Below are 220,247 nucleotides of genomic sequence, written 5' to 3'. Positions count from 1 at the left end.
GCCGCCGCCGCCACCACCTCCGCCGCCCATGCCGCCGGAGATCGAGACGCCCGTGGTCGAATTGGTGCCGCCGACACCGTCACCGCCCGGAGCGGTCGGCGCGTTGCCGGACTTGCCGTCGGTGCCATTCTGGCCGGTGCCGTAGTCTGTCACCCACTGGCCGTTCACAAAGTCATGCGCGCCGTAGCCGCCGGTGCCGCCCAGACCACCGGATCCGCCGGCGCCTTGACCGCCGCCGGCGCCTGCGCCGCCGCTGCCGGCACTACTCCCGCCGCTGTTGTTCAAGCCTGCGCCGCCGCTGCCGCCCAAATTGCCCCAGCTTCCCCAATTGCCCCAGCCGCCGTCGCCGCCGATGCCGCCGCCGTGGGATCCGCCGTCATGAGCACCGCCGCCTCCGCCGCCACCACCACCACCAGCGCCGTAACCATTCCAGCCGCCGTATCCGCCTCCGCCGCCATGGGCGTCATCCTGGCCGGCAGGTCCGCCCTTTGCCTGACCCCACGAATAATTGCCGGCGCCGTAGAGATTGGTCGTACCGTCGGATGCCTTGCTGCCATTGGTGCCGCCATCCGGCCAGCTTCCGCCGTAGCCGCCTGCCCCGCCGCCGCCTGAACCGCCGGCCGAACCGCCACCGGCGCCGGCGGTCTGATGATCGGCGGAAAGGTTAAACGTCACTCCCGACTGCACGTCGGCATTGTTGGCGACCTGGAACGAAAGTCCGTTCGACCCCGCGGCTGAAACCGTGACACCGCTGTTGATGGTCAAGTCGCCGGCGAAATTCACGTAGACGATGCCGCTGCTGGCCGTGATCGAGAAGCCTGATTGCGCGTAGCCGAGATACCACCAGCCACCGCCTGTGAAATCGAAGGTGTCGTCGGTCGTGCTGCCACCGTCATTGCGGTTGACAACGATCTTGCCCGAATTGACCCAGACCCAGTTGCCGGACTGAATGTCGGTGTCGATCGATAGGTTCTGGCTGATCGTGAAGGTCGGCACAGTGGCTGGCGCAACCGTCGTGGTCGGATTCGGCAAGTCGTCGATTGCGACGATGTTGTCGACGAGCACGTCCGTGCCGGGCGTGAAGGCGACGTCCTTCAGCGCGTAGAACGTGGTCGGCAGCTCGAAGCGCTGGAAGCCCTTGCCGGCCTCGACATTGAGATCAGCGGAGATCGTCTTGCCTGTGACCGTGTGGCCGGTGAAATGCACGACCGCGGTGCCGCTCGCCGCGATATTGGCGAGCTCGATGGAGTACAGCGCGAAGCCATCGCCATTGGCGTTGTGATTGGCATCCTCGGCACGCAGTGTGAACACGTCGCTCGCGGCCCGGGCCTGGGCGGCCGGACTGATGGAATCCGAGCGGACGAAGCCGCCGGCGTTGGTAATGCTGAGCTGGATGTGGTTGCTGCCGTAGCTCGTCTGCCCGCTGGCCAGACCGTCGAAATTCATCACCTTGTCGTAGTTGCGGTACGTGTCGAAGTCGGTCGCCGGGTTCACCTGCGTGACGACCACGAGCCCCGACTGCAGCACGATCCTGTTGCTGTCGATGTTGGCGTTGACGTCCGCGGGCGTGGTCGATTGGACCGTGAGCGTATCCTCGCCGCTATGTCCGCCGAGAATCCGGGTCAATTCCGCACCAGCGGTCGAGATGATCGACGTCGCCGACGACAGCGCGGTCGTCGCATTGAGGTCGGTGTCGAACAGCGTCCAGGCGATCGCGGTATCCTGGTTGTTCGAATTGTCGATCACCAGATACTCGACGGTCTTGTCGATTGAAGCGAACTGGTGGGAGACCGGCACGCCGTCGATATCGACCTTCAACGTATCCTTGCCGGAGCCGCCGTCGACCACCGTGCGCGCGGAACTGACGCTCTTGGCCTCGATCAGATCGTCGCCGCCGCCGCCATCGATGCCGATTACAGTAGAGGGCTGCATAGCCGCACTGACATTGATCAGCGCGGTGTCGTTGCCGCTGCCAAGCGCGAGATTGACCCGCGCCATCGACTGGAAGGTGATATCGCCGGCCGTGAGCCCGGTGACAATGCCCTCGCCAACCTGCGCGCCGTCCTTGACACTCGCCGACAGGACGGAGGTCACCGAGGAGCGGTCGACATTGAGGATGTCGTCACCGCCACCGGCGCCGTTGACGGTGAGTGGCACGCCGGAGCCGTGCACCGTCACCACATCATCGCCGGAGCCGAGATTCAACACGGTGGCCTGGCTGATCGCGTCGACCACGATCTGGTCGGCGCCACCGCCGGCATTGACGATCACCGGGGTTGCCGTGCCGAGGATCGTGACGCGATCGTTGCCGCCACCGAGATTGACGGTCGTGGCCGCGACATTCTCGAATTCGACCGAAGCGGCCATGCCGACGGCGGTGAGCAGGCCGCGGCTCGCGCTGGACTGATCGAACGTGAGATCTGCGTCAACAGCCGAGGCAACCACAAACTGGTCGCTGCCGTCACCGTGAACCAGGACGTGACCGTTGATCCGCCTCAGATCAGTGCCGATGGTCACCATGTCCGTGACGCTGTCGGCGGCGTCGATGGTGGTATCGATCGAGGTGGCCGCGATCGTGAGATCATCGGCGCCCGATCCCAGCGTCAGATTCAGATGCGCGAAATCGCCATAGGTGATGCCGGCCGCCTGGTTGATCGCGGTCTGGTCCGGATCGCCCATACCGAGACCGAAGATCTGGTTACCGTTGCTGCCGCCGACCAGTCCTTTGTTGGCGGCGGTGTCACCGTGGTCATCGACGGTCAGCGTGTTGGTTCCGGTACCGCCGTCGAGAACGAGCGCGCCCGCGATGGCATTGAGCGTTCCGTCGAGACCGGAGACCACGACGCTGTCGTTGCCGCCGCCGAGATTGACCGTGGTGGTCATGCCCGCGGTCGTCGAGCGCACATTTACGCTGTCGGCAGTCGCACCAAGATCGATCCGCAGCGAGCGGATGCTGCTGTAACCAACCGAGCCGCTCATGCCGAAGCCGGTTACGGCATCCTGGACGAGGTCGCCTGTGACCGCCTGGGCCGAGCCGGTGACGTCGAGATACAGTTCGGCCAGCCGATCCGCAGCGCCCGCGATCGTCACGCTGTCGGAAATGCCCGAGAGGTCACCGCCTGAATTGGTGGCTGCCAGCAACACGCCATTGGCATCGAAGCTTGCCGACGCACGGCTGCCGACCAGGATCGTGTCCTCCGAATTGACCGGATAGATCGTCGTCGGCGTACCTGAGGCGACGCGACGGATCAGGAAGGTGTCGCGGTCCGCGCCACCACGCAACGCGACCGCGGCCGCCGTGATCGTGCCCTCGAGATCGAGCACCGCGCCGACGCCGCCATCCTGGTCGCCGACATCACCACTAAGATCAGCTGTCTGCCCGGCATTGATGCGGCCTCCGGCTGCAACGATGACGTTGTCGCCCGCCGCGAGCGTCACCTTCCCGGCGGTCGCCGACATGAACGATGTTGCGCCGAAGACGATGTCTTCGCCGGTCAGGCTGCTGTCGACCGTGCCGATCGCGATGTCGCCACTCGTGGTGGTGACCGTCTTGATCCCCACTCCCGCGCTGACATCCGACAGCGCCATGCCGGTCCCGGCGGTGGCCGTTAGCGATCCGGCGGCGCGGCCGGCGTCGATGCGCAGCGCGTCGCTCGCAACTCCGATACTGCCGGTGCCGGCATTGAGCACAACGACCGGCCCAGACACATTGACCGACACCAAGTGGTCGGCGTCCAGGATCGATCCGGTCGCCTCCAGGTTGACAGACGCCCCCGATGAACTGACTGTGCCGACGGCGAGGTCTCCGGTCTCCGAAATCCAGATTCCGTCGCGGGCCGTGGCATCGAGACGGTTGGAGATGGTCGGTAGGTCCGCGCCCGCCGCACCGATCGCGCCGAGCGGCGCGGTGAGCACCAGATGGTCGGCCTCGATCCGGCCGCCGCCGATCTTGCGGATGTCGCCGCTGGCAGTCGAAATCGTCACCGGTCCGAGCGAGTCGAGGATCGCATCGGTCAGCGTGACATTGGTCCGCCTTGCCGTCGCGGTGTTGGAGATGGTGATCACGGTGTGACCGGGATCCGCTGTCGCCGTGGTGATGAATTGCGACTTCTCGGTCACGTTCACGGTGAGGTTGCTGGCGAAATTCGGGGTCGCGGCCAGCGGATTGATCAGACCGATCTGGAGATTCTTGCCCGACGCATTGCTGATGGTGACGTGGTCGAAGGCGGTCAGGAAGGTGAAGCTGGCACTGCCCTTGATCGAATCTTCGCCCTCGACGCTGTTGTAGCCCGCAGGTGTAGGATCGCTCGACCATGCCGGGATGGAGAAGGTTGCCGTGCCCGCAGCCGTCGAGGTGTTGACGATGTCGGGGATGATGATGTCGGTCGCAGTGATGGCCGGCGTAGCCATGCCAATCTGCCGCGTGATGGCTCCGCTTGAATCGATCACCAGCTCGGGCGATGGTGGACCGAACAGGAATACGGCGGAGTTGAAGTCGATCGTGCGCTGGTAGACCAGTGTCTGCGACGAGTGGTCGTCGCCGGTATCGATCACCGCGCCATGCGTCGAGGAGTCGGTGAAGCCGTTGATGGACGGATTGCCATAGGCCTCGACCGTCAATGCACGGGCATGGACCGTGGTATTGCCTTCGGTCAGCACCCGCGTCGCGACGTTGAAATTGTTGGTGGCGTAGGAATTGGTCGATGCACCAAGGCCATGGGTGGTCGCGTCCGCGCCCGCCATGCTGGTGATGCTCTCGTGGCGCGCCTTGATATTGGCGTTGCCGTTGGCGAACAGGGACGCGCCGTTCCGCACGTTCACCTCGGCATCCGAGGTCGGCGTGTCGTGAGGCGCGTCGAGCGTGGCATGCGCTTCCGAATTCGCACCGAGTGCGCTCGAGGTGGCAACCGAGTCGATCGACAGATCGAGCGTCGTCACCCGCGCCAGGACGTCGAGGTTGTTGCCGGCATGCACCAGCACTCCGGAGCCGATCTCGGTGATGGTGGAGCCGCCATAGGTGAGGTTGCCCGTCGACTCCGTGTCGGCGCCGATGCCGCCGGCCTTGGCGTGCGGATTCGACCGCGCAGTGCTGGAGGTGCGAGACTCGATGCTCAGGTTGGTTCCTGCGGTGAGCTGGGTCCCGCTGCCGACGCTGGTGTTCGTGGCGTCGCTTGCGTTGGTCGTGGTGTGCGACTGGATGATGGCGACGGCTCCGCCGGAGCCGCCGTCGCCGAGCGCTTCCGCGTCGTTGGTGCTGTCGGCGCGGAACGTCAGCGTCGTTCCGGCGCTGACAACGGCGTTGGTCCCGATCGTCGCGCTGTTCACGTTCTTGTGCGTGTCAGTGGCACCGCCGATGATGACCACGACCCCACCGTAATTTCCGGAATCGCCACGGGCTGTAGAGGTCGCGTTGGACGTCGAGGTCATCGAGACCGACTGAGTGGCCTCGAGATCGGCGCCATCGCCCACCGTGACCGACGTCTTCGGATCGAGCTCCATTTCGATGTCGAGGCCCTGCCCGCTCAGGATGCCGCCGCCGGCAGCCTTGCCCTTGAGCCTCGTGTTGGCGGTGTTGCTCGCCGCGAGGTCGATCGCGCGCGCGCGAATGACCGCATTCTTGTCGATGCTGGTCGCGACGGTCGGCTTGAACGTGGCGTGCGCGATCACGAAGCCCACCGCGAGGCCGCCGATGGCGCCGCCATCGACCTCGAGCTGATCGGCCGTGATCGTGCTGGTGCCATGGACGCTGACGTCGCCGGCGGCATGGACGTGCGCATCGCTGCCGACCCGCGCCGTCACGGTGCCCTTCACGTCGATCAGGGTCGCACCGGCCGCCACCCCGACAATGCCGCCGCCGATAGCGATCCCCATCGGCTGGCCTGAATCATAAGGCGCGATCGTCAAGGCGCGCTGTGCATCGACCGTCAGGCTTCCTGCGATCGGGCTGCCGTCAGCGCCGATTTCGGTTTCGCTGCCGACGATGGCCTGCGCGGTGCCGTCGATGGTCACCGACGATACCGCCGCGCCGAGGCCGGCTACGCCCGCAACCGACCACGCGCCGTTGGCGAGATCGTGCTCGATAGTCGCCTTGCCGCGGACCGACACGTTGCGGAAGCCGGTGATGACTGTCGCGCTGCTCGCCGAGGAGGTCTCGGTGGTCTGGCCGTCGTCCGAGCCGCCGGCCGGGGCTGCGCCGAGCAGCGCGCGGGCCGACGAATGGTCGGTCACGAAGGACACCGCGCCGCCCAGCGAGACGAAGCCGCTGAGCGCGCCGGCGAAGCCGAGCACGTGCACGTTGGAATCCAGCGTCGCACCGACGCTGAGATCGCCGACGGTGGCGTTGAGGCCGCGAATGGTCACGCCCGGCGCAATATAGGCCGTCGCGTCGGCATCGATGTTGACCACCGCAAGGCCGACACCAAGACCGACAGCACCGAGACCGATGCCGCCCGCCCGCGCGGTCATCCCGAGGCGCTGCGCGGCTTCGACGTCCATGGTCGTGGTATCGATCACCGCGCCGGACTGGATTCCGGCGGTGGTGCCACTGGTGACGCCGGTCGTCGTGGTCGTCGCCGATGCCACCCGGCCGGCCGCGGTATTCGCCGCATAGGTGTTGCGGCCGACATTGGCGAGCTGCGCGCTGCCGGCGCTGAGCTGATGGGACGATCCGGTGGTCCCCACGGTGCTGATATCGATGTCGCGGCCGGCCTGCGCGTCCTCGTAGCTCGTGGCCAGCCGAACCTTGGTCGGATACGCCGCGTCGACGATCACGAAATAGGCCTTGCCATCCTCGAGGCCATGGATCGCCTGGCCGCCGCCGGCGCTGTAGATCACAGTATCGCCAGTCTTGAGGCCGCGATCGGTACCGAGGTCGATCGTATCGGCGCTGCCATCCACGGCCTGTGCCGGATTGAAGGTGGCCGGCGCCGGGTCGTTGCTGGCAATGCGGCTGCTGAGCGAGCCGACGGTGCTTTCGACGAAGGACAGCACCGAGGAATTGTCGCCGTCGAGCGCCCCCGAGCTGCCGCCCGACGTCGAATAGGAGTCGGTGAAATTGCCGCCGATGTCGTAGACGACGATGCCGCCGCCGAGCCCGGCCAGGCCTGCGCCGGCGCTGATGGCGTTGGAGTTCACCGTCCAATGCGACAGCGCGAAGTCATCGACGTCGCTCTTCGCCCGCACCGAGGCAGCACCGATATAGGCCTGGGTATCGTTGCGCACCACGCCGACATCAACCGAGGCTCCGACGCCGGCCGCGCCGACGCCGAGCCCGCCGGCATAGGTGAGGACGTTGAGGTCGTTGGTGGCCGCGACCACGACGGACTGGCTGCCACTGGCGGTCGATGCCGTGTTCTGATTGACCTGCACGCCGGTGCCGATGCTGGCGATTGTGTCGGAATCGACCGACTGCACCGCCACGCTGCCGGCGATGCCCGCGTAGAGCCCGCCACCGAGGCTGGCCGCGACTGCAACGATCTTCTCCGAGGAGGAGGCGAGCACGGCGACGCCGCGGATGCTCTTCATGTTGACGGCGCCTGCCGTCGTCATCGTGCCGTTCGGAACGTTCGAGATGAATGCGGCGCTGTTGGCATTGGCATCGACGATGGCGTGGTCGCTGATCGTCGCCAGCGTCGTCTTCTTGATCGACGTGACGTCGACTGCACCGGCGCCGCCGCCGGTCCCGAGTCCGATGCCGACGGCTCCGCCGATCGTGTAGGTGGTGGTGTCGTCCTTCGCCGCGACGAGGACGTTGCCGCCAGCGGCGACGCGCACGCCGCCAGAAATCGAAGCAAGGCTCGTGGTGTCGATCACGATCACCGCGGCCGAGCCTGCGATCCCGACCTCACCCGCCGCGGCGATTCCGGCAGCGACGCTGATGATATCAGCGAGCGCCCGCGCGCGCACTGCGACGTCACCCCTGGCGTTCACCACCGTGTCGTAGCTGGATCCGCCTGACGCGCCCTGGATGAAGGCTTCGGTCGTCCCCTTCAGCACCGGCGCGGCGAAGGCCGGCGCCGCCGAGAAGCCGCCCGATCCGGCGAGGCCACCGCCGATCGACAGGTCGTTATAGAACCGCCCGGCCGCCACCAGCACATTCTGGCCGGTGCCTGCGTCGGTGCTGTTGGTCGCACCGGCGTTGATCTTCGCCCCCTGGTCAATATAGGCGCGGGTCGTGATGTCGTGGACGGTCACCGATCCCGCCAGCGAGCCGGAGCCCTCGCCGGCAACGGCGACGCCGACACCGGCGCTCGTCAGATCATTGACGCTCACGGCGACAATGACGACGCCGGTCTGGGTGGCCTCGAGCGGCGTGCGGTCACGGTTTTGCGACACGCTCGGATCGTTGAAGGCCTGGTTGTCGATCGAGGGCATGCCGGTGTTGTTGAGCGTCTGCACCACGTGGCTGGTGGTTGCGGCAATGCCGTTGTCGGTGAAGTCGATGCGCGTCCCGGCGAGTGCTGCGCCGTGGCTTGCGGCGAGCGCGAAATGGTCGTTGTCGATCCGGATGACGAAGTAGTGCTGGCCAGTCTGCAAGCCGCCGAGCGCCAGGGACTCGCCTGTATAGATGACCTCCTGGCCGGTGCTAAGGCCGTGACCACCGGCATGGACGCTGTCGGCCGCGTAGTCGACGTCGGATGCCTTAAAGTCATCGGTGATGCCGGTCGCCTGCGCGTTCGTCCCGCCTTGTGGCGCGCCGAAATCACCGGTGTTGGCGACGATCCCGGACTTGCCGGACTTGGCCAGCGCCGTCACATTGGCGCCGGCCGCGATGAAGGCTTCGGTCGTCTTGGTGACCACGCCGACGCCGGCGGCGATGCCGCCCGCCCCGGTGCCCGCCGCGGCGATGTTGCCAGACACCTGGTTGACGGTGGTGTCGTCTTCGGCGGAGACCAGTACGTTGCCGTCGGAGCTGGCCGTTGCATGGTCGCCGATAAAGGCCCGTGCGGTAAGATCGAGCACCGACACACCGGCCGTCAGTGCACCAGCGCCCTCACCCGCGCCAGCGATCGCGGCCGACACCGAGGTAACCGTGACGTCGCCGCCGGCGGCGACAATCACATTGTCGTCGCCATGCGCAGCCGCACCCGCACCGATCGAAGCCTCGATCTTGCGCCTGACATAGCCGGCGTCGGCGCCAGCGCCGACCCCGACATTGCTACTGCCGGCGAGCGCACCGGCGACGCCGACCGGCGACAGGTGTCCGTGCGCGGCGATGTCCACGTCGCGCGTAGAGGTGATCCCGGCGCCTGCGGCGGGCGTTGCGCTCGGTGCATCCTCGAAGGCCTGCGCCGTCACGTCGATATAGGTCAGCGTGATCGCGCCGGTGCCGGCCCCCTGGCTCGAGAACGCACCACCCACGGCGATGATCACGACGGATTCGGCCGCTTCGGCCTCGATTGATACGCCGCTATGGGTCGCGCCGAGGACGTCGGTGAAGCTGCCCGTCACGCCATTGGCCGACACAGCTGCGGCGCCGTCGACATAAGCCTTGGTGGTGTCGAGAATGGTGACATTGGTGATCGACAGGCCGACGCCGACGCGGCCGCCGGCGGCCAGCGATCCGGCGATGGCGACGATGTTGGCCGTGTCGTGGGCGATCACACGAACATTGTTGCGGGCGGAGACGTTCGAGGTCGCGCCGACGATCGCCGAGGTCACCGTGTTGTCGACCACGTTGATCGACACCGAGGCGCCCACGGATACGTTGTTGCCGCCGGCGCCGCCTATGGTGAGCGCGTGTATCGCGGCACTCTCATCCGCCTCGACACGGACGCTGCCGTTGGACGACACGGTCGAGCCATCGACCTTGGCTGTGACCTGGTTGGCGATGTAGTTGGCCCCGATCGCCGCACCGACGGCGTTGCTGGTCGAGGAGATGGCGACGCCACCGGTCAGCGCGTTGATCGTCGATTCGTCGCTCGCCACGACCGTCACATCGCCACCCGCCGTGGTGGTCAGATGTGCACCGTTGAGCGCTTCCGCCTCGATCGTGTTGTAGGTGCCGTTGACCGAGAGGCTGCCGCCGACCGAGGTCCCGTTGCCCTTCGAGCCGCCGACCGCCGCTGCCGCGATCTTTCCGGCGAACGAGATCGGTCCGTCCTGAGTGGAATGGGCGGTCAGGCTGATACCGCCGGCGCCCGCCGTGATAGTCGCGCCATCGAAGGTAGCGCGCACCTTCAGCGCAACCTGGTTCCAGCCGAGGCCGATGCCATAGGCATTGCCCTGGGCGCCGACCCCGATCGCGCCCGCCACCGCGTAGATGACCGAATTGTCCTTGGCCTCGAGGTTGACGCCGGAGGCGGTCACGTCGGCATTGCGGATGGTGGCGAGAATCTGCGCGGAATTGTCCCGGCTGAAGATCTTCTGGTCGGTCGAGATGACGTTGATGCCGAGCGTGAAGGCGGCTGCGGTGCTGCCGAGCCCTCCGCCGCTGGCGACGCCGACGGACACGGCAAAGGCCCACAATTGCTGATCGTTGATCGCCGAGGCCGAGTAAGTGCTGCCGAGATTTAGCGCTGCGCGGCGGATGGTGCCGTCGACGCCAGCCGTGGTCGACGCGCTGAGCTGATTGAAGGCCAGCGAGAAGCCGACGCCCTTGGCACCAGCCGTGCCCGCTCCGCCACCGCCGATGGCGATAACGTGCGCCTCGTTCTTGGCGCGTTGAACGGCATTGCCGTTGGCACTGACGCTGGCGCCATCGATCAGGGCCTTGGTGGTGTCCACCAGCCGGTTAATGGAGATCGAGCCGGCATAGGCATTGCCTTGCTCGTTGGTATTGGCGGCGACCGCGGCCGAGAAGGTCGCGAGCGTGCCGCCGCGCCTCGCGGTGATCGAGATCTCGTCGACACCAGCGCTATCGGCGGCCCGGCTCTGCACCGTCAACCCGTTGCCGTCGGGCGAGCCCGACGCGGCCAGGCGGTCGGCGATGAAGGCTTCGGTGTCCGCGGTGATCTGGTTGAGCGAGAAGGCACCACCGATGGCGTTGCCGCCGCCGAGCCCGGTGCTGGCATTGAGCGACACCGCGACGCCGCCGGTGATGGCGACGATCACGGCAGTGTTCTCGGCGTCCAGCGACAGCGTGCTGGTCTTCACAGTGCCGCGCGCATTGACATAGGCGAGGTCGCTGTCGCGCATCACATTGATGCCGACGCTGCCGGCGAAGCCAAGACCGCTCTTGATGCTGCTGGCCGCAGGGCCCTCCTCGAACAGCGCCGGAAGCGCGATGCCATCAAGCGGATCGTCGGGCGACTGGGCCAGATTCTGCGGCGCGCCGGAGGGACCGGTCAGAACGGAAGCGGCGCCGGCGATGACCGCCCACGTACCGCTGGTCTTCGCAGTAAGAGTGGTGGTCCCGACATCCAGATTGACCGCGCCGGCCGCCGTCACCTGTGGATCGTTGTTGCCGCTCGGATCGGCACCGATGAAGGCGTCAACCTCGCGCGCGACATCGTTGACGAGGACCGAGGCCCCGAGACCGCTGGAGCCCTTGCCGGCCATGACGATCGTGCCGGCGATTTCGACCTCGGTGCCGCCGGTGGTGGCGCCGATGGTCAGCGCGCCGCCGCCGCTGATGGTCGGCCCGGCCGTGGCGGTCGCCACCAGGCCCGCTTCGACGTCGCTGCGCTGACGCAACGCCAGTGCACTGCCGGCGACGGCAAACTGGCCGCCGTCATCGGTCTTGCCGCCGGACTGCGCGATGGCAATGCGCAGGATGTCCTCGCTGGCATTGACCGTCAGTACTCCGGCAGCGCCGGTCCTCACCTTGGCGTCGCCCTCAATGCGAGCATAGACGGTGTTCTCGATATCATCGACCAGGATCGACCCGCCGATCGCCTTCGAGCCGGAGCGGCCGAAGAAATCCACGACGTCGCCGCCGCTGAAAAGCTGGGATGCCGTCTTCTTCTCGTAATAGCCCTTGCCGAACGGGCTTTCGCTCAGCGACCATTTGCCGATGCCGGCCATCTCGGCGAACTGCATCATGGTCTCGGCGGTGACCGAGACCGACTGGGTGGACAGCGGTGTCCAGCTCGCCGATGGCGCCATCTGATTGATCTGCGCGCCCGACTTGATCACCGCCTTGTCGGTGTTCTGGTAGACGTTGACCGCGATCGAGCCGCTGAACGACGTGGCCGTGGTTTCGGCGGCCTTGGCGCGCGCCATCACCCAGGTGTTCATGAATTTCGAGCTGATACCCAGCGTGCCGTCGAGCAGATCCGTCAAGGCGCTGACGCCACGATTGACGAAATCCTGGGGAATGCCCAGCACGAGGTCGGCGGGCAGGATCAGGAATGGATAGGATAGCGCGGAATCGATCATCACATTGGCGCGCGCGTCGATCACCGCATTGCTCTCGACGGTCGCCTCGGTGTCGTTCTGATAATAGCCGACCGCGAATGACAGATCGACAGCCTTAGCATTGCCGTCCGGATTCTTGGTCTTCGACTTGGACACATCCGATTGCGAGATGAGCTGGTTCTTCTGGGTGTTCGAGGCCAGCACCTCGACATTGGCGCCGCTCTGCAGGTGCGCTGTCGAGCCGACAGTGGCGGTAACGTTGTTGATGGTGACATTGACCGCGATGGCGCCGCCCGCGCTCAGGCCGTCATTTGTGATGTCCTTGCCGGGAACGTTGTTGCCGTTTTGATCCTGCACCACGGTCTTGCCGGTGCGCGAGGAATCATAGACGTTCGCCGCGCCGAAGAAGGCCGCCAGCGAGACGTCGGCCTTGGACAGGAAGTCCTTGTACTTGGTCGGGTTGAACTTGCTACCGACCTCGGGCTTCGCCTTGTTCAGCGTGGTCGAGGCGAGCGTCGCCTGCACGCCGATGCCTTCGGTGCCGGTGCTGGCCGACAGGCCGTGTTTCTCAGTGAGGGGCAGGCCGCCCTGGCTCTTGAGATCGATCGGCTTGACGGCGCTGACGAGGCTCGGATCGTCCACCAGCCGGATATGGCTGGCATCGACCTTGACCACATAATAGGTCTCGCCCGAGGTGAGGCCTTTGATCTCGGTGTCGCCCTGGGTCAGATTGCCGACATTGCCGTGGGACGCCTGATAGGTGTGCTGGTTGGCAACCACATGCATGCCGGAGACACCCGGATCCGTCAGGTGGACGACGACGCCGGTGTTGACGTCGCGCAGCTCGAACGAATTGACGTCGTCGACCACCAGATTGTACTGGCCCTGGCTTGTGGCGCCGTCGCCGGCACTGGTCAGGCCGCCGATCGCGGTCCCGCCGAACAATGCCGAATAGTCGACCAGCAGCGGATTGGCAGCCGTCGCCGTGAAGCCGTGATTGGCGACGTAGATGCGGTTGGTCGCGGTGTCGATGCGGGCGAGGTTGACGCTCGCGCTCGCCTGGTTCGCCGCATCGGTGAACGTGTGCAGGCCGAGTGCGCTGGCTTGCGCGACCGCCGCGATGTTTCCGTTGGAATCGCGCAGCCGAAACGCGTCGTCGGCGTTGTTGATCTTGATGACCGTATAGGTCGCGCCGTTGACCAGTCCCGTGATCGGCGTGTTGCCGCCGGCGTCGTAGGTGACCTGCTCTCCATTGGTAAAGCCGTTGCCGGCGATGGTGATGGTGTGGGCGGTCGCGTCGATGGCGTCGAGATTGAAGGCCGTCGACAACGTCGTCGACTTGGTCGGATCGACGCCATAGATGACGGGATCACCGTCTTTGAGGTTGGCAAGCGCCGTCGGATCCACCGCGATCGTGCTCGCGGTGGCATCGACCGCCGTCGTCGGATGGAAGGTCAGGACGGTGGCAATGTAGGACAACGCGTGCGTCGCCGGGCCGCCCGGATCGCTCAGGTTCACGGCCTGGTTGGTGGTCTCGTCGCGCAGCTCGAAGGAGTTCGCATCGGTGGCGTAGAGATAATATTTGTGCTCGTTGGCGAGCCCGCCGATCGGGTTGATGCCGTCATCAGCCAGCGACTGGTAGCTCACCTCGATCGGTGTGTTGAGGGCGAAGCCATGACCGGGCAGGCTGATCCGGTGCGTGGCCGGGTCGATCGACGCCAGCGTTACGCTCGCCTTGTGACTGTCCGAGACGCGGGTGAAGCTCTGCTCGCCGAGCGCGCTGCCTTGCGCGATCTGCACCACATTGCCGGCGGAATCCTTGAGCTGGAAGGCGCCATCGTCGACGCGGTTGACGGTGTACAGCGCATTGTCCGACAGTCCGGAGATCGCGGTGTTGCCGCCGGCCGAATAGCGCACCTGGTCGCCGGTCTGGAAGCCATGCGCGGCGATGTTGATCTTATCGGCGCCCACATCGATCGCGTCGAGGTTGAAGAACGTCGACTTGACCTGGCTCAGCGACTGGGTCGCGGTGGGATCGGTGCCCATGGCATCGAGCGCCAGTGCCGGCTCCTTGGCGAGCTGGATGTGATCCTTGTCGACCACGATCACCGAATAGGTCGACCCCTTGGTGAGGCCGTCGATGGCATTGGCCTGGACGTCCGGTTGGGCGAGGCCCGCCGTGACGCCGTCGATCGGCGCGGCGTAAGTCTGGTACGGCGTGTAGGTGACGAACTGTCCTGTCGAGAAGCCGTGATCCTTGATGTAGATGGTGTCGCTGGCGATATCGACGTTGCTGGCGCCGAACACCTGCGTGCCAGTGCTAGTGTCGACCAGCGTACCTGCCGCCGTGATGGTGCCGTCGGCGCGCGCCTTCACATTGGCGAATTCGAACGCGAGCGCCACGCCGACGCCGGCGCGGCCGTCGACCGGGCTGAGGGTGCTGGCGTCGGGAGACGTCTTGGTAGTGCCGTTGGCGAGCACGTTGACGTTGCCGCCGGTCGACGTGATGGTGACCCCGCTGCCGACGGTCGCGAGCGCTGTCAGGTCCGTATGCGACAACGCGATCGCGACGGAGGAGGCTTTCGGATTGATGGTCCTGGTGTCGAGGTTGGACGAGGCCCGTGCCGTGGTCTTCTCCGACACCGCACCGGTCGCCGAGATCGTGACGCTGTCGGTCGCGGTAATGGTCGTGGTGCCGCCGACATTGGCTTCGACGTCGCTCTTGGCCATGCCGTAGCCCGCGGCAAGCTCTAGCCCGGTATAGGCGGCGAGACCGCCATTGCCGATCTTGCTGGCGATTGCGTTGACCTGGGTGTCCACCTTCGTCGACGCCTTTATGTCGACCGCGCCGACGGCATGGATCGAAGCGTCGTTGACGTTGATCTTGGCATCCGCGCCGCGCAGGATCACGGACAAGTCGAATCCGGTCAGCGCGCTGATCAGGACGCCCGGAATCTGGTTGAGCAGCCCGGCGATCGATCCGACAAAGCCGTTCATGCCGTCGGGCACGTCGCTGGCGAGCGCCGTATCCTTTGCGCTCGCGGATATCTTGACCGAACCGCCGCTGATCGTCGCGCCAACGATATCGATCGTCGCGTTCTTGGAGGTGAAGTCGAGCGGCCAACTCACGAAGCGATTGGCGAGATCGGACGCGCCGATGGTGATCTTGCCGGCCTTGTGCCCGTGCGCAGTGTCGGCGTCGGCCAGCAGCGAGGCTTTCGGCCCGAGCGCGATCTTCTGGCCGCCGCCATACGAGGTCGTGCCGTCGGCGTTCGTCTTCTGCACACCGAAGGTGATGTCGCCGGCATTGCCGCCGGCGAGCACGGTAGAGATCGACGCCGTTCCGTCCGCGGCGTTGCGCAAGGTCAGGCTCACGGTGCCGCCACCACCGGCCGGATCCGCGAAGGTGAGCACGTCGCCGCTCTTGTAGCCCGAGCCGGTGCCGCTCAGCCGGGCGCTGACATGTCCATCGGCATCCGTGACGATGGTTGCGATGGCGCCACTGCCCGTTCCGCCGCTCGCGGCGACGCCGGTGTGCTCCTGGTTCGCTCCCCATGTCCCCGTGGTGCCGGTTTGCTCGCCGACGGTGCCAACATAGATGGTGTCGGCAGCAAGATTGAGCGCACCGCCATGGAGTTGCAGATCACCGGTAACCTTGACGACGCTGTCATGGTCGATGTTGTTGTTGCCCGGCAGCAGACCGCCCTGGTCGAACGGGTCGTAGGCGCTCGAGAGCGCATTGACGGTCAGCGATCCCGCAAAACTCCGGTCGAGCGAGGCGAGCTCGATCGAGTCCGTTCCGGAGGTCGCGCGGATGGTCAGGGAGTGCGTCGGCGCGCTGAAGGTCTGATCCTCGAACTTGCCGTCGACACTGTCGAGCAGCACCAGCCCGTCGGTCGCCGTGCCGGTATCCGAGAGGCGAATGACGTTGTGACCGGCTCCACCGGACAGGGTGGCGATATCGAAGGTCAGGTCGGCGACCGTGCCCGCGATGGTGACCGGCTCAAGGCCCTTATAAGTGACGAGACTGCCGTCGAAGGAGATAGTGCCGGCATCCGGCGCCGTCGCGGTCGAGACCACGCTGTTGGCGGTGCCGACATCAAGCACCAAGGAGTCAAACCCGCCCGCTCCGCCGTCGATCGTACCGGCAACGCCACCGCCGGGCGCAATGGTGAAGGTATCCTTGTTGCCCGCAGCGCCAACGAGGTTCTCGAATCCATTGAAGACGACGGCACCGGCGCGCCCGGCGCCCATTCCATTGATCAGCCAGCTGGTATCGGCAGTCGGGCCGACCAGCGTATCGGTGCCGGTGCCGCCGTCGAGCGTCTCGACATCGGTGAAGTCAACCGTGACCGCACCGTGTATCGTGTCATGCCCGTTTTCGTTCAACTGCCAGGTCGCCGCCTGGCTTGACCCCAGGAACAGGCTGTCCTCGCCGCCGCCGCCAAAGAACGAGAAGTTCGGCGTGGCGTAACCGGCGAAAGAGTCCGCATCGATCGTGAACTCGTCGTTCCCGGCGCCGCCGGTGATCACCACGAAGCCGATCTGGGCGAGGTCGGCGGACGCGAGCACCGTCGCGCTGCCGCGGTCGACGATCTCGACACGCTGAACGCTGGCAGACGTCTGCTGAGACGCCTGGCTGTCGTCGACCATGCGGACGACGACATCGTGATCCTGCTGGTGCGACAAGGTAGCGGCGAGATCGATGCCGAGCACGTCGGCACTCATCAGCAGGCGCTGCTCGAGAGGATCGAAGACCAGCCGCGTGACACCGCTATGGGGGATTCGCGTGAAGCGGGATGCCGATACCTTCAGCCGCGCCGCCATCGACTGCAGACGCCGATGGCGGACAGGTCGGGCACGATAGGCAATCCGTCCGTCGCCTGCAGCAAACATGATGACCCCCCTCCCCAGGACGATCCCTTGGATCGGGCGGCATCGTCACGAAGGTTAATGAAACATTAATGATGCAGCGATGAATATTTCCGGTTGTGACGGGCCGCGTCCCGAAAAAGTTGTGGTTTCCTCGAACTGTAACGTGAGGGCATACTGCACAATCAGTGGTAGAGGTCGAGGTGGCTCAGCGATCTCATGCACACGGGTAGCGGATCGCTGCTATCGCAGCGAGGCGGCTTGGCGAACGAGCGCAGCAGGTTTATCGAAGAGCGCTGACGGCCAGCGCGGGAACGGCGTGCCCTCGCACCCGAACCAGCATTTTGCGTGGCGTGGCGCATATCCTTCGCCCGAATGGGCGTCTGATGCAACCGCAACAGTAAAGTGGTGCGGACAAGAGAAAGCAACAATGATCCCGCATGGCATAATCCGAAGCAGCCTTGTCCAATCTGGACACGGCTGGTCTAACACCTCAATCTCGGTGAATAGCCGCCCCAAATTGGACCAGGATCCCATCCAGGGCCGCATCGGAGTGATTATGCTTGAGAATGCTCATTCGACAGGTCGACCGCTCGATCCCCGTTCCGCATGGTCCGGGCTGTCCCAGGCAGAACGCGACGCCGCCTACGACAACAACGCGGCCGTCAAGAACAGCACGGCCCTGATTGCCGAACGGAACGAAGCCTCTAGCCGGCTGCGAAGTACGCTGAAATCCCATCTCGATCTGGCTTACGGTCAGCGGGCGAACAACAAGATCGATCTCTACCCGGCCGCCAGGCCTGAGGCGCCCTGCCTGGTGTTCCTGCATGGCGGCTATTGGCAGCGCAATTCGCGCGAATTGTTCGCCATGCTCGTCGAAGGCGTCGCCGCTCATGGCTGGTCGGTTGCCATTCCCGGCTATTCGCTGGCGCCTGAGGTTTCCGTCACCGACATCGTCGCCGAAGTCCCGCGCGCGCTCGACTGGCTGGCCGCAAATGGCGCGTCCTATGGCGTTGCCGGACCGGTCGTCTTGTCGGGTTGGTCCGCCGGAGCCCATCTCGCAGCGATGGCGCTGAACCATCCGAGCGTCCATGCTGGACTGGCGATCTCAGGCGTGTACGAGCTCGCACCAATCCGCGATACCGGCCTCAACAACGCGCTGAAGCTGACGGACGAGGAAATCGCCGCGCTGTCGCCGCTGCGCCTGCCCGTCATCCAAAAACGCCTCGACATCGCCTATGGCAGCAACGAGCTGCCGGCGCTCGTATGCGACTCAATCAATCTCTTCGACAAGCGCGTGGCGGCGGGAGCGCCGGGCAAGCTCATCTCGGTCGAAGGTGCCGACCATTTCACCATTCTCGAGGCTCTGCGCCGGCCGGACGGAGTCCTGGTAGAGGCCGCGCGGCGGCTGCTGGACTAAAACTCGCGAAAACAACCCCATGCACAGTAGCGATGTCGTTGTTTGCAAAGACGATTTTTTTGAGGATCAATCGACACCGCCGCCCCCCGCTTTGACTCGTCGGGCAAAACAGGGGCATGATGGCATCATCGCCCAGGCTGCCGCTCCTGCATCTCAATCCAGATTTGCCCGCCCATGATCCGCGCCGGATAAAGCCGCAGCGGCCGGCTCGGCCATCCCGCGCTGGTTGTGCCATCACGCAAATCGAATGATGCCGCATGGCGGGGACAACGGAGACGCCCTGCCGTCACCTGCCCCAAGGCCAGATCCGCCTGTTCGTGCGGGCACGCACGTTCGCAGGCGACGACGTCGCCGTCGTTCCAGATCACGAGCAGGTCGCGCCCGACGACGCGGACGATCGTCTCCGCCTTCAGCCGGTCGAGATCGCAGACCGCAATCCACCCGGCGTCGTCACCCACCGAGATAGGCCTTGCGTACATGCTCGTTCGCGATCAGCTCGGTCCCGGCGCCCGACAGCACGATGCGGCCGTTCTCGAGCAGATAGGCATGATCGCACATCTCGAGCGCGGCAAACGCGTTCTGCTCGACCAGCAGCACCGTGGTGCCGGCATCGCGAATGCCGCGGATGATCGCAAAGGTGCGCTCGACGATATTGGGGGCGAGCCCGAGCGAGGGCTCGTCGAACATGATCAGGCGCGGCCGCGACATCAGCGCGCGGCCGATCGCAAGCATCTGCTGCTCGCCGCCCGACAGCGTGCCCGCCGCCTGCCGGCGCCGCTCGGCGAGCCGCGGAAACTCCGTGTAGATGCGGTCGCGATCGGCAGCGATCTCGCCCGAACCGCGACGGAGGTAAGCCCCCATGTCGAGATTTTCCTCGACGCTCATATGCGGAAACACGCGCCGCCCTTCCGGGCAATGCGCGATGCCGCTCGCCAGCACGCGCGGCGGCCTCGCGCCGGTGATGTCGATGCCCTCGAACTTCATCTGGCCCGAGCGCGGCGGCACCAGGCCGGAAATCGCGCGCAGCGTCGTGCTCTTGCCGGCGCCGTTGGCTCCGATCAGGGCGACCAGCTGGCCGGCTTTCACGTCGAGCGAGATGCCGCGCAGCGCGGTGACGCCACCGTAGCCGCAGACCATGTCGCGGATCTCAAGCACGTCCTGCTCCATGTCCAAGATAGGCTTCGATCACCGCAGGATCGTTGCGGATCACCTCCGGCGCCCCTTCCGCGATGATGCGGCCATAGTTGAGCACCACGATACGATCCGAGACCGTCATCACCATCGGCATGTCGTGCTCGACCAGCAAAATCGTGATGCCGCGGTCACGTATGCCACGGATCAGCTCGACGAAACGGTGTGTCTCCGAAGCATTCATGCCGGAGACAGGTTCGTCGAGCAGCAGCATCGATGGCTGAGCCGCCAGCGCCAGAGCGACGCCGACGAGACGCTGCTCGCCGTAGGAGAGCGAGCCCGCCGCATCGTGGGCGCGGCGTTCGAGCCCGACCCATTCGAGCAGCTCACTGGCGCGCTGCCGTAAGCGGCGCTCCGAGGCGCGGGCGCCTGGCAGGCCGAGGATGGCGTCGAGCAGCCGCACCCGGCCCCGCCGGTGCAGGCCGATCATGAGGTTGTCGTAGACGGTGTCGTTCGGGAATACGCTGGTGCGCTGGAAGGTGCGGATCAGGCCGAGATCGGCGATCTCGTGCGGCTTCAAACCCGCGAGCGCAGTGTTGCGATAGGTGACGCGGCCCGCGCTCGGCGTCAGGAAGCCGGTCATGACATTGAAGGCGGTGGTCTTGCCGGCGCCGTTCGGCCCGATCAGGCTGACGATCTCGCCCTCGCCGACCTCAAAGCTCATGTCGGAGATCGCGACCAGCCCACCGAAGCGGACCGCGACCTGCTCGATGGTCATGGCGATGCTGCGCGCCATCATCACGCCGGCTCCTTGGCGCTGGTTTCAGTGAGCGTCACCGGTGCCAGCGCCGGCGCGCCGCTGCGCCGTCGCATGAAGCGCTGTGCGAGCGAGGGCACGATGCCGCGGGGCAGCACGAACAGGATGGCGATCAGCACGCCGCCATAGGCGATCCACTGCGCCTCCGGCGCCATGACCGGCCGCAACGCGACCGGCAGCAGCCCGAAGATCAGACCGCCGACCACGGGCCCGGCTAGCGAGCCCTTGCCGCCGCTGATGACCATGATGACCATGGTGACGGTGTTGATGAAGGCGAACACTTCGGGGTCGATGATCCGGATGTAGTGCGCATAGAGGCTTCCGGCCGCACCGGCGATCGCGGCGGAGATCACCGCGGCAATCGTCAGCGTTCTGGTCACGTCGATGCCGACGGAGACGGCGAGTGTTTCATTTTCCATCAATCCGCGCATGGCGCGGCCGAAATGGGAATGAACGAGGCGCGCGATCAGGAGATAGGCGATGAGCGCGACAACCAGGACGAGATAATAGTTGTGGAATTTCGTGCGCAGCGTCAGCTCGCCGAAGCCGGGCAAGGGCAAGGCGATGGAGGGAATGTTGGTCAGCGCCAACGGGCCCTGCGTCAGCTCGACCCAGTTCAGTGCGACCAGCCGGACCACCTCGGCAAAGGAGATCGTCACGATGACGAAATAGGCGCCGCGGACGCGGAACGACAACAGACCGACGAAATAGCCGCACAATCCTGCAATCAGGATCGCGAGCACGAAGCCCACGATCGGCGGCCATGGAGCGTGGACAAGACGAAAACCTCCGGGCAGGCCGATGTCGAAGCCGAGCGATGTCAGTGCGCTGACATAGGCGCCGATGCCGAAGAAGGCTATGTGGCCGAGGCTGAGCTGGCCCGTGAAGCCGAGCAGCAGGTTCAGGCTCATCGCGCCGATGACGAAGATGCCGGTCGTGATCAGCGCATTGAGCAGATAGGGATCGCGCAGCCAGAGCGGCACCGAGCCGAGCGCTGCGACGGCGAGGATGGTGACGATCGCCTTCATCCAACGCGCTCCGCGCGCGCGAATAGGCCGGTCGGCCGGAAGATCAGCACCGCGATGATGATCAGAAAGCCCATGGCGTCGCGATAGCCTGAGGAGACGTAGCCGGCGCCGAGCTCTTCGGCGAGCGCCAGGATGAAACCGCCGATCACAGCGCCCGTGATATTGCCGAGACCGCCGAGGATGACGATGGCGAAGGCCTTGACCGCGGCGAGATCGCCCATCTGCGGGAAGATCACGTAGACCGGCCCGAGCAGCGCGCCCGCGGCGGCGGCGAGGCTGGAGCCGATCGCGAAGGTCGAGGTGTAGATCATGTCGACATTGACGCCCATCAGGGACGCCGTGTCGTGATCCTGGAAGGTCGCCCGCATCGCGCGGCCGAGGCTGGTCTTGTTGATGAGCAGATACGTCACCAGGATCAACATGGCCGCCGCGGCGAGCACGAACAGGCGCAGCCATGAAACGGAGACCGGTCCGAGCACCAGCGGTGCCTCAGGAAATGGCGTCGCCACCGATTTGGCGACACCGCCCCAGATCCATAGCGTGCCGGACTGCATCGCAATCCAGGCGCCGATCATCACCAGCATGGTGGTGTCGATGTCGGAGCCGCGCAGTGGGCGCAGCAAAGTCAATTCGATGGCCGCACCCAGCAGCCATCCGGCCAGAACGGCCACGGGCAGCGCGAGAAAGAAGTTCAGCCCGAGCTGCTGCACCACGATGAACATGATGTAGGCGCCGAACGTGTAGAGCACTCCATGCGTGAAGTTCACGACGTTCATGATGCCGAAGATCAAGGTCAGCCCGATGCCCAGCAGCGCATAGGTGCCGCCGAGCACGAGCATGTTGATCAGATGCTGGAGGAATTCGCTCAAGGCTGATCCCGATTAGTCCGTATTCGGCGAGAGCGGCAGTATGCCGCCCTCGCCTGTGACCGGCCGACGCTAAAGCCCGATGGCTCTTTGATTGACTCGATCTCGCAGCGGTCTCCGTCATCTCTCCCGCTTGCGGGAGAGGTCGGCGCATTTGCGCTGGGTGAGGGTTCTATCCTCTTGGGGAATCCCACCGCGGAGACACCCTCTCCCCAACCCTCTCCCGCAAGCGGGAGAGGGAGCGCACCTGTCTCGCGGCTCGCCACCAGACCCAACTTCATCGCGCGTTAGAGCGTCTTCATCTCGACCTTGCCGTCGTTGATCTCGATGAGATAGACGTTCGGCTGGCTTTGCCCGCTCTCCTTGCCTTCGGGGCCCGACTTGCGGAACACGATGTCGCCGTTCAGCCCCTTGATGTTGATGTTCCAGAGCGCCGCCTTGATCGCGGCGGGCTCGGCCTTGCCGGCCTTCTCGATCGCGGCCGCCACGGTGCGAATGCCGTCATAGCCGCGAAAACTCTCGGTGCAGCCGGCGAACTCGAAGCCGCGCTTCTTCCATTCCGCGATGAAATAGTTGGTGGCTTCCGGGTTCGGCGTCTTGTCCGGGAACCAGGGCAGGAAGGTGGTCAGATGCATGGTGCCGTTGGCGGCCGCTCCCGCCTGGGCGATGATCTGGTCCGGGTTCTGCGAGCCGCCGGTGGTGATGATGCGCTTCTTCAGGCCGAGCGCGGCCGCCTGCTTGAAGATCAGGGTCAGCTGATCGACCGCCGTCGTGACGATCACCGTCTCGGAATCCGAGCTCTTGATCTTGGAGAGCTGCGCGCTCATGTCCTGCGCGCCCTGGTCCATGGTCTCGACGAGGCCGATGCTGATGCCCTTGTCCTTCATCATCTTGCTGAAGTCCTCGGCGGTGCCGCGGCCCCAGTCGTTGTTGATGACGAGGAAGTCGACCTTCTTCAGCGCGAGCTTGTCGACGATGTTCTTGAACGCGGCGGCCTCGACCGCCGAGGGCGGCGAGATGCGGAAGATGAAGGGGTTGCCCGTCGTCGTGATCTTGCCGGAGGACGAGGTCTCCACCACCATCGGCGTCTCGTATTCCATCAGCTTGGGCATCACGGCGAGCGTCAGGCTCGAGCCCCAGGCGCCCATCAGGACCGGCACCTTGTCGCTGGTGATGAGCTTCTCGGCAACGGCGGCGGCCTCCGTCGGGTTGCTCTTGTTGTCCTCGATGACGAGCTCGATCTTCTTGCCGAGGACGCCGCCCTTGGCGTTGATCTCGTCGGCGGCGATCTTGGCGCCGTTGACCACATAGGTCCCAGAGGCCGCGAACGCGCCGGTGAGCGGCTCGTTGACGCCGATCTTAATCGTCTGCGCCCCCGCCGTGCCGCCGAACAAGGCCGTCGCAAGCGCAATAGCCGGAACCAGTCCGAGTGTTCGTGTCATGTTGTCTCTCCAAATCCCACGCTGTTGATATCCAGGGTCGTCCAAGGGCTTCGTCACTCCGCGGCGCCGGCGCGCCGATCATTCCGCGCCACCTCTTCCGAAGGCGCGGCGAAATATTCGCGCGAGCCAGGCTCGCAAGACGTCCGATGCAATCGACCAGAAGCTGAGCTCCGCCGGAGCTGCCTGCCCCGACGAGGCGCCGGACATGTGGCGGTCGAGATTGGCGGCGAACTCCGCGACGAGACGTTTTGCGAGGTCCCGCACCAGGCCGGGACGACCAACCTGAGCCAGCATTCCCGTGAGCGTGTAGCCGATCGACAGTTCGACCGCGGTCGCCGCGTCGCCTTCGAGCGGCAACAGGCGGTAACGGATTTCGCCTTGCGTCGCCGAATGCCTGCGCTGGTCGGCGCCGATGCCGACGATGCGCCCCGAGAGTGTCGCGGGATCCCGCTCGACGCGCGCGGCGCCTTCGAAGCTTGCTGCGATCGGCCCGAGCCTGACGCGGATTGATCCTTGTACGCGCTCCGGCCTTGGCGGCGACTTCAGCGACACGCCGGGAAGGCAGGCGGCGATGCCTGCGATATCCTCGAACATCGCGAACACCTTTGCCGGCGGATGCGGCAGGGTGAAGCGCTGATCGAGAACGATCGCCGGCGTGAAGTCGGGGATGCTGCTTGGGGTGGCACCTTCCGATGCCGGAGCTGGCGCGTGCCGCGCAGGCCGCAGCTCGTTCCGGGCGGTTGCCGCTCGCCCCGAACCGGCAGGACCAAGGACGGTCCGGCCGCCGCCTGCCTGCGCCGCGATGTTGCGCGCGCGCCTCGCCTCGATCACGGACTGCACCGCGCGCACGATGCCGACATAGCCGGTGCAGCGGCAGAGATTGCCGCTGAGGCCGACGCGGATGCGGCGCTCGTCGGCGTCGGGCAGACGCAGCACGAGGTCGCGCGCCGAAACCAGCATGCCCGGCGTGCAATACCCGCATTGGAGCGCATGCTCGCGGGTGAAGGCGGCGCGCAGCTCGGTGGCGATCTCGTCCTCGTCGAGGCCTTCGATGGTGGTGACGTCGGCGCCCTCGCAGGCTGCCGCATAGGTGATGCAGGAGCGTGCCGGAACGCCGTCGAGCAGCACGGTGCAGGCGCCGCAGACCCCATGCTCGCAGCCGAGATGCGTGCCGGTGAGATCGAGCTTGTCGCGGACGAAATCGGCAAGGCTCGTGCGCGGCTCGGCGGGCAACTCCACCGCGCGGCGATTGACCTGAAGCGCGATCGTGGTCATGCCGAGGCCTCCAGAACGGCGCGCTTCAACACGCTGACATGGATGTGCCGCTGCGCGGCATCGTCGATGCCGGCGTTTGCGAGCAGGACATCGGCGGCACGGATATCGAAACGCTGCTTGTAGTCGGCGTCGATCCGGCCGCCGAACAGCTCCGCGGCATCAGTGATGACGATGGGCGCGGTATCGATTGCACCGATGACGATACGCGCCGAAGCTGCAGCGGAATCGATCGATATCGCCCCGATCGCATGGGCAAACTCGCCGGTCTTGCGGCAGCTCTTGGCGTAACCCCAATGCGCCGTCGGCGATCGCGCCGGCACATGCACCGCTTCGACAATCTCTCCGGCATGCAGCGCGGATTCCAGCGCACCGACCACAAACGCTTCGACGGCCATCGATCGCGCACCGGCAAGGCTGCGCAGCGTCACCCGCGCGCCGAGAGCGGCGAGCGCGGAGATCCAGTCAGCGGCGGGATCGGCATGGCTGAGCGAGCCGCCGATCGTGCCGCGGTTGCGCACCGCGCGATAGGCGATGTTGGCGGCGACGCCGCGCATGGCACCGCGGGTCACATCCGCCGTGCGGCCGTCCTCGATATCGGCATGGGTGACGAGCGCGCCGAGCACCAGCTCGTCGCCGGACACCTCTGCGCGCTTGAGCTCGGCAAGACCGGAGATGTCGACGATCAATTCCGGCTGCACCAGCCGCAGATTGAGCATGGGGCCGAGCGACTGGCCGCCGGCGATGATCTTCGCCGATCCGCCGCTTGCGGCCAGCATCGACAGAGCCGCATCGAGATCGCGCGGGCGCTCGTAAGCAAAGGGCGCCGGTTTCATGCCGCGCTCCTCTCCGCCGCACGCGCGGTCAGCACCGCCGCGACGATGCGGTGCGGCGTGATCGGCGACTGCATCAGCTCGACCCCGAGCGGGCGCAGCGCGTCGTTGACGGCATTGGCGATCGCGGCGGGCGGTGCGATGGCTCCGCCCTCGCCGATGCCTTTCACCCCGAATTGCGTATAGGGCGACGGCGTCTCCATGTGGTCGAGGCGCGCGGCCGGGACCTCGGTCGGGCCGGGCAGCAGGTAATCCGCGAGCGTCGTCGCCAGCGGCTGGCCGGAGGCGTCGAACGGCATCTCCTCGTAGAGCGCGGTGCCGATGCCTTGCGCGAGGCCGCCATAGATCTGGCCGTCGACCACGAGCGGATTGACCAGCACGCCGCCGTCCTCGACGATCACATAGTCGAGGATTTCCACCTCGCCGAGATCTGGATCGATCGCGACGACGGCTGCGTGCGCGGCATAGCTGAAGGTGCCGCTGTCGCGCACGGGCTTGTAGCCTTGCGTGACCTCGAGCCCGCCAGGATCGACGTCTGGCGGCAAGTCCTGCGGGCGGCGGTACCAGGTGTGGGCGATCGCCTTCAGGCTGACGCTGCCGTTGACGCCGCGCACCTCGCCATTCTGCAACACCACGGCGGCTGGATCGTGCTGCAACAGCTTGGCGCCGATGCGTCTTGCACGTTCGCCGAGCTCGCGGCAGGCGGTCGCGACGGCACCACCCGCCATCACCATCGAGCGCGAGCCCCAGGTGCCGGTCGAATAGGGCGTCATCGCGGTGTCGCCGAGCACGATGCGGATGTTCGCGACATCCACGCCGAGGATCTCGTGCGCGACCTGGGCGAGCGTCGTCTCCATGCCCTGCCCGTGCGAGTGCACGCCGACGCGCAGTTCGAGGCCGCCGTCCGGCGTCAGGCGCGCCGAGGCCTGCTCATGGCCCGGTACCATCGGGATGCCCCAGCCGGAATAGACCGAGGTGCCGTGCGCGGCCTGCTCGCAATAGATGGAGACGCCGACGCCGATGCGACGGCCGTCGGCCTCGCCCTGCTTTTGCTTGGCGCGGATCGCGTCGACGTCGATGGCCGCGAGCGCGCGGCGCATCGCTTCCGGATAATCGCCGCTGTCAAAATGCTTCCTGGTAATGTTGTCGAACGGCATCTGCTCGGGGCGCACCAGATTGCGCAGCCGCACCTCCCCGGGCTCGAGACCGGCTTCGGCCGCCACGAGGTCCAGCATCAATTCCAGCGCAAAGCAGACGCCGGTGCGCGCGACGCCGCGATAGGGCAGGATCGGGCATTTGTTGGTGGCGACCGAGAAGGTGCGGCAACGGTAGGCCGGCATCTTGTAGGGGCCGGGCAAAATGCTCGCGACCTGCGCGGCCTCGAGACAGGCCGAGAACGGATAGGACGAGTAGGCGCCGGAATCCACGGTCGCCTCGCAATCGATGCCGCGCAAGCCGCCGTCACGGTCCGCATAGACCGTAATCTTGTAATGATGCTCGCGGCAATTGGAGCTGGCGACGAGGTGCTCGCGGCGGTCTTCGAGCCAGCGCACGGGATGGCCGCAGCGCATCGTCAGCCAGGACAGGCAGACCTCTTCGGGCAACAAGATGCCCTTGTGACCGAAACCGCCGCCGACGTCGGGCGAGATGACGCGGATTTGGCCCTCCTCCATACCGAGGCATTCGGCAAGGCCGCTGCGCGTGATGTGCGGCATCTGCGCCGCGGAATGCAGCGTGAGCTGATCAAGCCGTCGATCGAAGGTCGCAACCACGCCGCGGCCTTCCAGCGGCGACATGCATTGTCGCGCCGTCGAGATCTCGCGAGTCACCTTGATCGGCGCATCGAGCGCGGCGGAGATGTCGACCTCGTAACTGGTCTCGAGGAAGACGTTGTCGCCCCAATGCTCGTGCACCAGCGCCGAGCCAGGCTCGCGCGCCTTCAGCATGTCATACACCGCAGGCAGCTCCTCCAGATCGAGCGTCACGGAGGCCGCGATATCCTCGGCCTCGGCGCGGGTCGGCGCGAGGCACATCGCGACGAGCTCCCCGACCTGGCGCACCTTGCCGGTCGCCAGCACCGGCTGCTCGGAGATCTTGAAGCCCGGCAGCCCCGACACCGCCCGGATCGGCTTGATGCCGACGAGATCGGCCGCCGTGAACACGCTGCCGCGATGACATTCGGGCAAATGGATGCCGCGGATGCGCGCATGCGCCAGCGGGCTGCGCACAAAGGCGACGTCCTGAAGACCGGCGAGCCTGACGTCCCCGACATATTGGCCGCGGCCACGCATCAGGCGGTCGTCTTCCTTGCGCGGCAGCCGCGCGCCAACGCCCTGCCCCGTCTTTCCGTGCGGAAATTCTCGCTCGTTGCGCAACGCGGCGTTCTCCTGCACTGCCGGGCCTTATGCCGCGACGGCCTGCGGCAGGATCGGTGCGACCGCGTCGAAGCGGATGCCGGCGCGCAGGCAGAAGGCCGGCTGCAGCAGGCGCTCGGCAATCACCTCGTTCTTCTCGTTGTCCTTGAGGACGAAGCGGCCGTTTCTCTCCGTGAGCACGGAGACGTCGGCGTCCATGCCGATCTTGAGCGCACCGATCTCCTCGCTGCGGCCGAGCATCTTTGCGGGATTGGAGGTGACCATCGGCACCACCTGCTCCAGCGACAGGCCGAGTGCCATCATCGAGCTCATCGCCTGGACCAGGCTGAACTTGGCCTGGCCGGCGAAGGGATGGTTCTCGTCGTCCTCGTGCTGGTCGGGCGTGCCGGCCGGCGCGGGCACATGGGTGTTGTAGCCGTGAATGTCGGCGCCGAGCGTGGTCGGGATGATGCCGGCAGCGATTGCTTTTTTCGCGAGCCGATAGGAGAAATGGCTGCCGTGGCCGACGTCGACCTTCAGGCCGCGGTCGAGCGCGGCCTGGATCACCGGATGCACCTCGCCCTCGCGATTGACGAAGCCGCCGGGATGGCGCGTGAAGGGATGAGCGAGGATGTCGCCCTCGCGCAAGAGCGGGATCACGCGGGTGAGGATGGTGTCGGCGTCCTCGCCATTGGCGCCGCTCTCGGGCAGGCCCCAGAGCTGGCCGAAATGCACGTAGACCGGCAGGTCGGCACGCTTGCCGATCTCGGCCGCCATCTCGATGACGCGAATGCCCCAGCGCGCGAAGCCGCCGATCTCGGCATGAGCCTTGATGCCGCGCACGAGATCGAGATTGGCGGTCGCGGCCTTGACGGTCGCGTCGATGTCGACGCCGTCGGGGCTGTAGAGCTGCGGATAGAAATGCCCCTCGAGGCCGCCGACGAGATAGGCGGAGATAAACGCATAGACGCGCGAGGCCGCGGGCTCCGCGATGAAGTGACGAAAGCCGGGCAGCGTCATGCAGGACGGACCGCCCTGGTCGACCAGCGTCGTCACGCCCGACTGCACGCCGACCATGTCGGGATTCATGCCGAAGCGGCCGGAGACATATTGATAGACATGTGCGTGGGTGTCGATCAACCCGGGCAGCACCAGCTTGCCGCTGACATCAACGATCTCCTTTGCGCTGGTCGGCAGAATGTCGGATGCGACCGCCGCGATCTTGCCATTGCGGATGGCGACGTCCTTGAGGCCATCGATGCCGGAGGCCGGACAGATCACGCGGCCACCTCGCAGCAGAAGATCGAAGCTGGCAGTGACGGACATGGCGCTCTCCTCAGGCTCTTGCGCAGGCGGTTGCCCCGCCCTCGAATTACGAAGCATGCTTCGCATTTGGATAAAAGCAAGCTTCGTGCCATGATCCTGTGGTGGCGAGCGTGTTCGAATCGAGCTAAGCGCGAAGGGCTTGGGGTTGGGAGAGCGTGCATTGCGGCAAGCCAGGAAAAGTCGCAGCGGGGGCAAGCACCGCCCCTGGCCATTGTCGGAACGGCCCGGCTATTTGATCCGCCGGCTGCACCAGATTCACGTCGCGCTGTTTCAGGAAGCCTGCGGCGAATTCGAGGTCACGCCGCTGCAATACAGCCTGCTCTCGGCGCTGGCGGTGCGCGAAACCGCCGATCAGACCACTTTGGCGGCCGATATCGCGCTCGATCGCACCACGACAACAGGCGCATTGAAGCGGCTCGCCGCGCGGAACCTGGTCGAGCGCGCGGTGAACAAGGACGATCGGCGCGCGCGATTGTGCCGCCTGACGCCCGCCGGCGCCGCACTGCTCGTTAAAATCGAGGGCGCAGCACGGCGGGCGCATCGCGCAACGCTCGGCGATTTGAGCCAGCGGGAGCAGGCGCTCTTTATCGAGATGATGCAGCGCATCGTGGCCGGCAATCCCAGTCGCGACAGCGCCGCTGCCCTATTCGACTAGAGGCGCGTGCTGCGCTTTTGAGTTGCGCTGCTCAATTTATCATCGTACCGCTGCCCGGCCGTGCATCGATCGCCACCATCCGGCGGTGGGTCCGGTGTGCCGCGGAAGGCCGGCGCGTCAGCATGGCCCGCGCTTGAAAACGCAGTCGCATCCGAGGCGAGGCTCGTTGCATCCGACATCCAAACGCGCCCTGCCCGGCCGCTCCGCAACCCATGGCATGATTTATGCTGCGATGATGCGAAGCGTGCTTCGTATTGGGGGATGTCATGACGGATACCGAACTTCGCGCTGATATTCACAGCATCGAGCCAATTCCCGATGCGGACCGGGACTCCACCGGGCCGCAGCAAATGTGGATCTGGGCCGGCGCCAACATCGCGCCGGTGAACTGGGCGCTCGGCGCGCTCGGCATCATCCTCAAGCTCGGCCTGATGGAGACGATCGCGGTCATCGTGCTCGGCAACATCGTGGGCTGCGCGATCTTCGCGACCTTCACGGTGATGGGGCACAAGACCGGCGTCAATCAGATGGTGCTGAGCCGGTCCGCCTTCGGCGTCCGCGGCGCCTACCTGCCGAGCATCCTGATGTTCCTGATGACGCTGGGCTGGATCGGGGTCAACACGTACTTCCCGGTCAAGGTCTCAATGGGCATCCTCGGCCAGTTCGGCGTCCCCGACACCTGGCTGGTCGAGATCGTCGTCATCACGCTGGTGATGGCCGTGCAGGTGCTGATCGGCGTCTACGGCTTCTACGCAATCCGCACCTTCGAGAAATACACCGTGCCGCCGACCATCGCCATCATGGTGCTGATGAGCGTGCTGGCCTGGACGCGGCCCGGCGTCGTCAACTGGAGCCTGACCACCTCGCTGCCGCCCGGCGCGCATCTGGCGATGCTGACGCTGCTGATGACCGCAATCGGGGTCGGCTGGGGCATTTCCTGGGTGACCTGGGCCTCCGACTATTCGCGCTTCGTGCCGAAAAGCGTGCCGTCGAAATCCGTGTTCTGGTACAGCTATGTCGGCATGTTCGTGCCGACGGTCTGGCTCGGCATTCTCGGCGCGACCATTGCCTCGACGACGCTGGATACCGATCCAGCCAAGATGGTGAGCGCGGTATTTGGCGGCCCGGTCAGCATCCTCGTGCTCTTGATGGTGTTGCACGGCCCGATCGCCACCAACATCCTCAACGTCTATTCGGCGACATTGGCGGCGCTCAGCGCGGGACTGAAATTCTCGCGCTTCTGGCTCACAATCATCGTCGGTGTCGCCGGCTATCTGGTCACGCTGTACTTCATCTTCGCGCCGTCTTTCGCGAAAGCGTTCGACAACTGGATGATCAGCCTTTTGCTGTGGATGAGCCCGTGGGCCGGGGTGGTGCTGGCCGACTTCTTCATCAAGCGCAAGGGCAACATCGACATCGCCGAGCTCTATCGCTCGCCGGAGACCAGCGCTTATGGCGACATCAACTGGGCCGGCATGATCGCGTTCTTCGCCGGCCTCGTTGCCGGATGGCTCGTGGAGGACGGTCTCGTCGGCGCGCTGCAGGGGCCGATCTCGATCAACCTGCTCGGCGGTGCCGACCTGAGCTGGCTGTTCGGCATCGGGGTTGCGGGCCTCGTCTATCTCGGGCTCGGCAAGCTCTCGACCTCACCCTCCTCCATCATTGCGAGCGGCGCCAGGCAGATAGCAGCGGCAGTGACGGTAGAGTGATGGACCACGTTCTGCGATCCATTCCCGGAAACGTCCAGTGGGGACTCTGGGACGGACGATTGAAGCCGGTGCTCCGGATCGCATCCGGAGACCGGGTGACCTCCCGCATGCCCTGACCGCGTTCTTCGCTAGACCAGGCGCCGCGCGAGCTGCGCCTGGTCAGATCAGGCTCGACTTGCCGCGGCTCAGCACCGCACCCGAGCCTTTGTCGCCGACGATCTCGCCCTGGTCGTACACGACCCGGCCGCGAGCAATGGTGGTGACCGGCCAACCGGTGACATCAAAGCCTTCCCAGGGCGTATAGTCCGCGCCGTGGTGAAGATCGGCCTGCTGAATCTTCTTCTTCAGCTTGGGGTCCCACAGCACGATATCGGCATCGAAGCCGACGCCGATCGAGCCCTTGCGCGGATAGAGACCGTAAATCCTCGCGTGGTTGGTCGCCGTCAGCTCGACGAACCTTTGCAGGGTGATGCGTCCCTTCGAGACGCCTTCTGAGAACAGGATCGGCAGCCGCGTCTCGACGCCCGGAATGCCGTTCGGCACCCAGCGGAACGAGGTGCGGGCGTTCGGCGTCAACTTACCCTTGGGATCGTCGTAGCGGAACGGGCAGTGGTCGGACGAGAAGGTCTGGAACACGCCTGACGTGATGCCCTCCCAGATCGCCTGCTGGCTCTCGACATCGCGCGGCGGCGGCGAGCAGACGTACTTCGCGCCCGTGATGTCCATGTTTAGGCCCTTCATGTCGTCGGCCGTGAGTGTGATGTATTGCGGGCAGGTCTCCGCATGCACAGGCAAGCCGCGCTGCTGGGCCCAGCGCACCTGCTCCATCGCCTCGCGACCGGAGACGTGCACGATCATGATGGGAACGCCGATCACCTCGGCATGGCTGATGGCGCGATGTGTCGCCTCGCGCTCGACCGCTTGGGGCCGCGAAGTGCCGTGATAGTAGGGCGCGATGTGGCCCTCGCGTTCGAGCTTGCTGGTGAGGAAGCGGATGGCGTCGTAGCCCTCGCAATGAACCATGACCAGCGCCTCCTCGCGGCGCGCGACCTCGAACACCTCGAGCAGCTGCTTGTCGCTGAGCACGAGGTCGTCATAAGTCATGAACACCTTGAACGAGGTGTAGCCGTCCTTGACGAGGGCCGGCAGCTCCTGGCCGAGCACGACCGCAGTCGGATCGGAGATGATGAGGTGGAAGGCGGTGTCGATGTAGCACTCGCCCTCGGCGAGCTTCCGATAGTTCTCGACACAGGTGCGCAGCGAGGTGCCCTTCTCCTGCAGCGCGAAGGGCAGCACCATGGTGTTACCGCCGGCCGCCGCCGCGCGCGTCGCCGAGGCGAAGTCGTCGGCCATCACCACGTCGGGGCCGGAGGGCTGGGAGATGTGGACGTGGCTGTCGATGCCACCCGGCAGCGCCAGCAGGCCCGTCGCATCGATCTCGCGAGCCGCGCCCTCGATGCGATCGGCGATGCTGACGATACGGCCATCGCGAATGCCGATATCGGCGCGAAACTCGTCGCTGGCCGTCACGATGGTGCCGCCGCGGATGGCGAGGTTGAGCTGCGTCACGTGCGTCTCCGTCACTTGATGATCGCCGATGTCTGGAAAATGCGTCCCCACTGCGCGAGGGCCGCGATGTCGCCGCCGGCCAGTTCCAGCGCCCGCCACAGCGTGACGGCCACCGAATCGAGCACGACGATGTCCAGCTCCCGCTCCAGCGCGGTTGCCAGGGCCGCACCGTCGAGATTGGTGCAGAGGATGACGATGGCGTCGGCACCCTCACTAGCCACGGCGCGGATCATGTCCGTGATCGTCGCCGGCGCGACCTCGCCGAAGGAAAAGTTGTCGCGCAAGCCGAGGTGGCGCTCTGCGTGCGGGGCAACGCCCGCCTCGGCCCAGACAACGCCGATTCGCCGCTGCACGTCGTCGGTATATGGCGAAACGATGCCAATGCGTTTGGCGCCGAGCACGCGGGCGGCATCGATGCAGGCCAGGGTCGATGTCGTCGCCGGCACATTTGTTCGCGCCGTGATCGCCTCGCACAGGCTGCGGTCGCGGCCGATGCCGAGCCAGCTTGCGGACGTGCCATTCCAGGCGATCGCGTCGACCTTGGCATCCGCCAGCAGATCGGCCGCCGGCAACATCACCGAGGCGTCGAACTGGCTGAGCGCGGCGGCGTCGAGCGCGATCTCGGTGACGCGAAAACGCGAGAAATGCGCCGTGACGCCAGGGACGCCGGCCAGCATCGCACTGGTGACGGGCTCCAGCACCGAGTTGGACGACGGCGTGATCATGCCGAGACGCTTGCGCATGGCCTTAACCTTACGACGCCTGCGCAAGGCGCGTCGACTCCTCCCGGATCAAAGCCAGGATGTGGCGCTTGGCGTCGTTGAATTCGGGGCTGGTGATGTCGCGCGGGCGCGGCAGGTCGAAATTGACGGCTTCGCGGATCCGGCCCGGCCGCCTGGTCATCACCACGATCTTGTTGCCGAGCACCAGCGCCTCGTCGACGCTGTGGGTGACGAACACGATGGTGCAGCGGCGCTTCTGCCAGATCGCGACCAGCTCCTCCTGCATCTCGAGCTTGGTCTGGGCATCCAGCGCCGCGAACGGCTCGTCCATCAGGATCACGCTCGGGTTCATCAGCAGGGCGCGGGCGATGCCGACGCGCTGGTTCATGCCGCCGGACATCTCTGAGGGATGGTGATGCTCGAAGCCGCGCAGGCCGACGAGATCGATGAACTCCATGGCGCGATCGTAGCGCTCGGCCTTGGCGACGCCCTTGAGCTTGAGGTGGAAGGCGATGTTGTCGATCGCGGTCAGCCACGGCATCAGGGTCGGCTGCTGGAACACCACGCCGCGGTCCGAGCCCGGCCGCTCCACCTGCTTGCCGTCGACCAGCGTGCGCCCGGACGTCGCCTGCTCGAACCCGGCGATGATGTTCAGGAGTGTCGACTTGCCGCAGCCGGACGGGCCGAGCAGGCAGACGAAATCATTGGCCTCGATGTCGAGATTGATGTTGTCCAGCGTCAAGAGGTCACGGCCGCGCCGCTTGTCGGAAAACACTTTTACGATGTTGCGAAGCTCGATTGCCGCCATCAGCCCGCCCTGCCCTGCACGGTGGTTGTCTGCTGCCAGCGCAGCGTGCGCGCCATGATCGCCTTGAGGCCGAGGTCGGAGAGATAGCCGAGCAGCCCGATCGAGATCATCGCGGCCAGCACGATGTCGTAGCGCAGGAAGTAATAGGAATCCCACAGCACGTAGCCGAGGCCGCTCTTCACCGCGACCATCTCGGCCGTGACCGTCAGCATCCAGGCGGAACCGACCGCGATGCGAAGCCCTGCGAAGATCGAGGGCAGCGCCGCCGGAAGCACGATGTCGGTCAACATTTGGCGGCTATTGGCGCCCATCATCGCGCCAGCGCGGACCAGATTATGGTCGACGGTCTTCACGCCGTGGATGCTGTTCATCAACACGGGGAAGAAGGCGCCGAGGAAGACGAGGAAGATTGCCGGCTTGTCGGCGATGCCGAACCAGATGATAGCCAGCGGAATCCAGGACACCGGCGGGATCGGACGCAGCATCTGCAGAGTCGGCTCCAGCGTCTTCTCGAACAGGCGCGACCAGCCGATCGCGACGCCGGCGAGAATGCCGAAGAGGCTCGCCAGCGCGAAGCCGCCGAAGACGCGCAGCGCGCTGGCCAGCGCATCGCGCAGCCAGTGCCCGGAATAGCTTTGCGTGGTCTCGTCGAAGCCGAACACCCAGTCGCCGAGCGCATGCAGCACCGCGCTCGGCGCCGGCAGCAGCGCCGGCGGCAGCATGCCGCTGCGGGCAAAGGCCTCCCAGCCCGCGATCAGCAGCGCCGGCACGACGAGGCGTTCGATCCCCCAAAACGCTCGCGTCAGCCGGAACGCCGGCCTTGCTGGCGAGACGTCAGTAACCGAGGTCATTCTTGGCCTTTCCGGTGGCCTTCTCCAGGAACGAATAGTCCATGTTCTTCTCCGCTTCCGCGGAGACGTCCTTCGAGATGTATTTGAGATCGCGCATCATCGCGGCGATCGCCAGCGTCTGCGAGCGATGGATCGCGGGATCGGGCGAGGCATTCTTCAGCGCCTCGGTCGCCACGTTCTTGTCGAGGCCGGTGAGCTTGTTGATGACCTCGATCCACGGCGTCTTGTCGGCGATCAGCTTGTTGTCGAGCTCGACCACGGCGCCGACGACGCCCTGCACGCCGGCGCGCTGGCTGGCGATGACATCGGAACGGGTGACGATCAGATTTGTGAGATTTCCGGCAGCCTGCTCGTACGGCAGCACAAAATGCTTGCCGGCGCCGGCGAGGCGGATCTGAGAGGCGAACGGCTCGACCGAACAGATCAAGTCGACCTCGCCGCGCTGGAGCGCTGCGAGATGGTCGGACGGATTTGGAATGTTGATGAACTGGATGTCCTTGTTGGGATCGACGCCCTGCTTGAGGAAGGCGCCGCGCATATGGATGTCCTGCGCATTGCCGCGGGACGCCGCGACCTTGAGCGGCTGACCGTCGCTCTTGGCCTTCGCAACAGTCGTCTTGAACGTGGCCCAGTCCTCCGCCGGCAGGTTCAGCTTCGCGGAGGAGAGACATTCCGAGCCGCCATTGATCTGGCCCGAGACGGCGACGACGTCAAAGCCCTTGTCGAGCGCGGTGATGTAGTGGAGGTAGGTGACCTGCGCGACGTCGATGCTCTTCGACACCAGGGCAGTGAGCACGTCGTTGCCCGAGTTGAAGCCGGTGGCTTCGACCTCGACGCCCTTGGCCACGCTTGGGATCAACGACATCGGCAGGCAGTGCGCGCATTTGGCGTAGCCGAGCTTGATCTTCGCGGTCTGCGCCAAGGCGAGATCGCTTCCGCCAAGCACTGCCGCCATCACCACAAGGCCCACTCGCACACTCGTCCGCATCGCTCACTCCGTTTTCGAAGGCGCAGGATCCCGCGCGTTGGACAGGATCATCCGCCGGCCACGGCCGCAGCGCAATCCGGTTTTTGCATGCTGCATACAATTTGCGCGCTATGCCATTGTTTTCAGCGAGATACGTCGATATTTTGGGCAGCCAGAAAGCCCGGTAAACGGCTAGGATGAGCGCAAGCAGTGAGGCACGCGTGCAGCAGAAATCGGAAGCGCCAAAAGGGCGAAAGTCGCCCAAACTCAAGCGGATGGGCCTGCATGAGCGCGCCGCCGCGCGGATGCGGACGATGATCATTCGCGGCGAGCTGCCGCCGGGATCGCAGACTCAGGAAACCAAGCTGTCGAAGGAGCTCGGCGTGTCGCGCACCCCCCTGCGCGAGGCGATGAAAGTGCTGGCGGCGGAAGGGTTGATCGAGCTGCGTCCGAACCGCAGCCCGCGCATTGCCGATATCGCGGTCGACGGCATCTCGGAATTGTTCGAGGCCCTCGCCGGTATCGAGCGGCTCGCCGCCGAGCTTGCAGCGGAGCGCGCCACCGAGCGCGATCTCGCCCGACTGCGCACGCTTCAGACCCGGATGGAAGGTCATCACCGCAACGGCAAGCTCGACGACTATTTCGCCCTCAATGGCGAGATCCACAACACCATCGTCCGCATGGCCCGCAACACACCGCTGCGCGAGGCGCACGAGACGCTGATCTCCCGCGCCGAGCGCGCGCGTTATCTTGCGCTCGGCGCCGACAGGCGCTGGAGCAATTCGGTCGACGAGCACGCCGACATCCTCGCCGCCCTCGAAGCGCGCGACAGCGAGGCCGCCGGCCGCCTGCTCGGCGCGCATGTCGCGCGCACCGGCACGGCGCTCCTCGAAGTCCTCGCCGCCTCACAGGCCAAGCGGACGGCGGCCTGAACCATGAAGTTGCTGCTGCTCAATCCCAACACCAGCACCGAGGTCACGCAGCTGATGCTGGGGGTCGGGCAGCGCGCCGCCTCGGAAGGCACCGAGCTGATCCCGTGCACCGCGACCCGCGGCGTGCCCTATATCGCCACGCGCACCGAAGCGCAGATCGGCGGCGCCATTGCGCTGGAAATGCTGGCCGAGCAGCACACAAAGGTCGATGCTGCGATCATCGCGGCCTTCGGCGATCCCGGCCTGTTCGCCGCGCGCGAGACCTTCGACATTCCCGTGATCGGCATGGCGGAGGCGGCGATGCTGACCGCCTGCATGGCCGGACGCCGCTTTGCCATCGTCACCTTCGCGCAGGCGCTGGGGCCCTGGTACGAGGAATGCGTCCGCGCCCATGGCTTGTGGGAGCGCTGCGCCGGCATCCGCATGCTCGATACGCCGTTCCAGACGATCTCCGAGGTCGGCACCGAGAAGGAGGACATGCTGGTCGAGCTCGCCCGGCGCGCCATCGTCGAGGACGAGGCCGATGTGCTGATCTTCGCCGGAGCCCCGCTCTCCGGCCTTGCCGAGCGCGTCGCCGACCGGATCCCTGTCCCCGTGGTCGATCAGGTCATAGCTTCAGTAAAACAGGCCGAGGCGCTGCATGCGCTACGCCTGCGCAAGGCGAGCGCAGGCACGTTCCGCCGGCCCGCCACCAAGCCGACGATGGGTCTTGCCGATGCGCTCGCCGCCCGGCTCGAGCATCGCGACAGCTGATCAGAGAGGCGGCCGCCGATGCGAAAAACCCAATTCGTTTTCGATGGCACGGCCGAAGGCAAACAGGCGGGATTCGCTCCCCGGCGGCGCAATGATCTGGATTCCGAATGGAAGCTCATTTGCTTCCCGCCGCACCGGCAGGGTCAGGACCGGGAAACCGACCAGCGACACGATGAAGGTGACGGCGAGATAATCAATGGGAGTCTCCAGCGCCGTGCCGTCGATCGCGGTGACATCACTGATCTCGTTCGGCCACGGGAAGACCGACGCCGCCGGCGCAACCAGGAAATCGAAGCCGGTGAACAGCTCGCGAAAGCTGCGGTAGATCGCAGTGCGACGGCGTTCGGCGTTGAGGTAATCCTCAGCCGACAGGCTTGTACCCGCCTCGATGTTCCAGATCAGCGTGGGCGTCAGCTCGGCGCGGCGTATCCTCAGCAGATCACCGTAGCTGTTGGCGATGTGCGCGGCGCGGAGCGTGCGGAAGGTTTCGATCGCGCCACTGCAGTCTGGCGAAGATGCTACGACATCGGCAACGCCCGCGAGCATGTCGCAGGCCGCAGCAAAGCGCGCACGCACCTCGCGCGACACCGGCGCGACGCCGAAATCGGGCGTGACTGCAATGCGGGGACGCCCTGTAAGCGGCTGATCTTCACTGGCAACACCAATCGAGAGCGGATCGTTGGCGTCGCCGCTCCCACAGATCGACAGCGCAAGTTCGAGATCGTCCACGACGCGGGCGAGGAAACCGTGGGTGGCGAGCGTGTCCCAGCCGAGCGGACGGCGCGGCGATGGGATGCGACCGGGCGTTGGCCGGATCGAGGCGACGTCGCAGAAGCTGGCGGGCGTGCGCACGGAGCCGCCAAAGTCGGTGCCGTGCGCGAGCGGCACCATACCGGTAGCAACTGCAACGGCGGAGCCGCCGGACGATCCGCCGGAGGTCAGCGCGGTATCGACCGGATTGCGCGTCGGCCCGCACAATTTGTTGGTGCAGATCGCGCCGAAGCCGAATTCGGGCGTGTTGGTCTTGCCCAGAATAACTGCGCCGGCGCGCCGCAGCCGCGCCACCACAAGATCGTCCTCGGCAGGAACGTGATCGCGAAACAGAACCGATCCGTAGGTGGTCGCAAGCCCCGCGGTGTCAGTGAGATCCTTGATCCCTACGGGCACGCCATGCAGCGGCCCGACCGGCGCGGACGCACCATCGCAAATTTCCGCGGCGCGGCGGGCGGCTTCGGCGTCAACGGTGACGAACGCCGCCAATTGCGGATCCCGGTCAGCGATCCTCGCAAGATGCGCCTCGACGGCGTCGCGCGAAGACAGCTCGCCCTTCGCAATCGCGCGCGCAAGAGTTGTGGCCGGGAGCTCGCAAATCGATGTCATCGCCCCACAATGCCAAACCTCGCACCGAAACGCGAGCATGACGGGCACGAGACTTGCTTTTCTCCTTTGGGGCAATGGGAGGCAACACCATGGCTGAAGCGCAAGGCGGACGGTCACTCGTCGTCGACGCGGTCACCCACCGCTATCCGAGCGGCGCGCTTGCGGTCGAGAACATCAATCTCGACATCAAGGGCGGCGAGATCATCGCCCTGCTCGGCCCGTCCGGCTGCGGCAAAACCACGCTGCTGCGCATCATCGCCGGCTTCATCGCGCAGACGCAAGGGAGGATCATCATCGGCGACGACATCGTCGACGCGCTGCCGCCGAACAAGCGCGCCGTCGGCATCGTGTTCCAGAACTATGCGCTGTTCCCGCACCTCTCGATCAGCGAGAATGTCGCTTACGGGTTGGCCGCGCGCGGCGTCGACAAGACATCGCGCCAACGCGAGGCGCAGCGCCTGCTCGAGCTGGTGCAATTGCCGACCATGGCTGAGCGCCTGCCAAGACAGCTCTCCGGCGGCCAGCAGCAGCGCGTTGCCCTTGCCCGCGCGCTCGCGATCAAGCCGTCGATCCTGCTGCTAGACGAGCCCTTTGCCGCGCTCGACAAGAATCTGCGGCTGGACATGCAGATCGAGGTCAAGCGCCTGCAGCGCGTCTCCGGCATCACCACGCTGATCGTGACGCATGACCAGGAAGAAGCCCTCTCAATGGCCGACCGCGTCGCGGTGCTGAGCCACGGCAAGCTCGAGCAGTTCGGCACGCCGTCCGACGTCTACGACCGGCCGCAGACGCTGTTCGTGAATACCTTCGTCGGCTCCACCAACCGCATGCCCGGCGTCGTGGTCTCGGCCGACCGCACAGCTGCAAAAGTACGCCTCGATGCTGGCACGGAGATCATCGCACGGCCCGCGGGCGGCACGCTCAGCGAAGGCGGCCGCGTCACCGTCTGCATTCGGCCCGAGCACCTGCAATTCGTCGGCGACGAGACCGGCTTTGCCGGCGTGGTCGGCATGTCGCTGCCGCTGGGCGCCACCGTCGTTCACGAGGTCACGACCGCCGACGGCTCCGGCGTCAAGGTGTCCCAGGCGCGCATCGGTGAGACGCGCGCCCTGGAGAGCGGCGCCGCGGTGCGCCTCGCGCCGCTCGCCCCATCGCTCGCCAATGCCTTTCCCGCGACGCTTTAGTTCCAGTCATTGTCCACAACGGAGTTCGACATGATCCTCAACCGCCGCAGCTTGATGACGACGGCCCTCACCCTCGGGGCCATGAAGGCGTTCCCCGGACTGAGTTTTGCCCAGGCCCGCCCGCTGGTGTTCGCGACCTTCACCGGAAGCTGGGAGGAAGCGCACAAGGCCGTGCTGGTGCCGGCCTTCCGCAAGGCCAACGCCGATGCGGCGATGGTGCTCGACCCCATGCTATCAGTCGACCAGATCGCGAAGGTCAACGCCGCCAAGGCCAATCCGCCGATCGACGTCATGCTGCACGATCCCGGTCCCGCCCTCGTCGCCGTCGGCCAGGACCTGGTCGAGCCTTATCCGGTCGAGAAGAGCGCCTACTACAAGGACCTGATCGCCGAGGCGCAGGAACCGATGGGCCCCGCCCCGTTCTTCCAGGTCGTCGGCCTCACCTACAATCCGGAAGCGGTCAAGACGCCGCCGACCTCCTGGGCCGATCTCTGGAAGCCGGAGTTCAAGGGCCGCGTCGGCATCACCAACCTCAACTCCACGCTCGGCACCGGCTGGCTGGTCGAGATCGCCAAGATGCGCGGCGGCTCGGAAGCCAATGTCGATCCGGGCTTCAAGGCGCTGGAGGAGCTCAAGCCCAACCTCGCCGCGGTCGCCGCCAATCCCGGCGCGCTCGCCACCCTGTTCCAGCAGGGCCAGATCGACATCTCGCCCGGCAATTTCAACGCCATCCAGATCCTCAAAGCGCGCGGCGTACCGGTCGAGTTCGTGGCGCCGAAGGAAGGCGCGATCGCCTTCAAGACCACGATCCACATCGTCAAGAACTCGCCGAACCGCGAGCTCGCCTTCAAGCTGATCGAAGCGGCCTTGATGCCGGAGGTGCAGACCACGCTGATGAACCCGCCCTATCTGATCGTGCCGACCAATTCCAAGGTGGCGATGGGGGGCGAGATCGCGCGCGTACTGGCCAAGGACACCGCCGAATTGAAGAAGAAGTTCGTATTCCAGGACTGGAAGAAGATCAACGAGCAGCGCTCGGCCTGGATCGAACGCTTCAATCGCGAGATCAAGATCTAAACCATGGGCGCAGCGCCGGCAGCACGGGACGTGACGTCCTACGGAATGGGATTGGCAGCGCCGCTGGCGCTGTTCTTCCTGGTCTTCTTCGTCGCGCCGCTGCTGCAATTGTTCTGGCTCTCGCTGCACAACGACACGGCCGGGCTCCATTGGGGGCTCGGCCAGTACCTGCACTTCCTCACCGATCCCTTCAGCCTGGGCGTGCTCGGCTCGACGCTGCTGCTGGGCGCCGAGGTGACCGCCGTCTGCCTCGTACTCGGCTTTCCCATCGCCTGGCTTTATCAGCGGGTCGGGCCAAAGCTGCAGACCGTCATCATCCTGATCGTGCTGCTGCCGCTTCTGACCAGCGTGGTGGTCCGCACCTTCGCCTGGATCGTCATCCTGGGTCGCCAGGGCATCATCAATGCGACGCTGCAATCGCTCGGCCTGATCGATACCCCCCTGAAACTGCTCTACACCCAGTTCGGCGTAGTGATCGCGCTGGCGCAGGTGCAGATGCCTCTGATGACGCTGCCGCTGATCACCGCGCTCGGCCGCATCGATCCCAATCTCGACGATGCCTCCTGCTCGCTCGGCGCCGGGAGCTGGCGCACCTTCTTCCGGATCGTGTTGCCGCTGTCGCTGCCCGGCGTCATCGCCGGCTGCACGTTGACCTACGCCGCAGCGATCACCGCCTTCATCACCCAGTCGCTGATCGGCGGCGGCCAGATGCTGTTCATGCCGATGTATCTCTACCAGCAAGCCTCGACGCTGCAGAACTGGCCGTTCGCGGCCGCGATCTCGATCATCTTCCTGCTCGCCGTGCTCGCGGTCGTCTCGGTCTTCACCACGCTCGGCCGCATGTCGCGCGGCTATGGAGGCGCATGATGAGCGGCCGCAAGCGCACGCTCGAGGCGATCAGCTTCGAGCTCGTCATGACCGTGATCGCGGTGATCGCGCTTCTCATCATCATCGCCCCCTCGCTCGTGGTGCTGATCGTCTCCTTCACCAGCGGCTTCTCGCTGCGCTTCCCGCCGCCCGGATATTCGCTGCGCTGGTACGTCGAGCTGTCGAATGCCTGGCAGCTGCACTTCGCCGCCAAGAACAGCCTGATCGTTGCGCTGTGGGCGACGGGCCTGTCCGTTGTCCTCGGCGTCGCCGCGGCGCTGGCGATCTCGCGGTCGCAGGCCTTGTCGGCGCGGCTGCTCGATTCCCTGTTCATGTCGCCGCTGGTACTCCCCGCCCTCGCCTTCGGCCTCGCGGCCCTGATGCTGTTCTCGCTGGTCGGCCTGCCGGTGTCGCCGCTGACGCTGGTGATCGGCCACACCGTGGTTTGCGTGCCCTATGTCGTGCGCAACACGGTTGCGGCCCTCGCCCAGCTCGAGCCGACCCTGCTCGAAAGCTCGGCGGTGCTCGGCGCCAGCCGCCTCTACACGTTCCGCCGCATCGTGCTGCCCCTGATCCGGCCGGGCATCATCGCCGGCGCCTTCATCGCCTTCATGTCTTCGTTCGACAACGTGCCGGTCTCGCTGTTCCTGCGCGATGCCGCCACCGATATGCTGCCGATCCGGATGTGGCAGGATCTCGAGGGCAAGCTGGATGTCACCATCGCCGCGCTGTCCGGCGTGCTGATCATCGCCACCGTGGCGCTGGTCGCGGTGATGGAGCGCGTGACGGGCCTGTCGCGCCGGCTGACGAACTGATCAGGCGCCGCGGAACAGAGAATAGCCCCAGCGCGTGAATTTCAGCGGCAGATGGAAATGCTCGTCAACGTTCTTGATGCGGAAGCGGAACGGCGTCACGGTGAGGAAGCCATCGCTGCCGCCAAAGAACTCGCCGAGATGAAACAGCACCTCATACTCGCCGGCCGTGACGCCTGCGCCTTGCGCAACGGAATGATCGAGCACGCCATTGGCGCCGAGCCGTCCGTCGGCGACGCGCACCGAATCCGGATCGATCCGCCAGATCTCGACGCGCAGCCCCTGCGCGGGCCGTCCGCTCGCGACGTCGACCGCGTGAATGGAAATACCGCCTGCCATCATGTTCCTCCCATGAGCACGCCGCCATGGTAGCCGCAAACACGGCCGTTCGGCCAGCTCCTGCGCTGCTGCCGCGCCGGCTCTGGTATCGATCCTGGATGGTGTGGCCGGCCTCGGCGCGGCCCTCTTCGCCTAAAGGGCCATGTGGCCATGAATTGGAAGTGGAAATCAGGCGGGCAGAAGCGAAGCAGGCGAACCAATGTGTGGGATAGCTTCGACCAGCTCGCGCGTGTAATCCGTCTGCGGATTGGCAAACAGAGCGAGGCTCTCACCCTGCTCGACGATGCCACCGGCGCGCAGCACGATGGTCCGGCTGCACATCATGCGCACCACGTTGAGGTCGTGACTGACGAACAGGAAGGCGAGATTGTCCTCCCGCCGAAGCCGGTCGAGCAGCTGCAGCACTACGGCCTGCACCGAGACATCGAGCGCCGCAGTGGGCTCGTCAAGCACCAGCAAACGCGGCCGACACGCAATGGCGCGGGCGATGCCGATGCGCGCCTTCTGGCCACCCGACAATTGATGCGGGAAGCGTGACAACAACTCACGCGGCAGGCCGACGCGGTCCGCGCACTCCTCGACCCGGGAACGCAGCGCGTCGCCGGGGCGCAGGCCGGTGAGCCTCAGCAGCGGATGAGCAATGCAGTCGAACGCGGTAAAGCGCGGATTGAGGCTCTCGTGCGGATCCTGAAAGACGATCTGGATTTCCTTGCGTAGCGGCGAGCGATGAAAATCACGCGCCGGCAGCTTTGCGATCGAATAGCCGTCGAACAGGATATCGCCTGCGCTCGGATCGATCAGCCGGCAGATCATGCGGGCGGTGGTGCTCTTGCCGGAGCCGGACTCCCCGACCAGGCCGACGCTCTCGCCCGCCGCCATGGTCATCGAGAAATCCGCTACCGCAGCGGCGCCATCGTCAAAACGCTTGACGACGTGCTGGACGTCGAGCAGCGGCGGCGTGCCCGGCGCGGGCGTCGGCCGCTCCTTCACCTCGACAACCGGCAGAGCTTCGTCGGCCGGCACGAGATCGCCGACACGCGATGTCGCGGTCGGCGACGATGCCACCAGTCGCTTGGTATAGGCGTGCTGCGGCGCCCGAAACAATGTCTGCGGCGCGCCTTCTTCCACGAGCCGCCCCTGCTCCATCACCACCACGCGCCGACAATAATGTGCCGCAAGACCAAGGTCGTGGGTGATGAGGATTGTCGTCATGCCCCGTTCGGCGACGATGCGCGCCAGGAGGTCCATGACCACCTTTTGTGTCGTCACATCGAGGCCGGTGGTCGGCTCGTCGGCAATCAGAAGTGATGGATTACAGGAGATCGCGATCGCGATCATCACGCGCTGGCACATGCCGCCGGAGAGCTCGTGCGGATAGGCATCCAGCCGCCGGTCGGGATCGCGGATTTGCACCGCGCGCAGCAACTTCAGCGCCTCGGCCCGCGCCTCCTGCTTCGAGAGCCGCCGATGCGAAAGGACGGCATCGGCGATCTGGGCACCGACGGTGCGGATCGGATTGAGCGCGGCGCGCGGATTCTGGAAGATCATCGCCATGTTGGCGCCGTGCAGGTTGCGCAGCTCCGCCCCCGACGCGCGCGTAATGTCCTGGCCTCTGAACTTGACACGACCGGCGGTGATGCGACCCGGTTTGTCGAGCAGGCCGGTGACCGCGAAGCCGGTGACTGATTTGCCGGACCCACTCTCGCCGACGAGGCCCAGCATTTCACCCGGCTGGAGCGACAGCGAGACGCCCCGCACCGCCTCGACGAGCCCGCGCCGGGTCGAGAACGTCACGCCGAGATTGTCGATTTCGAGCAGTGGCGACATCATGTGCGCATGCGCGGATCGAGGATATCGCGCAACCCGTCGCCGAGCAGGTTGAAGCAGAGCACGGCCAGCATCAGGGCCAGCCCCGGAAACGACACCAGCCACCACCTGCCCGTCGAGATGAAGCGCGCGCCCTCGGCGACCATGATGCCCCATTCCGGCGTCGGCGGCTTGACGCCCAGGCCGATGAAGGAGAGGCCCGCGGCATTCAGGATCGCCCAGCCGAGATTGAGCGACATCTGCACCGCCATCGCCGGCAGCACGTTGGGTAGCAGGAAGCGCAGCACGACGGAGACATGCCCATCGCCGCAGGCGCGCGCCGCTTCCACCCAACCGAGGTTGCGGCGGATATTGACCTCCGCGCGCGCGAAGCGGATGTAGAACGGCAGATTGATAATCGCGGTCGCGATGACGATATTCTCGACCCGGTTGCCGAGCGCTGCGACCATGGCCATGGCGAGCACGAACAGCGGAAAGGCCATCAGCACGTCGACGAACCGGCCGACCGCGCGATCGAGCTTGCCGCCGACATAGCCGCAGAGCGAGCCGATCACCGCGCCGATCACGAAGGACACGCTGACGGCCGTAACGGCGATGGCGAGATCGAGCCGCGTGGCGACGACCAATCGGCTGAAGACATCGCGGCCGAGCTGGTCGGTGCCGGCCCAGTGGAGTGCGCTCGGCGGCTGCAGCGCCCGCGGCACGTCCGAAGCGACGGGATCATAAGGCACCAGCATGGGGCCGAAGATCGCGACCAGCGCCAGCAATATCGCCGCTGCGGCGGCAATCGCGGTAACGAGGTTACCGCGCAGCACCCACACGGTGTGACGCAGCCCCGACGATGTTGCTGTCAGGCTCATGCGACCGTCGCCCTGGGATCGGCGATGCCGTAGAGCACATCGACCAGGAGATTGACCGCGACGAAGATGCTGGCCATCAGCAGCACGAAGCCCTGCACCGGGGCATAGTCGGAGACCAGCAGCGCATCGAGCGCGTAGGACGCAACGCCCGGCCAGGAGAACACTTTCTCGACCAGCACGTTGGCACCGAGCATGGTCGAGAACACGATGCCGGCGATGGTGATCACGGGCAGGATTGCATTCCGCAGCGCATAGGTCACCACGATCTGCCAGCGCGACAGGCCGACCGAGCGCGCGGTACGCACGAAATCGCTGCCGAGCGACACCAGCATCGAGGCACGGGTGATGCGGGCGAGCGGCGCGATCACGAACAGCGCCATCGTGAAGGCAGGCAGCATCAACTGACGCGCCGCGGCCCACCAACCCTCGACGTCACCCGCGAGCAGGAAATCCACCATCAGGAAGCCGGTGCGCGCCGGCGGCACCGAGGCGAAGACGTCGATCCGTCCGGTCGGATCGGGGGCAAGACCCAGCAGATAGTAGAAGACGTAGATCAGCAACAGTCCGGAGACGAAGGTCGGCACGCAGACGCCGAGCGAGCAGAACAGCCGTACGCTATGATCGATCAGCGAGTTCGGCCGCAGCGCGGCCAGCACGCCGAGCGGCACCGCCGCGATCAGCGCGATCACGAGCGCGGTCAGCGTCAGCTCGAGCGAGGCCGGCAGCCGCTGCCGCAGGTCCTTGGCGACCGGCTGCCCGGTCATCATGGAACGGCCGAGATTGCCGCGGCCGACATCGTGGAGATAGATGACGAGCTGCTCCGGCAGCGACCGATCCAGCCCGAGCTGCTTGCGGACGACCTCGATCTCCTCGTTGCCGGCACTCGGACCGGAGGCAAAGAACACGGCGGGATCGCCTGGCAGCACCCGCATCAAGAGGAAAGTGAAGACCAGCACGCCGAACAGCGCCGGCAGCGACGAGAGAAACCGCCGCCCGGCCCGGATCAAAGTTGCACCGATCGTGCCCATGCTCTTCGCCGCGCTCCCGGCTCCGCTGCTATTTGCGGCTCAGGTTACGATAATCCACCTGGCGGGTGAATTGATAGACATAGCCGTCGAGATTGGCGGCCATCACTGCGTCCTGCGCCGGCTGCCAGAGCGGGACCTGGAACATCTGCTCGAAATGGATGGCGTTGAGCTCCTTGCCCTTCGCCTCGTACTTCGCCTTGTCCGGCTCGAAGCGCGCTGCCTGCGCGATCTTCTCCAGTTCGGCATTGTCCGTGGAGGAATAGTTCCAGCGCTGATTGCCGGTGTAGAAGTTGCGGTAGAAATAATCGGTCGACGGCAGCCAGGCGACGATGCCTTCGGTGAAGAAGGGCAGCTTCTTCTCGTTGATCGAGCTCGACATCTGCGCATCCGGTAGCTTCTGGATGTCGACCTTGATGCCGATCTTCTCCAGCGATTCCTTGACCAGGGCGGCCATCGGTTCGGCAGTCGCGGCCTGACCGACGTTGAAGCTGAAGGTCGTGGCGAAACCTTCGGGCATGCCAGCTTCCTTCAGATAGGCCCGCGCCTTCTCCAGATCGAGCTTGACCGGTTGCGGGATCGGATAGCCGCCGCTCGGCGGCGTACCGTCGGCCCAGCTGGCACCGAACAGCGGCGCGCCGCGGCCGAACAGCGCCGCCTTGAACATGTCATCATAGGGTAACGCCGCGGCGATCGCCCGGCGGACGTTGACGTTGTCGAACGGCGGGATCTTGTTGTTCATCGAGATGAAGGTCACCGCATTGTATTGCGGCGTCGAAATCACCTTCAGCTTGCCTTTGGCCTCCAGCGCCTGGACGTCGCTGGCCTGCAGGTCGATCACGAGGTCCGCGTCGCCGCGCTCGACCAGATTGGCGCGCGTCGCCGGCTCCGGTACCGACTGGATGATCAGCCGCTTGAAGGACGCCGGCTTGTCCGGCGAGCCGCGATTCCAGGCCTCGTTGCGCTTGGCGATCGCCTGCTCGCCGGGCTTGAAGGTTTCGACGATATAGGCGCCGCTGCCCGCCTCGTTCTCCTTCAGCCAGCTCAGCGCCCATGGATCCTCAGGCGTCGCATGCGATTTGGCAAGCTTGGAATTGATGATGATGGGATAGACGGTCGCAAGGTTCGGCAGTGCCAGCTTGTCGGGCCGCGGCAATGTCACTTCAAGGGTCAGTGGATCGATCACCTTGAACTGGTCGGCGCTGGTCAACGATCCCGTCAGCAATTGCGCCTTGCCGAGTACCGGCGCGGTGACGCAGCGGTCGAGCGACCACTTCACGTCTTCTGCAGTAACCGGCGAGCCGTCGTGGAACTTGGCGTCGGGACGAAGCTTGAAGGTGAGCTTCAGGCCATCGGGGCTGACGCTGAAGGACTCCGCGAGCTCGCCGTTGATGGTATCGAGATCGAACACCCATTTGCCGTTGAGCTGTTTGCGGCCGAACGACACCAGCCGGTCATAGCTGCTCATGCTGAGCGCGAAGGCTTCGCGGGTCGAGCCGGGAATGTTGGGATCGAGCGTGTTGACCGTTGCCGCCGTCACGTAGCGCAAGGTCTCAGCGCGGCTCTGCGCACGGGCCGCGGGCGCAATCAATGTCGCTGAAAGAAGAACGGCGGACGCCGAAATCAGATGCCTGGAAATCACGGGGTACATCGCCTCTGTCCTTTGTTAGGCCGCGCACGCCCGAAATGGCAGCAAATCATGTGCCAGAAACAGGCAGTTTGGCATGCTCCTTCGTCGCAGTGGAATGCATATGCGCTCGCCGGCATCACGCGCTCCCCTCCGCCGCCGCGGGCGCGCGCCGGATCACAGCTTGAGGGACATCATAGGCCTGGAATGCCGCCCAGTGCCTGTCGATATCGGCGCGGAACAGGTCGCGCGTGAGGCCGTGGACCAGCTTCGGCACCGCCGTCGTCATCGCATTGATCGAGGAGCCGGACGGACCAAAGCTCATGGTCGAGGCGATGGCGAACAGGTGAATGCCGGAGATCCACGGTGTTCGTCCAACCGCGCGCTCGCAGAAAGCATAGTCGTCCGACAAATAAGGAAAGGCGCCAAGGCGCGGGCTCTGTTCCTGCGCCGGCGGCGTGTAGCAGTCGGCCCAGCGCGCGATGTTATCGGCGCATCGCTTCAGCTCGGGGCGACCGGCAAAGTCCATCGTGACGCCGGTGGCGCAGATGACGAAATCGACCGCGATCTCGCCACGTGGCGTGCGCAGCAGCACGCCGTCAAGAGTCTCCCGCGCTCCCTCGACAGGTGCGCCCTCGTGCAGATGGAACGTCGCGTGCCGCGCGCAGCGATCATATGTGGCTTGCGGAAATCCCTCGCGCAGCTCGAGCACCGCGCGCATGAAGCGCCAGCGCCAGGAATCGTCGAGTTCGGAAAAATGCCTGAGGAAGCCGCGGAAGGTCAGCCATCGATAGGGCTGCACCAGCTGGATCGCAGCGCGCCGGCACAGCAAATGCACGGCGCCCGCACCTGCCTCGAGTGCCATCCCTGCGTTATCGAAGGCCGAGGCGCCCGCGCCAATCACCGCGACGCGCTTGCCGCGTAGCGCGGTAAAATCTATCGGCGCCGCGCAGGTGACGCATCGCGACGTTGGCAGATGCCGCATTGGTTCGGGAATGCTCCAATCGCCCATGCCTTCCTGTCCCGTCGCGAGCACGATCTTGCGGGCGTAAAGCACCTCCTCGCTATGAGCAGTGCTCACTGTTGCCCGCAGTAGGCCGTTGGCCTCAGGTGCGATATCGGTCACCTCGCAGCCGTTGCGCACCGGTAAACCGAGCACCTTGCGATACCACGACAGATAGGCCGCCCAATATTCGCGCGGGATCAGACCAAGATCGCGCCAGCTCTCCATTCCGAATTTGGCCTCGTGCCAGGCCTGATAGGTCAGGCTCGGCAGGTCGAGATCAGGGCCGGTGTAGTCCTTCGGACTGCGCAGGGTCGGCATCCGCGCATAGGTCAGCCATGGGCCTTCGCAATCCTCATCCGCCTTGTCGAGCACGAGGATGTTGGTGACCTGCGAGCGCTGCAGGCCGAAAGCCGTCGCAAGTCCGGATTGACCAGCCCCAACAATGAGCACGTCCAGAGCGCGGCTGCCATCGGGAGCCGTCATCGGCGTCAGCCAGGGCATGCCCGGATGCGCCGTCTTGGCAAGATCGGCGCGGACCTGAACTGCAAGTGCTGCAAGGCCATCACTCATGCCGCAAGCCACCCGCCATCGACTGGAAGCACCGTGCCGGTGACGAAGGAGGAATCGTCACCGGCGAGATAGAGCGCGGCCGCCGCCACCTCCTCGGCGCGGCCGAATCGCTTCATGGCATGACGCTGCCGCGAGGCCTCGCGCACCGGCTCGGGATCGGCATGGCGCGCAAAACTGCGGCGCAGCAGCGGCGTGTCGATCGCGCCGGGCGCCAACGCGTTGACACGGATGCCATCGGTCGCGAAATCGATGGCCATGGTGCGGGTCAGGCTGACGATGGCGCCCTTGGCCGCAATATAGGCGCTGTTGCCTTTGCCGCCAGCGATCGCCAGCTGCGACGCCAGCGTGATGATGGCGCCCTTGCCTTGCCGCTGCATGATCGGGACCGCCGCGCGCGCCCACAACCAGGTGCCGCCGACATTGGCACGGAATACCGCGTCCCAATCCGAAGGATCGGTGGTGACGACCGTGCCTCCGCAGGAAAAACCCGCCGCTGTCATCAACACGTCGAGCTGGCCGCGATCCCTGACCACACCGTCGACCGTGGCAGCTGCAATGACTGCATCCCCGACATCGCCGACATGAACGCTGCCGCTCCCGCCAATCTCGCGGACCATCGCCAGGGTTTCGGCCGCACCATCCGCATCGCGATCGACCAGTGCTACGAAAGCGCCTTCGCGGGCGAACAGGACAGCACTGGCCCGGCCGATGCCGGAAGCGCCGCCTGTGATGATGGCGGTCCGCCCATTCAACCGCATGTCATGCCCCTTCCCGGTGCTGCGCCCACCAAACGCTCATGTCAGACGCGGACTCAGTGCAGCCAAACCGGGCCCGCCAGCCAAACTCACTTGCCATCCGCTCAACCGAGAGAGGCGCACGATCTGGTCCATGCTGCTCAATGAAGGTCTTCTCTTCAGGCACCGCCAACCGGCACTGCAATGGCGGATGGAGGCGTGCGAATGCTTCCCCCCATTGCAAAGCAGACCACGATGTTCCGCTCGAAATATTGTAGAGCCGGTATCGCGGGCGCTCGGCTTCGAGCAGCAGGGCCACGGCTTCGGCAACGTCGATCGCATAGATCCAGTCCTTGAAGCCTGGAGTCGGCAGGATTGCCGGGGCGCCACGATCGAACTCGGCGAGGATTTGAAACTGCAAACTAGGCGTGTCACGTACCTTGCCGATCCGCTCCCAAGGGCCAAACACCGCACTCAGTCGCACGCTGATGAAATCGCCTCCCCAAAGCTCGGCATACCGAGCCACCACACGTTCCGATGCAAACTTGCTCAGCGCATACAGCGACAGCGGCTCACAGGGCGTTTCCTCATCCAACAGCTGATATCGCTGACCCGCGGCGCCATAGGCAGCCGCGGAGGATAGATTGACCACCCGGTGCACCCTATGGCGAATCGCCAAAGTCAAGATCGGCAATTGAGCCATCACGTTGATCTCGAGGATGCTTGAGCTTGCAGCTCTCTCAAGACGTTCGCCAGCCGTGATAGCGGCACCCAGCACGATCGAGTCACAGCCTTGGGCGATCAAGGCTTCGATCCTGTCGCTGTCCGTGATCTCGCCCTGGACAACACTAAACCGCTCCCCATGATCGACCAGCGACCTATGGGCTGCCTCAGGCAATTGCTTGCGATCATACAGCATCACGCGATGGCCGCGCGCCAGCAGCGCGCTCGCGAGATTCACGCCGACAAAACCGGTGCCGCCAAAAATCACGACACGCATCGTGGCTCGCCTCGATCACAACAGCTTGGCGCCAAAATTCTGCTCCGGGTTCATGTCCGAGACCAATCGACCGGTCGGTTTCGCCGCCTCGCCGCCGCTGCGGGCCAGGAAGCGGCCGGAGCCCGGCGAGGCATTCAGCTTGCCGCTTTCGACGATGACGCGGCCGCGGGAGAGCACAGTCTCCGGCCAGCCCTGCAGCGAACGGCCGGCGAACGGCGTGTAGCCGGCCAGATCATGCATCATCGCGTCGGTGACGGTGACGCGGCGATCGGGATCCCAGATCGCGATGTCGGCATCGGCGCCGACCGCGATCGATCCCTTGCGCGGATGCAGATTGTAGATCTTGGCCGGCGCGGTCGCAGTCAGTTCGACGAATTTCTCGAGGCCAAGCCGTCCCTTGGAGACCATCGCATCGAACAGCAGCGGCAGCCGCATCTCGAGGCCCGGCAGGCCGTTGGCCACCTGCTTGAAGTTCGGGTTCGGCCCGGCGCGAAGCTTGCCGGTCTCGTCGAAGCGATACGGCGCATGATCGGAAGAGATGGTTTGCAGATCGCCGAGCGATAACGCCCTCCACAGCGCCTCCTGGTCGTCCTTGCGGCGCGGTGGCGGGCTGCACATCCATTTTGCGCCTTCCGCGCCCGGCTTGTCGAGATCGTCGGCGGTGAGGAACAGATATTGCGGGCAGGTCTCGGCAAACACTTTCAACCCCTGCCCGCGGGCATCGCGGATCGTCTGCGCGCCCTCGGCGGTCGAGACGTGGAAGATCATGATCGGCTGGTCGACGAGGGCCGCCATGCCGATCAGGCGGTTGAACGCCTCTGCTTCCGAAAAGCGCGCATGGCTGATCGCGTGATATTTCGGATGAGTGTAACCGCGCGCGAGCAGCCGCTTCACCATCCAGGAGATGATGCCGTGATTTTCCGCATGGGCGCACAGCATCGCGCCGCCCTCGCGCGCGGCGATGAGGATATCAAGCAGCGGCTCGTCATCGATCTTCAGCCGGTCATAGGTCATGAAGATCTTGATCGAGCCATGGCCCTGGCGGATCAGCGCCGGAAGGTCGCGCTCAAGCGCTTCCTTGGTCGGATCGGCGATGATCATGTGGAAGGCGTAGTCGATCACCGCGCCATTTCGCGCGAGTGCGTGATAATCCTCCAGAACCTGCCCCAATTGCATGCCGACATGCTGCGCGGCAAAGGAGATGACCGAGGTCGTGCCGCCGAAGGCCGCCGACGTCGTGGCACTCTCGAAGGTGTCCGCATTCATGATGCCGGCAGCGGACAACTGCTCGATGTGACAGTGGCTGTCGACGCCGCCGGGCAGCACGAGCTTGCCGCGCGCATCGATCTCGCGCTTGGCCGGACCGAGTACGCGCCCCATCGCAACGATGGTCTCACCTGCGATCGCCACGTCGGCCTCGAACACGTCGGTGGTCGTGGCGACGCGCCCGCCACGGATGATCAGGTCATAGGCGGGTTCGGTCATGACGATGTCTCCTTGCGTAACTGTTGTCGTCCGGCGCGCACCTCTACGGCGCGCCCTTGCGCCCTGCGCATGACCGCTTCATGCTGTCCATGGCATAGTGATTGCCTCTGTTTCGCATCGTCAAGCTTCGCACCGTCAACACTGCCCAAACAGGAACCTCCCATGCCCCGACCGCGCATCATGGTCATCAACCCGAACTCCAACCCCGTGGTCACCGCCGGCCTGGCCGAGGCGTTGAAGCGGCTGTCGTTTGCCGACGGTCCAGAGATCGTGTGCGAGACCCTGACTGAGGGACCCTACGGCATCGAGAGCCAGGCCGACGCCGAAAGCGTGGTGATGCCGCTGCGGCGCACCGTTGCCGGCGACAACGAGTCGGCGGCCTTCGTGATCGCCTGCTACAGCGATCCCGGCCTGCATGTCTGCCGCGAAGCCACCACGCGACCGGTGCTGGGCATTGCCGAATGCGGCGTGCTGACCGCGCTGACCCGCGCCGAGACCTTTGGCGTGATCGCGATCGCGCAGCGCTCGATCCGCCGGCACATGCGCTATCTGCGCCAGATGGGCCTGATGGATCGGCTGGCCGGCGAGCGTCCGCTCGACATGAGCGTGGCGGAAACCGCATCGGGCGAAGGCACGCTCGCCAAGATGATCACAGTCGGCCGCGCCCTGAAAGAAGAAGATGGTGCCGGCGCCGTCGTGATGGGCTGCGCGGGCATGGCGCGTCATCGCAAGCCGCTCGAGGACGCGCTCGGCATTCCCGTGATCGATCCGACCCAGGCCGCCGTGACCATGGCGCTGGGCGCCGTGCAATTCGGCGCGTCGTGACGCGGTGGTTGGCGGCCTAGGGTGCTTCACGCGCCCGCCTCGCCTGCCAATCGTCATAGCTCTCGCGATCCATCGCGAACATGTCGCGCTGGGTCGAATAGAGATTGCCGAACAGCCGTCCGATCGGCTGATAGGTCGCCATGTCAACATACATGCGCGCCGGATCAAGCAACCCTTCGCGCGCATGCAGATGCAAGACCTCGCCAACCAACAACTCGCGGCCTGGACCAAATGCGAGCGAGACCTGACGCCGGCATTCCAGCGCGAAGGGCGCTGCGGCCAGCCGCGGCACCTTGACCTCGGCGCTGGCCTCCGACGTCAGCCCCACGGCCGCAACCTCGCTCTCGCCGGAGGGGAAGTCCACCGCGCAGTCGTTCATCACTTTCGCCAGCGCCTCGTCCACCATATGCACGACGAATTCACCGGTGCGGTGGATGTTGCGCGTGGTGTCCTTGAACCGGCCGTCAGGATGATGCTGAAGGCCGAGCACGATCAACGGCGGGTCCTCGGAGAACACGTTGAAGAAGCTGAACGGCGCCGCGTTCAGCGCACCGTTCTCGTCCATGGTCGTGACGAGCGCGATCGGCCGCGGCACCACCACGCCGCACAGCAGCTTGTAGCGGTCCCGAGGCGCAAGGTCGCGAAAGGAAAGGCTCGTCATCGCACCACGTCCTTCACGGCGGCGGGATCGCGCCGGTACGGCTGGTGATCAGGCCATAATGCTCGGTGCGACGGTGAGCTGCGAAATTGAAGATGGTCTGCTTGCCGAACGCGGTGGCGTCGAGATCGCAAGGATGCACCAGCAGCTCGTCATCCTCGGTCTTGGCTTCGGCGACGATCTCGCCGTCGGGATTGACGATGAGGCTACCGCCGATCAGGGGATGGCCGTCCTCATTGCCGGCCTTGGCGACCGCGATCACCCAGCAGGAGTTCTGATAGGCACCGGCCTGCGCCGAGAGACGGTTGTGGAACAGCCGCTTCTCCGGCCCTTCGTCGGCCTTCTGCGCGTTGACCGATGGTGTATTGTATCCGATCAGCACCATCTCGACGCCCTGCAGCCCCATCACGCGGTAGGTTTCCGGCCAGCGGCGGTCGTTGCAGACGGCCATGCCCATGATGCCGCCGAGATTGCGCCAGACCGGAAAGCCGAGATCGCCCGGCTCGAAATAGCGTTTCTCCAGATGCTGGTGCGTACGTTCCGGATCGAACTCGGCATGGCCGGGCAAATGGATCTTGCGGTACTTACCAACGATATTGCCGCTGCGGTCGGTGAGGATCGCGGTGTTGAAATGATGGCCATCCGGCGTCAGTTCGGCATAGCCAAAGCTCATCGCCATCTCGTGGCGGGCCGCGCGCTCGAACAGCGGCCGCACAGCATCGTTGGGCATCTCGCGCTCGAACCAGCCATCGGCATCGGCGCGGTTCTCCATGTACCAGCGCGGGAAGAAGGTGGTCAGCGCGAGCTCGGGATAGACGATCAGGTCGGCACCTTTCGCCTTGGCTTCGTCCATCAGCGCGAGCATGCGCCTGACCACGACATCGCGCCCCTCCGCGCGCTGGATTGGGCCCGTCTGGGCTGCGGCGACGTTGATCATGCGCATAGTCGTTGCTCTCCTTGCAAACTCAGCCGGCAAACGCCGCCTGCGCTTCCGGCAGATCCCAGATCTTGCCGATCGCAGCGGTCCCCGCCGAGGTGATGGCAGCTTCATCGCCATGAACGTAACGGCCGGAATCGATCAGCACCCGCCCATCGACGATGACCTGATCGACATTTGCGCGGTTGCCGAGCGCGACCAGCGCGCGGCGCGGATCGAACAGCGGCTGCAGGTGCGGATGGGTCATGTCAATGATGGTCAGATCGGCCGTTGCGCCGGGCGCAATCGCCCCGAGATCCGGACGCTTCACCAGCAAGGCAGTGGTCGCGGTCACCGCCTCGATCAAGTCAGGGGCGCTCGCGACCTCGGCGCGTTGCAGCGCAAGTTTCGAGATCATCGAGGCCGCGTTGAGCTCGCCGAGCAGGTCCATGTTGTAACCGTCGGTGCCGACCACGGTGCGCACGCCATGTTCGGCAAACCGGCCGAATGCCGCCGTGACGCCGGATCGGGCGAACACCCGCGGGCAATTCAACACCGCGGCGCCGCGCGCCGCCATCAGCTTCAGATCGCTGTCGGAGCTCGCGACGCAATGCGCTGCGAGGAGATCGGGAGCCAGCAGGCCCAGCCAATCGAGATATTCAGCAGGCGTGCGGCCGTCATAACGCTTGCCAATCGTTTCCACCTCGGCCCGGCTCTGCGCCAGATGGGTGGTGATGGGCACGCCGAGCTCGCGGGCGCGCGCCGCGCACGCCTTGAGCAGGTCAGGCCCGCAGGTGTCGGTCGCATGCGGGCTCATCGCAAGGCCAATCCGGCCGTCGCCGCAACCATTCCAGCGCTGATAGAGCGCGTTCCAGGTGGCCAAGTCTGCCGCGCCGTCGTCGCCGGCATATCTGATCACGCCGTCCGGGCCGGCCTTGGCGTCCGAGGTCGAGAACAGATAGGGCGCGCCATAGAAGCGGATGCCCATCTCCTCGGCGGCGTCGAACATTTCAGGGATGGTGTTGCGGAACGGCTCCATCACCGTGGCCGCCCCGCCCTTGAGTAACTGCAGAATGCCGAGCCGCGCGACCGCAAGGCGCTCCTCGGCCGAAAGCAGATCGGCGCCGCGCTTCGTCAGCGGTAGCAGCACCGTATAGACGATGCTCTGATTGTTGCGCCGGCCATTGCCGTCCTCGGTGTGGCTGCGCGCCACCGCCTCGCTGAAGCAGTGGTTATGCAGGTTCATCAGGCCCGGCAGGATGAAGCGGCCGGGACGATCATGAACCTCAGCGGCGAACGGCTTGTCCTTGGTGACCGCCGCGATCGTCTTGCCCTCGATCAGCACCCAGTGATCGCGCAGCACATCCTGCGCGCCGTCGCGGCGAGATAGTACATAGCTGCCGAAGATCGCGATGCTGCTCATGATGGACGCACATTCCAGAAGACCGCGGTGCCGTCGAGGATGCCGGTGATGCTCTTGCGGTAGGCGGTCGGCTGCTTGTACAGGCCAATCGGAAAATACGGGATCTCGTCAAACGCCAGCGCCTGGATCTCGCGGCAGATCCGCTGCTGCTCTTCGAGCGACGACGCCGTGAGCCACTGACCGCGCAGGCCGCCCATTCTCTCGCTGCTGTACCATCCGGCGACCTTCCCTTCGCCGCGCAGGTTGGTGTTGCCAGCCGGGTTGAGCCAGTCGATGCCTTGCCAATTACCGACGGCAGCGCTCCAGCCGCCCTTGTCGATTGGATCCTTCTTGAGCTGACGCTGCAGCACGACTGCGAAGTCGAGCGCCTGATGGTCGACGTTCATCCCGGCCCTCCGCAGCATGTCGGCCGCAACCTGTCCGAGCGGCTTTTGCGCGGCCGAATTGCCCGGCGACAGCAGCACGACCTTCTCACCATTGTAGCCAGCCGCCGCCAGATCGGCCTTCACCTTAGCCATATCGCGCGGGCCGCGGAAGACGTCGAGCCCGATGTCATTGGCCATCGGCGTTCCCGGCGCGAAATAGCCGATCGGCGAGAGCTGGTACGCCGGATCTCCGCCCGCGACCGCGGTCATGAAGTCGGCTTGATCGATTGCACCGAGCAGCGCGCGGCGGACCGCCGGATTGTCGAACGGCGGCTGCAGGTGACTGACGCGGAGCATGCACGCATAGCCGCGGGGATCGAGCACACGCGTTTCGACCTCATCGGACTGCTTCAGCACGGGCAGCAAGTCGTGCGGCGTGGTTTCCTGCCAATCCTGCTCGCCAGTCTGGAGGGCCGCTACGGCGGTCCCCGGGTCCGGCGTCGTGGTCCACACGACGCGGTCATAGTGCACGATCTTGGGACCGGCGGTCCAATCCGGCTTGCCGTCCTGGCGAGGTTGATAGCGCTCGAACCGGGCATAGGCGTTGCGTACGCCGGGCACGCGCTCATCCGCGATGAAGCGGAATGGCCCGCTGCCGATCACTTCGGTGATCGGCTTGAGCGGATCCTGGCTCGCAAACCGCTCGGGCATCATGAAAGCGGCATGCACGGCGGCCTTGCCGAGCGCCTGCGGCAGCAGCGGGAACGGCCGCCGCAAGCGGAAGCGGATGGTACGGTCATCCGGCGCAGACAACTCTTCGGTCGCCGCCATCAATTCGCCGCCGAACCCGTCGCGCGAGGCCCAGCGGCGGATGCTCGCGACGCAGTCACGCGCCAGCACCCGCTCGCCGTCATGCCAGAAAAGCCCGTCGCGCAGCGTCAGGTCCCACTGCTTGGCGTCATTGGAGACGACATGGCCCGACACCATCTGCGGCGAGACTTCCAGCGCCGCATTCATGCCATAGAGCGTGTCGTAGACCATGAAGCCGTGGTTGCGCGACACCTGCGCGGTGGAATAGATCGGATCGAGGAAAGCCAGATCGATCACCGGGATGAAGCGCAGCGTGGTCTGCGATTGCGCGCGCACGATGCCCGGCAAGGAAAAGGCAGGCGCCATAGCGGCCGCACGAAGCAGCGACCGGCGGGAGAACTGCATCGAAGACTTGCCCATGCTCATCAGCGCGACTGACTCGCGGCTTCATGCTTCTGGAAATTCGCGGCGATCGCCTCCCCGGTCGTGATCCACAGGTCCGGACAGGATTTCGCGTAGGTCAGGAACTCGCGCAGCAGACGGAGCCGCATCGGACGGCCGCTGCATTGCGGATGCAGCACGGTGGTCACCATCGCGCCCCAGTCACGGACCTCATCCAACTCGTCCTTCCAGATCGAGAGCACATGCTCCTTGGGAAAGATCGAGCGCGGGCTGAAGCGCGCCGAGAGGCCGTGCATCCAATCGTCATAGCTCGCGGTGACCGGCAGCTCGATCGTGCCGGGTTTGCCGTCGGCCAGCCGATGACGGTAAGGCCGCACATCATCGCGGAACGATGATGTGTAGACGATGCCGTGCCGGACCAGCGCCCGGCGCAGCTCCTCGGTAAATTCGCCATAGGGCGCACGATAGCCGATCGGCTTGACGCCCAGCCGCCGCTTCAACGCCTCGAAACCACGCTCCAGCTCCTCCTCGATCCAGGGATCGCCGGGATCGGGCAGCAGATGATGATAACCGTGATGGCCGATCTCATGACCGGCCTTGCGGATGGATTCGGCCATTGCCGGATGCGCATCGACCGACCAGCCGGTGACGAAGAACGTCGCCTTCAGGTCGAGCTGATCGAGCAGCTCCAGCAATTTCGGTGTGCCGACCCGCGCCTCATAGCCGCCATAGCTCATGGTGATCAGGCGCTGGGCGTGCATGGCGTCCTTGCTGGTCCAGGCGCTCTCAGCGTCGACGTCGAACGACAGGAACATCGCCGACCTCCAAGGCTTCGGCCAGGGATAATTCGGTGCCGGGTCCGCGGTGTTCGCCGGGACGAGCGGGATGCTCTGGAGTGCCTTACTGTCCAGCATTGATGGTCGCCTTCTCCACGCCGTTGTCGTTCAATTTCCACTTCGCCAGCAGCGTCTTGTAGGTGCCGTCCGCGATCAGCGCGTCGACCGCCTCCAGCATCGCCTGCTGCAAAGCCTTCTCCTTCACCGGCAGCGCGATGCCCGTGAACTGCGTCGCGAAGGGATCTCCGACCGGCGCATAGGTGCCCGGTTCGAGGTCCATCAGATAGGGCAGCGTCTCGTTGCCCTGCACGGCGGCATCGATGCGGCCTTGCCTGAGCTGCGTGCGTGCATCGGCCGAGCCGTCGGTGCCGACGAACTGGATTTGATTGCTGCCGCAATTCTTCTGGCTCCACTTGTCGATCTCTGCCGGAAACATGGTCCGGCGGCTGGCGCCGACCTTCTTGCCGCAGAGCGCAGCCATGTCCTTGAACTCGGACGCACGGGACTGCTGCACGAAGAATTTCGGACCGCTGCGCAAATAGTCGACAAAGGAGGCGATCTCATGCCGGCTCGCATAGTCGGTGAAACCGGACAGGATGGCATCCACCCGCCCCGTCGAGATCGACGGCATGAATTCGGCAAAGCTGGTCTCGGTCCATTCGATCTTGAGGCCGAGCTTGCGGCCGATCGCCTCGCCAAGATCGACATCGAAACCGGAGAGCGCGTTGGTGGCGGGATCGCGGAACTCCATCGGCGGATAGTTCGGCACGATCGCCACTTTGAGGCTGCCGCGCTTTGCGATCTCAGGCGGCAATTCGGCCGCCATCGCCGACGCGCCCATGGCGCCCAGAAACGCCGCCACGACCAAAAGCCTCTTCATCACCATACCCCCAATGTCAGATCACTGCCGAAAGAAATGCCTTGGTGCGCTCCTCGCGCGGCGCACCCAACACGTCGCAGGCGCGCCCCTGCTCGACGATTGCGCCATGGTCCATGTAGACGACGCGGTCGGCGACCTCGCGGGCAAAGCCAAGCTCGTGCGTCACCACCATCATGGTCATGCCGCTTCGCGCCAGCTCCTTCATAACAGCCAGCACCTCGCCCACAAGCTCGGGATCGAGTGCGCTGGTCGGTTCGTCGAACAGCATTAGCATCGGCTTCATCGCCAGCGCCCTCGCGATCGCCACGCGCTGCTGCTGGCCGCCCGAAAGCTGCGACGGATAGGAGTCCGCTTTCGTCGCAAGCCCGACGCGCCGCAGGAGCTCGATTGCCTCGGCGCGCACCTCGCCCGGGTTGCGGCCCTGCACCTGCAGCGGTCCTTCCGTGATGTTCTCCAGCGCCGTCTTGTGCGGAAACAGGTTGAAGCGCTGGAACACCATGCCGGTTTTCAGCCGCTGCCGCGCGATCTGCCGCTCGGTGAGGCGGCGCAGCTTGCCGCCCTCCTCGCGGACGCCGAGCATCTCGCCATCCAGCCAGATACCGCCGCTGTCGATCACGGTGAGCTGGTTGATGCAGCGAAGCAGCGTCGTCTTGCCAGAACCCGACGCACCGATCAGACACAGAACCTCACCGGGCCACACGTCGAGCGAGACATTCTTGAGAGCCTGGAACTCTCCAAAGGCCTTGCTGGCGGAGCGGATCGCGACGAGCGGTTTCGTCATCGGTTGACCCGTGCCGTTCCACGCGCAAAATGGCGCTCGAGCAGCATCTGCAGCGGCGTCAGGATCGATATCACCACCAGGTACCAGCAGCCGGCGACGATCAGAAGCTCGATGACACGCGAATTCGCGTAGTAGATATTCTCGGCGTTGTGCAGCACCTCGGGATACTGGATCACGCTGGCGAGCGAGGTCGCCTTCACCATGCCGATGAATTCATTGCCGAGCGGCGGAATCACCACTCGCATCGCCTGCGGCAGGATGATCCGCCGCAGCGCTCGCAGCCGCCCCATGCCGATCGCCTGCGCCGCCTCATATTGCCCGGCATCGACCGACAGCATGCCGGCACGCATCACCTCGGACGTATAGGCACCCTGGTTGATGCCGAGCCCGAGCAGCGCTGCGAGGAACGGCGTCATGACGTCAACGGCCCGCGCCGTCCACAGGCCGGGAATACCGATGGTCGGAAACACCAGCGCGAGGTTGAACCACAGGAGGAGTTGCAGGATCAGCGGCGTGCCGCGGAACAGCCAAGTGTAACCTGCGGCAACCGACTTCAGCACCGGATTGGGTGACAGCCGCATGATCGCCGCGACCGCGCCGAGGACGATGCCGAGTGCCATCGCGAGTACCGCCATCACCATGGTGTTGACGATGCCCTGGAGGATCACCTTCGCGGTCAGGAAACGGCTGACATAGGACCATTCGATCTGGCCATTGGCAAAGGCGCGAGCGATCGCCGCAAGCACCACGACGATCGCGGCCGCAGCCAGCCACCGCCGCCAGTGGATCTCCCGCGCGATCTGCATCTGCGAGAGATCAGGAAATTCGTCTGCGAGGGTCGGGGATGCCCTCATTGCGGCGCTGCGTTCATCATGGGCTTCTCGACCGCATTTGCACCCAGCCCAAATTTGTCGAGAATCCTCTTGTAGGAGCCGTCGGCGATCATCGCTGCGAGATGTTCTGTCACTACTTCGCGCAGTGCGGCATCGTCCTTGCGGAACATGATGCCCTGATAGCCCGTGGACAACTGCTCGCCGATGACGCGATATTTGCCGGCCTCCTGCTGCTGCGCATAAGGCAAGGTCTCGCTGCCCTGCACGGCGGCATCGATGCGGCCCTGCTTGAGCTGATTCCGTACATCGATCGAGTTCTCGCCCGGAACATACTGGATCGCTGGCTTGCCTGTGGCCTCGCAATTCTGCTTGCTCCACTTCTCGATCTCGAGCGGGAAAGCGGTGCTGCGCGTGGTACCGACCTTCTTGCCGCAAAGATCGGTGGCGATCTTCGCCGCATTCTCGGCCATGACAAAGAATTGCGGTCCCGTCGTCAGGTAATCAATGAAATCCGCCGTCTCGCGCCGCGAGCTGCGATCCTGAATGCCGCTGATGATGAAATCGGCGCGTTTTGTCTGCAGCGATGGAATGAGCTCGGCGAACGGCGTCTCGCTCCAGACGATCTTTACACCAAGCCGCTTGGCAAGCTCGTTCGCGAGATCGATGTCGAGCCCGACCAGTTCGTTGGTCGCGGGATCGCGATATTCCATCGGTGCATAGGTCGAGTTCACCGTCAGCTTCAGCGTACCGGCTTGCTTGATCTCCGCAGGCAGTTCAGCTGCCTGCACCGAAGTGGCTGCGACGAGCACGGCAAGGCCGAGCAAAAGCGAGAGGCGTGTCATGTCAGCTCCTTTGCCAACCAACGCTGCAACCGGCCGCGTGTTAATCCATGTCGGGAAGCGCCGGCTCGATGACACCAGCGCGTTCGGTGATCGCCCGGTATTGCTCGGGCCGCCGGTGGGCCGCAAAATTGAACATCTTGTCCTTGCCCTGACGGCAGAGATCGAGATCGATATCGGCGACGATGACTTCGTCGGCGAGGGTCTTCGCCTGTGCAACGATCCTGCCATTCGGATCGACGATGCAGGAGCCGCCGATCAGACCGGAGCCATCCTCGTCGCCCGCCTTCGCCACCGCAATCGCCCAGGTCGCGTTCATGTAGGCGTTGGCCTGTGCGACCAGCGTCGAATGGAAGGTGCGCAGCGCGGCATCCTCGCTGGTCCCGCCGTTCGGATCGTAGGCCGCGGAGTTGTAGCCGATGCACACGAGCTCAACGCCCTGAAGGCCGAGCACCCGCCAGGATTCCGGCCAACGGCGATCATTGCAGATCATCATGCCCATGATCGCGTGTCCCCACGCCGAACCGGTGCGGAAGGCCGGAAAGCCGAGATCGCCATACTCGAAATAGCGTTTCTCGAGTTGCTGATAGCGCGCGCCCGCCCGCGGCTCGACCGAGCCCGGCAGATGCACCTTGCGATAGCGGCCGATGATCTCGCCGACGTCGTCAACCAGGATCGCGCAATTATAGCGCCGGCCATCTGCCGTCAGCTCGGCATAGCCGACATAGAAGCCGACACCGAGCGCGCAGGCGCGGTCGAACAGTGCTTGGACAGCCGGGTTCGGCATGCCGCGCTCGAAATACTGATCCAGCCCATCGCCTTCGAGCAGCCAGCGCGGAAAGAACGTCGTGAAGGCCAGTTCGGGAAACACCACGAGGCGCGCGCCTTGTTCAGCCGCCGCATCCAAAAGTTTCAACATGCGATCGAGCGTATGCGCGCGGGTGTCTGCTCTTTGCGTCGGCCCCATCTGGGCGGCGGCAGCACGAAGGACGCGGCTCAAACATTGCCTCCAAATCAAGCGGATTGCTGCCTCGTTAGGCGAACCGATTTTCCCTTCGGCAGCGCACTCTCCGCAGTGCATTACAAGAAAGCTGGACGGCGTTGGCAATCACTCGTGCTATGATATTTTCGGCCGGACTATAACGGGCACGAATAGATGAACCTGCGCCAACTCGAAATTTTGCGTGCGGTCGTTCGACACCGGACAACGGTCGCAGCAGCCGAGGAGCTGTCGCTGTCACAGCCGGCGATCAGCAACGCGCTGAAGGCGATGGAGACGCAGGCGGGTTTCGCCTTGTTCGAGCGCGTCAACAATCGCCTGTTTCCGACCGCGGAGGCGATGGCGCTCTACAAGGAAAGCGAGACGATTTTTGCGCTGCATGCCAAGCTGGAAAACCGCGTCCGTGACCTCAGGGAATGTCGCACTGGGCATCTGTCGATCGTCTCAACGCCGCCGCTGGCCTACAGCATCATCCCGCCCGCATTGTCGGTCTTCCTGCGTCGGCGGCCGCAGACGCGGATGTTCTTCGACGTACGCCGCTATGAGGGCATCATCGACGGACTGCTGAGCCGGGTCGCGGAGCTCGGCTTCGTGCTCGGCTTCTCGCATCATCCAGGCATCGCGCATGAAGTGGTCCACACCGGCGAGATGGTCTGCGTCATGCCGCCGCAGCATCCGCTGACGGACCGCGCGGTGATCACCGCGTCCGATCTCGTCGATCTCCCCTTCATCGGGCTCGAGCGTGGAACACAGTTGGGTGAGGCCGTGCGCGCGAGCTTTGCTTCGGCCGGCGCTCCATTCCAGCCGACCGTCGAGGTGCGATACTGCAACACCGCCTGCGTGCTCGCGGCGGCAGGCGTCGGCGCGGCTGTGGTGGATCCATTCTCGCCGCGCCAGGCTGGAAATCAAGAGCTGGTCATACGCCCCTTCCTTCCCAAGACACCTGCGCTGGCATACATGCTGTGGTCGGAAGCGGAGCCGCTCTCGCGTCTTGCAAGAGTGTTCCTCGATGAAGTCCGCCGAGCAAGCCGACAGCTTGAATGATGAGGGCATCTTACTGCTGACTGCACAAGCCGACGTCGTACCTGGTGAGGCCGCCCGACTACGCGCGAAATCGTTCTGACGTGCCGCCATCATCCCTGTCCGGCGATCCGCAAAGCAATGTCGAGTGCCCGCAACTCATCCGGTGTCGCCGGCGGCTGCGGCGGCCGCACCGCGTCGCATGACAGGCGTCCGAGCAGCTTCAGGCAGGCCTTGAGCCGCACCGTTGCCCGTCCTCCGGGCGGATCGCGGTAGATCGCAGCTGCCAGCGGATACAGCTTCTCGTGCACTGCGCGAGCCCGCGGCCAATCGCCAGCCTCCGCAGCGATCCAGAGGCTGACCACTAGTTCCGGGACGACACAGGCGAGACTGACTTGGCTGCCGGCCGAGCCGACGAGATAACTCGTCAGCAGGTGCTCATCTCCCGAGCCGAGCACGACGAAGTCCGACCGCAGCTTGCGGATCAGCCTCAGATTCTGTTCGTAGGCAGCGACCTCCCAGCTGCCCTCCTTGATGGCGACGAAGCGAGGGTCGGCGACGAGCTGCTCGAGCAGCGGCGAGGCATAGGCCATCGCACCCGCACCGACCGGCGCGGCGTAGAGCATCAGTGGCACGGTCGTGGCATCGCGGATATGGCGGTGATGTTCGATAACACAGCCGTCGCCGTGACTGAGCGCCCAGCTGTTGGGCGGAAACACCAGCAGCCCCTCCGCCCCCGCCTGCTCCAGCGTGGCTGCCTCTCGCGCAGCCTCCAGGCTGGATTCATGATTGACGCCAGAGACGATCAGACAGTCCTTCGGAGCGTGCTCGCTCGCCAGCTCCACCACGCGCTGCTTTTCAGCGAGGGACAGCACGAAATTCTCGCCGGCGTGGCCGTTGACCAGGAGCCCGTTGATGCCGGGCGTGGAGGCGACCGAGGCGAGATGCGCTGCAAGCTTCGCCTCGTCGATCCCAAATTCCGGCTTCATCGGGACGACCGTCGCTGCATGAATGCCGCGAAGCCGATCGCCAAATGTCCGCGTCCTGACCGACATCGGCTAGTGAATGATCTGGTCGAGGAACGCCCGCGCCCGCTCGGACTTTGGGTTCTCGAAGAACTCCTCCGGCGCGGCCTGCTCGACCACCCTGCCCTCGTTCATGAACACGATGCGGTCGGCGACCTCGCGGGCAAAGCCCATCTCGTGGGTCACGCACAGCATGGTCATGCCCTCTTCCGCCAGCTTCTTCATGGTCTCCAGCACCTCCTTGACCATTTCCGGGTCGAGCGCGGAAGTCGGCTCGTCGAACAGCATGATCTTGGGCCGCATGCACAGCGCGCGTGCGATGGCGACGCGCTGCTGCTGACCGCCGGAGAGTTGCCCGGGGAATTTTTCGGCCTGATCGGGAATCCGGACTTTTGTCAGGAAATGCATGGCGAGATCCTTGGCCTCCGCCTCCGACATACCGTTCACGGTCATCGGCGCCAGGATGCAGTTTTCCAGCACAGTCATGTGCGGAAACAGATTGAAGCTCTGGAACACCATGCCGGTGTCGCGTCTGACCGTGTCGATGTTCTTGCGCTGGCGATCGAGCTCGGTACCGTTGACGTAGATCAACCCTTCATCGTGCTTCTCGATGTGATTGATACAGCGGATGAGCGTCGACTTGCCCGAGCCGGAGGGACCGCAGACCACGATCTTCTCGCCCTTGGCGACCTTAAGATCCACCTCGTTCAACGCCGTGAAGTCGCCATAGTGCTTGTAGACCGCCTCCATGCGGACCGCGGGCACCTCACGGAGCTGCGGCTGCACTGTTGCACCTTCGGCCCTAGCCATCGATCTCTCGCTCATGCACGGGCCTCCACACTCGCCTGCGCAACCGGCGGGCTCGCTGCGACCCGCCTGGTTTTCGCGGCACTCGATCGCCCGAAATGCTTCTCGAGCCGGCGCTGAACCGCATCCCAGACCGAGGTGAGGATCAGGTAATACGCGGTCGCAGCCGCATAGACCTCCAAGATCTGGAAATGCTCCTGCATCAGCATGTCGCTGCGGCGCATCAGCTCCTCAACCGAGATCACGGAAGCGAGCGATGTTGCCTTCAACAGTGAGTTGATGGAGTTGCCGAGTGGCGGGATCATCAGCCGGAACGCCTGCGGCAGGGTCACGCGGCGGAACGTGACCCAGGGTGACAGGCTGAGCGCCCAGGCCGCCTCGCGCTGCCCCACTGAGACCGCCATGAAGCCGCTGCGCACGATCTCGGCGAGGTAAGCCGCCTCATTGAGGATCAGGCCGACGAGCGCGCAGGTGATCACGCTGAACTTGATGCCGAGCTGCGGCAAGCCGCTGTAGATCACGACAAGCTGGATCAGGAGGGGCGTGCCGCGAAAGAACCAGATGTAGAAGCGTGCGGCACCCGCGAGCACCGGATTGGACGACATGCGCAACAACGCGATGCCCATGCCGAGGATCAGTCCGCCGACGACCGCCGCCACCGTCAAGCCGATGGTGACGAGCACTCCCTTCATCAGGAAGTAGTTGAAGAAGTAGCTGACGGCGGCCGTCGGACTGAAATGGCTCATCGGCTCGTCTCCGTAGGTCTCACGCCGGACCGGGGCCGGCGATCGCGAGCGGCTGATCAGCCGGCATGGCGGTCAGGCCGAACTTGTCGAACAGCGCCTGATAGAAGCCGTCGGCCCGCATCGCGTTGAGCGCCTTGACGACGGTATCGGCGACCGTCTTGTTGCGGAACCCAAGCGTGGTCCTGGCGGTGCCGAGCCCGCTCAGGACTTCCTTCACGCGACCACGGCCGACGAGATCGCGTGCCACGCTGTCGACCAGCAGCGCATTGTCGACCTGGCCTGCAAGCAGCGCGCTGACGACGTTGGTCGCGGTCGGAAACGTCCGCATCTCGACGGCCGCTCCGCCCTGCGCCACGCTGGCATCGCTAAGCTTCTTGAGCCAGTTCATCTGGTAGCTGCTGACCTCGACGGCGGATGATTTTCCGATCAGATCATTTTCGGTAGCAATTTTTGTGCCGCTGTCGGGTGCGACCACGACCGAGATCGCCTGGATGGCGTACGGCACCATGTACATCAGCTTCGAGCGTTCCTCGGTCCAGAACATGCCGGTATTGACGCCGTCGATGCGCGCTGCGCCCAAGGCAGGAATCATGGCCGGAAAATCCATCCGGACGAGTTCGACGGGAAGACACAACCGCTTGCCGAGCTCGGCGGCCAACTCGACGTTGAGGCCTTGCAGCTGGCCGTCCTTGTCGACGAATTGCTGCGGCGGATTGGTCGGATTGATCGAGAGCTGCAATTTGCCGGGCGCGATCAGATTGTCGTCGGTGATTGCGGGCGTACAGGCGGCATGCACCGCCGTGGATGCGAGAACGAGTGCGGCGGCCGCACTCAAGCGAAGCAGTGTCGAGACCATGAATACCTCCAATAAGACGCCAATGACCGATGCAGTTCCTCGCCCAGGATTCCCCCTAACGTTTCTTGGATGCGGCCCGGTCCGATCTCGCGACACGGCCGGCAGCATCGTCTTCGATCTGCTCAGGCCGGTCCCGACATCGGCCTCAGCTGGATGCGCATGAAATTCTTCACCAGGGATTCGAACGGACCAAAGCCCTTCACCCTCAGGAATTCCGGCGTCTCGAACGCCCACCTGCCTGCGACCTCGTACATTGCGGCATATTTTGGCCCGTCGCCCACCGAGACGAAGCGCTTGGCTGAGAGCCAGCCGGGACAAGCCAGCAGATCGGGGAAATGGTTCTGCTCGTACCAGGCGTTGAACGCAGCCTCGTGCTCGGGATCGATGTCGACCCGCACGATATGGATGAAGGCTTCGTCCGGCATCGGCTCGCCCCTCACGCTAAGTACGGATGTCGCCGGCCGCGCGCGCCGCGCCGACCGTCGTTGCAATGGTGTCGCACAGCGCAGGCAGAACCGGCAGCAGCGGCGGCCGTGGATCGGCGTTGCGGATCAGGCCGAGCGCCTTCAGCCCGACCTTCATGCGGGTGTGCATGTCCATGATCGGGGCAGGCCCATAGATGGCGCGGACGATCGGATAGAGCCGCTCGTTGACGGCGCGCATGGCCTTGAGGTCGTCGGCAAGCGAAGCCTGCCAGAGTGCTGCGAACAGGTGCGGCGCGAGGCTGACGAGGCCGGAGAGAATGCCGTCGCCGCCGACGGCGAGCTGCGGCAGGAACCAGTTGAAGTTCGACGGCAGGATCGCGACCGAGGGATCGGCCTGCTTCACCGCCCGCCGGTTCTCGTCATAGGCCAGCATGGTGTCGCTGCCCTCCTTGATGGCGATGACGCTGTCGAGCGCTGCAATCTTGGCCAAGGTCTCCGGCGAGTAGCCGAATCCCGATGCGAGCGGGTACTGGAAGATCGACACGGGAATTCCGATCGCGGAGCTCACCGCCTGCACAAAGGCAACCGGCGCGCGCGAGGTCGCCAAGGCACCGCCGCCGAGCGGTGCGGGCGGGAACAAGACGGCGCAATCGGCGCCGGCAGCTTCCGCGAGCTGCGCCTGATGGATCGCTTCGGCCGTGGAATGCGCGATGATGCCGGCCAACAGCGGCTTGCTGCCGATCTGCCGGCGCGTCCGCTCGATCACCGCCTGACGCTCGTCGTCCGAGAGCGAACCGCCCTCGCCGGCATGGCCATTGACGAACACCGCCGCGATCCCGTCAGGGCAGGCGCAATAGTCCAGCACGCGGGCATAGCCGTCCCAGTCGATCGAGCTGTCGTCACTGAAGGGCAGCACGGTCGCGACCGTGACGCCGCGCAGATCCGGTTTCTTCATCGTCTTGCTCATGACGGTTTCCGCCGCGGAAATTTCAGGCTCGCGCGCGCCTTCAACACTTCGAGGCCACCTTCGTTGCGCGCGCTCGCTTCCCAGATGATGGTGCGGGTCTCGTCGTGCTGCTCGGCGATCCAGACGTCGAAGGTGAGCGTATCGCCGTAAAACACGGGACCTGTGAACCAGAAGCGGTCCTCCACCGATACGCCGATGGTGCCGACCAGCTCGGAGGTGAGGATGCTGGTGCAGAGACCCGCGACCATGATCCCCGGCGCCAGCCTGCGGCCGAAGCGCGTCGCGCCGGCGTAGACCTCATCGACATGAACGGGGCCGAAATCGCCGGTCGCGGCGATATAGAGCGCGCCATCGGCCTCGGTGATGGTCTTGCTCAGGCTGACCCTGTCATTCACCTTGAGATCGTCGAAGGATTTCGGCTCGTACATGGGTTCAGCCCCTCGCGAAGGGAACCAGCGTTGCGGTGCCGTCCACCACAGTCGCGCCTGAGGGTGACAACATGCAGGTGACCCGACAGGTCGCTTCATCGCCTGCGACTGAAACGATCTCAGCCCTTGCCTCGACGGATTCGCCGACGATCACGGGCACGGAAAAATTCAGCGCGATGCTGCCGATCCGCCGCGTCGGACCACCGAGCTGGCTGAGGCAGGTCGTGGCGAGGCCGCCGACCGCAAGCTCGAAGGCGACCATGTTGGACGCGCCAGCTTTCTTCGCGCGGACGGCGTCGACATAGAGCCCGCCGAGATTGCCGCTGATGCCGGTGAACATCGCCTGCTCGGCCACCGTCATGGTCTTGCGGAAGGCGAAGGCGGCGCCGGGCTTGAGAGGTGCGTGAGACATCGATCGCTTTCCTAGAGCTGCAAGCCGTTCTTGATGGTGCTGCGCGCAACCAGCATGCGGTGAATCTCGGAGGTCCCGTCATAGATGCGGGTGACGCGGGCGTCGCGATACATCCGCTCCAGCGGCAGGTCCTTGCTGAAACCCATGCCGCCGAACACCTGGATGGCACGGTCGACGACGCGGCCCTGCATCTCCGACGCCGCAACCTTGATCATCGAGACCTTGTCGCGCGCATCCTTGCCCTGATCGATGTCCCAGGCGGCGTTCATCACCATCATCTTCACGCCGAAGATCTCGGTGGCGGAATCGGCGATCAGCTTCTGCACCATCTGGAAATCGCCGATCAGCTGGCCGAACTGGCGCCGCTCGCCGGCGTGCTTGCGCATCATCTCCAACGCGCGTTGCGCCATGCCGACGGCGCGCGCGCCGATATGGGCGAGACGGATCTGGAGCACGCTCTGCATGATCAGCTTGAAGCCGCCACCAACCTCGCCGAGCACAGCCGCCTTCGGGATGCGGCAATCCTCGAAGCTCAGCTCGGCATGGCCATAGCCGCGATGGCCCATCATCGGTTGGGTGCGCGCGACCTTGAAGCCGGGCGTGCCGCGATCGACCAGGAACAGGGTGATGCCGCCGCGCGCCCGCTTGTCCTTGTCGGTCAGCGCCATCAGGATGATGTAGTCGGCGATGTCGCCGTCGCTGATGAAATGCTTGGTGCCGTTCAGCACCCAATGGTCGCCATCGAGATGAGCCGTCGTGCTGATCGACGCAGCATCCGAGCCGGCGCCCGGCTCGGTGATGGCCATGGCGCAGATCTTGTCGCCCTTCACCGTCGGCAGCAGGTAGCGCTCGACCTGGTCGCCCTTGCAGGCCATCAGCATCGGATAGACCTGGCCGAATACACGGCGGATCAGCGCATCCGAGGTCTTGCCAAATTCTTCCTCGACCAGGCAATGCTCGACGCAAGTTAGGCCGCCGCCGCCGACATCCGCCGGCATGTTCATGGCATAAAGGCCGAGCTTCTGCGCCTTGGCCTTGGTGACCGCCAGTGCGTCGGCCGGCACTTTAGCCGTCTGCTCCACGACGTCTTCGAGCGGCTGCACCTCCATCTCGACGAAACGGCGAACGGTGTCGACCAGGAGGCGCGTCTCTTCGGGGATTGAAAAATCGATCATCGCGCCACTCCGACGGCCTTACCGGCGACCATCGCGTCGATCTCCCCTGCGTCGTAGCCGATCTCGCCGAGCACCTCGCGCGTCTGTGCACCAAGGCGCTGCGGCACCAGCCGCACCTCCGGCGTCTGACCGTCATAGCGCGCGGGATGCGCGACCATCCGGATTGGCGCGCCGCCTGCACTCTCGGCGCTCTTGAACACGCCGAGATGGTTGAGCTGGGGATCAGTCTCGAGGTCGCGATAATCTTGTACCGGCGCATGCCAGATGCGCGCCGCTTCCAGCGCCGGCAGCCAATCGGCCGTCGACTTCTGTTTCAGCCTGACAACAACGATCCGCGTGATCTCCTCGCGCTTCGAAAAACTGTCGGTGTCGCCGAACTGCTTCAGCTCCTCGCTGTCCAGCGCGACCGCGAGCGCCTTGGGGGACGCCATCGAGATCGCCATATGGCCGTCCGCCGTCGCGTGAACGCCGTAAGGCCCGGGGCTGAACCAGGCCGCGATGCCGGCCGGACCGCGCGAGGTCGGCGACGGCGCGCCGTTGAGCCAGGCAGTCAGCGGCTCGACCTGGAGATCGAGCGCGGCCTGATAGAGGTTGACCTCGACGAGCTGGCCCTTGCCCGTCTTCGTTCGTGCGAACAATGCCGCCAGAATGCTCATGGCATAGAGTGAGGCGGCGTGCTGATCCACGATCACCGCGCCTACCGCCGTCGGCTCGCCATCGGCGCGCCCGGTCCGCATCGCAAGGCCGGACATCGCCTGGAGCAGAAGATCCTGGCCGGGGCGATCCTTGTACGGCCCGTCCGATCCGAAGCCGGTGGCGACCGCATAGATCAGGCCGGGGTTGATCGCTTTCAGCGCGTCGTAGCCGAGGCCGAGCTTGGCCATGGTGCCCGGGCGAAAATTCTCCATCACGACATCTGAGGTCGCGACCAGCTTCTTCACCGCGGCGACGCCGTCCGGATGCTTGAGATCGACAGCGAGGCTGCGCTTGTTGCGCCCGGTCGCCAGATGATTGACGCTGTCGCCTGCAACGAAGTGGTTCGCGACTGCCCAGTTGCGCTGGAACGCGCCCTCGATCGGCTCGACCGCGATGACGTCGGCGCCGAGATCGGCGAGCGTTTGCGCGGCCAGCGGGCCCGCGAGGTAATGATTGAAGCTGAGGATCTTGATGCCGTCGAGCAGGTTCACCGGGGTACTCCTGACCTAAGCAGCCTGATTGGACGCACCGCGCCACGTCAGACCGAAAGTTTCGACCAGATTGCGGGCGGCCGCATCCTGTGCTGCAGGGAGCGGCAGGCGCGGCGGACGCGGATGGCCGGCTGCAAACCCCATGTGGCCGAGCAGCGCCTTGCTGCCGGCGACGTAGGCCTGACCGCCGACGAATTCGATCACCGGCAGGTATTTGAGATAGAGCTCGCGCGCTTCCTTGACCGCGCCGTGGTCGGCGACGAGGCTGAAGATGCGGGCCATCTCCGCCGGGACCACGTTGGAGGCCACAGCCACCCAGCCTTGCGCGCCCTCGACGAAGGATTCGAAGCCGAGGATGCCGCCGAACACGGTCATCCTGTCGCCGCAGAGGCGGATGATGTCGCGCACCCGCGTCACCTCCAGCGTCGACTCCTTGATATAGAGACAATTGTCGATCTCGGCGATGCGCGCCACGAGCTGCGGCTTGAGATCGACATTGGCGGTTGCCGGATTGTTGTAGACCATGATCGGCAACGCGATTGCGTCGGCCACCGTCTTGTAGTGGTGGACCAGTTCGTCGTCGGTCGGCGTCGAATAGAACGGCGGGATGATCATCACGCCGTCAGCGCCCAGTTTTTCGGCACGGCGGCTGAGACGCACCACCTCGCGCGTGTCCTCCGCGCCGGTGCCGATCAGCACCGGCACGCGGCCTGCGGCCTGGCGAATGACGACTTCCGCGACGAGCGCCTTCTCGTCGTCGTCCATGGACAGGAACTCGCCGGTCGAGCCGAGCGGGATCAGCCCGTGAATGCCTTCCGCGATCTGCCAGTCGACGAAGGCGCGCAAGGCCGCAACATCGACCTCGCCCGACGTCGTGAACGGGGTGATCATGACGGTGTAGGTGCCGCGGAACGTCTTCATCAAGGTACTACCGGGCGCTCGGGTGAATTCGGACGACGGGCGCCGCCTGCGGAATATCCGCAAGCTTTATGCAATCGTTTGCATAAACGGCTCTGCATTGGGCAACACCATCCATTTTTTGAGCTTGATCCGAGTAGAAGAAGCTCTTAGCGTTTCTGCAATCGTTTGCAGTTTATCGGCAGGTTTCATGAGCGTCACGCTCAAAGATGTGGCACAGGCGGCCCGCGTTTCAGTCAGCACAGCTTCGCGGGCGCTGACGGGAACCGGCCTGACCAGCGAACGTACGCAGCAGCGCCTGGTGCGCATCGCGCGCGAGCTCGGCTATCGGCCGAACCCGATCGCGCGCGGATTGAAGACCGGGCAGTCGCGGCTCGTGGCTCTTCTCGTCCACAATCTCACCAACGCCTCGTTCCAGGTGATGGCAGAAGTGGTGCAGGCGCGGCTGAAGGCGCTGGGCTATCAGATGCTTCTATGCATCGGCGGCGACGATCCGCAAGCCGAGAGCGACACCCTCACCACGCTGGTCGACCACCGCATCGATGGGCTGATCGTGGTGCCCACAGGCAAGAACGGCGCGCAGCTCGAGACGCTCTCCAAGGACGTGCCCATCGTCTGCCTGGTGCGGCGCGATGATGCGACCGATCTCGAGACCGTGCTCGCCGACGATCCGCAAGGCGCGTATCTGGGCACGCGTCATTTGATCGAGCTCGGGCACAAGCGCATCGGGCTGATCGTCGGCCGCCAGGACACCACGTCAGGGCGCGAACGGTTGTCCGGCTATGTCCGCGCGTTGCGCGAGGCCGGCATCGCCAGGGACGACGCGCTGATCCATGCCGGCCACTACGTACCCGAGACCGGCGCGACCTGCGCGCGCAAGCTGCTCGACCTCCCCCGCCCGCCGAGTGCAATCTTCGTCGCCAATCACGAGGCAACACTCGGCGTGCTGCGCGTCACCGCGGAACGGCACATCGCCATTCCCGGTGATCTCTCGCTGCTCTGCTACGAGGACATGCCGTGGTTCGAATGGCATCGCCCGGCGATCAGCATCGTCGACAACGGTGCACGTGATCTCGCCAACCTCGCCGTCGACCGGCTGCTGCATCGCATGGATGCCAAGGGAAACAGCAAGGGCAATGGCAGTGACGGCGTGCGCGAATATCGCGTCGGCGCCCGGCTGATCCAGCGCGACTCCTGCCGCCGGATCGACGCCACGGCCCCCGCGAGATCCGCGAAATCCAAACCGTCTTCATCCAAATCGTCTGCGGCCAAGTCCGCGAAGGTCTGATCGATGCCCTATGTCGAAGTGCTCGCCCCGCAAGCTCCAGCCCAGCGCAAGGCCGCACTGGCGCGGTCGGTGACCGACGGCCTGATGTCGGCGTTCGGCGTGACAGCTGACACGGTCACGCTCTATTTCCTGAACATTGCGCCGGATGACTACGCCCATGCCGGCAGGTTTGGCGCCGAGGCCACCGGCCAGCGCATCTTGCTGAAGGTCCACGCCTTCCGCCGCAGCCAGGCCGAGCGGCGCGCTGCCGCCATCGCGTTGACCCGCGCCGTATGCAGCGCCTATGGCGTGCCGGGCGACGACGTCGCGGTCTACTTCTGCGATCGCGACCGCAGCGAAGTCTCCCACGATTCCAAGCTCGCCAGCGACTGACGGGAGCACGCCATGGACCGCTTCTACAGCCAAGACCAGAAGGCCCTGCGCGAGACCGCCCGCCGCTTCGCGGAGGCAGAGATTTTGCCGCGCGCCGCCGCGATCGATCGCGAGGACCGGTTTGATCGTGCCCTCTACAAGGGCATGGCCGATCTCGGCCTGTTCGGCATCTGCCTGCGCGAAGGCGCCGGTGGCGCCGGCCTCGATGCCGTCGCGGCCTGCGTCGCGATGGAGGAGCTGGCGCGCTGCTCCGGCGCGGTCGCCAACGCCTTCGCGATCCCTGTCGAGGCCGTGCTGTTCTTCGATCATCACGGCACTGAAGCGCACAAGGCGCTGATCCCTAAAATCCTGAGCGGCGACATCATTCCCGCCACCGCCGTCTCCGAGCCCGACCACGGCTCCGACGTCGCGGGCATCCGCACCAACGCAGTGCGCGAGAGCAATGGCTGGCGGCTCAACGGAACCAAGGCCTGGGTGACGCTCGGCGGCGTCGCCGACCGCATCATGGTGTTCGCGCGCACCGGCGCGGATGCAAGCCACCGTTCCATCTCGTGCCTTCTGGTCGACGGCTCCCTGCCCGGCATCGCCCGCGGCAAGAACGAAGAGCTGCTCGGCATGCACGGCCTCGACGATTGCCAGATCACCTTCTCCGACGTGCGCTTGCCCGCCGACAGCGTGATGGGGCCGGAGAACCAGGCCTTCAAGATGGCCATGAGCAATTTCAACTTCAGCCGGCTGATGATGGCGTCAATGGCGCTCGGCATGGTGCAGGCTGCGTTCGAGGACGCCACCGCCTATGCCAAGGACCGCAAGCAGTTCGGCCAAGCCATCATCGGCTTCCAGGCCGTGCAGTTCATGCTCGCGGACATGTCGACCGACATCGCGGCTGCGCGCCTGCTGATCCATCACGCCGCGCGGCTGCACGATGCCGGCGAGCCGATCGCCAAGGAGGCGGCGCAGGCAAAGCTGTTCACCACCGACATGGCGATGAAGCACGTCTCCAACGCGCTGCAGATCCACGGCGGCAACGGCTATTCGCGCGACTACCGCATCGAGCGCATCTTCCGCGACGTCCGCCTCGCTCAGATCTACGAGGGCACCAACCAGATCCAGCGGCTGATCATCGCCCGCCAGGTCGAGAAGGAGGCCGCGTAAGGGCATGCTGAGCATCATCACGGCGAAAGAGGCCGCCGGCCTGATCCGCGACACCGACACGCTGATCGTCGGCGGCAATGGCGGCACCGGCGCCGCCGAAGCCATTCTCGAGGCGCTGGAGCAGCGTTTCATCAGTGGCCAGGGCCCGCACAATCTGACGCTGATCAACATCACCGGCGTCGGCGCCGTGACCGAGAAGGGCCTCTGCCATCTCGCCCATGAAGGCCTGATCGCGCGCGTCATCGGCGGCAATTTCGGCCTCCAGGTTCCGTTCATGCGCCTCGTCCGCGACGAACTGATCGACGCCTACAATTTTCCGCAAGGCGTGATGAGCCAGCTCTGCCGCGCCATGGCCGCGAAGCATCCGGGCGTGCTCACCCATGTCGGCCTCAACACCTACATGGACCCGCGCCAGGACGGCGGGCGCATGAACAAGCGCACCACCGCGCCGCTGGTCGACCTGCTCGAGCTGCACGGCCAGTCCTGGCTGCTCTACCGCGTCCCCAACCCGCCCGACGTCGCCATCATCCGCGGCACCTCGGCCGATGAGGACGGCTATATCAGCATGGAGCACGAGGGCACGACGCGCGAGGATCTGTCGATCGCGCAGGCCGTGCACAATGCCGGCGGCACCGTGATCTGCCAGGTCAAGCGCATCGTGAAGCGCGGCTCGATCCATCCGCAGATGGTGAAGATCCCCGGCTTCCTGATCGACCACGTCGTGCTCGAGCCCGAGCAGATGCAGACCTACGGCACGACTTACGACCCCGCGCGCTGCGGCGAGACGCGCGTCCCGGTGGCGATGATCACGCCCGATCCGCTCACCGAGCGGCGGGTGATCGCCCGCCGTGCCGCTTTCGAATTGCGCCCGCGCGACGTCGTCAATCTCGGCGTCGGCATCTCGGCGATGATCCCGAATGTCGCGGCCGAGGAAGGCATCTCCGACCTGATCACGCTGACGGTGGAGTCCGGCGTGGTCGGCGGCGTGCCCGGGCATGCGCGCGAATTCGGCACCGCCATCAATCCACGCGTCATTCTCGATCAGGCCTATCAGTTCGACTTCTATGATGGCGGCGGCCTTTCTTGCGCCTTCCTCTCCTTCGCGGAGGTGGACGAAGCCGGCAACGTCAACGTCACCCGCTTCGGCGAGCGCCGCGACGGCTCCGGCGGCTTCATCGACATCACGCAGAATGCCAAGCGGCTGATCTTCAGCGGCACGATGACCGGCGGCAAGTTCGACATCGGCGTCGAGAACGGCCGCCTTTCGATCCGGCGCGACGGCGCCTTCCGCAAATTCGTGCCGCAAGTGGGCCAGATCAGCTTCAGCGCGACGCTGGCCGCACAGCGCGGCCAGCATGTCAGCTACGTCACCGAGCGCGCCGTGTTCGAGCTCGAGAACGGCAGCGTGACCCTGACCGAGATCGCGCCGGGCGCGCGGCTTGAGGAGGACATCCTCGCCCATATGGGTTTCAAGCCGCGCATCAGCCCGCATTTGAAGGACATGGACCCGCGCATCTTCCGCTCCGGGCCGATGGGAATCGCGCAGAGCTTCAACGCGCTGCCAGCGCGGCCGCGCAAGGTCGCCTGAGGATCAACATGGACACGAGCGCCCCGATCAATCTCCGTTACGAAGATATCGCGCTCGGTGCCGAGTTCGAGACTGCCGCGCACACCGTGACGGAAGCCGATATCGCGGTCTTCGCCGACGTCACGCGCGACCATCATCCGCTCCATGTTGACGGCGCCTATGCGCGCTCCCGCGGCTTCCCCGCGGTGATCGGCCACGGGCTGTTCGGCCTGTCGCTGATGGAGGGGCTGAAGTCGGAATTGAAGCTGTACGAGGAAACCTCTGTCGCCTCGCTCGGCTGGGACGAGGTGAAGTTCAAGGGCCCCATCGTCGCCGGCGACAGCTTGCGCGTCCGCTTCCGCTTCGTCGAGAAGCGGCCGACCAAAAACCCCGCGCGCGGCATTGTCGTCGAGACGCTCGACCTCCTCAACCAGCGCGACGAGGTGGTGACCGCGGCGCGCCACATCTCCCTGATCCTGACCCGGCAAGCCGACGCGACGGCGGCCAATTGACCAGACAACGAAGAAGACGTCGGACCGGAGAACGGCTCCTCTGCCACCCACGATTTGATCGGAGTAATCAGATGCGATTTCCAAAAACCTTCTCCGCCCTCGCCCTGCTGGTCGGCCTGACGCAGGCCGCCGGTGCCCAGACCTGCACGCCGAAAGTGCCGGCCTCGAGCCTGATCGAGGCGCCGAAATGGCAGATGTCGATCAACCCGACGCTGCCGCCGCAGCAATTCGTCGACGACAAGGGCGAGCTGCAGGGCCTCAACGTCGAGCTCGCCCGCGAGATCGCCAAGCGCATCTGCGTCGAGGCGGTGTTCCTGCGCATGGACTTCCCGCCGATGATCCCGGCGCTGCGCTCCGGCCGGTTCGATGCCATCAACACCGGCCTGTTCTGGACCGAGGAACGCTCGAAGATGATGTACCTCGTGCCTTACGCGCAGCAGGCGATCAGCATCTACACCGATCCGTCCTCCAGCCTGAAGCTCGAAAAATTCGAGGATCTCGCCGGCCGCGTGGTCGGCGTGGAATCGGCGACCTATACCGAGCGCAAGGCGCGCGAGTTCAGCACGGCGATGGAAGCCAAGGGCCTCAAGCCGGTCGAGCTGCGCACCTTCACCACCGTCACCGCCACCTCCGCGGCGCTGCGCGCCGGTCAGCTCGAGGCCGCGCTCAACATCAACGAGACCGCCAACTCGCTCGAACAGAAGGGGATCGCCAAGATCTGGGTCCGCGATATCGCCGGCACCGACATCACCTTCGCCTTCCGCGACAAGCAGCTCGCCCAGGCGGTGGCCGATGCCCTCACCGCGATCCGCGCCGACGGCACCTATGACAAGCTGTTCGACAAATTCGGCATGACCAGGCTCAAGGCGACGACATTCGCGATCCGTGGTGATGGGCCGACGAATTGACAAGCTTTGCACTGTCTCAGGAGTGGCCGCGCAAATACGGGGTTCAAGTCAAGCCGTCGTGACCACGATTGCGCTATGTCACGGCTCGTCCCGGCCATCACTGCTCCGGCTGTCCATCGGGCTCGGCTCCGAGATCAGGCCGACGTAGTTCCAGACGTCGCCACGTCTGCGAAATTGGTGCCGACGCTCTTGCAAGCGTGCGCGTCGGCGTTCTTGAGCACACGATGGCGGGCCGCCGGAATACAGGCAATGGTGGCTGCCTCGCCCTGCTCGGCACGCCTTCACCAGCGAATAGGAGACGCCGACATGGCGCAGCTCGATGTCCTTGATCTCCTGCGCCCAGATGGTCGGGAAGCCGCGGATCGCATCCGACCCGGCGGCCGCGCCTACGACCGCTGCGGCACCCTTCAACAGCGTACGGCGGCTCAGCTTTTTCGCTTCCCCCGGCTTCGTTCCGGCGTGGCCGGCAGCAGCATTCCCCTTATCCCTGTCAAGCATGGCAACCCCTCGTTGGTTACGATGAGCGGCCGCAACGACCTTCAGCGATCCCTGCGGATGTGATCAGTTGCGCTTGAGGCTATTGGCGGGATTTTGCGAAGTAAAATTGGAAGTAAAAATTCGCGACATAAGCGCGACTAATGACCCATCTCTCTGCATTTCATCTCGGCACGCAGCTTAGGAAGGCGGCAGGCGGTATACCGGGCGCGACGAATGCAAACTTCGTGGACTCAGTAGTTCGGAACGCCACAAACTTACAGGCGAGACGAACCTGACAGCGCCGCTCGTCCGCACGTGAGGGCAAATCGCGATCAAGCGGCAGCCGCCTGGTAGAGACACTCGCGAAGCCAAGCGTGGCCTTTGTCCTCTTGATTGCGCGGATGCCACAGCGCGACGATGCGAGCGGGCGGCAGATCGAGCGGCGGGGGCGTGAGATCGAGCTCGTGGGCGAAGCGGATCAGGAAGCGCCGCGGCAGCGTGCAGATGCAGTCACTGTGCGCAAGGATGACCGGCGCCAGCGCATAGGTCTGGATCGAGACGGCGACGCGCCGGGAACGGCCGAGCGCCGCCAGCGCATCGTCGACGAGGCCGGAGAAGCCGCCGCCATCGGCGGAGATCAGCAGATGGTCGAGCGCGCAAAAGCTGTCGAGATCAAGCGGGCCGCTGCCGCGGGGGTGACCTTTGCGCTGTGCGGACAGGAAGCCGTCCTCGAACAGCGGCCGCTGCATCAGCTCGCCATGTGCGCGATCAGCTCCCGTCACCAGGATGTCGATCTCTCCCCTTTCGAGCTGATCCACGACATCGCGCGCGGGGTGAACGAGGGCGAGCCGCGCCCGCTCGGCCATCGCGGTCAAGCGCGCCACCAGGCCGGGTGCCAGCGTCACGGCTGGATTCTCGTGGATGGCAACGACGAAGGTGCGCTGGCTCTTGGCGGGGTCGAACACGGCCGGCCCCTCCACCATGCGACGGAGCTTGCCGAGCACGTCCGCAAGCTCCGTCTGCAGCTCCACCGCTCTCGTCGTCGGCACCACGCCGCGCCCGCTCGCCGCGGGCACGAACAGCGGATCGGCAAAGATCTGCCGCAGCCGGTTCAGCCGCGCCGAGAGCGCAGGCTGTCCGATATTGAGCCGGGAGGCCGCGCGCGTCACGTTCCGCTCGCGCAGGAGAGCCTCAAGAGCCAGCAATAGGCCGAGGTCGATCTCGGCGAGATCGTTGTCGTCGGCCGGCCGACCCCGGCCGTGTTCCGCATCCTGCATCGGTGCCACCTCCGTTTAGGGCACATCGCGACTCCGGTGAGCCGCGATACGAGGGTTAGGGCCAAAACGACCGCGTGAAAAGCTGGGGCGAGCGTGCCTTCCGATATCGACAATGTCGATGGGACCTATCGAGCCCGCGGCTCTCCCGAAGGCACGGCGCGCTTCGTAGCTCACGGTGACCGCAGCGCGGACAATCAGGCCCCTCAGCCGCGCCCCGTGGAGGACATTTGATGATTCAAGCGGACAAAACCTATCAAGTCGGCGAAGCATCCATCACGCGGATCGACGAGTTGCGGCTTGCCGCATTCAAGTTTGACACGCTCTATCCGGGAGGCGAGCCGCAGGCGCTGGAGCGCCATCGCAACCGCCTGGAGGCGGGCTCGTTCGATGCTGCGACCGGGACCTTCATTCAAAGCATTCACAGCTGGCTGGTCAGGACGCCGCACCACACGATGCTGATCGACACGGCCACCGGCAATGACAAGAACCGGCCGGAGATCCCACCGCTTCACCGGCTCAACGAGCCGTTCCTGGCGCGGCTGGCCGCAGCGGGTGTGACGCCGGAGCAGGTCGATTACGTGCTGCTCACCCATGTGCATGCCGATCACGTCGGCTGGAACACCCGCCTCGTCGACGGGCGCTGGGTCCCGACCTTCCCGAATGCGACCTACGTCTTCTCCGCGATCGAGCAGGCCTATGGCGAGAGCCTCGCGACGGGCACAGAGCCGACCGGACCGGCCCGCCCTGCCCCGGCCCTCGGCCCCGCGCTGCGCAAGCCGGCCGACCGTGTCTATGACGACAGCGTCCGGCCCGTGATCGAGGCCGGGCTTGCCAGACTTATCGCGGTGGACGGAAACGAGGCTATCGAGGGCATCTCCTTCATTCCGACCCCCGGCCACAGCGTCGATCATGCCTCCATCCGCCTCGTCTCGCGTGGCGAGGAGGCGCTTTTCGCCGGAGACGTGATGCACCACCCGCTCCAGGTCTATGAGCCCTCGCTCAATTCCTGCTTCTGCGAATTCCCGGAAGCGGCGTTGCGCTCGCGCGCCTTCGTGCTGGAGGACGCTGCCGAGCGGGGCGCAGCCATCTTCACCACCCATTTCGCACAGTCATCGGTCGGCCGCGTCAGCCGCACCGGAGGACGCTTTACCTGGCAATTCATCTGAACGGAGAACGAGCATGAACCAGCACGCCAGCGCGCGCGCCGACAGGCCCGAGATCGTGGTCGAGGATCTCATGATCCCGAGCGACACGGCCGGAATTTCGCTTCACTTGCGCAACAAGCGCCCGGCGGCGCTCAAGACCTTCTCCGCCGAGCGAACCATCCTGATGATGCACGGCGCGACCTATTCATCGGAAAGCCTGTTCGATACACCGCTCGGCGGCGTCTCGTTCATGGATTATCTCGCCCGCCAAGGCTACGACGTCTTCGCGCTCGACGTGCGCGGCTATGGCCAATCGACCCGCCCGCCCGAGATGGACGCGCCGCCGGAGCAGTCCGAACCGCTCGTGCGCACCGAGACCGGCGTTCGCGACCTCGCCAGTGCCGTCGCGCATATCCTGAAGCTACGCAAGATCGCGCGCCTCAATCTGGTTGCCATGTCCTGGGGCGGCTCGGTGGCCGGTGCTTACACCGCAGGCAACAACGACAAGGTCGTCAAGCTCGCGCTGGTCGCGCCGCTCTGGTTGCTGCAGGGTCCCGCTCCGATCGATGCAGGCGGGCACCTCGGCGGGTATCGCAAGGTTCCAGTGCTGGACTTCAGGACGCGCTGGCTTTCTGCTGCGCCGGACGCGGCACGATCGAGCTTGATCCCGGCAGGCGGCTTCGAGCTCTGGGCCAACATCTCGCTGGCGACCGACCCGCAGGGCAGCGCGCAGGCGCCTGCCATCATGCGTGCGGTCAACGGCCCGATCCTGGACATTCGCGAATACTGGGCCGCCGGCAAGACGCTGTATGATGCCGGCGAGATTCGCGTGCCCGTGCTCCTGGTCCACGCGGAATGGGATCAGGACGTTCCCATCGCCTCGGCGCTGGACTTGTTCCTTTCGCTGAAACATGCGCCGTACCGGCGATGGGTCGAGATCGGCGAAGGCACGCACATGCTGCTGCTGGAGAAGAACCGTCTGCAGGCGTTCGATGCGATCAACCAGTTTCTCGCCGAAGATTACGGCTAGCGCGGGCGCCCTGCTGCACCGCGAAAATCACTCGCGCCGCAACATTCAAAAATGAGACTGCCAGTCAAGCCGAACGAGGCCGCGATGGGCGCAGCGCATCCGACTTCGGCTAGCTTTCCTCCAAAGCCGCGGGCTTCGAGAGCCACGGGGCATCGCACGGTTCGTCGCGGCAACAAGCGATGACACAGGGGAGGAGCACATGTCGAAATGCAGCATCGGACTGCTCGCGTTGAGCAGCCTGTTTCTTTCGGGCGCGGCGATCGCCCAGGAAAAGATCAAGGTGGGCGTGACCGCAACGCTCGAGGGCACCTACACGGTGCTCGGCGAGGACGGCATGCGCGGCCATCAGACCGCGCTCAACGTGCTCGGCAAGAAGGTCGGTGACAAGGAACTCGAATTCATCGTCGCTTCGACGGATGCAACGCCGGACTCCGCCGTGCGCGCCGTGCGCAAGCTGATCGAGCAGGACAAGGTACAGATCCTGCTGTCGCCGCTCTCCGGGGACGAAGGCATCGCGGTCAAGAATTTTGCCAAGACCCATCCCGAGCTGACGTTCATCAATGCCGCATCCGGTGCGCAGGAAACGACCTATGTCGATCCCGCTCCGAACTTCTTCCGCTACAACATGGACGGCGCGCAGTGGCAGGTCGGCCTCGGCAAATACGCCTATGAAGAGAAGAAGTATCGCAAGATCGCGACCGTCGGCGAGGACTATTCCTTCATCTACACCCAAGTGTTCGGACTGGTGCTCGAATTCTGCGGCATGGGCGGACAAGTCACCAACCGGCAATGGGTGCCGCTCGGCACCAAGGACTTCGCCTCCGTCATCGCCGCCCTGCCCGACGACGTCGACGCCATCTATCTCGGGCTTGGGGGCGCCGATGCCGTCAACTTCCTCAACCAGTATCAGCAGGCCGGCGGCAAGGCGCATCTGATGGGCGGTTCCATCATGATCGACCAGACCATCCTGTCATCGAAGGGCAACGCCAAGAACGCGCTGATCGGCACCATCGCGGCGAGCGGTCAGGCCGACACCTGGGAGGATCCGGGCTGGCAGAAGTTCGTGAAGGCCTATCGGGACGCCTTCCCGCCCAACAAGCGGTTCCCGAGCCCGTCGCTGCTCGCCACCAACTATTATGATTCAACCATGGCGCTGATCCTCGCACTGCGTCAGGTCAACGGCGACCTCTCCAACAACCAGGCGAAGTTCAGGGAAGCACTGGCGAAGATCGAGCTCGACGCGCCGAACGGCAAGATCAAGCTCGACTCCAACCGCCAGGCGATCGGCACCAACTTCGTCACCGAAGTCGTCGACGACGGCAAGGGCGCGCTGTTCAGCAAGGTCGTGAAGGTGATCCCGAACGTGAACCAGACGCTCGGCTACGACCCGGCCGTGTTCTCCAAGATCGGGCTGCCGAGCCGCACCGTGCCGGAATGTAAGAAATACTGACGCATCACGTCAGGCAGACGCAACCGGAGAGCGACGCGCTGACGCGGTCGCTCTCCGCTCTTGCAATCTCGGCGGCGTTGTTGAAGGCTGGCCGAAAAGACAAGAACATTCGGGAGGGGAAGGCATGAGCCGTGCGCTCGCCGTCTTCCACGGCCGCTTCGGCCGGGCGACGGTTTATCAATTGAACCGCCCTTTCAATATCCACGCCCATCGCGAAGGTCATCTGATCTTCCATGTCGGCGGCATGCCGGCATGCATCGATGTCTCCAACGGGCATTACGATCTCACCGAGACGTCCGTCGTCGCCGTCAATCCCTGGGAACCGCACAACTTCCTGCCGACCGATCTCGACGGCGGCGCCATTTTCTTCGTGCTCTACGTCAACGCCGAATGGTTTGCGCCGGATGCCTCCCGCTCCGACCGGTTGCGCTTCGGCCGCACCCAGTTCAGGCGCACACCCGCGCTCGACAAGCACATCAGGCGGACCGCCGCGCTCGTGTGCGGCGCACCATCGCTCTCCAGCCTCGATTCCGAGCTGAGGCGGCTGATCGACATCTGCTACGACGAAAGCTGGCAGCAGGCCGAGATCGCGCGCGATCCGCGCGCAGGCGGCGCCGTTACTGACTTTCGCGTGCGCAAGTGCATCAAGATGATGTCGGAGAGCCCCGGCGCCGAAGTCGAGCTCGACGCCATCGCGCGCGAATCCGGGCTGTCGCGGCCGCATTTCTACCGGCTGTTCCGCGTGCAGACCGGCGTCACGCCGAACCTTTATCTCAACACGCTGATCATGGAACAGGCGCTCGAAGCGTTGGTGGCGAGCGAGGCGCCGATCGCCGATATCGGCTTCGACCTCGGCTTCTCCTCGCAGAGCGGTTTCACGCGCTTTTTTGCCGCCAATGTCGGAATGGCTCCGACCGATTATCGTCGCGCCGCCAAGGTTTTGCGCGCCTGAGCGCAGGCCACGAAAAGATACTCACGATCAAATGTCGCCCTCGCTGCCTGGCTAGGATGCCAGCAACGCGATCCCGAAAGAGGATCGCTAGTCCAGGGAGGACGTTCGTCCATGGCAGGGCCAGCAGCCGGCAACGGCTTGCATGCCTCCTCGCCCCACCTGCAGGGAGAGGGTTGGGGTGAGGAGGAGTCTCCGCAAGCGCGGTTGCAGTTTGACTCGCGGGGAGTCCCCCTCACCCGGCGCTACGCGCCGACCTCTCCCCACAAGCGGTCGCTTGCCGGGGAGGGTTGGGGAGAGGGTGTTTCCGCGTCGGGATTGTTGAGAATTGCGGAAGATTTCCCTGCGCGGCGAGAGCCCTCACCCGCCGCGCTCTGCGAGCGCGTCGGCCTCTCCCGCAAGCGGGAGAGGCGGAGCAAACCCGCGGACAATCCCCGTGATGCCCACACGCGATTGCCCCGCCACAACCGAAGCGAGGCGAGAGCATGAGCCGCTTCGTCGAACGGCATCCGGCCTGGGCGCTGATCACGATCATCGCGATTGCGGTCGCGCTTTGGTTGATCTTCGCGGTCTGGCCGCCGGGCCTGGAAGAGGCGATCGGTCGCAAGCGGGTCTTCCTCAACGCGGTGTTCAACGGCATCACGCTCGGAGGCCTCTACTTCCTGGTCGCCAGCGGCTTCACGCTGATCTTCGGCCTGATGCGCAACGTCAACCTTGCGCACGGCTCGCTCTATCTGTTCGGCGGCTATGTCGGCTATGCCATCAACACATCGACCGGCTCGTGGATCCTCGGCTTCATCGTCGCGTTCGTGCTGACCGCTGTCGTCGGCGGGCTGCTGCAGGTGATCGTGTTCCGCCGGATGGAGGGCCAGGATCTCAGGCAAACCATGGTGACGATCGGGTTGTCGATCGTGTTTGCCGATCTGATGCTGTGGGCCTGCGGCGGGGACTTCTACCAGATCCAGACCCCGAACTGGCTGGTCGGTCCCATCGAGCTCCCGCTGGTGACGGCGATCAAATCCTCGGGCGAGCCGGTCTATCTCAGATATCCGCTCGTCAGGCTCGTGATCTTCGTGGCCTCCGTGGCCATTGGCGTCGCGATGTGGCTCGCGCTCAACCGCACCCGGATCGGCATGATCATCCGCGCCGGCGTCGACGATCGCGATATTCTCGCCGCGACCGGCGTGCGCATCCAGCTCGTCTTCGTCGCCGTGTTCGCCTTCGGCGCGGGGCTTGCGGGCATCGCCGGCGTCGTCGGCGGCACCTTCCAGTCATTGTCGCCCGGCGAAGACATCCGTTTCCTGCTGGCGTCCCTCGTCGTCGTGATCGTGGGCGGCATGGGCTCGATCCCGGGCGCCGCGCTCGGCGCGCTGATCATCGGCCTCGCCGAGCAGCTCGGCTCGGTCTACATCCCGACCTACGCCATCGTCGTGACCTTCCTGATCATGGTGCTGGTGCTTTCGATCCGGCCGCAAGGCCTGTTGGCGAGGCGCTGAGATGTCGCTCGCCCACGATGCCCAGCTCGCCGTAGGCCGCGCCACCAAGGCGCAGCGCCCGGCCCGGACCTGGCCCGAGATCAACAACCCCACCGCCTGGGCCGTCGCGGCCATCCTCCTGGTCATGCCGCTGATCGCGAGCGGCTTCTTCCTGATCGAGATCTTCGCGACCACGTTGATCCTCGGCACCATGGCGCTGAGCTTGATGTTCCTCGCCGGCTATGGCGGCATGGTCAGCCTGATGCAGCTCACCATTGCAGGCTTCTCGGCCTACATGGTCGCCGTGTTCGGTGTCAGCGGCAACGCCAACATCAGCCTAGGTTGGCCGTGGTGGCTCGCAGTGCCGATGGCGCTGGCGCTGGCGACCGCCTTCGGCACGCTCGGCGGCGCGCTCGCGGTGCGCACCGAAGGCATCTACACCATCATGATCACGCTCGCCATCGGAGCCGCCTTCTACTATTTCACCAACCAGAACTGGGCGATCTTCAACGGCCATACCGGCATCAACAACGTGGCCACGCCGCACTTCTGGGGCGTGAACTGGCGCGCCGACATTCCCTTCTACTATGTCGTGCTCGCGGTCGCCGCACTCTGTTACTTTGCCGTCGAGTATCTCTCGCGCGCCCCGTTCGGGCTCGCGCTCCAGGGGGTGCGCGACAATCCGCGGCGCATGGCGGCGCTCGGCTTCAACGTCAATGCGCACCGTGTCGCGGCCTATGCCTTCGCATCTTTCGTCGCTGCGCTGGCCGGCGTGCTCCAGGTCTGGAACTATCGCCAGATCTCGCCGGGCTCGGTCAGCGTCGGCGCCTGCATCGACGTGCTGATCATCGCCGTCGTCGGCGGCATCACGCGCCCGATCGGTCCCTTCATCGGCGCGCTGATCTTCGTGCTGCTGCGCACCTTCGCACTCGACTTCCTGGTCCGGCTCGGACTCGACGGCAACCGCTTCCGCCTGCTGATCGGGGTCGGCTTCCTCGCCATCGTGTTCTGGTCCTCGGACGGCGTCATCGGCCTCTGGCAGCGCTGGCGTCAGCATCAACGCCGTGAGGTGAGCCACTCCGGCGGAGGGCGCGGCCATGGATAGCGTCGCCCAACGCCTCTCAGCCGTCGGTGCCGGCGCGGCGCTAGAGCTGCGCGGCGTGACGCGGCTGTTCGGCGCGCTCGCCGCGCTGACCGACGTCACCATCACGGTGCGTCCCGGCGAGCGGCGCGCCGTGCTCGGCTCGAACGGTGCCGGCAAGACCACGCTGTTCAACTGCATCACGGGCGACTTTCCACCCTCCTCCGGCACCATCCGCTTCTTCGGCGAGGACGTGACGCATTTCCCGCCCTATGAGCGCATCCGCCGCGGGCTGCGCCGCACCTACCAGATTTCGGCGCTGTTCCCCGGCCTCACCGTGCAGGACAACGTCTATCTCGCCTGCCGCGGCGTGTCGCGCGGACGCTTCTCGTTCCTGCGTCCGGGACAGAATGATGCGCTGATGCATGCCGCCGACAATCTCGTGCAGGCCGTGCACCTATCCGCCGTGAAGGACCAGCGCGTGTCCGAGCTTGCCCACGGCCAGCAGCGCCAGCTCGAGATTGCGCTCGCGCTCGCCGGCGCGCCCCGCTTCGTGCTGTTCGACGAGCCGGCAGCGGGCCTGTCGCCGACGGAGCGGGCCGAACTGATCGAGATCCTGACCTCCCTGCCCGCCCATATCGGCTACATCATCATCGAGCACGACATGGACGTCGCGCTGCGCGTCGTCGAGAGCGTCACGATGATGCACAACGGGCGCATCTTCAAGGAAGGCTTGCCGCAGGAGATTCAGTCCGACCCCGAGGTGCAGGAGCTCTATCTCGGAGGCGGCCATGAATGAGGTCCGCCGCAGCAGTGCCGCGCTCGAGGTTCGCGGCCTCGACGTCTACTACGGCCACTCGCACGCGCTGCAGGGCGTCGATCTCACGTTGGAGAGCGGCGTGTTCTCCGTCGTCGGCCGCAACGGCATGGGCAAGACCACGCTGTGCAAGGCGATCATGGGGCTGGTCGGCGTGAGCGGCGGCTCGATCCGCGTGCGCGGCGAGGATGTCACGCGGCGGCCGCCGGCCCAGATCGCCCGGCTCGGCGTCGGCTACGTGCCGCAGGGCCGCCGCCTGTGGCGCTCGCTCAGCGTCGACGAGCATCTGCGGCTCGCCGGCGGCCTGCGTTCGGGCGCCTGGACCGTCGAGCGCATCTACGACACCTTTCCTCGGCTGGCCGAGCGTAGGGATCACGGCGGCGGCCAGCTCTCCGGCGGCGAACAGCAGATGCTGGCGATCTCGCGCGCGCTGCTCACCAATCCGCATCTGCTCATCATGGACGAGCCGACCGAAGGTCTCGCGCCCGTCATCGTCGCGCAGGTCGAGGAGATGTTGCTGCGGCTCGGCGAAGACGGTGACATGTCCGTGCTCGTGATCGAGCAGAACATCGGCGTTGCCACCGCGATTTCGCGCAACGTCGCGATCATGGTCAACGGCCGCATCAACCGCATCATCGATTCCGCGCGCCTTGCTGCGGACCGCGAGCTGCAGCAGCGCCTGCTCGGCGTCGGGCTTCATGCGGAGCTCGAACCGGATATCGACGTCGCCGCATCCGACGTCGAAACGAAACCGGCGCCGGCGCCACGGCGCGACGGGCCGGTGCGCATCTACATCTCCAACCCGACGCTGCCGACGCGATGGTCGCAACCGGTGCCGATCGCGCGCATCGAGGCCGCGGCGCGGACGCTGTCGACGCAGGTCGCGCGGCTCGAGGAGACGGCGCGGCGCAAGCGCGAGCCGGTCGGGGCGCAGGCCTCGGGCCCGCCGGTGGTGCTGGTCGTCGGCACGCTCGATACCAAGGGCCAGGAGCTGCGTTACATCCGCGACATCATCGCCGAAAGCGACCTGCGCACGCGGCTGGTCGACGTCTCGACCAGCGGCAAGCATTCATCCTGCGATGTCTCCGCGCAGGAGATCGCCCTGAACCACGGCCGCGGCGGCTCCGCCGTGTTCGGCACCGACCGTGGCGCCGCCGTCACCGCAATGGCGGATGCGTTTGCCAACTGGCTGCGGCGCCAGGGCAATGTCGCCGGCGTGATCTCGGCGGGCGGCTCGGGCGCGGCCTCGCTGGTCGCCCCGGGCATGCGCGCCCTGCCCGTCGGCGTGCCCAAGCTGATTATCTCCTCCGTCGCCTCCGGCGATGTCGGTCCCTATGTCGGCCCGGCCGACATCACCATGATGTACTCGGTCACCGACGTGCAGGGGCTGAACTCGATCTCGCGCGCGGTGCTCGCCAACGGTGCCAATGCGCTGGCCGGCATGGTCAAGGCGCGGCTCGACACACGTGCCGCAACGGCGCGCGGAGCTGGCGGGCTGCCCGCAATCGGCATCACCATGTTTGGCGTCACCACGCCGGCCGTGCAGAAGATCGCCGCCGACCTGCGCGAGGATTTCGAATGCCTGGTCTTCCATGCCACCGGCGTCGGCGGACGCTCGATGGAGAAGCTCGTCGAGTCCGGCCAGCTCGCCGGCGTGATCGACCTCACCACGACCGAAGTCTGCGACCTCTTGATGGGCGGCGTGTTTCCGGCGACCGAGGACCGCTTTGGCGCGATCATCCGCAGCCGCCTGCCCTATGTCGGCTCGGTCGGCGCGCTCGACATGGTCAATTTCGGCGCGCCCGAGAGCATTCCCGAGCGCTACCGCGGCCGCAAGTTCCACGTCCACAATCCGCAGGTGACGTTGATGCGGACGACAGTGGAAGAGAACGAGCGCATGGGCCGCTGGATCGGCGAGCGGCTGAATCAGATGGATGGCCCGGTGCGCTTCTTCCTGCCCGAGGGCGGCGTCTCCGCCCTCGACGCGCGAGGCCAGCCGTTCTGGGATCCGGATGCCGACGCCGCGCTGTTCCGCACTCTGGAGCGGACCGTGCGGCAGACCGGCAGCCGCCAGCTCATTCGCACGCCTAAGAACATCAACGATCCCGATTTCGCCGCCGCCATCGTCAGTGCGTTCAAAACCCTGTTCGGGCGCACCGGGGCACGGCGGAGGGTAGCGAGGTGACCGATGGCCAGGTTTGAACGCGCGGCGCTGCTCAAGAGGTTTCGCGACATGGCAAGGCGCGGCGAGCCGATCGTCGGCGGCGGCGCCGGCACCGGGCTGTCAGCCAAATGCGAGGAAGCCGGCGGCGTCGACCTCATCGTCATCTACAATTCCGGCCGCTACCGCATGGCAGGCCGCGGCTCGCTCGCCGGCCTGATGGCGTATGGCGATGCCAATGCCATCGTGCTGGAAATGGCGAACGAAGTACTTCCCGTGGTCGGCCAGACCCCGGTGCTTGCGGGCGTCAACGGCACCGATCCGTTCCGCGACATGGACGTCTTTCTCGACCAGCTCAAGGCGCTCGGCTTTGCGGGCGTCCAGAACTTTCCGACCGTCGGCCTGATCGATGGCACCTTCCGCGCCAATCTCGAAGAGACCGGCATGTCCTATGCGCTCGAGATCGACATGATCGCCAGGGCGCACGACAAGGACATGCTGACCACGCCCTACGTGTTCAGCGAAAAGGAAGCCGCGGCGATGGCGATCGCTGGCGCCGACATCATCGTCTGCCACATGGGCCTGACCACCGGCGGCACGATCGGTGCGCAGACCGCGCCGAAGCTCAAGGACTGCCCGGCGCGGATCGACACCTGGGCCACCGCCGCGCTCAGCGTCAATCCGGACATCCTGGTGCTGGCGCATGGCGGCCCGATCGCCGATCCCACTGATGCCGATTTCATCATGAAGAACACCCGCCATTGCCACGGCTTCTACGGGGCGTCCTCGATGGAGCGGCTCCCGGTGGAGCGGGCGCTGACTGAACAGGTACGGCAATTCAAGGCGATCGGCGCGCGATAACGCCTGATTGGTTCGAGGGAGGGAAAGATGTCAGGGATGTTGGTCGGTGAATTGATCCTCTGGCTGATCGTCGCGATCATCGTGATCGTGGTTGGCGTTTATATCGTGAACTGGCTGTACCACCGCTCCTCCAAGGAGATCTCGTTCGTCCGTACCGGCTTTCTCGGCGAACGCGTGGTGATCAATGGCGGCGCCTTCGTGCTGCCCTTCATCCACGACTACACGCCCGTCAACATGAACGTGCTGCCGATGGGCATCGTGCGTTCGAAGCAGGATGCGGTGATCACCCGCGACCGCATGCGCGTTGACATCGAGGCCGACTTCTACGTCCGCGTGCAGCCGACCCGGGAGGCCGTCTCGATCGCCGCGGCGACGCTCGGCCGCCGCACCATGGAGCCGGAGCAGCTGCACACGCTGCTCGCCGGCAAGTTCATCTCGGCGATCCGCTCGGTCGCCTCCGAGATGACCATGGAGGAGATGCACGAGCGGCGCGGCGACTACGTCGCGAGGGTCAAGACTAATGCGGCCGAGGCGCTCGCGCAGAACGGCCTCGAGCTGGAATCGGTCGCGATCACGGATCTTGACCAGACCGATCTGGAGTTCTTCAACCCCTCGAACCGCTTCGACGCCGAAGGCTTGACGCGCCTGATGGAGGACATCGAGGCCAAGCGGAAGCTGCGCAACGACATCGAGCAGGATTCGATGATCAAGATCCGCTCCCGCAACCTCGAAGCCGAGCGACAGGCGCTGGAGATCGAGCGCGAGAGCGAGACCGCGCGCCTGGAGCAGGAACGCGACATCGAGATGCGCCGCGCGCTTCAACGCACGGAAGTCGCGCGCGAGCGGGCGCTGCGCGAGACCGAGGCCGAACAGGCGCAGATCTCCGCCCGCGAGGCCATCGAGCGCGCCCGCATCGCCAATGAGCAGGCGATCGCGGAGGCCCGCATCGCCTCCGAGCGCGAGACCCGCCAGAAGGAGATCGAGCGGACCCGCACCATCGAGGAAAAGGAGCTGCTGGCGCGCGAGGAGATCGAGAAGACAAGGATCGCCAACCAGCGCTCGATCGACACCACCCGCATCGCCTCGGAACGCGAAGTCCGTCAGCGCGAGATCGAGCGGATGCGCACGGTCGAGGAAGCCGAGATTGCCGCCCGTGAAGCCATCGAGAAGGCCCGTATCCAGCAGGACCGCGTCGTCACCGACGCCCGCATCGCCAATGAAGAGGAGACGCGCCGCCGCGAGATCGAGCGGACCCGCGCCGTGGACGAAGCCGAAATCGCGGCACGCGAGGCCACCGAAAAGGCCCGCATCGCCCAGACGCTGATCGTCAATGTCGAACGCATCTCCTCCGACGAGCGGACCCGCGCGCTGGAGATCCAGCAGGTGCGGACCATCCAGGAGGCCGAGATCGAGGCCCAGCGCGCGGTCGAGGCCGCCCGCATCGCCCGGGAGCGGACGCTGGCCGCCGAGCGCATCGCCGCCGAGCAGAACACACGGCAGCTGGAGATCGAGCGCAACCAGGCCCTCGACGTCGCCGGCATCGCCGCCCGCGAGACCACGGAGGCGACGCGCATCGCGCAGGAAGAGCGCGTGCGCTCGCTGGAGATCGCCCGCAACCGCGCCGTCGAGGAGGCCGACATCGCCTCGCGCGAAGCGATCGAGGCGGCCCGCATCGCTCAGGAAAAGGCGGTTGCGGCCGAGCGCATCCAGGCCGAACGCGAGACGCGCGCGCTGGAGATCGAGCGCACCGGCATTCTCGAGGCCGCCGAGCTGAAGCGGCGCGATGCCGTCGAGCGGCAGCGCATCAATGTCGATCTGGCGCTCGAGGCCGAGCGCATCAACTCCTCCAAGAAGCGCGAGGTGCTCAACATCGAGCAGAAGAAGGCGATCGAGATTGCCGACGAGGACCGGGTCATCGCGCTGTCGACCAAGAAGTCCGAGCGGATCGACGCCGACCGCCAGGTGCGCCAGGCCGAGATCGTCGCCCGCAAGGAGGTCGAGACCACCGACGTCTCGCGCGAGCAGGCGCTGGAAGCCGCCCGCATCGAGCGGCGCCGTGCCATCGAGCAGCTCGAAGTCGCCCGCGTGCAGTCGCTGCAGGAGGCCGAAATCGCCGCGCGCGAGGAGGTTGAACGCGCCCGCATCGCCTCCGACCGCGGTCTCGACGAAGCCCGTATCGGCCGTGAGCGCGAGCTGCGCAAGCTCGAGGTTATCAGAGAGAAGGACGTCGAGACGGTGCTGATGGAGAAGGCCATCGCCATCCATCAGAAGTCGCTGGAGGAGTCCGCGGCGCGCGCTGCCGCCGAGGAGGCGCGGATGCGGGCGACCGAAGCTGCCGAGCGCGTCGTCACCGCCCGCGAGAGCGAGATCGCCAGGCGGCGCAAGACCGTCGAGGTGCTGCTGGCAGAGAAACAGGCGGAAGAGACCCGCATCGCGGCCGAGGCCGAGCGTGTCCGCGCCGCCGTCGAGGCGGAGGCGCAACGCATGCTGAACGAGGCCGAGAACGTGCTGACCGACCAGGCGCGCTACTCGCTGTTCCGCAGAAAACTGCTCGACCGCATCGAGGGCATCGTGCGCGAGAGCGTCAAGCCGATGGAGAAGATCGAGGGCATCCGCATCCTCCAGGTCGACGGCCTCAACGGCAACGGCCACGCAAATGGCAATGGCGGCCGCAGCGCCACCGACGAGGTGATCGACTCGGCGCTGCGCTACCGCGTCCAGGCGCCGCTGATCGACTCAATCCTGTCCGACATCGGCGTCGAAGGCGGGAGTCTCGCAAAGATGCCGGGGCTGATCCGCGAGGCGCGCGACATGCAGGGCATCAAGGAGGCCGCACGAAAGAGCGGCGGAGGTGCTGGCGGTGGCGGCGACAAGGCCGCGGCTTCTCCGCCTGCGCCCGAGAGCGGCGAGCCGTCGGCCGAGCGCGGGCCGCGGAAGAAGAGCTGAGGTCTTGAGCGATGGCCCGCGTCTACGTCTCCACCGTCGTCAACGCCCGCAACGACCGCGTCTGGGCGCGGGTACGCGATTTCAACGGCCTGCCGAACTGGCATCCGGCCATCGCCGAAAGCCGGATCGAGGGCGGCGAGCCCTCGGACAAAATCGGCTGCGTCCGGGATTTCCGGCTGCGCAATGGCGACCGCATCCGCGAAAAGCTGCTAGGCCTCTCCGACTACGACATGTTCTGCACCTATTCGATCCTGGAATCGCCGATGGGCGTCGAGAATTACGTCGCCACCCTGCGGCTGACGCCCGTCACCGACGGCGACCAGACCTTTGTGGAATGGACCGCCGAATTCGACTGCGCGCCGGAACGGGAGACCGAGCTCGTCAACAATATCGGCGGCGGCGTGTTCCAGGGCGGCTTCGACGCGCTGAAGCGCGTGTTCGGAGGCTAGCCGTGCCGCATATCGTCAAGAGCACGATCTTGAACGCACCGACCGAGGCGGTGTGGGACGTGCTGCGCGATTTCAACGGGCACGACCGCTGGCACCCGGCGGTTGCGACCTCCGCGATCGAACGCGCGCAATCCGCCGACAAGATCGGCTGCGTCAGGCGATTCAAGCTGAAGGATGGCGCCGAGTTGCGCGAGCAATTGCTGGCGCTGTCGGACCTCGAGCAAAGCTTCAGCTACTGCCTGCTCGATACCCCGATCCCGATGTTCAACTACGTCGCCCATGTCCGCCTGCTACCGGTAACCGATGGCGACCGCACCTTCTGGCACTGGGAGTCACGCTTCACGACCAAGCCCGAGGACCGCGACCGCATCACCCACATGCTCGCCGAAGACATTTACCAGGCCGGGTTCGATGCAATCCGCCGGCATCTGAAGGAGGCCGCCTAGATGGCCGTGACCGTAAAGACTTTTGCGAGCGCCAGCGACGCAGCCGGAGCGCTGTCCTCCGATCGTAGCGCGCGTTATCTCGGCGGCGGCACGCTGGTGATGCGGGCGCTGAACGAGGGGGACGTCTCGATCTCGACCGTCGTTCGCACGCAGGACCAGGCGCTCACCCGCATCGACGCCTCCGGCCCGCGCGTCACGCTGGGCGCTGGCGTCACCTTCGCGCGCGTCCTCGCCGATCGAGAGCTTGCGTTCCTGCACGCCCCTGCCCGCTCGATCGGCGGCCCGGCGGTGCGCAATATGGGCACCGTCGGCGGCAATCTCTTTGCGCCAAATCCCTACGGCGATTTCACCGTCGCGCTGCTGGCGCTTGACGCCACCGTGGCCGTCGCCGGCGGCTTTGGTTCGCGTGACATCCCGATCGAGGAGTTCCTGCAGGGGCGCGAGCGCCAGGCCGGGACGTTGGTGCTGTCTGTATCCTGCACGCGGCCGGCCAGCAGCGAGGCGTTCCGCTATCGCAAGATCGCGCGCATCAAGCCGAAGGGCGGCTCGGTGATCACGCTCGCGGCGCATCTGCCGGTCAGCGGCGGACGGGTCGCGGGTGCGCGGATTGCGTTGGGCTCGATGGCGCCGACGCAAATCCGCGCTCGCGCCGCCGAGCGCGCACTGGAGGGCCGCTCGCTGGATGCGGCGACCATCGCGGCTGCAGCGTCGGCGGCTACGGAAGGAACCTTGCCATCCGACAACGCGCTCGGCAGCGCCTGGTATCGCCGCGAGATCGTCGGCGTGCATTTGCGGCGCCTGCTGTCGGGACAGGAATAGCTCGCCATGACAAAAATCCCCCTGCAATTTCGTCACAACGGCCGCAACGTCGCGATCTTCGTCGACGGTGGCACCAACCTGCTGGTCGCGCTGCGCGAATTGATCGGCGACATGACGCCGAAATTCGGCTGCGGCCAGGGTGGCTGCGGCACCTGCAGCGTGCTCGTCGATGGCGAGCTTCACCTCTCCTGCCTGACGCTCGCCGAGACGGTCGCGGGCCGCTCGGTCGAGACGCTCGACGGCATGAAGCAGGGCCCGAACCTGCATCCGCTGCAACGCGCCTTCGCCGACAACTTTGCCGCCCAATGCGGCTATTGCACGCCGGGCATGCTGATGGCCGCAAAAGCGCTGCTCGACCGCAATCCCGCCCCGAGCCGGACCGACGTGATCGAGGCGATCTCCGGCAACATCTGCCGTTGCACCGGCTACGAGCCGATCATCAATGCCATCCTCGCCGCCGCGGGCGGCCGGGCCAGCGCCTGAGGTCAGACCATGCTGGAACTGCGCAAGGACATCTTCGCCGACGAGCGCGACGATAATCTGAAGGAAATCGGCAAGGGCACGCAGCGACAGGACATGCTCGGCCACATCACGGGCACGTCCAGCTATTTCAATGATCATAACCTTCAGGGCATGCTGCACCTGAAGGTCGTTCGTTCGACCCAGGCCCATGCAAGGCTGCGCCGCATCGATACCACCGAGGCCGAGCGCTCGCCCGGCGTGCGCCGGATCATCCGCGGCGCGGACGTGCCACGCAACCTCAACACGCTGCTCAGTCTGATCAACTTCGGCAGGGACGATGAGCCGTCGCTGGCCGTCGACAAGGTGCGCTACAAGGGCGAGCCGATCCTCGCCATCGTCGCGGACAGCGAGCGCGAGGCGTTCGAGGCGATCGCAAAGGTCAAGATCGACTACGAGCCGCTGCCGACCGTGTTCGACGTCGAGGATGCGCTCAAGCCCGGCGCGCCCGTGGTCAACGAGACCTATCCGAAGAACGCCTTCATCTATCACGACGTCTACGACCACCAGCGCCTGCGCTTTGGCGATGCCGACGCCGCGCTCGCGACTGCCGACCACGTGCTCGAGCAGCGCTACCAGATGTCGCCGATCGAGCACGCGCCGACCGAGACCAACGGCGCGATCGCCGCACCCGACACCAACGGCCGCTACGTCGTCTACACCTCGACGCAGGCACTGTTCTTCTCGGTCGACACCTGCGCCAAGATCCTGGACGTGCCCTCCAACACCTTCCACTTCATCGGCGGCACCGTCGGCGGCGGCTTCGGCGGCAAGGTCGATACCTTGACCGAGCCGCTCGCCATCCTCGGCGCCATGCTGACGGGGCGCCCCGTCCGTTACATGTTCGGCCGCGAGGAGGAGATGCAATACGGCCCGCCGCGCGGCGCCGAGCGCATCTACATCAAGGACGGCGTGATGCGCGACGGCCGCATCGTCGCGCGCAAGATTCGCGCCTATTTCGACAGCGGCGCCTATACGCGGCTGTCGAGCTATGCCGCGGTGAAATGCGCCGCCCACCTGCCGGGACCCTACACCATCCCGAACGTCTATGGGGACGTCTATTGCGTCTTCACCAACCGCACGCCGGCGACCGCCATGCGCGGCTTCGGCGTCACGGCGATGGATTTTGCCATCGAATGCCAGATGGACAAGCTGGCAAATCTCGTCGGCATGGACCCGATGGAGTTCCGGATTCTCAACGCCTATCGCGACGGTGACATGAAAGCGCACCGGCGCGAGGCCAAAAACACGGCTCTGATCGAGTGCGTCCAGGTTGCGGCCGAGAAGGCCAAATGGCCGATCCGCGACGAGTTCAAGCGCGCCTCCTCGCGCAAGGACGGCGGCGGCAGCCGCGCTGTGATCCCGCCGACACCGACGGATTCGCGGGCGCGACCGGCTGCGCCAGCGCAGCAGCGCACCAGCTATGACCGCGCGCCGATGACGACGACGTGGGAGCCGCCGCGCGAGCCGCCGCCGCCGGCACCGCCACCTCCCCCGCCGCGCCCCGCCGCGCCGTCGCACGGTGCCACCCGCTTCTCCTCCGTGTTCGGCACCAGGAGGCGCTAAATGACCAGGCATCGCGGACGCGGCATGGCGTCGATCAATTATCCCATCGGCATGAATCTCGGCGGCGATCCGAGCCAGGCGCTGGTGCACTCCAACCCGAGCGGGAAGTTCACCGTGGCGCTGTCATCGATCGACCTCGGCCAGGGCATGAAATCGGTGACGCGCCAGATCTGCGCGGAGACGCTGGGCGTGCCGGTCGAGGACGTCTATGTCGACACCGCCGATTCCGACACCGGCCCCCACTGCATGGGCTCGTTCGCCTCGCGCGGCACCCACCGTGTCGGCAACGCCGTGATGGCCGCCGCCCGGGAGGCGCGCGGCGTGATGATGGAGGCGGCAGCCGAAGAGCTCGAGGTCAACGTCGCCGACCTCGAGACCGACGGGCGCGGCAACATCCACGTCAAGGGCGCACCGCACCGTTCGATCTCGACCAAGGACGTCGCCATCGCCGCGCAGTTCAAGCAGGGCAAGACCATCTCCGGCCGGGGCATCTTCCTGGTGCCGCTGTCGGACGTCGATCCGGAGACTGGCGAGATGTCGCCGGCGACCTGCTATGCCCATGCCTGCCTCGTCGCTGAGGTCGAGGTCGATGATGAGACCGGCGAGGTCGCGATGGTCCGCATGGATTCCGCCTATGAGCTCGGCCGCGCGCTCAATCCGCGGCTTGTCGAGCAGCAGCTCGTCGGCGGAGCCTGGATGGGCGTCAGCCACGCACTCTACGAGACGCCCGAGCCGTACTATCCAGACCCCGTCCACGGGCCTCGCGACTTCGTCGAATATCTGATGCCTGGACCCGGTGATATCTGCCCGCACGATATTGCCGTGCTCGAGCGTCCCGCCCCCGATGGTCCGTTCGGGGGAAAAGGCCCTGGCGAGATGTGCGCCAATCCGGTGCTGCCGGCGGTGGCCAATGCGATCTTCAACGCCGTCGGCGTGCGGATCGACGATCTGCCGATCACGCCGGAAAAGGTGCTGCGCGCAATCAAGGCGCAAGGCGGCGCGCGGCCGCAGGCGCGGCGCTAGAGGATCGGCCGTGGCGGTTCGCAGCAACATCGTCGGCATCGACAGCCCCGAGGCGCTGGAGAAAGCGTTGCGGGCAGCCTATTACCTGGCCGACGAGGGCCTCGCGACCGCCGCCTATCTCGGCCTTGCGCTGGGCAAGCCGCTGCTGCTGGAAGGCGCGCCCGGTGTCGGCAAGACGGAAGCCGCCAAAGCCATCGCCGCCGTGCTCGGCCGCCGTCTGATCCGCCTGCAATGCTATGAGGGCATCGACGCCTCTGCCGCGCTCTATGAGTGGAACTATCCGCGCCAGATGCTGGCGATCCGCCAGGCCGGCGATGAGAGCATCGACATCTATGGCGAGACGTTCCTGATCGAGCGGCCGATGTTGGCCGCGCTGCGCGCGCCTGATTCCACCGTGCTCCTGATCGACGAAATCGACCGCGCCGACCAGGAGTTCGAGGCCTTCCTGCTCGAATTCCTCTCCGACTTCCAGATCTCGATTCCCGAGCGCGGCACGGTCCGCGCCGCCGAGCGCCCCGTGGTCGTGCTCACCTCGAACCGGACCCGCGATCTGCACGAAGCTTTGCGCCGCCGCTGCGTCTATCACTGGATCGACTATCCCAGCGCCGAGCGGGAGGCGCGCATCATCATGATGCGCGCATCCAGCGTCGCCGAAGCCACCGCCCGCGCCGTGGTCGCGGCCGTCGAGAGATTGCGGCGCGAACCGCTGAGCAAGGCGCCCGGCATCGCCGAAGCCGTCGACTGGGCCGAGGCCGCAACCCTCCTCAACAAGGGCGGCGCGCGCTGGCCTGATGCGTTCAAGCGCTCGATCGGGGTGGCGCTGAAGGACGAAGAGGACCTGCACTTCATCGCGCCGCGGCTCGATGCCATGCTCGCGGAGGCGACCGCATGAGCCTTGAGCCGCAGCTTCCGCGCGCTGCCCGCATCTTTGTTTCCTTTGTCGCGCTGCTGCGCGCCGACGGCTTCGCCGTTGCGCCGGAGCAGACCACCGCCTTCCTCGCCGCGATCGCGCTGCTCGGACCGCGCAAGCTCGAGGACATCAGGCAATCTGCGCTCGCCACCCTCGCCCCTCCACCAGAGCGCCGCGCCACTTTCGACCGGCTGTTCGACCTTCATTTCCGCGGCAGCGAGGCGATCGAGCACGCCGAAGACGGCGAGGACGACGAGACCGTCCGTCTGCAGGAGGAAGGTCGCGGCGACGAGGAGCCCCTGCTCGCTGACGACGCCAACGAGTCCGGCCTGACTGCATCGCGCAGCGAGGCGTTGGTCGAGCGCCGCTTCGCGCAGCTCTCCACGACCGACGCCCTCCGGCGCCTGGCACGCGAAGCCCCGCGGCGCCTGCCGCGGCGGCGCGGGCACCGCCGCATGCGGGCGCGCCGCGGTCCCTTCGCCGACCTCCGCCGTACCTTGCGCGACAGCGTCCGCAGCGACGGCGAGATCCTGCGCCTCGGCCACATGAAGCGGCGGCAGCGCCCGCGCAAGGTCCTGCTGCTGATCGACGTCTCGGGCTCGATGAAGAGCCGCACCGAGGAGAATATGAAGCTTGCGCATGCGCTGGTGCAGGCCGCGCCTAACGTCGAGGTCTTCACTTTCGGTACGCGGCTGACCCGTGTCACCCGCGCGCTGCGGCTGAAACGCCGCGAGCAGGCGCTGAGCGCCGCGGCACATCTGGTCAGCGACTGGGACGGCGGTACCCGGATCGGCGACGCGCTGCAAGCGTTCCTCGCGGTCCCGCGGTTCGGCGGGTACGCCCGCGGCGCCGCCGTGGTCGTCCTGTCCGACGGGCTCGAGCGCGGCGCACCGGACGCCCTTCGCGACGCGGTCGCGAAACTGTCGCGACGCGCGTGGCGCCTGAGCTGGCTGACGCCGCTCGCGACAGGCGCCGCATTCCGTCCGCAGACCGAAGCGCTGGTCGCGATCGAACGCTTCGTCGACGATCTCGTGGATGGCGGATCGAGCGCCTCGATCGTCGCCCATGTCCTGGCACTGGGAAGGAGAGCTGCGTGAGCGGTATCGTCGACGGCCATCATCACATCTGGCGGCAGGCCGATCTGCCCTGGCTGACCGGCCCCATGCAGCCGCGCATCTTCGGACCGTACGAGCCGATCCGGCGCGATTATCCGATCCAGGAGTATTTGGACGATCTCAAGGACAGCGGCGTCACCCGTTCCGTCTATGTGCAGACCAATTGGGCGCCTGAGCATTTCGAGGAGGAGGCCGCCTGGGTGCAGCGCACGGCCGACGAGCACGGCTGGCCGCACGCCATCGTCGCCTACGCCAATTTCGCGGCCGACGACGTCCGCCCACAGCTCGACCGCCTCAAGCGTTATCCGCTGCTGCGCGGGGTGCGCATGCAGCTGCACTGGCACGAGAACCCGCTCTATCGCTTCGCGGCGCGTTCGGACCTCTGCGCTGATCCCGTGATCCGTCGCAACGTCGCGCGTCTTTCCGATTACGGCTGGAGTTTTGACCTGCAGGTCTTCACGCCGCAGATGCCGGATGCGGCGCAGCTGGCCGAAGCCTGCCCCGGCGTGACCTTCATCCTCCAGCACGCCGGCATGCTCGAGGATCTCTCCCCGGCGGGATGGACGGCCTGGCGCGCCGGGATGGCCCGGCTCGCGGCCTGTCCGAACGTGGTCTCGAAACTGTCCGGGCTCGGCACCTTCATCCACCGCAACGATCCCGCGCATATCGCCGCCGTGCTCACTGATACCGTCGCGATCTTCGGCGCCGAGCGCTGCCTGTTCGGCTCCAATTTTCCGATCGAAAAATTGTGGACTACTTATCGCGAGCTCGTCGCCGCCTTTCGCGCCGCCGCCGCCCCGTTCAGTGCGGAGCAGCAGGACGCGATCTTCAGGACGACGGCGACGCGCGTCTATCGGCTTTGACGGACAAGAAACGAGACAGGAGGGAAACGGATGGCGCTGGAGATCAAGATCCTGGACTACGGCGATATCGAGCTGGAATCGAGCTTCCTGGTGCTCGGCCGCGACTGCGGCCGCACCCGCCGCGTCCTCACCCTCGGCTTCCTGATCCTCGGCGGCCCCTATCCCGTCGTGGTGGACACCGGCTATCGCTCCAATCAGATCATGGAGACGCTGGGTATGCGCGGGCTCCAGTATCATGAGCACATGATCGAGAACCAGCTCGCGCGCCACGGCGTGCGCATGGGCGACGTCCGCTTCGTCTGCCACACCCATTTGCACATCGACCACGCCGGCAAGGACGATCTGTTCCCGATGAACACGACAGTCGTGCTCAACCGCAAGGAGCTCGAATATTCCGTCTCCGGGCTGATGCATCCGCAATATCCGGCGCCCGACATCAAGCACCTGATCGACCGCCTGCACACCAAGAGCGCGCTGCGCTTCCTGGACCTCGAGATCACCGGCCCGATCGAGCTGATGCCGGGCGTTTATTGCGACGCCGCCAACGCGCACACCGAAGGCTCCATGAATATCATCGTCCACACCGCCGACGGCATCGCGACCATCTGCGGCGACGTGATCTATGATTTCAACGATCAGATCGTCACGCCTTTTCATGAAATCCACGATTGGGAGCCGCGCACCACGGGCAATCACGGCACCACAAAGCGCGCGGAGAAGGCGGCGATCAAGAAGCTGCTCAGCAATTCGCGCTACCTGCTCCCGGTGCACGACCGGCCCGCCAAGATCGAAGGCGGCAATGTCGTAGGGCGGCTGCATGATCAGGTGCCCGGCCCGGTCGTGCAATCTCTCCCCCAGCGCAATTGGTTCCCGGCCTGATATGATCTGAGGGATCGAGCCATGACGCACGTGACCTTGCGAAGCGAGTTCGAGATCCTGATCGACCCCTATGCGCCGGTCGCCCAGATCGGCACCGGCTTCGACTTCACGGAAGGGCCGATCTGGCATCCGATCGACCATTACCTGCTGTTCTCGGACATGCCGGCCGACGTGCGGCGGCGCTGGGATGCGCGGCGCGGCATCGTGGAGGTCAAACGCCCCTCGAACAAATGCAACGGCATGACCTACGATGCCGAGCTCAATCTGATCGTCTGCGAGCACGCGACCTCGTCGCTGGTCCGGGAACGCCCGGACGGACGGCGCGAGGTGCTGGCCTCTCATTTTGGCGGCCAGGAGCTCAACAGCCCGAACGACGTCTGCGTGCACTCATCCGGCGCGATCTATTTCTCCGATCCCTGGTATGGTCGCATGCCCGTCTATGGTGTCGAACGGCCGCGCCAGCTCGGTTTCCAGGGCGTCTACCGCCTCGTGCCCGGCGGCGAGCCGAAGCTCGTGGTCGAGCGCAACTTGTTCGACCAGCCGAACGGGCTGTGCTTCTCGCCGGACGAGAAGCTGCTCTATGTCAACGACACCGTGCAGGCCCTGATCCGCGTGTTCGACGTCAACAGCGACGGCTCGCTGTCCAATGCGCGCGTGTTTGCGAGCGGCATCAAGTCCGAGCTCGAGCCCGGTTTGCCCGACGGCATGAAGTGCGATCAGCACGGCAATGTCTGGGTCACCGCTCCCGGCGGTGTCTGGGTCTATTCGCCGCGCGGGGAACTGCTCGGCAAGGTCCGCGTGCCCGAGCTCGTCGCCAACCTAGCCTGGGGCGGGCCGGATTTTCGCACACTTTATCTCACCTCGACGCATTCAGTGTACGCGATCCCGACCAAGGTCGGCCCTCGGCATGAGCCCTATATGAGCGGCAGGCGCGCTGGTGGCGGAACAAGCCCGAGCTCATCGCCAGCCGCGCCTATTCTGACCGAGGGCGAGATGCGGCTCGATCCGCAACGCTGCGCCATGATCATCCAGGATCTGCAGAACGACGTCATCATGGACGGCGGCGCCTTCTCCGATTCGGGGGCGCCGGGGCACGCCAAGCAGCAGCGTGTCGTGGAGAATGTGCGACGTCTCGCCGAAGCCGCACGCGCCCGCGGCGTCACCATCATCCACGTCTGGTTCGTGGTCGAGCCCGGCGCGCCCGGCGTCACGCTCAACGCTCCGTTGTTCGAAGGGCTCGTCGACAGCAAGGCGATGGTGCGTGGCAGCTGGGGCGCGGCACCCGTGTCCGGCCTCGAGCCGCGGCCCGGCGATTTCGTCGTCGAGAAGATGCGGATGAGCGCCTGGGAGGGCACGCGGCTGGAGACGATCCTCAAAGCGACCGGCCGCGACATGATCATCAATACCGGCGCCTGGACCAACATGTCGGTCGAGCACACGGCGCGGACCGGCGCCGACAAGGGCTATTTCATGATCGTGCCCGAGGATTGCTGCTCGACCATGAATGCCGACTGGCACAACGCCTCGATCAACTTCGCCATGCAGAACGTCGCCGTCGTGACCAGGGCCGATACCGTGATCAGAGCGCTGGGATGAGTTGTGGCAAAGCTCCTGCACTTGTCCTGCTCGCCGCGCGCCGAGTCCGAATCGACAGCCGGCGCGCGCGTTTTCCTCGACGGCTTCCGCCAGGCCCGGCCGGATTGGGACATCGATGTCGTGGACATCTGGCGTGAGCGGATGCCGGAGTTCATCGGTCCGATCGTCGAGGCCAAATATGCGCGCATGAAGGCTCAGGCCTTCACGGACGCGCAGCGCGACAGCTTTGCCGAGGCCGAGCGAATGGCGCTGCGCTTCTCCCTCGCCGATCGCGTGCTGATCTCGACGCCGATGTGGAACTTCGGCCTTCCCTACAAGCTCAAGCAGTGGTTCGACATCATCGTCCAGCCCGGCCTCACCTTTCGGTTCGATCCGTCGCAGGGATATCTCCCGCTGCTCAAGGACCGGCCGACGCTGGTGATCATCGCCAGCGGCAGCGATTTTGCCACCGGCATGAACCGCGGCCGCATCGACATGGCAACGCCCTACTTGCGGGAAATCCTGCGCTTCATCGGAATCAGCAATGTCCGCTTCGTGCTGATCGGTCCAACCACCGGCCCGCAGCAGCCGATCGATGCAGCCCGCGAAAGGGCCCGTCAAAGCCTCGCTGCAATGGCCGCGACCTTCTAGAGACCCGGTGTTTTCAAAGGTAAATTCTGGAACGATGATTGAAGCTGCCGTGCGGCGGCCCTAAAGTGCGATGCGATGTGGATAAATCGTCATCGCGCTTCAGGTTATTGTTTGAGCATGATCCTTTCGGAAAACCGCTACACACTTTTCCGATCATGCTCGAGCGATGTCTGTCGGTGCCGGGACCCGAGCTGCGTGCTGTCCTGCCTTCGAGCCGCTCGCGAATGTCGCGCAGCAGACGCCTGAGACCGTCATCGGCAGCCATGCCGTCGGGCGGGGCGATGGTGGTGATGCCCCAGTTCGCGAGCACGGCCTCCTGCACCGGATTGCGCTGCGCGACGAACACGAAGGATCGCGGCCGGTCCTGGCTGTGCCCGGACTCGTCCCAGATCTGCCAGATCCGGTGCAGCAGCAGCCGGATGTTGGGATCGGACATGCTGTATCCGATGAACAGCAGCGTGCTTCCCAGCGCATCGGCGCGAAAGCGGATATCGAGCGGGGAATTGAAGGCGAGCCGGTTGAGAAAGTCGGTCTCGGTCAGAACCAGCGAAGCATCGTCGTCGAAGTCGCCGTGGAATTTGATGATGTGGGTGACACCGGCACGAGCGCTCGCGATCTCCTTCGCGTTGCTGATCTTCGCAAAAGGCTTGTTCAGCACGTCGAACGCGGTTTCGAGGTTGCGGTCGTAATTGGTGGTGTAAATGACCGGAAAATCCAGCTCGACGATCATCCGGTGCAGCTCTGAAGCGGCGATCTTCTCGGGATCGACACGCCAGTTGCGGTCGAGCCAGCTGCGCAGCGGGCCGATTCCGCCGCGCTTGATCCGATAATATTCGGCGAGCATCTGATAGCCACCGTGCATTCCGTCGATGACATCGCGTTCGAGGCCGAGATCGTCCAAGAGATGATCGATCAGGGACTGCCAGGACGGCAAGCCGACCGCCATCGAAACACCGGCGCCCACGAACAGGACCGCGCGGCGTCGCTCGATCGCTGCTGCCAGGATTTCGTGAGGCGGCCGCTCCTCCGATATGAGGCCTGTCGTTTGTTGGTCCATCACGCTTGAATGATCGGACGCGCGGCGGGTTCCTAATCCCGGGACCCCCCTCACCGCCAGGGCCATCGCACTGGAACGAGCTGATCCTGCTCGGGTTGCCCTATCGGCACCGCGCAAGTCCCGGGAGGGAACACATGCCAAAGGCGACTGAACCTGAAAACGATCCGCGAGAGACTCCGCTTGACGATCCGCGCCGGCAGACGGACATGCCGACGCACCGGCAGACGAACAAGCCCTGGCGAGGCAATCCCGAGAAAGACCAGATCGATCCGAAACGGCCGCCGGTGGATCTGGAACGTTGGCAGAAATCGAAGACGCACTAGGCGGCGGCCGCCGGCTTGGCGTCAGATCCGGTCGAGATCATGAATGACGGGCCGCAGCGGCCCGCCGGGATCGCGCTCCAGCGTTGCGAGCGTAACCGGCAGCTTGAAGCGTCGCTTCCCTGCGCTGCCCGGATTCAGATAAAGCACGCCATTGATGGTTTCGATCCGCGCGCGGTGGGAATGTCCTGAGACCACGACATCGATCCCGAGCTCGGCAGGATCGATCGTCAGCTCGTTGAGGTCGTGCAGGACGTAGAAGCTGAGGCCGCCGAGGCGTAGTGTTTGCCTTTCAGGAAAGCGTTCAGCCCACGCGCCCCGGTCGATATTTCCCCTGATGGCGGTGACGGGCGCGATGCGGCAAAGCCCGTCCATCACCGCTTGGGCGCCGATGTCGCCGGCGTGGATGATGTGCGAGACGCCGGCGAGGCAGCGCTCCACCTCGGGCCTCAGCAGTCCATGGGTGTCGGCGATCACGCCAATCCTGAACATCATGTTCAGATCACGACTTCAGTGCAATACATCCAGCGGCAACCGGCCGATTTCCTCACCCTCCTCGTTCCTGACGAGGATCGAGAAGTGACGGCCCTTGAGCTCGGGACGCTCCTCGAGCAGGCGCCGCGCAATCTCTTCGGCAACATCCAGAGCCTTGATGTCATCACGCAAATCGGCACCTCCTTCATCGGCCACGGTTTCAGAATCCACCAAATCAAAATGATAGCGCGGCAATGTCTGGTCCTCGGTGTTCCTGCAGGAACGCGCAGTCTCGAGGCTTCGTTCCGGCGCGGGAGCCATCTGCGGTCCCGCGGGCGGCATCGCCGCCGACCCTCGGCGCGAGATTGCGATGGACTTACGCGTGGCGCCGCCGCGTCCGCGCGCGGGGCGACGAACGGCCGGCCCTCGATGCGGCGAACGCCAGGCCGGCAGCGATGCCGAGCACCACGAGCCCCTTGCTGAGCACAGCGGCCGGCGGAATCTGCTTGCGCACCAGCCAGCCGCCGTCGACGGACGTGCCTTGGGGACCCGCTTCGAGCAGGGTGCCTTCATTCCTTGCGGCAGGCCGCGCGCGCGACAGCAGCCAGCGAAAAGCTGCTCCGATGACATTCTCGGTGATCTCAGGGGCAATCGCATAGGCGAGTTGCCCGGCGCGCGCCGGCCACCCGACGGCCACCTCGTCACGAGGCGCGCAGACGAGGCTGACGAAGGTCTGGGCCACGTCCTCGGATTGATACAGCAGCGGACCAGGATCGAGCCTTCGTCCGGAGGTGTTGGCGCCGTGGACGAAGCCCGGCGTATCGACCATGGACGGGAAGACGCCGCAGACATGAATGTCGGGACGAGCACGGAGCTCCTGACGCAAGCTTGCGGTGAAGCCGCGCAGGCCGAACTTGCTGGCGGTGTAGGCCGCGGCAAAGGGCGTCGGCGCCCAGCCGCCGAGCGAGATGTTGTTGATCAGGACACCGCGGTTCTGCCGGAGGAAGATCGGAAGCACCGCGAACGCACCATGCATGGTGCCGAGCAGATTGACCTCGATGGTGCGGCGATGAAGCGCGATGTCTGCGTCCTGATAGGCCCCGAACACGCCCGTGCCGGCGTTGTTGATCCAGACGTCGATGCCGCCGAAGGCCTCGTCCGCCGCACAGGCCAGACGCTGCACCGCCTCCGCATCAGTGACGTCGGTCGGCACGGCCAGAGCCCGGCCTCCGAGCGCCTCACACTCGGCAGCAAGGCGCGTCAAGACCTCGCCCCGGCGGGCCGCGAGGACAACGCTTGCGCCCCTGCGCGCAAAGGCAAGCGCGGCGGCACGGCCGATTCCACTGGAGGCGCCGGTGATGACGACGCGCGTGCCGACCATCTGCCCGTGCTCGCGTCCCGAGACGTCCGCGGGAAGCAGCCAGCGCAGGGACCGCCGCAGCCGCGCCGTTCCCTGCGTTTCGAACCAGTCGCCATGCGCAAAGATCACCCGCTCCGGAGCCAGCTTCACGAGCCGCTCGGCCGCAGCCCGGGCCGAACGGCCGCCGAGGCGCAGCAGCAGCCGCAGATAGACCGGGGCCTTCCCGTCCGGCTTGGCAATGCCGAGCAGGTTCGCCGCGGCCGCATTCGAGGCGCTGAGGTGGTGGGGATCGAGGTTCTGCACGAGATCGGTCAGAACCAGCGTCCGGCTCCGCCTGTCGAACAGCTCGACCTCCGAAAACATCGGAGCATTCACCGACACCGTTTCGAGGTCGGCGGCCCATTCCTCCGGCGTCGTGTCGCCAAGCTCCCGATCGATACGGATGCCAGCCGCCCGCACCTGCCGGCGCGCCGCAAGGCCGCGCGCGGCAAAGATCGCGGCCTGTGGCAGCTGCCTTTGCCATTCAGGCAGAAACATCCAGTGGGCGATGTTCGGCGCCAGCAGGTATCTGATCGTACCCAGCCGCTCCAGCTCCTGTCGCAGAGCGTGCGAATATCTCACCGGCGAATGCAGCACGAGGTCGCCATTCGACAGGCGGATCACGGTCATCCGTACAGGCAGTTGCAGGCCGGCGGCGGTGATCGGCTTGTCGTCCAGGATCCAGATATCGTCTGTCACCTGTGACAGGAAAGCGGCGTCTGAACTTTGCATGAGCGTCTGTTCCTTGCGAGGTCGGTGCTCCAAACCGCGTGCACGGCGCTCGTTCCTCATCAATGTCTTGGAAAGAACGTCTGGAAATCACATCGCCGCGGTCGCCTCACCTGCTTCGAGGCGCAACCGCAGCGCGTCGCGGACGTCGGCGACGACATCGCCCCAAGCGCCCGGCCGTCTTTGATGAAACAGCCGCAGGCTCGGATACCAGAACGAGCGCGCGCCGGATTGAGGCCAGCGCCAGTCGCAATCGGCATGCAGCAAGACCCAGGCCTCGCATCCGAGCGCGCCTGCAAGGTGCGCGACCATGGTATCGACACAGACGACGAGATCGAGCTGCCGCAGGCGATGGCCGAGAGCGACGATGTCCGGCGTGCTGACGTCTTGCGCCCCGATCGCCGCGAACTCCTCGGCGTTAGCGCCGCGCTGGATCGAATGGAGCGTCACGCCGGGTCCAGCGAGATTGCGCAGCAAGACAGCCGGAATCTCCCGCCGCTTGTCCCACTCACCGACTTTCCAGACCAGGCCGACGGCGAGACCCTGCTCTCGCCGAAGCGGCTGAACGGCAACAGGAGGCAGCGCCAGGTAGGGAACGCGCATCTCGACCTGATCGCGGCGCGCTCTGATGGCGTGCGGCACCTCCATGATCTCGATGTCGACCTCGAAAGCGATCTCGGGCGCACCATCATGCAACGGAAACGCGCGATCGACGCCGGCGGCGCCCTCGACCATCGGCAGTAGCCCGGGTTGACACCACAGGGTCACGCTGCGCGCAATCGCGCGAAGCGGCTTCATGAAGCGCAGGAACTGGATGGTGTCGCCGAGCCCGTGATAGCAGCGCACCAGCACGTGCTTATCCTTCAGGTCCTCGCCACGCCAGATCCGCTGGAGATGACGCGGGCCGGTGTGCTTGGGCGGATGGTCAGCCTCCAGCAAGTCACGATCGTTGATCTCCCAGGCGCGCGCGAAATCGCCCGCCCTGATCGCTTCCGCCCAGCCGCCCGCCATGTCGCGCGGTTGCTAGTGTCGCACGAACTTGTGGAAGCGACTGAGCTTGCCGTCCTTGGTTCGATCCTGATGCAGGAACGCAATGCCGGAATCATCGAACTTTTTGAAGAACTCGTCCCAGCTGATGCGATCCAGCGCTTCGTCCGGCGGATCGAAATCAATGCGGAGGATTCCGGCGTGGCCATCCTCCTCCGTCGCCTTCACGGTCGCCGGCTTCCCGCCGCGCTCTTCGGCCCATTTCCGGATGACATTGTGATCGGTGGTCTCGTGGGCTTCGCTGCTTTGCGCCTTGGACGTCATGTCACACCTCGTTGAGTAGCCGGGCGATGAGCCCCGCACCGCACCGAACCATTGACCGACAAACGCGGGCCGGATCGATTTGTTCTTCGCGAGTACGAAGCGTTCGCGCGAGGCGAGCATCATCTTCTTCATCTTCATCATCAAAGCCGTTGGTTCCGAGCTGGCGGTACGGGACTTTATCCCATGTTAAGCGCATCGCATTTTGTCGCGGTGAATCGGCCAAGGCGTGCCGCTCGCATCTCCTTTCCAGGAACGAACATACCTTCCACACGTTCGCCGACGTACTTACACCGACTCTTGCACCGACGCCGCGTGTTTCCGGAGGGCCTCAGTCCATGCATTCCCGTCTTCAAGACAGGCGCCGCGTGCGCGTCGGACTCGTCGGCGTCGGCAATTGCGCGAGCTCCTTCGTCCAGGGCCTCACCTACTACCGGAACGCCAAGTCGAACGAGCCGGTGCCGGGATTGATGCATGCGGACCTCGGCGGTTACCATATCAGCGACATCCAGATCGCTTCGGCATTCGACGTCAACGCCAGCAAGGTCGGCCGCGACGTCGCCGATGCGATCTTCGCCCCGCCCAACAACACGCACCGCTTCTCCGACGTCGCGCCGACAGGCGTGATCGTGCAGCGCGGTCCGGTCCTCGACGGCATCGGACATTATCTCACCGACGACGTTCCGATTGCGGAGGTGCCGGAGGCCGACGTGTCCGAAGTGCTGGCGATGTCCCGCACCGACGTCCTGGTCTCCTATCTTCCGGTCGGCTCGCAGCGCGCCAGCGAATGGTATGCGGCGCGCGCCATCGAGGCCGGCTGCGGTTACGTCAATTGCATTCCGGTCTTCATCGCCTCGAATCCGGAGTGGCGGCGCCGCTTCGAGGAGGCCGGCCTGCCGATCGTCGGCGACGACATCAAGAGCCAGGTCGGGGCCACCATCCTGCATCGCGTGCTCGCCAATCTGTTCCGCGAGCGCGGGGTGAGGCTCGACCGCACTTACCAGCTCAATGTCGGCGGCAACACCGATTTCAAGAACATGCTCGAACGGGAGCGGCTGGCCTCGAAGAAGATCTCCAAGACCCAGGCCGTGACCAGCCAGTTCGACGTCCCCATGGACCCCGACAACATCCATGTCGGACCGAGCGACCACGTGCCGTGGCTCACCGATCGCAAGCTCGCCTTCATCCGCCTGGAGGGAACGACGTTCGGCGGCGTTCCTTTAAGCGCCGAGGTGAAGCTCGAGGTCTGGGACTCCCCGAACTCGGCAGGCGTCGTGATCGACGCGGTGCGCTGTGCCAAGCTCGCCATGGACCGCGGCCAGGCCGGAGCGCTGACCGGCCCTTCGAGTTATTTCATGAAATCGCCGCCGCAGCAGTTCACCGACGAAGAGGCCGGACGGCGGACACGCGCCTTCATCGACGACAAGGCATTTGCGTGATGGCTGGGATCATCCATCTCGTCCGACACGGTCATCATGCCCTGCTCGGCCGCGTCCTGTGCGGCCGGATGAAGGGCGTCGAGCTCGACGATCTCGGCTGTGAGGAAATGGCGCGCTGTGCGGGCACGATCGCGCGGCGGCCGTCGCTCATTCAGTCCAGTCCGCAACGGCGCTGCATGCAGTCGGCCTGCATCCTCGCGGCGCATTTCAGGCTGCCGGTCGAGATCGTCGCCGCCCTCGACGAGCTCGATTATGGCGAATGGACCGGACGATCGTTCGACGAGCTGGCGCCGGATCCCCGATGGTCGCGCTGGAATGGGCGACGCGGCACGAGCCGCCCGCCCGGCGGCGAGAGCATGCGGTCGCTTCAGAACCGGGTGGTCGCTCATCTGGAGCAGCTGCGTGGCGACCGCAATCTCGACGCCGTGGTCGTCGTCAGCCACGCCGAGCCGATCCGCGCCGCGCTGCTGCACTATTCGCGCATGCCGCTCGACCAGTTTCTTTCGATCGAGATCGATCCTGCCAGCATCAGCACGCTCCGCGCCGACAGCCGCGGCATGAAGATCACCGGGATCAACCAGCGGGTGCCGGCGTGAAGATCGTCATCTTCGGCCTGACAATCTCCTCGTCCTGGGGCAACGGCCACGCCACCTTGTGGCGCGGCCTCTGCAAGCATCTCGCACGTTCCGGGCACAGCGTCGTCTTCTTCGAGCGCGACGTTCCCTATTATGCCGGTGCCCGCGATCTCTACGAATTGCCGGGCGGCGTGCTCCGCCTGTTCGCGAACTGGGACGATGTGCGGCAGGCGGCAAGCGCGGAGGTCCGTGAGGCCGACGTTGCGATCGTGACCTCCTATTGTCCCGATGCGATCGCCGCAACCGAGCTGATCCTCGCCGAGGGGCGTGCTGTTCCCGTGTTCTACGACCTCGATACGCCGGTCACGCTGGCAAAGCTCACCGCCGGCGAATCTGTCCCCTATATCGGCCCCCGCGGCCTGCGGGACTTCGCGCTGGTGCTCAGCTTTACCGGCGGGCCTCACGTTGCGGACGAATTCCGAAACAGGCTCGGGGCGAGAGAGACACGGCCGCTTTATGGGCATGTCGACACAGACATCCACCATCCGGTCACGCCGCAGCCGCATTATCGCGCCGACTTGTCCTATCTCGGCACCTACTCCGAAGACCGCCAGCGCCCGCTCGAGGCGCTCTTCGTCGCGCCCGCGCTGGCGCGCAAGGATCTCCGCTTCCTGATCGGCGGCGCGCAGTATCCGGACGATTTCCCGTGGTCGCCCAACATCTATTTCGTGCGGCACCTGCCGCCGTCAGAGCACGCGCCGTTCTTTGCCTCATCGCGGCTGACGCTCAACGTCACCCGCCGAGCCATGGCGGAGATGGGCTGGTGCCCATCCGGCCGGCTGTTCGAGGCCGCGGCCTGCGGAGTCCCGCTGCTGAGCGACGACTGGCCCGGAATAGCCGACTTCTTCACGCCGCGAGAGGAGATCCTGATCGCACGCGACGAGCACGACGCGCTCGCCGCGCTCGCGATGCCGGATGCCGAGCTCAGGCGCATGGCGCGGCGCGCCTATGACCGCACCATGGACCAGCACACATCCGACAAGCGCGCCCGCGAACTGATCTCGATGATCGAGCAGACGACGTCGAGCCGGGTCAGCCGGCAACAAATCGAGGAGGCCTGATCATGTGGGGCATCGTTCCGGCCGCGGGCCGTGGCAGCCGTATCCAGCCGCTCGCCTTCTCAAAGGAATTGCTGCCGGTCGGGAGCCGGCATGACGACGGTACCGACCGCCCCTGCGCGGTCTCCGAATATCTGCTGGAGCGCCTCATCCTCGGCGGCGCCGACAAGATCTGCTTCGTGATCTCGCCCGGCAAGTCCGACATCCTCGAATATTTCGGCGACCATTACGGCAGCGCGGAGCTCGCTTATGTCGTGCAACCCGACGCCTCCGGCCTGTGCGATGCCGTGTTCAGGGCAAGCACCGTCGTCGGGCAGCACGAGGACGTCATGGTCGGCCTGCCCGACACGGTCTGGTTTCCCAAGGCGGCCCTGCAGTCGCTGCCCGAGGCAGATCTCTCGTTCCTGCTGTTCCCGGTCGAGCACCCCGAATTCTTCGATGCGGTCGTGCTGGACGGCGAGCAGGTGACGAAGATCCAGGTCAAGCAGCCAAATGCAAGCTCGCGCTGGATCTGGGGTGCTTTCAAGATGTCGGCGCGCGGCTTCCGCCAGCTCCAGTCGCTGTGGCACGCTCGCGAACGCCGCGACGAATATTTCGGGACGCTGGTCAATGCCTATCTTTCGGCCGGCGGCAACGGCATCGGCGTCAAGGCCGGCGAATCCTACGTCGATGTCGGCACCATCGACGGCTATCGCACGGCCATGGCCCTGCTCGCCGAGAGCGCCGAGGGCCGTTCCAAGTTGCAGGCCCGCGCCTCATCGGACGGGGCCCGCCCGGTCCCAGCGAACAACGGAGCGATTGCATGACCAGAGGGGCCCTCTCCCGCGAGGAAATCCGCCAGCGCGTCGATGCGCTGGGGCCATGGTTTCACAATCTCGATCTCAAGGGCGTGCCGACCGCGCCGTCGCACTTTCTCGGCGATTATCCCAATGTGAAGTGGCAGCGCTTCTCCGGCATCATCCCGGACCGGCTCGAAGGCAAGACCGTGCTCGATATCGGCTGCAATGCCGGCTTTTACGCCATGGAGATGAAACGGCGCGGCGCCGAGCGAGTGCTCGGCCTCGACACCGAAGAAGAATATCTGGCCCAGGCCCGCTTCGCGGCCGAGGTGAACGGGCTCAGGATCGAATTCCGCAAGATGTCGGCCTATGATGTCGGACAGCTCCGCGAGAAGTTCGACCTCGTGATCTTCATGGGCGTGCTCTATCACCTGCGACACCCGCTGTTGGCGCTGGACCTGATCCATGAGCACGTCGCCGGCGATCTCCTGCTGTTCCAGTCGATGCTGCGCGGCGACAGCCGGATCGAGGCGATCGAGAAGAACTACGACTTCTGGACCACCGACCAGTTCGATTCGCCCGGCTATCCGAAGCTGCACTTCGTCGAGCACAAATATGCCGACGACCCCACCAATTGGTGGGTGCCCAATCGCGCCTGCGTCGAAGCCATGCTGCGCAGCGCCGGCTTTGCCATCGCGGCCCATCCGGAGGAGGAAGTCTATCTGTGCAAGCGCACGACGCGGCCGCAGGCTGACGGGCCGGTCTATCCGTCACGGGAGGCGAGCCGATGATCGAGGCGGCCAAGATCTGGAACGAGCCCAACAACAAATCGCATTGGGACCTGCTGATCGACCCGGACTGGACGATGTTCGCAGACCTCGCGCTCGCGGCCGGAAAGGCCATCCGCAGCGCGCATCCGACCTTGCCGCGGGTGCTCGGCGGCATCTCGCCGATCGACCCGTCCTTCATGCGCACCATGCAGGCGCGCGGCGTGCTCGATCACGTCGACGCCGTTGCCGTGCACGGCTTTCCGCTCGACTGGAATTTATGGCAGATCGGAGAATGGCCGGCCAAGATCGACGAGATCAAGGCTGTCACCTCGCTCCCGGTCTGGGTGACCGAGGTCGGAGTCTCCTCGTTCGGCGCCGAGGAGGTGCAGGCCTGGGGTCTGTCGCGCACCGCCGATCTTCTGATCGGCCGCGCGCCGCGGATCCACTGGTACAGCCTCTATGATCTCCCTTCGGCCTGGGAGGCGACCACCCGGCACAAGGAGGCGGAGGGGTCCTCCTATTACAGGCATTTTCACATGGGCCTGCTGCGCGAGGATGGAACCCCGAAAGCCGCAGCGGAGCTGTTCGGCCAATATGCCGCCGACATGGGCCTGTGCCAGTGGTTTCATTTCGAGGACCATCGTCTCGATGACGCCGTGCGCTGGATGCGGCGGTTCGGCGTGAGGCACTTGCGGACCGGCCTGTCATGGGCCGACAGCTTCCGCCCCAACGCACTGGACTGGTTCGACCGCCAGATGGATGCGCTGGCCGAGTTCGAGGTCACCGTGACGTTCTGCTTCACGCCGGAACACCGCGGTCTCGAACCGCATCACACCAGCCCACCGCTCGACGTGAACGAGTTCGCCGATTTCTGCGCGCAGATGGTCGAGCGGTACTGCACGAAGACCGGTCTCACCTCCTCTACTGGCGCCTCCCCACCGATCAGGGAGCCGACATGCGTGCCCTGATCCTGGTGATGGATTCCGTTGGTATCGGGGCGGCGCCTGACGCTGCCAATTACGGCGACGAAGGTGCCGACACCGTCGGCCACATCGCGGATCTGTGCATGGCCGGGCGTGCCAATAGTCCGCAACGGGAGGGCCCGCTGCGCCTTCCCAATCTCGTGGCGCTCGGTCTTGGAGAGGCCTGCCGCCTTGCGACGGGGCGCGTCCCGCCCGGGCTCGACGGCCCGACACAACATGCGCGCTATGGATGCGCCAGCGAGATATCGAGGGGCAAGGACACGCCGTCCGGTCATTGGGAGATCGCCGGCGTGCCCGTCGCGTTCGACTGGGGCTATTTTCCCAAGATCCAACCCTGCTTCCCGCGCGCTCTCGTCGAGAAGCTGTGCGAACAAGCCGGACTGCCCGGCATCCTCGGCAATTGCCACGCTTCCGGCACCGACATCATCGCCGAATTCGGCGAGCGCCACATGCGCAGTGGCGAGCCGATCTGCTACACCTCGGCCGACAGCGTGTTCCAGATCGCGGCGCACGAGGAGACGTTCGGGCTCAAGCGGCTCTACAACGTCTGCACGGTCGCGAGGCGGCTGGTCGATCCCTTGAACATCGGCCGCGTCATCGCGCGTCCGTTCGTCGGAACGAACGCGGACAACTTCAAGCGCAGCTCGCACCGGCGCGATTTCTCCGTTCCGCCGCCCGAGCGAACCATCCTCAACCTTGCAGAAACTGCCGGCCGCGACATCGTGACGATCGGAAAGATCGACGACATCTTCGCTCATCGCGGCACCGGGCGAAACCTGCGCGGCGACGGCAATGCGGCGCTTTTCGATGCCACGCTCGATGGGCTGAAAGGCCTTGCCGAAGGCGGGCTTCTGTTCGCGAACTTCATCGATTTTGACACGCTCTACGGCCACCGCCGCGACGTCCCCGGCTACGCGGCCGCGCTCGAAGCTTTCGATGCCCGCCTCCCCGAGCTGCTGAGCCGGCTGCGAAGCGACGATCTTCTCATCGTCACCGCCGATCATGGCTGCGATCCGACCTGGAGCGGCTCCGATCATACGCGCGAGCAGATCCCGATCCTGGCGTGGACCGCGCAGTCGACGGCGCCGATCGGCCGACGCGCCGGCTTTGCCGACATCGGTGCGACCGTTGCACGACATCTCGACCTGCCGGCGCCGCTTCATGGCGCGAATTTCTAGCCGGGATTCACCTGGGTTATTGATCCAGGTTAGAGAAACTTTCGTTTGTAGGTTTCGTAGGAACGAACATTCCTTGCACCGCTTCTAACCTCCAGACGTGACTGGCGCGCAGGTCGCCCGACCAAGCAAAGGCGCGCTTCAACTCTCATCATCGACCGGTCCCGCACGGATCGGTTCCATGCGGCACGGAGCGGTGAATGACGCGAGTATTGATGACTGGGGGCGCGGGATTCATCGGTTCGCACACGGCCGACGTGCTGCTTGCGGCCGGCTACGAGGTCCGACTTCTCGACAATCTATCTCCGCAGGTCCATGGCGGCAACCGTCAGCGGCCTGCCTATCTCGCCGAGGACGCTGAGCTCGTGGTTGCCGACGTCACCGATGCTGCGGCCGTCGAACAGGCCTTGCGCGGCGCCGACATGGTGCTGCATCTCGCCTCAGCCGTCGGCGTCGGCCAGAGCATGTACGACATCGAGCCCTATGTCCGGGCCAACGAGCTCGGCACCGCCGTGCTGCTGCAGGCGCTGGCCAAGCGACCGGTCGCACGTCTGGTGGTGGCGTCATCGATGAGCATCTACGGCGAAGGCCTCTATCGCGATGCCGTCGGCAACGTCGTCGCTTGCGACGAACGGCCGATCGCGCAGCTTCGCCAGGGAGAGTGGGAGTTGCGGGATCATGCAGGCCATGCGCTCGATCCCGTGCCCACGCCTGAGACCAAGCAGCCGTCGTTGAGCTCGATCTACGCGCTGAACAAATATGCGCAGGAGCGCATGAGCCTGATCACAGGCAAAGCCTACGGCATTCCGACCGTCGCCTTGCGCTTCTTCAACGTGTTCGGTCCACGGCAAGCGCTGTCGAATCCCTATACCGGCGTGTTGGCCATCTTCGCCGCGCGGCTGCTCAACGGTCGGCCGCCGCTCGTCTTCGAGGACGGCCTGCAGCGGCGCGATTTCGTCCACGTGCACGACGTCGCCCGCGCCTGCCGCATGGCGCTCGAATCCGAGCATAGCCAGGACGTCTTCAACGTCGGCTCGGGCCAAAGCCGCACCATCCTGTCGGTGGCCGAGGATCTGGCTGAGGTGATGGGACGGCGGGAGATCGCTGCCGAGATCACGCGGAAATACCGTGCCGGCGACATCCGCCACTGCTTTGCCGACATCGGCAAATCACGCGACCTGCTCGGCTTCGAGCCGCATGTCGCGTTCAAGAACGGCCTTGAAGAGCTCGCCGGGTACCTCGCCGACCAGATCGCCGACGATCAGGCGGAGCGGGCGACGCGTGAGCTGCTGCAACGAGGGTTGGTTGCGTGATGAGTGAGCAAGACTACAGACCCGTCCTGGTCACCGGCGGCTGCGGCTTCATCGGCTGCAATCTCGCCGACCGTCTCGCCGAGCGCGGCGACCGCGTGCTGGTGCTGGACAATCTTGCCCGCGCCGGCGTGCGCGAGAACGCGCAATGGCTGAAATCCTGGCATGGCGACCGCGTCACCATCACATTGGCCGATATCCGCGACCCCATTCCGGTGATCGACGCTGTGCGCGAGGCGCGGGCCGTGCTGCACCTCGCGGCCCAGGTCGCCGTCACCGACAGTGTCAGCGATCCCTCGGCCGATTTCGAGATCAATGCGCGCGGCACGCTGAATGTGCTCGAAGCCGTCCGCCTGCACAACGCCTCGGCTCCGGTGATCTTCGCCTCGACCAACAAGGTCTACGGGCGCCTGATCGAGGACAGCGAGATCGCGCTGACCGGCCGCCGCTACACGCCGGCCAATGATCTGCTCGCTGGCGGCATCTCGGAGAACGCACCGCTGGATTTCTACAGCCCCTATGGATGCTCCAAGGGCACCGCCGATCAATACGTCCACGATTATGCCCGGGTGTTCGGACTGCAGACCGTGGTGATGCGCATGAGCTGCATCTACGGGCCGCGGCAATTCGGCACCGAGGACCAGGGCTGGATCGCGCACTTCCTGCTCAGCGCCATAAGCGGCAATCCGCTGACGATCTATGGCGACGGCAAGCAGGTCCGCGACGCGCTGCACGTGTCGGATGCGGTGAGCGCCTGGCTCGCGGCGCTCGACCACATCGCGCTGGCCCGCGGGCGCGTCTTCAATCTCGGCGGCGGTCCGGCCAATGCGGTCAGCCTGCTCGAGTTGATCGACCGCATCACCGAGCTGACGGGCCGCAAGGTCAGCTATCGCTTTGCGGACTGGCGACCGGGCGATCAGCCCTGGTACGTGACCGACACGCGGGCGCTCGCCACCGCGCTCGGCTGGACGCCGCAAATGCCTCTCGCCGACGGCCTGCGCTCGCTCCACACCTGGCTCGACAGCCGCTTCGGATCACAGAACAGAAGCGAGGCCCTGGCATGACGCGGGTCGCCCTCATCAATCCGAACTGGGATTTTTCGGGCAGCATCTATTTCGGCTGCCGCTCGCCTCACCTGCCGCTCGAGCTCGGCATCTCCGGGCACTATCTGAAGGCGGCCGGCCACAACACGCTGCTGCTCGATGCGCATATGTTCGATCTCTCGCTTCGCGAGATCGAGGCCGAGCTGCGCGCCTTCCGTCCCGACCAGATCGTCTTCACCACCGCACCGACCTACCTGTTCTGGCGCTGCGCGCCGCCCGAGCTGCGCGTGCCGCAGCAGCTCGCGATCGCGGTGCGGGACCTTGCGCCGACCCTGATCGCGGTCGGCCCGCACGGTTCGACCACGCCGAAGACCGCCCTGAAGAAGCTCGGCGTCGACATCGTCGTGATGGGCGAATGCGAGGCGTCCCTGCTGCGTCTCGCCAATGGCGAGCGGGACTTTCCGGGCCTGTGCTTCCTCGACGGTGCGTCGCTCCGGGTCAATGGCGGCCCGCAGGCGGTCGCGTTCGGCGATCAGCCCGCGCTCGATTGGCCCGACGAGATGATCAGGCGTCACCATCACCATCATCACCGCTTCGAGGCCGCGCCGACGGCGCCGGGTGCCGAGGTGGAGGCCTCGCGCGGCTGTCCGTACAACTGCACGTTCTGCGCCAAGGAGAATTTCCGCAACGCCTATCGCAAGCGGCCGCCCGCCGTCATTCTCGACGAGATCGATCGTCTGCGCCGCCACGGCATCGAGTACGTCTACTTCATCGACGAGATCTTCCTTCCCAACCGCGAACTTTTGGAAGGCTTGACGACGCGCGGGCTGAAGTTCGGCGTGCAAACGCGGATCGATCTGTGGAAGCCCGACATGCTCGCCCTGCTCGGGCGCGCCGGCTGCGCCTCGATCGAAGCCGGCATCGAGAGCCTCACCGTGGAAGGGCGCGCGGCCCTTGCCAAGAACTGCAAGATGACCACGGAGCAGCTCGCCGACCGGCTGGTCGAAGCCCGCCGCCACGTCCCCTTCGTGCAGGCCAATCTGATCGAAGTGCCCGAGGATGACGATCCCGTCGTGCAGCGCTGGCGCCGCACGATGCAGGATGCCGGCGTCTGGGCCAACGATCCGGTGCCGCTCTATCCCTATCCCGGCTCGCCCGACTACCGCAAGCTCTGGGGCGAGCCCGACGATGTCGCCTGGGAGCGCGCGCACCGGCACTATCTCGCGATGTTCGACCAGTTCAGCGACGTGCAGAACGATCGGCCAGTCCCGCTCGACACGCTCGAACTCCAGGTGGCCTCATGAGCGCTGGCGCCGACATCAGGATCATGATGACGACCGACACGGTTGGCGGCGTCTGGACCTATTCCTGCGCCCTCGCCACCAGCCTCGCTGCGTCCGGTGCCGACGTCACGCTCGTGACGCTGGGCCCGCGGGCGCGCGTCGATCAACGTCAGAGGCCGCGCGAGACCCGCGTGCACCTGGTCGAGACGGACCTCGCACTCGAATGGCAGGACCCGGAGGGGCGAAACATTTCCGACGCAAGGCGCGTGCTTGCGAAGCTCGAAGCCAGATTGATGCCCGACGTCGTGCATCTGAACAGCTTTCGCGAAGCGACCTTCGCCTGGCACGCCCCGACCGTGCTGGTGGCGCATTCCTGCGTGAACTCCTGGGCACTCGCCTGCCATGATACGGCTTGGCTAAGCGAGCCGAGATGGCGCCGCTACAGCGAGCGGGTCGCCGCGGCGCTCGACATGGCGCAGGCCTGGGTCTGTCCGAGCCGGGCCTTTCACGACGACATCACGGCGATCTACCAGCCGCGATCGCGCGGCGCCGTGATCTGGAACGGAATTGCGCCTCGCGCCCCCTCTGGACGGAAGCAGGACCTGATTTTCGCGGCAGGACGGCTGTGGGATCGTGCCAAGAACATCGAAACGCTCGCCGCCGCCGCACCCGGACTGGATTGGCCGGTCGAGGTGGCCGGCCCTGTCGACGCACCTCTGTCCACGGGTGTCACCTGGCTTGGAGAGCTGCCGCACGAGGCCCTGGAGACGCGCTTGCAGCATGCAGCGATCTTCGTCAGCCCCGCGCTCTATGAACCGTTCGGCCTCTCGGTGCTGGAAGCCGCCGCCGCGGGCTGCGCGCTGGTCCTCTCCGACATCCCGACGTTCCGGGAATTGTGGCGCGGCGCCGCCTTGTTCGTCGATCCGGCCGATAGCGAGGCGCTGCACCGGATGCTGGCAGAACTTTGCGCTGACGATACGGGGCGAGCAAAGCTGCAGCGCGCCGCCTATGAGCAATCCCTGACCTATTCCTTGAGGCGCATGACAAGCGCCTATCTTGGTCTCTACCGGGACCTGACCGCATCGCGCAGGACAGGCGCGGCGGCCAGCGATATCGAGGTGCGCGCATGAAATGCGTCCTGTTCTATCATGCCTTCACCTCCTGCTGGAACAACGGCAACGCGCATTTCCTGCGCGGCTATGCGCGCGAGCTCCATGCGCTTGGGCATGAGGTCGTCGTGTTCGAGCCCATCGACGGCTGGAGCCGGCTGAACGCAATCCGCGAAGGCGGCAGCCATGCCATGGACGACATTCCGGCGCTCTTTTCCGGCATCGACATCCTCCGCTACGATACCGGCCTCGATCTGGAGCGGACGCTCGATGGCGCTGATCTCGTCGTCGTGCATGAATGGAATTCGCCCGATCTGATCGCGCAAATCGGGCGCAGGCGCGCGCAAGGCGGGTCCTTCACCCTGCTCTTCCACGACACCCATCACCGCGCGGTCAGTGCACCCGACGAGCTTGCGCAATTCGATCTCGACGGATTCGACGGCGTGCTCGCCTTCGGCGAGGTGCTTCGGCAGATCTATCTGAAGCTCGGCTGGGCCGACCGGGTCTTCACATGGCACGAGGCCGCCGACGTCGCGCTGTATCATCCGCTGCCGCAGGTCGAGCGCACCGACGATCTGGTCTGGATCGGCAATTGGGGCGACGGCGAGCGCAGCGCCGAGCTGAACGAGTTCCTGGTCAAGCCCGTGGCGGAGCTGAAGCTCCGCGCCAGCGTCCATGGCGTCCGTTACTCGGACGACGCAATCCACACCATCAGGAGCGCAGGCATCCGCTATGGCGGCTGGCTGCCGGCGCACTGGGCCCCCGTCGCCTTCGCCGGCGCGCGCGCGACCATTCATGTGCCGCGCGGGCCTTACGTGGCCCTGCTGCCGGGCATCCCGACGATCCGCGTGTTCGAGGCGCTGGCCTGCGGCATTCCCCTGATTTCAGCACCCTGGTCGGATGCGGAAGGCCTCTTCCCCGAGGGGGCTTATCTCAGCGTTGCCGACGGCGCGCAGATGAGCCAAGCGCTTCGTACCGTCATCGACGATCCGGAATTCTCTGCTGCGATGGTGAAGACCGGCCTGAAGGTCATCAGGGATCGTCATACCTGCCGCCACCGCGCCGAGCAGCTCATCGACATCGTCACCGACCTCAGGGATTCGGGCCGTTCGGCACGGCCTCAGCACGACATCGGAGCCGTTGCATGAAGATCTGCTTCTTCGGATCCAGCCTCGTCTCGTCCTACTGGAATGGCGCCGCCACCTATTACCGCGGCATGCTGAAGGAGATCGCGGCGCTCGGGCACGAGGTCACCTTCTACGAACCCGACGCCTTCGAGCGCCAGTCGCATCGCGACATCGATGAGCCGGATTGGGCCAGGGTGGTCGTCTATCCCGCGACCTCGGACGGCTGGCGCCGCTCGCTCGACCAGGCCGCACAATCGGCCGGCATGCTGGTCAAGGCCAGCGGCGTCGGCGTCTTCGATCTCGAGCTGGAGAACGCCGTCGCCGCGCTGCCGACGCGGCTCACCCGGATCTATTGGGACGTCGATGCTCCCGCCACCCTCGAGGCGATGGAGAGCGATCCGCAACATCATCTGCGCCGCGCCATCCCGTGCTACGATATGGTCCTGACCTATGGCGGCGGCGAGGGCGTCGTATCCGCATATCGATCTGTGGGCGCGCGGGACTGCGTACCGATCTACAACGCGCTCGATCCGGCCACGCATTTTCCCTCGCCGCCCAATCCGCGCTTCGCCTGCGATCTCAGCCTGCTGGCGAACCGCCTGCCTGACCGCGAGAAGCGCGTCGAGCATTTCTTCCTCGACGTTGCACGCCGCCTGCCCGAAAAGTCCTTCGTGCTCGGCGGCTCCGGCTGGGACGACAGGGACGCCCCCAGCAATCTGCGCAAGGTCGGCCATGTCGGCACCGCCGACCACAACGCGTTCTTCGGCTCCGGGTTCGCCACGCTCAACGTCAATCGCGACAGCATGGCGCGCTACGGGTTCTCGCCGCCGACGCGGGTGTTCGAAGCGATCGGCGCCGGGGCCTGCCTGATCACGGACCAATGGACCGGCATCGATCATTTCCTCGAACCCGGCCGCGAGGTGCTGGTCGCCGCTGACGGCGCCGAGGTGGCAGAGCACCTCGCCGCGCTCGATCCAGAGCGGGCCCGTTCGATCGCCCGCCGCGCCCGCGCACGCATTCTCAGCCAGCACACCTATCGGCAGCGCGCCCGCCAGTTCAACGATCTCTTCGTCGCCAACAGCTCCCGAATCGAGGCAGCAGAATGAATCTCTCCATCGTCGTCATCGGTCTTTCGGTCACTTCGTCCTGGGGCAACGGTCATGCCACGACCTACCGCGCCCTGATCGAAGCCTTGGCGCGACGAGGTCACCGCATCACGTTCCTGGAGCGGGACGTGCCCTGGTATCGGGATCACCGTGACCTGACCAAGCCCTCTGCCTGGGCTGTCGAGCTGTACCAATCTTCGAAGGATGTTCCGCGCCAGTTCGGCAAGCTGATCCGTGATGCCGATCTGGTGATCATCGGCTCTTATGTCCCCGACGGCATCGCGCTTGCCGAATGGACCACGACCCACGCGAGGGGCGTCACCGCGTTCTACGACATCGACACGCCGGTCACTCTGGCGCGGCTGGAGCAAGGCGTCGACTATCTCTCGGCGGCAATGATCCCGCGCTTCGATCTCTATCTCTCCTTCACTGGCGGACCGGTGCCTGGCATGATCGAGCAGGGCTACGGCAGTCCGCTCGCGCGTGCGCTCTATTGCAGCGCGGACGCGGCGACCTACGCACCGAAGCAGGCGCAGCCGAAATGGGCGCTCGGTTATCTCGGCACCTACAGCGAGGACCGGCAGCCCGTTCTCGACGAGCTGCTGCTTGCACCGGCGCGCACGCTATCGTCCGATCAATTCGTCATTGCCGGCGCGCAATATCCGGACAATATCGCCTGGCCTGCGAACGTCGCCCGGATCGAGCACCTCTCGCCGAAGCAGCACCCGGAGTTCTACGCGGCTCAGCGTTTCACGCTGAACGCCACCCGCGCCGACATGAAGGCACTGGGCTTCTCCCCAAGCGTCCGGCTGTTCGAGGCCGCCGCCTGCGGCACGCCCGTGATCTCGGACCGGTGGCCCGGGATCGAGACGATCTTCGCGCCGTCGAAGGAAATCCTGCTGGCGACCGGCCCACGCGAGGTCGTCGAGATCCTGCGCGACATGCCGGAGGAGCAACGGCGCACGATCGCGCACAACGCGCGGCGGCGGGTTCTCGCCGACCACACCCCCGACCATCGCGCGCGACAGCTCGAGACCTATTATGCCGAGGCCGCTGCGCGGCGCCGCCGCAAGACGGCGCCGCTCCCCGTCGTTCGCCCCATGCAGGTCGCCCAGCTCTGAAAGGCCACATCATGACACTCCAGACCCGAATCCACGCATCCCGCCGCTCGCCGACGGTCGTCGTCGCCGGCGGCGCCGGCTTCATCGGATCGCATCTCTGCGATGCGCTCCTGCAACGCGGCAGCATGGTGATCTGCCTGGACAATCTGTTTACGGGGACCACCGGCAACATCCGCCCCCTCCTCAACCATCCGAACTTCCGCTTCATCGAGCATGACGTGCGCGATGCCATCGAGATCGACGGCGAGATCGACCGGATCTACAGCCTCGCCTGCCCGGCCTCGCCCCGCCACTATCAAGTCGATCCGGTCGGAACGATGAAGACCTGTGTGCTCGGCTCGATCAACCTGCTCGAACTGGCGCGGCAGAAGGGCGCCCGGATTCTTCAGGCCTCCACCAGCGAGGTCTACGGCGACCCGGAGATGCATCCGCAGCCGGAATCCTATCTCGGCAACGTCAATCCGATCGGGCCGCGGGCCTGCTACGACGAAGGCAAGCGCGCCGCAGAGACGCTGATGTTCGACTACCGGCGCATGCACGGGACCGAGATCAAGGTCGCGCGCATCTTCAACACCTACGGCCCGCGCATGCTCGAAAACGACGGCCGCGTCGTCTCCAACTTCATCGTGCAGGCGCTGCGCGGAGAGCCGATCACGATCTACGGCCAGGGCACGCAGACCCGCAGCTTCTGCTTCATCGATGATCTGGTGCGGGGGCTTCAGCTCTTGATGGAGAGCCCCGCCTCGGTCGCCGGTCCGTGCAATCTCGGCAATCCGCACGAGGTCACGATCGAGGCCATCGCCCGTGAAGTGCTGGCATGCACCGAATCGGCTTCCCCGCTGCGCTTCGAGCCGCTGCCTAAGGACGATCCCAAGCGCCGCAAGCCCGTGATCGATGCCGCAGAGAAGATTCTCGGATGGCGTCCGAGGGTGGCATTGAAGGACGGCCTTCAAGCGACCATTGCCTATTTCGCGCTCCGCCTCGCCGGGGAATCGCCGACGCTCGTGCCGGCCATCGCCGCGCGCAGGACGCGCCCTCCAGCACGCAGCCGGCTGACGATGTCCGAGCAGTCGTAAGGACGTCGCCGAATGATCGCGTAAGTCGGGCAGCCTAGGCCACCTCGGTCGCATCGGCGCATTCCAGGACTTTCGTGCCGGCGCGGCGACGGACGTTCGCGAACATGCGGCGATAGAGCACGACTGAGACGAGCCATGCGACCGCGAACAGCGCGATCACGACAAAGCCGACATTGGCAAGCGACTCGTTGAGGTCCTCGACCAGCGCCCATGCACCGCCGGAGAGGCCGAGACGATCGCTGATCAGGCCGAGCGCCTCGATCCCGCCGATGAACAGTGCAACCGCCACGGAGGCGCCGGTGATCGTGAGATTGTACCAGAGCTTGCGCAAGGGATCGACGAAGGCCCAGCGATAGGCACTCACCATCAGCGCGGAATCGGCCGTGTCGACCAGCGCCATGCCTGCAGCGAACAGCGCGGGGAAAACCAGCACATCGGCGAGCGAGGCGCCGCGCGCGGCTTCGCTGGCGGAGATGCTGAGCAGGCTGATCTCGGTCGCGGTGTCGAAGCCGAGGCCGAACAGGAAGCCGAGCGGGTACATGTGCCAGGGCTTCGTCACCAGGCGGAACATCGGTCCGAGCAGCCGCGCCAGGACACCACGGCCGGCAAGCAGCGCATCGAGCTGGGCAGCATCGTGAACGCCCTGCTCCCGCGCCGCGCGAAACGTCCGCCACAGGCCGGCGAAAATGACGAGATTGATCGCGGCGACCGCGAGCAGGAACAGCGCCGAGACCGAGGTGCCGATGAGGCCACCGACCTCCTTGAGCAGGCTGTCGCCGCCGAGGCTCACGACGCCCAGCGCCAGCAGCATGGTCGCCACCACGACGACGGTGGAATGGCCGAGCGCGAAATAGAGGCCGACGCTGCGCGGCGTCTCACCGGCGTGCATCAGCTTGCGCACGACGTTGTCGATGGCGGCAATGTGGTCGGCATCGACGGCGTGACGCAGGCCGAACACCCAGGCCAGCAAGGCGGTCGCCATCACCGTCGGCCGCTCGCCGAACAGCGTGAGGGCCCAGGCCCATGCGGCGAGGTTGGCAGCGACGAGCCCGCCGAGCAGCGCCACCGTTCCGGGCTCGACCGCCCGCAAAGTCCGCATCGCTGCTCGTTCCATTCGCCCGCCTTTGCAGTATGACGTTTATCAAAATCTCTCATACTGGCAAGAGCAAGAGCCGGACCAGTTTCGCGCCGACGCCTGACGAGCCGACGGATTGCGAACCAAATGGCTGGCCTCATGGAAGAATTCGGCATCAACCGATCACGGTATCGATGCGGAATGGGGCGCTTCTATTGGCAAGCAGATATCCACTTTGGCGACGAAGTTGACGGTCGTCAGGGGGGAGCTCGGACCGCCCGCGCAAGTGGAACCGATCGCTGTGAAGCGGCTCACATCCGATTCGACGATCCGGATGTATTCATCGTGCCGGGTGGAGATGGCAGACGGAGACGCGCATGAAACTCCTCATGCTCTCGCTTATTGCAGCCATGCTTCTCGCCGGTGCGGCCAACAGCGTGTTCAGGCCGCGTGCAGTGCCTCATGTTGGCCAGGCCGGCGTGGGGTCCATTCAAGACATGCAGACGGGCCAGGCCGACAAGCTTCCCGAGCAGGAGCTGCAGGACCGCTCCGTCTTGTTTGCGAAAGAGCCGGCGCGGTAGGCGGCAGGCTCGCCCTATTCGGCCGCTGCGGTCGCGGGTTGCGGCTGCCCGTCGTTCGGTCCCGTTCGTGCCTTTTGCTCGTCGAGCCAGAGGCTATGGTGCTCGCGCGCCCAGTTGACGTCGACTTCGCCCGAGCCCATCGCCTCGAACGCGCCTTCCATGCCGATTGTGCCGATATAGATGTGCCCGATCATCGCCGCGACGAACAGGACCGCCACGATGGAGTGGACGATCTGGGCCATTTGCATGCCCTCGATCCCCGTGCCGTAGAACGGGAACATCAGCGCATAGCCCGACGCTGCGACCAGCCCGCCGCCAATCACGACGATCCAGTAGATCATCTTCTGGCCGGCATTGAAGCGGTAGGCCGGCGGATGGTCATGTCCGATCAGCCCGCCGCCGCGCTTGGCCCATTCGATATCCACCTTGTTCGGGATATTGCCGCCGATCCACATCAGGAAGATCAGGACGACGCCGAGCGTGAACGGGAAGCTCAGATAATTGTGCGCGTACTTGGCCCATTGCGACCATTCCGAGAACGCTTCAAATCCGATCAGCGGCAGCAAGAGCGGCCGGCCGAAGGTGATGTTCAGCCCGGAAATCGCCAGCACGATGAAGCAGGTCGCCGTCAGCCAGTGCACGAAGCGCTCGAAGGCGTTGAAGCGCACGATGGTGCGGCCGGACCGTCCGGATTCGAGACGCACCATCCCGACGGTGAGATAGAAGATCACGATGGCGGCGATCGTGCCGAGGATGGCGATGCCGCCGATCCAGCGCAGCGTCACATTGCGGAACTCCCGCCACTCCCGTCCCTGCGGCTGCTCGAGCACACCGGAGCGCTGATCGGGAATGCTGACGCGGCCCTGGATCCGATTGAGCTCCTGCAGGAGCTGCTGCTCCTTGACCGAGCTCGCGGTCGGATTGACCTGCTGAGCGCTCGCGGGCGCCATGCTCACCAAAAGAAGCAGCGCCCAGGCGCCGAGCGCCAGACGAATGAACCTTCCAAACGACGTCATCACGTCCTCCCGGTCTTGCGCGCCCTTCGGCTGCCCACGTCAGGACTCGATTGTCTCGCGATATGCGGTCTTCCAGCCCCATGCACCCGAGCCGTAACCGCGCTTCATGACGCGCTCCTTGTAGATCTGCGCGATGATCTCGCCGTCGCCCGCAAGCAGGGATTTGGTCGAGCACATCTCGGCGCACAGCGGCAGCTTGCCTTCGGCCAGCCGGTTCGCACCGTATTTCGCGTATTCCTCCTTGCTGCCGTCGGCCTCCGGGCCGCCGGCGCAATAGGTGCATTTGTCCATCTTGCCGCGGGAGCCGAAGTTTCCGACCTTCGGATATTGCGGCGCGCCGAACGGACAGGCGTAGAAGCAATAGCCGCAGCCGATGCAGAGGTCCTTGGAGTGCAGCACCACGGCATCGGCCGTGGTGTAGAAGCAGTTCACCGGACACACCGCCGCGCAAGGAGCGTCCGTGCAGTGCATGCAGGCCATCGAGATCGAGCGCTCGCCCGGCTTGCCGTCGTTGATGGTGACGACGCGCCGCCGGTTGATACCCCAGGGCACCTCGTGCTCGTTCTTGCAGGCGGTGACGCAGGCGTTGCACTCGATGCAGCGATCAGCGTCGCAGAGAAATTTCATCCGAGCCATCGTCGTTACTCCTAAGCCGCCGCGATTTGGCAGAGAGTGACCTTGGGCTCCTGCATGCCCGTCGCGGGGTCGTATCCGTAGGTCGTGATCGTGTTGGCGCTTTCGCCGAGCACGATCGGGTCGGTGCCCTTCGGGTAATTGCCGCGAAGATCCTTGCCCGCGAACCAGCCGCCGAAGTGGAATGGCATCCAGGCAACGCCCTTGCCCACGCGCTCGGTGACGAGCGCTTTCATCCTCGCCCTGGAATTATTCTCGGCACCAGTGACCCAGACCCAGCCACCGTCCTTGACACCGCGCTCGGCGGCGTCGGCAGGATTGATCTCGATGAACATGTCCTGCTGCAATTCGGCAAGCCACGGGTTGGTTCGGGTCTCCTCGCCGCCGCCCTCATATTCGACCAGACGGCCGGACGACAGGATGAGTGGGAACTGTTTTGCAATACCCTTCTCCACCGCCGCCTTCTGCACGGAAAACCCGATATTCGGCATCCGGAACTGCTTGGCGTCGGGCAGCGTCGGATATTTGGCGACGAGGTCGACGCGCGGCGTGTAGATCGGCTCGCGGTGGACGGGAATCGGATCGGGCAAGCCGAAGGCATTCATGCGCGCCTTGCCATTGCCGTAGGGAACGCAGCCATGCGCCAGCGCCACGCGCTGGATGCCTCCCGACAGGTCCAGCGCCCACGACACAGCGTCCGGATTGGCCGGATTGATCTTGTTGATGACGGCCATTTCCGCTTCGGTGAGCTCGCTGTCCCAGCCGAGCTTCTTCAGGCTCGCCAGTGTGAACTCTGGGTAGCCGTCCTGAATTCCCGACCCCAGCGAGTACGAGCCGTCCGCAAGCAGGCTCACCTTCCGGCTCGTGCCGTCCGGCAGCTTCTCCTCGCGTTCGATGCCGAACCGCGGCCGGAACGTGCCGCCGCCGTCCATCACGTGCAGATTGGTGTTGTAGAGCAGCGGCGTGCCGGGATGCTTGACCTCCGGTGACCCCCAGCACGGCCAGGGCAGACCGTAATAGTCGCCTCCGACCTCGGGATCGTCCTTCGGCGCCCGCATCGTCAGCATATCGAATTTGGCCTGGTTCTTCATGTGCGCCTTGAGGCGCTCGGGCGATTGCCCGCAATACCCGGTCGACCAGCTGCCGCGGTTCATCTCGCGCAGCACATCCTCCGCCTCGGGAAGATTGTTCTCGACCTTGATTTTCTTGAACATCTGGTCGGCGAAGCCGAGCTTCTTCGCCATCAGGTAGATGACCTCGAGATCATCCTTCGATTCGAAGATTGGCTTCACGATCTGCTCGCCCCATTGCAGCGAGCGGTTGGAGGCGACGCGCGACCCCTTGCATTCGAATTGCGTGGCGACCGGCAGAATGTAGACGCCATCCTTGCGGCCCGCCTCGACGGCGAGCGAGGCCCAGGTCGTCGGGTGCGGGTCGGCAATGACGAGCAGCTCGAGCGCCTTCAGGCCATTGAGGGACTCGGGAATGCGGGTGATGCTGTTGGAGGCGTGTCCCTGCACGAACACCGCCTTCACATTGTCCTTCTGCGCGACCTGATCCTTCGGCAGCGTCACCGCCTCGAACCAGCGGGTCAGCGGAATGCCGGGAGTTTCCATGATCTGCTTGGAGTCGAAGCGCGACTTCAGGAAGTCGTAGTCGACCTCCCAGACCCGCGACCAATGCTTCCAGGCGCCTTCGGCGAGGCCGTAGTAGAACGGCAGCGTGACGATATCGAGCCCGACATCGGTCGCACCCTGCACGTTGTCGTGGCCGCGGAAGATGTTGGCGCCAGCGCCGGCCTTACCGACATTGCCGGTCATCAGCAGCGCGATGCAGCTCGCCCGCACATTGGCGGTGCCGACGGTCTTCTGGGTCTGGCCCATGGCCCAGATGAGGGTTGCCGGCTTCTCGGTGGCGAACATTTTGGCGACGCGCTTGAGCTGCTCGCCCGGAATGCCAGTGACGCGCTCGACCTCTTCCGGAGGCCACTTCTCAACCTCTTTCTTGATGTCGTCGAAACCGTAGACGCGTTGGCGGATGAACTCCTTGTCCTCCCAGCCATTCTGGAGAATGTGCCACATCATGCCATAGAGCACCGGGATGTCGGTGCCCGGCCGCATCCGCACGTATTCGGTCGCATGCGCGGCCGTGCGCGTCAGGCGCGGGTCGATGACGACGAAGTTGGCCTTTTGCAGCTCCTTGCCCTCGAGCAGATGTTGCAGCGATACCGGATGCGCCTCGGCTGGATTGCCGCCCAAGACGACCTGCGTCTTCGCATTGCGGATATCATTGTAGCTGTTGGTCATCGCACCGTAGCCCCAGGTATTGGCGACGCCGGTGACGGTAGTCGAATGGCAGATGCGAGCCTGGTGATCGGTGTTGTTGGTCCCCCAGAACGCACCGAGCTTGCGGAATAGGTAGGCGCCTTCGTTGGTCATCTTGGCCGAGCCGAGCCAATAGACGGAATCGGGGCCCGACTTCTCGCGTACGGCCTGAAGCTTGTCTCCGATCTCGTTGATCGCGGTGTCCCAAGACACGCGTGTCCACTGCCCGCCCACGAGCTTCATCGGATAGCGCAGCCGCCGCTCGCTGTGCACGAGTTCGCGCACCGAAGCGCCCTTGGCGCAATGCGAGCCTCGATTGATCGGCGAATCCCAGCTGGGCTCCTGGCCGATCCATACGCCGTTCAAGACCTCGGCCGTCACCGTGCAGCCAACGGCGCAATGCGTGCAGATGCTCTTACGGATGGTCGCGCCTGCGGTGAGCGGACCAGCCATTGCGGCTTCCGCCTTACGCACGCTGCCGAGCGGCATGGTGCCAAGCGCAGCAAGCGCGCCGCCGGCAACACCGGATTTGCGCAGGAAGCTGCGGCGGTCGAGACCGCTGGCCTGTCCCGCAAGGGACTCGACAACGGAGCCCTGGCGCGGGGAATGCTGGTGTGTTCGCTTGATCAGCACGGTCAGCCTCCCTTGGCCGGATAACGATTGACGCGGTAAAACGCCTTGACGTGGTCGGATTCCTGGTAGCGCGCCTTGCGCTTCTCATCGTTGGTTTCGCTGTCCGCCTCTGCGGACCCGACCAAGGGCGTCGCGAGCGTCGCGCCCGCGCCGACCGTGCCGATCCCCACCTTGCGAAGGAAATCGCGGCGTCCGACCTTTGCTTTCGTCTCGTCACTCATCGCATCTCTCCCGGACCGAGGCGCCTCGGTCAGCTGGCGAATGTGAATGCTTCCGTCTCGATTTCGATGAAGGTGCGGCCGAGCGCGCCGACTGCGCGATAGAAACCGGCATCCCTCGCGCCCTCCATGTCGGCGAACAGCCGCCCCATCCAAGGGGAAACATGCTTTTCGAAGAAGGCGCGCTGTGCCTCGTGGGAGGCATCGAAGCGGCCGTCGGCGAAGCCCGACATGATTTCGCACAGGATGGCGGCGTGATCCTCGGGTTCGGAATTGTTGGTAACCTGCTCGATGCCGAGCGTCGCCAGGTCGCCGCGCAGGCGCGACAACGGCCGTTCGTTGAGGAAGCCCGTGAGATAGTAGGAAGCATAGGGCAGCAATTCGCCGCGGCCGAGCCCGACGAACAGATCGAAATACTCCCGCTCGACTTTCGCTGCGACGGCGCTCGAGGCGGCCTCGGCGAGCGCCGCATGCGCGCGCCCGAGCGGCGTCGCGTCATCGCGGAGCGCGGCGAGCTGATCGAGCAGGCGCTTCGACGGAGGTGCAGACAGCAGCACCGCGAGCAAGGCGTATTCCCGCGCGCGCGCCGCATCGATGGGATCGACGAGCTCGCCAGAGCCGGCTTGCTCGCCGTAAAGATCGGGCCGCAGATCGTTCCGCGAGACGCCGGTCGCCGTTTCAACTGCAACTACCCGTTGTGCAGGCACGCGGGTCCAATTCGACACGGAAGGCTGGCTTATGCCTATTTTGCGTGCAAGCTGAGCGATGCCGCCCGCAGCATCGATCGCGCGATCAAGCCCGTCATCACGCACGTGGACCTCCCATCCAAGTCCCGTCTGCTTGATTATCGCTTTTGTTACAAAGCAGTAGGTAGCGTAATCCCGGTTCCAGCGACGGTCAATTGCCTGCCATAGCCTATACCTATAGCCTTTGGTCGTGGTTCAGCGCGGCAGTGCACCACCATGCGTGCGGGACCTCACGGGCTCCGCAAAATCCGCAGGTCTTTCACCCACTATCGGTTGCACTGCAGCAGCGATTGCCTGGTGCTCCGTCTCTTCCGGCGGCTCAACGATATTAGCAACCGCCGGCACATCGGCTTGATGCGATTCCGCCGGGGAATCCGCCCTTTCGATCGAGGCCTCGGCGAGCGACTGGGCCGCCTCCCGCACGCCCCCGACAATGCGATCGACCAGTGCGGCCAGCTCCTCCAAGGAGCAATCCAGCGGGCCAAAGCCCGGCATCGCCGTCGGATCGTTGAAGTCCCATGCATTCTCCGCAAGCCCGACAAAGTCGCGAATCGCGGGATCGGTCGCCCAAGCGCGACGAAGGGCCGCACGGCTCAACTCGCGAGGAATCCCCTTGCCGAGGAAGGCCGTGATGTCGGTGGCAGCATTGATCTCGTCGATCGACGGCAGACTCGACAGATCGAACTCCGTCTCGTCCTCTTTGGTCTCGGACGGCGCCGTCGGCTGCGCCGGAGCAGGCTTCGCCGGCTCCGCTCGCGATTGCTGCTTGCGGCGGGACCAACGTGCAAGGAACTCCTCCTCACTCATTCCTGTCCGCCTTCATGTTCGCGCCGTGCCAGCGCCTCCGGGTCGGCGCGGCGCCGTTCGCGCTTGACGAATTCCCGCTCGACATGGTGCTCGGCCACGAAGCTTTCAATCGCTTCGCGCAGCACCTCCGGCATCGGAACGGACTCGACGAGATTGTCGGCGGCTTCAGTAAAGCCTTCGCCCTCGGCGGGGTCGGCGGTCACCGCGGTGACGGCATAGGGCCAGGCGCCTTCCGAGGGCGATAGCACGGTCCAGATGCTCGGACGGCCGGAGGCGAGATTGTCGCGATAGCGCGCCGTCTCCGACGGATAGAGATCGATGGTCGCGCTTCCGGCATAGAACAGGGTCGTGCCGTCCTGCTCGCGAAGCACGGTCCAGGCTTGCGTCGACGGCTCGTCCGGCAGGACGGCAATTCCGCGCCAGATGAAATCGACCCAAGGCGAATCGGCCTTGCGCCGCTCGACCACGACGCCGACGGCAATCGAGAGGGACGGCACTGCCGCGGGGCTCATGTCGCCATCTCCAGGCGCTTCACCGGCAGCCCGGTCAGCAGGTTCTGTGGCTTCATCCGGAGCTTCTGGTCCGCCGTCATCGACAGGATCAGGTAGACCGGCTCATCCCCGACATCGTCGAGGGCACAGCTGGCATCCGCAAACGTCAGCCGGAACAGCGCGAGCACGCGATCGGCCTCGCGCTCGCCGAGCTCTTCGCCGTGCCACAAACGGTCGCCGAGCCTCGTGGCATCGGCATCGAGCCCGACATACCAGGTCAGCTTGGCCTCGCGCAGCGCCCGTAGCGGCTCGATCACGACGTCGATGCCGAGCAGATGGGAGACCCAGCGCGTCATCACCTGCGCCAGCGCTAGAGGTCCGCGGCCGTCCGCGGTTAGGTCGAGGGCGATGTCGAACTGGTCGCTCCGGTGCCAATACGCCTCGGCATTCTCCTCGCCCAACACCTCCACCACCGCATCGGTGGTGACGCCCAGCATCGACATCAGCGAGAGCACCGGGGTCGGGCTCCGGCCGCCGACGACCTCCTCGTCTCCGAGCAACAAAGCGTGCTCGTGGGGAAGGATGTGCTGGGTCCGGAAGAACAATTCGGCCGCACGCAGCACGAAGGGGTCGTCGCAGCCATCGAGCGCGTTGCGCAGGATGACGTGCACGAGCTGGTTGACGAACAGCGGCGGCAGATCGTTCGCCCCTGAGCGCACCCAGGCGAGATAGGCGGCTTCGAGCGTCGGATACCGCAGCAGCAGATCGCGAAACGCCAGCACGAACTGCCAATTCTCCCGGGCATCCGCATCGACGATCCCGGCGATCTCGCCGGCGCTGACCGTCTGGCGCGGGTGGGCGAGCAATTCGCGGTGCAGCCGGCGTTCGACCGGGCACGCCTCGTCCGGCGGCATCAACTCGGGACGGGCAAAATAGGCTTTGAGAAATTCGTCCGTGACACGCAGCCCGCCGCCCTCGTCGCGATCGAGCAGATGATGACCACAGGCGATCCAGAAATCGTTCATCTGACGGTCGGCTCCCGGCCCAGATCCGCAAGCCTGAGATCGCCGTCCGGCTGGACGTCATCCTCCATCTCCATGAACGAGAACGCCTTGCTATGGCCCTGCCCTTCCCGGAGCTGCAGCCGGCGGAACGACTCGCGGACCTCACCGTCGCTGGAAGTGCGGTGCACTGCAATAAGCGAGCTGATGGGATGGCTGCAGAGCGACTGGGCGAAAGCGACCTCCTCTTCGGCGGCCGCTTTCGCTGCCGCCAAATCCGGCGCGCCGAGGCGATCGACGAGTTGCCTCGCCAGGAGATCGACCAGACCGTGGTAATCGTCCGCGGTCGCCGGAACGATCTGCACGAGCGTCGACCAGCCCCAGGATTGCACCCCGAGGAAACCACCGCGAAACGCCGCGCGCGCCTTGCCCTCGAGCTTCGCGCCATCGCAATCCCAGAAGCGGAAAGCGCCGGAGACGGCCCATTCGCCCGGCTCCGCCGCCACGTCGAACACGAAGGTGTCGGACGGATCGAGCGCGATCGTGCGAAGGAGCTTCACAGGCGCGGTCCTCCGAGGGCCGGATCGAGCCAGGACGGCGCCGCGAGCGCCCGGACGAGATCGCTCCGTTCGATCCTTTCCGTCCCGATGCGGCGCGTCAGGAGGTCGCCGCAATCATCGATGCGCTGCACCTTCTGCCTTTCACGCGGCATTCGCGTGAGATAGTCGCGCGCGACACTGTCAAAGCCGTCGACCCGCCAGCCGTCCAGCGCCAGCATCAGATGCCGCGCGAAGCTCTCCGTGATTTGCGCCGCGCCCGCCTCGCCAAAGCCCTCTTGGTCGAGCGCCGAGGCCAGCGGATGGACGCCTGGATCGTCATCGTTCATGGCAACCGTCCGTATCATCGCGCCGAAGACCAGCCAGGGCGGCGGCGCGTCCTCGTCAGCTCCGGAAAGCCAACCCAACCGTCCGCCGCCGACCAGCCCCCCGTCGATCCTGACCGCATCCGGCCAGCCGATCGTGATCGGCTTGCTCGGCGGCGCATAGGCGCGAAGCGCATCCGTGAGCGCGACCATGCCTGCGTAGAACGCGCGCCGCGCGCTGCGCAACGGCTCGGCCGGCTCGAGCACCACCGCGAACTCGGCGAGGTCGAAGCGGCCGACATAGACGAGCGTTCCGGCACCGCTCTCCGGTGCGATGCGGCATGCATGGGCAAAAGCGTCGCCGCCCTCGCGCAATCGCACCAATGTGAACGGCGGCGGCAGGTGGATCGGTTCCGCCGCGGAAACATGGCTCACTGGGATCGACCGTCCTCCGCTTTCCTTTTCTTCCCGATGGATAATGTCTATACGAGGCAAAGGGCCGGCGCGAGTCCATCGTCGGCATCCGAATGGCGGAGGGTTTAACCTGGAGCAGCCGTCGAAGACCGTCCTGATCTGCTCGTGCGAAGACACGATGCGCCTTGACGTGGCTGCGATCCGGCGCGGATGCCCGAACAGCGAGCTCAAGAGCTTTCACCACCTCTGCGGGGCGGAGCTCGATCATTTCCGCAAGATGGCCGCGACAGAAGGCGAGTTGACGGTCGCCTGCACGCAGCAGGCAGCGCAGTTTTCGGACGAGGCCGGCGAGCGGCCTGAGGCGATCAGCTTCGTCAATATCCGCGAGACGGCCGGCTGGTCGCGCGACGGCGCACGCGCGGGGCCGAAAATGGCGGCCCTGCTCGCATCCGCCTCCATCCCCGCCCCGGACTATCCGCTCGTCACCTTGTCGAGCGAGGGCGTCATCCTGATCTACGGGCGTGATGAGGCCGCGATCGAGGCCGGCCGCCTGCTTGCCGATCACCTCGACGTCACGGTGATGCTGAAGCAGCTTGAAGACACGGTGCCGCCGGCGGCAACGGTGTTCCCGATCGTGCAGGGCACGATCCGCTCCGCCAAGGGACATTTCGGCGCGTTCGAGCTTGCAATCGACGATTATGCGCGTCCCCGCCCCTCCTCGCGCGATCGTTTCGTGCTCGACACGCCGCGAAGCGGCGTCACCTCGCGCTGCGATATCGTGCTCGATCTTTCCGGCGGCCCGCCGCTGTTTCCCGCCCACGACCTGCGCGACGGCTATCTCCGGGCCGACCCGAAAGATCCCGCCGCCGTGCTGCGCGCCGTGCTGACCGCACGCGATCTCGTCGGCAGCTTCGACAAGCCTAGATATGTCGAGGTTGCCCCCGCGCTCTGCGCCCATTCCCGCTCGAAGCGGACGGGCTGCCATCGCTGCCTCGATCTTTGCCCGACCGGGGCGATCACGCCCGTCGGCGATCATGTCGCCATCGATCCGAACATCTGCGCGGGCTGCGGCCAATGCGCGGCGGCCTGCCCGACCGGCGCGGTCTCCTACACGTTGCCGCCCGCCGATACGCAGCTCCAGAGACTTCGCGCCATGCTGCTCGCCTATCGCGAGGCCGGCGGCGCGGAAGCTGTGCTGCTCTTTCATGACAGCCCGCACGGTACGCCTCTGATCGAGGCCCTCGCGCGGCATGGCGACGGCCTGCCGGCGAACGTGCTTCCCTTTGCGGTCAACGAACTCACGCAGGTGGGGCTGGAGGCGATCGTCGGCGCCTTCGCCTATGGCGTCTCCGCCGTGCGCTTCCTGCTCCGTGGCAAGCCGCGCCACGACGTGACCGGATTGACGCAGACGATCGCGATGGCTGAGGCGATCCTCGGCGGCCTTGGATTTGCGGGCCGTCGCCTCGCCACCATCGAAACCGACGATCCGGACGCGCTCGGCCAGCACTTGACTGATATCGGCGCGCTCGCCGCGATCGCGACGCCCGCGACCTTCAAGACCGTCGGCAAGCGGCGCGATCTGTTGCGATTCGCGCTCAGCGAGTTGCATCGGCTGGCGCCGCAGCCGGTCGACGTGATCGCGCTGCCGCAAGGTGCGCCTGTCGGCGCAATCAATGTCGACACCGACGGCTGCACGCTGTGCCTCTCCTGCGTCTCGGCCTGCCCGACCGGCGCACTGCGCGACGACCCCGAGCGGCCGGTGCTGAAATTCATCGAGGACGCCTGCGTGCAGTGCGGCCTGTGCCAGAGCACCTGTCCCGAAAAGGTCATCAGGCTCAAGCCGCAAATCGATTTCCGCGCGGCGCGCGCGCCCGCCGCCGTCATCAAGGAAGAGGAGCCTGCCCTCTGCATCCGCTGCGGCACGCCCTTCGGCGTCAAGAGCACGATCGACCGCATCGCGGCCAAGCTCGAAGGCCGGCACTGGATGTACCCGGCCGGCGACAAGCGGATCGAGGCGCTCAGGATGTGCGCAGACTGCCGCGTCATGGTCATGAGCGAACAGCAATTCGATCCGTTCAAGGGCGTTCCGGAACGAACGCCGCCGCGAACGACGGATGATTATCTCCGCGAACGCAACGACAAGGACTAGACGAAGCGGACATCGTCGCAAGGCCGGACAATCATCGCGACGTCGCGCGGGCCAGAAACTCGGTGAGCGCGCGTCGGTCCTCGGCCGAGCCGATGCGCTGCTCCGGCATCTTCGTGCCGGGGGTGTAGGCATTCGGCCCGATTTCGAACAATCGTGCGACGGTTTCCGGCGTCCAGACGATGTCCATCGTCTTCAGCGCATCGGAGAAGCGATATCCCGGCAGCGAAGCGATCTTGCGGCCGTAGAGTCCCGCCAGCGTGGGACCGGCACGCTGAACCTCCTTGTCCGAGAGCGTGTGGCAGGCAACACACGCCCGAAACACGTCGGCGCCATGATCGCCGGCGTAGGCAGCAAGCGGGTCGGCCGGTGTGCCGATCAGGCTTGAACCGATGGGATCGCCGGTGCGGGCATTCCAGCGCCTGATCCTGCCGTCAGCACCACCCGTCATCAGTGTCTCGCGATCGGCAAGGAAGGCGACCGCCCACACCGGCAGCCCGGGCCCAACCAGCGTGCGCAGCAGGTTGCGCGACTTGCGATCGATGATCGCCACGGTGCCGCCGATCCCGGCCGCGGCGATCAGGGCGCCGTCCGCCGACATGGCCAAGGCCACCACCGGTGTCGGACTGGCCGCGAGCTCGCCGCTGACCTTGCCGTCCGTTGTCAGCATGCGCAGCCTGCCGTCGACCGCGCCTGTGACGATTTCGCCATCCGGCGCGACAGCCACCGCGTTCAGCGGCGCCGGCAACGTCACGATGTCAGGCTGGCCATCCGGCAGACGCCAGATGCGCAGCGCGAGATCGTAGCCGACGCTGACGAGCCTGCCGTCCGGCAGGAAAGCGACGCCGTTGACGTTCTGCGTATGCCCTTCGAGCACGCGGGACGTGCCCTCCGACAGCGACCAGAGCCGCACCGTTCGGTCCCATGATGCCGATGCGAGAAGCGTCCCATCGGGCGACACCGCAAGTGCCGCGATGGGTGCGACATGTCCCTCCAGCACCCGGTCCGGCTCCGGCCGGCTCGCCGTCCACACCGCAACGCGTGCATCGGCACCGGCCGTGATCATGCGGCCGTCCTTCAGAAAGACGACGGCATTGACGCCATCAGCATGATACCGCAGCACTTGCTCGGCGGTCTCCGTCTTGAGCGACCAGCGGATGACCCTCGTGTCAAAGCTGCCGGAGAGAAGGCTGTCCCCATCGGGCGAAATGGCAAGAGCCCGTATCGGGCCGCCGTGTCCGACCATGTCGGCCTGCACGGACGATGCGGCAAAGATGGCCCACAGCGCTGCGGCCACCTTCGTCCATAAAGGTGATCTGTTCATTCCTGGCCGCCCTGCTGACATTCAGGCTCTCGAGATTGCCAGAACAGGCAACGGAAATATATCCAGGACCGGTCTACTTGGGCGGTGCCGTCGTGGTCTTGGAGGATCCCTCGGGAGCGGCCTGCATTCCTGGCGGACTCTGGCCCTGGGGACTTTCGGCCGGCGCACCACCCGAGCCCGTATTGATCGGGCCCGTCCAACCTTGCGGCTGTGCTCGGCCCTTCTCTTCAGGAGGGGTTTGCGTCGGCGAGGAGTTGGTTTGCGCGGGCTGGGCCAAGGCGCTCCCAACAAAGCAAAGTGCTGCGAAGCACAAAATCGTTCTCTGGAGCTTCACGCAAGGTCTCCGATGCGCTCACTAATCTGCAAGAAACTTGCACAGGCTCTTTCCGTTCCGAACCGTGCAGCGCAACAGCCCAACCGCGACATCCTCCGCCTTGAACGCCAATGACCCGGACACTAGATTCTGACTGCTCACGTCAAGGAAGACGGCATGCAGGGGCGAACGGGGCCAATCCTCCGGATGATTGCACGGCTGCGCGTTCTTCGTGCCAGTGATGGCCTGCAGGATCCCGCCGCGCGAGAAGCCTCGCCTGTCCTCATCCTCGTCGCCGCCGTGCTCGCGCTGCTGCTCGCAATCCTTGAAATCGATTCCAACAGCGCCGAGCTTCGGTCCCTTGGCCTGATGGGCGATGCGTTTTCCGCCGATCCCGTGTTCAAGAGCCCATAGGAGGCGGATGCTTCGACGCCGTCGACGAGCTTGCTCGCCGCAAGCCCTGTCGTATAGATGGCGTGGTCAAATCGAGGGAGGCTGAGGATGAAGGCTTTTTTGCTAGGCTGCGTCGCGGCCGTGGTGATCGCGCTTGCCGGGATGGTGATCCTCGATCGCGTGCAGGAGCCCGCCGCGCACGCGTTTGCGACCACCGGGGTTCGCCTCTGAGAGGCCCTCACTGGCGCTCGCGCTCCACGCGCCATTTCCGCCTCAGGCGTTTAAGAATTTGGTAACCATCCGAGCATGGTTGAACGCATTGGCGCAAATCGCGCGGCGGCGGTGTCCGACCTGTAACGGCCTTGGTATAAGCGCAGCTACGGCTCGAGCGACGCTCGCGAATGACCCGGTTTTCTTGATTGCTCATGAACAAGCTCAGCAACACGTTCGACATCGCCATCGAGCCGTCGTTCGACTTTCTGTCTCCGGAATATGCAGAGCTGTTCGATCGTTCGGCAGCCACTGCGTTCCAGCATCCGATCTGGTTGCATAGCCTCTACACCAGGCTCGCGCCCGAAGCGGGTGCAACAGCTCTGGTCGTCGTCGTGCGCTACCGCGACACTCGCACTCTTGCAATGGTGCTGCCCCTGCTTCGGATCCGGCGCGGTCCGATACGAACGGTCGAATTCGCCGACCTGCGCGTTTCCGACTATCTGGCGCCGGTTTGCAGCCCGGACGTGTTCTCACGATTGCTCGATGATGCGGCTGCATGCGCGCAGATTCGCCGCCTTGTCCGCCCCTTCGATCTACTCCGAATGGCCAAGCTGCCCGACGGACGGCTTCCGATTGAAGACCTCCTGGCCACGTCCCGCCGCGTCTCGATGAACACCAATGCCTACGCCACGGTTCTGGTCGCGCCCTACGAGCAATGGCGGGCCAGTGCGATGGATCGCTCCTACCAGAAGGAGCTCGCCAAGAAGTATCGTCAGCTGCAGAAGAAAGGCGCGCTGAGCTTCTCATGCTGCGGCGACAGCGCCGCCGTGCGCGAGGCGATGGACGTGATGAGAAAGTTTCGCGGCCCGCGCTTTCACGCTCAGGGCGACGGAGACCTGCTGCAGCGCCCCGAATATTACGGCTTCTATTCCGACGTCGCCGTTCGAGGCCTCAGCTCCTTCGTCCGCCTCTATGCCATGAAAATGGACGGCGAAGTGATCGCCGCCGTGCTCGGATTGTGCCACCGCGGCAGCTTCCTCATCATCATGAGCGCCTTCGACATCGCCGGCTACAAGAGCCAGTCCATCGGCGCGCTGATGTTCGAACAGGTGGCGCGGGATTGTATCGCGCGCGGAGATCAGATGCTCGACTTCACCATCGGCGACGAGCCATACAAGAAATCGTTCGGCGCACAGCCTTCGCCGGTGTGGGAGGTCACGCAGGCCGGCAGCGCCGTAGGCGCCATCGCGCTCTTCGGGCTGAAGCAGGCGCCCTGGCTCAAGCTGGCGGCCAAGCGGCTCTCGGATCTGAAGGTTCAGCCCGCCCACACCGCGACGCCCACGCGCTGACCGGCGGGGGCCGCAGAGTTCAAGCGCGCAACGCGCCGCGGACACGCCCAAGCCAGCCCGGATGCATTTGATCGACGCGGTGTGCAAGACTGCGCCGCAGGAAGTGCAACCGTCGCCGCACGTCCCAGCCGATATCGTTGCGCGAGGTCAGCGCTTGGCGAAAACGTGCCATCTTCAGCGACTGCTGATCCGCCGCGATCTTGTCGCGATCGGCATAGAACTGCGAGATCTTGTCCAGGCCCATGCCTGCCGTCATGAGCCATTGCGGCACATATTCGGTGCAGAGGCGATCGACGTCCACCAGAAGACGGGCGACACCCGTTCCGGCGGCGGGACAATTGGTCTGGAACGCATCGCCGATGAGCACGATTCCGGGCTGCAGATGCCCCTCGACGATGGTCAGATCCATCACCCAGTTCTGGACCCGGTCGGTCACACGGAAATCGCCGAGATAGCTCCGCAATCCCGGCAGCAGGCGCAAGACTGTCGCCTCCGGCTCGCGGCGCAACTCGCGCATGATCGGATCGGTCGGATCGCGGAACATGAAGAGATTGGCACGCATTCCGGCGCGGACCGGAAACAGGCTGAGATAGTCGATGCCATCCGCCGTGCGTTCGCCGTAACAGGTCAGCGCTTCGAAATCGAACGCGGTGCCATCCTTGCGAGCGATCGTGAAGCCGAACGATACCGAATGGCGCTCGGCCAGCACCCGCCGCCTGATGCCGAGCTTGTAGCCCAGGCCCCCCGCCATGCCCGTGGCCAGAACGACGAGGCGGGCAGTCACACGCCGTCCGGAGGCCAGCTCGAGATGTTGGACGTCGTCGCAGTTGCCGATCGCTATGACCTCGTCGACGATCAGGCTGGTGGGATCGCCAATCTGGCGACGCGCCATGGCGACGAGATCGGCATAGGGAAATCCGTAAGCCCGGCCGACGCTGACGTCGACCACCTTGCCCTCACGGATGTTGAGCACTCGATCATATCGGCACGCGACATCTTCGAGTGCGTCGAGGAAGCCGAGTTTGCGGACCAATTCCAGCTGATGGCCGCCTATCTTTTCGACCCGGAACTCGTCCGGATGGACCGCCCGTTTGTCGACGAGAGCGACGCGATGTCCTGCCCGTGCCAGCATGGCCGCCGCAAGCGACCCCGCAAGGCCGCCGCCGACAATGGCGACATCCGAGTCGATGGTTGCGCTCTTGCCTCCATCAGCTGGCTCGGTCACGGTTCTCGTCATGGCTACCGGCTCCCACGGTTAACGAGGTCTGCAGTGCAAATCCCTCGCCTGATGTCGCATCGTAGGGCCGGGTGCGAACATTTCCTGAGATTGAGGTTAATGACCGCACGCCCGAGTTTGCCGCCTCGGAGCGGCACGCGTCTTGCTGCCCGAAATCCATTCTGCGCGCGAGCACCAGATCTCGCCTTCTCGGTCGTCGATGCGGCGCTATGTCGTCAGTCGCGCGAGTTGGAAATTGCAGAGCTTGGACAATGGAGACAGCGATGTTCCAGAACGACGCAGCCGGCATCGCCGCGACCGCCGAAATCCCCCACTCGTCCATTAACACTCGAGATTTCTCGACATGCTAGATTGTCGCCGGTATCGGAACATGTCTCGTCAGGGGAGCGCAGCCCCCTTAACCCTTCCATGATCGCATCCATTCTCCAGTTCATGCGGCGCGACGTCACGCGCGGTGTTGCCGGGACCATCCTGCTCAAGGTCGGCAGCGGCGTGCTCGCGTTCGCGTTGTTCTCGCTGGCGGCGCGGACGATGTCGCCTGACGGCTTCGGCATCTTTGCGACCTGGCTGTCGGTCGCGCAGATCGCGGCCGTCCTGGGGCTGGTCGGCCAGGAATCCCTGCTGGTGCGATTCCTGAACGAATATCAGGTCGGCGAAAGGCCGGACCTCACCAAAGGCGTGCTCCAATCGAGCTTGAAGATCGCGTCAAGCGCAATGCTGATCGTGATCGGCGGGATCGGCATCGCCGCGAGCATGAGAGGCGACTGGTGGGTGCTGATCCTTGCGGTGTCGGCCTACACGGCCGTCAATGCCGGATTGATGCTCGGCAGCCAGATCGCGCGCTCGCTGGTCAGCATTCTCATGGGCGAAGGAAACCGCGAGTTCCTTTGGCGGGCCATCGTCGTCCTGTTCCTGCTTGTGATGCTGCTCGCCCATCGCCAACTCGATCCGGCCGAGCTCTTCGCGGCGATGACGATTGCCATGTCGGTTGGCCTTGTTGCGCAGATCGTATCGATCACGCGCGTGCTGCCGGATCTGCGCAGTACGCCGGCGCGCTCGGAGACGTCACGCTGGCGGTCGAGTGCCCTGCACTTCTGGCTCGCATCGATCCTCGAAGTCGCCAACCAGTATTTCGACGTCGTTCTGGTCTACTGGATGCTGGATCCGACGACCGCAGGAATCTACTTTGCCGCCTCGCGCCTCGCCAACATTCTCGCCATGGTGTCCGCGGCGCTTTACACGTTCGGGGCGCGCCGGCTCCCGTCGCTGTATTTCAGCAAGAACCACGGTGAGTTCGAGCGGACCTCGCGCTTGATGGCGGAAGTGACTGCGCTCTGCGTCGCCGCCGGTCTCGCCACGATCTGGATCGGCGGCCCCTATCTCCTCAACCTGTTCGGACCTCATTTCGCCGAGCAGCATTCGGTCCTGATCGTGCTCGCCATCGGAACCGCCATCCAGGCGGCGGGCGGCCCGTCTGCTGCGATCCTGCAGCTGACCGGCCATGAACGAATCTATGTGCCGGTTGTCGCCGCCAACGTCGCGCTGCGGCTCGTCGGATTTCTTGTCCTGATCCCCTTCCTCGGCGTGCTGGGCGCGGCGATTTCCGCGACGGTGTCGCTCGCGCTCGCGACCATTGCCCTCAACGTCCTCTGTCGCCGGCGAAGCGGGTTGGATCCTTCCGTACTCGTGCTCTTGCGCTTCCCCGCATTGAGGCGTGGCAGCTACGCCGTTCACAGCGCGGAATCACGTGACTAGGCGTCGTCACGCGCCGCTCAGATCATCGGCAATTGCGGCTCTGGCCGCGCGCAGGACCGCTTGGTTAACGCGGCCGTTGTGCGCCAGCCGGGAACCAGCGGAAATGCTGCGTGAACGACGTGTTCGCCATAGCCTCGCATTAACTCCGTTTGTTGCAAGTCGGTGTCCGCGAGACGCCCGCATGATAGGTACGGAAGTTAAGAAGGTGAAGATTTCCTTTCTTTAGCGGGTCGGGATCCGTGCTCCATTATCAGCCGAACAAGGACTTGGGCGAGACGAGCGCGACGGCACCGGCGCGGACGAATGCCGCCGGGCCGAAGCGGCACGTGCTTCTTGCGCAAACCCAGGCCGAGAACGCCGGTGCACAGGAGATCTCACGGCTGCTTGGCGCCGGGCTGACCGCGCGCGGTTACCGCGTCACCAACCTGTTCTTCTTCCGCAAATCCGACTCCTTCGATGAGCCGCCCGATACGCTCTACTGCGCGCCGAGCCGGCCGGGCAGTCCGCTGGCGCTGCTGGGGATGCTGTGGACGCTCGGCCGCCACATCATCACCACCAGGCCCGACGCCGTCCTGACCTTCCAGCATTTCGGCAACGTCATCGGCGCCGGCGTCACGCGCCTCGTCAGCCGTGCACCCGTCGTCGCAAATCAGGTTTCATCCGCGCTGTCGATGAGCTGGCCGGTCCGCACCGCCGACATCGCCATGGGCAGCCTCGGTTTCTTCGACTGCATCACGCTCAACTCGCGGGACATGGAGCGCGAATATTCGCGCTACCCCGCGGCCTACCGCTCGCGTATGGTGCATGTGCCGCACGGCTTCGATGACAAGGCCCTCACCCTGTCGAAGGAGGCTGCACGACGACAATTCAATCTGCCGGCGGACCGCGCCCTGCTCGGCTGCGCGGCTCGGCTGCATCCGCACAAGCGACTCGATCTGGCGATACGTCTGCTGCCGGATCAACCGTCCTGGCATCTTGCGCTTGCCGGCCAGGGAGCCGACGAGGCCCGGCTGAGGCAGCTGGCGCACGATCTGAACGTCTCGGACCGCCTGCATCTGCTGGGGGAGATTCCTCCCGGCCGGATGGCGGACTTCCTCGCCTGTCTCGACGTGTTCGTCTTTCCGACCCAGGCCGAGACCTTCGGTCTGGCCGCGGTCGAGGCCGCCAACGCCGGTATTCCCTCCGTCGTGACCGATCTTCCCGTCCTGCGCGAAGTGTTGTCCTACGAAGGCAGGCCGACTGCACTCTTCGTCGATGCATCCGATCATGCGAAGCTCTCAGCGGCGGTCTCAAGGCTGCTGACCGACGAGCAATTACGTGACGAACTGCGACAAAACGCCAAAGGCTTGCGGCTGCGCTATTCGGTAGATGCGATGGTTGAGGAATACGTCCGAATTCTCGACCGGGTCGTTTGACCTGATACGTCGGAACAGATTGGCTCGACATGATCATCGAGTTTCGCTGTGAACGTGACTACGCGCGGCGCTGGATGGACCGCAGGACGCTGTCGGTCGACGGCCGCGACGTGCCGGTGCAGGTTGCATGGACGGCAACGGCCGAGCCGCGGCCGGCGGGTCTCGATGCCCTGTTCGAGCTCGAACGCATGGTGTTGCACAAGGGCAAGCAGAGCGGCGCCGACAGGCTGACGATCGGCTCCGAACCAGCACGGGCCAGCGTCGGCACGGCCGACGTGATCGTCGATTTTACGAGTGCCCCGCGCGATCCGGCGAGCCCTGCCCGGCTGTATCTCCGGCCGCTGTTCAATGGCGTCGCAGGCGAAAATGCCGCGCTCGCCGCCATCCTCGCCGGCGACCTGCCTGTGATCGAGATCGTCAATGAGATCGATGGTTCGGTCCTCGACCGCGGCCGTCCGTCCGGTGAGGTTGCCGCGGGCCTCAGCGGCGCGCTCGAAACGGTCATGGCGCGGACCCTGACCATGCTGGCGGCGATCCTGTCGGGAAGGCCGCGCATCGTGCCGCAACTGCCGCGCCCCGCTGCAAGTGTCCCGCGCCGCGGACCCGTCGGCTACGTTGCGCGCGGCCTTGCCGTATCGATCGCCAAGGAGATCTATCGCCTCTGCTGCTATGCTCCGCATTGGCATATCGGATGGCGCTTCAACGACGGCGCGGGCGTCTGGCAGACCGGAGACCTGTCAGGTCCAGGCTGGAACGTTCTGAGAGATCCTGGAAACCACTTCTACGCCGATCCCTTTCCCGTCACGTGGCAGGGACGGACATTCGTCTTCTTCGAGGATCTCGATCACCGCATTGGAAAAGGCATCATTTCGGCAATCGAGTTCGGCGACGCGGGGCCGGTCGGCGCAGTGATGCCGGTGCTGGAGGAGCCCTGTCATCTCTCCTATCCGTTCGTGATCGCGGACGAAGGTGAGCTCTGGATGATCCCCGAGAGCTCGACCCGCGGGGACGTCGCCCTCTACAAGTGCGTTCGGTTTCCGGACAGATGGGAGCGATACGCGACGCTCCTGTCCGGCCTCGAGCTGTCCGACGTCACGATCACGCGCCACAACGGCCTGTATTATCTGTTTGGCGCCTGGCGCGACGGAGCGGGTGGTTATTCGGATTCGCTGGCGATCTATTACGCCGATCGCCTCTTGGGCCCCTGGTTGCCCCACGCCAGCAATCCCGTCTTGATCGACCGCGCCAGCGCGCGGCCGGCAGGAAACTTCGTCACGCTCAATGACAAGCTGTGGCGACCGGTCCAGGATTGCTCCGACGGATACGGCGCAGCGCTTGCCCTGGCGGAAGTGGTCGAACTGTCGCCGACGGCATTCAAGCAGAGCGCGCGGCCGAGCACCCGTGCGATCGTGGCGGCCTGCGATGCGTTGCCGCGCCAGGCTACGATCTGGTCGGGACGGATCAGGGCGAGATCCGCTTCGTAGAGATCGCGCAACGATCCGGGCAGCGTGACGAGCTTCACATCGGCCCCGATCGCGCGGATGGTCTCGGCGAAGGACGCCGACATGACGTCCCCGAACTGAAGCAACGTCCATTCGAATCCGAACAGGTCGTACAGGGACATGCCGTTCTCCAGCCACGCATGCGGCGCGCGTCCGCCGGGACAGGCGGTGGGAACATAGACGTTGGCAGCATCCGGCGGCGGCTCACTGCCGTCGGAGACGATGATCGGCGAGCCGTCGTAGCGCCCGCCGAAGGTGACGCCGGGGATGTTGAACTCCGCACGGGCGTGCCGATCGAGATAGGCACCCGCGATCCGCCGCGCGTCCTGGCCGGCCTCCGTCGCATCCTCGATCTCCGGGGCCGGCGCGAACAGGCCGAGCGAATCGGCGAAGCGCCGCGCATAATCGGTGTTGCGGAGCGCCACCGGACGCCGCTCGACCTCGTAGCTGTCGAGCAGTGACTTCGGGCTCACGCCCTTGATGACACTTGCGAGCTTCCAGCCGAGATTGACCGCATCCTCGATCGCGGTGTTGTAGCCGAGCCCGCCGGTCGGCGTGAACAGATGCGCCGCGTCGCCGCCGAGGAAGATCCTGCCCCGCTGCATCCCGTTCGCGACCAGCGCGTGACCGGCGGTCCAGGTCAGGAAGGACAGGACGTCGCAATCGATCGGCGCACCGCACGCGCGCTGGAACGCGGCTTTAGCCTCGGTGATCGTGATCGCGCTTTCATCCTCGCCCGGGCGCAACTGCGTGTGGAACGCAAATTCATCACGGCCGTTCACCGAGGCCATGAAGGCGCGGCGATCGCCGTTGAAGCAATTGTACATCCACGCCTTGGCGTGGGGGACGCGCGCGTAGAAATCGGGCGAGCGGAGATACACCGCCAGCATGCGGCCGCCCATGAAATCGCGCTGCGTCCCAGTCTCGCCGCCGTAAACAATCCCGAGCGATTGCCGGACCGTCGAGCGCGGCCCATCCGCCCCGACCAGGAAGTCGGCGCGGACCCAGAAGCGGCTGCCATCGTCGAGACGTTCGATTTCGCCGACGATACCGTCATTGCTTTCGATGTAGCCGATCAGCCGGTGACCGTAGTTGAGCTCGATTCCCGGGAGCCGTTCGGCGTGGCAGCGCAGCACTGCCTCGACATATTTCTGCGAGACCCGATGCGGCAGCTCCGCCGCGCTCCAGGAGCCCGACATGCCCTTAATCAGCTCGCCGGCGCGCGACGATGACGGCAGCGCGAACCGCGCCAGCTCGTATCCGGCATAGCGCGTGAAATATGCAACATCGGTCGGGAAGTCCGGTGGCAGCCCTTCGCGCCTGATCTCGTCGGCGAAACCCAGCCGTCGATAATGCTCCATCGAGCGCGCCTGCGTCGCATTGGCTTGCGGATTGAATGCAGTGCCCGGCTTTTCATCGACCAGGATCGCGGACACGCCGCGGCGGCCGAGCTCGTTGGCCAGCATCAGCCCGCACGGGCCCCCGCCCACGATGAGCACCGCGGCCGTAAGACGAGGTTCCAAGACGCTTCTCCCTACCGGCATCATCTTGCATGGTAAGGTTGCCTGACTATTTCGTCAAGTTGCCTGACTAATTGGGATCGTCGAGCGTGTCGAACTCCGCGCCATACGCCGCAAGCCCCTTCAGGATGGCATCCATCGTCGCCTTGCCGAGCTCGGCGCGCATCTCCCGCTCCGCGATGTCGACGGCATCGCGGAACGCATCGAGCCATTTGCGTCCGGCTGGCGTGAACATGACGATGCGCGCGCGCCGGTCGGTCGGATCGGCGATGCGATCGACGAGGCCGAGCTCGGCGCATTGATCGACCAGCTCGCCCATCGCCTGCTTGCTCATCGAGGCGCGTCGGGCGAGCTCGGTGAGCCGCGTCCCCTCCACGTCGAGATTGCGCGTGAGGCTGACATGGGCGATGCGCGTCTCGTCGTGGCCCCGCTCGCTCATCAATTCGAGCACGCGGCCTTCGAAGCGCCGCACCGCGTTATTGAGCAGGCGGCCGATATTGGCATGCCGCCACGCCGTGCCTGACGTCCTGGATTTCACCGGATCTGCTTTCCGAATCGAGCGATCGACATCGTGGAAAGCTAACACAGGCGTGGGTGCGTACTACCGATCAGCACGGGGGTGCCAGCGCGGGCGGCGCGATCGAACCGCCGCCCGTCAACTCTCATGCTTCGAACGCCACCAGCAGCGGACGATGCCCTACTGGGAGCGATCCGAGGTCCAGCCCTTGTACTCGGCGACGTTGTCCCTGGTCACGAGCTTGGACGGCAGCAACTCGACGGTCGAAGCCGGTTTCTGGCCATTGAGAATGCCGACGCCGACCTGCACGGCCCGCCGCGCCATGAAGAACGGGTCCTGCGACGCGGACGCCTGGATCTGCGGCGACTGCGGATCTTTCAGCGCCGCCTCGATATCGGGCGCGCCGTCGACGGCGGTGATGATCATGCCGCTCCGGTTCTGCTGGCGCGCCGCAAGGTCGGTGCCGATCGCCTGCGGATCGTTGATGGCGAAGATGGCGTCGATCTTGGGGAAGCGGGTCAGATAGCCCTGCGCGACGGTGAGGCCGCCCTCGCGCGAGCCCTTGCCGTCCTGGTCGCTCGACAACACCTTGATGCCGGGATTCTTCGCGAGCACGTTCTTGCAGCCGACCACACGGTCGATCACGGCGGAGACCTGCGGCCCGTTCTCGATGATGACGTCGCCCTTGCCGCCCAATTTGTCGACGATGTACTGGCAGGAGATCTCGCCGGCCTGCACGTTGTTGGTGGTCACGGTGGCATCGGCGCCCTCGGCCGCGGTGTCGACCGCGACGACGACGATGCCTGCGGCTTGCGCCTTCTTGATGGCCGGCCCGATTGCCTTGGGGTCGCCGGGATTGAGCAGGATCAGGTCGACGCCGGCGGCGATGAAATTGTCGATCTGCGTGACCTGCTTGCCGAGGTCGTATTCGAAACCGACGGTCGTGATCTTCACGTTGGGATTGGTCTTCTTGGCCTCGAACTCGGCGCCCTTCGACAGCGCGACGAAGAACGGGTTGCCCATCGATCCCAGCGAGACGCCGATCGACTTGAGCTCCTTGGCGAAGGATGGTGCGGTGGTCAGGGCAAGCGCCATGGCGGCGCCGGCGAGCATGATGGTCTTCAACATGGACTTCCTCCCTGGTCTGTCTTCGTCCCCGGCGCGGCAGACCAGTTGCCGCAACGGAATCTCGTCTCGAGCCATGCGCACACCGCTGTGCGCCAGGCCTCTCAAGTTCGCGCGGAGCCTTGCAGCCGGTAGCGGTCCAGCGCCACGGCGCCGATGATGACGAGGCCCTTGATCACATATTGCCAGATGTCGGAGACCCCGATCAGGATGAGGCCGTTGGACAGCACGGCGATGATCAGCGCGCCGACCAACGTGCCCCAGATCGAGCCGATGCCGCCGACGAACGAGGTGCCGCCGAGGATCACGGCGGTGATCGCATCGAGCTCATAGGACTGGCCGAGCTGGAGGCCGTTGGCCGCATAGAGCCGCGCCGCCTGCATGGCGCCGCCAAGCCCGGCGAAAAGTCCGGAGATGCCGTAAACGAAGATCAGGACGGCCCAGACCTTGATGCCGGCAAGCCGCGCTGCGCTCTCGTTTCCGCCCACTGCATAGATATGCACTCCGAGCACGGTCCGGCGCAGCACCAGCCAGGAGACGAGAATGACGAGCAAGGCGATCACCGAGAGCCACGGGATCGATGCGACGCCGGGAACGAGCGTCAGCGAACCGTTGCCGATGAAAGCGTAGGGAATGGAGGGATTGAACACGGTGGTGTCGGCCCCGAGCAGCCGCGCCAGTCCGCGCACCGCGGTGAGCGAGCCGAGCGTGACGATGAAAGGAGGCAGGCGAAGCAGCGCAATCAGCGCACCGTTGACGATGCCGAAGCCGAGGCCGGTGAGCAGCGCAGCCGGCAGCCACAGCATTCCGAGCTCCGGCACCTTGGAGAGCGTCAAACCCGCCATCGCGGAGGCCGCCAGGATCGAGCCGACCGACAGGTCGATGCCGCCGGTGAGGATGACGAAGGTCATGCCAGCGGCGAGCACGGTGTTCACAGCGGCCTGCTGCAAAACGATGCCGAGATTTTGCCCGGTGAAGAAGCGGCCTTCGGACAGCACGTTGAAGCCGATGCAGAGGATCAGCAGCACCGGCAACATGCCCAGCGCGCTGATCAGCATCCTCATCCGCTGGCGCCTTGTTTCCGCGGCAGCGCCGTTGGTCGTCGTCGATGCCGGCTTTACCCCCACAGCACTATTGTCAGGCATCGAGATGCTCCATCCCCGTGGCAAGCCCCATGATATCTTCCTGCGCCAGCGGCGAATTGGGGCCGCGGCTGACCTCGCCGGCGATGTGTCCGGCACGCATCACGATGACGCGGTCGCAGATGCCGATGATCTCGGGCAAATCGGACGAGATGACGAGGATCGCGGTGCCGGCCTTGGCGAGGTTGTCGATGATCGAATAGATTTCCGACTTGGCACCGACATCGACTCCGCGCGTCGGCTCGTCGAGAATCAGGACCTTCGGTGCGATGGCGAGTAGCCGTGACAGCAGCACCTTCTGCTGGTTGCCGCCTGACAACCCGCCGGCGGGAACGCCGACATTGGCGGCGCGGATGCTGAGGCCCGCAAAGGCGCGGTCGGCGCGCTCGCGTGCCTTGTCGCGATCCAGAAACCAGCCGAGCTTCGCATCACGGCCGAGCACGGCGAGGTTGATGTTGTCCAGACACGACATGTCGAGAAACAGGCCGAGCGCCTTCCTGTCTTCCGTCAGATAGGCGATGCCGGCTTCGAGCGCCTCGCCCGGCGTGCGGATCTCGACCGGACGTCCCTCCAGCTCGAGCCGGCCGGAGGTTTTCGGCGACGCACCGATGATGAGATGCGCAAGCTCGGTGCGACCGGCGCCGATCAGGCCGGCGAGGCCGACCACCTCACCCGCATGCACGGTGAGCGAGCAGCCCTTGACGCGCCCACCATCGGCCATGTCGATCGCCGCGAGCACGGGGTGCCCTCGCCCCGCCTCCGGATCATGGTCCTTCTTGTAGAACGAGGAGACGTCGCGACCGACCATCAACCGAACGATGGTATCGGCGCGGATCTCGGGCTTGTCGAGCGAGCCGACCAGGCGGCCGTCGCGCAGCACGGTGACGCGATCGCCGAGCGCATAGACCTCGTCCATGCGATGCGAGATGTAGATGATGGCAAGCCCCTCGGCGCGAAGCTGGCGGATCAGCGCGAACAGCCGCTCGCTTTCGGCGGCCGACAACGAGGTGGTCGGCTCGTCCATGATGAGAATCTTGGATCTGGCGTGCAGCGCACGCGCGATCTCGACCAGTTGCCGCTGGCCCATGGACAGATGCGTCACCAGCGTCGAGGGCAGGAAGTCCGCGCCCAGGCGCTTCAGGATCGGGCCGACGCCCTCGCGCATGGCGCCGCGCGCCAGCAAGCCTGATCGCGACATCTCCCGTCCCAGATAGATGTTCTCGGCAACGCTGAGATTGGGAGCGAGCGACAGCTCCTGATAGATGATGGAGATGCCCGCCGCGCGGCCGCCGAGCGGGCCTTCGATCCGCACCGCCTTGCCCTCGATGCGGATCTCGCCGCCCGGATCAGGCCGGTAGGCGCCGGACAGGATCTTCATCAGCGTCGACTTGCCGGCGCCGTTCTCACCCATCAGGGCGTGAATTTCGCCGGGATAGACGGTGAGATCGACGGCCCGCAGCGCCTTGATCCCGAAGAAGGTCTTCGAGACCCCGCGCATCTCGAGGATCGGATCGTTCATCGTGCCTCCCGGCGCACAATGCGTTTCCCACCCGCGTCTCGTTTCTCGGCAACGCGGTTTGGTCATTAAACAAAAGCGGGTGACGCAGGGCAATACCGAAGGCGAGTATACCGAAGTATGCGAACCAGATTGGGCGAGCTAGTGGCGCGGCCGATACAGTTCGCGCCAAGCGGGAAGCCGTTCGGCGTAGGCATCGACCAGTGCAGCGTCGGGCTCGAATGTTTCGATGCGCTGCGGCCGCATGCATACGTCGCCGATTGCCTCACCCGTGACAGCAAGCCGCCCCAATCTTGCCCCACCGAACGCGGCGCCGGTTTCACCTCCAGCAAAGCGGTGGATCGGAATGCTCAGCACGTTCGCCAGCACCGCGAGCCAGAAGGCAGAGCGCGAGCCGCCGCCAATCACGTCGGCTTCCGCAATCCCGATGCCGGCGTCCGCGAGCGCGTCGCGGCAATCGGCAAGCGCGAAGGCAACGCCTTCGAGCACCGCCTGCACGATCGCCGCGCGATCGGTGCCATGGCTCAGACCATCCAGCATGCCGCGCACGACGGGGTCGTCGTGCGGCGTCCGCTCGCCGGCGAGATAAGGCAGGAAGCTCACGGGCGACGGCGTCCGCGGCCGCGCTCCAAGCGCTGCCAGCAGCTCGGTTTCGGTGGCGCCGAACAGGCGCGCGAGCCAGGCGAGGCAGGAGGCCGCCGAGAGGATCGCGCCGGCCTGAATCCACATGCCGGGAATGGCGTGGCAGAACGTGTGCACGACGCGGTCGGGATTGGCGGCGATCCTGTCGGTCGGGGCCATCAGCGCACCCGAGGTTCCCAGCGACACGAAGGCGGCTCCCGGCCGGATTGCGCCGATGCCGACGGCGCCCGCGGGATTGTCACCGGCCCCACCCGCGATCACCGGCTGCCTGACCATGCCCCAGCGCCGGGCGAGGTCGCTGCGCAATATCGTTGCGGGCGCGCATCCCTCGACCAGGCGCGGCATGTGCTCGCGTGACAGACCGCTCGCTGCCAGCGCTGCGTCCGACCAGTCGCGGCGCGCGACGTCGAGCCACAGGGATCCCGAGGCATCCGAGACGTCCTCGACGGCCTCGCCCGATAGCACCAGGCGCAGATAGGCCTTCGGCAGCAGAACGAGCCTCACTGCCGCGAAGATCTCGGGCTCGTGCGCGGCGATCCAGAGCAGTTTTGGCGCGGTAAAGCCCGGCATCGCCTTGTTGCCCGTCACCGCACGCAAGGCGGGCCAGCGTTGCTCCAGGATACGGCACTCGCTGGCCGATCGTCCGTCGTTCCAGAGAATGCAGGGCCGCAGCGGCTTCGAGCTCGCATCCAGCAGCGTGGCGCCATGCATCTGGCCGGACAGCCCGATGCCCTCGACCGCTGCCAACGCATCGGCATGCGACGCCTTGAGGGCATCCAGCGTGGCAAAGGTCGCATCGATCCACTGCGCCGGATCCTGCTCGGAATAACCCGGTTGCGGAGAGACGGTCGCGAGCGACCGGCTCTCGCTTGCGATCACGCGCTGGGCATCGTCGACGAGAACCGTCTTGACCGCCGACGTGCCGAGGTCGATGCCGAGATACATGGCTGCTTCCCCCACTTCGCCGCGTCGATCCAGATTACGGTGGCTCTTCGAGGTGACAGGCCACCCACTGTTCGGGTCCGGTCGCTCGCAGCGTCGGCTCCTCGGTCCGGCAGCGGTCGAAGACGAAGGGACACCGGGTGTGAAAGCGACACCCCTTCGGCGGATTGATCGGGCTCGGCACGTCGCCCTTAAGTATGATGGGATTGCGCTGGGCTCCCGGCTCCGGCAGCGGCACGGCCGAAAGCAGCGCCTTGGTGTAGGGGTGCCTTGGCGCGGCAAAGATCTCGCGGCGCGGTGCCACCTCGACGATCTTGCCGAGATACATCACCGCCACGCGGTGGGTCATGTGCTCGACGATGGCGAGATCGTGGCTGATGAAGAGCAGCGCGAGGCCGAACTCACGCTGCAGGTCCTGCAGCAGGTTGACGATCTGCGCCTTGACCGAGACGTCGAGCGCGGAGACCGCCTCGTCGCAGACGATCAGCTCCGGCTCGGCCGCAAGCGCCCGCGCGATGCCGATGCGCTGACGCTGGCCGCCGGAGAATTCGTGCGGCCTCCGGTTCAGCGCCTCACGCGGCAGGCGCACGGTGTCCATCAGCGATGTGACACGCACCTCGAGGTCTTCCGCCGACTTGGCAAGGCCGAAATTCCGGATCGGCTCGGCGAGAATGTCGCGCACGCGCATGCGCGGATTGAGGCTCGAGAACGGATCCTGGAACACCACCTGCACGCGGCGGCGCATCTGGCGCATCGTGCCCGGTGCGGCGTCGTCGATACGCTGGCCGTCGAGGATGACCTGGCCCGACGTGATCTCGAACAGCCGCAAAATGGCGCGGCCGACCGTCGATTTGCCGCAGCCGGACTCGCCGACCAGCGACAGCGTCTCGCCGCGCGCGATCTCGAACGACACGCCATCGACCGCATAGACGAATTCGGGCTTGCGGTTGAACAGGCCGCTCTTGATCGGAAAATGCTTCTTGAGGTCGTTGACCTGGAGCAGCGGAGGACTCATGCCGCGATGGCTCCCTTGGCGGCGTAGTGGCAGGCGGCAATGTGGCGGGGGCCCTTCTCCTCGAGCCCGGGCGCATATTGTCGGCAGAGGTCGGTCGCGAGCGCACAGCGTCCGGCAAAGACGCAGCCGGTGATCGGCTTCCTGAGATCAGGCACCTGCCCCGGAATCTCGGCGAGGCGGGTCGCAGTGCCCGCGAGCGAGGAGCCGAGCTTCGGCACCGCACCTAACAGGCCTTGCGTGTAGGGATGGCGCGGAGAACGGAACAGCTCGGCCACCGGCGCCTCCTCGACCTTGCGGCCGGCATACATCACCATGACGCGCTCGGCGATCTCGGCGACAACGCCGAGATCGTGGGTGATCAGAATGATGGCCGCACCGACCCGGCGCTTCAGGTCCAGCATCAGCTTGAGGATCTGCGCCTGGATCGTCACGTCGAGCGCCGTGGTCGGCTCATCCGCAATGAGAAGCTTCGGATTGCAGGCCAGCGCAACCGCGATCATCACGCGCTGGCGCATGCCGCCGGACAGCTGGTGCGGATATTCGCCGACGCGCCGTTTCGGCTCGGGAATGCCGACCAGCGTCAGCATCTCGATCGCGTGCGCCTCCGCCGCCTGCTTGTCGAGGCCCTGATGGATCATCAAGGTCTCGCGGATCTGGCGGCCAACGGTGAGCACCGGGTTCAGGCTCGTCATCGGTTCCTGAAAGATCATCGAGATGTCGTTCCCGCGGATCGCGCGCATCTCGCGGTCGGACAGTTTCAAGAGATCCCTGCCCGCGAAGCGGATGCTGCCTGCGATCCGGCCCGGCGGCTCCGGGATCAGCCGCATCAAGGACATCGAGGTCACCGACTTGCCGCAGCCAGATTCGCCGACAATGGCGAGCGTCTCGCCCTCGTTGACATGGAAGGACACGCCGTCGACAGCCCGGTTGATGCCACCGGGCGTGCGGAAATGGGTCTGGAGATTCTCGACTTCGAGCAAAGCCATCGCGATCAGCCTCAATCCATCACAGGCAATATCACAGGCTCTTGGCCATGCGCGGGTCGAGCGCATCGCGAAGGCCGTCGCCGAGCAGATTCACGGCGAGCACGGTGACGGACAGGAACGCCGCCGGGAAGAACACGATGTAGGGCTTGACCTGCCACAGCGCGCGGCCCTCGGCCATGATGTTGCCCCAGGACGGGATGGTCGGCGGCGTGCCGGCGCCGATGAAGGACAGGATCGCCTCCGTGATCATGGCGCTGGCGCAGATATAGGTCGCCTGCACCAGCATCGGCGCAACCGTGTTGGGCAGGATATGGCGCAGGATGATCATCGGCGTGCGCGTGCCGCAGGCCACCGCCGCGTCCACATAGGGCTGTTCGCGCAAGGACAGCACGACGCTGCGGACGAGGCGCGAGACGCGCGGGATCTCGGCGATGGTGATCGCCAGGATGACATTGCCGACGCTGCCGCGCGTCAGCGCCATCAGCGCGATCGCGAGCAGGATCGGCGGGATTGACATCAGGCCGTCCATGAACCGCATCAGGATGCCGTCGGCCCAGCGGATGAAACCGGAAATCATGCCGATGGCAAGTCCGACGGCCGAGGCGAAGATCGCGACCGACAGACCGACCGTGAGCGAGACGCGCGCGCCATACATCACGCGCGAATAGATGTCGCGGCCGAGCACGTCGGTGCCGAACCAGAAATCGGCCGACGGCGCCCGGGTGCGCTTGGCGGGCGCGAGCGCGGTCGGATCGACCGTGCCGAGATACGGCGCAAAGACCGCGATCAGCACCAGCGTCAGCAGCAGCGCGCCGCCGATCGCGACCGTCGGATGGCCGCGCAGGAGGCCGACGAAGCCGCGCCGGATCCTGACCGGCCGCAGGATCTCGGGCAGTTGCGGCGCGACGACGAGGCCGGCCGGAAGCGATTGCGGATTGACGGTGGTGTCGGTCAATAGCGGATCCTCGGGTCAACGAGCGTGTAGACGACGTCGATCATCAGATTGACGAGGACGTAGACGAAGCTGAACAGCAGCACGATGCCCTGGATCACCGGATAATCACGGCGCAGGATGGCATCGATGGTGAGGCGGCCGAGCCCGGGGATCGCGAACACGCTCTCGGTGACGACCGCGCCGCCGATCAGGAGCGCGATGCCGATGCCGATCACGGTGACGATCGGCACCGCCGCGTTCTTCAGGGCGTGAATGAACAGGATGCCGCCCTGCCCGAGGCCCTTGGCCTTGGCGGTGCGGATATAGTCCTGCTGCAACACTTCGAGCATGGCCGCCCGCGTGATGCGGGCGACCAGCGCGATATAGACGCAGCCGAGCGCGATCGCCGGCAGGATCAGGTTCTCGAGCCACGGCCAGAAGCCGGAGCTGAGCGGGGTATAGCCCTGCACCGGCAGCCATTCCAGCTCCAGCGCGAAGATGTAGGCGAGCATGTAGCCGACCACGAAGACGGGCAGCGAGAATCCGAACACGGCAAAGCCCATGATGACGCGATCGATCAGGCTGCCGGCCTTCCATGCCGCCACCACGCCGAGCGGCACCGCCACGACGACCGTCAGCAGCAGCGTGACGATCATCAGCGACAGCGTCGGTCCGAGACGCTGGGCGATCATCGCCGAGACCGGCAGGTTGGTGAAGATCGAGGTGCCGAGATCGCCGTGCAGGATGCGCCAGACCCAGCTTCCGAACTGGACCAGGAAGGGCCGGTCGAGGCCGAGGCTCTGGCGGATGCGCTCCACATCCTCCGGGCTCGCCTGGTCGCCCGCGATCACCACGGCCGGATCGCCGGGCGCGATGTAGAGCAGGCTGAACACGAACAGCGCGACGATGGCCATGACCGGCAAGGTCGCGACGATGCGACGGAGGATGTAGGAGAGCATCTGGCCTCAGTGCACGATCATGCGGACTTCGACACGCCCCAGAAGAACGGCAGCGGCCCTTTCGTGATGCCGGAGACATTCTTGCGCCAGGCGGTGTAGCTCAGGAAGAAGCCCGTGGGCGCGTAGACCACGTCGTCGAGCGCCGCCTTGTTGAGGCGGCCGATTGCGGCCTTCTCCTCGTCGAGGTTCTTGGCCTCGAACCAGGACGCGACCTCCTTCTCGGTGCCGGGGCTGTTCGGCCAGCCGAACCAGGCCTTGTCGCCGTTGGCGCGGATGGCGGTGTAGGGAGCCGGATTGATGCAGTCCGCGCCGGCATGCCAGGTGTGGAACATATTCCAGCCGCCCTGGCCTGGCGGCGTCTTTTGCGCGCGGCGGGAGCCGACCGTGCCCCAGTCGGTGGCGACGAAATCGACGTTCATGCCGAGCTTCTTGAGGAGGTCGGCGGTGACGTCACCCATCGCCTTGGTGATCGGCTGGTCCTGCGCCACGAGGCAGGTCACCGGCTGGCCGGAATAGCCGCTCTCGGCGAGCAGCTTCTTGGCCGCGTCGAAATCGCGCTTGCCCTTCAGGATCTCGCCGCCGACTTCGGTGTAGAGCGGCGTGTCGGGCGTGAAGAAGCCGGGCAGCGGCTTCCAGAGCGCGGTGTCGTCGCCGACGATGGCGCGCATATAGTCTTCCTGGCTCAGCGCCATCAGCACCGCACGCCGCGCGCGCACGTCGTTGAACGGCGCAAACAGATGATTCATGCGGAATGAGCCGATATTGCCGAGCGGATCGCCGATATCGACGCTGATGTTCTTGTTCTTTTTCAGGACAGGCACGAGGTCGGCAATCGGGTTTTCCCACCAATCGACCTCGCCGTTCTGCAAGGCAGCCGCGGCCGTGGCCGGATCCGGCATCACGATCCATTCGATGCGGTCGAGCTGCATCTGCTTGCCGCCCGCGAGCCACGACGACTTCTCCTGCCGCGGCACGTAATCCGCAAATTTCTCGAACACCGCCTTCGCGCCCGGCACCCATTCGCCCTTGGCGAACTTCATCGGCCCGGAGCCGACATAGTCGGTGATCTGCTTGAACGGATCGGTCTGCGCGATGCGCTCCGGCATGATGAAGCCGCACGGCGAGTTGTTCTTGGCCAGCGCGTAGAGCATCTTCGGGAAGGGCTGCTTGAGCACCCATTTGAAGGTGCGGTCGTCGACGGCCGTCAGCTCCTGCTGCAGCGCCTTGATCATCAGCCCCATCGGATCGCGCGCCGACCAGCGCGTCAGGCTCGCCACGACGTCCTTGCTGAGCACTGGCTCGCCGTCATGGAACTTGAGGCCCGGCCGCAGCTTGAACGTCCAGGTGGTGCCGTCGTCGGTCACCTCCTCGGACTCGACCATCTGGCGTTGCGGCTGCAGCTGCGCGTCGATGCCGTAGAGCGTGTCCCAGACCATCGCGGCGGCATTGCGCACGACATATTGCGTGCCCCAGATCGGGTCGAAATTGGCGAGATTGGCCTGCGGCACGAAACGCAGGGTGCGCGCCGCCGCACCCTGAGCGATCGCCGGGGCCGACAGGCCACCCGTCAACGCCAGGCTGCCCGCGCCAGCCAGTCCCTTCAATACCGTCCTGCGATCCATGAAGTCCTCCCCAGAAATGCCGTGATGCCAGCTGTTCGTTGGCAAAGGGCAAGTGAAACCGAGCCCATTTGCAAGCAAATGGTATGCCACTAAATGCGGCTTCGCCAGCGGGATCTCACCCTTTGGCGGTCCAGGAACGCGAGTTCGGGGCTCACAGAGCGGCCGCCAGCGTCGGCCCGGTCTCGATGTGGGGGATCGCCTCGACCAATTGGCGCGTATGGTCAGCACCCGGCGCGCCCAAGGGGTCGCGCCGGGTCCGGAGATGTTGCGATGTGCTTACGCGCTCGCTGGGTCACGAACTTCGTGTTGAGGTACCCCTCGATCGCCTCGAGGCCCCCAGCCTGCCTCACGAAGCCCGCAAGCGTCGCCAGCCGATGGCAATCCCGGTGACGGAGAACATCAGTCCGAGCGTACAGAGCCCGACAATGAGAGCGTCACGTAGCCGCGCATGAGCCAGCAGGATCGGGAAATCAAGCGAGTGCAGCGCACTGTAGAGCCAGCGATAGGCGCGCCGCGACGGGTCCAGTCTTTGCAGCACCTTGCCATCGGCGGCATCGACATCGAACCAGAGATCGCCACAGGCCGTGCGGTAGACGGGAGCCCCCGGAATAGCGGATTGCGCCGGATAGTCGTCGCTGCCGGCGAGCAGGAACGGGTCGGTGCAGCCGGCGCCAAGGCGTGCCGTCAGATTCCCGATCTCCCGCATATCCAGGTATGCCGCCTGTCCGTCGCGCGGCGCGTCCCCTGCCCCGATCAAAGTCTGGTGGCCGAGGGCGATCCGATCACGCCGATAGACCTTGCCGTCGAAGGCGAACCATTCGACCTCGCGAGCCGAAGGGGACAACGGCAGGCGATCGAGCTTTGCAGATTCTCGCCAATCCGGCACAGCGTTCATCACGCTGGCCTCTGCCGGCGTCAATTGCCCGCGCGAGAACAGTCGGCCGTGATCCATCGACAGCCAGCCGCTGAAGATCCAGCTCAGCACGAACAGCGTTGCCGCAAGGCCGATCAGGTGATGCAGGGCATGCCAGCCCCGGTAGGGCGAGGAGATTTGGCCCTTGCGCAACCTGATCCGCACGATTCCGAGCACCGCGCCAAGCAACGCCGCGATCAGGGCCAGCAGCGACAGCGTCCAGACCACGCGATCCCACAGCGCCCAGCTGCTGCGCAGAACCGTCGGATAGATCCAATGCAGCACGCTGCCGGCCCAATTCCACGCGCGCTCGCTGCGCGTCGTATCCAGGACGACTTCGCCGGTCTGCGACGAAACGTAGACCTCCGTTCCAGGGGCATCGCCGAGAGCGGCGCGAAACAAGGGGCGATGCCGATCAAAGCCGTTCGGCACGCTCCATTGATCGTAGTCCGACCGCGCAACCATCGCAGCGCGCACCGCGTCGAGCCCACGCTGACGTGAATAAGCTTGCACGATCGTGAGCGCGACATCGGCGGACGTCACCGACGCGTCTCCTCCATCGGAGGCGCGAACCGCTCGCGAACCTGCGGGGCCCGAAACGACGTAGACCGGTCCATCACTCCGCTGGATCAACCGAACACGCGTCGCATCGGCAATCCCGCTCGCCACAACGGCGTCCGCGACCGAGATCCTCGCCTCAACGCGATCGACCGGCACAAGTCCAGCAAATCGCTCCGGTTCCGTCAGCGACGGAAACGGCACGAAGTGCATGACGATCCCGCTCGCGAACCACATCGCGAACAGCAGGCAGAACGCGATGCCGAGCCAGCGATGCGAGAGGACGATCGCGCCCATCATACGCTCAAGGCCTCACCATTTGAACGCGGCCGAGATCTCGTAGGTGCGCGGCGCGCCCAGCAGGATCTGGTCGGGATAGAACGGATCGCCCCAGATCGCGTAACGCTTGTCGGCGATGTTGCGGACGCGGAAGGTCAGGCGGGCCTGGTCCACCGCGTTGAACACGGTCTTGGGGATGTCAACGAAGGCGTAGACGTCGGCCACGGTGTACGCCTTCATCGTCACGACGTTGGCGTCGGTGTTGTAGCGGTCGCCGACATGACGGCCGGTGATGCCGAGCTCCACCGGCCAGGGCGTGAAGAACCGGTACGATGCGCCGGCGTTCGCCACGATACGCGGCACGTTCGGCGGCGTGTTGCCGGAGAACGAGCCGCCGGCAAAATTGTAGTCGGCATAGCGCGCATCGACATAGGCGATGTTGCCCCACAGCCGCAGCGGCTCGATCGGGCGCACGGAGGCGGCAAGCTCGACGCCCTTCGACTGCTGCCGCCCGGCGATGTTGAGCGCCTGCCCGCCGGCCGCCGCATAGACGTTCTTGCGCAGGATGTCGTAGGCCGAGAACGACCATTCCGCCCGGTTGTCCCAGAACAGGTGCCTGACGCCGGTCTCGTAGGTGCGCGCGGTGGTCAGGTCGAGCGGCTGGGTCGGCCCCAGCAAGAAGATATTGTTGGCGGCGATGTCGGCGCCGGTGGCGTACTGGCTGAAGAAGGTGAGGCCCGGAACGGCCTCCCAGGTGTAGCCGATGCGGCCCGTCACCGGCGCCCAGTCTTTCGTGAATGGGAAGCCTGCTTTCTCCAGACCGTTCTTGTCGGTCGAGTTGCGATCGAGCCCGATGTGCTCGACACGCAGGCCCCCGATCAGCGCGAAGTTGCGCGTCAGCTTCAGCCGGTCCTCGAACGACAGCGCCTCGTTGTCGATGCGCGCGGTCTGCTGCTGTGTCGTGAGCAGGCCGTAGAAGCCGCGGTTGGGGTTGACCAGCGAAACCGAATCGCCGGGAAAGTTTGCCGCGCCGGGCCTGACGAAGTCGAGGTAGCTCGACGACAGCGTCGTGACCAACCGGTTGTCGAAGCCCGCAATATTTGTGTCCCAGATCAGGTCGGTGATATTGCCGACCAGCCGCTGGCTGTGGGCGACATAGAAACGCTCGCGATCAACGAGATTCGTGGTGGAGTTGAACGCCTCGACCTCGTTGTTGAACCAGGTCCGTTCGGCGCCGTAGCCATAGGCATGGCTCTTCAGCGTCAGGTCCGGCGCCAGCTTCAACTCGAAGCCGCCGCGCAGCCACACTTCCTGCGCCACGTTGCGGTTATCGAGAACGTTGTAATTGGTGTTGAAGGTGCGATCGTCGATGGTGACGGCACCAAGATTCGTTCCGTTGTAGTTCGAGACGTAATTTCCGGAGACGATCCCCGTGGTCGCATGCGAACCGCTGAAGGCGATCGGCACCAGCGGCGCGCCCCAATACGCTTTCGATCGGTCTTCGCGATACTCGACCGCGCCCCAGATCCTGAGGCTGTCGGAGACACGGTAATTGAGCTGGCCGGACGTGCCGAACATCTTGACATTGGTGTCGTCGGCAAAGCCGTTGAGCGTGGCACGGCTGATGTCGAAGCGATAGTCCAGCCCTTGTACATTGGTGCTGCCGCCGGAGCCGTAATGGGCACGGAACGAATTCAGAGAATCCCAGGAGAAATCAGCTTCGTTGTGGATCGCTCCAGTGTGCGGCTGCTTGGTGACGAAGTTGATGGCGCCGCCCGCGGCGCCCTCGCCCGAGATCAGCGAGGCCGGGCCTTTCAGCAATTCCACCGCTTCGAGATTGGCGGTATCGACGATCCGCGAGGTCATGTTCTGCGGGCCGATCTTGATGCCGTTGTAGAGCGTGTTGATCTGGCTGTTGGTGAAGCCGCGCATGGAGAAGGCCGAAGGCTCGGCCGGGTTGTCGCCGGAGGTGACGCCGACGGCCCCCTGCGCCACCTCGGAGACGGTGCGATAGCCCTGCTCGCGCATGGTTTCGGCGGAGATCACCTCGACGGTCGCGGGCGTCTGCCGCACCGTCAGGCCGAGCCGTGAGGCGCTTTCGGCAACGGCATTGCTGTTGAGCGGCGTTTGCGCCGTCGTATCCGGCATGACGGGCTTTGGCGCTGCGGATACAGCCGCCGGCCTGCGCGCTGCCGCGCGACGCGCGCTCTGCGCCGCTCCTGCTGCCGGTTTGGCCGGCTTGCGCGCCGGGGCGGGCGACACCTCGATGGGCGGCAGCGGCTCTCGCGCCTGCTGCGCCAGAGCGGCAGGCAGACCGAGAGCGGCAAAGGACGTGAACGCGGCGGAGGCAAGCAGGACGCGGCGCGGTCGTGCGAGACGGATGAAAGACACGGTACAAAACCTCGGTATGACGTCAGTGGCACGTCACAGCGAACGAGGTTTCACCTTTGGCCTTGCAGCCGTCCGATGAAGCCGAATGTCTGTACTCCCCGACCGACATCTTCGCGTGTGACCACGGCTGACGGCAGGTCTCCTGGCTCGCGGGTCATGACCGCTTCGTCGCCTTCCCGGGACCGAGGACCCAGTGGCTCGTGACGAAGGATTCACCGCTTACAGTTGCGGGGGCAGCCGCGGCATTGGGGACAATTTTCCCCGCACCGCATTCCCTTTTCATTCCCTCTCGGGAAAACCGTCGCGAGCATCTAGGATTACCACCAAGACAGAGTCAATGTGGCAGTTGCGGCGTTGTAGCCACAGCAAGCAACTTCCTTGGAGATGAGCATGGAAGGCGAGACCTTCCTCTGGTTGATACGGCATGCGGCCGTCGCGGGCCTGGCCGGGACGATCCATGCAGCCGATGCGCGGGCCGACCTCGGCGATCACGGCGCATTGGCGGCTCTAACGCAGCGCTTGCCCACGGATGTCGCCGGCTATGCCAGCCCGTCGCGTCGCACGGTCGAGACGGCCCGCGCGCTGGGACTCGAACCGCAGCTAGTCAGCGAATTCCGCGAACAGGATTTCGGCGACTGGACCGGCCATCGGCATGACGAGCTCGCCGCGACCGGCGGCGAGGCCTATGCGCAGGTCTGGCGCGATCCGGCGCACGGACGGCCGCCGAACGGCGAAAGCTTTGCGGATCAGATCGCGCGCGTCCGCCTGGGCCTGTCGCAGATTGGCGCGGGCTCCGCGGCGCTGGTCGTCCATTCCGGGACCATCCGCGCCGTGCTCTGCATCGCGCTCGACCTGACGCCGGAAGCCGCGCTGCGCTTCGTGATCGATCCGCTGTCGCTGACCCGGATCGACCGGCTTGCGGGCGGCTGGCGTGTCGTCTGCGTGAATCAGCGATTTAGCTAGGTCTGTCAGGTACGTTGGCCTGCGCGAACGTCGCCATGCCATTGTGGAGCGCGCAGGCCGAGCGCACCAGCGGCAACGCGATCGCGGCACCCGATCCCTCGCCGAGCCTGAGATCGAGGCTGATCAGCGGCTGCACGTTCAGCGCGCGCAACACCAGCCGATGTCCCTGCTCCGCCGATTGATGCGAGGGCAACAGGAACGGCTGGCAGGACGGGTTGAGGCGCGCCGCCGCCAGCGCCGCCACCGAGACGATGAAACCGTCGATCAGCACGGGAATGCGGCGTTGCGCAGCCGCGATGATCGCGCCCGAGATCGCCGCGATCTCGAGGCCGCCGACCGCGCACAGGATCTTGTCGGGCGGCGCGCCCGCAACGCCATGCCGTGCAATCGCCGCATCGATCACGCGCGCCTTGTGCGCGCGGCCGGCCGCATCGACCCCGGTGCCGGTGCCTGCAATCTCGTCGGCGCTGATGCCGAGCAGGCTCGCAGCAATCCCTGCCGAGGTCGTGGTATTGCCGATCCCCATCTCGCCGAAGATCAAGAGATCAGGCCGACCGGCCTCGGCGCGCACCACCGCGCGCTGCCCGGCCTCGAGGGCGAAGGCCAATTCCGTGGGCGTGAGCGCGGCCTCGACACTGAAGTCGCGCGTGCCGCTGCGTGGCTTGTCAGTGACGATTCCCGCCATTTGCGCCTCGGCCAGCGTGCCGGCGTCGACCACCTCGAGGGTTGACCCCAGCTCGCGCGCAAGCACCGAGATCGCGGCGCCTCCGGAGGCAAAATTCGCCATCATCGCGATGGTGACGGCTTGCGGATAGGCCGACACGCCCTGCGCGACGATGCCGTGATCTCCCGCGAAGATGATGATCGGCACCAGCGCGGCGCGCGGCTGCTCGGTCGCCTGCAAGCCCGCAAGCTCGATTGCGAGCTGCTCCAGCCGGCCGAGCGCGCCGGTCGGCTTCGTCAGTTGCGCCTGCCGCGCAATGGCCGCCTCGCGATGAACCGCGGAGACCTTGGGGCAGTTCTGATAAACCCATTCGGGAAGCATGCCGCCTCGCTCAACGCCTGCGCTTGATGATGTAGCTGTCCATGATCCAGCCGTGCCGCTCGCGTGCGTCCTGCCGTGCGGCGGCAATGCGCGCGCCCATGTCGGCCAGCGCGCCGGACATGAGAATCTGATCGGGCATGCCGAGATAGGCGCCCCACCAGATGTGAAGCCCAGCCGGATCGAGCGACTGGAACGCCGTGCCGCCGTCGAGCATCACCACGACCGTGTCGACACCCGCCGGCCAGCCGCCCTCGCGCAAGCGCCGCCCCGTCGTGACCAGGAACGGCTCGCCGATGTCGTTGAGCGGCAGCGCATGCGCCGCGCACAGCGCCTGGATCGAGGTGATGCCGGGCACGACTTCGATAGTCGGCAACGGATTCAGCCGCCGCGCAATCCGCAGCGAGGAATCGTACAGCGACGGATCGCCCCAGATCAGCAGCGCGACCTTGCCCGCACCGCCGAGATGGCTTGCAATGGTCTGCGACCAGGTGGCGGCAACGGCATCGTGCCATTCGTCGACGCCCTTGCGGTAGTCCGCCTCAGTCGCGTCACGCACGGGAAGATCGAATTCGACAATGCGCGTCGTTTTGTTGGTGAGCACGCCGGCGCAGATCGTTCGCCGGAGATCGGCGAGATCGGATTTCGCAGTCCCCTTGCGCGGGATCAGGATGAGATCGGCCGCGTTGATGGCGCGGGTCGCGGCGCGCGTGAGCTGCTCGGGATCGCCGCAACCGATGCCTATCAGGGAGAGCGTGAGCATCGCGAGCGCGAGGGGCGGCCGTAGCGGCCGCCCGTTCGCTGGTCTCTCAGGCCGCGTTGTGCAGGCGCGGCGTGACGAGGCCGGTCGCGGTGACGCCACGCAGCGACTTCGCCAGCGCCAGCACGGCGAGATCGGCGAGCGGCTCGATCACGATCACCAGCGCATAGGATCCGGCAAAGGCCGCGATGTTGGCAAGGTTGGTCGCACCGAAGCCGGAGCCGTAGAGCGCCCAGAACGCCACCCAGGCGACGATGCCGGACTGGTAGGCGGTCGAGAGCGCCAGCGCCTGGCGGTATTGCAGATCGACGTAAGCCGTCTTGCGCGGAATGATCCGGCTCGCCAGCGCCTGGATCGCGAACAGCGGCACCAGGAGCGTGGTGACGTTCATGCCATATTGCGGCAGATCGGTCGGCACGAACAACACGCCCTGGAGCAGGAGGCCGAACGCGAGGCCGAAGGCCGCGGGCGCTGCACCAAACAGCAGGAACAGGGTCGAGCCCAGGATGAAGTGCACCTCGGAGACTCCGACCGGGAAATGCGGCAGGACCTGGAAGAAGGTGAAGACGAGGCCCATGGTGGCGAGCGTGCGCGCCGCGAACGAGCGGGCGCCTTGCTCGCGCACGGTCTCAACCGCAAGCTTCAAGGCAACGCCGCCTGCGGCGATGCCGGTTGCGTAACTCAACACGAGCTTGGCGCCCGTCACGATCCCGGGTTCGATATGCATGGCTCAATTCCTTCCTGCCGTCACACCCGACGGCCTTGGCCTCAATACGTGCACGGCCGGTCTCCTGGCTCGCGGTTCACTGGGTTCTCCGGCCTTCCCGGACCTTGCGGTCCAGTGGCGGTTCGGAGCCCCTCACCGCTTACAGTCGCGGGGGCGGCTGGGGTTTTGGGCGCCGCAACTGGGTCCGCCCATCCCCATTCCCGATTATGCTCCGGCGCTTTGCGCCGCCTCGAGCACCATGCCGCTCTTGTGTGCCCCTTTCGCATCGCGGGCGTCAAGGGGCGAACCGCTGCCGGAGCCCTCATGCCGGATATTCTCCCGCCAGCGCGCCGAACAGAATCACGGCGGCGGTGGAAGCGGCGCCGCCGCGCCCAAGCTGCTCGGCAAGCTCGGCAATCGTGGTGCGGACCAGCCGTTCGTCGGGACGCCCGAGAGATTCGGCGAACAGCGCCGGGGTGCTGGGGGCGAGGCCGTGCGCGATCAATTTTGCGGCAAGCGCCGGAAAGGTGCGCCGGCCCATATAGACCACGGTCGTGGCCTCGGGATCGGCCAGCGCCGCCCAATTCAGATTGGGCGGCAGCTCGCCGGTGACATCAGCACCGGTGATGAACTGCACCCGGCGGGAGGTATGCCGGCGGGTCAGGGGAATGCCGGCCTGGGCAGCGGCGACACAGGCAGATGTGACGCCGGGAATGATCTCGTAGCCGATGCCGGCCTCGCGCAGCGTCTCGATCTCCTCCTCGAGCCGGCCGAAAATTCCGGCGTCGCCGGACTTGAGCCGCACCACGCGCGCGCCGGTTGCGGCATAGTCGACCAGGAGACGGTTGACGTGGTGCTGCTTGGTCGAAGGACGTCCGGCCCGCTTTCCCACCGCGACGAGATTGGCACCGGGCCGCGCAAGATCGAGGATCGCACCGGAGGCAAGATCGTCATAGAGCACGACGTTGGCCTCGCGCAGCCGCGCGGCGCCCTTCACCGTGAGGAGCTCGGGATCGCCGGGGCCAGCGGAGACGAAAGAGACAAAACCGCTCACCGGTCCTCCGCGATCAGATGGAAGAACGTGCCCGTGGCGTGGCCACGGCGCGAGCCGGTTTCGGCAATGACCGCACCGGTGGCGTCGTGCACGACCGCGAGCGGCGTATCAGGTTGCGCGAGGATGGTCGAATAGTGAAACTCGTGGCCGCGCAGGCGCGCGCTAGGCCGATGCCCCGGCATCGGCGCAGCCAGTTCGGCAAGACGATAACCGAGGTGCATGCGGCGCTTGGCAAAGCTGGTCTCCAGGCCGAGCAGCCCCGTCATTTCATGGTGGATACCGTCGGCGTCGGTGAGGCCTGCGCCCAGCACCATATAGCCTCCGCATTCGCCATGCACGGGCCGTGTCTCGGCGAAAGCACGCAGGCTGCTGCGAAAGCGCGCATTGGCCGCAATCTTTCCGGCATGAAGCTCGGGATAGCCGCCCGGCAGCCAGCACACGTCGGCGCTCGCATCGGGCGCTTCATCGGCCAGCGGCGAAAACGGCACGATCTCCGCGCCCGCCGCGCGCCAGGCCTCCAGCATATGCGGATAGACGAAGGAGAACGCCGCATCGCGGGCCAGCGCGATGCGCTGGCCCGGCGGCGTCACGTTCACGCCGCTCGCCGCAGCTTGCGGCGACCATTTGCCTGCCGAGTGGAGCACCGCATCGAGATCGACGTGCTCGGCGACAAAGCGCGCGGCCTCGTCGATCAGCTTGCCGATCTCGGCCTGCTCCTCGGCCTGCACGAGGCCAAGATGCCGCTTCGGCAGGCTGATCTCGGCGTGGCGCGGCAGCGCGCCGAACACTTTGATGCCGGCCTCGTGCAGCGCGCGTCGCACCAGATCCTCGTGGCGCGGACTGGCGACGCGATTGAGCACGACGCCGGCGAGGCGCACGCCGGCGCGGTAATCGCGCAGGCCTGCGGCGATCGCTGCCGCAGTCTGCGCCTGGCCGGAGGGATCGATCACCAGAACCACCGGCCAGCCCAGCATCTCCGCGATGTCGGCGGTCGCTCCCGTGCCGGAGACACCGCGCGCGGCGACGCCGTCGAACAGTCCCATCGATCCCTCGGCGAGCACGACATCGGCATCGGCCCCGCGGCTGACGAGATGCCCGATGGTGTTGTGATCCATCGCCCAGCTATCGACGTTGACCGAGGCGCGCCCCGTGGCCGCGGCGTGGAAGGCAGGATCAATGTAATCGGGGCCGCTCTTGAAGCATTGCACATTCAAGCCGCGATGGCGCCAGGCGCGGGCGAGCGCCAGCGTCAGGGTGGTCTTGCCGACCCCGGAGGCCGGCGCGGAGATGACGAGGCTCGCCGGCATCACGACGCCTCCGGAAAGCGCGGCTCGGCGCCGACGGGCCGGTAGCGGCGGTCATAATCGGCGGCATAGAGGCGGCTCTCGTCGAAATTTGCTGCGCCAAGCGTCTTGCCGACCAGGATCAGCGCCGTGCGCTCCATCTCGCCACCTACGGCCGCATCGAGCGTTGCCAGCGTCGCGCGCACGATGCGCTGCTCCGGCCAGCTCGCGCGCCAGACGATTGCGACCGGGCAATCCGCGCCGTAATGCGGCGTCAGCTCGGCGACAACCTGGTCGAGCAGATGGATCGAGAGGTGGATCGCGAGCACCGCGCCGGTCGCGGCGAACGCGGCGAGCTTCTCGCCCTCGGGCATCGCGCTGGCGCGGCCCGGCGTGCGCGTCAGCACAACCGTCTGAGCAAGACCGGGCAGAGTCAGCTCGGTTTCCAGCGCGGCTGCGGCAGCCGAGAACGAGGGAACGCCGGGTGTCACGGTGCAGGGAATACCGAGCGCACGCAAACGGCGGAGCTGCTCGCCCATCGCCGACCAGATCGAGAGGTCGCCGGAATGCAGCCGCGCGACGTCCTGGCCGTCCGCATGCGCGGCGGCGATCTCCGCGATGATCTCGTCGAGCGACATTGGCGCGGTGTTGACGATCCGCGCACCGGGCGGGCAATGCGCCAGCACGCCCTCCGGCACCAGCGAGCCGGCATAGAGACAGACCGGACAGGCCGAGATCAGATCGCGGCCCCGCAACGTCAGCAGATCCGGCGCGCCGGGCCCGGCGCCGATGAAATGCACCGTCATGCGCCGTCTCCTTCCGCGATCGCGGCGGTCGCGGTGCGATCCTGCGAGACCACCCGTGTTGCGATCAACCGCGCGCCGGGACCGGCCGCGGCGAGCGCCGCAGCTTCGGCGACCGAACCGGTGCCGAACTTCCCGGCGACGAGCTTTGACTGCGTCGGCGTATCGACCTTCGCAAGAACATCGGCCGGGACAGCCTTGATCGGCACCCCGCATTCGCGCGCGAGCTGCTTCAATACCTCGGCGTCCGCCTTGTCGCTCACCGTAGCCACCGCCGTGAGATCTGCGGAGCCGCCGGCCGCCAGCAGCGCCTCGCGCAGCGAAGACAGCGTCGCGTTCCTCTTGAATCCGAGCCCGGCGACCTTCATCGGACCGCACTCCATTGCACCACAGGGCGTGCCGCCTCCCATGAGCGATAGCGGCCAAGCGGGGCGGCATACGCGATCTCGACCCGCATCAGCTCGCCGCCGTGGCGCTGGTGCAGCTCGCCGAGCAACGCTTCCGTCTCCAGCGTAACTGAATGTGCAACCAGCCGCGCACCCAGCGAGAGCCGCGACCAGATCGCATCGAACATCGCGCGATCGAGACCGCCGCCGATGAAGACGGCGTCCGGCGGCTCCAGCGCAGCCAGCGCTTCAGGCGCTGTGCCTGCGATGACGCCGATCCGATGCGCCAGACCGAAGGCGGCTGCATTCTTGCGGATGTTCGCGGCGCGATCCTCGCGCGCCTCGACCGCAGTCGCGGCCCCGCCACACAGCGCCCACTCCACGGAGATCGATCCCGATCCGGCGCCGATGTCCCACAGCCGCTCCCCTGGACGCGGCGCCAGCGTCGAGAGCGCCAGTGCGCGGACCGGCTGCTTGGTGATCTGGCCGTCATGGACGAAGAGATCGTCCGGCAGGCCCGAGCTGCGCGGGATGCCTTGCGTTCCCATCGCCAGCACCGCCACAGCGACAAGATCTCCAGCGATGTCTTCGGCAAACAGGTCGGCGCGATGCTGGTCAGTGTATTCCCGTGGCCCGCCTAGCGCCTCGAGCGTCCACAAGAGGGAGGCGCCCCATCCGCGTTCGGTCAGCCATCTCGCAAGATCACCGGCTGCCTTGCCATCACGCAGGAGACAAATGATGCGGGCGCCTCGCGCTAGATGCGGCACCAGACGCTCGAACGGCGCCGCATGGAGGCCGATGCATGTCGTAGCCTCCAGTCGCCAGCCCAAGCGCGCGGCGGCGAGCGAGAAGGTCGACGGCGCAGGGTGCGCGATCCACTCATCGCTGCCGAGCTTCTCGGCGAGGCTTGCGCCAGCACCATGCCAGAACGGATCGCCCGAGGCGAGCACGGCCGTGGGTCTTCCACGGCAGCTCAGCACGACATTGGCATCGAACGGCACCGGCCACGGACGGCCGCGGCTGCCAACCTCGGCAAGCGCAAGATGGCGCTCGCCGCCGAACACGGTCTCGGCCCTGGCAAGCGCCTTTCGGCTTGCCTCCGACAGCCCGGCAAGGCCATCTTCGCCGATACCAATGATGGTCAGCCAGGGATCAGACAAGGGCTCACTCATGATTCGCGCCCTCATTCTGGGCGGAACGGCCGATGCGAGCCTGCTCGCCGCGGAGATCGCGCGCGCCGGCATCGACGCCGTCTATTCCTATGGCGGCCGCACCCGCGCGCCGGCCGATCAGCCGCTGCCTACCCGCATCGGCGGGTTTGGCGGCGTGAGCGGGCTGGCCGACTACATCCGCCGCGATGGCATCACGCATGTGATCGACGCGACGCATCCGTTCGCGGCCGAGATGAGCCGCAACGCGGTCGATGCCTGCACGCAGACGGACACGCCGTTGATTGCGCTGGAGCGCGCGCCCTGGATCAAGGCGTCCGACGATACCTGGATCGAGGTGGTGGACGTCAACGCTGCCGTCGCCGCACTGCCGGACGCCCCCGCAAACGTGTTCCTCGCCATCGGCCGCCAGCACATCGCGCCCTTCGCGACGAAGCCGCAGCACGCCTACACGCTGCGCTTCGTCGATCCGCCCGACGCGCCGCTGCCCTTCGCGGCCGATGTGATCGTGTCGCGCGGACCGTTCACGCTTCATAGTGAGCTGGCGATGATGCGCACACGCGGCATCACCTGGATCGTTGCCCGCAATTCCGGCGGCGACGGCGCCCGCGCGAAGATCGATGCGGCCCGCAGGCTGGGCCTTCCCGTAATCATGATCTCGCGACCAGAGCTGCCCGAGCGGCGACGGGTCGAGCGCGTTACTGATGTGATGCAATGGCTCGCTCATTCTGCCCGCCTCGGCGCATAGACCCAGCGGCCGACACGGCGTGTCTGCGAATTGCCGAGGATCACCAGCGTACGCATGTCGGCCATCTCGGGTGTCGCCTCGTTCAACGTCACGATCTCGATCTTTTCATCAGCCGCGCTGATCGCGCGCGCGAAGATCACGAGACGCTCGCCGCAGCCGGCCTCGCGAAGCAGCGCCAGCGCCCGGCCGAATCCTTCCGGCCGACTGGCCGAGCGCGGATTGTACATCGCGATGGCAAAATCGGCTTCCGCCGCGAGGCGCAGGCGTTTCTCGATCACCGCCCATGGCTTGAGATTGTCGGACAGGTTGATCGCGCAGAAATCATGGCCGAGCGGCGCGCCGGCGCGTGCCGCCGCCGCCAGCATCGCGGTGACGCCGGGCAGCACGCGGATCGGCAAATCCCGCCATTGCGGTGCCCGGTCGAGTGCCTCGAACACGGCAGACGCCATCGCGAACACGCCGGGATCGCCGGAGGAGACGATCACGACCTGACCGCCTTCGGCGGCCAGACGCAACGCCTCGCTCGCACGTTGCAGCTCCTCGCGATTGTCAGAGGGATGCAGGGTGAGCCCTGCTCGCGGCGGCACGCGCGCGACATAGGGCGCATAGCCCAGAATGTCGGTCGCCGTCGCAAGCGCCGCCGTGACTTCCGGCGTCACCAGCGCCTCGCTGCCGGGGCCGAGGCCCGCAATGGTCAGGGTGCCCGTCATTCGGCCGCATCCAGATGCCGGCCCTTGCCGTGCACCAGCACGATCGCGAAATAAGGACACTCGGCCGCATCGATCTCGGCGAGCCGCACCACGCGCTCGCCCGGCATGGTGCCGCGCTCGACCAGCCAGGCATCGTCCAGCCGCCCGGCGGCGGCGAGCGCGCGGCGCACTTTTGCGAGATTGCGGCCGGTCTTCATCACGACCAGCGCATCAGCATCGCGCATGCGACGTTCGAGCTCGGCCTCGGGGAGCGTCCCCATAAGCACCGTCGTGACGTCGTCGCCGAGCGCAATCGGCTGCCCGACGCCATTCCAGCAGCCGACCATCCCCGGAATGCCAGCGATCACCTCGATCTCGACGCGGCCTTGCAGGCGCATGTGCAGATGCATGAACGATCCGTAGAAGTAAGGATCGCCCTCACAGAGCACGACGACGTCGACGGCGCGCGACAGCCGCGCCAGGCGCTCGGCCCATTCGTCGTAGAAGCCTGCGAGCAGCTGGACATATTCAGGGCTGTCGAAAGCGATCTCCGTCGTAACAGGATATTCCATCGGATATTCGGTGACGCCGGCCGCGAGCATGCCCTCAACGATGCGGCGCGCTTGACCCGGCCTGCCCTTCTTGCGGAAATAGGCGACGTGTTGTGCGGCACGCACCGTGCGATCGGCACGCACGCTCATCATATCAGGGTTGCCGGGGCCGAGACCGCAGCAGATGATGCGTCCCATCGCTATTCGCTCCGGCTCGCCAGCGCGTTCACGGCAGCAACCGTGATCGCGGAGCCGCCGAGGCGGCCTTCGACGGTGAGCGCAGGTGCCGGCGGATCGGCCATCAGCGCGGCCTTGGATTCGGCCGCGCCGACGAAGCCGACGGGACAGCCAATGATCGCCGCCGGCCGCGGGCAGTCGCGATCCTCCAGCATGTTGAGCAGATGGAACAGCGCGGTCGGTGCATTGCCGATCGCGACGATCGCACCATCGAGATGCGGTCGCCACAGTTCCAGCGCCGCGGCCGAGCGCGTGTTGCGCATGGACTGCGCCAAAGCGGGCACGGCGGGATCGCCGAGCGTGCAGATCACGGCATTAGCGGCGGGCAGTCTTGCGCGCGTAATGCCTTCCGAGACCATGCGCGCGTCGCACAGGATCGGCGCGCCCTTCTGCAAGGCCGCGCGAGCGGCAATCGCCATATCAGGCGTGAAGCGGATATGCGCTTCCAGGCCGACCATGCCGGCGGCATGGATCATCCGCACCACGACCTGCTCCTCGTCCGGCGTGAAACGCGCAAGATCGGCCTCGGCCCGGATGGTGGCGAAGGATTGCCGGTAGATCGCCGCGCCGTCGGTCTCGTAGGTGTGCGGCATCAGTTCCCTCCGACCAGGATGGAGGGATCGCTGACGATGTCGGCGCCGTTCAGCCCGCGCAGCACCGGCGCGTCACGGGTCGACCCGTCGCGGACGAGGTCGAACCCGGCGCGCGTTGCAATCAGCGTGACCGCGGCCGTGCCGGAATGGGCGCAGCCCTTGCCGCAGCCGGAGACGTGCAGCCGCGCATCGGCAGGCATGCGCGGCGCCAGCGCTGCGGCGAGCGCGCGCGTATCGGCATGGGCTTCGCGGCAGCGCGGCGCGCCGCTGCAGGCGATGACGCGCAGCGCCGGATCATAGGGCTCGGTGATGAGCCCCGCCCCGCTCGGCATCTCGCGCTTGCCCTCGCTCAGCACCATCCTCCACGGGGTCATGCGCAGCGCATGGCCGCAAGCAGAGAATTGATGAAGCGTCGCGTGCAGCATCTGCCCAAACGCGACACCAACCATCGCGCCTTGCGGATAATGTCCGGGCCGCACCGCGGCCATCACGGGCGCCGGCTCGGTCTCGCCGCGCAACGATTGAGGCAACACGGCGCCGGATCCGATGTGGGCTGCCATGCGACCGCGCCCGCCCTTCGCACCGCCAGAGATGAGGAACCAGCTCGAAAGCGCCAGCGCCGCGCTGACAGCCTGTCCGCGATCAACGGAGCGGCCGAGCCTGGCGCCGTCGGCCCGCACCAGGAGACCGCCCGAGCGGTCGCGCTCGATGCGGATGTCGGCGGAATCGCCGGCCAGAACCCGCGACCGCCCGTCGTCGATGGCGAAGCCGAACTTGGTGGGCAGCGCGAGGCCGGAATCGGCAAGCGCCTCCTCGAGCTCGGCGGCAAGCGACTGTGTTTCGTCGCCGCGGCTCCAGAACGGCGTCACCAGGATGTTGCGCCTGGCTTCGATGTCGGCGTCGGGATCGAGCAATGCTAGTCGCGCAAGAGCATCGAGCAACGGCCGATGGCCGTCCTCCTGGACGCCCCTGATCTGCAGATTGGCCCGGCTCGTGACGTCGATCAGACCGTTGCCGAAGCGCTCCGCCAATTCGGCGAGTCCGGAGATTTGCGGCGCCTCGAGGCGCCCGCCGAACGGACGCACGCGCACCACGAGCCCGTCGCCCGATTGCATCGGCCGCAGCGCACCGGGACACCAGCCCTTGACCGATGCGGCGCTCATGACGCCTCCTTCAGCGCCGCCGCGATCGAATTACGGCGGGTTCGCCAGAGCGAGGCTTCGTGCAGGCGTGTGAAGCAGGTCTCCATCGCGGCGAGTGCGGACGGATTTTCGCGCGCCATGAAGGCGCGGACGTCGTCGTTGCCGAGCGTCGCATCATAATAGAGGTCGAACAGATGCGGCGGCACGGCGCCGGCGAGATGCGCGAAGGCAGCCATGTGCTCCAGCGTCGCGGTGATCTCGGCGGCGCCGCGAAAGCCATGACGCATCATGCTGGCGATCCAGGCCGGATTGGCCGCGCGCGCCCGAACTACACGCGAAATCTCCTCCGTCAGCGTCCGCGCATGCGGCGCACCTAGCCGCGTCGCATCGAGATGATAAAGCGACGGCGCGCCTGCCCCGAGATGCGCGGTTGCCGCAGCGATGCCTGCCTCATGCGCGGCATAGTCGGCGGCGAGCAGCAGATCGGTTTCGGGCAGGTCCTGGACATGGACAAAAGCGTCGGCGGACGCGAGACGCTGTTCGATACCTGCGCGATCCGGCTGCATCGCGCCATCGGCAGAGAAGGCCCAGGACGATGCCGACAACCAGGCTTCGCCGGCGGCCTCGCGCGTCTCCGGCGTGAAGGCATCCGGGATAGCCGAGAGGCCGACGCCGTATTGACCGGGCCGCGGCGCGAACACGCGGGACGCACGATGGCGATAGGGATTCTCATCGCCCTCCTCGTCGCGCGCGGCGAGCGCCTCGGCGGCGGTTTCGAACAATTGCGCGAGCCCTGCGAAGACATCGCGGAACAGACCGGAGACGCGCAGCGTGACGTCGATGCGGGGCCGGCCGAGCTCGGCCGGCGCGATGATGTCATAACCGATGACGCGGCCAGAGGCGTGATCCCAGCGCGGCGCGAGGCCGGCCAGATGCAGCGCCATCGCAAACTCTTCACCGGCGGTGCGCATCGTTGCCGACCCCCAGAGATCGACGACGAGGCCCTTCGGCCAATCACCATGATCCTGCAAGTGACGGCGCAGCAGCTCTTCGGCGAGTTTTATCCCGTGCGCATGCGCCGACGGCGTCGGCACCGCGCGCGGATCGACGGCAAAGAGATTGCGCCCGGTCGGCAGCACGTCCTGGCGGCCGCGATACGGGGAGCCCGACGGCCCGGGCGCAACGCATTTGCCCGCGAGCGCGGCACGCAACGCATCCCGCTCGGCTTCGCCGCAAGCGCCGCGGCCGAACACGTGCAGGCCGTCGCCGAACTGGCTTTCCTTGAGATCGCAGACGAAGCGGTCGATCCGTGGGATCGCTTCGGCCGGTGCTGCCGAAGCAGCGAGGCCGAGATCCGCTTCGAGACCCGCCGCACGCGCTTCATCGCGGATCGCCGCGATCAGGCGCTGGCGCCGCGCGGGATCGAGACCGTCAGCGGTCGAATATTCATCGAGCAGCCGTTCGAGCCGACGAAGGCCCTCCGGCACCGCGGATGTCTCGAGCGGCGGCGGCAGATGGCCGATAGTGACCGCGCCGATGCGCCGCTTGGCCTGTGCGGCCTCGCCGGGATCGTTGACGATGAAGGGATAGATGACGGGGAGATCGCCAATCAGCGCTTCCGGCCAGCACGCTTGCGACAGCGCCACGGATTTGCCCGGCAGCCATTCCAGCGTGCCATGTGCGCCGATATGCACGACGGCATCGCAGCCCTGCTGCCTGAGCCAGAGATAGAACGCGATATAGGCATGCCGCGGCGTGCGGGCGAGATCGTGATAATCGCCATCGCGCGTGGCCGCATCGCCGCGCTCGGGCTGAACTGCGATGACCGACTGGCCGCATTGAATCGCGGCGAAGTGGAACGCGCTGCCGCGGCAGCTCGGGTCGTTTTCCACCGCGCCCCATGCGCGCGCGAGATCCTCCTGCAGGGATTGCGGCAGGCGCGACAGCCCCGCGCGATAATCGGCAATGCTCCAAGCCAAACTCTGCTTCAATAGCGTCTCGCCAAGCGCATGGACCGGCGCAACATCGAAGCCGGCGTCCGCCAGATCGGATACCAGGGCCTCCACTGAAGCCAGTGCATCAAGCCCGACCGCGTGCGCAATCTGGTGCGGACGTCCCGGATAGTTCGACAGCACGATTGCCAGCCGCTTCTCACCGGCGGGCTTCTCTGCGAGGCGCCGCCAAGCTGCGACCCGCGCGGTGACGGCTTTCACGCGCTCCACATCGGGCGTGTGGGCCAGATGCGAAAACTGCAAATCCGGATCGCGCATCCCGGCCGATTTGAAGCTCACCACGCCGGCGAACAGGCGGCCGTCAACCTCGGGCAGCACAACATGCATTGCGAGGTCGCCGGGCGACAGGCCGCGCAGCGATTCCGCCCAATCCTCGCGCCGCGCCGTCGAGAGCGCGACCTGGAACACCGGACAGGACGCGGCATCGAACGGCGTCGTGCCGTCATCGCCCAGTGCCGAGAACGCCGTCGCGTTGACGATCGCCGCCGCAGGATGTTGCGCCAGATGCGCGCGCAGCCAGTCAGCAACGCCTGGTGCCTTCAGCGAGGTGACGAACACGCCGTAGGCGTCAAATCCCTTCTCGCGCAGCGCGGCGATCAGGGCGTCAACCGGCCCGGTATCGGCGGCCGTGAGATAGGAGCGATAGAACGTCACGAGCGCGCGCGGTTTGCCTTCGCCGCCCGCCGGCGCGGCAATGACGCCGCGGCCGGGATCATAGAATCCCATCTCGGGCACGGTCATCTCGCCGATGACCGGTCCGGCATAGTGCCCTGAGGCCAGCGCGAGCTGCGCAATCGCGGCTTGTGCTGCGACCGGGCCACCGGTGTCGCAGAGCACCTTGAGCCGACGCAGCGTCGAGACCGGCAGGGTCGAGTAAGCATCAAGCCGCGTGTCGTCGCGGCCGTCTGCCGGCAATACGGCGAGCACGATGTTGCGGTCTTTCGCCAGTTGCTGGAGCGCCGCGAGCCCGTACGCCCAATAGGACTCCCCGCCGATCAGGCGCACCAATATGCCGCGCGCCTGCGACAGCGTGCGCTCAATATACGTGTCGACCGACAGCGGATGCCGCAGCTCAGCGAGATTGGCGAGCCGCAGCGACGGCAGGCTGCCCCGGCCGCGCCGCCAGCCGGCCGCGAACGCGGCAAGGTCGGAATCCGAATACGAGAGCACCACGAGATCGGCCGGGTCCTGGCCGATGTCTCTTGGCGTCGCGGTCTCCTCGAGACCGCGGCTCTCGCGAAAGACGACGTGCATCAGATACCAAGTCCTGCCTTGATGGCGGCCTCGTCGATATCGCCATGCTCGCCGATCACCACGAGCTTGGACCGCCTGTGACACGTGCCCCATGGCTTGTCGAACTGATGGCGCACCCGCTCGCCGACCGCTTGCAGCAACAGGCGCATCGGCTTGCCCGCGACCGCGATGTAGCCCTTGGCACGCAGCACGTTCTGCTCGCGCGCCAGCTTCTGGACCAATGCGACCAGCGCCTCGATATCTGCCACCTCCGGAAGATCAATCACGACGGAGGCGAAATCATCATGCTCGTGCTCTTCCTCACCGTCATGATGGGAGGGCCGCGCGGCGAGATCATTCTCGGCCGCAGCGCCAAGACCGAGGATGACGCGCGCATCGATCGCGCCGTCGGTGACGGGCAGCATCGGCACACGGCGCGGCATCTCGGCGGTGATCGCGGCCTTTGCGGCTTCGATGCCCGCGGAGCCCGCAAGATCGGCCTTGGTCAGCAGCACGATGTCGGCACACGCGATCTGGTCCTCGAACACTTCCGACAGCGGCGTCTCGTGATCGAGATTTTCGTCCGCCGCGCGCTGCGCTTCGACCGCAGCCGGGTCCGGCGCGAAGCGGCCGGCGGCGACCGCCTCGGCGTCGGCCAGCGCGATCACACCGTCGACCGTGATGCGCGAGCGGATCTCCGGCCAGTCGAAAGCTTTCAGCAGCGGCTTCGGCAATGCCAGGCCCGAGGTCTCGATCAGGATGTGATCGGGCCGCACCGGCCGCGCCAAAAGCTGCTCCATCGTCGGAATGAAGTCGTCAGCCACCGTGCAGCAGATGCAGCCATTGGCGAGCTCGACGATGTTCTCCTCCGGGCAGTTCGCATCGGCGCAGGACTTCAGGATCTCGCCGTCGACGCCCTCGCTGCCAAACTCGTTGACGAGCACCGCGAGCTTCTTGCCTCCGGCATTGCTAAGAAGATGCTGGATCAGCGTCGTCTTGCCGGAACCGAGGAAACCGGTGACCACCGTAACCGGGACTTTTGCGAGCGAGTTCATTCGGCGGCCTCCGGCACGACGGTAACAGGGGGAATGCGGGCAAGCGATTGCTTGCGGAAGATTTCGGGACGGCTGCGCCATGGCACGATTCCATCCGGCGCGGCCGCGTAGGCCGCGGCGCCTGCGACCACGTCCTGTGCATTCGCGTCGGACAGGCGGCCATAAACATAGGACCAGCGGCCGGGCGCGCTGAGCGCGACCGAGCAGCCCTGGCTGCAGGCCGACAGGCATTCGACGGGAACCACGCTGACGCCTTCGGGCACGCCGGCCTCGAGAATCGCGCCGTGCAGGCGCTTGCCGGGCGTCGTCTCGCCCTCGCCCAGCGTCTGGCCGGCGCGGCAGGTGATGCAGACATGAAGTGTGACGGTCATCGCCTCTTCCAGATAACAGCGGGAGGCGATGAGGCGCACGGACCATTCTCCTGAAGGCCCGCTTCCCCGTCGCGGAACACCCCGTCCGCCGGTCCAAAACTCGTCCGCGCTGGCAGGTCTCCCGGCTTGCGGAGCAGGGTTTTGGCCCTTCGATCCCCGCCTTCCCGATTCCAAAAGGAATCAGTGGCTTCGGGCATCTCTCCGGTCACGGTCGCGGGGGCGGCTGCAGTTTGGATCCAGATCTGCCGATTCGGACCCTATCGCATTCCCTCTTCGCCTGTCATAGGACAGGAACCAACGCCGGGCCACCATTTGCCGGTGGCCGCCACTTGTCAAGCCGAAGGACCGGGGCCCATGACGTCAGAACCGGATACCCAAACAGCCGAGGACACCGACATCAGGCACGCCCAGAAAATGGCGAAGAAGAAGGCTGCCCGCGACAAGATCATGGCGACCAAGAGCGGCGAAAAGGGCCTGATCATCGTCCATACCGGCGCGGGCAAGGGAAAATCCTCCTCGGCTTTCGGCATGATCGTCCGCTGCGTCGCGCATGGCTTCCCTTGCGCGGTGGTGCAATTCATCAAGGGCGCCTGGGATACCGGCGAACGGCGCCTGCTCACCGGCCATTTCGGCGATCTCTGCCAGTTCCACGCGATGGGCGAAGGCTTCACCTGGGAGACGCAGGACCGCGCCCGCGACATCGCCGCCGCACGCGCCGGCTGGGAGAAGGCCAAGGAATTGATCCTCGACGAGCGGCTGCGCATGGTCGTGCTCGACGAGATCAACATCGCGCTCCGCTACGACTACCTCGACATCGCCGAAGTCGTCGGCTTCCTGACCACCCAGAAGCCGCCAATGACACATGTCGTGCTCACCGGGCGGAACGCCAAGGACGAGCTGATCGAGATCGCCGACCTCGTCACCGAGATGACGCTGGTCAAGCATCCGTTCCGTTCCGGCATCAAGGCGCAGGCCGGCGTCGAGTTTTGAAGGCGCTGATGGCACGCGCATTGATGATTCAGGGGGCCGGCTCGGACGTGGGCAAATCGCTCATTGTCGCCGGCCTCGCGCGCGCCTTCATGCGCCGTGGCCTGCGCGTGCTGCCGTTCAAGCCGCAGAACATGTCGAACAACGCGGCCGTCACCGTCGATGGCGGCGAGATCGGCCGGGCCCAGGCGCTTCAGGCGCTCGCCGCCGGCGTCGAGCCGCACACCGACATGAACCCGGTGCTGCTCAAGCCCGAGACCGATGTCGGCGCACAGATCGTCGTGCATGGCAAGCGCATCGCGACCGCGCGTGCGCGCGACTATGCGGCCATGAAGCCGTCGCTGATGGGCGCGGTGCTCGAGAGTTTCGAACGCTTGAAGGCGCGGGCCGATCTGGTGCTGGTCGAAGGCGCCGGCAGCCCGGCCGAGGTGAATTTGCGCAAGTCCGACATCGCCAATATGGGCTTCGCACGCAGGGCGGATGTGCCGGTCGTGCTGGTCGGCGACATCGACCGCGGCGGCGTCATCGCCCAGCTGGTCGGCATCAAGACGGTGATCGACCCCGACGATGCCGCAATGATCTCTGGCTTCGTCATCAACAAGTTCCGCGGCGATCCCACCCTGTTCGACGACGGCTACAGGCTGATCGAGCAAAAGACTGCTTGGCGCGGCTTCGGCGTGCTGCCCTGGTTCACGCGTGCCGGCGAGCTGCCGGCGGAGGATGCGCTCGGCCTGCGCGATGCGCGCAAGCCCGGCCAATGCAAGATCGCTTGTCTTGCACTGTCGCGGATCGCCAACTTCGACGATCTCGATCCGCTCAAGCTCGAGCCAGGCGTCGATCTCGTGATGGTGCGCCCGGGCGAGGCGATTCCCGGCGATGTGCGTCTCGTCATCATTCCCGGGTCAAAGTCCACGCGCGGCGATCTCGTCTTCCTGCGCGCGCAGGGCTGGGACATCGATCTGCTTGCACATCACCGCAGGGGCGGCCATGTGCTCGGCCTCTGCGGCGGCTTTCAGATGCTGGGACGCAGCGTCGCCGACCCTGAAGGCATCGAGGGACCTGCGGGCGATACAACGGGCCTCGGGCTTCTCGATGTCGAGACGGTGATGAGCCCGCAAAAAACCCTCACGCGTGTTGCGGCCGTGCACGCCGCGACGGATCAGCCGATCCAGGCCTACGAGATCCACATCGGCCGTACCGACGGCCCGGATCGTGCCCGCCCCTTTGCAACGCTGGACGGCGAGGCGGAAGGTGCCATTTCGCGCGACGGACGTGTGCAGGGCAGCTATCTGCACGGCCTGTTCACGTCGGATGGTTTCCGCAAGGCCTACCTCGCCAAGCTCGACATTCCCGCCGGCGACGAGCCCTACCACGCCAGGGTCGAGAGCGCGCTCGAGGCGCTAGCCGATCACATGGAAAAGCATCTCGACGTCGAAGGCCTGCTCGCGCTAGCGCGCTAGGGCCTCGGCAAGGTGCGTCCATTCGGCTTCGCTGCCGGGAAGTCCGAGGCGCAGCCATGTCGGCTGCTGCGCGAAGACGCGGGACCAGATGTGGGCGCGCGCGAGCCTCTCCTGCGCAGCCAGCGCGTCAGGCGTTTCGTACAAGCGAAACAGCGATGTGCCGCCGACGAGCCGCCAGCCTTGCGAATGCGCCATCGCGTCGAGGCGAACACAGTCGCGCGCGAGCCGCGCCGAGGTCGCCTCGGCCCAAGCCTCATCGCGCAAGGCACGGCAGCCGATTTCGATCGCCGCGCCCGAAACGGGCCATGGACCCGACATCGCGGCAAGCCTGTCGGTGTCGGCGGCATGACCGATTGCGAAGCCGAGCCGCAGGCCGGCCAAGCCATAGAACTTTCCGAACGACCGCAGGATCAACAGGCCCGGCCGATCAGCTTCGGCTGCAAGCGACAATTGCGGGACGGCATCGGCAAAGCTCTCGTCGATGACGAGACGGCCGACGCGCGGCAGCAACGCGAGCAGATCCATGCGCGAATGGCACCGCCCGTCGGGATTGTTCGGATTGACCACGATGGCGAGGTCGGCATCCGCGAGCGCATCGAGCTCCGCAACTTCCCGGGCCTCCCAGCCCGCGGCCGACAGGACGCCCGCATATTCATTGTAGGTCGGCGCGAGGATGCGCGCCTGCCCGGGTGCCGCCAGGTGCGGCAGCGATTGGATGGCGGCCTGCGCACCGCCCATCGCAATGACCGGTGCGCGCGTGTGGTAGGCCTGCTGCGCGGCCCGATGCAGGGCCTCGATCTCGGCGCGCGACGGCAGCGCGGTCCACGCGCGCGCGCTCACCTCGCCGACGGGATATGGCAGCCGGTTGATACCGGTCGACAGGTCGATCCAATCCTCCGCGCGTCCGCCAAAACGCTGCTGGGCCTGGTCCAGATTTCCACCGTGCTCGCGCATGGCCCGTTCTTTCACGCGACGGCCAGGATCGCAAGCAGGCCTGCGACCAGCAGCATGGCAGGACGGTAGACGGCCAGCGCCTCCGCGATGTCGGCGGCACGCGGATCGCGCGCGCTTTCGTTCAGCCAGGGCTCATTGCTGACGCTGCCATGATAGATGCGGGGACCGCTGAGCCGCACACCGAGCCCGCCGGCCATCGCCGCTTCCGGCCAGCCGGCATTTGGCGAGCGATGACGGCGCGCATCGCGTGTCATGCACGCCAATGCCTCCGACCGCTGCGGTGCCAGCAGCACGAAGAGGAATCCGGTCAGCCGCGCCGGGATGAAATTGGCGACATCGTCGATGCGCGCTGCCGCCCAGCCAAAGGCTTCGTGGCGGTCGTTGCGGTGGCCGATCATGGAGTCCAGCGTGTTGATCGCCTTGTAACCGAGGATACCGGGCAAGCCGAACAGCGCGCCCCAGAACACCGGCGCGACGATGCCGTCGGAGGTGTTTTCGGCAAGGCTCTCGATCGCCGCACGCGCGATGCCGGCCTCATCGAGGCTTGCGGGATCGCGGCCGACGATGCGCGAGACCGCTTCGCGCGCGGCGGCGACGTCGCCGGCCAGCAAGGGCGTGGCCACAGCAGCCACATGATCATGCAGCGAGCGCAGCGCGACCAATGGCCAGGCCAGGATGCCAATCAGCACGATCTGGATCCAACCCGACGGAAGCAGCGATTGCAGCACCCAGCCGAGCGCCGCGGAAAGCGCGATCACCGCAAGCGCGCCGGCGACGCCGGCCGCTCGACGCAATGACGGCGGATCGGACGCGCGATTCCAGGTGGTGTCGATGGCCGCAATCAGCCCGCCGAGCCAGGTGACGGGATGGCCGATCCGCGCGAACAGCCACGCCGGCCAGCCCAGCAGGGCATCCACCGCCATCGCCACCACCATCGCGCCCGCAAAGTCCACACCGGTCTCCTGTCCCGCCCCTGTTGCGCAAGACGGCGGCCGAGCGCAAGCCCCTCGCCGCCTGATTTCGGCTTTGTCTTTGGCCGCGTTTGATGATTAGTGCTCAGCGCAGGAGACCTTCATGGCCGTCATCTTGATCACCGGCGGGGCGCGATCGGGCAAGAGCACCCGGGCGGAAGCGCGCGCGCGCAGCTTTGCCGGCCAGCCCGTCTACATCGCAACGGCCGAGGCGCTCGACGGCGAAATGCAGGAACGCATCGCAAGACATCGCGCGCGGCGCGGAACCGATTGGATCGAGCGCGAGGTGCCGCTCGATCTCGTGCCGGCGCTGCTCTCGACCGATGGCGGCGGCGCAAGGCTCGTCGACTGCCTGACGCTGTGGCTCTCCAACTTGATGCATGCGGCGCGCGATTGGGAGCGAGAGGTGAGAGAGCTCGCCGACGCCCTGCCCCGCCTCGACAGCCCCGTCGTCCTCGTCACCAACGAGGTCGGCCTCGGCATCGTGCCCGACAACGCACTGGCGCGCAGCTTCCGCGATGCCGCCGGGATCATGAACCAGATCATTGCCGGTGTCGCCGACGAGGTCGAGTTCGTCGTCGCCGGCCTGCCGATGAAACTGAAATGATCCCGCGCGCCGAGCTGCTCAAAGACATCTTCGCCGATCTCAGGATGGCGACATCGTTCGTGACGATCCTCCCGGTGGCATCGTCGAAGCCGGCCGGTGACGGCGCGATCGCGCGCGCGACCTGGGCGCTGCCGGTCGCGGGACTGCTGGTCGGTCTCGCCGGCGCCCTCACTTACAAGATCGCCATTCGCTTCGGACTGACGCCGAGCCTTGCCGCCCTGCTCGTGCTGGCCACGACGGCCTTCATCACCGGCGCGATGCACGAGGACGGACTTGCCGACACTGCGGACGGACTCGGCGGCGGCCGCACCCGCGAGCGCAAGCTCGAGATCATGCGCGACAGCAGGATCGGGACCTATGGTGTCTGCACGCTCATTCTGTCGTTCGGCCTGCGCTGGAGCGCGCTTGCGACGATCGCAAATCCATCGGCCGTCATGCTCGCGCTGTGCGCGGCGCACGTTGCTGCCCGCGCCGGCGTGCCGGCCTTCATGTCGCTGGTGCCGCCGGCGCGGCCTGATGGGCTGTCAGCCAGCGCCGGGGCGCCGCCCGGCCGCAGCGTGGCCATCGCCTTCGCGCTTGGAACGCTCGCGCTTGCCCTGGCGTTGGGGCCGGGCAAGGCGCTGGTCGGCCTGATCCTGCTGTCGCTGGCCGGCCTGCTGCTGGCGCGGCTTGCCATCCGCCAGATCGGCGGGCAGACCGGCGACATCCTCGGCGCGTTCGAGCAGGCGGGCGAGATCCTGATCCTGCTGGTGGCCGCGTCCTTCCAGATGGGGCGATGACCTCATGGTCGAGTTCGACGACACCTTCCGCCAGCACTTGCGCGAGCTGTTCGTGTGGCGCCGCGACGTGCGCCGCTTCCGCAGCGATCCATTGCCGGAGGATGCGATTGATCGCCTGATCGAGACCGCGTGCCTCTCGCCTTCGGTCGGCCTCAGCCAGCCCTGGCGCTTCGTCATCGTTGGTGACGGCGCGCGGCGCCAGGCGGTCACCGACGATTTCAAGGCGTGCAACGCCGACGCGTTGAGTTGCTATTCCGGCGAGCGCGCGGCGCGCTATGCTACGCTGAAACTGTCGGGCCTCGAACAGGCGCCCGGCCATCTCGCCGTGTTCGCCGACAAGGCCAGCGACATCGGCCACGGCCTCGGCCGCGCCACCATGCCTGAAACGACGGAATATTCCGTGGTCGCCGCGATCACTGCGATGTGGCTCGCCGCGCGTGCCGAAGGCATCGGCCTCGGCTGGGTATCGATCCTCAATCCGGATCGCATTCACGCCATCCTCGATGTGCCGCGATCGTGGAAATTCATCGCCTATCTCTGCATCGGCTATCCGGAAGCCGAATGCGACCGCCCCGAGCTGGAGCAGGCGAAATGGGAGCACCGGCGAAGCGCGGACGCGTTCACGCTGCGCCGCTAGTCTCCAGCCGTTCTTCAGCAGATTGCCCGGCCGACAATGTGTCTTCCGGCCGGGCCAACGCGCCACGCAAAGGGATCAACTGCCTTTGTGCGGAATCTGATAGCATTCGCTGTTCACGAGCCCGAAGTTTTGACGACGAGCTTTATATTTAGCAGGTTGACGCCCTTGAACGGGTTCGGTGCGCTTTCGATTGTTCCCGTACCCGTGGCGTTCGCATAAGCACCTGTGCCGGACAGGATGGTGTATTCGCCCGTTGATTTGCCGTCTTTGGCCGAACCAGTGTAGCGCGCCGTGATCGAGCCCTCCTCGAACGTGTAAGTGCTATAGCCGAAGAAGGGACCCGACCCTTTAAGCAAGTCCGAAGTATTCACGAACTCTTTCACTCCGATACGGCCATCGCTGAAGACGGCAACCCCAAAGAACTTACCGGACACAACCGTCTGTCCTTCGACGTTTGCGGCCTCGATCACCTTGAGGTCGATCGGCTTCGTGATCAGCTTGAACTCAAGCACCCGCTCGCCGGCGACGGCAGGTGACGCCGCGACGGCCAATGCCAGACCCGAAAGGAAAAAGGTGAGAGACTTCCGCATAGGCTCCTCCTTCGCTTGTTGACATCAAGTCGAGAAGTGCCGGCGAGCCACACATCGTGCCGCCGCTTTTCGCTGCGGCATGCAAGAGAGCCCTCGGCGACGCCCCGGCAGCGGCTGAAGCTCTTTGGTCCTAAGGCGCGAAGCCGGGACGCAAGTATGAGTCCGAGCGATCGGAGGAAAGTTCAGATTTCCCTTGCGGTATAATAGTGTCCAACCATCTGGGTGGGCTGATGTCGGCGATCTCATCGAGCTGACCAAAATCTGCTTCGAACGCGCTCTTCGGCGCCTGGCCCAAGCTCGACCTGTCTTACGCTTTCCGGCAAGATCACTGACCTCTTCCCTCTAGCGGGTCGTCGCCCTGCGCCCGGCGGCTTCGTCCACGTCCCGCCCAAACCGCTCCACCAGAAAATCGATGAACAGCCGCACCTTCACCGACAAATGCCGGGTCGGCGGATACACCGCATAGAGCGCCAGCTGCGGCGCAGAATAGTCGTCCAGCACCGTCCGCAGCTCGCCTTTCCGCAACGCATCGGCCGCAATGAACTCCGGCAGCAGCGCCAGGCCCCTGCCCTTGATGGCGACGTCGCGCAGCACCTCGGCGTTGTTGACGCAGAGCGACCAGGCCGGCTGGATCCAGTGGTCGCCGTCGCTGCCTGTGAGCTTCCACTGATTGCCCGTGAGCAGGAAGCCGTAGGTCAGCGAAGCATGCTCGCGCAGATCCTGCGGATGCTTAGGCGTGCCGTGCCGCGCGAGATAATCCGGCGAGGCACAGATCATGCGCGCCACCGGCATGATCTTGCGCGCGATCAGGCTGGACGATTCCAGCTCCGCGATCCGCAACGTCACGTCGAAGCCGTCCTGCACGGGATCGAGCAGATCGTCGCTGAGCACGATCTGCAGCTGAAGCTCCGGGTAACGCGCCATGAAATCGGCGAGCACCGGCCCGAGCCGCATCGTGCCGAACGACATCGGTGCGTTGACGCGGAGCAGCCCGCGCGGCGCCGATTGCGCCTGCGTCACCGCCTGGTCCGCCGCCTCGATCTCCGAGAGGATCACGACCGCACGCTCGAAATAACGCTGGCCGTTCTCGGTCGGGCTGGCGTGCCGCGTGGTGCGGTTCAGGAGCTGGACGCCGAGGCTCTCCTCGAGGTCGGCGATGTATTTGCTGATCGCCGAGCGCGACAGCCGCAGCTGCCGGCCGGCCTCGGCAAAGCTGCCGCTTTCCACCACCTTCACGAAGGCCCGGAGGCTGCCGAGCTTATCCAAGGCGTCGCCTCGTCGATTGTTTCCAAATCGTAGACATAGCCGTCATATTTGCATGGATTGTCTCCAATCCAAAGCGGAACGATATTTCCGGCCAGAGCAAGACCGCTCCCCGAATCTGGAGGACGACCATGTCTGGACTGCACCATGTCACCGCGATTGCCGGCGATCCCATCCGCAATTTCGGCTTCTACACGAGGGATCTCGGCCTGCGCTTCGTCAAGAAGACGGTCAATTTCGATGATCCCGGCACCTATCATTTCTATTATGGCGACGAGACCGGCCGCCCCGGCACCATCCTGACCTTCTTTCCGTGGGCGGGCGTCTCGGCCGGGCGCCGCGGCGTCGGCGAGACACATCAGACCGCCTTCCGCGTGCCGCAGCGCTCGCTCGGCTACTGGACCCAGCGCTTCACCGAGAAGGGCATCGCGTACGAGGCGCTGGAGAAGCGTTTTGGCGAGTCCGTGCTGCCGTTCACCGATCCTGATGGCATGGCGCTCGCGCTTGTCGGCGTCCCCGGTGCCGAGAACGAGCCGGGCTGGAGCAATGGCGACGTGCCGGCCGTGCACGCGATCCGCGGCTTCCACGGCATCACCCTGCTGCTCGACAGCGCGGCGAGGACAGCGGCCGTCCTCACCGACGTGTTCGGCTTCAAGGAGACCGGGCGCGAGGGCTCGGTGATCCGCTTCAAGGCGCCGGGCGATGTCGAAGGCAGCGTCGTCGACATCTACGAAGCCAAGGGCTTCCTGCGCGGGCACCAGGGCGGCGGCTCGGTCCATCACATCGCCTTCCGCGCCGCTGACGATGCCGAACAGGGCCAGATGGCGCAAAAGCTCGTGAGCAATCACGGCCTGCACCCGACCGAGCAGCGCGACCGCAACTACTTCCGCTCGATCTATTTCCGCGAGCCCGGCGGCGTGCTGTTCGAGATCGCGACCGACATCCCCGGCTTCGCCGTCGACGAGCCCGTGGCGAGCCTCGGCCGCGACCTGAAGCTGCCTGCTTTCCTCGAGCCGCACCGCAAGCAGATCGAGGGCGTTCTGCCGAAGCTGGAAGAGACCGTATGATGACCGGGACCGCATTCATCCATCGCTTCGAGCCCGCAGGCGACGCGGGCTCCCCGCCGCTGCTGCTGCTGCACGGCACCGGCGGCGACGAGAACGACCTGCTCGGCCTCGGCAAGATGATCTCATCAGGCTCTGCCCTGCTCTCGCCGCGCGGCCGCGTGCTCGAGCACGGCATGCCCCGCTTCTTCCGCCGCCTCGCCGAGGGCGTTTTCGACGAGGAGGACGTGCGGCGTCGCGCGCACGAGCTCGGCGACTTCGTCGCGGAGGCGCGGCAGCGCTACGGCCTCGCCGCGCCGGTCGCGGTCGGGTTCTCCAACGGCGCCAACATCGCTGCCGCGCTGCTGCTCTTGCAGCCGGACGTGCTCGCAGGCGCGATCCTGCTGCGCGCGATGGTGCCGTTGTCGGATCCGCCCAAGGCTGACCTTGGCAAGAAGCCAATATTGCTGCTCTCGGGGCAGGCCGACCCGATCGTGCCGGCGAGCAATTCGGCACGGCTCGCGGCGTTGTTGTCGGACGCCGGCGCGCGTGTTGATCACAAGGTGTTGCCGGTAGGCCATCAATTGTCGCAGGCGGACGTGACGCTGTCCCGCAACTGGATCAGCAAGGCCGACGCCAAGGCCGCATGATCGAGCCGCGGCGCATCGCTTGAACGATGCGCCGCTGCCATCACTCGAACCAGCCGCGCCGCTTGAACCAGATCAGCGGCAGCAGGCCGCTTGCGATCACCGCAAGCCACGCCAGCGGATAGCCGAAGCTCCAATCCAATTCGGGCATGTGCCTGAAGTTCATGCCCCAGATGCCGACCATGATCGTCGGCGGTACGCCGACGACCGACACGATCGTCAGGATCTTGAACAGCTCGTTCTGCTGGATGTTGATGAAGCCGAGCACGGCATCGAGCAGCAGCTGGATCTTGTCCGATAGTCGCGTCTCGTAATCGCTGAGCGAGACGACGTCCTTGGACACGGCCTCCAGGCGCTTCTTCGACGACGCCGTGATCCACTCGCTGCCGACGTCGCCGGCAAACGCGGCAACGCGGCCCACCCCGAGCAAGACATCGCGCGCCTTGGCCAGCCGGTCGGCCAGCTCGCCGAGATTCTCCAGGGCCTCGCGCATCCTGCGGCTGGAGCGCACCGGGCGCTGGGTGCGCACCAGCCCGCCCTTGAAGACCCCCCGCGAGAGCTGATCGACCTTGGCGCCGAGATGCTCCAGGACATCGGCGCCGCGATCGATCATGGCCTCGAGCAGGCTGACGAACACGCACATGCCGTTCTCCAGGCTGTCATCGGAGCCGACGCGCTTGCCGGTCTCGTCGAAGATCGGCAGCTCTGCAAAGCGCACCGTCACCAGCACGTGCGGACCGATGACGAAGCCTACGGGCGTGATCTCGGCTTCGTTGGCCTCGGTGACCCGCACCGCGGGCGAACTGAGATAGAGCGTGCCGCGGTCGAAGATCAGGCGGCTCGACGCCTCGATCTCGCTGAGCGAGTCTTCGGTGGGAATGCGGATGTCGAGCAGCCGCTCGACGAACTGCTTTTCCTCGGCGGTGCCGTCTAGGAGATCGGCCCAGATGATCTCCGAGGGCATTTCCGCGCCGATGCCGTGCCAGTCGCCGGACGGCCACCTGTAAAGTCTAAGCAAGAACCGAACTCCGTGGCCGCCTCGTCATGCCGGTTGGCGCATGTCCCTCATCCGCCGACTAACGCATGAGAGTTCCAAACGTTCAAGACCTCTAAGTGACAGCGGTATTCACACCCCCTCACCGATGCTTCCAGGGGACATCGGACATACCGATCGGAACACGGTCGATCAGGTGAATCGGCTCTGTGACAGTGCCATCTGCAGAGAGAAGCGCGCGAGCAGTTAACTCTAAAGCGCAGGCAAGCCGGGCGGCAGCTTGCGCTTGGCGGAGGCCTGCTCATACGCGTAGGCCAGACGCAGCAGCTTGTGCTCGCTCCAGGCGCGGCCTGCGAAGGTGATGCCGAGCGGATAATCGGGCGTGTCCCTGCCGTCGTCTGTCCCCGAAACGAACCCTGCAGGCACCATGACGCTGGGATAGCCCCGCCTTGGCGGCGATGGAGGCGCCGTAGGCGCCGGGAAACAGCACGGCGTCGAGCTTGTGCTGGTTCATATAGGCATCCATGCCGCGCGTCTTGGCCGAGAGCAGGTCCATGGCGCGCGCGGATTTGTACTCGCGCTCGCTGAGATCGCCCCGGGTCGTCTCCGCGGCGAGAAAGTGGTCCTGGCCGAAACGCAGCGCCCTGTCCGCATTCGCCTCGTTGAAGGCGACGATGTCGGTCATGGTCTTGATGTCCGTGTTGGTCGCCCAATCCTTCAGATACAGATTGAGGTCGTGCTTCAGCTCGTAGAGAAAAACAACCGGCGGTCGTGCGACAGTGCCCTTGTGGCGGCTCAACGGGTTGCGGTTGAGCACGGCCATGATCGTGCCCGGCCCGCCGATCCAGCCTGCTGTCGGCATGTTGGCGCGCACGATGACGGCGCCGAGATCCTCCAGCACCTGGATCGCTTCGGCCATCAGCTTGGCCGACCTTGGCGGCAACTTGCCGTAATAGCAATCGTTCAGCGGATCAGCAGGGTCGCTTGGCACGCCGATACGCGCGCCCTTCATCGCAGCGCGCGTCAAGCCGGCGGTGTAATCGGCCGGCCGCCGCTGCTTTTGCGTCGCCGGATCGAGCGGGTCTTTCGCAGCGAGCACGTTGAGCAGCAGCGCCGGGTCGCGCACGGTCCGCGTCATCGGTCCTGCGGTGTCCTGGCTGTGCGCGATCGGCACGATGCCGGCACGGCTGATCAGCCCGACGGTCGGCTTCACGGTGACGAGGCCGTTCTGGCTGGCGGGAAACAGCAGCGAGCCCGAGGTCTCCGTGCCGATCGAGGCCGCGCACAGGTCTGCTGCTACCGCAACCGCCGAACCCGCGCTCGAGCCGCCCGGGGGCACAATGGGGATGCCGTGATCGTCCATCAGCGCCGACGCATAGGGGTTCTTGACCTGGCCGCCCAGCGACGAATAGCCGTGGGGCATATCGACCGCGATCATGTTGGAGAATTCGGTCAGGTTCGCCTTGCCGAGGATCACCGCGCCGGCCTCGCGCAGCAGCTTGACGAGCGTCGCATCGTCCCGCGCATGCGCGCCTTCCAGTGCCAGCGCGCCTGCCGTGGTCGGCTGTTCGTCGCCGGTTGCGATGTTGTCCTTCACCAGGATCGGGATGCCGGCCAGCGGCCGCTTGGCCGACGGCTTGACGCCGTCGAGCCTGCCTGCGATCGCGAGCGCGTCGGGATTGAGCGCGCGGACCGCGTTGAGCCTGGGCCCATCGCGGTTGTAGGCTTCAATGCGCGCGAGATAGGCTTTGACCAGCGCCGTCGCAGTGACATGCCCATCGGCCAAGGCATGAGCGATATCGCTCATCGAGGCATGATCGAGCCTTGCGTGATCAAGCTTTGGGGAGATCGGCGCCTGGGCACTGACGGCCGCCGCGGCAATGCCGGCACCGCGGCGGGATGATTTCTGCACGGCTGCCTCGCCCGATGGCGCATCTCCACCACGAGACGCGAGCGTGCCATCATGCCAGTGTTTTGCCCGACGGGTCAACGTCCGGGAGCATCGCGTCGGTCCCACAGGCGCAACGTGCAAGCCATTGAAATGACTGACACCCGCTACTGTGCATGGGGTTGTTTTTCAGGTTTTTTGTTTTGGCGCTGCCCTCCCCAACGCGCGGAGAGGGCACAGCAACGGACGCCGCCTACTCCCAGTACCACGTGGAGAAGTCGTTCTCGAATTGAGGGACTTCCTTCCAGACGCCCTTCAGCTTCTTGTTGATGACAGTCGGCCATTGCGGCTGGAATAGGTAGGCCGAGACTGCATCGGTCGCCAGCATGCGCTGGGCATCGCCGAGCAGCTTGGCGCGGCCGGCTTCGTCGGGGGTCGAGACGATCTGCTTGTAGAGCGCGTTGAACGCCTCGTTGTTGTACCCGATGTAATAGTCCGACTCGGTGAGCTTGACGAGGTCGAACGGCTCGACGTGGCTGACGATGGTCAGATCGAAATTGTGCGGGCCGTTAGGCGCAAACACCTGCGACAGCCACTGCGCCCATTCGACGTTCTCGATTCTAGCGATGATGCCGACCTTGGCGAGCTGGGCCGCGACGATCTCGCCGCCCTGCCGCGCATAGGGCGGCGGCGGCAGCTTCAATGACAATTCCAGCGGCGTGGTCACGCCGGCTTCAGTCAGCAGCTTCTTGGCTTTCTCAGGGTCGTAGGGGTTGATGCCGGTGGTGTCGACATAACCGAGTGATCCCGGTGTGTAGAAACTGCCGATCGGCGTGCCGAACCCCTCGACGGCGCCGTCGATCAGTGCCTTGCGGTCGATCGCGGCGAGGATGGCGCGGCGAACACGGACGTCGTCGAGCGGCTTCTTGCGATGGTTGATGGCTACGATGGTCTTGGCCCTGGAGCCGCCGATCAGCACCGTGAACCGCGGATCAGACTTGAACTGAGCGACGACGCGGGTTGCGATTCGCGGGAACGCGTCGACGTCGTTCGAGAGCAGCGCCGCGGCCTGCGCGGCCGGATCGGAGATGAAGCGGATCGTCACCTTCGAAAGCTTGATCGCGGAAGCGTTGCGGTAGTCGGCCCATTTGTTCAGCGTGATCGAGGAACCCTTGGCCCAGCCCCCTAGCTGATAAGGTCCGGTCCCGACCGGCTGCGTGACATTGGTGGCCGCGCTCTTCGGCTCGACGATCGAGCCGCCCGCCTGCCCGAGCAGGAACGGCAGGTTCGGCTCGGAATATTTCACGGTGATCACGACGGTGTCGGCGTCGGGCGTCTCGACCTTCTCGAAGGCCTGGTACAGGCTCTTGTCCTTGTTGGTGCTGGTCGGTGCCGCGTTGCGCTCGAACGAGAACTTCACCGCAGCGGAATCGAACGCTTCGCCATTGTGGAATTTGACGCCCTTGCGCAGCTTGAACGTATAGGTCTTCAGATCGGGCGAAGCGGTCCAGCTCTCGGCGAGCAGCGGCGAGGTGGAGCCGTCCTCATTGATCTTGGTCAGCGTCTCATAGATGTTGTAGAGCGTGACCTCGGCGATCGCCGCGGCGGCCGCATTGGTCGGGTCGAGGCCCGGCGGCTCCAGCGTCATCCCCATGACGACGCTGTCCTTCTTGCTCTGCGCCAGCACCGGCAAAGGCGCCGCGACGAGCGCAGCGGCAAATGCGACGATCGATAGTTTCCTGAACATGCGCGAACTCCCCGGCCAATCCTGTTTCCAGCTTTACGCCAATCCTGCCCCGGACACTAACCTTCCATGGCCGCCTGCGGCAACGCCATCACGGCCTCGGCCTTGTGGCAGGCGGCAAGGTGCCCCTCGCCCACCTTGCGTAACTCAGGCGGAACCTCGCGGCAATGCTGGTCGGCAAGCGCGCAGCGTGATGCATAGGGGCATCCGGCCACCGCCGCCGATTGCGAGGCGATCGCCTGGGCCCCGCGGCGGCGCCGGCCACCCACGGCGCGCGCCCGCGGCACCGCCTCCAGCAGCGCCCGCGTATAGGGATGGGCACAGCGCTCGAACAGATCTTCGGGGCGGCCCTGCTCGACGATGCGGCCGAGATACATCACCGCGACCTCGTCGCAGAGATAGTCGACGACGGCGAGGTCGTGACTGATCAGGATGTAGCTCAGGCCAAACTGCTCCTGGAGATCCTGCATCAGGTTCAGCACCTGGGCCTGCACGGAGACGTCGAGCGCGGAGACCGGCTCGTCGGCGACGATCAGCTTCGGCTGAGTGATGAGCGCACGCGCAATCGCGATACGCTGGCGCTGCCCGCCGGAGAATTCGTGCGGATATTTTTCCATGTCCGCATCGCGCAGACCGACCTGGCGCAGCACCGCGGCGACGCGGTCGCGGAACGTGGTGCGGTCCGCACCTTCCAGCACGGTCAGCGGCTCGGCGACGATCCGGCCGATGGTCTGACGCGGATCGAGCGAGCCATAGGGATCCTGGAACACCATCTGGAAATCGCGCCGGGCGCGGCGCAGCTCGTCGGCCGGCAGGCGATTGAGCTCGCGCCCGAGCAGCGCGACGTGTCCTGCGCTCGGCCGCTCCAGCGCCATCACGACGCGCGCGAAGGTGGACTTGCCGGAGCCGGACTCGCCGACGATGCCGAGGCTCTTGCCGGCCCGGACCTGCACACTGACACCGTTGAGCGCGCGCACCTGCCCCGGCGGACGGAACAGGCTCTCGCGCGGCAGCGTGTAGCGCTGTTCGAGATCCCTGACGTCGAGAAGCGGGGCGGTGCTCATGCGGTCAGCGCTCCGACGCGTTCGGCCATCGACACGTCCGTTCGGATGCAGCGCGCAAGATGGCCGGGGCCGACGTCCACCATCGGCGGCAGCGCGGCACGGCACTGGTCGATCACCAGCGGACAGCGATCTGAGAAGGTGCAGCCGGACGGCAGATCAGCAAGCTCCGGCACCGTGCCCGAGATCGTCTTCAGCCGCGTCCCCTTGCGCGCGCCGAGCTTCGGCCGGGCGCGGAACAGGCCCTGGGTGTAGGGATGGCCCATGCGACGGAACACCTCGTCGGTCGGTCCGCTTTCGACGACGGTGCCGCCGTACATCACCATCATGCGCTGGACGTTCTCGGCAATGACGCCGAGATCGTGCGAGATCAGGATCATCGACATGCCGCGCTCCTCGACGAGGTCGGCGATGAGGTCGAGGATCTGACCCTGGATGGTGACGTCAAGCGCGGTGGTCGGCTCGTCCGCGATCAACAGGTCCGGCTCGCAGGCAAGCGCCATCGCGATGGTGATGCGCTGGCGCTGGCCGCCGGAGAACTGATGCGGATAGGCGTCGACGCGCCTTGCCGGGTCGGGCAGCCCGACGCGGTCGAGCAAAGCGATTGCCTCTTTCCGCGCCTGCGCCGCCGAAAATTTCTTGTGACGGCGCAGCGGCTCGGCGACCTGGTTGCCGATCGTGTGCATCGGATTGAGAGCAGTCATCGGCTCCTGGAAGATCATGCTGATGCGGTTGCCGCGCAGGCGGCAATAGTCGGCATCCGCAAGTCCGACGAGCTCGTCGCCTTCCAGCTTGATGCTGCCGGTGACGACGGCACTGTCCGGCAGCAACCCCATCAACGACAACGCCGTGACCGACTTGCCGCAGCCGGACTCGCCGACGAGCCCAAGCGTCTCACCGCGCTTGAGCGCAAAGCTGACGCCGCGCACGGCCTGCGCCGGCCCACGGCTGGTGTTGAGGCGAACGCCGAGATTCTCGACTTCGATCAGCGGCATGTTGGAGCGCTCGGCCATGGTCATCGCTCCCGCGCCAGCCGGGGATCGAGCACGTCGCGCAATCCGTCACCGAGCAGGTTGAGACCGAGCACCGAGATTGCGATCGCGGCGCCCGGAAAGACCGCGAGCATCGGCGACTGGAACAGCAGCGTCTGCGCATCGTTCAGCATCCGCCCCCAAGACGGCTGCGGCGGCTGGGTGCCGAGACCGAGATAGGACAAAGCGGCTTCGGCGAGGATGGCGAGCGCGAACTGGATGGTGACCTGCACGATCAGGATCGACAGGATGTTCGGCAGCACATGCTCGATGGTGATGCGGAAGCGCCCCTTGCCCGCTGCGCGTGCCGCGAGCACGAATTCACGCGCCCAGATCGCGTTGGCCGAGCCGCGCGTCAGCCGCGTCAACGTCGGGATCTGAAAGATGCCGATCGCGACGATCGAGGTCACCATGCCGGGCCCGACGACCGCCGCGAGCATGATCGCGGACAGCACGGCCGGAAAGGCGAAGGTGAAATCGGAAAAGCGCATGATGATCTCCTCCGTCCAGCCGCGCCGGGCCGAGGCGATCAGGCCCAGCGTGACGCCGAAGGTGAGACCGATGCTGACGGCGATGACACCGACCATGATGGTGGATCGGGCCCCCGCAAGCAGCAGCGAGGCGATGTCGCGGCCGAAGGAATCGGTGCCGAGCCAATGCGCTGCCGAGGGCGGCCGGAGCTTCGATGCGATGTCGATCTCGTAAGGCGACCACGGCGTCCACACCAGCGACAGCAGCGCGGAAGCGAGCACCGCAAGCACCAACACGCCACCGAGCACGAAGCTGCGATGCCGCAGCGCCCTCCGCCAAAAGCCCGTGGCGGGGCGCGTCGGCGCGGTGGCTGCCGGCAATCCAACTGCGGTGGCGAGCGGATCACTCACAGGTCGTGCACCTTGATGCGAGGATCGATGAAGGCATAGAGCACGTCGACCACGAAATTAACGATCACGACCATCGCGGCGAGCAGCATCACGCAATTGCGCACCACGATCAGGTCGCGGTTGGCGATCGATTGGAAGATCAGGCGGCCGAGGCCCGGGAGATAGAACACGTTCTCGATCACGATGGTGCCGGCGAGCAGATTGGCGAATTGCAGCCCCATCACGGTCATCACCGGGATCATGGCATTCCGCAGCACGTGGCTCCACAGCACCTCGCGCTTGCCGAGGCCCTTTGCGCGGGCGGTGCGGACGAAATCTTCGCGCAGCACTTCGAGCACGGCCGAGCGCGTGACGCGCGCCAGGATCGCGGCCTGCACCACCGCGAGCGAGATCGCCGGCAACAGCAGCGACTTGATCCCCGGCCAGATGCCGTCCTCCCAGCCGGCAAAGCCGCCTGCCGAGAGCCATTGCAACCGCACCGAGAACAGCAGCACCAGGAGAATCGCGAACCAGAAGTTCGGCAGCGCGATGCCCACTTGGGTCAACGACATCACGCCGACATCGCCGAGCCTGTTGTGGTTGGCGGCGGTGTAGATGCCGGCCGCGAGCGCCAGCGTCACCGTGATCGTCATCGCCATGATCGCGAGCGGAATGGTCAGCACCAGCCGCTCGGCGATCAGGCTGCCGACCGGGGTGCCGTAGACGTAGGAATTGCCGAGATCGCCGACGGCGAGGCCCTTGATCCATTGCACGTAGCGAACCGCCAGCGGCTGGTCGAGCCCGAGCTTGATGGTGAGCGCGCGGACCGCATCCGGCGAGGCGTCGGCACCCATCAGCATCTGCGCGGCGTTGCCGGGCAGCGCGTCGAGCACCAGGAAGATGATCAGCGATGCGCCGACCAGCGTCGCCAGCAGGGTCAACAGACGTCGGAGGACAAAGACGCTCATGCGTGCTCGGCTTCAGGGCTCACCCGCGGCACGATCAACATGTCTGGACGCCGGAGGCAAGTTCTTTGCACACAATCCCTTTGCCGCATGCCCATCTCCTCAAGCCGGCCAGCGGGACAGAAGATCGCTTGACGCTTCGAACAGAGCGCTCACGCGCAGCAATTCCGCATCATCGCGGAAGCGGCCGACCAGCTGAAGCCCGATCGGCAGCCCGTCGCGGGCAAAGCCGGAGGGAAGGCTGATCGCCGGATGGCCGGTCATGTTGAACGGCATGGTCCAGGGGAACCAATGCGGCCGGACGCTGTCGAAATGCCTGCCGTCGATCTCGATGCTGCCGAACAGATCCTGCTTGATCGGCAGCGCGGTGCGCGTCAGCGTCGGCATCGCCAGAAGGTGACCGCGCGCAAGCAGCGATTGCACGCGGCGGAACAACGCGGTACGCGCGAACATCGCCTCCTGATAGTCGACGCCGCTGACTTCGCTGGCGAGCGCGAGCTGCTTGAGGAAGGCCTCACTCAGCTCGTCCCCGTGCTCGGCCGCAAGCTTGGCAAAGCGCGTGCGCCAGACGGTGTGGTTGATGGCGCGCCAGATCGGCTCGATGTCGAACCCCTCGCCGGAGAATTCCTCGAGCTCGGCCCCTAACCCGGCCAGCCGGTCGAGGCTCGCCTTGAAACTGGCGGCGACCTCGGCTGACACCGGACGGCCCGGCGGCGTCAGGCAGTACAGGATCCTCAGCCCACGCAAATCGCCGCGCGGGGCGGCAGTACCGATGAAGTCAGGCACGGGCACGGCGATCGACCAGGGATCGCAAGGATCTTCGCCTGACATCGCCTGCATCATCAATGCGGTATCGGCGACGGTGCGGGTGGTCGGCGTGACATAGGTCTGGTTGCCGAAGACGTCGAGCGCCTGGCTGTGCGGGATCACGCCATTGCTCTGCTTCAGGCCCACTACGCCGTTGCAGGCGGCCGGAATTCGCGTCGAGCCGCCGCCGTCGGTCGCAATCGCCAGCGGCGCGATACCGCTCGCCACGGCGACCGCCGCGCCGCCGCTGGAACCGCCGGAGGAGCGGCAGGCGTCCCAGGCATTACGGGTCCGACCGAACAAAGGTGAATCGGTGAGGCACTTGCTGCCGAACTCCGGCGTCGTGGTCTTGCCAATCAGGATCGCGCCCTCGCTGCGCAACCGCGCAACGGCGACGGCATCCTCGGTCGGCACATTGTTCTTAAAGGGAACGGCGCCGAAGGTGGTCTTGACCCCTTTGGTATTGACGATGTCCTTCACGGTGACAGGGACACCGTGCAGCAGGCCGAGCGGTTCGCCCGCCATCAGCTTGCGCTCGGCTTCGCGTGCCGCTGCGAGCGCCTCGTCGCCGCACAACGTGATGAAGCAGTTCAATTCGGGCTGGAGCGCCTCGGCGCGGGCAAGCACCGCACGCGTGAGCTCGACTGGCGAGATTCGCTTGCCCGCAATGAGGCCGCGCAGCTCGGTTGCGGACAACAGGCAGGGATCGCCGTTCATCGTCACATCACGCTCCGAAGCGGGCCGCCATTGGCCCGTAGACATTGACAGCGAGAATGACAGTTTTGTTAACTCGCCGTCCAATACGATTTTTGTGCCTGGCCCATATGTTTTCGGTATGCCAATGGATCTTCGCCGGCTTCGCTATTTCGTCGCCGTCGCCGAGGCGCGCAGCGTCGGCAAGGCCGCCGAGCGATTGCGGATGGCGCAGCCGCCGCTCTCGGTCCAGATCCGCAAGCTCGAAGCCGAGATCGGCGCGCCGCTGTTCCGCCGCGGCACGCGCGGCATGGACCTGACTGATGCCGGCCAGGCGCTGCTGGCGCGCGCCGGCGAGGCGCTGGCGTTGGCGGCCGATGGCGTGGAAGCCGCGCGAGCGGTCGCCGCCGGCAAGCGCGGGCGGATCTCGGTCGGCTACATGTTCGCGCTTGCGAACGCGGTGCTGCCACGCCTGATCCCCGAACTGCGGCGCTCCATTCCCGGCGTCGACCTGCATTTTGCCGAGCTCAGCGCCTCGACGCGCGAGGCGCGGCTGCTCGACCGCAGCGTCACGGTCGCACTATGCATGCCGGCCATCCATCACCCGGAGATCCAGGTGGCGCGGGTGGGCGCACAGCCGTTCATGCTGGCGGTGCCGATCCGCTCGCCGCTGGCCCGCTTGAGCTCGGTGCCGATGGCGCGGCTGCAAGGCCGCCCGCTGATCGCGCTGCCGAGACCCGATCAGGACCCCGCCTCCTCCGCCGTCATGGCCCTGCTGCGGCGGCATCAAATCGTGATGCCGGTCGCAAGCCGGGTCGAGACGGTGCACTCGGCGATGAGCCTCGTCCTCGCCGGTGAAGGCCTCGCCATCCTGCCTGCCTGCGCGCAGCTCGGCGCGCCGCGCGGCATCGTGTTCCGACCCCTGCGCGATGCGTCCGACTCCATCGATATTGCGGTGTGCTGGCGGCGGGACTCCCACAGTCCGCTGATCCGAACCTTCCTCAAATGCGCGGAGAAGGCCGTCGCGCGGATGTGACGTGGACTACCAGCTCCAATTGATCTCGTGGCTCCAGGGCGGATCGGCGCCCGGACGGGTGCAGGTCAGGCCCGCACAATTGGCGGCGAAGGACAGCGCACGGCGGAGTTCGTCCGCGCCGATGTCCTGCAATCTCGGCCGGGCCATGCGACCCTGCTTGTACAGGGCGAACAGCAGCGCCGCCTGAAAGCTGTCGCCGGCGCCAATGGTGTCGGCCACCTCGACCTTTGGTGCTTGCACTTCGATCTGCCCTGCTTGCGCATGCCACGCGATAGCGCCGTTGTTGCCGCGGGTGATGACGACGAGGCTCGTGCCCTGCCCCAACAACGCGCTCGCGCGCTGCTGATACGGCTCCTCGCCGAAGAGATAGGCGAAATCGACGTCCGACATCTTGATGAGATCGGCGCTTCGGGCGAACCCGGCCATACGGCCGAGATAGGTCGACTTGTCCTTGACGAGGTTCGGTCGGCAGTTCGGATCGAAGGAGATGGTGGACGACGCCCGCGCGTCTGCGATCAGAGCCTCCGTCTCGGCCGCACCCTGGTCGTTGACCAGCGTGGTCGAGCCGACATGGACGGCCTCGATCGTATCGAATGGAATGGACCCGCGCCGGTAGGTCCAGCTCCGCGTCGCGGTCTCCGCATCGTAGAAGGCGTAGTGCGACTCGCCCGCGACGATGCGCACGAAGGCCAGCGTGGTCTGGTGGTCGCTGCGGGTGGCGAAATTGAGGTCAACATTGGAGGCTGCTGCGTGATCGGCGATCATGCGCCCGAACAGGTCGGTCGAGACGCCGCCGACGAATCCAGTCGGCGCGCCGAGCCGTGCTATGCCGATCGCGACGTTGAGGCAGGAGCCGCCTACCGCTGGCATCACCGCTTCGCGTCCTTCGACGCTTCGCGTCGGCACGAAATCGATCAGCGCGTCGCCGCAGGCAATCAGCATGTCCTTCAACCTCTCGCAACGCTGCGCATCGCGGCGCGGCTGCCGCGATCGAGCTCGCGCAGCAACTTGTAGACCTCGCGCTTGCGGGCGTGAAACGCGGCCATCTCCGGCGCGGTCGGCTCGCTCTTGCGTCCCAGCGCCGACATCTTGGCCATGGTCTCGTCGATCGAGGCATAGGCGCCGCCGGCTACCGCGCCGAGCATCGCGGCGCCCAGCAGCACCGGCTCCCTGGTCTGCGGCAGCGCGACGGTGAGACCCGTCGTATCCGCCATGATCTGCCGCACCAAAGGACTGCGGCTGGCACCGCCGCCCATGATCATGATGCTGGAGCGGACCCCATGGGCGGCAAAAGACTCGATGACCTCCGCAAGCCCATAGGCTAGGCCGCAGAGGCCGGCGACGAACAGCCGTTCCATCGAGGCGATGTCGGTGTCGAGATCGAGGCCCGCGATCACCGCGCGCGTGTCGGGATCGGCATGGGGCGAGCGATTGCCGATGAATTCCGGGAGCACATGGACGTCGCGCGCCAGCAGCGCGGCATGGCCGGCATCGCCGGCGCGCGCGATGATGCGGCGCTCGAGGAAATCAATGAGGTCGAGGCCTTCGCCGCGCGCCGCCGCGCTCGCCTCGCCGTGGCCGGGGTGCGACTTGAGGAGATGATCGATCGCAGCGCCCGCGGCGGACTGCCCGCCTTCGTTGAGCCAGAACTCCGGCACCATGCCGGAATAATAGGGGCCCCACACGCCCGGCACGAAGCACGGCTCCTTCGTCGTCGCCATGATGCAGGCCGACGTTCCCATGATGTAGGCGAGACGATCGCTGACATCGCTCGTACCGCCCGCCCCGTCACGGCCGCCGATCGCACCGATGCCGCCGGCATGGGCGTCGATCAGGGAGGCGCCGACCGGGGTGCCCGGAGGAAGGCCGAGCTCGACTGCTGCTGCCGGCGTGAGCCCGGCGCCGAGGCGCGTACCGGGCGCAACGATCTCGGTGCCGATGCGCGCGTATTTCTCGGCGACGAAGTCGGACAGGCCGATGCGCTTGAAGAACGGCGCGCTCCAGCCGCCGCCGTCATGGGCGAGATAGTTCCACTTGCAGGTGACGGTGCAGGTCGAGCGCTGCAGCGCGCCGGTCGCCCGCCACGTCAGATAATCGGCCAGATCGAAGAAGTGACCGGCGGCATCGAAACTCGCGCGCAGATGCCGCTTCAGCCAGAGCAGCTTCGGCATCTCCATCTCCGGCGAGATCGAGCCGCCGACATAGCGCAGCACCGCATCCTCGGTCTCGTTGATCAGCCGCGCCTCAGCCGTGGCGCGGTGATCCATCCAGACGATGACATTGCGTTGCGCCTCGCCGGAGGTGCTGACAGTGAGCGGCTCGCCTTGCGGATCGAGCACCACCAGGGAACAGGTGGCGTCAAAACCGATGCCGCCGATGCTGCCCGGCGCAATCGCTGCCTCCGCCATAGCCGCGCGCACCGATTTGGCGCAGGCCTGCCAGATGTCCTCTGACGACTGCTCGACAATGTCGCCGGCCTCGTGCCAGGTCCTGATCGGATGCCGGGCCGTCGCGAGCAGCGTGCCGGCCTCGTCAAACACCCCTGCCCGCGTGCTCGTGGTCCCCACGTCGACGCCGATATAAGCTCGCGGCATGGCCTCTCCCGGTCGCTTTCCGTCCGTTTTGACGGTGAGCCTACCAGCAAGTGTAGCCGCCATCCACCAGCACGATGCTGCCGGTCATCAGGCTCGCGGCTTCGGACGAGAGGAACAGCACGACGGAGGCGATCTCCTCGACCTGCCCCATGCGCGCCATCGGAGTTCCACCGATCCAGGCGTCATACATTTTCGGATTGCTCTTCACGAAGGCGTTGAGCGGCGTCTCGATATAGGTCGGCGCCACCGCATTGACGCGGATGCCGCGCGCGCCCCATTCGGCGGCCAGGGATTTGGTCAGATGGTGCACGGCGGCCTTCGAGGCGTTGTAGAAGCACTGCTCCTGGGGCTTGTTGACGATGAAGCCGCTCATCGAGCCGACGTTGACGATGGCGCCGCTTCCGGCCTTCAACATGTGCTTGCCGAACTCGCGGCAGCACCAGAAGGTGCCGTTGAGATTGACGTCGATGACGTTAAGCCAGTGCTCGTCGGTAACGGTCTCGGCCGGCGTCTCGCTCCGCGCGATGCCAGCATTGTTGACGAGGATGTCGACCTTGCCATGACGGGCGACCAGATCATTTGCCACCTCCGCCACGCGTGTGGTGTTGGTGACGTCCATGACCGCAGTCTCGATGTCGTAGCCCTTCGCCCTCAGGCTGGCTTTGGCGCCGTCGGCGACCTTGCCGTCGCGGTCGCCGATGATGACCTTCGCACCGGCCTCGGCCAGCGCCTCGGCGCAGGCAAGGCCGATGCCCTGGCCGCCGCCGGTGATGAACGCGGTCCTGCCGCTCAGCCTGAATTTCTCCAGATACATGATCGTCTTTCCGTTTTCTTGCCGTTTCTTGTCAGCTCCGAAGAGCGTTGCCGCTCTCGTCGAAGCGGTGAATGCGCGCAGGGTCCGGCGTCAGCGACACCCGGTCGCCGGCATGCAGGCTCAATTCGCCGATGTAACGCGCCGTCAGCATGCCGAGCGCGCCGGCATCGACGTAGAGGAAGGTGTCACTGCCGAGATGCTCGGCCACCGCAATGGTGCCCTGCCAGCCGCCACCGCCGTCGCGCTCGATCTTCAGATGCTCCGGCCGGACGCCGATCGTCGCTGCCCCCTTCTGCAAAGCGGGCTCGCCGGTGACGAAGTTCATCTTGGGCGAGCCGATGAAGCCGGCGACGAAGAGATTGGCGGGTCGCTCGTAGAGCTCAAGCGGCGAGCCGTATTGCTCGATCTTGCCGCCGTTGAGCACGACGATCTTGTCGGCCATGGTCATGGCTTCGACCTGATCGTGGGTGACGTAGATCGCGGTGGTGCCGAGCTGCTTCTGCAGCCGGGTCACCTCGATGCGCATCTGCACGCGCAGTGCGGCATCGAGGTTGGAGAGCGGCTCGTCGAACAGGAACGCCTTGGGCTCGCGCACAATGGCCCGGCCGATCGCGACGCGCTGGCGCTGGCCGCCGGAGAGCTCGCGCGGCTTGCGGTCCAGATAGGGCGTCAGGTTCAATGTAGCGGCGGCCGCCTCCACCTTGCGGTTGATCTCGTCCTTTGGCAGGCCCGCCATCTTGAGGCCGAAGCCGATATTGCCGCGCACGCTCATATGCGGATAGAGCGCGTAGGACTGAAACACCATCGACAGGCCGCGCTTGGCAGGCGGCGTATCGACGACGTTCTTGCCGTCGATCAGGATCTTGCCACCGCTGACGTCCTCGAGCCCGGCGATCAGCCGCAGCAGCGTGGTCTTGCCACAGCCGGAGGGGCCAACGAACACGACGAAGGAGCCGTCGGCAATGTCGAGGTCGGCGCCCTTGATGATGTGCACGGGGCCGAAGGACTTTTGCACGCCCTGAAGTGTGATCTGACCCATGATCCCCCTCTACTTCACCGCACCGAAGGTGAGCCCGCGCACGAGCTGCTTCTGGCTGAACCAACCGAGCACGAGAATGGGCGCGATCGCCAGCGTGGACGCCGCCGACAGTTTTGCCCAGAACAGCCCTTCGGGGCTCGAATAGGAGGCGATGAACGTGGTGAGCGGCGCAGCGCTTGAGGTGGACAGGTTCAGCGTCCAGAACGCCTCATTCCAGGCCAGGATCAGATTGAGCAGCAGCGTGGACGCCAGCCCCGGGATCGCCATCGGCGTCAGCACGTAGACGAGCTCGCGGCCGATGGTGGCGCCGTCCATGCGCGCGGCTTCGAGGATGTCGCGCGGGATCTCCTTGAAATAGGTGAAGAGCATCCAGATCACGATCGGCAGGTTCCCGAGGCAGAGGATGAAGACGAGGCCGATGCGGGAATCGAGCAGGCCGAAGCTCTTGTAGATCAGGTAGATCGGCACCAGCACGCCGACCGGCGGCATCATCTTGGTCGAGAGCATCCAGAGCAGGATGTCCTTGGTGCGCTTCGTCGGCGAGAACGCCATCGACCAGGCCGCCGGAATGGCGATCAACAGCGCAATGAGCGTCGAGCCGCCGGCGATGATGATCGAGTTCATCGCGTGGTGCAGGTAGTCGCTGCGCTCCTGCACGGTCGCGTAATTTTCCGTGGTCCAGTGGAAGAACAGGAAGGATGGCGGGATCGCGAATGCCTCGAGCTCGGTCTTGAAGCTCGCCAGCCCCATCCACAGGATCGGAAAGAAGATCAGGAAGCCGAACAGCCAGGCCGCCGCCGTCGATATCATCACCCGCCGCGTCGTCGCCATCCGCGCCATGTCAGGCCTCCAGGTTGCGGCCGACGATGCGGACCAGGAAGAAGGCGACGATGTTGGCAATCACCACCGCGACGAGCCCGCCCGCGGAGGCGCTGCCGACATCGAACTGGATCAGCGCCTGCGAATAGATCAGGAAGGCGATGTTGGTGGTCTGCAGGCCCGGCCCGCCGCCGGTGGTGACGAAGATCTCCGCGAACACCGTCAGCAGGAAGATGGTCTCGATCAGGATCACCACCGTGATGGGACGCGCCAGGTGCGGCAGCGTGATGTAGATGAAGGTCGAAACGGCGCTCGCCCCGTCCATCTCGGCGGCCTCCTTCTGCTCCTCGTCGAGCGATTGCAACGCGGTGAGCAGGATCAGGGTCGCGAACGGCAGCCATTGCCAGGTCACGATCAGGATCACCGCGAGCAGCGGCACGTCGTTGAACCAATCGATCGGTGTCAGGCCGAACAGCGAGGCGAGCCAGGCGAACAGTCCGGAGACCGGGTGCATCAACAGGTTTTTCCAGACCAGCGCGCTCACCGTGGGCATCACGAAGAACGGCGCGATCACCATCAGCCGCACGAAATTGCGGCCGATCACGGGTTGGTCCATCAGCAGCGCCAGGGGAATGCCGAGCAGGATGGTCAGCGCCAGCACCGAGCCGACCAGCACCAGCGTGTTCTGGAGCGAGGCGAGGAAAGCGGGATCGGTGAGGAAGTAGCGGAAATTTTCGAGCCCGACGAACGATTCCGAGCCGGGATCGAGCAGGCTGTAGTGCAGCGTCGAGAAGTAGATCGTCAGCACCAGCGGGACGATCATCCAGATGAACAGCAGCCCGACGGCCGGGGTCAGGAGCGACCGCGCAAGAAACTGCGTCTGCCGGGTTGCCATTCTTGGCGCTCCGCTCGGAGGAAGAAGGCGGCCATCCAGCAAAGATGGATGGCCGCAAGTTTGAGCTCAGGGAGAGCTCGGGTTCACTTGATGTAGCCGGCGCGCTTCATCTCGCGCTCGGTAGCGGACTGCGCAGCCGTGAGCGCGGCATCAACCGTGGTCGATCCCGCAAGCGCCGCCGAGAACTGCTGGCCGACCTGCGTGCCGATGCCCTGGAATTCAGGGATCGCGGCGTATTGCACGCCGACGTAAGGAACGGGCTTCACCGTCGGCTTGTTGGGATCGGCGGCGTCGATCGAGGCCAGCGTCAGTTTCGCGAACGGCGCAACCTTCAGGTACTCATCGTTCTGGTAAAGCGAGGTGCGCGTGCCCGGCGGCACGTTGGCCCAGCCCTCCTTCGACGCCACCAGCTTGGTATAGTCCTTGCTGGTTGCCCAGGCGATGAACTTCTCGGCAGCTTCCGTCTTCTTGGAGCCGGCGGGAATCGCGAGATTCCAGGCCCACAGCCAGTTGGCGTTCTTGCCGAGCCCGGTGTTGGGCGCGAGCGCGAAGCCGACCTTGTCGGCAACCTTGGAGTCCTTGGGGTTGGTAACGAAGGACGCCGCAACCGTGGCATCGATCCACATCGCACATTTGCCGGCGTTGAACAGTGCCAGATTCTCGTTGAAGCCGTTGGAGCTTGCACCGGGAGGGCCGGCTTCCTTCATCAGGCTCACATAGGTGGTGAGCGTCGTCTTCCATTCCGGCGTGTTGAACTGCGGCTGCCAGTTCTCGTCGAACCAGCGCGCGCCGTAGGAATTGGCCATCGCCGAGAGGAACGCCATGTTCTCGCCCCAGCCCGCCTTGCCGCGCAGGCAGATGCCGTAGGTGCCGGCGCTCTTGTCCGTGAGCTTCTTGGCGGCGTCGATCACGAAGTCCCAGCTCGGTTTTTCCGGCATCTTCAGTCCGGCCTTCTCGAACAGATCGGTGCGATACATCACCATCGAGCTCTCGCCGTAGAACGGCGCGGCGTAGAGCTTGCCGTCGGCGGAGACCGCGTCCTTGATCTTGGGCAGCAGGTCGGCGACGTCGTAATCGGCGCCGAGGTTGGCGAGCGGCACCAGCCAGCCCTTCTTGGCCCAGATCGGCACCTCGTAGGTACCGATGGTGAGGACGTCGAACTGGCCGCCCTTGGTGGCGATGTCGGTGGTGACGCGCTGGCGCAGCACGTTCTCCTCCAGCGTCACCCATTTCACAGTGATGTCAGGGTTCTTCTTGGTGAACTCACCGGTCAGCCCCTGCATGCGGATCATGTCGCCATTGTTGACGGTGGCGATGGTCAGGGTCGTTTCGGCCATCGCAGGGACGGCCAGCAGGACAGACGCGCCGCAGACGGCGCCCAGGACATGTTTCACGGTGACCTCCCCTCAATCGCGTTTTGGGCATATGCCCACGCGTTGGGCGTATGTTCAACACGGGCGTGGCAGTTGTCAAGCAGGCGCACGGGCGTTTGCGCGACTTATGATTGCTGCGGTGCGGGAGGGATGGAATATCCCCGGCACGGAAGCGACGGCAATTGTTGGGAATGAGCGCCGCGGCTTGGGAGCGCACTGTCCATTGCCGCGCGAAACCGCCCTATCGCTCCAGAATTGCCCTTGCCGTCGCCTCGTCCGTGATTAGCCCATTGATCAGGCCGCCGCTCAGCGCCGCCGCAATCGCCGGAACCTTGGCCGCGCCGACCGCCGCGCCGATCGTCGTGGTCTTCGCCGGCACTTCCGGAGGGATGCTGGTCAGGCGCTTGTTGGTGCCGGCCTTGAGCAGGCGGCCTTTCGCGTCATAGGCCCAACCGGTGATCTCGCCGATGGCGCCCAGCCGCATCATCTCGAACAATTCGTCGCGTGTGACGAAGCCGTCGATGTGCACCTGCGCCTTCTGGTCCATCTGGCCAATGCCGACGAGGCGCAAGTCGGCCCGGGCCGCGACCGCCTTCACCCTGGCGATCGGCTCGATGCGCACCATCCTGTTGCGCTCGTCCTCCGAGGACATCAGGAACGGCAGCGGCATCGGATAGTGCCGCGCGCCAGTGCGGTCGGCGAGCCGGCCGACGGTGTCGTAGAAGCTCGCCGAGCCGTCGGCCGAGATGTTGCCGACCAGCGAGACGATCTGGTGATTGGGTCGCTCGATCGGCGTGACGCGCTCGACCGCGGCACGCACCGCCCGCCCCGTGCCGAGCGCGACGATCACGGGCATCTCCGAACGCAGGGTGGAATCGAGCAGATTGGCACAACGCTCGGCAATTCCAGCCACCGCCTGCGGCGCGGCAGGATCGGCCGGCACCACCTCGCAATGAACGAGGTCGAACCGTTGCTTCAGACGCGCCGCCAGCTCCATGCAGGCCGCGATGGGATGTTCGAGCCGGAAGGTGATGAGCCGCTCGGCGAGGCACAGCGAGACCAGACGCTGCGCCGAGGCGCGCGAGACTTGGAGCATCTTCGCGATCTCGTCCTGGGTGTGGCCGGCGATGAAATAGAGCCAGCCGGCGCGCGCGGCGTCGTCGAGTCTCGACTTGTCGTTCTCGGCGGCCATACGCGCTCACACCTCCCAGAAATCGCCCATGTGCGCGAAGACCCGATCGGCCCCGGCGGCGGATAATATAGCCCGGCCGTCGCGCGTGCGATAATGGCCGCCGCCGACAAATCCCCAGACGGTCATGCCGGCGGCCTTGCCTGCCTGCACGCCGCTGACGCTGTCCTCGATCACCAGCGTGCGCGACGGCGGCGTGCGCATGCTCTCGGCGGCGTGAAGAAAGAGATCGGGCGCCGGCTTGCCGTGCCTGACCATCTGCGCGGTGTAGATCCGAGCGCCGAAATATGCCCGAAGACCGGTGACGTCGAGCGAGAGTGAGACGCGGTCGAGGTCGCTCGACGAGGCCACACAGAACGGCACGGTCAGCCCGGAGATCGCCGCCTCCACCCCGGGGATCGGCGCGAGCGAGGTGGCGAACGTCTCCAGCACGCGCGTCTTCAATCGGGGCAGGAATCCATCCGGCACGACCTGATCAAGATCGCGATAGTGCTGTTCGATAGCCTTGGTGCTGCGTCCGAGAAACAGCTCAAGCGCCTGCTCCTCGCTGAGCACGAGGCCGAATTCCGCCAGGACCTCGGACAGGCAGCGGCAGCTCAACAGCTCGCTGTCGACGAGCACGCCGTCGCAGTCGAAAATGATCAGATCGGGTTCTCGCGGGCGCTGGTCCATCCGACCATTCGATCATATGCCCGCGGCATGAGCAATAGCTCACGAAAGACCGTGCGACACCGCTGCCGCATCAATGGGCCACCTGCCGGTAGATCGCCGGCAGCGCCGCCGGCAATCGCTTGATGTTGCCGACGATGGCATAGCCGGTCCGCCCGAACAGGGTCGGAAAATACGATTGCGCCGCCGCGTCGACCGTCACGCCGAACACTGCAATCCCGAGCCTGCGCGCTTCCTGCACGGACTTCCTGGTGTCTTCGACCGCAAAGCGCCCCTCATAATGGTCGACGTCGTTCGGCTTGCCATCGGTGAGGACGAGCAGCAGCTTCTTGCGCTGCGGCTGGCGCGCAAGCTCGGCCGAGGCGTGGCGGACCGCCGCGCCGATCCGCGTGTAATAGCCGGGCTTGAGCGCGCCGATGCGGCGCTCGACCACGCCGCTCATCGGCTCGCCGAACGCCTTGACCGTTTCGAGCCGCACCCAGGAGCGCCGACGCGAGGTGAAGGTGAGGATGCTGTGGTGATCGCCGCAGGCCGACAGCCCGTGTGCGAGCACCAGCAGCGCCTGCAATAACAAGGGCGAGGGTGCTGCCGCCGCAGGCGGACGCGCCCACCATCTCTTGCGCAGTCTTGGAAAGATGTGGGCACGGCGCGTTGCACCTTTGCCCACTCTACAGGACCATCGATGCGGCTATCGCCGCTGATTGTACACGTCGATGCACACGGCACCCAGCAGCACCAGGCCCTTGATGACCTGCTGATAGTCGATGCCGATGCCGAGGATGGACATGCCGTTGTTCATCACCCCCATGATCATGGCGCCGACCACGGCACCGCCGACCCGTCCGACGCCGCCATAGGCCGAGGCGCCGCCGATAAAGCAGGCGGCGATGACGTCGAGCTCGAAGCCGAGGCCGGCCTTCGGGGTCGCCGTGTTGAGCCGCGCGGCGAAGACAAGGCCGGCGAGCGCGGCGAGCGCGCCCATATTGACGAAGGTGAGGAAGGTCAGCCGCTCCGTCTTGATGCCTGACAGACTCGCCGCCTTGGCGTTGCCGCCGACCGCGTAGATCTGCCGGCCGATCACGGTGCGGCGGGTGACGAAGCCGTAGAGCGCGATCAGGGCACTCATGATCACCAGCACGTTGGGCAGGCCGCGATAGGTCGCGATCAGATAGGTGAAGTAGAGCACCGCGCAGGCCAGCACGATGCTCTTGCCGAGAAAGAACCCGTAAGGCTCGACCTCGATGCCGTGCGACTGCTCGCGCGACCTTCCCTTCGCACTGGCATAGACAAGGCCCAGCGCGAGCAAGGCGCCGATCAGCATCGATGTCGGATGCAGCGTGCCGGCCTCGGGCAGCAGTTCCGGAATGAAACCCGAGGACAGTTTCTGGAAGGTCGCCGGGAAGGGCCCGAGCGACTGGCCCTGCAACACCGCGAGCGCCAGGCCCTTGAACACCAGCATGCCGGCCAAAGTCACGATGAAGGACGGGATCTTGAAATAGGCCACCCAATAGCCCTGCGCCGCGCCGATAGCGGCGCCGAGCGCGAGGCAGGCGACGAAGGCCAGCGTGTAATCGACCTTGTAGGTCACCATCAGCAAGGCCGCCACGGCGCCGATGAAGCCCGCGACCGAGCCGACCGAGAGGTCGATATGACCGGTGACGATGATGAGCAACATGCCCAGGGCCATGATGACGATGTAGCTGTTCTGCAGCACCAGGTTGGTCAGGTTGAGCGGCTGCAGCAGCGTGCCGCCGGTCACGACCTGGAAGAACAACATGATCGCAACCAGCGACATCAACATGCCGTAATTGCGCAAATTGTTCTTGATGAAGCTGCCGTGCTGGCGCTCCTCGGGCAGCGAAACCGTCTTGTCGGTCATGGCTGCGATCCTCCCATCTCCGCGGCCGCGGGCGCGGCGTTTCCAATGCTTCGTTCGTTGCGCATGATGGCGCGCATGATCTTTTCCTGGGTCGCCTCTGAGCCCTTGAACTCGCCGACGAAAGCGCCGTCGTTCATGACGCAGATACGGTCGCAGATGCCGAGCAGCTCGGGCATCTCCGAGGAGATCACCACGACGCCGCGGCCGGCTTCCGCAAGCTCGTTGATGATACAGTAAATCTCATATTTGGCACCGACGTCGATACCCCTGGTCGGCTCGTCCAGGATCAGGACCTTGGGGTCGGTCATCAGCCATTTCGACAACACGACCTTCTGCTGGTTGCCGCCGGAAAGCTGGCCGGTCTCCTGATAGACATCGGAACAGCGGATCCGCATCCGGTTGCGGTAGTCGCTGGCGACCTTCAGCTCGGCGATGTCGTCGATCACTCTGCCGGGTGCAACCTGGTCGAGGCTCGCCAGCGTGATGTTCTTGCGGACGTCGTCGGCGAGGATCAGGCCGAGCTGCTTGCGGTCCTCGGTGACGTAGGCAAGGCCGGCGTCGATCGCGGCGGCGACGGTCGGCAGTGCGATCTCGCGGCCTTCGAGCCGGATAATGCCGCTGATATTGGTGCCCCAGGACCGGCCGAACAGGCTCATGGCGAACTCGGTACGCCCTGCCCCCATGAGCCCGGCAATGCCCACGACCTCGCCGCGCTTGACGCCGAAACTGACGTTCTTGATCACCTGCCGCTCGGGATGGATGGGGTGATAGACCGACCAGTTCTCGACGTCGAGTACGGGCTCGCCGATCTTCACGTTGCGCTCCGGGAAACGGTGCGCCATATCGCGATTGACCATGCTGCGGATGATGCGGTCTTCCTGGATGGGCTCGGCATGGCAGTCGATGCTGTCTACCGTGCGGCCGTCGCGCAGCACGGTGATGTGGTCGGCGACCCTGGCGACCTCGTTCAGCTTGTGCGAGATCAGGATCGAGCCGATGCCCTGCTCGCGAAACGCCATCAGGCGTTCCAGCAGCGCGGCGCTGTCGGCCTCGTTGAGGCTCGCGGTCGGCTCGTCCAGGATCAGCATCCGCACCCGCTTGGACAGTGCCTTCGCGATCTCGACGAGCTGCTGCTTGCCGACGCCGAGATCGGTGATGAGCGTATCCGGCGACTCCTTCAGGCCGACCTGCGCCAGCAACTCGCGCGTGCGCCGGTAGACCTCGTCGCGGTCGATCACCCCTAGCTTCGACGGCGGATGCGACAGGAAGATGTTCTCCGCAATCGACATCAGCGGGATCAGCGCCAGCTCCTGATGGATGATGATGATGCCCAGCGCCTCGGAATCATTGATGTCGCGAAAGCGGCGCTCCTCGCCCTCGAAAACGATGGTGCCCTCGTAGCTGCCGTGCGGATAGACCCCGCTCAGCACCTTCATCAGCGTCGACTTGCCGGCGCCGTTCTCGCCGACGAGCGCATGGATCTGCCCGGCGCGGACCGAGAAGTTGACGTCGCGCAGCGCCTGCACGCCGGCAAAGCTCTTGCTGACGTTGCGCATCTCCAGCATGGCGGTCATGGCATCGTGTCCTTGAAAAAACTTATCTCTCCGCCGTCATTCCGGGGCGATGCGCCGGGGCCGCGAGGCGGACCTGGAGCATCGAACCCGGAATCTCGAGGTTCCGGGTTCGATGCTTCGCATCGCCCCGGAACGACGGATCACTCATCTTACTGGAACTGCGACTTCTTGTAGTAGCCGCTGTCGACCAGCACCTTCTCCCAATTGTCCTTGTAGACCACCACCGGCTTCAGCAGGTAGGACGGCACGGTCTTGACGCCGTTCTCGTAGGTCTTGGTGTCGTTGACGGTGACCTCCTTGCCGGCGAGCGCGGCGTCGACCATGTCAGCGGTCACCTTGGCGAGGTCGCGGGTGTCCTTGAAGATGGTCGAGTACTGGTCGCCGCGCAGCATGGCCTTGATCGAAGGCACTTCGGCGTCCTGGCCCGAGATAATGGGCATCGGCTGGCCGGCACTGCCGTAGCCGACGCCCTTCAGCGAGGAGATGATGCCGATCGAGAGGCCGTCATAGGGCGACAGCACGGCATGGACCTTCTTGTTGCCGTAATAGGCGCTGAGCAGGTTGTCCATGCGGGCCTGCGCGGTGGCGCCGTCCCAGCGCAGGGTCGCGACCTTGTCCATGCCCATCTGGCCGGACACGACGACGAGCTTGCCGCTGTCGATATACGGCTTCAGCACGCTCATGGCGCCGTTGTAGAAGAAGTAGGCATTGTTGTCGTCGGGCGAGCCGCCGAACAGCTCGATGTTGAAGGGGCCCTTGCCGTCCTTCAGGCCGAGACCTTGCACGATCGACTCTGCCTGGAGCACGCCGACCTGGAAATTGTCGAAGGTCGCGTAATAGTCGACGTTCGGCGTGCCGCGGATCAGACGGTCATAGGCGATCACGGTGATGCCTTTCGCTTTCGCCTGCTTGAGCACGTCGGACAAGGTAGTGCCGTCGATCGCGGCGATCACCAGCGCCTTGGCACCCTTAGTCACCATGTTCTCGACCTGGGAAAGCTGGTTCGGGATGTCGTCCTCGGCATATTGCAGGTCGGTGTTGTAGCCGCGCTCCTTCAGCACCTTCACCATGTTGTTGCCGTCGTCGATCCAGCGCGCCGAGGATTTCGTCGGCATGGCGATGCCGACCGTCGCTTTCTGGGCGAAGGCAGTGACGCCTGTGGCCATCGTGGCGGCACCAGCCAACGCCAGCGCGAGAAATGTCGTCTTCAGTTTCAGCATATTTCACTCCCTTTGGGTGTCAGACTTTCTTCGTAAGTTCGAGAACGACGGTCGTGTACGGCTTGACCCTCCTATGCGAGCTTGACGTCGGGTTCCGCGCGTCCGCGCGCGGCTGCTTCGAGCAGAAAGGTGCAGCCGGCTTGCGGATCGGCAGCACGTGCCGCCGCATCCATGTCTTGCCAGGCCGACGTGACGAGCAGGCGCGACAGGTCGGGGCCGACGAAGGCGGGGCAGCTCGCCTGCTTCGCCGGCACGCCGAGCGACCGCAGGCGTTCGCCTTGCGGCGAGTAGACGTCGATCCGGCCCGCGCCCCAGCACGCG

The 220,247-nt window shown here is 65.7% G+C and carries 192 protein-coding genes, 4 pseudogenes and 3 riboswitches (1 of these 199 cut by a window edge); of the genes and pseudogenes, 73 read left to right on the top strand and 123 right to left on the bottom strand.

Going from position 1 to position 220,247, the window contains the following annotated elements:
* The coding region (locus HZZ13_RS19260) for an LEPR-XLL domain-containing protein (protein WP_197961095.1) at positions 1-17,193 on the bottom strand (17,193 nt) is incomplete at its 3' end.
* Positions 17,194-17,728: 535 nt separating this feature from the next.
* On the opposite strand from HZZ13_RS19260, the gene HZZ13_RS19255 reads away from it, so the two are divergent.
* A complete protein-coding gene (locus tag HZZ13_RS19255) occupies positions 17,729-18,589 on the top strand; it encodes an alpha/beta hydrolase (RefSeq protein ID WP_197961120.1) in 861 nt (286 codons plus the stop codon).
* A gap of 125 nt (positions 18,590-18,714) precedes the next feature.
* Here HZZ13_RS19255 and HZZ13_RS19250 read toward each other — a convergent pair whose 3' ends face one another.
* The 10 genes from HZZ13_RS19250 to HZZ13_RS19205 form a co-directional block, all read right to left on the bottom strand.
* Positions 18,715-19,047: a Rieske (2Fe-2S) protein gene (locus tag HZZ13_RS19250; protein ID WP_376707057.1), complete on the bottom strand. Its 333-nt coding sequence runs from the start codon at positions 19,045-19,047 to the stop codon at positions 18,715-18,717.
* On the bottom strand, positions 19,040-19,744 hold the full coding sequence (locus HZZ13_RS19245; RefSeq protein WP_197961093.1) for an ABC transporter ATP-binding protein: 705 nt from the start codon (positions 19,742-19,744) through the stop codon (positions 19,040-19,042). The genes HZZ13_RS19250 and HZZ13_RS19245 overlap by 8 nt, the downstream gene beginning before the upstream one ends.
* A complete protein-coding gene (locus HZZ13_RS19240) occupies positions 19,737-20,519 on the bottom strand; it encodes an ABC transporter ATP-binding protein (protein ID WP_246504466.1) in 783 nt (260 codons plus the stop codon). The genes HZZ13_RS19245 and HZZ13_RS19240 overlap by 8 nt, the downstream gene beginning before the upstream one ends.
* A complete protein-coding gene (locus HZZ13_RS19235; RefSeq protein WP_197961092.1) occupies positions 20,519-21,565 on the bottom strand; it encodes a branched-chain amino acid ABC transporter permease in 1,047 nt (348 codons plus the stop codon). The genes HZZ13_RS19240 and HZZ13_RS19235 overlap by 1 nt, the downstream gene beginning before the upstream one ends.
* Entirely contained in the window at positions 21,562-22,434 is an 873-nt protein-coding gene (locus HZZ13_RS19230; protein WP_193760206.1) for a branched-chain amino acid ABC transporter permease, read from the bottom strand. The genes HZZ13_RS19235 and HZZ13_RS19230 overlap by 4 nt, the downstream gene beginning before the upstream one ends.
* A 284-nt stretch (positions 22,435-22,718) precedes the next feature.
* Positions 22,719-23,873, bottom strand: a complete 1,155-nt coding sequence (locus HZZ13_RS19225) for an ABC transporter substrate-binding protein (RefSeq protein ID WP_197961091.1) — start codon at positions 23,871-23,873, stop codon at positions 22,719-22,721.
* A 78-nt stretch (positions 23,874-23,951) separates the two neighbouring features.
* Entirely contained in the window at positions 23,952-25,148 is a 1,197-nt protein-coding gene (locus tag HZZ13_RS19220; protein WP_197961090.1) for a xanthine dehydrogenase family Fe-S subunit, read from the bottom strand.
* Positions 25,145-25,981: an FAD binding domain-containing protein gene (locus HZZ13_RS19215; RefSeq protein WP_197961089.1), complete on the bottom strand. Its 837-nt coding sequence runs from the start codon at positions 25,979-25,981 to the stop codon at positions 25,145-25,147. The genes HZZ13_RS19220 and HZZ13_RS19215 overlap by 4 nt, the downstream gene beginning before the upstream one ends.
* A complete protein-coding gene (locus HZZ13_RS19210; protein ID WP_246504478.1) occupies positions 25,978-28,269 on the bottom strand; it encodes a xanthine dehydrogenase family protein molybdopterin-binding subunit in 2,292 nt (763 codons plus the stop codon). Before HZZ13_RS19210 ends, HZZ13_RS19215 begins: the two co-directional genes overlap by 4 nt.
* 111 nt (positions 28,270-28,380) lie before the next feature.
* Positions 28,381-29,658, bottom strand: coding sequence for an amidohydrolase/deacetylase family metallohydrolase (locus HZZ13_RS19205; RefSeq protein ID WP_197961087.1), 1,278 nt, complete (start codon positions 29,656-29,658; stop codon positions 28,381-28,383).
* A 211-nt stretch (positions 29,659-29,869) separates the two neighbouring features.
* Between HZZ13_RS19205 and HZZ13_RS19200 the strand changes: the two genes are divergently transcribed.
* Together HZZ13_RS19200 and HZZ13_RS19195 are read left to right on the top strand one after the other, a co-directional pair.
* On the top strand, positions 29,870-30,313 hold the full coding sequence (locus HZZ13_RS19200) for a MarR family winged helix-turn-helix transcriptional regulator (protein ID WP_036005014.1): 444 nt from the start codon (positions 29,870-29,872) through the stop codon (positions 30,311-30,313).
* Positions 30,314-30,579: 266 nt separating this feature from the next.
* Complete coding sequence (locus HZZ13_RS19195; RefSeq protein WP_197961086.1) at positions 30,580-32,022, top strand: cytosine permease; 1,443 nt, start codon at positions 30,580-30,582, stop codon at positions 32,020-32,022.
* A 159-nt stretch (positions 32,023-32,181) separates the two neighbouring features.
* Here the strand turns inward: HZZ13_RS19195 and hydA (HZZ13_RS19190) are convergent, their stop codons facing one another.
* From hydA (HZZ13_RS19190) to HZZ13_RS19170, 5 genes are read right to left on the bottom strand one after another with little or no spacing between them, the layout of a single operon-like run.
* Entirely contained in the window at positions 32,182-33,591 is a 1,410-nt protein-coding gene (hydA, locus tag HZZ13_RS19190; protein ID WP_197961085.1) for a dihydropyrimidinase, read from the bottom strand.
* Between the two features lie 11 nt (positions 33,592-33,602).
* Positions 33,603-34,334 carry a maleate cis-trans isomerase family protein gene (locus tag HZZ13_RS19185; RefSeq protein ID WP_197961084.1) on the bottom strand — a complete coding sequence of 244 codons (732 nt, stop codon included), beginning with the start codon at positions 34,332-34,334 and terminating at the stop codon, positions 33,603-33,605.
* 10 nt (positions 34,335-34,344) lie between these two features.
* Positions 34,345-35,121 (bottom strand): ABC transporter ATP-binding protein, encoded by a 777-nt coding sequence (locus HZZ13_RS19180; protein WP_100231001.1) that lies wholly within the window; start codon positions 35,119-35,121, stop codon positions 34,345-34,347.
* Positions 35,121-35,972, bottom strand: a complete 852-nt coding sequence (locus HZZ13_RS19175) for an ABC transporter permease (RefSeq protein WP_197961083.1) — start codon at positions 35,970-35,972, stop codon at positions 35,121-35,123. Before HZZ13_RS19175 ends, HZZ13_RS19180 begins: the two co-directional genes overlap by 1 nt.
* Positions 35,956-36,960 (bottom strand): ABC transporter substrate-binding protein, encoded by a 1,005-nt coding sequence (locus tag HZZ13_RS19170; protein WP_197961082.1) that lies wholly within the window; start codon positions 36,958-36,960, stop codon positions 35,956-35,958. Before HZZ13_RS19170 ends, HZZ13_RS19175 begins: the two co-directional genes overlap by 17 nt.
* A gap of 200 nt (positions 36,961-37,160) precedes the next feature.
* Between HZZ13_RS19170 and HZZ13_RS19165 the strand changes: the two genes are divergently transcribed.
* Positions 37,161-37,871 (top strand): GntR family transcriptional regulator, encoded by a 711-nt coding sequence (locus HZZ13_RS19165; protein WP_197961081.1) that lies wholly within the window; start codon positions 37,161-37,163, stop codon positions 37,869-37,871.
* A 3-nt stretch (positions 37,872-37,874) separates the two neighbouring features.
* Complete coding sequence (locus HZZ13_RS19160) at positions 37,875-38,624, top strand: aspartate/glutamate racemase family protein (protein ID WP_197961080.1); 750 nt, start codon at positions 37,875-37,877, stop codon at positions 38,622-38,624.
* Here HZZ13_RS19160 and HZZ13_RS19155 read toward each other — a convergent pair whose 3' ends face one another.
* The gene (locus HZZ13_RS19155; RefSeq protein WP_197961079.1) at positions 38,625-40,004 is read right to left on the bottom strand and encodes an amidase; all 1,380 of its coding nucleotides are present in this window, start codon (positions 40,002-40,004) and stop codon (positions 38,625-38,627) included.
* A gap of 89 nt (positions 40,005-40,093) precedes the next feature.
* On the opposite strand from HZZ13_RS19155, the gene HZZ13_RS19150 reads away from it, so the two are divergent.
* Genes HZZ13_RS19150 through HZZ13_RS19135 form a run of 4 tightly spaced genes read left to right on the top strand, consistent with a single transcriptional unit; the run spans position 40,094 to position 43,947 of the window.
* Entirely contained in the window at positions 40,094-41,188 is a 1,095-nt protein-coding gene (locus HZZ13_RS19150; protein WP_197961078.1) for an ABC transporter ATP-binding protein, read from the top strand.
* Positions 41,189-41,218: 30 nt separating this feature from the next.
* On the top strand, positions 41,219-42,265 hold the full coding sequence (locus tag HZZ13_RS19145; RefSeq protein ID WP_197961077.1) for an ABC transporter substrate-binding protein: 1,047 nt from the start codon (positions 41,219-41,221) through the stop codon (positions 42,263-42,265).
* A gap of 3 nt (positions 42,266-42,268) precedes the next feature.
* A complete protein-coding gene (locus HZZ13_RS19140; RefSeq protein ID WP_036004964.1) occupies positions 42,269-43,132 on the top strand; it encodes an ABC transporter permease in 864 nt (287 codons plus the stop codon).
* Positions 43,132-43,947 (top strand): ABC transporter permease, encoded by an 816-nt coding sequence (locus tag HZZ13_RS19135; RefSeq protein ID WP_197961076.1) that lies wholly within the window; start codon positions 43,132-43,134, stop codon positions 43,945-43,947. The genes HZZ13_RS19140 and HZZ13_RS19135 overlap by 1 nt, the downstream gene beginning before the upstream one ends.
* Here HZZ13_RS19135 and HZZ13_RS19130 read toward each other — a convergent pair whose 3' ends face one another.
* The 9 genes from HZZ13_RS19130 to hydA (HZZ13_RS19090) form a co-directional block, all read right to left on the bottom strand.
* Positions 43,948-44,283: a hydroxyisourate hydrolase gene (locus HZZ13_RS19130; RefSeq protein WP_197961075.1), complete on the bottom strand. Its 336-nt coding sequence runs from the start codon at positions 44,281-44,283 to the stop codon at positions 43,948-43,950.
* Between the two features lie 168 nt (positions 44,284-44,451).
* Positions 44,452-46,113 (bottom strand): nickel ABC transporter ATP-binding protein NikE, encoded by a 1,662-nt coding sequence (gene nikE / locus HZZ13_RS19125; protein WP_197961074.1) that lies wholly within the window; start codon positions 46,111-46,113, stop codon positions 44,452-44,454.
* Entirely contained in the window at positions 46,110-46,970 is an 861-nt protein-coding gene (locus HZZ13_RS19120) for an ABC transporter permease (RefSeq protein WP_197961073.1), read from the bottom strand. The genes nikE and HZZ13_RS19120 overlap by 4 nt, the downstream gene beginning before the upstream one ends.
* A complete protein-coding gene (locus HZZ13_RS19115; protein ID WP_197961072.1) occupies positions 46,967-47,998 on the bottom strand; it encodes an ABC transporter permease in 1,032 nt (343 codons plus the stop codon). Before HZZ13_RS19115 ends, HZZ13_RS19120 begins: the two co-directional genes overlap by 4 nt.
* A 28-nt stretch (positions 47,999-48,026) precedes the next feature.
* The gene (locus HZZ13_RS19110; RefSeq protein ID WP_197961071.1) at positions 48,027-49,646 is read right to left on the bottom strand and encodes an ABC transporter substrate-binding protein; all 1,620 of its coding nucleotides are present in this window, start codon (positions 49,644-49,646) and stop codon (positions 48,027-48,029) included.
* A 115-nt stretch (positions 49,647-49,761) separates the two neighbouring features.
* Complete coding sequence (locus tag HZZ13_RS19105; RefSeq protein ID WP_197961070.1) at positions 49,762-51,198, bottom strand: NAD(P)-binding domain-containing protein; 1,437 nt, start codon at positions 51,196-51,198, stop codon at positions 49,762-49,764.
* Positions 51,195-51,956 carry an SDR family oxidoreductase gene (locus HZZ13_RS19100; RefSeq protein ID WP_197961069.1) on the bottom strand — a complete coding sequence of 254 codons (762 nt, stop codon included), beginning with the start codon at positions 51,954-51,956 and terminating at the stop codon, positions 51,195-51,197. The genes HZZ13_RS19105 and HZZ13_RS19100 overlap by 4 nt, the downstream gene beginning before the upstream one ends.
* Before the next feature lies 1 nt (position 51,957).
* Positions 51,958-52,932: an NAD-dependent epimerase/dehydratase family protein gene (locus HZZ13_RS19095; RefSeq protein ID WP_197961068.1), complete on the bottom strand. Its 975-nt coding sequence runs from the start codon at positions 52,930-52,932 to the stop codon at positions 51,958-51,960.
* 15 nt (positions 52,933-52,947) lie between these two features.
* Positions 52,948-54,417: a dihydropyrimidinase gene (gene hydA, locus HZZ13_RS19090; RefSeq protein WP_197961067.1), complete on the bottom strand. Its 1,470-nt coding sequence runs from the start codon at positions 54,415-54,417 to the stop codon at positions 52,948-52,950.
* Positions 54,418-54,579: 162 nt separating this feature from the next.
* On the opposite strand from hydA (HZZ13_RS19090), the gene HZZ13_RS19085 reads away from it, so the two are divergent.
* On the top strand, positions 54,580-55,242 hold the full coding sequence (locus HZZ13_RS19085; RefSeq protein WP_197961066.1) for an aspartate/glutamate racemase family protein: 663 nt from the start codon (positions 54,580-54,582) through the stop codon (positions 55,240-55,242).
* 16 nt (positions 55,243-55,258) lie between these two features.
* On the opposite strand, the gene HZZ13_RS19080 is transcribed toward HZZ13_RS19085, so the two are convergent.
* The 10 genes from HZZ13_RS19080 to HZZ13_RS19035 are packed head-to-tail and all read right to left on the bottom strand — an operon-like array spanning position 55,259 to position 64,985.
* Positions 55,259-55,903: a flavin reductase family protein gene (locus HZZ13_RS19080; RefSeq protein WP_197961065.1), complete on the bottom strand. Its 645-nt coding sequence runs from the start codon at positions 55,901-55,903 to the stop codon at positions 55,259-55,261.
* Positions 55,904-55,916: 13 nt separating this feature from the next.
* Positions 55,917-56,843: an N-carbamoyl-D-amino-acid hydrolase gene (locus HZZ13_RS19075; RefSeq protein WP_197961064.1), complete on the bottom strand. Its 927-nt coding sequence runs from the start codon at positions 56,841-56,843 to the stop codon at positions 55,917-55,919.
* Positions 56,844-56,865: 22 nt separating this feature from the next.
* On the bottom strand, positions 56,866-58,239 hold the full coding sequence (locus tag HZZ13_RS19070; RefSeq protein ID WP_197961063.1) for an amidohydrolase family protein: 1,374 nt from the start codon (positions 58,237-58,239) through the stop codon (positions 56,866-56,868).
* Positions 58,236-59,819: an ABC transporter substrate-binding protein gene (locus HZZ13_RS19065; protein WP_197961118.1), complete on the bottom strand. Its 1,584-nt coding sequence runs from the start codon at positions 59,817-59,819 to the stop codon at positions 58,236-58,238. Before HZZ13_RS19065 ends, HZZ13_RS19070 begins: the two co-directional genes overlap by 4 nt.
* A gap of 20 nt (positions 59,820-59,839) precedes the next feature.
* Entirely contained in the window at positions 59,840-60,730 is an 891-nt protein-coding gene (locus HZZ13_RS19060) for a polysaccharide deacetylase family protein (RefSeq protein WP_197961062.1), read from the bottom strand.
* Complete coding sequence (locus tag HZZ13_RS19055; protein ID WP_197961061.1) at positions 60,717-61,532, bottom strand: ABC transporter substrate-binding protein; 816 nt, start codon at positions 61,530-61,532, stop codon at positions 60,717-60,719. The genes HZZ13_RS19060 and HZZ13_RS19055 overlap by 14 nt, the downstream gene beginning before the upstream one ends.
* Positions 61,533-61,548: 16 nt before the next feature.
* Positions 61,549-62,313, bottom strand: coding sequence for an amino acid ABC transporter ATP-binding protein (locus HZZ13_RS19050; RefSeq protein WP_197961060.1), 765 nt, complete (start codon positions 62,311-62,313; stop codon positions 61,549-61,551).
* On the bottom strand, positions 62,310-63,167 hold the full coding sequence (locus HZZ13_RS19045; RefSeq protein WP_197961059.1) for an amino acid ABC transporter permease: 858 nt from the start codon (positions 63,165-63,167) through the stop codon (positions 62,310-62,312). Before HZZ13_RS19045 ends, HZZ13_RS19050 begins: the two co-directional genes overlap by 4 nt.
* Positions 63,164-63,988: an ABC transporter substrate-binding protein gene (locus tag HZZ13_RS19040; protein ID WP_197961058.1), complete on the bottom strand. Its 825-nt coding sequence runs from the start codon at positions 63,986-63,988 to the stop codon at positions 63,164-63,166. The genes HZZ13_RS19045 and HZZ13_RS19040 overlap by 4 nt, the downstream gene beginning before the upstream one ends.
* Before the next feature lie 40 nt (positions 63,989-64,028).
* The gene (locus HZZ13_RS19035) at positions 64,029-64,985 is read right to left on the bottom strand and encodes an N-carbamoyl-D-amino-acid hydrolase (protein ID WP_283817181.1); all 957 of its coding nucleotides are present in this window, start codon (positions 64,983-64,985) and stop codon (positions 64,029-64,031) included.
* Positions 64,986-65,141: 156 nt separating this feature from the next.
* Between HZZ13_RS19035 and HZZ13_RS19030 the strand changes: the two genes are divergently transcribed.
* A complete protein-coding gene (locus tag HZZ13_RS19030; protein ID WP_197961057.1) occupies positions 65,142-66,029 on the top strand; it encodes a LysR family transcriptional regulator in 888 nt (295 codons plus the stop codon).
* 89 nt (positions 66,030-66,118) lie between these two features.
* Here the strand turns inward: HZZ13_RS19030 and HZZ13_RS19025 are convergent, their stop codons facing one another.
* From HZZ13_RS19025 to HZZ13_RS37220, 12 genes are all read right to left on the bottom strand, one after another.
* Entirely contained in the window at positions 66,119-67,060 is a 942-nt protein-coding gene (locus tag HZZ13_RS19025) for a dihydrodipicolinate synthase family protein (RefSeq protein WP_197961056.1), read from the bottom strand.
* A gap of 3 nt (positions 67,061-67,063) precedes the next feature.
* A complete protein-coding gene (locus HZZ13_RS19020) occupies positions 67,064-67,855 on the bottom strand; it encodes an amino acid ABC transporter ATP-binding protein (RefSeq protein ID WP_283817180.1) in 792 nt (263 codons plus the stop codon).
* Complete coding sequence (locus tag HZZ13_RS19015; protein WP_197961055.1) at positions 67,852-68,583, bottom strand: amino acid ABC transporter permease; 732 nt, start codon at positions 68,581-68,583, stop codon at positions 67,852-67,854. Before HZZ13_RS19015 ends, HZZ13_RS19020 begins: the two co-directional genes overlap by 4 nt.
* Before the next feature lie 19 nt (positions 68,584-68,602).
* The gene (locus tag HZZ13_RS19010) at positions 68,603-69,439 is read right to left on the bottom strand and encodes an ABC transporter substrate-binding protein (protein ID WP_197961054.1); all 837 of its coding nucleotides are present in this window, start codon (positions 69,437-69,439) and stop codon (positions 68,603-68,605) included.
* Between the two features lie 122 nt (positions 69,440-69,561).
* Positions 69,562-69,864, bottom strand: coding sequence for a DUF4286 family protein (locus tag HZZ13_RS19005; RefSeq protein WP_197961053.1), 303 nt, complete (start codon positions 69,862-69,864; stop codon positions 69,562-69,564).
* A 16-nt stretch (positions 69,865-69,880) separates the two neighbouring features.
* Entirely contained in the window at positions 69,881-70,831 is a 951-nt protein-coding gene (locus HZZ13_RS19000) for a dihydrodipicolinate synthase family protein (protein WP_197961052.1), read from the bottom strand.
* Positions 70,828-71,259, bottom strand: a complete 432-nt coding sequence (locus tag HZZ13_RS18995; protein WP_011086090.1) for a MaoC family dehydratase — start codon at positions 71,257-71,259, stop codon at positions 70,828-70,830. Before HZZ13_RS18995 ends, HZZ13_RS19000 begins: the two co-directional genes overlap by 4 nt.
* 4 nt (positions 71,260-71,263) lie before the next feature.
* Entirely contained in the window at positions 71,264-71,671 is a 408-nt protein-coding gene (locus HZZ13_RS18990; protein WP_197961051.1) for a MaoC/PaaZ C-terminal domain-containing protein, read from the bottom strand.
* A gap of 11 nt (positions 71,672-71,682) precedes the next feature.
* Positions 71,683-72,846 carry an acyl-CoA dehydrogenase family protein gene (locus HZZ13_RS18985; protein ID WP_197961050.1) on the bottom strand — a complete coding sequence of 388 codons (1,164 nt, stop codon included), beginning with the start codon at positions 72,844-72,846 and terminating at the stop codon, positions 71,683-71,685.
* Positions 72,843-74,033 carry a CaiB/BaiF CoA transferase family protein gene (locus HZZ13_RS18980; RefSeq protein WP_197961049.1) on the bottom strand — a complete coding sequence of 397 codons (1,191 nt, stop codon included), beginning with the start codon at positions 74,031-74,033 and terminating at the stop codon, positions 72,843-72,845. Before HZZ13_RS18980 ends, HZZ13_RS18985 begins: the two co-directional genes overlap by 4 nt.
* A 15-nt stretch (positions 74,034-74,048) precedes the next feature.
* Positions 74,049-74,957, bottom strand: coding sequence for a 4-hydroxy-tetrahydrodipicolinate synthase (gene dapA, locus HZZ13_RS18975; RefSeq protein WP_197961048.1), 909 nt, complete (start codon positions 74,955-74,957; stop codon positions 74,049-74,051).
* Between the two features lie 63 nt (positions 74,958-75,020).
* Positions 75,021-75,143 (bottom strand): hypothetical protein, encoded by a 123-nt coding sequence (locus HZZ13_RS37220; RefSeq protein ID WP_283817179.1) that lies wholly within the window; start codon positions 75,141-75,143, stop codon positions 75,021-75,023.
* Between HZZ13_RS37220 and HZZ13_RS18970 the strand changes: the two genes are divergently transcribed.
* From HZZ13_RS18970 to HZZ13_RS18945, 6 genes are all read left to right on the top strand, one after another.
* A complete protein-coding gene (locus HZZ13_RS18970) occupies positions 75,142-76,239 on the top strand; it encodes a LacI family DNA-binding transcriptional regulator (RefSeq protein WP_197961047.1) in 1,098 nt (365 codons plus the stop codon). The two genes, HZZ13_RS37220 and HZZ13_RS18970, sit on opposite strands and share 2 nt — an antisense overlap.
* A gap of 3 nt (positions 76,240-76,242) precedes the next feature.
* Positions 76,243-76,611, top strand: a complete 369-nt coding sequence (locus HZZ13_RS18965; protein WP_197961046.1) for a tautomerase family protein — start codon at positions 76,243-76,245, stop codon at positions 76,609-76,611.
* 12 nt (positions 76,612-76,623) lie between these two features.
* On the top strand, positions 76,624-77,766 hold the full coding sequence (locus HZZ13_RS18960; protein WP_197961045.1) for an acyl-CoA dehydrogenase family protein: 1,143 nt from the start codon (positions 76,624-76,626) through the stop codon (positions 77,764-77,766).
* Positions 77,767-77,770: 4 nt separating this feature from the next.
* Positions 77,771-79,354 carry an acyl CoA:acetate/3-ketoacid CoA transferase gene (locus tag HZZ13_RS18955; RefSeq protein ID WP_197961044.1) on the top strand — a complete coding sequence of 528 codons (1,584 nt, stop codon included), beginning with the start codon at positions 77,771-77,773 and terminating at the stop codon, positions 79,352-79,354.
* A gap of 8 nt (positions 79,355-79,362) precedes the next feature.
* Entirely contained in the window at positions 79,363-79,845 is a 483-nt protein-coding gene (locus tag HZZ13_RS18950; protein WP_197961043.1) for a MaoC family dehydratase, read from the top strand.
* Between the two features lie 71 nt (positions 79,846-79,916).
* On the top strand, positions 79,917-80,753 hold the full coding sequence (locus HZZ13_RS18945; RefSeq protein ID WP_197961042.1) for an ABC transporter substrate-binding protein: 837 nt from the start codon (positions 79,917-79,919) through the stop codon (positions 80,751-80,753).
* A 276-nt stretch (positions 80,754-81,029) separates the two neighbouring features.
* Here the strand turns inward: HZZ13_RS18945 and HZZ13_RS18940 are convergent.
* Both HZZ13_RS18940 and HZZ13_RS18935 read right to left on the bottom strand, forming a co-directional pair.
* A pseudogene (locus HZZ13_RS18940) lies at positions 81,030-81,251 on the bottom strand (twin-arginine translocation signal domain-containing protein); the annotation flags it as partial.
* Positions 81,252-81,562: 311 nt separating this feature from the next.
* The gene (locus tag HZZ13_RS18935; protein WP_197961041.1) at positions 81,563-82,507 is read right to left on the bottom strand and encodes a LysR family transcriptional regulator; all 945 of its coding nucleotides are present in this window, start codon (positions 82,505-82,507) and stop codon (positions 81,563-81,565) included.
* Positions 82,508-82,737: 230 nt separating this feature from the next.
* On the opposite strand from HZZ13_RS18935, the gene HZZ13_RS18930 reads away from it, so the two are divergent.
* The 22 genes from HZZ13_RS18930 (at position 82,738) to HZZ13_RS18825 (ending at position 107,237) form a co-directional block, all read left to right on the top strand.
* Positions 82,738-83,673: an MBL fold metallo-hydrolase gene (locus tag HZZ13_RS18930; protein ID WP_197961040.1), complete on the top strand. Its 936-nt coding sequence runs from the start codon at positions 82,738-82,740 to the stop codon at positions 83,671-83,673.
* A gap of 13 nt (positions 83,674-83,686) precedes the next feature.
* The gene (locus HZZ13_RS18925; RefSeq protein ID WP_197961039.1) at positions 83,687-84,682 is read left to right on the top strand and encodes an alpha/beta hydrolase; all 996 of its coding nucleotides are present in this window, start codon (positions 83,687-83,689) and stop codon (positions 84,680-84,682) included.
* Positions 84,683-84,881: 199 nt separating this feature from the next.
* On the top strand, positions 84,882-86,132 hold the full coding sequence (locus HZZ13_RS18920; protein WP_197961038.1) for an ABC transporter substrate-binding protein: 1,251 nt from the start codon (positions 84,882-84,884) through the stop codon (positions 86,130-86,132).
* Between the two features lie 124 nt (positions 86,133-86,256).
* The gene (locus HZZ13_RS18915) at positions 86,257-87,084 is read left to right on the top strand and encodes a helix-turn-helix domain-containing protein (protein WP_197961037.1); all 828 of its coding nucleotides are present in this window, start codon (positions 86,257-86,259) and stop codon (positions 87,082-87,084) included.
* A 482-nt stretch (positions 87,085-87,566) separates the two neighbouring features.
* Positions 87,567-88,577, top strand: a complete 1,011-nt coding sequence (locus HZZ13_RS18910; RefSeq protein WP_197961036.1) for a branched-chain amino acid ABC transporter permease — start codon at positions 87,567-87,569, stop codon at positions 88,575-88,577.
* Between the two features lies 1 nt (position 88,578).
* Positions 88,579-89,661 (top strand): branched-chain amino acid ABC transporter permease, encoded by a 1,083-nt coding sequence (locus HZZ13_RS18905; protein ID WP_197961035.1) that lies wholly within the window; start codon positions 88,579-88,581, stop codon positions 89,659-89,661.
* Positions 89,654-90,436 (top strand): ABC transporter ATP-binding protein, encoded by a 783-nt coding sequence (locus HZZ13_RS18900; protein ID WP_197961034.1) that lies wholly within the window; start codon positions 89,654-89,656, stop codon positions 90,434-90,436. The genes HZZ13_RS18905 and HZZ13_RS18900 overlap by 8 nt, the downstream gene beginning before the upstream one ends.
* On the top strand, positions 90,429-92,639 hold the full coding sequence (locus tag HZZ13_RS18895) for an ABC transporter permease (protein WP_197961033.1): 2,211 nt from the start codon (positions 90,429-90,431) through the stop codon (positions 92,637-92,639). Before HZZ13_RS18900 ends, HZZ13_RS18895 begins: the two co-directional genes overlap by 8 nt.
* Positions 92,640-92,642: 3 nt before the next feature.
* The gene (locus HZZ13_RS18890; RefSeq protein ID WP_197961032.1) at positions 92,643-93,476 is read left to right on the top strand and encodes a phosphoenolpyruvate hydrolase family protein; all 834 of its coding nucleotides are present in this window, start codon (positions 92,643-92,645) and stop codon (positions 93,474-93,476) included.
* 27 nt (positions 93,477-93,503) lie between these two features.
* Complete coding sequence (locus tag HZZ13_RS18885; protein WP_197961031.1) at positions 93,504-96,422, top strand: flotillin family protein; 2,919 nt, start codon at positions 93,504-93,506, stop codon at positions 96,420-96,422.
* An 11-nt stretch (positions 96,423-96,433) separates the two neighbouring features.
* Complete coding sequence (locus tag HZZ13_RS18880) at positions 96,434-96,871, top strand: SRPBCC family protein (RefSeq protein WP_097659057.1); 438 nt, start codon at positions 96,434-96,436, stop codon at positions 96,869-96,871.
* A 2-nt stretch (positions 96,872-96,873) separates the two neighbouring features.
* Entirely contained in the window at positions 96,874-97,317 is a 444-nt protein-coding gene (locus HZZ13_RS18875) for an SRPBCC family protein (protein ID WP_197961030.1), read from the top strand.
* Positions 97,318-98,136, top strand: a complete 819-nt coding sequence (locus tag HZZ13_RS18870) for an FAD binding domain-containing protein (protein WP_197961029.1) — start codon at positions 97,318-97,320, stop codon at positions 98,134-98,136. It begins immediately after the preceding gene.
* 6 nt (positions 98,137-98,142) lie between these two features.
* Entirely contained in the window at positions 98,143-98,619 is a 477-nt protein-coding gene (locus HZZ13_RS18865; protein ID WP_197961028.1) for a (2Fe-2S)-binding protein, read from the top strand.
* A gap of 9 nt (positions 98,620-98,628) precedes the next feature.
* Positions 98,629-100,221, top strand: a complete 1,593-nt coding sequence (locus HZZ13_RS18860) for a xanthine dehydrogenase family protein molybdopterin-binding subunit (protein ID WP_197961027.1) — start codon at positions 98,629-98,631, stop codon at positions 100,219-100,221.
* A complete protein-coding gene (locus tag HZZ13_RS18855) occupies positions 100,222-101,244 on the top strand; it encodes a xanthine dehydrogenase family protein molybdopterin-binding subunit (RefSeq protein ID WP_197961026.1) in 1,023 nt (340 codons plus the stop codon).
* Positions 101,245-101,254: 10 nt separating this feature from the next.
* Entirely contained in the window at positions 101,255-102,136 is an 882-nt protein-coding gene (locus HZZ13_RS18850) for an AAA family ATPase (RefSeq protein ID WP_172784497.1), read from the top strand.
* Positions 102,133-103,251 carry a vWA domain-containing protein gene (locus HZZ13_RS18845; protein WP_197961025.1) on the top strand — a complete coding sequence of 373 codons (1,119 nt, stop codon included), beginning with the start codon at positions 102,133-102,135 and terminating at the stop codon, positions 103,249-103,251. The genes HZZ13_RS18850 and HZZ13_RS18845 overlap by 4 nt, the downstream gene beginning before the upstream one ends.
* Complete coding sequence (locus tag HZZ13_RS18840) at positions 103,248-104,132, top strand: amidohydrolase family protein (protein ID WP_197961024.1); 885 nt, start codon at positions 103,248-103,250, stop codon at positions 104,130-104,132. The genes HZZ13_RS18845 and HZZ13_RS18840 overlap by 4 nt, the downstream gene beginning before the upstream one ends.
* 30 nt (positions 104,133-104,162) lie before the next feature.
* Positions 104,163-105,011 carry an MBL fold metallo-hydrolase gene (locus HZZ13_RS18835; RefSeq protein ID WP_197961023.1) on the top strand — a complete coding sequence of 283 codons (849 nt, stop codon included), beginning with the start codon at positions 104,163-104,165 and terminating at the stop codon, positions 105,009-105,011.
* A gap of 21 nt (positions 105,012-105,032) precedes the next feature.
* The gene (locus HZZ13_RS18830) at positions 105,033-106,607 is read left to right on the top strand and encodes an isochorismatase family protein (RefSeq protein ID WP_197961022.1); all 1,575 of its coding nucleotides are present in this window, start codon (positions 105,033-105,035) and stop codon (positions 106,605-106,607) included.
* Between the two features lie 3 nt (positions 106,608-106,610).
* Positions 106,611-107,237 (top strand): FMN-dependent NADH-azoreductase, encoded by a 627-nt coding sequence (locus HZZ13_RS18825; protein ID WP_197961021.1) that lies wholly within the window; start codon positions 106,611-106,613, stop codon positions 107,235-107,237.
* Positions 107,238-107,442: 205 nt separating this feature from the next.
* On the opposite strand, the pseudogene HZZ13_RS18820 reads toward HZZ13_RS18825, so the two are convergent.
* Positions 107,443-108,294: pseudogene (locus tag HZZ13_RS18820) on the bottom strand (SIR2 family NAD-dependent protein deacylase); the annotation flags it as partial.
* Between the two features lie 134 nt (positions 108,295-108,428).
* Between HZZ13_RS18820 and HZZ13_RS18815 the strand changes: the two are divergent.
* The gene (locus HZZ13_RS18815) at positions 108,429-108,617 is read left to right on the top strand and encodes a hypothetical protein (protein ID WP_197961020.1); all 189 of its coding nucleotides are present in this window, start codon (positions 108,429-108,431) and stop codon (positions 108,615-108,617) included.
* 21 nt (positions 108,618-108,638) lie between these two features.
* Here the strand turns inward: HZZ13_RS18815 and HZZ13_RS18810 are convergent, their stop codons facing one another.
* The 5 genes from HZZ13_RS18810 to HZZ13_RS18790 form a co-directional block, all read right to left on the bottom strand.
* On the bottom strand, positions 108,639-109,109 hold the full coding sequence (locus tag HZZ13_RS18810; protein WP_197961019.1) for a metallophosphoesterase family protein: 471 nt from the start codon (positions 109,107-109,109) through the stop codon (positions 108,639-108,641).
* A gap of 15 nt (positions 109,110-109,124) precedes the next feature.
* Positions 109,125-109,343, bottom strand: coding sequence for a DUF6894 family protein (locus HZZ13_RS18805; protein WP_197961018.1), 219 nt, complete (start codon positions 109,341-109,343; stop codon positions 109,125-109,127).
* 121 nt (positions 109,344-109,464) lie between these two features.
* Positions 109,465-111,219 carry an SDR family oxidoreductase gene (locus tag HZZ13_RS18800; RefSeq protein ID WP_197961017.1) on the bottom strand — a complete coding sequence of 585 codons (1,755 nt, stop codon included), beginning with the start codon at positions 111,217-111,219 and terminating at the stop codon, positions 109,465-109,467.
* An 87-nt stretch (positions 111,220-111,306) separates the two neighbouring features.
* Positions 111,307-112,227, bottom strand: coding sequence for a glycosyltransferase family protein (locus HZZ13_RS18795; protein ID WP_197961016.1), 921 nt, complete (start codon positions 112,225-112,227; stop codon positions 111,307-111,309).
* A 12-nt stretch (positions 112,228-112,239) separates the two neighbouring features.
* Positions 112,240-112,527 (bottom strand): hypothetical protein, encoded by a 288-nt coding sequence (locus HZZ13_RS18790; protein WP_197961115.1) that lies wholly within the window; start codon positions 112,525-112,527, stop codon positions 112,240-112,242.
* 335 nt (positions 112,528-112,862) lie between these two features.
* Here HZZ13_RS18790 and HZZ13_RS18785 point away from each other — a divergent pair, with 335 nt between their 5' ends.
* From HZZ13_RS18785 to HZZ13_RS18715, 15 genes are all read left to right on the top strand, one after another.
* Positions 112,863-113,963 (top strand): inositol-3-phosphate synthase, encoded by a 1,101-nt coding sequence (locus HZZ13_RS18785; protein ID WP_197961015.1) that lies wholly within the window; start codon positions 112,863-112,865, stop codon positions 113,961-113,963.
* On the top strand, positions 113,963-114,559 hold the full coding sequence (locus tag HZZ13_RS18780; protein WP_197961014.1) for a histidine phosphatase family protein: 597 nt from the start codon (positions 113,963-113,965) through the stop codon (positions 114,557-114,559). Before HZZ13_RS18785 ends, HZZ13_RS18780 begins: the two co-directional genes overlap by 1 nt.
* Positions 114,556-115,659, top strand: a complete 1,104-nt coding sequence (locus tag HZZ13_RS18775; RefSeq protein ID WP_197961013.1) for a CgeB family protein — start codon at positions 114,556-114,558, stop codon at positions 115,657-115,659. Before HZZ13_RS18780 ends, HZZ13_RS18775 begins: the two co-directional genes overlap by 4 nt.
* A 2-nt stretch (positions 115,660-115,661) precedes the next feature.
* Positions 115,662-116,462 (top strand): nucleotidyltransferase family protein, encoded by an 801-nt coding sequence (locus HZZ13_RS18770; RefSeq protein ID WP_197961012.1) that lies wholly within the window; start codon positions 115,662-115,664, stop codon positions 116,460-116,462.
* Positions 116,459-117,226, top strand: coding sequence for a TIGR04290 family methyltransferase (locus HZZ13_RS18765; protein WP_197961011.1), 768 nt, complete (start codon positions 116,459-116,461; stop codon positions 117,224-117,226). The genes HZZ13_RS18770 and HZZ13_RS18765 overlap by 4 nt, the downstream gene beginning before the upstream one ends.
* Positions 117,223-118,173 (top strand): glycoside hydrolase 5 family protein, encoded by a 951-nt coding sequence (locus tag HZZ13_RS18760; protein WP_197961010.1) that lies wholly within the window; start codon positions 117,223-117,225, stop codon positions 118,171-118,173. The genes HZZ13_RS18765 and HZZ13_RS18760 overlap by 4 nt, the downstream gene beginning before the upstream one ends.
* Positions 118,161-119,366 (top strand): phosphopentomutase, encoded by a 1,206-nt coding sequence (locus HZZ13_RS18755; RefSeq protein WP_197961009.1) that lies wholly within the window; start codon positions 118,161-118,163, stop codon positions 119,364-119,366. Before HZZ13_RS18760 ends, HZZ13_RS18755 begins: the two co-directional genes overlap by 13 nt.
* A gap of 197 nt (positions 119,367-119,563) precedes the next feature.
* Positions 119,564-120,676 carry an NAD-dependent epimerase/dehydratase family protein gene (locus tag HZZ13_RS18750; protein WP_197961008.1) on the top strand — a complete coding sequence of 371 codons (1,113 nt, stop codon included), beginning with the start codon at positions 119,564-119,566 and terminating at the stop codon, positions 120,674-120,676.
* On the top strand, positions 120,676-121,737 hold the full coding sequence (locus HZZ13_RS18745) for an NAD-dependent epimerase/dehydratase family protein (protein WP_197961007.1): 1,062 nt from the start codon (positions 120,676-120,678) through the stop codon (positions 121,735-121,737). The genes HZZ13_RS18750 and HZZ13_RS18745 overlap by 1 nt, the downstream gene beginning before the upstream one ends.
* On the top strand, positions 121,734-123,020 hold the full coding sequence (locus tag HZZ13_RS18740; protein ID WP_197961006.1) for a TIGR04295 family B12-binding domain-containing radical SAM protein: 1,287 nt from the start codon (positions 121,734-121,736) through the stop codon (positions 123,018-123,020). The genes HZZ13_RS18745 and HZZ13_RS18740 overlap by 4 nt, the downstream gene beginning before the upstream one ends.
* Positions 123,017-124,129, top strand: coding sequence for a glycosyltransferase family 4 protein (locus HZZ13_RS18735; protein WP_197961005.1), 1,113 nt, complete (start codon positions 123,017-123,019; stop codon positions 124,127-124,129). The genes HZZ13_RS18740 and HZZ13_RS18735 overlap by 4 nt, the downstream gene beginning before the upstream one ends.
* On the top strand, positions 124,126-125,256 hold the full coding sequence (locus HZZ13_RS18730) for a CgeB family protein (protein ID WP_197961004.1): 1,131 nt from the start codon (positions 124,126-124,128) through the stop codon (positions 125,254-125,256). Before HZZ13_RS18735 ends, HZZ13_RS18730 begins: the two co-directional genes overlap by 4 nt.
* Positions 125,253-126,341, top strand: coding sequence for a CgeB family protein (locus HZZ13_RS18725; RefSeq protein ID WP_197961003.1), 1,089 nt, complete (start codon positions 125,253-125,255; stop codon positions 126,339-126,341). Before HZZ13_RS18730 ends, HZZ13_RS18725 begins: the two co-directional genes overlap by 4 nt.
* Positions 126,338-127,462 carry a CgeB family protein gene (locus HZZ13_RS18720; protein ID WP_197961002.1) on the top strand — a complete coding sequence of 375 codons (1,125 nt, stop codon included), beginning with the start codon at positions 126,338-126,340 and terminating at the stop codon, positions 127,460-127,462. Before HZZ13_RS18725 ends, HZZ13_RS18720 begins: the two co-directional genes overlap by 4 nt.
* 11 nt (positions 127,463-127,473) lie before the next feature.
* A complete protein-coding gene (locus HZZ13_RS18715; RefSeq protein ID WP_197961001.1) occupies positions 127,474-128,538 on the top strand; it encodes a UDP-glucuronic acid decarboxylase family protein in 1,065 nt (354 codons plus the stop codon).
* Positions 128,539-128,572: 34 nt separating this feature from the next.
* Here HZZ13_RS18715 and HZZ13_RS18710 read toward each other — a convergent pair whose 3' ends face one another.
* On the bottom strand, positions 128,573-129,652 hold the full coding sequence (locus HZZ13_RS18710; protein WP_197961000.1) for a HoxN/HupN/NixA family nickel/cobalt transporter: 1,080 nt from the start codon (positions 129,650-129,652) through the stop codon (positions 128,573-128,575).
* A gap of 338 nt (positions 129,653-129,990) precedes the next feature.
* On the opposite strand from HZZ13_RS18710, the gene HZZ13_RS18705 reads away from it, so the two are divergent.
* Positions 129,991-130,194 (top strand): hypothetical protein, encoded by a 204-nt coding sequence (locus HZZ13_RS18705; protein WP_197960999.1) that lies wholly within the window; start codon positions 129,991-129,993, stop codon positions 130,192-130,194.
* Between the two features lie 14 nt (positions 130,195-130,208).
* Here the strand turns inward: HZZ13_RS18705 and HZZ13_RS18700 are convergent, their stop codons facing one another.
* The 10 genes from HZZ13_RS18700 to HZZ13_RS18655 all read right to left on the bottom strand — a co-directional run bounded on the left by HZZ13_RS18700 (position 130,209) and on the right by HZZ13_RS18655 (position 139,360).
* The gene (locus HZZ13_RS18700) at positions 130,209-131,210 is read right to left on the bottom strand and encodes a formate dehydrogenase subunit gamma (RefSeq protein ID WP_197960998.1); all 1,002 of its coding nucleotides are present in this window, start codon (positions 131,208-131,210) and stop codon (positions 130,209-130,211) included.
* Between the two features lie 39 nt (positions 131,211-131,249).
* Positions 131,250-131,846 (bottom strand): formate dehydrogenase FDH3 subunit beta, encoded by a 597-nt coding sequence (gene fdh3B, locus HZZ13_RS18695; protein ID WP_197946740.1) that lies wholly within the window; start codon positions 131,844-131,846, stop codon positions 131,250-131,252.
* 11 nt (positions 131,847-131,857) lie between these two features.
* Positions 131,858-134,800, bottom strand: a complete 2,943-nt coding sequence (locus HZZ13_RS18690; RefSeq protein WP_197960997.1) for a formate dehydrogenase subunit alpha — start codon at positions 134,798-134,800, stop codon at positions 131,858-131,860.
* A gap of 2 nt (positions 134,801-134,802) precedes the next feature.
* Positions 134,803-135,021: a twin-arginine translocation signal domain-containing protein gene (locus tag HZZ13_RS18685; RefSeq protein WP_197960996.1), complete on the bottom strand. Its 219-nt coding sequence runs from the start codon at positions 135,019-135,021 to the stop codon at positions 134,803-134,805.
* A 29-nt stretch (positions 135,022-135,050) separates the two neighbouring features.
* Entirely contained in the window at positions 135,051-135,830 is a 780-nt protein-coding gene (locus HZZ13_RS18680; RefSeq protein ID WP_197960995.1) for a molecular chaperone TorD family protein, read from the bottom strand.
* A 129-nt stretch (positions 135,831-135,959) separates the two neighbouring features.
* Positions 135,960-136,571, bottom strand: a complete 612-nt coding sequence (locus tag HZZ13_RS18675; RefSeq protein ID WP_197960994.1) for a DUF3306 domain-containing protein — start codon at positions 136,569-136,571, stop codon at positions 135,960-135,962.
* Positions 136,568-137,083: a DUF3305 domain-containing protein gene (locus HZZ13_RS18670; RefSeq protein WP_197960993.1), complete on the bottom strand. Its 516-nt coding sequence runs from the start codon at positions 137,081-137,083 to the stop codon at positions 136,568-136,570. Before HZZ13_RS18670 ends, HZZ13_RS18675 begins: the two co-directional genes overlap by 4 nt.
* Entirely contained in the window at positions 137,080-138,087 is a 1,008-nt protein-coding gene (locus HZZ13_RS18665) for a DUF6352 family protein (protein ID WP_197960992.1), read from the bottom strand. Before HZZ13_RS18665 ends, HZZ13_RS18670 begins: the two co-directional genes overlap by 4 nt.
* Entirely contained in the window at positions 138,084-138,623 is a 540-nt protein-coding gene (locus HZZ13_RS18660; RefSeq protein WP_197960991.1) for a DUF6505 family protein, read from the bottom strand. Before HZZ13_RS18660 ends, HZZ13_RS18665 begins: the two co-directional genes overlap by 4 nt.
* Positions 138,620-139,360: a biotin/lipoate--protein ligase family protein gene (locus tag HZZ13_RS18655; RefSeq protein ID WP_311972656.1), complete on the bottom strand. Its 741-nt coding sequence runs from the start codon at positions 139,358-139,360 to the stop codon at positions 138,620-138,622. The genes HZZ13_RS18660 and HZZ13_RS18655 overlap by 4 nt, the downstream gene beginning before the upstream one ends.
* Positions 139,361-139,517: 157 nt before the next feature.
* On the opposite strand from HZZ13_RS18655, the gene HZZ13_RS18650 reads away from it, so the two are divergent.
* On the top strand, positions 139,518-141,488 hold the full coding sequence (locus tag HZZ13_RS18650) for a 4Fe-4S binding protein (protein ID WP_197960990.1): 1,971 nt from the start codon (positions 139,518-139,520) through the stop codon (positions 141,486-141,488).
* A 31-nt stretch (positions 141,489-141,519) separates the two neighbouring features.
* Here HZZ13_RS18650 and HZZ13_RS18645 read toward each other — a convergent pair whose 3' ends face one another.
* Positions 141,520-142,809 (bottom strand): c-type cytochrome, encoded by a 1,290-nt coding sequence (locus HZZ13_RS18645; protein ID WP_246504464.1) that lies wholly within the window; start codon positions 142,807-142,809, stop codon positions 141,520-141,522.
* A gap of 490 nt (positions 142,810-143,299) precedes the next feature.
* Here HZZ13_RS18645 and HZZ13_RS18640 point away from each other — a divergent pair, with 490 nt between their 5' ends.
* The 3 genes from HZZ13_RS18640 (at position 143,300) to HZZ13_RS18635 (ending at position 145,077) form a co-directional block, all read left to right on the top strand.
* A complete protein-coding gene (locus tag HZZ13_RS18640) occupies positions 143,300-143,536 on the top strand; it encodes a hypothetical protein (RefSeq protein ID WP_246504463.1) in 237 nt (78 codons plus the stop codon).
* A gap of 87 nt (positions 143,537-143,623) precedes the next feature.
* Complete coding sequence (locus HZZ13_RS37215; RefSeq protein WP_283817178.1) at positions 143,624-143,746, top strand: hypothetical protein; 123 nt, start codon at positions 143,624-143,626, stop codon at positions 143,744-143,746.
* Between the two features lie 194 nt (positions 143,747-143,940).
* Positions 143,941-145,077, top strand: a complete 1,137-nt coding sequence (locus HZZ13_RS18635; protein WP_197960989.1) for a GNAT family N-acetyltransferase — start codon at positions 143,941-143,943, stop codon at positions 145,075-145,077.
* 19 nt (positions 145,078-145,096) lie between these two features.
* On the opposite strand, the gene HZZ13_RS18630 is transcribed toward HZZ13_RS18635, so the two are convergent.
* Positions 145,097-146,314 carry an FAD-dependent oxidoreductase gene (locus HZZ13_RS18630; RefSeq protein WP_197960988.1) on the bottom strand — a complete coding sequence of 406 codons (1,218 nt, stop codon included), beginning with the start codon at positions 146,312-146,314 and terminating at the stop codon, positions 145,097-145,099.
* A 408-nt stretch (positions 146,315-146,722) separates the two neighbouring features.
* On the opposite strand from HZZ13_RS18630, the gene HZZ13_RS18625 reads away from it, so the two are divergent.
* The 3 genes from HZZ13_RS18625 to HZZ13_RS37790 all read left to right on the top strand — a co-directional run bounded on the left by HZZ13_RS18625 (position 146,723) and on the right by HZZ13_RS37790 (position 150,968).
* A complete protein-coding gene (locus HZZ13_RS18625; protein ID WP_197960987.1) occupies positions 146,723-148,069 on the top strand; it encodes a lipopolysaccharide biosynthesis protein in 1,347 nt (448 codons plus the stop codon).
* Positions 148,070-148,308: 239 nt separating this feature from the next.
* Positions 148,309-149,484, top strand: a complete 1,176-nt coding sequence (locus tag HZZ13_RS18620; protein WP_197960986.1) for a glycosyltransferase family 4 protein — start codon at positions 148,309-148,311, stop codon at positions 149,482-149,484.
* Positions 149,485-149,513: 29 nt separating this feature from the next.
* Positions 149,514-150,968: a glucosamine inositolphosphorylceramide transferase family protein gene (locus HZZ13_RS37790; RefSeq protein ID WP_246504462.1), complete on the top strand. Its 1,455-nt coding sequence runs from the start codon at positions 149,514-149,516 to the stop codon at positions 150,966-150,968.
* On the opposite strand, the pseudogene HZZ13_RS18615 reads toward HZZ13_RS37790, so the two are convergent.
* From HZZ13_RS18615 to HZZ13_RS18555, 13 genes and pseudogenes are all read right to left on the bottom strand, one after another.
* Positions 150,866-152,530: pseudogene (locus HZZ13_RS18615) on the bottom strand (FAD-dependent oxidoreductase); the annotation flags it as partial. The gene HZZ13_RS37790 and the pseudogene HZZ13_RS18615 sit on opposite strands and share 103 nt — an antisense overlap.
* A 46-nt stretch (positions 152,531-152,576) precedes the next feature.
* The gene (locus HZZ13_RS18610) at positions 152,577-153,044 is read right to left on the bottom strand and encodes a MarR family winged helix-turn-helix transcriptional regulator (RefSeq protein WP_197960984.1); all 468 of its coding nucleotides are present in this window, start codon (positions 153,042-153,044) and stop codon (positions 152,577-152,579) included.
* A 159-nt stretch (positions 153,045-153,203) separates the two neighbouring features.
* Positions 153,204-154,151 (bottom strand): ABC transporter substrate-binding protein, encoded by a 948-nt coding sequence (locus HZZ13_RS18605; protein ID WP_197960983.1) that lies wholly within the window; start codon positions 154,149-154,151, stop codon positions 153,204-153,206.
* A 101-nt stretch (positions 154,152-154,252) separates the two neighbouring features.
* Complete coding sequence (locus HZZ13_RS18600) at positions 154,253-155,293, bottom strand: ABC transporter permease subunit (protein WP_197960982.1); 1,041 nt, start codon at positions 155,291-155,293, stop codon at positions 154,253-154,255.
* Positions 155,286-156,809, bottom strand: a complete 1,524-nt coding sequence (locus tag HZZ13_RS18595; protein WP_197960981.1) for a sugar ABC transporter ATP-binding protein — start codon at positions 156,807-156,809, stop codon at positions 155,286-155,288. Before HZZ13_RS18595 ends, HZZ13_RS18600 begins: the two co-directional genes overlap by 8 nt.
* Positions 156,810-156,947: 138 nt before the next feature.
* Positions 156,948-158,393 carry a xylulokinase gene (gene xylB / locus HZZ13_RS18590; RefSeq protein WP_197960980.1) on the bottom strand — a complete coding sequence of 482 codons (1,446 nt, stop codon included), beginning with the start codon at positions 158,391-158,393 and terminating at the stop codon, positions 156,948-156,950.
* Between the two features lie 34 nt (positions 158,394-158,427).
* Positions 158,428-159,405 carry an ABC transporter ATP-binding protein gene (locus HZZ13_RS18585; protein WP_197960979.1) on the bottom strand — a complete coding sequence of 326 codons (978 nt, stop codon included), beginning with the start codon at positions 159,403-159,405 and terminating at the stop codon, positions 158,428-158,430.
* Positions 159,402-160,391 carry an ABC transporter ATP-binding protein gene (locus tag HZZ13_RS18580; protein ID WP_197960978.1) on the bottom strand — a complete coding sequence of 330 codons (990 nt, stop codon included), beginning with the start codon at positions 160,389-160,391 and terminating at the stop codon, positions 159,402-159,404. The genes HZZ13_RS18585 and HZZ13_RS18580 overlap by 4 nt, the downstream gene beginning before the upstream one ends.
* Positions 160,392-160,422: 31 nt before the next feature.
* A complete protein-coding gene (locus HZZ13_RS18575) occupies positions 160,423-161,346 on the bottom strand; it encodes an ABC transporter permease (protein WP_197960977.1) in 924 nt (307 codons plus the stop codon).
* On the bottom strand, positions 161,343-162,284 hold the full coding sequence (locus HZZ13_RS18570) for an ABC transporter permease (protein ID WP_197960976.1): 942 nt from the start codon (positions 162,282-162,284) through the stop codon (positions 161,343-161,345). Before HZZ13_RS18570 ends, HZZ13_RS18575 begins: the two co-directional genes overlap by 4 nt.
* Positions 162,285-162,301: 17 nt before the next feature.
* The gene (locus HZZ13_RS18565; protein WP_197960975.1) at positions 162,302-163,906 is read right to left on the bottom strand and encodes an ABC transporter substrate-binding protein; all 1,605 of its coding nucleotides are present in this window, start codon (positions 163,904-163,906) and stop codon (positions 162,302-162,304) included.
* Between the two features lie 346 nt (positions 163,907-164,252).
* Positions 164,253-165,677, bottom strand: a complete 1,425-nt coding sequence (locus tag HZZ13_RS18560; RefSeq protein WP_197960974.1) for a PepSY domain-containing protein — start codon at positions 165,675-165,677, stop codon at positions 164,253-164,255.
* 12 nt (positions 165,678-165,689) lie between these two features.
* The gene (locus HZZ13_RS18555; protein WP_197960973.1) at positions 165,690-168,047 is read right to left on the bottom strand and encodes a TonB-dependent receptor; all 2,358 of its coding nucleotides are present in this window, start codon (positions 168,045-168,047) and stop codon (positions 165,690-165,692) included.
* Between the two features lie 115 nt (positions 168,048-168,162).
* Positions 168,163-168,365: riboswitch (cobalamin riboswitch) on the bottom strand.
* A gap of 72 nt (positions 168,366-168,437) precedes the next feature.
* On the opposite strand from HZZ13_RS18555, the gene HZZ13_RS18550 reads away from it, so the two are divergent.
* Positions 168,438-169,010 (top strand): histidine phosphatase family protein, encoded by a 573-nt coding sequence (locus tag HZZ13_RS18550; RefSeq protein ID WP_197960972.1) that lies wholly within the window; start codon positions 168,438-168,440, stop codon positions 169,008-169,010.
* On the opposite strand, the gene cobT is transcribed toward HZZ13_RS18550, so the two are convergent.
* The 8 genes from cobT to cbiE all read right to left on the bottom strand — a co-directional run bounded on the left by cobT (position 169,003) and on the right by cbiE (position 176,204).
* Positions 169,003-170,055: a nicotinate-nucleotide--dimethylbenzimidazole phosphoribosyltransferase gene (gene cobT, locus HZZ13_RS18545; protein WP_197960971.1), complete on the bottom strand. Its 1,053-nt coding sequence runs from the start codon at positions 170,053-170,055 to the stop codon at positions 169,003-169,005. The two genes, HZZ13_RS18550 and cobT, sit on opposite strands and share 8 nt — an antisense overlap.
* Before the next feature lie 10 nt (positions 170,056-170,065).
* On the bottom strand, positions 170,066-170,815 hold the full coding sequence (gene cobF / locus HZZ13_RS18540; protein WP_197960970.1) for a precorrin-6A synthase (deacetylating): 750 nt from the start codon (positions 170,813-170,815) through the stop codon (positions 170,066-170,068).
* A 46-nt stretch (positions 170,816-170,861) separates the two neighbouring features.
* Entirely contained in the window at positions 170,862-171,539 is a 678-nt protein-coding gene (locus HZZ13_RS18535) for an energy-coupling factor ABC transporter permease (RefSeq protein ID WP_197960969.1), read from the bottom strand.
* 37 nt (positions 171,540-171,576) lie between these two features.
* A riboswitch (cobalamin riboswitch) is annotated at positions 171,577-171,795 on the bottom strand.
* A 45-nt stretch (positions 171,796-171,840) separates the two neighbouring features.
* On the bottom strand, positions 171,841-172,572 hold the full coding sequence (cobA, locus tag HZZ13_RS18530) for a uroporphyrinogen-III C-methyltransferase (protein ID WP_197960968.1): 732 nt from the start codon (positions 172,570-172,572) through the stop codon (positions 171,841-171,843).
* Positions 172,569-173,879 carry a cobyrinic acid a,c-diamide synthase CobB gene (locus HZZ13_RS18525; protein ID WP_197960967.1) on the bottom strand — a complete coding sequence of 437 codons (1,311 nt, stop codon included), beginning with the start codon at positions 173,877-173,879 and terminating at the stop codon, positions 172,569-172,571. The genes cobA and HZZ13_RS18525 overlap by 4 nt, the downstream gene beginning before the upstream one ends.
* Positions 173,879-174,661 carry a precorrin-4 C(11)-methyltransferase gene (gene cobM, locus HZZ13_RS18520; protein ID WP_197960966.1) on the bottom strand — a complete coding sequence of 261 codons (783 nt, stop codon included), beginning with the start codon at positions 174,659-174,661 and terminating at the stop codon, positions 173,879-173,881. Before cobM ends, HZZ13_RS18525 begins: the two co-directional genes overlap by 1 nt.
* The gene (locus HZZ13_RS18515) at positions 174,658-175,026 is read right to left on the bottom strand and encodes a cobalamin biosynthesis protein (protein WP_197960965.1); all 369 of its coding nucleotides are present in this window, start codon (positions 175,024-175,026) and stop codon (positions 174,658-174,660) included. The genes cobM and HZZ13_RS18515 overlap by 4 nt, the downstream gene beginning before the upstream one ends.
* Entirely contained in the window at positions 175,023-176,204 is a 1,182-nt protein-coding gene (gene cbiE / locus HZZ13_RS18510; RefSeq protein WP_197960964.1) for a precorrin-6y C5,15-methyltransferase (decarboxylating) subunit CbiE, read from the bottom strand. Before cbiE ends, HZZ13_RS18515 begins: the two co-directional genes overlap by 4 nt.
* 10 nt (positions 176,205-176,214) lie before the next feature.
* Between cbiE and HZZ13_RS18505 the strand changes: the two genes are divergently transcribed.
* Positions 176,215-176,961, top strand: coding sequence for a cobalt-precorrin-6A reductase (locus HZZ13_RS18505; protein ID WP_197961111.1), 747 nt, complete (start codon positions 176,215-176,217; stop codon positions 176,959-176,961).
* On the opposite strand, the gene cobJ is transcribed toward HZZ13_RS18505, so the two are convergent.
* The 7 genes from cobJ to HZZ13_RS18470 are packed head-to-tail and all read right to left on the bottom strand — an operon-like array spanning position 176,937 to position 184,844.
* Positions 176,937-177,671: a precorrin-3B C(17)-methyltransferase gene (gene cobJ / locus HZZ13_RS18500; RefSeq protein ID WP_197960963.1), complete on the bottom strand. Its 735-nt coding sequence runs from the start codon at positions 177,669-177,671 to the stop codon at positions 176,937-176,939. The two genes, HZZ13_RS18505 and cobJ, sit on opposite strands and share 25 nt — an antisense overlap.
* Positions 177,668-178,399 (bottom strand): precorrin-2 C(20)-methyltransferase, encoded by a 732-nt coding sequence (locus HZZ13_RS18495; protein WP_197960962.1) that lies wholly within the window; start codon positions 178,397-178,399, stop codon positions 177,668-177,670. Before HZZ13_RS18495 ends, cobJ begins: the two co-directional genes overlap by 4 nt.
* Before the next feature lie 2 nt (positions 178,400-178,401).
* Positions 178,402-179,031, bottom strand: a complete 630-nt coding sequence (locus HZZ13_RS18490; RefSeq protein ID WP_197960961.1) for a precorrin-8X methylmutase — start codon at positions 179,029-179,031, stop codon at positions 178,402-178,404.
* Positions 179,031-180,194: a precorrin-3B synthase gene (cobG, locus tag HZZ13_RS18485; protein ID WP_197960960.1), complete on the bottom strand. Its 1,164-nt coding sequence runs from the start codon at positions 180,192-180,194 to the stop codon at positions 179,031-179,033. Before cobG ends, HZZ13_RS18490 begins: the two co-directional genes overlap by 1 nt.
* Positions 180,191-183,439, bottom strand: coding sequence for a cobaltochelatase subunit CobN (gene cobN / locus HZZ13_RS18480; RefSeq protein ID WP_197960959.1), 3,249 nt, complete (start codon positions 183,437-183,439; stop codon positions 180,191-180,193). Before cobN ends, cobG begins: the two co-directional genes overlap by 4 nt.
* Positions 183,439-184,473 (bottom strand): cobalamin biosynthesis protein CobW, encoded by a 1,035-nt coding sequence (gene cobW, locus HZZ13_RS18475; RefSeq protein ID WP_197960958.1) that lies wholly within the window; start codon positions 184,471-184,473, stop codon positions 183,439-183,441. The genes cobN and cobW overlap by 1 nt, the downstream gene beginning before the upstream one ends.
* Positions 184,470-184,844 (bottom strand): DUF1636 family protein, encoded by a 375-nt coding sequence (locus HZZ13_RS18470; RefSeq protein ID WP_036005458.1) that lies wholly within the window; start codon positions 184,842-184,844, stop codon positions 184,470-184,472. Before HZZ13_RS18470 ends, cobW begins: the two co-directional genes overlap by 4 nt.
* A gap of 94 nt (positions 184,845-184,938) precedes the next feature.
* Positions 184,939-185,158, bottom strand: a riboswitch (cobalamin riboswitch).
* Between the two features lie 40 nt (positions 185,159-185,198).
* Between HZZ13_RS18470 and cobO the strand changes: the two genes are divergently transcribed.
* Together cobO and HZZ13_RS18460 are read left to right on the top strand one after the other, a co-directional pair.
* Positions 185,199-185,834 (top strand): cob(I)yrinic acid a,c-diamide adenosyltransferase, encoded by a 636-nt coding sequence (gene cobO / locus HZZ13_RS18465; protein ID WP_197960957.1) that lies wholly within the window; start codon positions 185,199-185,201, stop codon positions 185,832-185,834.
* Positions 185,835-185,842: 8 nt separating this feature from the next.
* Positions 185,843-187,291, top strand: a complete 1,449-nt coding sequence (locus HZZ13_RS18460; RefSeq protein ID WP_197960956.1) for a cobyric acid synthase — start codon at positions 185,843-185,845, stop codon at positions 187,289-187,291.
* Here the strand turns inward: HZZ13_RS18460 and cobD are convergent.
* Both cobD and cbiB read right to left on the bottom strand, forming a co-directional pair.
* A complete protein-coding gene (cobD, locus tag HZZ13_RS18455) occupies positions 187,280-188,245 on the bottom strand; it encodes a threonine-phosphate decarboxylase CobD (protein ID WP_197960955.1) in 966 nt (321 codons plus the stop codon). The genes HZZ13_RS18460 and cobD overlap by 12 nt on opposite strands.
* 11 nt (positions 188,246-188,256) lie before the next feature.
* Positions 188,257-189,198 carry an adenosylcobinamide-phosphate synthase CbiB gene (cbiB, locus tag HZZ13_RS18450; RefSeq protein WP_311972655.1) on the bottom strand — a complete coding sequence of 314 codons (942 nt, stop codon included), beginning with the start codon at positions 189,196-189,198 and terminating at the stop codon, positions 188,257-188,259.
* Between the two features lie 121 nt (positions 189,199-189,319).
* Here cbiB and cobU point away from each other — a divergent pair, with 121 nt between their 5' ends.
* From cobU to bluB, 3 genes are read left to right on the top strand one after another with little or no spacing between them, the layout of a single operon-like run.
* Positions 189,320-189,823, top strand: a complete 504-nt coding sequence (gene cobU / locus HZZ13_RS18445; protein WP_197960954.1) for a bifunctional adenosylcobinamide kinase/adenosylcobinamide-phosphate guanylyltransferase — start codon at positions 189,320-189,322, stop codon at positions 189,821-189,823.
* Positions 189,820-190,602, top strand: a complete 783-nt coding sequence (gene cobS / locus HZZ13_RS18440) for an adenosylcobinamide-GDP ribazoletransferase (RefSeq protein ID WP_197960953.1) — start codon at positions 189,820-189,822, stop codon at positions 190,600-190,602. Before cobU ends, cobS begins: the two co-directional genes overlap by 4 nt.
* A gap of 4 nt (positions 190,603-190,606) precedes the next feature.
* The gene (bluB, locus tag HZZ13_RS18435) at positions 190,607-191,239 is read left to right on the top strand and encodes a 5,6-dimethylbenzimidazole synthase (RefSeq protein WP_197960952.1); all 633 of its coding nucleotides are present in this window, start codon (positions 190,607-190,609) and stop codon (positions 191,237-191,239) included.
* Positions 191,240-191,352: 113 nt separating this feature from the next.
* On the opposite strand, the gene HZZ13_RS18430 is transcribed toward bluB, so the two are convergent.
* Complete coding sequence (locus HZZ13_RS18430; RefSeq protein WP_197946627.1) at positions 191,353-191,829, bottom strand: hypothetical protein; 477 nt, start codon at positions 191,827-191,829, stop codon at positions 191,353-191,355.
* A gap of 342 nt (positions 191,830-192,171) precedes the next feature.
* The gene (locus HZZ13_RS18425; RefSeq protein WP_197960951.1) at positions 192,172-193,095 is read right to left on the bottom strand and encodes a LysR family transcriptional regulator; all 924 of its coding nucleotides are present in this window, start codon (positions 193,093-193,095) and stop codon (positions 192,172-192,174) included.
* A 128-nt stretch (positions 193,096-193,223) separates the two neighbouring features.
* On the opposite strand from HZZ13_RS18425, the gene HZZ13_RS18420 reads away from it, so the two are divergent.
* Both HZZ13_RS18420 and HZZ13_RS18415 read left to right on the top strand, forming a co-directional pair.
* Complete coding sequence (locus HZZ13_RS18420; protein WP_197960950.1) at positions 193,224-194,159, top strand: ring-cleaving dioxygenase; 936 nt, start codon at positions 193,224-193,226, stop codon at positions 194,157-194,159.
* Complete coding sequence (locus HZZ13_RS18415) at positions 194,159-194,785, top strand: alpha/beta hydrolase (protein ID WP_197960949.1); 627 nt, start codon at positions 194,159-194,161, stop codon at positions 194,783-194,785. The genes HZZ13_RS18420 and HZZ13_RS18415 overlap by 1 nt, the downstream gene beginning before the upstream one ends.
* Before the next feature lie 40 nt (positions 194,786-194,825).
* Here HZZ13_RS18415 and HZZ13_RS18410 read toward each other — a convergent pair whose 3' ends face one another.
* The 8 genes from HZZ13_RS18410 to HZZ13_RS18375 form a co-directional block, all read right to left on the bottom strand.
* Complete coding sequence (locus tag HZZ13_RS18410; protein WP_197960948.1) at positions 194,826-195,800, bottom strand: magnesium transporter CorA family protein; 975 nt, start codon at positions 195,798-195,800, stop codon at positions 194,826-194,828.
* Between the two features lie 277 nt (positions 195,801-196,077).
* A complete protein-coding gene (locus HZZ13_RS18405; RefSeq protein ID WP_311972654.1) occupies positions 196,078-197,688 on the bottom strand; it encodes an amidase family protein in 1,611 nt (536 codons plus the stop codon).
* Between the two features lie 229 nt (positions 197,689-197,917).
* On the bottom strand, positions 197,918-199,411 hold the full coding sequence (locus HZZ13_RS18400; protein ID WP_197960947.1) for an ABC transporter substrate-binding protein: 1,494 nt from the start codon (positions 199,409-199,411) through the stop codon (positions 197,918-197,920).
* 56 nt (positions 199,412-199,467) lie between these two features.
* Positions 199,468-200,472 carry an ABC transporter ATP-binding protein gene (locus tag HZZ13_RS18395; protein ID WP_197960946.1) on the bottom strand — a complete coding sequence of 335 codons (1,005 nt, stop codon included), beginning with the start codon at positions 200,470-200,472 and terminating at the stop codon, positions 199,468-199,470.
* Entirely contained in the window at positions 200,469-201,482 is a 1,014-nt protein-coding gene (locus tag HZZ13_RS18390) for an ABC transporter ATP-binding protein (protein WP_197960945.1), read from the bottom strand. Before HZZ13_RS18390 ends, HZZ13_RS18395 begins: the two co-directional genes overlap by 4 nt.
* A gap of 2 nt (positions 201,483-201,484) precedes the next feature.
* On the bottom strand, positions 201,485-202,381 hold the full coding sequence (locus HZZ13_RS18385; RefSeq protein ID WP_376707054.1) for an ABC transporter permease: 897 nt from the start codon (positions 202,379-202,381) through the stop codon (positions 201,485-201,487).
* A complete protein-coding gene (locus HZZ13_RS18380; protein ID WP_197960944.1) occupies positions 202,378-203,328 on the bottom strand; it encodes an ABC transporter permease in 951 nt (316 codons plus the stop codon). Before HZZ13_RS18380 ends, HZZ13_RS18385 begins: the two co-directional genes overlap by 4 nt.
* 99 nt (positions 203,329-203,427) lie before the next feature.
* Positions 203,428-204,849: an amidase gene (locus HZZ13_RS18375; RefSeq protein WP_197961107.1), complete on the bottom strand. Its 1,422-nt coding sequence runs from the start codon at positions 204,847-204,849 to the stop codon at positions 203,428-203,430.
* 124 nt (positions 204,850-204,973) lie between these two features.
* Between HZZ13_RS18375 and HZZ13_RS18370 the strand changes: the two genes are divergently transcribed.
* Complete coding sequence (locus HZZ13_RS18370; protein WP_197961108.1) at positions 204,974-205,861, top strand: LysR family transcriptional regulator; 888 nt, start codon at positions 204,974-204,976, stop codon at positions 205,859-205,861.
* Between the two features lie 6 nt (positions 205,862-205,867).
* Here HZZ13_RS18370 and HZZ13_RS18365 read toward each other — a convergent pair whose 3' ends face one another.
* The 14 genes and pseudogenes from HZZ13_RS18365 to HZZ13_RS18300 all read right to left on the bottom strand — a co-directional run.
* Complete coding sequence (locus tag HZZ13_RS18365; protein ID WP_197960943.1) at positions 205,868-206,803, bottom strand: carbohydrate kinase family protein; 936 nt, start codon at positions 206,801-206,803, stop codon at positions 205,868-205,870.
* 5 nt (positions 206,804-206,808) lie between these two features.
* A complete protein-coding gene (locus HZZ13_RS18360) occupies positions 206,809-208,455 on the bottom strand; it encodes an FGGY-family carbohydrate kinase (protein WP_197960942.1) in 1,647 nt (548 codons plus the stop codon).
* Positions 208,456-208,495: 40 nt separating this feature from the next.
* On the bottom strand, positions 208,496-209,269 hold the full coding sequence (locus tag HZZ13_RS18355) for an SDR family NAD(P)-dependent oxidoreductase (RefSeq protein ID WP_197960941.1): 774 nt from the start codon (positions 209,267-209,269) through the stop codon (positions 208,496-208,498).
* A 31-nt stretch (positions 209,270-209,300) separates the two neighbouring features.
* Positions 209,301-210,308, bottom strand: coding sequence for an ABC transporter ATP-binding protein (locus HZZ13_RS18350; RefSeq protein ID WP_197960940.1), 1,008 nt, complete (start codon positions 210,306-210,308; stop codon positions 209,301-209,303).
* Positions 210,309-210,317: 9 nt separating this feature from the next.
* On the bottom strand, positions 210,318-211,148 hold the full coding sequence (locus HZZ13_RS18345; protein ID WP_197946605.1) for a carbohydrate ABC transporter permease: 831 nt from the start codon (positions 211,146-211,148) through the stop codon (positions 210,318-210,320).
* Between the two features lies 1 nt (position 211,149).
* Positions 211,150-212,022, bottom strand: a complete 873-nt coding sequence (locus tag HZZ13_RS18340; protein WP_197960939.1) for a carbohydrate ABC transporter permease — start codon at positions 212,020-212,022, stop codon at positions 211,150-211,152.
* Between the two features lie 83 nt (positions 212,023-212,105).
* Complete coding sequence (locus HZZ13_RS18335) at positions 212,106-213,416, bottom strand: ABC transporter substrate-binding protein (protein WP_197960938.1); 1,311 nt, start codon at positions 213,414-213,416, stop codon at positions 212,106-212,108.
* 220 nt (positions 213,417-213,636) lie between these two features.
* The gene (locus HZZ13_RS18330; RefSeq protein ID WP_197960937.1) at positions 213,637-214,587 is read right to left on the bottom strand and encodes a sugar-binding transcriptional regulator; all 951 of its coding nucleotides are present in this window, start codon (positions 214,585-214,587) and stop codon (positions 213,637-213,639) included.
* A 6-nt stretch (positions 214,588-214,593) separates the two neighbouring features.
* Complete coding sequence (locus HZZ13_RS18325; RefSeq protein ID WP_197960936.1) at positions 214,594-215,256, bottom strand: HAD family hydrolase; 663 nt, start codon at positions 215,254-215,256, stop codon at positions 214,594-214,596.
* 70 nt (positions 215,257-215,326) lie between these two features.
* A pseudogene (locus HZZ13_RS18320) lies at positions 215,327-215,818 on the bottom strand (nitric oxide reductase activation protein NorD); the annotation flags it as partial.
* A gap of 123 nt (positions 215,819-215,941) precedes the next feature.
* Positions 215,942-217,132 (bottom strand): multiple monosaccharide ABC transporter permease, encoded by a 1,191-nt coding sequence (gene mmsB / locus HZZ13_RS18315; RefSeq protein WP_197960935.1) that lies wholly within the window; start codon positions 217,130-217,132, stop codon positions 215,942-215,944.
* The gene (gene mmsA / locus HZZ13_RS18310; protein WP_197960934.1) at positions 217,129-218,706 is read right to left on the bottom strand and encodes a multiple monosaccharide ABC transporter ATP-binding protein; all 1,578 of its coding nucleotides are present in this window, start codon (positions 218,704-218,706) and stop codon (positions 217,129-217,131) included. Before mmsA ends, mmsB begins: the two co-directional genes overlap by 4 nt.
* Before the next feature lie 149 nt (positions 218,707-218,855).
* Complete coding sequence (gene chvE, locus HZZ13_RS18305; protein WP_197946592.1) at positions 218,856-219,926, bottom strand: multiple monosaccharide ABC transporter substrate-binding protein; 1,071 nt, start codon at positions 219,924-219,926, stop codon at positions 218,856-218,858.
* A 71-nt stretch (positions 219,927-219,997) separates the two neighbouring features.
* Positions 219,998-220,247, bottom strand: the end of a protein-coding gene (locus HZZ13_RS18300) for an SMP-30/gluconolactonase/LRE family protein (protein WP_197960933.1). Its footprint extends 632 nt past the window's final position; the window shows 250 of its 882 coding nt (coding positions 633-882); its start codon lies beyond the right edge, outside the window; its stop codon occupies positions 219,998-220,000.

Source organism: Bradyrhizobium agreste, assembly GCF_016031625.1.
Lineage (GTDB): Bacteria > Pseudomonadota > Alphaproteobacteria > Rhizobiales > Xanthobacteraceae > Bradyrhizobium > Bradyrhizobium agreste.
This window is presented reverse-complemented; position numbering and strand designations above follow the sequence as displayed.

Bases quoted from the DNA above. Each gene is read 5' to 3' on its own strand.
- HZZ13_RS19080 (WP_197961065.1), bottom strand. From the start codon at position 55,903: ATGACGAGCCTTTCCTTTCGCGACCTTGCGCCTCGGGACCGCTACAAG.
- HZZ13_RS19120 (WP_197961073.1), bottom strand. From the start codon at position 46,970: ATGAGCCTGACAGCAACATCGTCGGGGCTGCGTCACACCGTGTGGGTG.
- HZZ13_RS18375 (WP_197961107.1), bottom strand. From the start codon at position 204,849: ATGAACGGCGATCCCTGCCTGTTGTCCGCAACCGAGCTGCGCGGCCTC.
- HZZ13_RS18330 (WP_197960937.1), bottom strand. From the start codon at position 214,587: ATGGCCGCCGAGAACGACAAGTCGAGACTCGACGACGCCGCGCGCGCC.
- HZZ13_RS18765 (WP_197961011.1), top strand. From the start codon at position 116,459: ATGACCAGAGGGGCCCTCTCCCGCGAGGAAATCCGCCAGCGCGTCGAT.
- HZZ13_RS18720 (WP_197961002.1), top strand. From the start codon at position 126,338: ATGAATCTCTCCATCGTCGTCATCGGTCTTTCGGTCACTTCGTCCTGG.
- HZZ13_RS18735 (WP_197961005.1), top strand. From the start codon at position 123,017: ATGAGCGCTGGCGCCGACATCAGGATCATGATGACGACCGACACGGTT.
- HZZ13_RS18955 (WP_197961044.1), top strand. From the start codon at position 77,771: ATGCTGAGCATCATCACGGCGAAAGAGGCCGCCGGCCTGATCCGCGAC.
- HZZ13_RS18515 (WP_197960965.1), bottom strand. From the start codon at position 175,026: ATGAAGGTCGCCGGGCTCGGATTCAAGAGGAACGCGACGCTGTCTTCG.
- HZZ13_RS18795 (WP_197961016.1), bottom strand. From the start codon at position 112,227: ATGGCGGGCGGCTGGGCGGAAGCGATCAGGGCGGGCGATTTCGCGCGC.
- HZZ13_RS19055 (WP_197961061.1), bottom strand. From the start codon at position 61,532: ATGAAGAGGCTTTTGGTCGTGGCGGCGTTTCTGGGCGCCATGGGCGCG.
- cobM (WP_197960966.1), bottom strand. From the start codon at position 174,661: ATGACGGTGCATTTCATCGGCGCCGGGCCCGGCGCGCCGGATCTGCTG.
- HZZ13_RS18595 (WP_197960981.1), bottom strand. From the start codon at position 156,809: ATGAACGATCCGATCCTCGAGATGCGCGGGGTCTCGAAGACCTTCTTC.
- HZZ13_RS18910 (WP_197961036.1), top strand. From the start codon at position 87,567: ATGAGCCGCTTCGTCGAACGGCATCCGGCCTGGGCGCTGATCACGATC.
- HZZ13_RS18800 (WP_197961017.1), bottom strand. From the start codon at position 111,219: ATGCAAAGTTCAGACGCCGCTTTCCTGTCACAGGTGACAGACGATATC.
- HZZ13_RS19130 (WP_197961075.1), bottom strand. From the start codon at position 44,283: ATGGCAGGCGGTATTTCCATTCACGCGGTCGACGTCGCGAGCGGACGG.
- HZZ13_RS18625 (WP_197960987.1), top strand. From the start codon at position 146,723: ATGATCGCATCCATTCTCCAGTTCATGCGGCGCGACGTCACGCGCGGT.
- HZZ13_RS19210 (WP_246504478.1), bottom strand. From the start codon at position 28,269: ATGCGTGGCCGCGGCCAATATGTCGGGGACGTCAGGCTCGCCGGTCTT.
- HZZ13_RS18345 (WP_197946605.1), bottom strand. From the start codon at position 211,148: ATGGCGCGGATGGCGACGACGCGGCGGGTGATGATATCGACGGCGGCG.
- HZZ13_RS18665 (WP_197960992.1), bottom strand. From the start codon at position 138,087: ATGAACGATTTCTGGATCGCCTGTGGTCATCATCTGCTCGATCGCGAC.
- HZZ13_RS18925 (WP_197961039.1), top strand. From the start codon at position 83,687: ATGAACCAGCACGCCAGCGCGCGCGCCGACAGGCCCGAGATCGTGGTC.
- HZZ13_RS19115 (WP_197961072.1), bottom strand. From the start codon at position 47,998: ATGGGCACGATCGGTGCAACTTTGATCCGGGCCGGGCGGCGGTTTCTC.
- HZZ13_RS18970 (WP_197961047.1), top strand. From the start codon at position 75,142: ATGAGCGTCACGCTCAAAGATGTGGCACAGGCGGCCCGCGTTTCAGTC.
- HZZ13_RS19030 (WP_197961057.1), top strand. From the start codon at position 65,142: ATGAACCTGCGCCAACTCGAAATTTTGCGTGCGGTCGTTCGACACCGG.
- HZZ13_RS18870 (WP_197961029.1), top strand. From the start codon at position 97,318: ATGGCCGTGACCGTAAAGACTTTTGCGAGCGCCAGCGACGCAGCCGGA.
- HZZ13_RS18760 (WP_197961010.1), top strand. From the start codon at position 117,223: ATGATCGAGGCGGCCAAGATCTGGAACGAGCCCAACAACAAATCGCAT.
- HZZ13_RS19025 (WP_197961056.1), bottom strand. From the start codon at position 67,060: ATGTCGGTCAGGACGCGGACATTTGGCGATCGGCTTCGCGGCATTCAT.
- HZZ13_RS18770 (WP_197961012.1), top strand. From the start codon at position 115,662: ATGTGGGGCATCGTTCCGGCCGCGGGCCGTGGCAGCCGTATCCAGCCG.
- HZZ13_RS18495 (WP_197960962.1), bottom strand. From the start codon at position 178,399: ATGGGACGCATCATCTGCTGCGGTCTCGGCCCCGGCAACCCTGATATG.
- HZZ13_RS18350 (WP_197960940.1), bottom strand. From the start codon at position 210,308: ATGGGTCAGATCACACTTCAGGGCGTGCAAAAGTCCTTCGGCCCCGTG.
- HZZ13_RS18700 (WP_197960998.1), bottom strand. From the start codon at position 131,210: ATGACGTCGTTTGGAAGGTTCATTCGTCTGGCGCTCGGCGCCTGGGCG.
- HZZ13_RS18600 (WP_197960982.1), bottom strand. From the start codon at position 155,293: ATGCCTGACAATAGTGCTGTGGGGGTAAAGCCGGCATCGACGACGACC.
- HZZ13_RS19180 (WP_100231001.1), bottom strand. From the start codon at position 35,121: ATGGCGGCAATCGAGCTTCGCAACATCGTAAAAGTGTTTTCCGACAAG.
- HZZ13_RS18470 (WP_036005458.1), bottom strand. From the start codon at position 184,844: ATGACCGTCACACTTCATGTCTGCATCACCTGCCGCGCCGGCCAGACG.
- HZZ13_RS18460 (WP_197960956.1), top strand. From the start codon at position 185,843: ATGGCACGCGCATTGATGATTCAGGGGGCCGGCTCGGACGTGGGCAAA.
- cobG (WP_197960960.1), bottom strand. From the start codon at position 180,194: ATGAGCGCCGCATCGGTCAAGGGCTGGTGTCCCGGTGCGCTGCGGCCG.
- HZZ13_RS18935 (WP_197961041.1), bottom strand. From the start codon at position 82,507: ATGCAGGATGCGGAACACGGCCGGGGTCGGCCGGCCGACGACAACGAT.
- HZZ13_RS19005 (WP_197961053.1), bottom strand. From the start codon at position 69,864: ATGCCGGACGAAGCCTTCATCCATATCGTGCGGGTCGACATCGATCCC.
- HZZ13_RS18960 (WP_197961045.1), top strand. From the start codon at position 76,624: ATGGACCGCTTCTACAGCCAAGACCAGAAGGCCCTGCGCGAGACCGCC.
- cobN (WP_197960959.1), bottom strand. From the start codon at position 183,439: ATGCACGTCGTCTTTCGCGAGAGCCGCGGTCTCGAGGAGACCGCGACG.
- HZZ13_RS19020 (WP_283817180.1), bottom strand. From the start codon at position 67,855: ATGAGCGAGAGATCGATGGCTAGGGCCGAAGGTGCAACAGTGCAGCCG.
- HZZ13_RS18340 (WP_197960939.1), bottom strand. From the start codon at position 212,022: ATGGCAACCCGGCAGACGCAGTTTCTTGCGCGGTCGCTCCTGACCCCG.
- HZZ13_RS18355 (WP_197960941.1), bottom strand. From the start codon at position 209,269: ATGTATCTGGAGAAATTCAGGCTGAGCGGCAGGACCGCGTTCATCACC.
- HZZ13_RS18965 (WP_197961046.1), top strand. From the start codon at position 76,243: ATGCCCTATGTCGAAGTGCTCGCCCCGCAAGCTCCAGCCCAGCGCAAG.
- HZZ13_RS18780 (WP_197961014.1), top strand. From the start codon at position 113,963: ATGGCTGGGATCATCCATCTCGTCCGACACGGTCATCATGCCCTGCTC.
- HZZ13_RS18730 (WP_197961004.1), top strand. From the start codon at position 124,126: ATGAAATGCGTCCTGTTCTATCATGCCTTCACCTCCTGCTGGAACAAC.
- HZZ13_RS18650 (WP_197960990.1), top strand. From the start codon at position 139,518: ATGCGCCTTGACGTGGCTGCGATCCGGCGCGGATGCCCGAACAGCGAG.
- HZZ13_RS18685 (WP_197960996.1), bottom strand. From the start codon at position 135,021: ATGAGTGACGAGACGAAAGCAAAGGTCGGACGCCGCGATTTCCTTCGC.
- HZZ13_RS18880 (WP_097659057.1), top strand. From the start codon at position 96,434: ATGGCCCGCGTCTACGTCTCCACCGTCGTCAACGCCCGCAACGACCGC.
- HZZ13_RS18920 (WP_197961038.1), top strand. From the start codon at position 84,882: ATGTCGAAATGCAGCATCGGACTGCTCGCGTTGAGCAGCCTGTTTCTT.
- HZZ13_RS19010 (WP_197961054.1), bottom strand. From the start codon at position 69,439: ATGGTCTCGACACTGCTTCGCTTGAGTGCGGCCGCCGCACTCGTTCTC.
- HZZ13_RS18860 (WP_197961027.1), top strand. From the start codon at position 98,629: ATGCTGGAACTGCGCAAGGACATCTTCGCCGACGAGCGCGACGATAAT.
- HZZ13_RS19065 (WP_197961118.1), bottom strand. From the start codon at position 59,819: ATGCAGTTCTCCCGCCGGTCGCTGCTTCGTGCGGCCGCTATGGCGCCT.
- HZZ13_RS18900 (WP_197961034.1), top strand. From the start codon at position 89,654: ATGGATAGCGTCGCCCAACGCCTCTCAGCCGTCGGTGCCGGCGCGGCG.
- HZZ13_RS18570 (WP_197960976.1), bottom strand. From the start codon at position 162,284: ATGCTCTCCTACATCCTCCGTCGCATCGTCGCGACCTTGCCGGTCATG.
- mmsB (WP_197960935.1), bottom strand. From the start codon at position 217,132: ATGACCGACAAGACGGTTTCGCTGCCCGAGGAGCGCCAGCACGGCAGC.
- HZZ13_RS18675 (WP_197960994.1), bottom strand. From the start codon at position 136,571: ATGAGTGAGGAGGAGTTCCTTGCACGTTGGTCCCGCCGCAAGCAGCAA.
- HZZ13_RS18990 (WP_197961051.1), bottom strand. From the start codon at position 71,671: ATGTCTCACGCACCTCTCAAGCCCGGCGCCGCCTTCGCCTTCCGCAAG.
- HZZ13_RS18505 (WP_197961111.1), top strand. From the start codon at position 176,215: ATGATTCGCGCCCTCATTCTGGGCGGAACGGCCGATGCGAGCCTGCTC.
- HZZ13_RS19240 (WP_246504466.1), bottom strand. From the start codon at position 20,519: ATGATGGCGCGCAGCATCGCCATGACCATCGAGCAGGTCGCGGTCCGC.
- HZZ13_RS19175 (WP_197961083.1), bottom strand. From the start codon at position 35,972: ATGACCTCGGTTACTGACGTCTCGCCAGCAAGGCCGGCGTTCCGGCTG.
- HZZ13_RS18565 (WP_197960975.1), bottom strand. From the start codon at position 163,906: ATGGATCGCAGGACGGTATTGAAGGGACTGGCTGGCGCGGGCAGCCTG.
- HZZ13_RS18740 (WP_197961006.1), top strand. From the start codon at position 121,734: ATGACGCGGGTCGCCCTCATCAATCCGAACTGGGATTTTTCGGGCAGC.
- HZZ13_RS19220 (WP_197961090.1), bottom strand. From the start codon at position 25,148: ATGACCACGATCGCGCTTCAGGTCAATCGCCGCGCGGTGGAGTTGCCC.
- HZZ13_RS18580 (WP_197960978.1), bottom strand. From the start codon at position 160,391: ATGGCTTTGCTCGAAGTCGAGAATCTCCAGACCCATTTCCGCACGCCC.
- HZZ13_RS18395 (WP_197960946.1), bottom strand. From the start codon at position 200,472: ATGAGCACCGCCCCGCTTCTCGACGTCAGGGATCTCGAACAGCGCTAC.
- HZZ13_RS19255 (WP_197961120.1), top strand. From the start codon at position 17,729: ATGCTTGAGAATGCTCATTCGACAGGTCGACCGCTCGATCCCCGTTCC.
- HZZ13_RS18890 (WP_197961032.1), top strand. From the start codon at position 92,643: ATGGCCAGGTTTGAACGCGCGGCGCTGCTCAAGAGGTTTCGCGACATG.
- HZZ13_RS18995 (WP_011086090.1), bottom strand. From the start codon at position 71,259: ATGTACGAGCCGAAATCCTTCGACGATCTCAAGGTGAATGACAGGGTC.
- HZZ13_RS19145 (WP_197961077.1), top strand. From the start codon at position 41,219: ATGATCCTCAACCGCCGCAGCTTGATGACGACGGCCCTCACCCTCGGG.
- fdh3B (WP_197946740.1), bottom strand. From the start codon at position 131,846: ATGGCTCGGATGAAATTTCTCTGCGACGCTGATCGCTGCATCGAGTGC.
- cobJ (WP_197960963.1), bottom strand. From the start codon at position 177,671: ATGACGGGCACCCTGACCATTGCGGGCCTCGGCCCCGGCAGCGAGGCG.
- HZZ13_RS18835 (WP_197961023.1), top strand. From the start codon at position 104,163: ATGGCGCTGGAGATCAAGATCCTGGACTACGGCGATATCGAGCTGGAA.
- HZZ13_RS19000 (WP_197961052.1), bottom strand. From the start codon at position 70,831: ATGAGCAAGACGATGAAGAAACCGGATCTGCGCGGCGTCACGGTCGCG.
- HZZ13_RS18585 (WP_197960979.1), bottom strand. From the start codon at position 159,405: ATGAGTCCTCCGCTGCTCCAGGTCAACGACCTCAAGAAGCATTTTCCG.
- HZZ13_RS18415 (WP_197960949.1), top strand. From the start codon at position 194,159: ATGACCGGGACCGCATTCATCCATCGCTTCGAGCCCGCAGGCGACGCG.
- HZZ13_RS18535 (WP_197960969.1), bottom strand. From the start codon at position 171,539: ATGCATATCGAACCCGGGATCGTGACGGGCGCCAAGCTCGTGTTGAGT.
- HZZ13_RS18550 (WP_197960972.1), top strand. From the start codon at position 168,438: ATGGAAGGCGAGACCTTCCTCTGGTTGATACGGCATGCGGCCGTCGCG.
- HZZ13_RS18715 (WP_197961001.1), top strand. From the start codon at position 127,474: ATGACACTCCAGACCCGAATCCACGCATCCCGCCGCTCGCCGACGGTC.
- HZZ13_RS37220 (WP_283817179.1), bottom strand. From the start codon at position 75,143: ATGAAACCTGCCGATAAACTGCAAACGATTGCAGAAACGCTAAGAGCT.
- HZZ13_RS19060 (WP_197961062.1), bottom strand. From the start codon at position 60,730: ATGCTGGACAGTAAGGCACTCCAGAGCATCCCGCTCGTCCCGGCGAAC.
- HZZ13_RS19225 (WP_197961091.1), bottom strand. From the start codon at position 23,873: ATGACACGAACACTCGGACTGGTTCCGGCTATTGCGCTTGCGACGGCC.
- HZZ13_RS18360 (WP_197960942.1), bottom strand. From the start codon at position 208,455: ATGCCGCGAGCTTATATCGGCGTCGACGTGGGGACCACGAGCACGCGG.
- HZZ13_RS18915 (WP_197961037.1), top strand. From the start codon at position 86,257: ATGAGCCGTGCGCTCGCCGTCTTCCACGGCCGCTTCGGCCGGGCGACG.
- HZZ13_RS18945 (WP_197961042.1), top strand. From the start codon at position 79,917: ATGCGATTTCCAAAAACCTTCTCCGCCCTCGCCCTGCTGGTCGGCCTG.
- HZZ13_RS19110 (WP_197961071.1), bottom strand. From the start codon at position 49,646: ATGTACCCCGTGATTTCCAGGCATCTGATTTCGGCGTCCGCCGTTCTT.
- HZZ13_RS19170 (WP_197961082.1), bottom strand. From the start codon at position 36,960: ATGCGGACGAGTGTGCGAGTGGGCCTTGTGGTGATGGCGGCAGTGCTT.
- HZZ13_RS19215 (WP_197961089.1), bottom strand. From the start codon at position 25,981: ATGAAACCGGCGCCCTTTGCTTACGAGCGCCCGCGCGATCTCGATGCG.
- HZZ13_RS18785 (WP_197961015.1), top strand. From the start codon at position 112,863: ATGCATTCCCGTCTTCAAGACAGGCGCCGCGTGCGCGTCGGACTCGTC.
- HZZ13_RS18750 (WP_197961008.1), top strand. From the start codon at position 119,564: ATGACGCGAGTATTGATGACTGGGGGCGCGGGATTCATCGGTTCGCAC.
- cobD (WP_197960955.1), bottom strand. From the start codon at position 188,245: ATGCGCGAGCACGGTGGAAATCTGGACCAGGCCCAGCAGCGTTTTGGC.
- HZZ13_RS18885 (WP_197961031.1), top strand. From the start codon at position 93,504: ATGTCAGGGATGTTGGTCGGTGAATTGATCCTCTGGCTGATCGTCGCG.
- HZZ13_RS18810 (WP_197961019.1), bottom strand. From the start codon at position 109,109: ATGATGTTCAGGATTGGCGTGATCGCCGACACCCATGGACTGCTGAGG.
- HZZ13_RS18640 (WP_246504463.1), top strand. From the start codon at position 143,300: ATGCAGGGGCGAACGGGGCCAATCCTCCGGATGATTGCACGGCTGCGC.
- HZZ13_RS19105 (WP_197961070.1), bottom strand. From the start codon at position 51,198: ATGAGTGATGGCCTTGCAGCACTTGCAGTTCAGGTCCGCGCCGATCTT.
- HZZ13_RS19100 (WP_197961069.1), bottom strand. From the start codon at position 51,956: ATGCGGTTGAATGGGCGGACCGCCATCATCACAGGCGGCGCTTCCGGC.
- HZZ13_RS19150 (WP_197961078.1), top strand. From the start codon at position 40,094: ATGGCTGAAGCGCAAGGCGGACGGTCACTCGTCGTCGACGCGGTCACC.
- HZZ13_RS18365 (WP_197960943.1), bottom strand. From the start codon at position 206,803: ATGCTGATTGCCTGCGGCGACGCGCTGATCGATTTCGTGCCGACGCGA.
- HZZ13_RS18490 (WP_197960961.1), bottom strand. From the start codon at position 179,031: ATGCCGCACACCTACGAGACCGACGGCGCGGCGATCTACCGGCAATCC.
- HZZ13_RS18705 (WP_197960999.1), top strand. From the start codon at position 129,991: ATGAAACTCCTCATGCTCTCGCTTATTGCAGCCATGCTTCTCGCCGGT.
- mmsA (WP_197960934.1), bottom strand. From the start codon at position 218,706: ATGACCGCCATGCTGGAGATGCGCAACGTCAGCAAGAGCTTTGCCGGC.
- HZZ13_RS18755 (WP_197961009.1), top strand. From the start codon at position 118,161: ATGCGTGCCCTGATCCTGGTGATGGATTCCGTTGGTATCGGGGCGGCG.
- HZZ13_RS19135 (WP_197961076.1), top strand. From the start codon at position 43,132: ATGAGCGGCCGCAAGCGCACGCTCGAGGCGATCAGCTTCGAGCTCGTC.
- chvE (WP_197946592.1), bottom strand. From the start codon at position 219,926: ATGCTGAAACTGAAGACGACATTTCTCGCGCTGGCGTTGGCTGGTGCC.
- cobS (WP_197960953.1), top strand. From the start codon at position 189,820: ATGATCCCGCGCGCCGAGCTGCTCAAAGACATCTTCGCCGATCTCAGG.
- HZZ13_RS18985 (WP_197961050.1), bottom strand. From the start codon at position 72,846: ATGATCGATTTTTCAATCCCCGAAGAGACGCGCCTCCTGGTCGACACC.
- HZZ13_RS18525 (WP_197960967.1), bottom strand. From the start codon at position 173,879: ATGCCGGCGAGCCTCGTCATCTCCGCGCCGGCCTCCGGGGTCGGCAAG.
- HZZ13_RS18645 (WP_246504464.1), bottom strand. From the start codon at position 142,809: ATGAACAGATCACCTTTATGGACGAAGGTGGCCGCAGCGCTGTGGGCC.
- HZZ13_RS18895 (WP_197961033.1), top strand. From the start codon at position 90,429: ATGAATGAGGTCCGCCGCAGCAGTGCCGCGCTCGAGGTTCGCGGCCTC.
- bluB (WP_197960952.1), top strand. From the start codon at position 190,607: ATGGTCGAGTTCGACGACACCTTCCGCCAGCACTTGCGCGAGCTGTTC.
- HZZ13_RS19155 (WP_197961079.1), bottom strand. From the start codon at position 40,004: ATGACATCGATTTGCGAGCTCCCGGCCACAACTCTTGCGCGCGCGATT.
- HZZ13_RS18390 (WP_197960945.1), bottom strand. From the start codon at position 201,482: ATGGCCGAGCGCTCCAACATGCCGCTGATCGAAGTCGAGAATCTCGGC.
- HZZ13_RS18710 (WP_197961000.1), bottom strand. From the start codon at position 129,652: ATGGAACGAGCAGCGATGCGGACTTTGCGGGCGGTCGAGCCCGGAACG.
- HZZ13_RS19045 (WP_197961059.1), bottom strand. From the start codon at position 63,167: ATGAGGGCATCCCCGACCCTCGCAGACGAATTTCCTGATCTCTCGCAG.
- HZZ13_RS18430 (WP_197946627.1), bottom strand. From the start codon at position 191,829: ATGCGGAAGTCTCTCACCTTTTTCCTTTCGGGTCTGGCATTGGCCGTC.
- HZZ13_RS18865 (WP_197961028.1), top strand. From the start codon at position 98,143: ATGACAAAAATCCCCCTGCAATTTCGTCACAACGGCCGCAACGTCGCG.
- HZZ13_RS19040 (WP_197961058.1), bottom strand. From the start codon at position 63,988: ATGACACGCCTCTCGCTTTTGCTCGGCCTTGCCGTGCTCGTCGCAGCC.
- HZZ13_RS18325 (WP_197960936.1), bottom strand. From the start codon at position 215,256: ATGGACCAGCGCCCGCGAGAACCCGATCTGATCATTTTCGACTGCGAC.
- HZZ13_RS19050 (WP_197961060.1), bottom strand. From the start codon at position 62,313: ATGACGAAACCGCTCGTCGCGATCCGCTCCGCCAGCAAGGCCTTTGGA.
- HZZ13_RS18420 (WP_197960950.1), top strand. From the start codon at position 193,224: ATGTCTGGACTGCACCATGTCACCGCGATTGCCGGCGATCCCATCCGC.
- HZZ13_RS19140 (WP_036004964.1), top strand. From the start codon at position 42,269: ATGGGCGCAGCGCCGGCAGCACGGGACGTGACGTCCTACGGAATGGGA.
- HZZ13_RS19185 (WP_197961084.1), bottom strand. From the start codon at position 34,334: ATGCGCAAGCGTCTCGGCATGATCACGCCGTCGTCCAACTCGGTGCTG.
- hydA (WP_197961067.1), bottom strand. From the start codon at position 54,417: ATGACCGAACCCGCCTATGACCTGATCATCCGTGGCGGGCGCGTCGCC.
- HZZ13_RS19070 (WP_197961063.1), bottom strand. From the start codon at position 58,239: ATGAGCAGCATCGCGATCTTCGGCAGCTATGTACTATCTCGCCGCGAC.
- HZZ13_RS19095 (WP_197961068.1), bottom strand. From the start codon at position 52,932: ATGCGTGTCGTGATTTTTGGCGGCACCGGTTTTGTCGGCGTGAATCTC.
- HZZ13_RS18605 (WP_197960983.1), bottom strand. From the start codon at position 154,151: ATGTTGAAGACCATCATGCTCGCCGGCGCCGCCATGGCGCTTGCCCTG.
- cobW (WP_197960958.1), bottom strand. From the start codon at position 184,473: ATGAACTCGCTCGCAAAAGTCCCGGTTACGGTGGTCACCGGTTTCCTC.
- HZZ13_RS19160 (WP_197961080.1), top strand. From the start codon at position 37,875: ATGAAGTTGCTGCTGCTCAATCCCAACACCAGCACCGAGGTCACGCAG.
- HZZ13_RS18670 (WP_197960993.1), bottom strand. From the start codon at position 137,083: ATGAGCCCCGCGGCAGTGCCGTCCCTCTCGATTGCCGTCGGCGTCGTG.
- HZZ13_RS37215 (WP_283817178.1), top strand. From the start codon at position 143,624: ATGAAGGCTTTTTTGCTAGGCTGCGTCGCGGCCGTGGTGATCGCGCTT.
- HZZ13_RS19195 (WP_197961086.1), top strand. From the start codon at position 30,580: ATGACGGATACCGAACTTCGCGCTGATATTCACAGCATCGAGCCAATT.
- HZZ13_RS18930 (WP_197961040.1), top strand. From the start codon at position 82,738: ATGATTCAAGCGGACAAAACCTATCAAGTCGGCGAAGCATCCATCACG.
- HZZ13_RS19015 (WP_197961055.1), bottom strand. From the start codon at position 68,583: ATGAGCCATTTCAGTCCGACGGCCGCCGTCAGCTACTTCTTCAACTAC.
- xylB (WP_197960980.1), bottom strand. From the start codon at position 158,393: ATGTATCTCGGCATCGACCTCGGCACGTCGGCGGTCAAGACGGTTCTC.
- HZZ13_RS18845 (WP_197961025.1), top strand. From the start codon at position 102,133: ATGAGCCTTGAGCCGCAGCTTCCGCGCGCTGCCCGCATCTTTGTTTCC.
- HZZ13_RS18370 (WP_197961108.1), top strand. From the start codon at position 204,974: ATGGATCTTCGCCGGCTTCGCTATTTCGTCGCCGTCGCCGAGGCGCGC.
- HZZ13_RS37790 (WP_246504462.1), top strand. From the start codon at position 149,514: ATGATCATCGAGTTTCGCTGTGAACGTGACTACGCGCGGCGCTGGATG.
- HZZ13_RS18630 (WP_197960988.1), bottom strand. From the start codon at position 146,314: ATGACGAGAACCGTGACCGAGCCAGCTGATGGAGGCAAGAGCGCAACC.
- HZZ13_RS19075 (WP_197961064.1), bottom strand. From the start codon at position 56,843: ATGCGCATGATCAACGTCGCCGCAGCCCAGACGGGCCCAATCCAGCGC.
- cobF (WP_197960970.1), bottom strand. From the start codon at position 170,815: ATGCTCACGCTCTCCCTGATAGGCATCGGTTGCGGCGATCCCGAGCAG.
- HZZ13_RS18635 (WP_197960989.1), top strand. From the start codon at position 143,941: ATGAACAAGCTCAGCAACACGTTCGACATCGCCATCGAGCCGTCGTTC.
- HZZ13_RS18905 (WP_197961035.1), top strand. From the start codon at position 88,579: ATGTCGCTCGCCCACGATGCCCAGCTCGCCGTAGGCCGCGCCACCAAG.
- HZZ13_RS18815 (WP_197961020.1), top strand. From the start codon at position 108,429: ATGCCAAAGGCGACTGAACCTGAAAACGATCCGCGAGAGACTCCGCTT.
- cobT (WP_197960971.1), bottom strand. From the start codon at position 170,055: ATGCTTCCCGAATGGGTTTATCAGAACTGCCCCAAGGTCTCCGCGGTT.
- HZZ13_RS18560 (WP_197960974.1), bottom strand. From the start codon at position 165,677: ATGATGGGCGCGATCGTCCTCTCGCATCGCTGGCTCGGCATCGCGTTC.
- nikE (WP_197961074.1), bottom strand. From the start codon at position 46,113: ATGATGTCGCCACTGCTCGAAATCGACAATCTCGGCGTGACGTTCTCG.
- cobO (WP_197960957.1), top strand. From the start codon at position 185,199: ATGACGTCAGAACCGGATACCCAAACAGCCGAGGACACCGACATCAGG.
- HZZ13_RS18790 (WP_197961115.1), bottom strand. From the start codon at position 112,527: ATGACGTCCAAGGCGCAAAGCAGCGAAGCCCACGAGACCACCGATCAC.
- HZZ13_RS19085 (WP_197961066.1), top strand. From the start codon at position 54,580: ATGCCCCGACCGCGCATCATGGTCATCAACCCGAACTCCAACCCCGTG.
- HZZ13_RS19235 (WP_197961092.1), bottom strand. From the start codon at position 21,565: ATGAAGGCGATCGTCACCATCCTCGCCGTCGCAGCGCTCGGCTCGGTG.
- HZZ13_RS18950 (WP_197961043.1), top strand. From the start codon at position 79,363: ATGGACACGAGCGCCCCGATCAATCTCCGTTACGAAGATATCGCGCTC.
- HZZ13_RS18855 (WP_197961026.1), top strand. From the start codon at position 100,222: ATGACCAGGCATCGCGGACGCGGCATGGCGTCGATCAATTATCCCATC.
- cobU (WP_197960954.1), top strand. From the start codon at position 189,320: ATGGCCGTCATCTTGATCACCGGCGGGGCGCGATCGGGCAAGAGCACC.
- HZZ13_RS18830 (WP_197961022.1), top strand. From the start codon at position 105,033: ATGACGCACGTGACCTTGCGAAGCGAGTTCGAGATCCTGATCGACCCC.
- HZZ13_RS18400 (WP_197960947.1), bottom strand. From the start codon at position 199,411: ATGTTCAGGAAACTATCGATCGTCGCATTTGCCGCTGCGCTCGTCGCG.
- HZZ13_RS18380 (WP_197960944.1), bottom strand. From the start codon at position 203,328: ATGAGCGTCTTTGTCCTCCGACGTCTGTTGACCCTGCTGGCGACGCTG.
- HZZ13_RS19205 (WP_197961087.1), bottom strand. From the start codon at position 29,658: ATGTCCGTCACTGCCAGCTTCGATCTTCTGCTGCGAGGTGGCCGCGTG.
- HZZ13_RS18725 (WP_197961003.1), top strand. From the start codon at position 125,253: ATGAAGATCTGCTTCTTCGGATCCAGCCTCGTCTCGTCCTACTGGAAT.
- HZZ13_RS18745 (WP_197961007.1), top strand. From the start codon at position 120,676: ATGAGTGAGCAAGACTACAGACCCGTCCTGGTCACCGGCGGCTGCGGC.